196 protein-coding genes and 3 tRNA genes (2 of these 199 cut by a window edge) are annotated in these 229,015 nt (G+C 71.8%); 88 read left to right on the forward strand and 111 right to left on the reverse strand.

The features are described from left to right. The 4 genes from L3i22_RS37950 to L3i22_RS37965 all read right to left on the reverse strand — a co-directional run. On the reverse strand, nucleotides 1-140 hold the start of the coding sequence (locus tag L3i22_RS37950; RefSeq protein WP_255657480.1) for a PQQ-dependent sugar dehydrogenase. It extends 1,894 nt beyond the left edge of the window; 140 of the gene's 2,034 nt are visible here — the first part of the coding sequence; it begins with the start codon at nucleotides 138-140; its stop codon lies off the left edge, out of view. A gap of 38 nt (nucleotides 141-178) precedes the next feature. Next, nucleotides 179-1,084: a sugar phosphate isomerase/epimerase gene (locus L3i22_RS37955; protein ID WP_221322283.1), complete on the reverse strand. Its 906-nt coding sequence runs from the start codon at nucleotides 1,082-1,084 to the stop codon at nucleotides 179-181. 161 nt (nucleotides 1,085-1,245) lie between these two features. Next, nucleotides 1,246-2,541: an aspartate aminotransferase family protein gene (locus tag L3i22_RS37960; RefSeq protein WP_370644279.1), complete on the reverse strand. Its 1,296-nt coding sequence runs from the start codon at nucleotides 2,539-2,541 to the stop codon at nucleotides 1,246-1,248. A gap of 14 nt (nucleotides 2,542-2,555) precedes the next feature. Continuing rightward, the gene (locus tag L3i22_RS37965) at nucleotides 2,556-3,956 is read right to left on the reverse strand and encodes a PLP-dependent aminotransferase family protein (RefSeq protein WP_370644280.1); all 1,401 of its coding nucleotides are present in this window, start codon (nucleotides 3,954-3,956) and stop codon (nucleotides 2,556-2,558) included. A gap of 152 nt (nucleotides 3,957-4,108) precedes the next feature. Between L3i22_RS37965 and L3i22_RS37970 the strand changes: the two genes are divergently transcribed. From L3i22_RS37970 to L3i22_RS38000, 7 genes are all read left to right on the forward strand, one after another. Next, the gene (locus tag L3i22_RS37970; RefSeq protein ID WP_255657481.1) at nucleotides 4,109-4,951 is read left to right on the forward strand and encodes a nitrilase-related carbon-nitrogen hydrolase; all 843 of its coding nucleotides are present in this window, start codon (nucleotides 4,109-4,111) and stop codon (nucleotides 4,949-4,951) included. Beyond that, nucleotides 4,948-6,348 (forward strand): dihydropyrimidinase, encoded by a 1,401-nt coding sequence (gene hydA, locus L3i22_RS37975; RefSeq protein ID WP_221322287.1) that lies wholly within the window; start codon nucleotides 4,948-4,950, stop codon nucleotides 6,346-6,348. Before L3i22_RS37970 ends, hydA begins: the two co-directional genes overlap by 4 nt. Before the next feature lie 10 nt (nucleotides 6,349-6,358). Further along, nucleotides 6,359-7,354 carry a TIGR03842 family LLM class F420-dependent oxidoreductase gene (locus L3i22_RS37980; RefSeq protein WP_221322288.1) on the forward strand — a complete coding sequence of 332 codons (996 nt, stop codon included), beginning with the start codon at nucleotides 6,359-6,361 and terminating at the stop codon, nucleotides 7,352-7,354. After that, the gene (locus tag L3i22_RS37985; protein WP_221322289.1) at nucleotides 7,351-8,193 is read left to right on the forward strand and encodes an ABC transporter permease; all 843 of its coding nucleotides are present in this window, start codon (nucleotides 7,351-7,353) and stop codon (nucleotides 8,191-8,193) included. The genes L3i22_RS37980 and L3i22_RS37985 overlap by 4 nt, the downstream gene beginning before the upstream one ends. Then, complete coding sequence (locus tag L3i22_RS37990) at nucleotides 8,190-8,960, forward strand: ABC transporter ATP-binding protein (RefSeq protein WP_221322290.1); 771 nt, start codon at nucleotides 8,190-8,192, stop codon at nucleotides 8,958-8,960. Before L3i22_RS37985 ends, L3i22_RS37990 begins: the two co-directional genes overlap by 4 nt. Before the next feature lie 73 nt (nucleotides 8,961-9,033). Further along, nucleotides 9,034-9,789 carry an ABC transporter permease gene (locus tag L3i22_RS37995; protein WP_221322291.1) on the forward strand — a complete coding sequence of 252 codons (756 nt, stop codon included), beginning with the start codon at nucleotides 9,034-9,036 and terminating at the stop codon, nucleotides 9,787-9,789. Nucleotides 9,790-9,802: 13 nt separating this feature from the next. Then, nucleotides 9,803-10,930, forward strand: a complete 1,128-nt coding sequence (locus L3i22_RS38000) for an ABC transporter substrate-binding protein (protein ID WP_221322292.1) — start codon at nucleotides 9,803-9,805, stop codon at nucleotides 10,928-10,930. A 63-nt stretch (nucleotides 10,931-10,993) separates the two neighbouring features. Here L3i22_RS38000 and L3i22_RS38005 read toward each other — a convergent pair whose 3' ends face one another. The 6 genes from L3i22_RS38005 to L3i22_RS38030 form a co-directional block, all read right to left on the reverse strand. Further along, nucleotides 10,994-11,605 carry a hypothetical protein gene (locus L3i22_RS38005; protein ID WP_370644560.1) on the reverse strand — a complete coding sequence of 204 codons (612 nt, stop codon included), beginning with the start codon at nucleotides 11,603-11,605 and terminating at the stop codon, nucleotides 10,994-10,996. A gap of 544 nt (nucleotides 11,606-12,149) precedes the next feature. Next, the gene (locus L3i22_RS38010) at nucleotides 12,150-12,923 is read right to left on the reverse strand and encodes a hypothetical protein (RefSeq protein ID WP_221322294.1); all 774 of its coding nucleotides are present in this window, start codon (nucleotides 12,921-12,923) and stop codon (nucleotides 12,150-12,152) included. Nucleotides 12,924-12,971: 48 nt separating this feature from the next. Beyond that, nucleotides 12,972-13,859 carry a hypothetical protein gene (locus L3i22_RS38015; protein ID WP_221322295.1) on the reverse strand — a complete coding sequence of 296 codons (888 nt, stop codon included), beginning with the start codon at nucleotides 13,857-13,859 and terminating at the stop codon, nucleotides 12,972-12,974. 28 nt (nucleotides 13,860-13,887) lie between these two features. Then, nucleotides 13,888-14,394, reverse strand: coding sequence for a hypothetical protein (locus L3i22_RS38020; RefSeq protein WP_221322296.1), 507 nt, complete (start codon nucleotides 14,392-14,394; stop codon nucleotides 13,888-13,890). 234 nt (nucleotides 14,395-14,628) lie between these two features. Then, nucleotides 14,629-16,920, reverse strand: a complete 2,292-nt coding sequence (locus L3i22_RS38025) for a bifunctional diguanylate cyclase/phosphodiesterase (RefSeq protein WP_255657482.1) — start codon at nucleotides 16,918-16,920, stop codon at nucleotides 14,629-14,631. Continuing rightward, nucleotides 16,917-18,761 (reverse strand): sensor domain-containing diguanylate cyclase, encoded by a 1,845-nt coding sequence (locus L3i22_RS38030; protein ID WP_221322297.1) that lies wholly within the window; start codon nucleotides 18,759-18,761, stop codon nucleotides 16,917-16,919. The genes L3i22_RS38025 and L3i22_RS38030 overlap by 4 nt, the downstream gene beginning before the upstream one ends. A gap of 167 nt (nucleotides 18,762-18,928) precedes the next feature. On the opposite strand from L3i22_RS38030, the gene L3i22_RS38035 reads away from it, so the two are divergent. Both L3i22_RS38035 and L3i22_RS38040 read left to right on the forward strand, forming a co-directional pair. Beyond that, nucleotides 18,929-19,945: a hypothetical protein gene (locus L3i22_RS38035; protein ID WP_221322298.1), complete on the forward strand. Its 1,017-nt coding sequence runs from the start codon at nucleotides 18,929-18,931 to the stop codon at nucleotides 19,943-19,945. 97 nt (nucleotides 19,946-20,042) lie between these two features. Then, the gene (locus L3i22_RS38040) at nucleotides 20,043-21,437 is read left to right on the forward strand and encodes a serine/threonine-protein kinase (RefSeq protein ID WP_221322299.1); all 1,395 of its coding nucleotides are present in this window, start codon (nucleotides 20,043-20,045) and stop codon (nucleotides 21,435-21,437) included. On the opposite strand, the gene L3i22_RS38045 is transcribed toward L3i22_RS38040, so the two are convergent. Further along, entirely contained in the window at nucleotides 21,434-22,444 is a 1,011-nt protein-coding gene (locus tag L3i22_RS38045) for a LacI family DNA-binding transcriptional regulator (protein ID WP_221322300.1), read from the reverse strand. The two genes, L3i22_RS38040 and L3i22_RS38045, sit on opposite strands and share 4 nt — an antisense overlap. A gap of 202 nt (nucleotides 22,445-22,646) precedes the next feature. Here L3i22_RS38045 and L3i22_RS38050 point away from each other — a divergent pair, with 202 nt between their 5' ends. The 4 genes from L3i22_RS38050 (at nucleotide 22,647) to L3i22_RS38065 (ending at nucleotide 26,231) form a co-directional block, all read left to right on the forward strand. Next, nucleotides 22,647-23,579: a GlxA family transcriptional regulator gene (locus L3i22_RS38050; RefSeq protein ID WP_255657483.1), complete on the forward strand. Its 933-nt coding sequence runs from the start codon at nucleotides 22,647-22,649 to the stop codon at nucleotides 23,577-23,579. A gap of 52 nt (nucleotides 23,580-23,631) precedes the next feature. Further along, complete coding sequence (gene gap, locus L3i22_RS38055) at nucleotides 23,632-24,624, forward strand: type I glyceraldehyde-3-phosphate dehydrogenase (protein ID WP_221322302.1); 993 nt, start codon at nucleotides 23,632-23,634, stop codon at nucleotides 24,622-24,624. A gap of 102 nt (nucleotides 24,625-24,726) precedes the next feature. Further along, nucleotides 24,727-25,740: a LacI family DNA-binding transcriptional regulator gene (locus tag L3i22_RS38060; protein WP_221322303.1), complete on the forward strand. Its 1,014-nt coding sequence runs from the start codon at nucleotides 24,727-24,729 to the stop codon at nucleotides 25,738-25,740. Nucleotides 25,741-25,784: 44 nt separating this feature from the next. Further along, a complete protein-coding gene (locus tag L3i22_RS38065) occupies nucleotides 25,785-26,231 on the forward strand; it encodes a hypothetical protein (RefSeq protein ID WP_221322304.1) in 447 nt (148 codons plus the stop codon). A gap of 55 nt (nucleotides 26,232-26,286) precedes the next feature. Here the strand turns inward: L3i22_RS38065 and L3i22_RS38070 are convergent, their stop codons facing one another. Together L3i22_RS38070 and L3i22_RS38075 are read right to left on the reverse strand one after the other, a co-directional pair. Continuing rightward, entirely contained in the window at nucleotides 26,287-28,353 is a 2,067-nt protein-coding gene (locus L3i22_RS38070) for an MFS transporter (protein ID WP_221322305.1), read from the reverse strand. Further along, on the reverse strand, nucleotides 28,350-28,733 hold the full coding sequence (locus tag L3i22_RS38075) for a hypothetical protein (protein WP_221322306.1): 384 nt from the start codon (nucleotides 28,731-28,733) through the stop codon (nucleotides 28,350-28,352). Before L3i22_RS38075 ends, L3i22_RS38070 begins: the two co-directional genes overlap by 4 nt. A 218-nt stretch (nucleotides 28,734-28,951) precedes the next feature. On the opposite strand from L3i22_RS38075, the gene L3i22_RS38080 reads away from it, so the two are divergent. Next, nucleotides 28,952-29,665, forward strand: a complete 714-nt coding sequence (locus L3i22_RS38080; protein ID WP_221322307.1) for a hypothetical protein — start codon at nucleotides 28,952-28,954, stop codon at nucleotides 29,663-29,665. On the opposite strand, the gene L3i22_RS53970 is transcribed toward L3i22_RS38080, so the two are convergent. Continuing rightward, nucleotides 29,662-29,793 carry a hypothetical protein gene (locus tag L3i22_RS53970; protein WP_255657484.1) on the reverse strand — a complete coding sequence of 44 codons (132 nt, stop codon included), beginning with the start codon at nucleotides 29,791-29,793 and terminating at the stop codon, nucleotides 29,662-29,664. The two genes, L3i22_RS38080 and L3i22_RS53970, sit on opposite strands and share 4 nt — an antisense overlap. A 325-nt stretch (nucleotides 29,794-30,118) precedes the next feature. Further along, nucleotides 30,119-31,306: a hypothetical protein gene (locus L3i22_RS38085; RefSeq protein WP_221322308.1), complete on the reverse strand. Its 1,188-nt coding sequence runs from the start codon at nucleotides 31,304-31,306 to the stop codon at nucleotides 30,119-30,121. 433 nt (nucleotides 31,307-31,739) lie between these two features. Between L3i22_RS38085 and L3i22_RS38090 the strand changes: the two genes are divergently transcribed. Together L3i22_RS38090 and L3i22_RS38095 are read left to right on the forward strand one after the other, a co-directional pair. Further along, complete coding sequence (locus L3i22_RS38090; protein WP_221322309.1) at nucleotides 31,740-32,450, forward strand: DUF1963 domain-containing protein; 711 nt, start codon at nucleotides 31,740-31,742, stop codon at nucleotides 32,448-32,450. A gap of 188 nt (nucleotides 32,451-32,638) precedes the next feature. Beyond that, nucleotides 32,639-33,217: a hypothetical protein gene (locus L3i22_RS38095; protein WP_221322310.1), complete on the forward strand. Its 579-nt coding sequence runs from the start codon at nucleotides 32,639-32,641 to the stop codon at nucleotides 33,215-33,217. 206 nt (nucleotides 33,218-33,423) lie between these two features. On the opposite strand, the gene L3i22_RS38100 is transcribed toward L3i22_RS38095, so the two are convergent. The 6 genes from L3i22_RS38100 to L3i22_RS38125 are packed head-to-tail and all read right to left on the reverse strand — an operon-like array spanning nucleotide 33,424 to nucleotide 40,270. After that, nucleotides 33,424-34,698 (reverse strand): polysaccharide lyase family 1 protein, encoded by a 1,275-nt coding sequence (locus L3i22_RS38100; protein ID WP_221322311.1) that lies wholly within the window; start codon nucleotides 34,696-34,698, stop codon nucleotides 33,424-33,426. Between the two features lie 3 nt (nucleotides 34,699-34,701). After that, nucleotides 34,702-35,049 carry a cupin domain-containing protein gene (locus L3i22_RS38105; RefSeq protein ID WP_221322312.1) on the reverse strand — a complete coding sequence of 116 codons (348 nt, stop codon included), beginning with the start codon at nucleotides 35,047-35,049 and terminating at the stop codon, nucleotides 34,702-34,704. Beyond that, nucleotides 35,027-36,103 (reverse strand): Gfo/Idh/MocA family protein, encoded by a 1,077-nt coding sequence (locus L3i22_RS38110; protein ID WP_370644281.1) that lies wholly within the window; start codon nucleotides 36,101-36,103, stop codon nucleotides 35,027-35,029. The genes L3i22_RS38105 and L3i22_RS38110 overlap by 23 nt, the downstream gene beginning before the upstream one ends. An 8-nt stretch (nucleotides 36,104-36,111) precedes the next feature. After that, nucleotides 36,112-37,566, reverse strand: a complete 1,455-nt coding sequence (locus tag L3i22_RS38115; RefSeq protein ID WP_221322314.1) for a mannitol dehydrogenase family protein — start codon at nucleotides 37,564-37,566, stop codon at nucleotides 36,112-36,114. Beyond that, nucleotides 37,563-38,975 (reverse strand): glucuronate isomerase, encoded by a 1,413-nt coding sequence (uxaC, locus tag L3i22_RS38120; RefSeq protein ID WP_221322315.1) that lies wholly within the window; start codon nucleotides 38,973-38,975, stop codon nucleotides 37,563-37,565. The genes L3i22_RS38115 and uxaC overlap by 4 nt, the downstream gene beginning before the upstream one ends. Continuing rightward, nucleotides 38,972-40,270 carry a Gfo/Idh/MocA family protein gene (locus L3i22_RS38125; protein ID WP_221322316.1) on the reverse strand — a complete coding sequence of 433 codons (1,299 nt, stop codon included), beginning with the start codon at nucleotides 40,268-40,270 and terminating at the stop codon, nucleotides 38,972-38,974. The genes uxaC and L3i22_RS38125 overlap by 4 nt, the downstream gene beginning before the upstream one ends. Before the next feature lie 208 nt (nucleotides 40,271-40,478). Here L3i22_RS38125 and L3i22_RS38130 point away from each other — a divergent pair, with 208 nt between their 5' ends. From L3i22_RS38130 to L3i22_RS38160, 7 genes are read left to right on the forward strand one after another with little or no spacing between them, the layout of a single operon-like run. Beyond that, nucleotides 40,479-41,504, forward strand: a complete 1,026-nt coding sequence (locus L3i22_RS38130; protein WP_221322317.1) for a LacI family DNA-binding transcriptional regulator — start codon at nucleotides 40,479-40,481, stop codon at nucleotides 41,502-41,504. Between the two features lie 9 nt (nucleotides 41,505-41,513). Further along, a complete protein-coding gene (locus L3i22_RS38135; RefSeq protein WP_221322318.1) occupies nucleotides 41,514-42,797 on the forward strand; it encodes an ABC transporter substrate-binding protein in 1,284 nt (427 codons plus the stop codon). Between the two features lie 5 nt (nucleotides 42,798-42,802). Continuing rightward, entirely contained in the window at nucleotides 42,803-43,777 is a 975-nt protein-coding gene (locus L3i22_RS38140) for a carbohydrate ABC transporter permease (protein ID WP_221330365.1), read from the forward strand. Continuing rightward, complete coding sequence (locus L3i22_RS38145) at nucleotides 43,777-44,643, forward strand: carbohydrate ABC transporter permease (protein WP_221322319.1); 867 nt, start codon at nucleotides 43,777-43,779, stop codon at nucleotides 44,641-44,643. Before L3i22_RS38140 ends, L3i22_RS38145 begins: the two co-directional genes overlap by 1 nt. Before the next feature lie 44 nt (nucleotides 44,644-44,687). Further along, complete coding sequence (locus L3i22_RS38150) at nucleotides 44,688-45,302, forward strand: hypothetical protein (RefSeq protein ID WP_255657485.1); 615 nt, start codon at nucleotides 44,688-44,690, stop codon at nucleotides 45,300-45,302. 34 nt (nucleotides 45,303-45,336) lie between these two features. Further along, nucleotides 45,337-45,948 carry a TetR family transcriptional regulator gene (locus L3i22_RS38155; RefSeq protein ID WP_221322320.1) on the forward strand — a complete coding sequence of 204 codons (612 nt, stop codon included), beginning with the start codon at nucleotides 45,337-45,339 and terminating at the stop codon, nucleotides 45,946-45,948. Nucleotides 45,949-45,993: 45 nt separating this feature from the next. Beyond that, nucleotides 45,994-47,124: an alkane 1-monooxygenase gene (locus L3i22_RS38160; protein ID WP_221322321.1), complete on the forward strand. Its 1,131-nt coding sequence runs from the start codon at nucleotides 45,994-45,996 to the stop codon at nucleotides 47,122-47,124. Nucleotides 47,125-47,272: 148 nt separating this feature from the next. Here the strand turns inward: L3i22_RS38160 and L3i22_RS38165 are convergent, their stop codons facing one another. Further along, on the reverse strand, nucleotides 47,273-47,740 hold the full coding sequence (locus L3i22_RS38165; protein ID WP_221322322.1) for an Lrp/AsnC family transcriptional regulator: 468 nt from the start codon (nucleotides 47,738-47,740) through the stop codon (nucleotides 47,273-47,275). A gap of 142 nt (nucleotides 47,741-47,882) precedes the next feature. Here L3i22_RS38165 and ald point away from each other — a divergent pair, with 142 nt between their 5' ends. Continuing rightward, nucleotides 47,883-49,001, forward strand: a complete 1,119-nt coding sequence (gene ald, locus L3i22_RS38170; protein WP_221322323.1) for an alanine dehydrogenase — start codon at nucleotides 47,883-47,885, stop codon at nucleotides 48,999-49,001. Nucleotides 49,002-49,155: 154 nt separating this feature from the next. On the opposite strand, the gene L3i22_RS38175 is transcribed toward ald, so the two are convergent. From L3i22_RS38175 to L3i22_RS38205, 6 genes are all read right to left on the reverse strand, one after another. After that, nucleotides 49,156-49,710 (reverse strand): hypothetical protein, encoded by a 555-nt coding sequence (locus L3i22_RS38175; protein ID WP_221322324.1) that lies wholly within the window; start codon nucleotides 49,708-49,710, stop codon nucleotides 49,156-49,158. A 392-nt stretch (nucleotides 49,711-50,102) separates the two neighbouring features. Further along, nucleotides 50,103-50,288, reverse strand: coding sequence for a hypothetical protein (locus L3i22_RS38180; protein WP_221322325.1), 186 nt, complete (start codon nucleotides 50,286-50,288; stop codon nucleotides 50,103-50,105). Nucleotides 50,289-50,300: 12 nt separating this feature from the next. Further along, nucleotides 50,301-51,212 carry a response regulator gene (locus tag L3i22_RS53975; RefSeq protein WP_370644561.1) on the reverse strand — a complete coding sequence of 304 codons (912 nt, stop codon included), beginning with the start codon at nucleotides 51,210-51,212 and terminating at the stop codon, nucleotides 50,301-50,303. 25 nt (nucleotides 51,213-51,237) lie between these two features. Then, nucleotides 51,238-52,644 (reverse strand): sensor histidine kinase, encoded by a 1,407-nt coding sequence (locus L3i22_RS38195; RefSeq protein WP_255657487.1) that lies wholly within the window; start codon nucleotides 52,642-52,644, stop codon nucleotides 51,238-51,240. Beyond that, nucleotides 52,641-53,315 (reverse strand): hypothetical protein, encoded by a 675-nt coding sequence (locus tag L3i22_RS38200; RefSeq protein ID WP_221322326.1) that lies wholly within the window; start codon nucleotides 53,313-53,315, stop codon nucleotides 52,641-52,643. Before L3i22_RS38200 ends, L3i22_RS38195 begins: the two co-directional genes overlap by 4 nt. Nucleotides 53,316-53,653: 338 nt before the next feature. Continuing rightward, nucleotides 53,654-54,847: a CdaR family transcriptional regulator gene (locus tag L3i22_RS38205; protein ID WP_221322327.1), complete on the reverse strand. Its 1,194-nt coding sequence runs from the start codon at nucleotides 54,845-54,847 to the stop codon at nucleotides 53,654-53,656. Nucleotides 54,848-54,923: 76 nt separating this feature from the next. On the opposite strand from L3i22_RS38205, the gene L3i22_RS38210 reads away from it, so the two are divergent. Both L3i22_RS38210 and L3i22_RS38215 read left to right on the forward strand, forming a co-directional pair. Beyond that, a complete protein-coding gene (locus tag L3i22_RS38210; protein WP_221322328.1) occupies nucleotides 54,924-56,030 on the forward strand; it encodes a ferredoxin reductase in 1,107 nt (368 codons plus the stop codon). A 49-nt stretch (nucleotides 56,031-56,079) separates the two neighbouring features. Further along, on the forward strand, nucleotides 56,080-57,234 hold the full coding sequence (locus tag L3i22_RS38215; RefSeq protein WP_221322329.1) for an acyl-CoA desaturase: 1,155 nt from the start codon (nucleotides 56,080-56,082) through the stop codon (nucleotides 57,232-57,234). An 18-nt stretch (nucleotides 57,235-57,252) separates the two neighbouring features. Here the strand turns inward: L3i22_RS38215 and L3i22_RS38220 are convergent, their stop codons facing one another. Next, nucleotides 57,253-57,579: a hypothetical protein gene (locus L3i22_RS38220; protein ID WP_221322330.1), complete on the reverse strand. Its 327-nt coding sequence runs from the start codon at nucleotides 57,577-57,579 to the stop codon at nucleotides 57,253-57,255. Nucleotides 57,580-58,041: 462 nt separating this feature from the next. Between L3i22_RS38220 and L3i22_RS38225 the strand changes: the two genes are divergently transcribed. Beyond that, nucleotides 58,042-58,431, forward strand: coding sequence for a hypothetical protein (locus tag L3i22_RS38225; RefSeq protein WP_221322331.1), 390 nt, complete (start codon nucleotides 58,042-58,044; stop codon nucleotides 58,429-58,431). Here the strand turns inward: L3i22_RS38225 and L3i22_RS38230 are convergent. Genes L3i22_RS38230 through L3i22_RS38255 form a run of 6 tightly spaced genes read right to left on the reverse strand, consistent with a single transcriptional unit; the run spans nucleotide 58,419 to nucleotide 64,223 of the window. After that, nucleotides 58,419-59,732, reverse strand: a complete 1,314-nt coding sequence (locus L3i22_RS38230; protein ID WP_221322332.1) for a 6-phospho-beta-glucosidase — start codon at nucleotides 59,730-59,732, stop codon at nucleotides 58,419-58,421. The genes L3i22_RS38225 and L3i22_RS38230 overlap by 13 nt on opposite strands. Nucleotides 59,733-59,742: 10 nt before the next feature. Beyond that, entirely contained in the window at nucleotides 59,743-61,026 is a 1,284-nt protein-coding gene (locus L3i22_RS38235) for a sugar ABC transporter substrate-binding protein (protein ID WP_221322333.1), read from the reverse strand. Between the two features lie 9 nt (nucleotides 61,027-61,035). Then, on the reverse strand, nucleotides 61,036-61,851 hold the full coding sequence (locus L3i22_RS38240; RefSeq protein ID WP_221322334.1) for a carbohydrate ABC transporter permease: 816 nt from the start codon (nucleotides 61,849-61,851) through the stop codon (nucleotides 61,036-61,038). 3 nt (nucleotides 61,852-61,854) lie between these two features. Next, nucleotides 61,855-62,700: a carbohydrate ABC transporter permease gene (locus L3i22_RS38245; RefSeq protein ID WP_255657491.1), complete on the reverse strand. Its 846-nt coding sequence runs from the start codon at nucleotides 62,698-62,700 to the stop codon at nucleotides 61,855-61,857. 25 nt (nucleotides 62,701-62,725) lie between these two features. Further along, entirely contained in the window at nucleotides 62,726-63,787 is a 1,062-nt protein-coding gene (locus L3i22_RS38250) for a carbohydrate kinase family protein (RefSeq protein WP_221322336.1), read from the reverse strand. A 43-nt stretch (nucleotides 63,788-63,830) separates the two neighbouring features. Continuing rightward, nucleotides 63,831-64,223: a hypothetical protein gene (locus L3i22_RS38255; protein ID WP_255657492.1), complete on the reverse strand. Its 393-nt coding sequence runs from the start codon at nucleotides 64,221-64,223 to the stop codon at nucleotides 63,831-63,833. A gap of 65 nt (nucleotides 64,224-64,288) precedes the next feature. On the opposite strand from L3i22_RS38255, the gene L3i22_RS38260 reads away from it, so the two are divergent. Further along, a complete protein-coding gene (locus L3i22_RS38260) occupies nucleotides 64,289-64,909 on the forward strand; it encodes a maleylpyruvate isomerase N-terminal domain-containing protein (protein ID WP_221322338.1) in 621 nt (206 codons plus the stop codon). Between the two features lies 1 nt (nucleotide 64,910). Here the strand turns inward: L3i22_RS38260 and L3i22_RS38265 are convergent, their stop codons facing one another. The 6 genes from L3i22_RS38265 to L3i22_RS38290 form a co-directional block, all read right to left on the reverse strand. Then, entirely contained in the window at nucleotides 64,911-65,417 is a 507-nt protein-coding gene (locus tag L3i22_RS38265; protein ID WP_221322339.1) for a GAF domain-containing protein, read from the reverse strand. A 14-nt stretch (nucleotides 65,418-65,431) separates the two neighbouring features. Then, entirely contained in the window at nucleotides 65,432-67,021 is a 1,590-nt protein-coding gene (locus L3i22_RS38270) for a methyl-accepting chemotaxis protein (protein WP_221322340.1), read from the reverse strand. Nucleotides 67,022-67,143: 122 nt separating this feature from the next. After that, entirely contained in the window at nucleotides 67,144-68,721 is a 1,578-nt protein-coding gene (locus tag L3i22_RS38275; protein ID WP_221322341.1) for an MFS transporter, read from the reverse strand. Nucleotides 68,722-69,108: 387 nt separating this feature from the next. Then, complete coding sequence (locus tag L3i22_RS38280) at nucleotides 69,109-69,564, reverse strand: MarR family winged helix-turn-helix transcriptional regulator (protein WP_221322342.1); 456 nt, start codon at nucleotides 69,562-69,564, stop codon at nucleotides 69,109-69,111. 244 nt (nucleotides 69,565-69,808) lie between these two features. Further along, the gene (locus tag L3i22_RS38285; RefSeq protein ID WP_221322343.1) at nucleotides 69,809-70,930 is read right to left on the reverse strand and encodes a tyrosine-protein phosphatase; all 1,122 of its coding nucleotides are present in this window, start codon (nucleotides 70,928-70,930) and stop codon (nucleotides 69,809-69,811) included. Nucleotides 70,931-71,486: 556 nt separating this feature from the next. Next, entirely contained in the window at nucleotides 71,487-72,284 is a 798-nt protein-coding gene (locus L3i22_RS38290; protein ID WP_221322344.1) for a TIGR02452 family protein, read from the reverse strand. Between the two features lie 189 nt (nucleotides 72,285-72,473). On the opposite strand from L3i22_RS38290, the gene L3i22_RS38295 reads away from it, so the two are divergent. After that, a complete protein-coding gene (locus tag L3i22_RS38295) occupies nucleotides 72,474-73,238 on the forward strand; it encodes a hypothetical protein (protein WP_221322345.1) in 765 nt (254 codons plus the stop codon). A gap of 605 nt (nucleotides 73,239-73,843) precedes the next feature. On the opposite strand, the gene L3i22_RS38300 is transcribed toward L3i22_RS38295, so the two are convergent. The 6 genes from L3i22_RS38300 to L3i22_RS38325 form a co-directional block, all read right to left on the reverse strand. Further along, entirely contained in the window at nucleotides 73,844-75,187 is a 1,344-nt protein-coding gene (locus L3i22_RS38300) for a ferric reductase-like transmembrane domain-containing protein (RefSeq protein WP_221322346.1), read from the reverse strand. A 70-nt stretch (nucleotides 75,188-75,257) separates the two neighbouring features. Beyond that, nucleotides 75,258-75,328: transfer RNA gene (locus L3i22_RS38305), tRNA-Cys, on the reverse strand. A 26-nt stretch (nucleotides 75,329-75,354) separates the two neighbouring features. Then, nucleotides 75,355-75,435: transfer RNA gene (locus L3i22_RS38310), tRNA-Tyr, on the reverse strand. Nucleotides 75,436-75,440: 5 nt separating this feature from the next. After that, a tRNA-Leu gene (locus tag L3i22_RS38315) sits at nucleotides 75,441-75,514 on the reverse strand. 228 nt (nucleotides 75,515-75,742) lie between these two features. Beyond that, a complete protein-coding gene (locus L3i22_RS38320) occupies nucleotides 75,743-76,600 on the reverse strand; it encodes a hypothetical protein (RefSeq protein ID WP_221322347.1) in 858 nt (285 codons plus the stop codon). 11 nt (nucleotides 76,601-76,611) lie between these two features. Beyond that, nucleotides 76,612-77,109: a SigE family RNA polymerase sigma factor gene (locus L3i22_RS38325; protein WP_221322348.1), complete on the reverse strand. Its 498-nt coding sequence runs from the start codon at nucleotides 77,107-77,109 to the stop codon at nucleotides 76,612-76,614. A gap of 556 nt (nucleotides 77,110-77,665) precedes the next feature. On the opposite strand from L3i22_RS38325, the gene L3i22_RS38330 reads away from it, so the two are divergent. Both L3i22_RS38330 and L3i22_RS38335 read left to right on the forward strand, forming a co-directional pair. Continuing rightward, a complete protein-coding gene (locus tag L3i22_RS38330) occupies nucleotides 77,666-77,977 on the forward strand; it encodes a hypothetical protein (protein WP_221322349.1) in 312 nt (103 codons plus the stop codon). Next, nucleotides 77,974-78,555: a hypothetical protein gene (locus tag L3i22_RS38335; protein WP_221322350.1), complete on the forward strand. Its 582-nt coding sequence runs from the start codon at nucleotides 77,974-77,976 to the stop codon at nucleotides 78,553-78,555. Before L3i22_RS38330 ends, L3i22_RS38335 begins: the two co-directional genes overlap by 4 nt. A gap of 38 nt (nucleotides 78,556-78,593) precedes the next feature. On the opposite strand, the gene galT is transcribed toward L3i22_RS38335, so the two are convergent. Beyond that, on the reverse strand, nucleotides 78,594-81,923 hold the full coding sequence (galT, locus tag L3i22_RS54720) for a galactose-1-phosphate uridylyltransferase (protein ID WP_221322351.1): 3,330 nt from the start codon (nucleotides 81,921-81,923) through the stop codon (nucleotides 78,594-78,596). A 269-nt stretch (nucleotides 81,924-82,192) separates the two neighbouring features. Here galT and L3i22_RS38345 point away from each other — a divergent pair, with 269 nt between their 5' ends. The 6 genes from L3i22_RS38345 to L3i22_RS38370 all read left to right on the forward strand — a co-directional run bounded on the left by L3i22_RS38345 (nucleotide 82,193) and on the right by L3i22_RS38370 (nucleotide 88,773). Beyond that, a complete protein-coding gene (locus tag L3i22_RS38345) occupies nucleotides 82,193-83,509 on the forward strand; it encodes an ABC transporter substrate-binding protein (protein WP_221322352.1) in 1,317 nt (438 codons plus the stop codon). A gap of 63 nt (nucleotides 83,510-83,572) precedes the next feature. After that, nucleotides 83,573-84,541 carry a carbohydrate ABC transporter permease gene (locus L3i22_RS38350; protein ID WP_221322353.1) on the forward strand — a complete coding sequence of 323 codons (969 nt, stop codon included), beginning with the start codon at nucleotides 83,573-83,575 and terminating at the stop codon, nucleotides 84,539-84,541. 3 nt (nucleotides 84,542-84,544) lie between these two features. Further along, nucleotides 84,545-85,405: a carbohydrate ABC transporter permease gene (locus tag L3i22_RS38355; protein ID WP_221322354.1), complete on the forward strand. Its 861-nt coding sequence runs from the start codon at nucleotides 84,545-84,547 to the stop codon at nucleotides 85,403-85,405. A gap of 17 nt (nucleotides 85,406-85,422) precedes the next feature. Further along, nucleotides 85,423-86,442, forward strand: a complete 1,020-nt coding sequence (locus tag L3i22_RS38360; protein WP_255657495.1) for a LacI family DNA-binding transcriptional regulator — start codon at nucleotides 85,423-85,425, stop codon at nucleotides 86,440-86,442. A 99-nt stretch (nucleotides 86,443-86,541) separates the two neighbouring features. Further along, complete coding sequence (locus L3i22_RS38365; protein ID WP_221322356.1) at nucleotides 86,542-87,618, forward strand: glycosyl hydrolase 53 family protein; 1,077 nt, start codon at nucleotides 86,542-86,544, stop codon at nucleotides 87,616-87,618. A 57-nt stretch (nucleotides 87,619-87,675) separates the two neighbouring features. Then, the gene (locus tag L3i22_RS38370; protein ID WP_221322357.1) at nucleotides 87,676-88,773 is read left to right on the forward strand and encodes a glycosyl hydrolase 53 family protein; all 1,098 of its coding nucleotides are present in this window, start codon (nucleotides 87,676-87,678) and stop codon (nucleotides 88,771-88,773) included. Between the two features lie 227 nt (nucleotides 88,774-89,000). Here L3i22_RS38370 and L3i22_RS38375 read toward each other — a convergent pair whose 3' ends face one another. The 5 genes from L3i22_RS38375 to L3i22_RS38395 all read right to left on the reverse strand — a co-directional run bounded on the left by L3i22_RS38375 (nucleotide 89,001) and on the right by L3i22_RS38395 (nucleotide 93,947). Beyond that, on the reverse strand, nucleotides 89,001-89,468 hold the full coding sequence (locus tag L3i22_RS38375; RefSeq protein WP_221322358.1) for a nitroreductase family deazaflavin-dependent oxidoreductase: 468 nt from the start codon (nucleotides 89,466-89,468) through the stop codon (nucleotides 89,001-89,003). 145 nt (nucleotides 89,469-89,613) lie between these two features. Then, nucleotides 89,614-91,812, reverse strand: a complete 2,199-nt coding sequence (locus L3i22_RS38380; RefSeq protein WP_255657496.1) for an MMPL family transporter — start codon at nucleotides 91,810-91,812, stop codon at nucleotides 89,614-89,616. Between the two features lie 16 nt (nucleotides 91,813-91,828). Then, complete coding sequence (locus L3i22_RS38385; protein ID WP_221322359.1) at nucleotides 91,829-92,422, reverse strand: TetR/AcrR family transcriptional regulator; 594 nt, start codon at nucleotides 92,420-92,422, stop codon at nucleotides 91,829-91,831. A 74-nt stretch (nucleotides 92,423-92,496) separates the two neighbouring features. Next, nucleotides 92,497-93,213, reverse strand: a complete 717-nt coding sequence (locus L3i22_RS38390; RefSeq protein ID WP_221322360.1) for a hypothetical protein — start codon at nucleotides 93,211-93,213, stop codon at nucleotides 92,497-92,499. Further along, nucleotides 93,210-93,947, reverse strand: coding sequence for an AAA domain-containing protein (locus L3i22_RS38395; protein WP_221322361.1), 738 nt, complete (start codon nucleotides 93,945-93,947; stop codon nucleotides 93,210-93,212). The genes L3i22_RS38390 and L3i22_RS38395 overlap by 4 nt, the downstream gene beginning before the upstream one ends. A 205-nt stretch (nucleotides 93,948-94,152) precedes the next feature. Here L3i22_RS38395 and L3i22_RS38400 point away from each other — a divergent pair, with 205 nt between their 5' ends. Genes L3i22_RS38400 through L3i22_RS38410 form a run of 3 tightly spaced genes read left to right on the forward strand, consistent with a single transcriptional unit; the run spans nucleotide 94,153 to nucleotide 97,554 of the window. Further along, nucleotides 94,153-94,743, forward strand: a complete 591-nt coding sequence (locus tag L3i22_RS38400; protein WP_221322362.1) for a DUF4240 domain-containing protein — start codon at nucleotides 94,153-94,155, stop codon at nucleotides 94,741-94,743. Between the two features lie 42 nt (nucleotides 94,744-94,785). Further along, on the forward strand, nucleotides 94,786-95,913 hold the full coding sequence (locus L3i22_RS38405; RefSeq protein ID WP_221322363.1) for a hypothetical protein: 1,128 nt from the start codon (nucleotides 94,786-94,788) through the stop codon (nucleotides 95,911-95,913). 12 nt (nucleotides 95,914-95,925) lie between these two features. After that, nucleotides 95,926-97,554 (forward strand): amidohydrolase, encoded by a 1,629-nt coding sequence (locus L3i22_RS38410; RefSeq protein ID WP_221322364.1) that lies wholly within the window; start codon nucleotides 95,926-95,928, stop codon nucleotides 97,552-97,554. Here L3i22_RS38410 and L3i22_RS38415 read toward each other — a convergent pair. Both L3i22_RS38415 and L3i22_RS38420 read right to left on the reverse strand, forming a co-directional pair. Then, nucleotides 97,542-98,459 (reverse strand): alpha/beta hydrolase, encoded by a 918-nt coding sequence (locus L3i22_RS38415; RefSeq protein WP_221322365.1) that lies wholly within the window; start codon nucleotides 98,457-98,459, stop codon nucleotides 97,542-97,544. The two genes, L3i22_RS38410 and L3i22_RS38415, sit on opposite strands and share 13 nt — an antisense overlap. Further along, nucleotides 98,456-99,718, reverse strand: a complete 1,263-nt coding sequence (locus L3i22_RS38420) for an amidohydrolase family protein (RefSeq protein ID WP_221322366.1) — start codon at nucleotides 99,716-99,718, stop codon at nucleotides 98,456-98,458. Before L3i22_RS38420 ends, L3i22_RS38415 begins: the two co-directional genes overlap by 4 nt. A gap of 206 nt (nucleotides 99,719-99,924) precedes the next feature. Between L3i22_RS38420 and L3i22_RS38425 the strand changes: the two genes are divergently transcribed. Next, on the forward strand, nucleotides 99,925-101,220 hold the full coding sequence (locus L3i22_RS38425; protein WP_221322367.1) for an MFS transporter: 1,296 nt from the start codon (nucleotides 99,925-99,927) through the stop codon (nucleotides 101,218-101,220). A 711-nt stretch (nucleotides 101,221-101,931) separates the two neighbouring features. On the opposite strand, the gene L3i22_RS38430 is transcribed toward L3i22_RS38425, so the two are convergent. Together L3i22_RS38430 and L3i22_RS38435 are read right to left on the reverse strand one after the other, a co-directional pair. Then, complete coding sequence (locus L3i22_RS38430) at nucleotides 101,932-102,717, reverse strand: SDR family NAD(P)-dependent oxidoreductase (protein ID WP_255657497.1); 786 nt, start codon at nucleotides 102,715-102,717, stop codon at nucleotides 101,932-101,934. A gap of 33 nt (nucleotides 102,718-102,750) precedes the next feature. Continuing rightward, on the reverse strand, nucleotides 102,751-103,509 hold the full coding sequence (locus L3i22_RS38435; protein ID WP_221322368.1) for an SDR family NAD(P)-dependent oxidoreductase: 759 nt from the start codon (nucleotides 103,507-103,509) through the stop codon (nucleotides 102,751-102,753). Nucleotides 103,510-103,661: 152 nt separating this feature from the next. On the opposite strand from L3i22_RS38435, the gene L3i22_RS38440 reads away from it, so the two are divergent. The 4 genes from L3i22_RS38440 (at nucleotide 103,662) to L3i22_RS38455 (ending at nucleotide 106,834) form a co-directional block, all read left to right on the forward strand. Continuing rightward, entirely contained in the window at nucleotides 103,662-104,453 is a 792-nt protein-coding gene (locus L3i22_RS38440) for an IclR family transcriptional regulator (RefSeq protein WP_221322369.1), read from the forward strand. Next, the gene (locus L3i22_RS38445) at nucleotides 104,450-105,049 is read left to right on the forward strand and encodes a carboxymuconolactone decarboxylase family protein (protein ID WP_221322370.1); all 600 of its coding nucleotides are present in this window, start codon (nucleotides 104,450-104,452) and stop codon (nucleotides 105,047-105,049) included. Before L3i22_RS38440 ends, L3i22_RS38445 begins: the two co-directional genes overlap by 4 nt. A gap of 67 nt (nucleotides 105,050-105,116) precedes the next feature. After that, nucleotides 105,117-106,001, forward strand: a complete 885-nt coding sequence (locus L3i22_RS38450; RefSeq protein ID WP_221322371.1) for a fumarylacetoacetate hydrolase family protein — start codon at nucleotides 105,117-105,119, stop codon at nucleotides 105,999-106,001. Further along, complete coding sequence (locus L3i22_RS38455) at nucleotides 106,001-106,834, forward strand: fumarylacetoacetate hydrolase family protein (protein ID WP_221322372.1); 834 nt, start codon at nucleotides 106,001-106,003, stop codon at nucleotides 106,832-106,834. Before L3i22_RS38450 ends, L3i22_RS38455 begins: the two co-directional genes overlap by 1 nt. Before the next feature lie 73 nt (nucleotides 106,835-106,907). On the opposite strand, the gene L3i22_RS38460 is transcribed toward L3i22_RS38455, so the two are convergent. Then, complete coding sequence (locus L3i22_RS38460) at nucleotides 106,908-107,594, reverse strand: hypothetical protein (RefSeq protein WP_221322373.1); 687 nt, start codon at nucleotides 107,592-107,594, stop codon at nucleotides 106,908-106,910. Between the two features lie 259 nt (nucleotides 107,595-107,853). On the opposite strand from L3i22_RS38460, the gene L3i22_RS38465 reads away from it, so the two are divergent. Continuing rightward, nucleotides 107,854-108,552, forward strand: a complete 699-nt coding sequence (locus L3i22_RS38465; RefSeq protein WP_221322374.1) for a laminin G domain-containing protein — start codon at nucleotides 107,854-107,856, stop codon at nucleotides 108,550-108,552. Between the two features lie 123 nt (nucleotides 108,553-108,675). Further along, nucleotides 108,676-109,827, forward strand: a complete 1,152-nt coding sequence (locus L3i22_RS38470) for an LCP family protein (RefSeq protein WP_221322375.1) — start codon at nucleotides 108,676-108,678, stop codon at nucleotides 109,825-109,827. 104 nt (nucleotides 109,828-109,931) lie between these two features. On the opposite strand, the gene araA is transcribed toward L3i22_RS38470, so the two are convergent. The 5 genes from araA to L3i22_RS38495 form a co-directional block, all read right to left on the reverse strand. Further along, entirely contained in the window at nucleotides 109,932-111,419 is a 1,488-nt protein-coding gene (araA, locus tag L3i22_RS38475; protein ID WP_221322376.1) for an L-arabinose isomerase, read from the reverse strand. Further along, a complete protein-coding gene (gene yjfF, locus L3i22_RS38480; RefSeq protein WP_221322377.1) occupies nucleotides 111,416-112,432 on the reverse strand; it encodes a galactofuranose ABC transporter, permease protein YjfF in 1,017 nt (338 codons plus the stop codon). Before yjfF ends, araA begins: the two co-directional genes overlap by 4 nt. After that, complete coding sequence (locus L3i22_RS38485) at nucleotides 112,429-113,448, reverse strand: ABC transporter permease (protein WP_221322378.1); 1,020 nt, start codon at nucleotides 113,446-113,448, stop codon at nucleotides 112,429-112,431. The genes yjfF and L3i22_RS38485 overlap by 4 nt, the downstream gene beginning before the upstream one ends. Further along, the gene (locus L3i22_RS38490) at nucleotides 113,445-114,992 is read right to left on the reverse strand and encodes a sugar ABC transporter ATP-binding protein (protein WP_221322379.1); all 1,548 of its coding nucleotides are present in this window, start codon (nucleotides 114,990-114,992) and stop codon (nucleotides 113,445-113,447) included. The genes L3i22_RS38485 and L3i22_RS38490 overlap by 4 nt, the downstream gene beginning before the upstream one ends. Nucleotides 114,993-115,057: 65 nt before the next feature. After that, nucleotides 115,058-116,044, reverse strand: a complete 987-nt coding sequence (locus L3i22_RS38495) for an ABC transporter substrate-binding protein (protein ID WP_221322380.1) — start codon at nucleotides 116,042-116,044, stop codon at nucleotides 115,058-115,060. A gap of 325 nt (nucleotides 116,045-116,369) precedes the next feature. Here L3i22_RS38495 and L3i22_RS38500 point away from each other — a divergent pair, with 325 nt between their 5' ends. The 3 genes from L3i22_RS38500 (at nucleotide 116,370) to L3i22_RS38510 (ending at nucleotide 118,937) form a co-directional block, all read left to right on the forward strand. Further along, complete coding sequence (locus L3i22_RS38500; RefSeq protein WP_221322381.1) at nucleotides 116,370-117,365, forward strand: LacI family DNA-binding transcriptional regulator; 996 nt, start codon at nucleotides 116,370-116,372, stop codon at nucleotides 117,363-117,365. 18 nt (nucleotides 117,366-117,383) lie between these two features. Then, nucleotides 117,384-117,914: a DUF3592 domain-containing protein gene (locus L3i22_RS38505; protein ID WP_221322382.1), complete on the forward strand. Its 531-nt coding sequence runs from the start codon at nucleotides 117,384-117,386 to the stop codon at nucleotides 117,912-117,914. Nucleotides 117,915-118,355: 441 nt separating this feature from the next. Next, nucleotides 118,356-118,937 carry a hypothetical protein gene (locus L3i22_RS38510; RefSeq protein WP_221322383.1) on the forward strand — a complete coding sequence of 194 codons (582 nt, stop codon included), beginning with the start codon at nucleotides 118,356-118,358 and terminating at the stop codon, nucleotides 118,935-118,937. Between the two features lie 91 nt (nucleotides 118,938-119,028). On the opposite strand, the gene L3i22_RS38515 is transcribed toward L3i22_RS38510, so the two are convergent. Further along, the gene (locus L3i22_RS38515; protein ID WP_221322384.1) at nucleotides 119,029-119,979 is read right to left on the reverse strand and encodes a hypothetical protein; all 951 of its coding nucleotides are present in this window, start codon (nucleotides 119,977-119,979) and stop codon (nucleotides 119,029-119,031) included. A 62-nt stretch (nucleotides 119,980-120,041) separates the two neighbouring features. Between L3i22_RS38515 and L3i22_RS38520 the strand changes: the two genes are divergently transcribed. Beyond that, nucleotides 120,042-120,704 (forward strand): TetR/AcrR family transcriptional regulator, encoded by a 663-nt coding sequence (locus tag L3i22_RS38520; RefSeq protein ID WP_221322385.1) that lies wholly within the window; start codon nucleotides 120,042-120,044, stop codon nucleotides 120,702-120,704. Between the two features lie 462 nt (nucleotides 120,705-121,166). Here L3i22_RS38520 and araD read toward each other — a convergent pair whose 3' ends face one another. The 7 genes from araD to L3i22_RS38555 form a co-directional block, all read right to left on the reverse strand. Next, entirely contained in the window at nucleotides 121,167-121,883 is a 717-nt protein-coding gene (gene araD, locus L3i22_RS38525) for an L-ribulose-5-phosphate 4-epimerase AraD (RefSeq protein WP_221322386.1), read from the reverse strand. Between the two features lie 565 nt (nucleotides 121,884-122,448). Then, nucleotides 122,449-123,498 carry a phosphate ABC transporter substrate-binding protein PstS gene (pstS, locus tag L3i22_RS38530; RefSeq protein WP_221322387.1) on the reverse strand — a complete coding sequence of 350 codons (1,050 nt, stop codon included), beginning with the start codon at nucleotides 123,496-123,498 and terminating at the stop codon, nucleotides 122,449-122,451. A 10-nt stretch (nucleotides 123,499-123,508) separates the two neighbouring features. Further along, nucleotides 123,509-124,966, reverse strand: a complete 1,458-nt coding sequence (locus tag L3i22_RS38535) for a hypothetical protein (RefSeq protein WP_221322388.1) — start codon at nucleotides 124,964-124,966, stop codon at nucleotides 123,509-123,511. A 167-nt stretch (nucleotides 124,967-125,133) separates the two neighbouring features. Beyond that, nucleotides 125,134-125,916 carry an MBL fold metallo-hydrolase gene (locus L3i22_RS38540; protein WP_221322389.1) on the reverse strand — a complete coding sequence of 261 codons (783 nt, stop codon included), beginning with the start codon at nucleotides 125,914-125,916 and terminating at the stop codon, nucleotides 125,134-125,136. Between the two features lie 162 nt (nucleotides 125,917-126,078). After that, complete coding sequence (locus L3i22_RS38545) at nucleotides 126,079-133,644, reverse strand: DUF3320 domain-containing protein (RefSeq protein ID WP_255657498.1); 7,566 nt, start codon at nucleotides 133,642-133,644, stop codon at nucleotides 126,079-126,081. Between the two features lie 350 nt (nucleotides 133,645-133,994). Beyond that, on the reverse strand, nucleotides 133,995-136,115 hold the full coding sequence (locus tag L3i22_RS38550) for a hypothetical protein (protein ID WP_221322391.1): 2,121 nt from the start codon (nucleotides 136,113-136,115) through the stop codon (nucleotides 133,995-133,997). 151 nt (nucleotides 136,116-136,266) lie between these two features. Then, nucleotides 136,267-137,265: an NADP-dependent oxidoreductase gene (locus L3i22_RS38555; protein ID WP_221322392.1), complete on the reverse strand. Its 999-nt coding sequence runs from the start codon at nucleotides 137,263-137,265 to the stop codon at nucleotides 136,267-136,269. Nucleotides 137,266-137,365: 100 nt separating this feature from the next. Between L3i22_RS38555 and L3i22_RS38560 the strand changes: the two genes are divergently transcribed. The 4 genes from L3i22_RS38560 (at nucleotide 137,366) to L3i22_RS38575 (ending at nucleotide 142,195) form a co-directional block, all read left to right on the forward strand. Then, on the forward strand, nucleotides 137,366-137,974 hold the full coding sequence (locus L3i22_RS38560; RefSeq protein ID WP_221322393.1) for a TetR/AcrR family transcriptional regulator: 609 nt from the start codon (nucleotides 137,366-137,368) through the stop codon (nucleotides 137,972-137,974). Between the two features lie 21 nt (nucleotides 137,975-137,995). Then, on the forward strand, nucleotides 137,996-138,736 hold the full coding sequence (locus L3i22_RS38565; protein WP_221322394.1) for an NADPH-dependent F420 reductase: 741 nt from the start codon (nucleotides 137,996-137,998) through the stop codon (nucleotides 138,734-138,736). Nucleotides 138,737-139,492: 756 nt separating this feature from the next. Beyond that, nucleotides 139,493-139,984, forward strand: coding sequence for a molybdenum cofactor biosysynthesis protein (locus tag L3i22_RS38570; protein ID WP_221322395.1), 492 nt, complete (start codon nucleotides 139,493-139,495; stop codon nucleotides 139,982-139,984). Nucleotides 139,985-140,182: 198 nt separating this feature from the next. Next, the gene (locus L3i22_RS38575) at nucleotides 140,183-142,195 is read left to right on the forward strand and encodes an ATP-binding protein (RefSeq protein ID WP_255657499.1); all 2,013 of its coding nucleotides are present in this window, start codon (nucleotides 140,183-140,185) and stop codon (nucleotides 142,193-142,195) included. Nucleotides 142,196-142,211: 16 nt separating this feature from the next. Here L3i22_RS38575 and L3i22_RS38580 read toward each other — a convergent pair whose 3' ends face one another. Beyond that, complete coding sequence (locus L3i22_RS38580) at nucleotides 142,212-142,424, reverse strand: hypothetical protein (RefSeq protein WP_221322397.1); 213 nt, start codon at nucleotides 142,422-142,424, stop codon at nucleotides 142,212-142,214. 338 nt (nucleotides 142,425-142,762) lie between these two features. On the opposite strand from L3i22_RS38580, the gene L3i22_RS38585 reads away from it, so the two are divergent. After that, complete coding sequence (locus L3i22_RS38585) at nucleotides 142,763-143,917, forward strand: methyl-accepting chemotaxis protein (RefSeq protein ID WP_255657500.1); 1,155 nt, start codon at nucleotides 142,763-142,765, stop codon at nucleotides 143,915-143,917. 43 nt (nucleotides 143,918-143,960) lie between these two features. Here L3i22_RS38585 and L3i22_RS38590 read toward each other — a convergent pair whose 3' ends face one another. The 6 genes from L3i22_RS38590 to L3i22_RS38615 form a co-directional block, all read right to left on the reverse strand. Beyond that, nucleotides 143,961-144,908 carry a DUF4240 domain-containing protein gene (locus tag L3i22_RS38590; protein WP_255658746.1) on the reverse strand — a complete coding sequence of 316 codons (948 nt, stop codon included), beginning with the start codon at nucleotides 144,906-144,908 and terminating at the stop codon, nucleotides 143,961-143,963. 13 nt (nucleotides 144,909-144,921) lie between these two features. Further along, nucleotides 144,922-145,602, reverse strand: coding sequence for a TetR family transcriptional regulator (locus L3i22_RS38595; protein ID WP_221322399.1), 681 nt, complete (start codon nucleotides 145,600-145,602; stop codon nucleotides 144,922-144,924). Between the two features lie 83 nt (nucleotides 145,603-145,685). Further along, on the reverse strand, nucleotides 145,686-146,414 hold the full coding sequence (locus L3i22_RS38600) for an ABC transporter permease (RefSeq protein WP_221322400.1): 729 nt from the start codon (nucleotides 146,412-146,414) through the stop codon (nucleotides 145,686-145,688). Beyond that, on the reverse strand, nucleotides 146,411-147,133 hold the full coding sequence (locus L3i22_RS38605) for an ABC transporter ATP-binding protein (protein ID WP_221322401.1): 723 nt from the start codon (nucleotides 147,131-147,133) through the stop codon (nucleotides 146,411-146,413). Before L3i22_RS38605 ends, L3i22_RS38600 begins: the two co-directional genes overlap by 4 nt. Before the next feature lie 68 nt (nucleotides 147,134-147,201). Further along, the gene (locus L3i22_RS38610; protein WP_221322402.1) at nucleotides 147,202-147,846 is read right to left on the reverse strand and encodes a phosphoribosyltransferase; all 645 of its coding nucleotides are present in this window, start codon (nucleotides 147,844-147,846) and stop codon (nucleotides 147,202-147,204) included. A 22-nt stretch (nucleotides 147,847-147,868) separates the two neighbouring features. Then, on the reverse strand, nucleotides 147,869-148,564 hold the full coding sequence (locus L3i22_RS38615) for a dienelactone hydrolase family protein (protein WP_255657501.1): 696 nt from the start codon (nucleotides 148,562-148,564) through the stop codon (nucleotides 147,869-147,871). Nucleotides 148,565-148,743: 179 nt separating this feature from the next. Between L3i22_RS38615 and L3i22_RS38620 the strand changes: the two genes are divergently transcribed. After that, nucleotides 148,744-149,085 (forward strand): hypothetical protein, encoded by a 342-nt coding sequence (locus L3i22_RS38620; protein WP_255657502.1) that lies wholly within the window; start codon nucleotides 148,744-148,746, stop codon nucleotides 149,083-149,085. On the opposite strand, the gene L3i22_RS38625 is transcribed toward L3i22_RS38620, so the two are convergent. Further along, complete coding sequence (locus tag L3i22_RS38625; RefSeq protein WP_221322405.1) at nucleotides 149,082-149,786, reverse strand: GAF and ANTAR domain-containing protein; 705 nt, start codon at nucleotides 149,784-149,786, stop codon at nucleotides 149,082-149,084. The two genes, L3i22_RS38620 and L3i22_RS38625, sit on opposite strands and share 4 nt — an antisense overlap. A gap of 178 nt (nucleotides 149,787-149,964) precedes the next feature. Next, nucleotides 149,965-150,288: an STAS domain-containing protein gene (locus L3i22_RS38630; protein ID WP_221322406.1), complete on the reverse strand. Its 324-nt coding sequence runs from the start codon at nucleotides 150,286-150,288 to the stop codon at nucleotides 149,965-149,967. Between the two features lie 96 nt (nucleotides 150,289-150,384). On the opposite strand from L3i22_RS38630, the gene L3i22_RS38635 reads away from it, so the two are divergent. Further along, the gene (locus L3i22_RS38635; protein ID WP_221322407.1) at nucleotides 150,385-151,101 is read left to right on the forward strand and encodes a GAF and ANTAR domain-containing protein; all 717 of its coding nucleotides are present in this window, start codon (nucleotides 150,385-150,387) and stop codon (nucleotides 151,099-151,101) included. Between the two features lie 55 nt (nucleotides 151,102-151,156). Here the strand turns inward: L3i22_RS38635 and L3i22_RS38640 are convergent, their stop codons facing one another. Both L3i22_RS38640 and L3i22_RS38645 read right to left on the reverse strand, forming a co-directional pair. Then, a complete protein-coding gene (locus L3i22_RS38640; RefSeq protein ID WP_221322408.1) occupies nucleotides 151,157-152,227 on the reverse strand; it encodes a putative PEP-binding protein in 1,071 nt (356 codons plus the stop codon). Between the two features lie 105 nt (nucleotides 152,228-152,332). Continuing rightward, nucleotides 152,333-153,421, reverse strand: coding sequence for a jacalin-like lectin (locus L3i22_RS38645; RefSeq protein ID WP_255657503.1), 1,089 nt, complete (start codon nucleotides 153,419-153,421; stop codon nucleotides 152,333-152,335). A gap of 371 nt (nucleotides 153,422-153,792) precedes the next feature. Between L3i22_RS38645 and L3i22_RS54455 the strand changes: the two genes are divergently transcribed. From L3i22_RS54455 to L3i22_RS38660, 3 genes are all read left to right on the forward strand, one after another. Continuing rightward, complete coding sequence (locus L3i22_RS54455) at nucleotides 153,793-155,634, forward strand: phosphatase PAP2 family protein (RefSeq protein WP_221322410.1); 1,842 nt, start codon at nucleotides 153,793-153,795, stop codon at nucleotides 155,632-155,634. A gap of 116 nt (nucleotides 155,635-155,750) precedes the next feature. Next, nucleotides 155,751-157,190, forward strand: a complete 1,440-nt coding sequence (locus L3i22_RS38655; protein ID WP_221322411.1) for a S9 family peptidase — start codon at nucleotides 155,751-155,753, stop codon at nucleotides 157,188-157,190. A 100-nt stretch (nucleotides 157,191-157,290) separates the two neighbouring features. Next, entirely contained in the window at nucleotides 157,291-158,046 is a 756-nt protein-coding gene (locus L3i22_RS38660; RefSeq protein WP_221322412.1) for a DUF6082 family protein, read from the forward strand. Here L3i22_RS38660 and L3i22_RS38665 read toward each other — a convergent pair. Further along, complete coding sequence (locus L3i22_RS38665; RefSeq protein WP_221322413.1) at nucleotides 158,024-158,200, reverse strand: DUF397 domain-containing protein; 177 nt, start codon at nucleotides 158,198-158,200, stop codon at nucleotides 158,024-158,026. The two genes, L3i22_RS38660 and L3i22_RS38665, sit on opposite strands and share 23 nt — an antisense overlap. A 118-nt stretch (nucleotides 158,201-158,318) precedes the next feature. Further along, nucleotides 158,319-159,245, reverse strand: coding sequence for a LysR family transcriptional regulator (locus L3i22_RS38670; RefSeq protein WP_221322414.1), 927 nt, complete (start codon nucleotides 159,243-159,245; stop codon nucleotides 158,319-158,321). Between the two features lie 103 nt (nucleotides 159,246-159,348). Between L3i22_RS38670 and L3i22_RS38675 the strand changes: the two genes are divergently transcribed. After that, the gene (locus tag L3i22_RS38675) at nucleotides 159,349-162,705 is read left to right on the forward strand and encodes a bifunctional proline dehydrogenase/L-glutamate gamma-semialdehyde dehydrogenase (protein ID WP_221322415.1); all 3,357 of its coding nucleotides are present in this window, start codon (nucleotides 159,349-159,351) and stop codon (nucleotides 162,703-162,705) included. Nucleotides 162,706-162,711: 6 nt separating this feature from the next. Here the strand turns inward: L3i22_RS38675 and L3i22_RS38680 are convergent, their stop codons facing one another. Beyond that, complete coding sequence (locus L3i22_RS38680) at nucleotides 162,712-163,323, reverse strand: maleylpyruvate isomerase family mycothiol-dependent enzyme (RefSeq protein ID WP_221322416.1); 612 nt, start codon at nucleotides 163,321-163,323, stop codon at nucleotides 162,712-162,714. A gap of 1 nt (nucleotide 163,324) precedes the next feature. After that, entirely contained in the window at nucleotides 163,325-163,780 is a 456-nt protein-coding gene (locus L3i22_RS38685; protein ID WP_221322417.1) for a hypothetical protein, read from the reverse strand. Nucleotides 163,781-163,825: 45 nt separating this feature from the next. On the opposite strand from L3i22_RS38685, the gene L3i22_RS38690 reads away from it, so the two are divergent. Beyond that, a complete protein-coding gene (locus tag L3i22_RS38690) occupies nucleotides 163,826-164,416 on the forward strand; it encodes an HAD family phosphatase (protein ID WP_221322418.1) in 591 nt (196 codons plus the stop codon). 11 nt (nucleotides 164,417-164,427) lie between these two features. Further along, entirely contained in the window at nucleotides 164,428-165,048 is a 621-nt protein-coding gene (locus L3i22_RS38695) for an RraA family protein (RefSeq protein ID WP_221322419.1), read from the forward strand. Here the strand turns inward: L3i22_RS38695 and L3i22_RS38700 are convergent. After that, nucleotides 165,032-166,012, reverse strand: a complete 981-nt coding sequence (locus L3i22_RS38700; RefSeq protein ID WP_221322420.1) for a DUF2804 domain-containing protein — start codon at nucleotides 166,010-166,012, stop codon at nucleotides 165,032-165,034. The genes L3i22_RS38695 and L3i22_RS38700 overlap by 17 nt on opposite strands. Nucleotides 166,013-167,162: 1,150 nt before the next feature. Here L3i22_RS38700 and L3i22_RS38705 point away from each other — a divergent pair. Both L3i22_RS38705 and L3i22_RS38710 read left to right on the forward strand, forming a co-directional pair. Continuing rightward, nucleotides 167,163-167,435, forward strand: a complete 273-nt coding sequence (locus tag L3i22_RS38705; protein WP_221322421.1) for a YggT family protein — start codon at nucleotides 167,163-167,165, stop codon at nucleotides 167,433-167,435. A gap of 65 nt (nucleotides 167,436-167,500) precedes the next feature. Further along, nucleotides 167,501-167,863 (forward strand): nuclear transport factor 2 family protein, encoded by a 363-nt coding sequence (locus L3i22_RS38710; RefSeq protein WP_221322422.1) that lies wholly within the window; start codon nucleotides 167,501-167,503, stop codon nucleotides 167,861-167,863. Here L3i22_RS38710 and L3i22_RS38715 read toward each other — a convergent pair. Both L3i22_RS38715 and L3i22_RS38720 read right to left on the reverse strand, forming a co-directional pair. Continuing rightward, on the reverse strand, nucleotides 167,847-168,506 hold the full coding sequence (locus L3i22_RS38715; protein ID WP_221322423.1) for a hypothetical protein: 660 nt from the start codon (nucleotides 168,504-168,506) through the stop codon (nucleotides 167,847-167,849). The two genes, L3i22_RS38710 and L3i22_RS38715, sit on opposite strands and share 17 nt — an antisense overlap. Nucleotides 168,507-168,611: 105 nt before the next feature. Next, the gene (locus L3i22_RS38720; RefSeq protein ID WP_221322424.1) at nucleotides 168,612-169,586 is read right to left on the reverse strand and encodes an acetylxylan esterase; all 975 of its coding nucleotides are present in this window, start codon (nucleotides 169,584-169,586) and stop codon (nucleotides 168,612-168,614) included. Nucleotides 169,587-169,645: 59 nt separating this feature from the next. On the opposite strand from L3i22_RS38720, the gene L3i22_RS38725 reads away from it, so the two are divergent. Beyond that, complete coding sequence (locus L3i22_RS38725) at nucleotides 169,646-171,835, forward strand: ATP-dependent RecD-like DNA helicase (protein ID WP_221322425.1); 2,190 nt, start codon at nucleotides 169,646-169,648, stop codon at nucleotides 171,833-171,835. On the opposite strand, the gene L3i22_RS38730 is transcribed toward L3i22_RS38725, so the two are convergent. After that, on the reverse strand, nucleotides 171,828-173,006 hold the full coding sequence (locus tag L3i22_RS38730; protein WP_221322426.1) for a hypothetical protein: 1,179 nt from the start codon (nucleotides 173,004-173,006) through the stop codon (nucleotides 171,828-171,830). The genes L3i22_RS38725 and L3i22_RS38730 overlap by 8 nt on opposite strands. 253 nt (nucleotides 173,007-173,259) lie before the next feature. Between L3i22_RS38730 and L3i22_RS38735 the strand changes: the two genes are divergently transcribed. Then, the gene (locus L3i22_RS38735; protein ID WP_221322427.1) at nucleotides 173,260-173,904 is read left to right on the forward strand and encodes a DUF4360 domain-containing protein; all 645 of its coding nucleotides are present in this window, start codon (nucleotides 173,260-173,262) and stop codon (nucleotides 173,902-173,904) included. A 107-nt stretch (nucleotides 173,905-174,011) separates the two neighbouring features. Here the strand turns inward: L3i22_RS38735 and L3i22_RS38740 are convergent, their stop codons facing one another. The 5 genes from L3i22_RS38740 to dhaK form a co-directional block, all read right to left on the reverse strand. Beyond that, nucleotides 174,012-175,265 (reverse strand): YibE/F family protein, encoded by a 1,254-nt coding sequence (locus tag L3i22_RS38740; protein WP_221322428.1) that lies wholly within the window; start codon nucleotides 175,263-175,265, stop codon nucleotides 174,012-174,014. Between the two features lie 94 nt (nucleotides 175,266-175,359). Then, nucleotides 175,360-176,043, reverse strand: coding sequence for an acetoacetate decarboxylase family protein (locus tag L3i22_RS38745; RefSeq protein WP_221322429.1), 684 nt, complete (start codon nucleotides 176,041-176,043; stop codon nucleotides 175,360-175,362). A 24-nt stretch (nucleotides 176,044-176,067) separates the two neighbouring features. Further along, a complete protein-coding gene (locus L3i22_RS38750) occupies nucleotides 176,068-177,636 on the reverse strand; it encodes a methyl-accepting chemotaxis protein (RefSeq protein WP_221322430.1) in 1,569 nt (522 codons plus the stop codon). 60 nt (nucleotides 177,637-177,696) lie between these two features. Further along, the gene (gene dhaL / locus L3i22_RS38755; RefSeq protein ID WP_221322431.1) at nucleotides 177,697-178,317 is read right to left on the reverse strand and encodes a dihydroxyacetone kinase subunit DhaL; all 621 of its coding nucleotides are present in this window, start codon (nucleotides 178,315-178,317) and stop codon (nucleotides 177,697-177,699) included. A 2-nt stretch (nucleotides 178,318-178,319) separates the two neighbouring features. Beyond that, nucleotides 178,320-179,312 carry a dihydroxyacetone kinase subunit DhaK gene (dhaK, locus tag L3i22_RS38760; protein WP_221322432.1) on the reverse strand — a complete coding sequence of 331 codons (993 nt, stop codon included), beginning with the start codon at nucleotides 179,310-179,312 and terminating at the stop codon, nucleotides 178,320-178,322. 66 nt (nucleotides 179,313-179,378) lie between these two features. Between dhaK and dhaM the strand changes: the two genes are divergently transcribed. The 3 genes from dhaM to L3i22_RS38775 all read left to right on the forward strand — a co-directional run bounded on the left by dhaM (nucleotide 179,379) and on the right by L3i22_RS38775 (nucleotide 181,339). Beyond that, complete coding sequence (dhaM, locus tag L3i22_RS38765; RefSeq protein WP_221322433.1) at nucleotides 179,379-179,762, forward strand: dihydroxyacetone kinase phosphoryl donor subunit DhaM; 384 nt, start codon at nucleotides 179,379-179,381, stop codon at nucleotides 179,760-179,762. Next, nucleotides 179,746-180,015, forward strand: coding sequence for an HPr family phosphocarrier protein (locus L3i22_RS38770; RefSeq protein WP_221322434.1), 270 nt, complete (start codon nucleotides 179,746-179,748; stop codon nucleotides 180,013-180,015). The genes dhaM and L3i22_RS38770 overlap by 17 nt, the downstream gene beginning before the upstream one ends. A 160-nt stretch (nucleotides 180,016-180,175) precedes the next feature. Then, nucleotides 180,176-181,339 carry a DUF1996 domain-containing protein gene (locus tag L3i22_RS38775; protein WP_221322435.1) on the forward strand — a complete coding sequence of 388 codons (1,164 nt, stop codon included), beginning with the start codon at nucleotides 180,176-180,178 and terminating at the stop codon, nucleotides 181,337-181,339. Between the two features lies 1 nt (nucleotide 181,340). On the opposite strand, the gene L3i22_RS38780 is transcribed toward L3i22_RS38775, so the two are convergent. The 3 genes from L3i22_RS38780 to L3i22_RS38790 form a co-directional block, all read right to left on the reverse strand. Beyond that, nucleotides 181,341-182,621: a multidrug effflux MFS transporter gene (locus tag L3i22_RS38780; protein WP_221322436.1), complete on the reverse strand. Its 1,281-nt coding sequence runs from the start codon at nucleotides 182,619-182,621 to the stop codon at nucleotides 181,341-181,343. An 86-nt stretch (nucleotides 182,622-182,707) separates the two neighbouring features. After that, on the reverse strand, nucleotides 182,708-183,553 hold the full coding sequence (locus tag L3i22_RS38785; protein WP_221322437.1) for a MaoC family dehydratase: 846 nt from the start codon (nucleotides 183,551-183,553) through the stop codon (nucleotides 182,708-182,710). Nucleotide 183,554: 1 nt separating this feature from the next. Continuing rightward, entirely contained in the window at nucleotides 183,555-184,895 is a 1,341-nt protein-coding gene (locus tag L3i22_RS38790) for a 3-oxoacyl-ACP reductase (RefSeq protein ID WP_221322438.1), read from the reverse strand. A 54-nt stretch (nucleotides 184,896-184,949) separates the two neighbouring features. Between L3i22_RS38790 and L3i22_RS38795 the strand changes: the two genes are divergently transcribed. Then, a complete protein-coding gene (locus tag L3i22_RS38795) occupies nucleotides 184,950-186,227 on the forward strand; it encodes an acetyl-CoA C-acetyltransferase (protein ID WP_221322439.1) in 1,278 nt (425 codons plus the stop codon). Between the two features lie 122 nt (nucleotides 186,228-186,349). Continuing rightward, a complete protein-coding gene (locus L3i22_RS38800) occupies nucleotides 186,350-189,259 on the forward strand; it encodes a BTAD domain-containing putative transcriptional regulator (RefSeq protein WP_221322440.1) in 2,910 nt (969 codons plus the stop codon). Here L3i22_RS38800 and L3i22_RS38805 read toward each other — a convergent pair. From L3i22_RS38805 to L3i22_RS38815, 3 genes are all read right to left on the reverse strand, one after another. Then, nucleotides 189,163-189,618: a peptidase inhibitor family I36 protein gene (locus L3i22_RS38805; RefSeq protein ID WP_221322441.1), complete on the reverse strand. Its 456-nt coding sequence runs from the start codon at nucleotides 189,616-189,618 to the stop codon at nucleotides 189,163-189,165. The two genes, L3i22_RS38800 and L3i22_RS38805, sit on opposite strands and share 97 nt — an antisense overlap. A 98-nt stretch (nucleotides 189,619-189,716) precedes the next feature. After that, nucleotides 189,717-190,295 (reverse strand): hypothetical protein, encoded by a 579-nt coding sequence (locus L3i22_RS38810; RefSeq protein ID WP_221322442.1) that lies wholly within the window; start codon nucleotides 190,293-190,295, stop codon nucleotides 189,717-189,719. Nucleotides 190,296-190,329: 34 nt separating this feature from the next. Further along, a complete protein-coding gene (locus L3i22_RS38815; RefSeq protein ID WP_221322443.1) occupies nucleotides 190,330-191,688 on the reverse strand; it encodes an endo-1,4-beta-xylanase in 1,359 nt (452 codons plus the stop codon). A 231-nt stretch (nucleotides 191,689-191,919) separates the two neighbouring features. Here L3i22_RS38815 and L3i22_RS38820 point away from each other — a divergent pair, with 231 nt between their 5' ends. After that, on the forward strand, nucleotides 191,920-193,143 hold the full coding sequence (locus L3i22_RS38820; protein WP_221322444.1) for an acyl-CoA dehydrogenase family protein: 1,224 nt from the start codon (nucleotides 191,920-191,922) through the stop codon (nucleotides 193,141-193,143). A gap of 1 nt (nucleotide 193,144) precedes the next feature. Continuing rightward, on the forward strand, nucleotides 193,145-194,683 hold the full coding sequence (locus tag L3i22_RS38825; RefSeq protein WP_221322445.1) for an AMP-binding protein: 1,539 nt from the start codon (nucleotides 193,145-193,147) through the stop codon (nucleotides 194,681-194,683). Here L3i22_RS38825 and L3i22_RS38830 read toward each other — a convergent pair. Next, on the reverse strand, nucleotides 194,680-195,258 hold the full coding sequence (locus tag L3i22_RS38830) for a TetR/AcrR family transcriptional regulator (RefSeq protein WP_221322446.1): 579 nt from the start codon (nucleotides 195,256-195,258) through the stop codon (nucleotides 194,680-194,682). The genes L3i22_RS38825 and L3i22_RS38830 overlap by 4 nt on opposite strands. 96 nt (nucleotides 195,259-195,354) lie before the next feature. Between L3i22_RS38830 and L3i22_RS38835 the strand changes: the two genes are divergently transcribed. Then, on the forward strand, nucleotides 195,355-196,386 hold the full coding sequence (locus L3i22_RS38835; protein ID WP_221322447.1) for an NAD(P)-dependent alcohol dehydrogenase: 1,032 nt from the start codon (nucleotides 195,355-195,357) through the stop codon (nucleotides 196,384-196,386). Nucleotides 196,387-196,535: 149 nt separating this feature from the next. Here L3i22_RS38835 and L3i22_RS38840 read toward each other — a convergent pair whose 3' ends face one another. Next, nucleotides 196,536-201,788 carry a DUF3320 domain-containing protein gene (locus L3i22_RS38840; protein ID WP_221322448.1) on the reverse strand — a complete coding sequence of 1,751 codons (5,253 nt, stop codon included), beginning with the start codon at nucleotides 201,786-201,788 and terminating at the stop codon, nucleotides 196,536-196,538. 78 nt (nucleotides 201,789-201,866) lie between these two features. Further along, on the reverse strand, nucleotides 201,867-203,429 hold the full coding sequence (locus tag L3i22_RS38845) for a bifunctional NAD(P)/FAD-dependent oxidoreductase/class I SAM-dependent methyltransferase (protein ID WP_221322449.1): 1,563 nt from the start codon (nucleotides 203,427-203,429) through the stop codon (nucleotides 201,867-201,869). Between the two features lie 74 nt (nucleotides 203,430-203,503). On the opposite strand from L3i22_RS38845, the gene L3i22_RS38850 reads away from it, so the two are divergent. Together L3i22_RS38850 and L3i22_RS38855 are read left to right on the forward strand one after the other, a co-directional pair. Next, nucleotides 203,504-204,079, forward strand: a complete 576-nt coding sequence (locus L3i22_RS38850; RefSeq protein ID WP_221322450.1) for a helix-turn-helix domain-containing protein — start codon at nucleotides 203,504-203,506, stop codon at nucleotides 204,077-204,079. A 91-nt stretch (nucleotides 204,080-204,170) separates the two neighbouring features. Further along, nucleotides 204,171-204,968, forward strand: a complete 798-nt coding sequence (locus L3i22_RS38855) for an enoyl-CoA hydratase/isomerase family protein (RefSeq protein ID WP_255657504.1) — start codon at nucleotides 204,171-204,173, stop codon at nucleotides 204,966-204,968. Here the strand turns inward: L3i22_RS38855 and L3i22_RS38860 are convergent. After that, complete coding sequence (locus L3i22_RS38860; protein WP_221322451.1) at nucleotides 204,937-206,007, reverse strand: sensor histidine kinase KdpD; 1,071 nt, start codon at nucleotides 206,005-206,007, stop codon at nucleotides 204,937-204,939. The genes L3i22_RS38855 and L3i22_RS38860 overlap by 32 nt on opposite strands. Before the next feature lie 114 nt (nucleotides 206,008-206,121). After that, nucleotides 206,122-207,060, reverse strand: a complete 939-nt coding sequence (locus L3i22_RS38865; protein ID WP_221322452.1) for a phosphoglycerate dehydrogenase — start codon at nucleotides 207,058-207,060, stop codon at nucleotides 206,122-206,124. 270 nt (nucleotides 207,061-207,330) lie between these two features. Here L3i22_RS38865 and L3i22_RS38870 point away from each other — a divergent pair, with 270 nt between their 5' ends. Then, nucleotides 207,331-208,026 carry a hemerythrin domain-containing protein gene (locus L3i22_RS38870; RefSeq protein ID WP_221322453.1) on the forward strand — a complete coding sequence of 232 codons (696 nt, stop codon included), beginning with the start codon at nucleotides 207,331-207,333 and terminating at the stop codon, nucleotides 208,024-208,026. After that, nucleotides 208,023-208,775: an AfsR/SARP family transcriptional regulator gene (locus L3i22_RS38875; protein WP_221322454.1), complete on the forward strand. Its 753-nt coding sequence runs from the start codon at nucleotides 208,023-208,025 to the stop codon at nucleotides 208,773-208,775. The genes L3i22_RS38870 and L3i22_RS38875 overlap by 4 nt, the downstream gene beginning before the upstream one ends. Nucleotides 208,776-208,954: 179 nt before the next feature. Here the strand turns inward: L3i22_RS38875 and L3i22_RS38880 are convergent, their stop codons facing one another. Further along, nucleotides 208,955-210,640, reverse strand: coding sequence for a hypothetical protein (locus L3i22_RS38880; protein ID WP_221322455.1), 1,686 nt, complete (start codon nucleotides 210,638-210,640; stop codon nucleotides 208,955-208,957). Nucleotides 210,641-211,115: 475 nt separating this feature from the next. Here L3i22_RS38880 and L3i22_RS38885 point away from each other — a divergent pair, with 475 nt between their 5' ends. From L3i22_RS38885 to L3i22_RS38905, 5 genes are all read left to right on the forward strand, one after another. Beyond that, a complete protein-coding gene (locus tag L3i22_RS38885; RefSeq protein ID WP_221322456.1) occupies nucleotides 211,116-213,926 on the forward strand; it encodes a BTAD domain-containing putative transcriptional regulator in 2,811 nt (936 codons plus the stop codon). Between the two features lie 261 nt (nucleotides 213,927-214,187). Further along, nucleotides 214,188-216,650, forward strand: coding sequence for an alpha-L-arabinofuranosidase C-terminal domain-containing protein (locus L3i22_RS38890; RefSeq protein WP_221322457.1), 2,463 nt, complete (start codon nucleotides 214,188-214,190; stop codon nucleotides 216,648-216,650). A gap of 11 nt (nucleotides 216,651-216,661) precedes the next feature. Next, entirely contained in the window at nucleotides 216,662-218,050 is a 1,389-nt protein-coding gene (locus L3i22_RS38895) for a glycoside hydrolase family 43 protein (protein WP_221322458.1), read from the forward strand. Nucleotides 218,051-218,087: 37 nt separating this feature from the next. Continuing rightward, entirely contained in the window at nucleotides 218,088-219,248 is a 1,161-nt protein-coding gene (locus tag L3i22_RS38900; RefSeq protein ID WP_221322459.1) for a PAS domain-containing protein, read from the forward strand. Then, nucleotides 219,245-220,924, forward strand: coding sequence for a bifunctional diguanylate cyclase/phosphodiesterase (locus L3i22_RS38905; protein WP_221322460.1), 1,680 nt, complete (start codon nucleotides 219,245-219,247; stop codon nucleotides 220,922-220,924). The genes L3i22_RS38900 and L3i22_RS38905 overlap by 4 nt, the downstream gene beginning before the upstream one ends. 54 nt (nucleotides 220,925-220,978) lie before the next feature. Here the strand turns inward: L3i22_RS38905 and L3i22_RS38910 are convergent, their stop codons facing one another. Both L3i22_RS38910 and L3i22_RS38915 read right to left on the reverse strand, forming a co-directional pair. After that, the gene (locus tag L3i22_RS38910; protein WP_221322461.1) at nucleotides 220,979-222,454 is read right to left on the reverse strand and encodes an NAD(P)/FAD-dependent oxidoreductase; all 1,476 of its coding nucleotides are present in this window, start codon (nucleotides 222,452-222,454) and stop codon (nucleotides 220,979-220,981) included. After that, entirely contained in the window at nucleotides 222,451-224,106 is a 1,656-nt protein-coding gene (locus tag L3i22_RS38915; RefSeq protein ID WP_221322462.1) for a GMC oxidoreductase, read from the reverse strand. The genes L3i22_RS38910 and L3i22_RS38915 overlap by 4 nt, the downstream gene beginning before the upstream one ends. 119 nt (nucleotides 224,107-224,225) lie before the next feature. Here L3i22_RS38915 and L3i22_RS38920 point away from each other — a divergent pair, with 119 nt between their 5' ends. Further along, the gene (locus tag L3i22_RS38920) at nucleotides 224,226-225,038 is read left to right on the forward strand and encodes an alpha/beta fold hydrolase (RefSeq protein WP_221322463.1); all 813 of its coding nucleotides are present in this window, start codon (nucleotides 224,226-224,228) and stop codon (nucleotides 225,036-225,038) included. Here L3i22_RS38920 and L3i22_RS38925 read toward each other — a convergent pair. Continuing rightward, nucleotides 225,018-226,187, reverse strand: coding sequence for a hypothetical protein (locus L3i22_RS38925; protein ID WP_221322464.1), 1,170 nt, complete (start codon nucleotides 226,185-226,187; stop codon nucleotides 225,018-225,020). The genes L3i22_RS38920 and L3i22_RS38925 overlap by 21 nt on opposite strands. After that, on the reverse strand, nucleotides 226,178-226,705 hold the full coding sequence (locus L3i22_RS38930; RefSeq protein ID WP_221322465.1) for a hypothetical protein: 528 nt from the start codon (nucleotides 226,703-226,705) through the stop codon (nucleotides 226,178-226,180). The genes L3i22_RS38925 and L3i22_RS38930 overlap by 10 nt, the downstream gene beginning before the upstream one ends. 124 nt (nucleotides 226,706-226,829) lie before the next feature. On the opposite strand from L3i22_RS38930, the gene L3i22_RS38935 reads away from it, so the two are divergent. After that, nucleotides 226,830-227,582 carry an NAD-dependent deacylase gene (locus tag L3i22_RS38935; protein ID WP_221322466.1) on the forward strand — a complete coding sequence of 251 codons (753 nt, stop codon included), beginning with the start codon at nucleotides 226,830-226,832 and terminating at the stop codon, nucleotides 227,580-227,582. Between the two features lie 102 nt (nucleotides 227,583-227,684). Next, a protein-coding gene (locus tag L3i22_RS38940; RefSeq protein ID WP_221322467.1) for an ATP-binding protein crosses the window boundary here: on the forward strand, nucleotides 227,685-229,015 show its 5' portion. The gene runs 154 nt beyond the window's last position; the window shows 1,331 of its 1,485 coding nt (coding positions 1-1,331); its start codon is at nucleotides 227,685-227,687; the stop codon falls past the right edge of the window.

The following is a 229,015-nucleotide window of genomic DNA, read 5'->3' on the forward strand; positions in this document are numbered from 1 at the left end:
ACGCGGCGGTCGGGCAGCACGGCGAGCGCGATCGGCTCGCCCGGGAAGTCGTCGAGGGTGACCTTCTGGAAGTCGGACGAGGGCGGCAACTCGTGACCCGGATGGGCCACGGCCACGGCCGGGGTGGCCAGCACGACCACTCCGGCGACAGTGCACAACTTTTTCCCGAAAGACGACATCAAAACCTCAGACCTGCGAGGTACGTGTACCCGCGCCGAGCCGTGACCAGGGCATCCGCCGGCGTCCGCGGGGGCGTCCCGGCGTCGTCCCGCTCCACGATGTACTCGATCAGGCCGGCCTCGCGGGACCGCTGGAAGATCCGCCCGAAGTCGATCAGGCCGTCGCCCGGGTCGGCGAAGCTGCCGCCCACGTTCAGGTCCTTGACGTGCACCTGCTTGATCCGGCCGCGGTGCTCGGCGATCAGATCGACCGGGTCGTGCGCGCCGCGGAACGCCCAGAACAGGTCCACCTCCAGGTGCACCAGCCGCGGGTCGGTGTCATGGGTGAGGATGTCGAACCCGGTCCGGTCGGTCCCGTCCTGCCGGAGGAACTCGGCCTGGTGGTTGTGGTAGCCGAAGTCGAGCCCGGCCCGGCGGGCCAGCTCCCCGGCCCGGTTCAGGTCGCGGGCGAAGGCCCGGTAGACGGCGGCGTCCCGGATCGGGCCGGTCGCGCCCTGCCCGAAGAACGGGTGGACGATGAACTTGTTGCCGACGATCGCGGCGTCCTCGAGCGCGCGCTGCCAGGTGGCGGCGTCGAACGGCTGCGGGATGCCGACGTGGCCGGAGGTGGCGCGCAGACCGGCCGCGTCCAGGGCGGCCCGGAACTGGGCGGCGGTGCGGCCGACGAAGCCGGCGTGCTCCACCCGGGTGTAGCCGATCGCGGCGAGCTCGGCGAGGCTGGCCTCCAGGTTGAGCGCCAGCTGGTCGCGCAGCGTGTAGAGCTGGACGCTGATCTGGTCGGTGGGCACCCGGTGCAGAGCACCCCCGCCGTGGGCGGTGGCGGCGGTTGGAGCGGCGATCGTGGTGGCGGCGCCGGCCGCGGCGGCGGCACCGAGAAGTTGGCGGCGGCTGAGTGACGGCTTCATTGCGGCCCCCTCTATCGATAAATCGACATGCGTGGGCGACGTTACCGAGAGGTTTCGTTCCGAGTGAAGCCAAGTTTCTTCAGAACAAGCGAAAGTTCGCGAGCCGACGACAAAACATCAGCGCCCGGCGAGTCGCCGGGCGCTGATCAGAAAACGACAGGTCAGGCGATGCGCGACTCGGCGTCGGCGGTCGCGATCGCGTCGATCAGGATGGCCAGACCCTCGCGGGCCTCGTCCTCGGTCAGGGTCAGCGGCGGGCCCAGGCGCAGCACGTTGCCGTACAGGCCGCCCTTGCCGACCAGCAGGCCGTGCTCGCGGCAGAGGTCGAAGACCCGGACGGTGGACGCCGGGTCCGGCTCGGTGGTGCCCGGGCGGACGAACTCCAGCCCGATCATCAGGCCGCGGCCACGGACCTCGGCCAGAATGCCGTACGAAAGCTCTCGCAGTCCCTGGAGCAGCAGCGACCCGGTCCGTTGCGCATTGCCCTGGAGATCGTGCGACAGCACGTAGTCGAGGACCGCGTTGCCGGCGGCGGCGCTGACCGGGTTGCCACCGAAGGTGGAGAAGCTGATCGCCGGGACCGCGTTCATCACCTCGGCGCGGCCGACCACCCCGCCGAGCGCGAACCCGTTCCCGATCCCCTTGGCGAAGGTGATCAGATCCGGCGTCACGCCGTGCGCCTGGTAGCCCCAGAAGTGGTCGCCGGTGCGGCCCCAGCCGGTCTGGACCTCGTCGGCGATCAGCAGGATGCCGTGCTCGGCGAGGACCTTCCGGTACGCCCCGAGCAGCCCGTCCGGCCCGGCCACGAACCCGCCGACGCCCTGGATCGGCTCGGCGATCAGCCCGGCCACGTCCCCGGCGGTGACCGTGGCGAGCACCTCGCGCAGGTCGTCGACGGCCGCGTCGAGCAGATCGTCGTCGGACATCCCGGCCATCCGGCCGCGCAGCCGGTCGGAGGAGGCGAGCCAGTGCACCGAGAGCGGGCTGAGCGAGCTCGACGACCAGCTGCGGTGCCCGGTGACGGCCATGGTGGCGAACGTCCGGCCGTGGTAGCTGTTCTTGATCGCCAGGATCTGGTTGGAGCGGCGCGCGTTCGTGGCGAACAGCAGCGCGGACTCGTTGGCCTCGGTGCCGGAGTTGGTGAAGAAGACCCGCGCGTCCGGGATCCCGGACAGCCGGGCGATCTTCTCGGCCAGCTCGACCTGCTGCCGGATCAGGTACAGCGTCGAGGTGTGCGCGACGCCGGTGTCGAGCTGGCGGCGGACCGCGTCACTGATCTCGGCGATGTCGTAGCCGACCATGGTGGTCAGCACACCGCCGAAGAAGTCCAGGTAGGTACGGCCGGTCGCGTCGGTGACCCGGCGGCCGGAGCCGGCGACGATCTCCAGCGCGTCGTCGCCGTAGTACACCGGCATCCAGGCCGGCAGGACAGCGCGATGACGATCCAGCAGGGACATCATTTCTCCTCACACTAACGCCAGCCGTGGGGGTGGCCACGGCCTCGTGAACCGCTGCCGCGGCTGGTCGCGAAGGCGGCCGAGGCGAGCACCTCGGCCAGTTCCGGGTAGCCGTCGGCGACCAGTCCGGCGGTCAGCCGCAGATGGTCGCCGCCGAGCGGGGTGACGCAGAACGGCGCGCCGGGGGCCGCCCCGATGCCGTGCGCGGCCAGTGCCACCATCGCGCTCTGCTGATCGGGAACGGACATCCACAGGTTGATCCCGTCGGCCGCGGACGCCGTCACCCCGTGCTCGCCGAGCGCCTCCAGCAACGCCGAGCGCCGTGCCGCGTACGCCGTGCGGGCCGCGGCGACCCGGGCCACCACCCTGGCGTCGGTCAGCAGGTCCAGCAGTACGCCCTGCAGGAGCCGGCTCGACCAGCCGGGCCCGAGCAGCCGCCGCTCCATCAGCTGGTCGACGACCGCGGCCGGGCCGCCGATCGCGGCCAGCCGCAGGTCCGGCCCGTGCGACTTGGAGAAGCTGGCCACGTGCACGACCCGCCCGGGCAGGTAGGTGCCGAGGCTGATCGGCGGCGCGGTGGCGATGTCGCCGGCGTGGTCGTCCTCGACGACCAGCACGTTCGGCGCGCCGCGCAGGACCCGGGCGAGCGCGGCGGCGCGCTGCGCGGTCATGCTGACGCCGGTCGGGTTCTGCGCCCGGGGCTGCAGGAACAGCGCGGCCGGCCGGCGCTCGGCGATCAGCTCGCGGAGCACGCCGGGGTCGAGGCCGGCGCCGTCGAGCGGGACCCCGATCGCGGTGGCGCCGACCGTCTGGAGCAGGTCGAGCAGGGGCGGGAAGGCCGGGTTCTCGACGAGCACGTGGTCGCCGTAGCGCAGGATCACCCCGGCCAGCCGGTCCAGCGCGTCCATCGCGCCGTCCACCACGGTCAGGCGCTCCGGCGGGAACGGCCAGCGCTCCCGGAGCACCGACTCCAGCTCGGGCAGGACCGGCTCGTCGAGGTAGCTGCCGGCCCAGCGGCCGTCCCCGATCCGGCGCAGCGCGTCGCTCAGATCGGGGAGCAGCGCCGGGTCCGGCACGCCGGTGGAGAGGTCCCGCGCGAGGGCGAACGGGGGCCGGCTCAGGCGGGTGAACCGGGGCGGGGCGGGGCCGGCGACGTACGACCCGGACCGCCCCCGGGTCCGGATCGCGCCGGCCAGGGTCAGGTTCCGCCACGCCTCGCTGACCGTGGTCGGGCTGACCCCGAGCGACCCGGCGACCTCGCGCACGGTGGGCAGCCGCTCGCCGGCCGGCAATCGACCGGCGGTGATCAAACGGCTCACGGCCGCGGCAATACCCCGGGCGCTGCGGTCCTCGACCGCCCCGGTGATCAGCGGAAGCAAATTACCTCTCCGAAACAATCGGTTACATATCAGCAATTGTTCGCCTCAATGTGTGTCGTTAAGGTCCTACGGCATCAAGCGCTGTCAAGCAAGCCCTAGCGCTGGGGATACTGCAGGGAGTAGACACACGATCACAGGCGCTTTTGTGGCGCACTGCGCGTGCCAAAGATCGAATGAGAGGGGCCGCCATGACGACCGGAGTCGTCCGCGCCGCCCTCGTCCAGACCACTTGGACGGGCGACAAGGAATCGATGATCAAGGCGCACGAGGATTATGCCCGTGACGCCGCCGCCCAGGGTGCGAAGGTCATCTGCTTCCAGGAGCTGTTCTACGGGCCGTACTTCTGCCAGGTGCAGGACGCGGCCTTCTACGAGTACGCCGAGTCCGTCCCCGGCCCGACGACCGAGCGCTTCCAGGCACTCGCCGCCGAGCTGGGCATGGTGATGGTCCTGCCGATGTACGAGAAGGAGCAGGAGGGCGTCCTCTACAACACGGCCGCGGTCGTGGACGCCGACGGCACGTACCTCGGCAAGTACCGCAAGAACCACATTCCCCAGGTCAAGGGCTTCTGGGAGAAGTTCTACTTCCGCCCCGGCAACCTCGGCTACCCGGTCTTCGACACCGCGGTCGGCCGGGTCGGCGTGTACATCTGCTACGACCGGCACTTCCCGGAGGGCTGGCGGGCGCTGGGCCTGAACGGCGCGCAGATCGTCTTCAACCCGTCGGCGACCAGCCGCGGCCTGTCGTCGTACCTGTGGCAGCTGGAGCAGCCGGCCAGCGCGGTGGCGAACGAGTACTTCATCGGCGCGATCAACCGGGTCGGCGTCGAGGAGCTCGGCGAGAACGACTTCTACGGGCAGACGTACTTCGTCGACCCGGAGGGCAAGTTCGTGGGCGAGGTCGGTGACACCCACAACCCCGAGCTGATCGTCCGTGACCTGGACCTGAGCCTGCTCAAGACGGTCCGCGAGCGCTGGCAGTTCTACCGCGACCGCCGGCCGGACAGCTACAACGGGCTGGTGCAACCATGACCATTCTGATCAAGGGCGGGACGGTGGTCGGCCCGACCGGGGCGTCGCTCGCGGACGTGCTGGTCGACGGCGAGACGATCGTCGCGCTCTACGCGCCCGGCCAGGCGCCGGAGGGTCCGGAGATCATCGACGCGACCGGGAAGTACGTGATCCCGGGCGCGATCGACGCGCACACCCACATGCAGATGCCGTTCGGCGGCACCGAGGCCAGCGACACGTTCGACACCGGCACCAAGGCCGCGGCGATCGGCGGGACGACCACGATCATCGACTTCGCCATTCAGCGGTACGGCGAGGTGGTGCAGGACGGGCTGGCCGCGTGGCACGGCAAGACCGCCGACCAGTGCCACATCGACTACGGCTTCCACATGATCGTCGGTGGGGTCGATGACGAGTCGCTCAAGGCCATGGACCAGCTCGTGGCGAGCGAGGGGATCACCAGCTTCAAGCTGTTCATGGCGTACCCCGGCGTCTTCTACTCGGACGACGGGCAGATCCTGCGCGCGATGCAGAAGGCGCGCGACAACGGCGCCCTGATCATGATGCACGCCGAGAACGGGCCGGCCATCGACGTCCTGGTCAAGCAGGCCCTCGAACGCGGCGAGACGGACCCGGTGTTCCACGGCCTGACCCGGCCGCAGGAGCTGGAGGCGGAGGCGACCAGCCGGGCGATCTGGCTGGCCAGCGTCGCCGCGGACTGCCCGCTCTACATCGTGCACCTGTCCGCGTCGAAGGCCCTGGAGCAGGTCCGCAACGCCCGCGACCTGGGCCGCAACGTGTTCGCCGAGACCTGCCCGCAGTACCTGTACCTGACCCTGGAGGACCAGCTCGGCGCGCCCGGCTTCGACGGCGCCAAGTGGGTCTGCTCCACCCCGCTGCGCAGCGGGAAGGAGAGCCACCGCGCCGACCTGTGGCAGGGCCTGCGGACCAACGACCTGTCCGTGGTGTCGACCGACCACTGCCCGTTCTGCATGAAGGACCAGAAGGAGATGGGCATCGGCGACTTCTCCAAGATCCCGAACGGCATCGGCAGCGTCGAGCACCGCGTCGACCTGCTCTACCAGGGCGTGGTCGACGGGAAGCTGTCGCTGGCCCGCTGGGTGGAGACGATCGCGACGACGCCGGCCCGGATGTTCGGCATGTATCCGAAGAAGGGCATCATCGCGCCCGGCTCGGACGCCGACATCGTGCTCTACGACCCGAACGGGCGCACCCGGATCAGCGTCGAGACGCACCACATGAACATGGACTACTCCGCCTGGGAGGGCTGGGAGATCGACGGGAAGGTCGACACGGTCCTGTCCCGCGGCGAGGTGATCTCCCGCAACGGCGAGTACACCGGGCGTCCCGGCCGCGGGAAGTACGTCCCGCGCGGTCTCTCCGACTACCTGCTCTGAGGGGGCGCACATGGACATCGGTGTGGTGATGCAGAACGACCCGCCCGCGCTCGCGCTGGTCGAGTGGGCGAAGAAGGCCGAGGCGGCCGGGTTCAGCCACTTCTGGACGTTCGACTCGCACGTGCTGTGGCAGGAGCCGTACGTCGTCTACTCGGCGATCCTGGCCGCGACCGAGCGGATCGTGGTCGGGCCGATGGTGACCAACCCGGGCACCCGGGACTGGACGGTCACCGCCTCGACCTTCGCGACCCTCAACGAGATGTACGGCAACCGGACCGTCTGCGGGATCGGCCGGGGCGACTCGGCGCTGCGGGTCCTCGGGCTCACCCCGCAGACCCTCGGCCAGCTGCGCGAGAGCGTGCAGGTGATCAAGGGACTGGGCAACGGCGCGAAGGTGCACGTCCGCGGCAACGAGATCCAGCTCGCCTGGGCCGCGGCAAGTCGTCTCGAGGTGTGGGTCGCGGCGTACGGACCGAAGGCTCTTGCCCTGACCGGCGAGGTGGGTGACGGCTACATCCTGCAGCTCGCCGACCCGGACATCGCGGAATGGATGATCACCGCGGTCCGGGCGGCGGCCCGGAAAGCCGGCCGCGACCCGGAAGCGATCAAGTTCTGCGTCGCGGCGCCGGCCTACGTCGGCGACGACCTGACCCACGCGCGGGACCAGACCCGCTGGTTCGGCGGGATGGTCGGCAACCACGTGGCCGACATCGTGGCCCGCTACGGCGAGAGCGGCGCGGTGCCGCAGGCGCTGACCGACTACATCAAGGCGCGGCAGAGCTACGACTACGCCGAGCACGGGCGGGCCGGCAACAGCCACACCACGTTCGTGCCGGACGAGATCGTCGACCGGTTCTGCATCCTGGGGCCGGTCGCGAACCACGTCAAACGGCTCGAGGAGCTGAAGGCGCTGGGCGTCGACCAGTTCGCGGTCTACCTGCAGCACGACGGAAAAGAGGAGACCCTCGCCGCGTACGGCGAGCAGATCATCCCGGCGTTCGGATGAGGCGCGCGCTCGCGATCCTGGCCGGGCTCGTCGTCGCGGCGGCGCTGTGGGAGGGCTACAAGGCGGTCGGCAACCCGGACGGGACGGTGCTCTTCGGGGTACGGATCCTGCCGCGCGCCGACGACCTGTCCATGCCGCACCTGTGGACCATCCTGCAGCGCCTGAGCCGTCCGGAACTGGCCGGCGGCGACCCGGTGTGGCAGGTGGTGCTGCGCGCGTGCCTGTTCACGCTCGGGATCACCGCGGCCGGGTTCCTGGCCGGGGCGCTGGTCGGGCTGCTGCTGGCGGTGGCCATGCAACGGTTCCGGATCGTCGAGCGCGGGCTTCTGCCGTACGTCATCCTCTCCCAGACCGTGCCGCTGGTGGCGCTCGCGCCACTGGTGGCCGGCTGGGGCGGGAGCATCATGCCGCCCTGGGCCACGGTCGCCGTGATCGCGGCGTACCTGGCCTTCTTCCCGGTCGCGGTCGGCATGCTGCGCGGGCTGCAGTCGCCGTCCGCGAGCGGCGAGGAGCTGATGCGCAGCTATGCCGCCGGGTGGTGGCGGACGCTGGTGAAACTCCGGTTCCCGGCGGCGCTGCCCTACCTGTTCCCGGCGCTGCGCCTGGCCGGGGCGGCGGCCGTGGTCGGCGCGGTGGTCGGCGAGATCTCCACCGGCACCCGCGGCGGGATCGGCCGGCTGATCATCGAGTACTCCCGGGAGGCCACCTCGGATCCCGCCAAGGTCTACACCGCGATGCTCGGGGCGGCGCTGCTCGGCCTGCTCGTCGCGGGCGCCGTCGGTCTGCTGGAGGTGCCGCTGATGCGCCACCGCCGCCATGTGGAGGTGGTCACGCTTTGAGCGCGGTCGAGATCGAGAAGGTCAACAAGATCTTCAATCAAGGACGACCCGATGAGGTACGGGCGTTGTCCGATGTCGACCTCACCGTCGGCGACGGGGAGTTCGTGTCGCTGATCGGGCCGTCCGGCTGCGGCAAGAGCACGCTGCTGCGGCTGATCGCCGACCTGATCCCGGCGTCGACCGGCACCGTGACGGTCGCCGGGAAGCCGGCCGGGCAGGCGCGGCGCGAACAGGCCTACGGACTCGCCTTCCAGCAGGCCGGCCTGTTCGAGTGGCGCACCGTCCGGAAGAACGTGGAGCTCCCGCTGGAGTTGCGCGGCGTCAAGAAGGCCGAGCGCCGGGCCCGCGCCGAGGAGATGCTCGCGCTGGTCGGCCTCACCGAGTTCGGCGGGCACTACCCCGGCCAGCTCTCCGGCGGCATGCAGCAGCGCGTGGCGATCGCCCGCGCCCTGGCCGTGCAGCCCCCGCTGCTGCTGATGGACGAGCCGTTCGGCGCGCTCGACGAGATGACCCGGGAACGGCTGCAGTCCGAGCTGCTGTCGATCTGCGCCAAGACCGGGACCAGCACGGTCTTCGTCACCCACTCGATCTCCGAGGCGGTGTTCCTCTCCGACCGGGTGGTGGTGATGTCCGCGCGCCCCGGCCGGATCACCGCGTCGATCGGCGTCGAGCTCCCGTCCCGGGACGACGCCGGCCGCCAGTCCCCCGCGTTCTTCGAGAAGATCACCGAGGTACGGCAGGCGCTGCGCGGGGTACCCGTCGCATGAGCGAGCTTGCGAGCGAATCATCGAACTCAGCCTTCAACTCATGGCGGCGCCGGAGCGCAGCGGAGGTGACGCCATGAGACGAATTCTCCCCCCGATCGTCTTCGGTGTGCTGGCCCTCGCCGTCTGGGAGCTGTTCGTCAAGCTCGGGCGGGTCGCCCCGTTCATCCTGCCGGCCCCCTCCGCGATCTGGGCGCAGCTGGTCGAACAGCGGACCAACGTCTGGAACGCGGCCCTGGCCAGCGGCGCGAACGCGCTCACCGGCCTGATCGCCGGCACCCTGGTCGCGATCCTGGCGGCGCTCGCCGCCAGCCGGTTCCGGGCGCTCGGCGAGATCTCGGTGCCGTTCGCGGCCCTGTTCAACGCGCTGCCGATCATCGCGCTCGCCCCGATCCTCAACAACATGTTCGAGTCGACCAGCAGCATCCCGCGCCGCCTCGTCACCGCGATCGTGGTGTTCTTCCCGGTCTTCCTGAACACCCTGCGCGGACTGCGGGAGATCAACCCCACCCATCAAGAGCTCATGCGGACGTACGCCGCGAGCGGCTGGACCTTCGCGGTCAAGGTGCGGCTGCCCGGAGCGTTGTCCCACCTGTTCACCGGGCTGCGGCAGGCGTCGTCGCTGGCCGTGATCGCGGCGGTGGTGGCCGAGTACTTCGGCGGGTTGCAGGACGGGCTCGGCGCGCGGATCACGTCGGCGGCGGCCTTCACGGCGTACCCAAGAGCCTGGGCCTTTGTGGTTGGGGCTTGTCTTCTGGGTCTGACTTTCTACCTGGCCACCCTCCTTCTGGAACGGCTGGCCATGCCCTGGAAACAACGTTTGATCAGCTAGTCAGGAGTCCGCATTGAAGATCTCCCGGATAATTCTCGCCTCCGTTCTCGCCCTCGCCGCCTGCGGCACCGCTGACACCCCCAGCACCCCCGCCCCCGGCGCGAGCGGCGCCCTGACCCCGATCAAGCTCCAGCTGCAGTGGTTCTTCCAGGCCCAGTTCGCCGGCTACATCGCCGCCGTCGACCAGGGCTTCTACAAGGAGCAGGGCCTCGACGTGCAGCTGCTCGAAGGCGGCGTCGACATCGTGCCGCAGACCGTGCTCGCGCAGGGCAAGGCCGACTACGCGGTGGCCTGGGTGCCGAAGGCGCTCGCGTCCCGCGAACAGGGCGCCGGGATCACCGACGTCGGGCAGATCTTCGCGCGGTCCGGCACGTACCAGGTCGCCTGGAAGGACAGCGGCATCAAGACCGCCGCCGACCTGAAGGGCAAGAAGGTCGGCAACTGGGGCTTCGGCAACGAGTTCGAGCTGTTCGCCGGCATGACCAAGGCCGGGATCGACCCCGGCAAGGACGTCACCCTGGTCCAGCAGCAGTTCGACATGCAGGCGCTGCTGAAGCGGGAGATCGACGCCGCCCAGGCGATGAGCTACAACGAGTACGCCCAGCTCCTGGAGGCGAAGAACCCGAAGACCGGCAAGCTCTACACGGCCGACGACTTCTCCGTCATCGACTGGAAGACCGAAGGGTCGTCGATGCTCCAGGACGCCGTCTGGGCCAACACCGAGAAGCTCAACGACCCGGCGTACCAGCAGCAGACCGTCAAGTTCCTGACCGCCACGATCAAGGGCTGGGCGTTCTGCCGGGACAACGCCGAGAAGTGCCGTGACCTGGTCGTCGCCAAGGGCTCCAAGCTCGGCAAGAGCCACCAGCTGTGGCAGATGAACGAGGTCAACAAGCTGGTCTGGCCGTCCACCGGCGGGATCGGCGTGATCGACGAGGCGGCCTGGAAGCAGACCGTCGACATCTCGCAGACCACCAAGAACCAGACCGGCGACACCGTCCTGAAGAAGGCGCCGGAGGGGCTCGCCTACACCAACGACTACATCAAGCAGGCCGTCGACCAGGCCAAGGCGGCCGGCGTCGACGTCAACGGCGCCGGATTCCAGCCGGCCACCGTCACCCTCACCGAGGGCGGCGCCTGACCTTCGTCGCTGTCCCCTTCCGGGCCACCCGGAGTCGGCGTGTTCGCACGCCGGCTCCGGGTTTTACGCCAGCTCCATCACGTACGACTCGCCCTCGCGCCGGAACCCGAGCCGGTCGTAGTACGGCGCGCGCATCCCCGGCGGCGTGATCACCGTGTGGCACCCGCGCTCGGCGAAGAAACGGCTCTGCCGGAAGACGAACTCGCCCGGGGTGAAATCCCGGTACCGCTGCGTCACGTAGTCCAGCTCGACCTGCGCCACCCCGTCGCCACGGCCGCGGAACACCACCACGCCGACCACCTCGTCACCGTTCATCACCAGGAACGCGGCCGCGCCGTCCGCGACCGAGGCCGCGCTGAACCCCGGATTGAACCGGGCGATGTCGTCATGATGCAGCCGCAACGTGTACGCCAGGAACTCGTCGTCGGCGCGGACCTCGACCACCTGGTACGCCTTCTCGTCGTGCCGGGTGCGCAGCATCTGCCACAGATACCAGATGTTGATCACCGTGAGCACCACGTTCAGGCCGACCATCGGCCAGACACCGAGCGCAGCGTTGAAGCCGATCAGCACCAGGCAGCCGGCCAGGTTCAGGGCGCGCAGGCGGAGCAGGCGGGCCTGCAGCAGAGACCACACGAGCAGCGCCGACCCGGCCCACCCGACAACATCAAGCATCGTCACCCGGTGAGCCTAGGGGTCGTGTTTCCGGCACGTTACGCCGCCGTCACCTGAAGCCCCAGAGGCCCCGGTCGCCTTCTCGTGCCGCGGACCCCGCTGCACAGACACTCCCCACCCACCACCGGGGGCTGACCGCCACCGCCATTATCGCCGGGTCCGCCAAGATCACGTTGGGTGCCTGTGGACAACCGCTTGGTGTGGACAACTTGCGCCGGCGGCATTCCGGCCTCCCGCCCGCAAACAAGCTGGTCAGGCCCACCGGCGACCCCGGCGAGCGCGGCGCGCGGTGTAGGGCGACGCGGGCAGAGCGGCGGCACGGGCAGAGCGGCGGCACGGGGCCGAAGCGAGCGGCGTAGGGCGGGGCGGCGGCGTAGGGCGGGGCGGCGGCGTAGGCGGGCAGTGCAGAGCAGGGCCGCGCGGGCGATCCGGCGCCGGGCGGCTCGGGGGCGGCGCCGGGACGCGCAGGGCGGGGCCGCGCGGCGCCCGAGGCGGCGCCGAACGCGGATGGCGCCGCGCGGGGGCTGGGCCGCGCGGGGACGGGTTAGATCGGGATCAGGCGGGCTGCCAGGGCGACGGTGGTCAAGTCGCCGTTGCGGAGTTTCAGGGCGGCGTCGGCTTCGCCCAGGCCCTCCAGGCGGACCGCGGAGGCGTCGATCAGGGACTCCTCGCCCTCCAGGAGGCGGCGGGCGATGCGGGCCTGGGCCGGGCTGAGTTCCGCGTAGGCGCAGCGGTCCAAGGCGGTGACGGTCTGCTGGTCGAGTTCGCCGGCCATGGCGCGTTCGGTGACGACCTTCAGCAGCCAGCTCGGCCACCACGCGTACTTTCCGATCACCTGGCCGGACTGCAGTGCCATGCTCGGGTCCTGGCCGGCCGCCAGCAGCTTCACCGCGAGGTTCGTGTCGAAGCGTTCCAGGCGCAGGGCGCCGACGAAGCAGCGCAGGATCGCCTGGGTCTTCACGAAGCCCTCGGCCTCGTGCCCGGCGTCCCCGACCTTGCCCTCCAGCAGGTGGATCAGGGCGCGCACCTCACGCAGCTCGAAGCCGTCGTGGGACCGCTCCTCCAGCCGGTCGACGGTGGCGATCAACCGCTCGACGCCCTTGGTCGCCCGGTCCGCCAGCTCCTCGCTGGCCGGCTTGTTCCGGTGCCGGATCATCACGTCCAGCCCGATCTCCGCCTCCCGGCGCAGCAGCGGCGAGGCGATCTTCGGAACGATCTCGTAGCCCAGACTCTCGGTGAGGATGGCGAGATCGAACTTTTCGGAGGCCTGCTGGAACTGACCCCACCACGATGCCGGGTGCCGCTGCTGTCGAATCACGCAACCAAGAGTTACCCACCTGCTACCCAACAGCAAGTGATTCCGCCATCACCCAGCGTGCTTACGCTCACTCGCGGCATCGGTCAGACCGGCCGGGTTCAACATCCCGGCCTTGACGACGGTCCTGCTCAACGGACGGGTGAGGGCGGCCAGCCGAAGGCAACCCGCCTCGCCGAGAACCCGGTACGCCGGCTCGGCCAGCCGGTCGGTGGTGGCCTCCAGATCCTCCCGTACCCTGCGGCCCTCCTCGGAGAGTTCGTCACCGGGCGTCATCAGGCCGCGTTCGCGCAGCCCCGCGGTGGCCGCCGCCCACTGCGCCCGGCTCCAGCCCCGGGTGACCTGCAGGAACCGGCCGTCGATCGCGCCGGTGGCGACGTGCAGGACGATCGCCTCCAGGCCGCTGATCCCGGCCGTGACCAGGGCGGCGATGTGCCCGTCGCCGCGGAACTCGCGCAGCAGCGTCTGGGCGTGGAAGAGCCGCAGGTGCGGCGCCTCCGGCCAGGGCAGCGTGGTGTGCGCGGCGAACAGCGGGCGGCCGTGCGGCATGGTGGCCGCGTCCAGCGCCGCGGCGTGCGCCAGCTCGGCCGCCTCGGCGACCTCCTTGCAGGCCAGGACCTCGGCGCCGAGGGCCCGGGAGAGCGCGGCGTCGGCGATCTCCAGGCGGGCGGCGATCATCTGCTCCGGGGTGACGGTGCCCCACGCGGCGGGGAGCGCGTCGGCGACCATCGCCGGGTTGAAGTTGTAGAACGTGGCCGTGATCAGGGCCGGGCCGGCCTGGCCGAACGCGGCGCCGCGGGCGGCGAAGTAGCCGGTCATCGGGTCCAGGCCGGCCCGGGCGTAGACCTCGGACGACTCCGGGACCAGGTAGACCAGGGCGTGCAGCGGCTCGGTCACCCGCCAGGCCAGACGGGAGGGGCTCTCGGTCACGGCTGCCACGGCTGCTCCTCGGGTCCGGCGAAGACGGTCACGGCTCCCATGGCAGCTCCTCGGCTTCGACGACGACGGGCGCGGCGCCGGAGTGTTCCGGTGCGGGCCGTTCGGACACCGTATGCCACTTGCCGGAGCGGCGGGCCGCCTCCCTGGTCACCATGTGCACCGGCAGGGGCGGGGGCGCGAACGGGCCGGGGCCCCAGCGGACCCAGATCGCCACCCGGCCGGCGGCGGCCTCGGCGAGCAGCTTGTCGACCGTGCGCTGGCGGTCGGTGCGGTCCACCTCGATCGCGATCGGGGCGGCGCCGGCCGGGCGGGCACAGGCGACGTCGAGCACCGAGTTGCCGCGCAGTGGGGGCGGGAGCGGGAAGACGCTGGGGGCGCGGCGGTAGACCCGCCACTGCTGAGCGACCGCCCACTCCTCGATCGCGTCGACGATCCGGGTGGTGGCCTCGGCCTCGGTCAGGTCCGCGAACGAGAGTCGCTCCAGCCAGGTGCCGAGCGAGCCCGCCGTGCTTGTGCCGTCGTCCGCGGTGTCCATCGCCGCTACCTTATCGGGGCTTTCCGCCCCGGTTCGCGGACCGTTCCGGGTTTTGCCCACCCGCGCAGCCTCAGGGCCGTTCCGGGTTTTGGGGTAAACCGTGCCCACCCGCGGACGTCGCCCTGGAGGGTCTCGCGTTCTGGGCGCCCCGCGCCCTGCGAGGCCCGGAAGGGTCCCCGCGGGAGCGACGATCTGTACCCCGGCGGACCGAGGCAATAAAAGATCTTGAAGGTTTTAGGCGGCGGCTCGGAGGGAGCGCTGTTCGGCGGCGAGGCGGGTGGTGAGGTCGGCGGCGCTGACCGGGCGGCCGAGGTGATAGCCCTGGCCCACGGTGTAGCCGAGTTTGAGCAGGCGGTCGGCCTGTTCCTGGTTCTCGATGCCCTCGGCGACGGTGTCCAGGCCGAGCGCGTCGGCGAGCTGGATCACCGCGCGGGCGACGGCCTGGCGGGCGTTCGCGGCGGCGCTGCCGGGCTCGTCCAGCTCGATGTTGTCGACGAACGACTTGTCCAGCTTGACCACCGCGGCCGGGAACGCGCGCAGCAGGCTCAGCGACGACTCACCGGTGCCGAAGTCGTCGAGCGCCAGCCGGACCCCCATGTCGTGCAGTTCGTGCAGCACGCGCAGCACCTGGTGGCCGCGGAGCACGGCGGACTCGGTCAGCTCCAGCACCAGCCGGGACGCGGGCAGTCCGCTGTCGGCGAGCGCGGCGCGGACGTCGGCGACGAAGTCCGGGTCGTGCAGCTGGCGGACCGAGACGTTCGGGGCGGCCTTCTCCAGGACGTCCGGGCCGAACTCGGCCATCCACGCGGCGGCCTGGCGGCACGTCTCGCGCAGCACCCAGCGGCCCAGCGGCACGATCAGGCCGGTGCGCTCGGCGGCCGGGATGAAGTCGATCGGCGACACCATGCCGCGCTCCGGGTGGAACCAGCGGACCAGCGCCTCGACGCCGACCACCCGGCCGGTGCGCAGGTGCACGATCGGCTGGTAGACCAGCTTGAACTCGCCGGCGTCGAGGGCCCGGCGCAGGTCGCCGCCGAGCTGGGCGTGCGCCTGGGCGGGCTTCTCCATGCCGGCCGCGTAGCGCACCCAGTTGGCCTTGCCGCGCTGCTTGGCGGTGAACATCGCGGCGTCCGCGTCGCGCAGCAGGTGGCTGGCCGGGGTGCCGGCCGGGGCCGACGCGATGCCGGCGCTGGCGTGCACCAGCAGCCGGTGGTCGCTGATCGGGGCGGCGATCGCGGCCATCACCCGCTCGGCCACCGCACGGTCGTGGCCGGGCGTGGTGACCAGGACCGCGAACTCGTCGCCGGCCAGCCGGGCGGGCTCGCCGTCGGCGCCGGCGGCGGAGCGCAGCGTCTCGGCGAACGCGATCAGCAGCTCGTCGCCGACGTCGTGGCCGAGCGAGTCGTTGACCGTGTTGAAGTCGTCCAGGTCGACCAGGAGCACGGTCGCCGGGCCGTCGGCCAGGACGGTCTCCAGGCGCCGCTTGAACAGGACCCGGTTGCCGAGGCCGGTCAGGGCGTCGTGGGTGGCGTCGTACTGCAGGCGGGCCTCGGAGGCCTCGCGCTCGCGCAGCAGCCGGATGTTGTCCCGGTTCACCAGGAACTGCCGGCCCAGGACCAGCGCGGTGACGGCGGCCGTGAGACCGACCACCAGCCGGCCCTCCCAGAACCCGTCGCGCACCGCCGGCCGGAAGAGCACGTCGGCGAGCGGGACGTCGACCGCGAGCACGGCCAGGTACGGCAGCCACACGTTGCCGCGGCGGCGCGACGGGCGCCCGGCGGCCCGGCGCTGCCGGTACGCGGCCACCGCCATCAGCAGCGGCACCAGGGGCAGGCACAGCGTCTGCCCGGGCAGGATCCCGTTGTAGCCGAACTTGCCGTCCAGCAGCGCGACTCCGGCGACGGCCAGGCCCACCGACGCGGCCGTACGGACCGCGCCCCGGTCCACCGGGCCGCCGACGATGTACGAGACCTTGGTGATCGCGCCGGCCGCGAACGCGAACCCCAGGATCATGATGGCCAGGCCGCCCGGGGTCCAGTCGTCGTCCGAGGTCACCAGCGGGAGCAGGCCGAAGTGCCAGAGCACGGCGGCACAGCCGATGAAGGCGATCGAGCGGTCCAGCCACTGCCGCGTCCGCTCGTGCCGGTTGGTCACGCCGACCGGCACCCGGGCGACCGCCCAGATGGCGGCGAGCAGACCGGAGGCGGCACACGCGGCGCCGGCCAGCGGCATGTCCGGCAGCACCGGCTCGGAGAGCACGGCCGCCCCGGCGAGCAGCCCGAACCCGGCGGTCACCAGGACGGCGCCGATCTCGAGCCCGCGCCAGAACCGGCGGCCGACCGGCTCCAGCGGCGTCTCACGGCGCAACGCGCGCAGCGCGAGAGCGGCGACGGCGGAGGCGATCGGCATGAACAGGTAGCCGACGAAGACCGGGCCGAAGCCGGTCACCGTCCACATCACGTACCAGAGCGTGCTCACCAGGGCGAGCGCCCCGATGAGCAGCACATGACGCCCGGGCCGAGTCACGATGCGAACTCCCTGGAGCGCTGTTTGTCGGCGTACATCCGCAGGTCGGCGAGGTGCAGAAGGTTGTCGGGCTGGTCCGCGCGGCCGGCCGCGACACCGATGCTGGCGCCGACCGCGAGGCGCTGCCCGCCGATCTCGGTGGGCCGGGCCAGCGCCGAGCGTAGCCGCTCGGCGATCTCTCCGGCCTCCCCGGCGCCGGATCCGACCAGCACCGCGAACTCGTCGCCACCCAGCCGGGCGGGCAGGTCCGCGGCGCCGGTGGCGGCCAGCAGCTGCTCGGCGACGTGCCGCAGGACGGCATCCCCGGTGGCGTGCCCGTACGTGTCGTTGATCTGCTTGAAACCGTTCAGGTCGACCAGGAGCACGGTGACCTCGGCGGCGCCCGCCGAGCGGACCCGGTCGGTGAACTGCCGGCGGTTGGCCAGCCCGGTGAGCGCGTCGTGCCCGGCCTGGAAGCGCAGCCGCTCGCGCAGCTCCCGCTCCTCGGTCATGTCCCGGGCGTTCATCACCACGCCGCCGATGCCGCGCTCCTCGACCAGGTTGACGGCGACCACGGACAGCCAGCGCCAGGACTCGTCCTCGTGCATCGCGCGCAGCTCGAACGCCGCCTTGGCGCCCGGCGTCGCGAAGACCCGGTCCATCTCGGCGGTGATCCGGTCGACGTCGCCGGGGTGGATCAGGTCGTAGATGTTGCGGTTCAGGTACTCGTCGAGGGTGCCGCCGATGACCCGCTCGACCGCCGGGTTCATGTACTGCACGACGCCGTCGGTGCCGACGATCGCGGTGATGTCCGAGGCGTGCCGCAGCAGCGCCTCCTGCCGGTGCTCCCGGCGGCGGATCTCGGCGAGGCTCTCGTCGATCTGGTCCAGCAGCGTGTTGTTCTCGGCCAGCGCGACCATCTGCCGCGCGACCACCAGCGCCACGTTGAGCAGCAGGCCGAACAGGGCGCCCCAGGCGGGGACCCCGAGGCCCTCGGTGACCAGCACGGTGACCAGCGCGGCCACGCACATCACGGTGCCCAGGTAGGGCAGCGAGCTGTAGCGCCGGCGGGCGGCCGGGCGGCGGTCGCGGGTGCCCCGGCGGGCGCGCAGCGCCATCGTCTGCAGGCGGGGCCCGGTCAGCGCGAGCAGGCACGGAACCAGGATGAGCAGCGCCGGCCCGGTTACCCCGTGCAGGCTGGCGGTAGGCAGCAGGGCGTTGCCGATCGCCTGCACGGCGCAGGAGGCGATGATCGGGACGGCGGCCGGCAGCGCGATCGGGCTGTTGCCGCTCAGGCCCAGTTTCACCGTGAAGAAGCCGCCGATCAGCAGCAGGCCGCAGCCGAACGAGGCGGCGGCGTACCCGGCGGCGCCGGCGTGCACCACGCTCGGGCCGGTCAGCAGGCACCACACCGCGACGCCGGCGGCGGTGTAGATGATCGCCGCGTCCAGCGCCATCCGGTTCCGGGTGCTACGGGCCCAGAGGCCGCTCGTCGGGTGCAGCGCACCGGCGCCGCAGACCAGGAGCACGCCGCACAGCCCGAGCACGCTCTGCGCCGGGTGCAGCACGAACTCGGTGGTGCCGGGCCGGGCCAGCACCCAGCCGAGCTGCGTGAGGTCGCCGGCCGCGAAGACCAGGCCGGCCGCGGACATCACCCGCCAGAACCGGACGCTCGCCGCGGGCAGCCCGGGAACCCGGCTGACCTGCCAGGACAGGACGAACAGGCCCAGATCGCTGAGCGGGGCGACGATCCAGCACAGAACCAGCTGGAAGCGGTCACTGCCCAGGTCGAGGGCGTAGACGCCGCAGATCGCCAGCGCCACGAGGACGAGCGGAGCCAGAACCCGGTCACGCCAGGTCATCCGCACCTCCCCGCCGTAGCCGTTCCGCCGCCCGTCCGAGCATTGTTCGGCGCGGGGATCCACGCGTTTAGGGTTTCCGCGTCCGCCCTTGAAGAGAACTTCGCCTCACCGTCACCACCGGCCCCTTAGATTCATGTATCTGAATCTCTAAACAAAGGGGACAGTCGATGCGACGAAGCGGTGCGATCATCGCCGGGATGCTGCTGGCGACGGCGGCGGCCACTCCCGCGCGAGCCGCGGTGAGCAACGCCGACCTGGCGCTGCGCTGGGCGCCGATCCACTACCAGGACGTGGACCAGACCGGCGACCACGCACTGGGCGGCAAGTCCGACTACATCACCCGCTACGACTTCGACGGGGACCTGATCGGGCGGAACAACTGGGACAACGCGGGCAAGGAGGTGACCGCGTACGCGTACTACTCGGTCGTCGAGACCAGCAGCCACTGGTACGTGACGTACTTCTTCTTCCACCCGCGGGACTGGGTCGACCACCCGTTCTTCGAGACCGAACACGAGAACGACGGCGAGGGGCTGCTCGAGGTCATCGAGAAGGACGGCACCGACTACGGCAAGCTGCGGGCGGCGGTGACCGTGGCGCACAGCGACTTCTACTCGTACACGCCGGCCGGCAGCACCTGGACCAACGGCGGCGAGACGATCGACGGGACGCTGCAGACCCAGGTCAACCCGCACGACGGGCTGGCGCACCCGGTCACCGCGCAGGAGGCCAAGGGGCACGGGCTCAAGGCGTACCCGCAGTACAACATCGTCGGCGACGGCATCGTCTACTACCCGTCGACGGTGGCCGAGGCGCCGTCGAACGCCGACGACCGGGACGTGCAGTACAAGCTGGTCGACATCTTCGCCGCCGGTGGGATGTGGGCGCAGCGGGCCGACACCAACCTGTTCGCGTCGCTCGGCACGTTCGCCGGGGACACCACCGGCGGCTGCGGCACCGGCACGTTCGGCTGCGGCACCAACTCGGCGAACGCGCCGTGGGGCTGGGACGACGGCAACGACGTGCCGGCCCGCGGGGAACTCGCGACCGACCCGGCGAAGCTGTCCGCGGCGTACTTCACGGTGCCCGGCACGCTGTCGCGGACCTACACCAGCAATGGGTACGCCGTCGCGGCCGCCGCCCTGCGCAAGGCGGCCGAGACCCTGCCCCGGACGATCGACTAATCGGTACGACTCCGGGGCGACCCGCTCGAAAAGGGCGAATCGCCCCGGAGGACGGCCCCGGTTGACATGCGGGGCCGGACTGGGCGAATGTTCCGGCATGCACGATGTCTGGCCGGCGCCCGGTGCCCTTCTGGTATCGCGGTACCGCCTCGTCACGTTGCTCGAGACCGGCGGCATGGCGCAGGTCTGGCGAGCCACCGACGAACTGCTCGACCGCCCGGTCGCGGTCAAGTTGCCGGCCGGCGACATCCGCGCCGCCCACCTGGCCTGGCGGGAGGCGCGCCTCGCCGCGCGCCTCTCGCACCCCGGGATCGCGGCCGTGCACGACTACCGGGAGGCGGTCCGCCCGGACGGCTCGGTCGTCCCGTTCGTGGTGATGGAGCTGCTCGCCGGGGAGACCGTGGCGGCCCGGCTCTGCGACGGGCCGCTGCCCTGGCCGGCCGCCGCCGCGGTGGGCGCCGCGGTCGCCGGGGCGCTCGCCGCCGCGCACGCCGCCGGGGTGGTGCACCGCGACATCAAGCCGGGCAACGTGATGCTCTGCAAGGGCGGCGTGAAGCTGCTCGACTTCGGGATCAGCGCCGGGGTCGGGGAACCGGACGACGACGACACCGGGGCGACGTTCGGGACACCGGCGTACGCGGCGCCGGAACGCCTCGACGGCAAGCCCGCCGAGCCGGCCACCGACCTGTACGGGCTCGGCGTGCTCCTGTTCGAGATGGTCGCCGGGGAGCCGCCGTACAGCGTGGACACCTGGGAGGAGCTGGCGATCGCCCAGCAGGCCGGCCCGACGCCGCTGCCGGCCGGGCTGCCGCTGCCGCTCGCCGACCTGATCCACCGCTGCCTGGACGACGATCCGGAGCGGCGCCCGTCCGCGGCCGAGGCGTGGAAGGTGCTCGCCGAGCTCGCGCCGTCCGAGGATCACAAGGCGCCGACCGTGCCGCTGCCGGGGGCGCGGCCGACCGGGCACGCGCCGGTGCCGGCCGCCGGGCCGAACGGGCGGGCCACCCGGGGGCGGAAGGTGGCCGTCGGGGCGGCGCTGGGGGCTACCGCGATCGCGTTCCTGGCGCTGGTCCACGTGGTGACGCAGTCCGGGGACGATCTGGCGCAGCCGCCGGTGGTGCCGCCGGTCGTCGTGCCGTCGGCAGCGGCCACACCGACGTCCGCGGCACCGGCGACCACGGCGGCCACGCCGTCCGCGACGCCGACCAGCGCGCCGACCCTGGAGAAGACGCTGACCCTGGACGCGGCGCTGCAGCGGGTGCAGGATGCCGTGGAAAAAGGCGAGAAATCAGGAAAAATTCGGTCGGATGTGGCGCAGGACTTCCGGAACATTCTCGGGCAGCTGGCCACCGCGGACGATCCGGACGTGCAGGGCGGGGTCGAGCAGCTGCGCAAGAAGGTCCGCCAGCGCCTGAGCGAGGGCGGCCTGACCGCCGACCAGGCCACGATCCTGCAGAGCCGCCTGACCGACCTGAGCAAAGCGGGCGCCTAAGCGCTCCCCCGCAGGATCAGCCGGGTCGGCAGGACCGTCTCGTGCTCGACCGGCTCGTCCCCGTCCAGCTTCGCCAGCAGCAGCCGGACCATCTCCTGCCCCATCTGCTCGATCGGCTGGTAGACGCTGGTCAGCGGCGGATCGGTGTGCCGAGCCACCACCGAGTCGTCGAACCCGACCACCGCCACGTCCTCCGGCACCCGGCGCCCGGAGCGCCGCAGCACCCGCAGCGCCCCGGCGGCCATCATGTCGGACGCCGCGAACACCGCGTCGATCTGCGGATAGTTGGTCAGCAGCCACTCCATCGCCATCGCGCCGCTGATCTCGCCGAAGTCGCCGGTCGCGGCCGGCCCGTCCCCGACCACGTCGCGATAGCCCTGGTAGCGCGCGATGCCGGGAGCCATGTCCATCGGCCCGGTGATCGTCGCGATGCAGCGCCGCCCCTGCTCCTGCAGGTAGGTGACCGCGGCCCGGGCCCCGCCCCGGTTGTCCGCGTCGACCAGGCTGGACGGCCCCGGGTGCGCCGGGCGCCCGGCCCGGACGGTCGGCACGCCGCGCTCCTCGAGGATCATCGGCAGCGGGTCGTCGCCGTGCAGCGAGAGCAGCAGCGCGCCGTCCACGTGCTGGCGGGTCAGGTACCCCTCCAGCTGGCGGCGTTCCTCGGGGGCCTGGGCGATCATCAGGACCATCTGCAGGTTCCGCGCGACCAGCACGGAGGAGACCGACTGGACGATCCGGCCGAAGAACGGCTCGGCGAAGAAGCGCTCCCCGGACTCGAAGACGACCAGGGCGATCGAATCGGTCCGCTGCGTGACGAGCGCACGCGCGGCCCGGTTGGGCACGTAGCCGAGCTCGTCGATCGCGTCCTGCACCATCTTGCGGGCCTTCGGACTGACCTGGGCCGAGCCGTTCACCACCCGGGAGACCGTGCCCCGGCCGACGCCGGCCCGGGCCGCGACCTCTTCCAAGGTCGGCCGCCCGGCCGAGCGGTTGCTGTGGTCCCTCATCGCCAGCCGTCCTTTCCACGTCACCGGCTTGAGACAAGGTACAACCGCTTCGACGCCGGGCCAGTGATTCTAGTGGTCAGTTTTCGGACCGCGGGAGCGCTCTCGGGGGTAACGCTGGCCGAATCCTTGCGGTAGCGGTCCGGACCGCCACTTCCGGGTACCGCATTCCGCCCGGCACAGTGGTGATATGCGGGGACATACGGTGGCAACGCTTCTCCTGCCGGGGGCCGCTCCCCTGGACGTGGGCATCCCGGCGCAGATCTTCGCGCCGCGGCACGGCCTGAACTACCGGACGATCCCGTGCGCGACCCGGGCCGGCCAGGTCCCGGGCCGCGACGGGCTGGGCTTCCACGTCGAGGCGGGGCTGGAGGCGTTCGAGGTGGCCGACACGATCATCGTGCCCGGCTTCCAGAACCCGACCGGCCCGATCGACCAGCGGGTGCTCGAGGCGCTGCGCGACGCGGCGTTCCGCGGCACCCGGATCGTGTCGATCTGCGGGGGCGCGTTCGCGCTGGCCGCGGCCGGCCTGCTGGACGGGCTGCGGGCGACCACGCACTGGCAGCTGGCGCCCCGGCTGGCCCGGGACTACCCGAAGGTGACCGTGGACGGGCGGGTGCTCTTCGTCGACGAGGGGCAGATCCTGACGTCGGCCGGGGTGGCCGCCGGCATCGACGTCTGCCTGCACCTGGTCCGGCGCGACCACGGGGTGCAGGCGTCGAACGCGATCGCCCGGATCATCGTGGCCGCGCCGTACCGCAGCGGCGGCCAGTCCCAGTACGTCCCGCGCAGCATCCCGGAGCCGCTCGGCGACGTCTTCGCCGCGACCCGGGAGTGGGCCCTGGCGCACCTGGAGGAGCCGCTGACCGTCACCACGATGGCCCGGCACGCGGGGGTGTCGGAGCGCACGTTCGGCCGGCGGTTCGTCGAGGACACCGGGTACACGCCGATGCAGTGGGTGCTGCGGGCCCGCGTCGACCTGGCCCGGGAGATGCTGGAGCGCACCGATCTCGGGATCGAGCAGATCGCCGCCCGGGTCGGCGTGGGCACCGGGGCGAACCTGCGGATGCACTTCCAGCGGATCCTGAGCACGCCGCCGAGCGAGTACCGCAAGACGTTTGGCGGCAAAGTTGCGTAGCCTGGCGCTCCGCCCCCTGCCACCGCGGTGAACGAAACAGCAGGCTGGAGGCATGACAACACGAGTCGCCATCAACGGGTTCGGCCGCATCGGCCGCAATGTCCTGCGCGCCGCCGCCGGCAGTGACGTCGAGATCGTCGCGATCAACGACCTGACCGATGCCGGCACCCTGGCCCATCTGCTGCGCTACGACAGCGTGCTGGGCCGGTTCGCCGGGACGGTCGAGGCGCACGAGGACCACCTGATCGTGGACGGCCGCCGGATCGAGGTCACCGCCGTCCGGACGCCGGCCGACCTGCCCTGGAAGGACCTGGGCGTCGACGTCGCGCTGGAATCGACCGGCCGGTTCACCGCGGCCGCCGACGCCCGCGCCCACCTGACCGCCGGCGCGCGGAAGGTGCTGGTCAGCGCGCCGTCCAAGGGCGCCGACATCACCATCGCCTACGGCCTCAACCACGGTGACTACGACCCGGCCGCGCACGACGTGGTCTCGAACGCGTCCTGCACCACGAACGGCCTGGCCCCGATCGCGTCGGTGCTCGACGACCTGGCGACGATCGAGACCGGCTCGATGACCACGATCCACGCCTACACCCAGGAGCAGAACCTGCAGGACGGCCCGCACCGCGACCTGCGCCGGGCCCGGGCCGCCGCGCTGAACATCGCGCCGACCACGACCGGCGCGGCGACCGCGATCGGCCTGGTCCTGCCGCGCCTGGTCGGCAAGCTGAGCGGGTACGCGGTGCGGGTCCCGGTCCCGGTCGGCTCGCTGGTCGAGCTGAACGCGGTCGTCGAGCGGCCGGTCACCGCCGCGGAGATCAACAGCGCGTTCGAGGCCGCCGCCGCCGGCCCGCTGCGCGGCGTCCTGGAGTTCTCGGCCGACCCGCTGGTCTCCACGGACATCACCGGCAACCCCGCGTCGTCCATCTTCGACTCGCTGCTGACCAGCGCGAACGGCCGCCTGGTCAAGGTCGTCGCCTGGTATGACAACGAGTGGGGCTTCGCCAACCGGGTGGTCGGCACGCTGGCCCTGCTCGGTCGCTGAGCGTCCGCAAACTTCACGATCAAAAGACGATTTCCGCCGTACGACATCGATCACGCCCGTGGCGCCGCCACGCTGCGCCTCCGCTGTCTCTATGCTGTGCGGATGGCGGTCACCCTGGCAGATGTCGCCCGGCTGGCCGGGGTCTCCCCCGCCACCGTCTCGCGCGTGATCAACGACAGCGCCAAGAAGGTCGCGCCGGAGCTCCGGGAGCGCGTGCAGGCCGCCGTCGCCCAGTTGCACTACGTGCCGAACGCGCACGCGCAGAACGTCGCCCGCCCGCGCAAGTCCGCGGTCGGCGTGATCGTGCACGACGTGTCCGATCCGTACTTCGCCGAGATCACCCGTGGCCTGCAACGGCAGGCGGCGGCGCACGACCGGCTCCTGGTGATCTGCAACAGCTACCGGGAGCCGGAGCGGGAGCTGGCCTACGTCGCGCTGCTGCGCGCCCAGCAGGTGCACGCGCTGATCCTGGCCGGCTCCGGCTACCACGACGACGAGTTCACCGCCCGGCTCAACGGGGAGCTGAACGCGTACGAGCAGGGCGGCGGCCGGGTCGCCGTGATCGGCCGGCACGAGCTGGTCGGCAGCGCGGTGCTCCCGGCGAACGAGGCCGGGGCGTACGCGCTGGGCTGTCGCGTCCTCGGCCTCGGCCACCGCCGGGTCGGCGTGATCGCCGGCCCGCGCACCCTGACCACCACCACCGACCGGCTCTCCGGCATCCGGCGGGCCGCCGCCGAGCTGGACGTCCCGCTGCCGCCGGAACGCATCGTGCACGCCGACTTCACCCGGGACGGCGGCGCCGCCGCGGCGGCCGAGCTGCTCGCCGCCGCACCGGAGCTGACCGCGATCCTGGCCCTGAACGACTCGATGGCGGTCGGCACGCTCGCCACCCTGCGCGCGCGGGGCATCGCGGTGCCCGGCCAGATCTCGGTGACCGGCTTCGACGACATGCCGATCGCCCGGGACATGACGCCGACGCTGACCACGGTCCGGCTGCCGCTGGTCGGGATGGGCGAGCGGGCGATGGCCCTGGCCCTCGGCGACGACGCGGGGCCGCTCTCCGAGCCGGCCGCCGCCGACATCATCTGGCGCGACAGCTGCGCCGAACCTGCCTGACCTGCCGGACGGCGAACCGGGCGCGACGCGGGTACATTGCCCGGGTGACCGACGTGGACCGGGTTCGTGAGGAGGCGCCGGCGGCCGCTGGGCGGGCGGTCTTCTGGACGCTGGGCGCGGTGCTCATCGCGTACCTAATCGGCAGTTTCGGGATTTTGATCTTGTCTGCTATTCAGGCCGGGGACGCGGGCGCGATCCTGCATCCCGGGCTCGAACGGCTCGGCGACCCGAAGGACGCGCTGCCCGGCCCGGACGCGGTGTGGAACCCGCTGGTCTGGGTCTTCGGGATCTGCCGGCTGATCGCCTGGTTCGTCTCCCCGCTCGGGATCGCCATGCTGCTCATCGGCGCGGCCACGCTCCCACACACCTGGCGGCGCGGCGACCGGCGGGCCTTCGCCGGGATCGCCGTCCTCACCGCGATCTGGCTGGCGCTGGTGCTGCTCGCGGCCTCGCCCTACGGCCACGACCTGCTGCGCTGGCTGCTGGACTGACGACGAAAGCGGCCCCGGATGCATTTTCCAGGACCGCTTTCGAGGTACGGACGGATCAGGCCGGCGTGCTCTCCGCGGCCTGGTCCTCGATGATCGCCTTGATCCGGTCGGCCCGCGCCGGACTCTTCACCCCGGTCATCGCGGTGACCCGGTAGCGGGTCAGCTTCCCGTTGGTCCGCAGGTGCTCGTAGAGCTGCGGCCCGAACTGCTCGAGGATCTCCTCGTCGCTCGGTCCACGGCCCCCCTGCGGCCGGGGCAGCAGGTGCTGCCACGGCTGCTCGCCGCTGGTCGGCTGACCACCGAGCGCGGAGACGTAGTCGTTGACGAACTCGCGGACGGTCTCGTCGTCCAGACGCGGCACGCTCGGCTTGAGCATCGTCGCCAGCTCGCGCGGATCCACCTCCTCGCCGCCCTCCATCTCCTCGACGAGAGCGGCCCGCAGGTCCTCGATCTCCTGCATCCAGGCGGCCGAGCCGACGGTCACGGTCACCGGGTCCGGCAGCAGGTCACGCCACGGGTAGGCGGCGTCGCCCGGCTCGCCGTTCATCTCCCGCACGTAGTCGTTGACGAACGAGCGGACCACGCCCTCGCCGAGGTCCCCGACCCGCGGGGCCAGGTTCTTGACCAGCTCGGCCATCCGCGGATAGGTCATCTCGGACAGGTTGTCCGGGGTGATCTCGGCGGCGACCAGGCGGGCCAGGCGCTCGACGGCCAGGCGCCACCACGGGGAGCCGACGATGTTGACCGCGCGCTGGGCGCCGGTCGGGGTGCTCGCCCAGGACGGCATCGCCGCCTGGCCGTTGGTGCCGTTGGTGCCGGTCCCGTTGGTGCCGTTGGCGTGGTGCGCGCCGTTCGACCCGTTCGACCCGTTGGTGCCGTTGGCCGGAGTCGGGATCTGCGGGACCGGGTTGGTGGTGACGAACGGCCGGGGCGCCGGGATCGAGCCGAGGACCGCGGGAACCGCGCCGGGCGGCGTGGCCTCCTCCGCCGGGCGACGCTGGTTCGGGACCTCGGCGGCGGCCGGGGCCGGCATGCCGAGCAGCTCCTCCGGGGTGACCGCGGCGGCCAGCCGCTCGCCGAGCGACGAGCCCGGCGCGACGACCGGCGTCTCCGCGGTCGAGTTCACCCAGGCGGCGAGCTGCGCCACGGTCGGCGACACCGGCACACCCGCGGCCGGGGCGGCCGCGGTGGCCGGCGGCACGAACTGGATCGGCTGGACCGGCTGCGCGGGCCGGGTCGTCGCACCGTTCGGCACGGCCGGCTCGGCGGCCGCGGCCTCGATGGCCGGCGCGACCGGCCGGGCCGCGGCCAGCACGGCCGGCACGCTGCCCGGGACGAGCAGGTCCATCACCCGCTGGATCCGGGCCAACTGCTCGACCACGTCGTCCACCACCGGCTCGCCGGCGGTCCGCGCGTCCTTCAGCAGCCGGCTGCGCCACCACGACTTCGGCCAGCGGCCCGAGCTCACCCGGTGGTGGTTCACCACCATGCGACGCATCTGGCGCTCGTTCGCCATCCGCTCCAGGTCCGGGTCGTCGTCCGGGATCAGCCAGCCCCAGCGCTCGGCGAGACGCCGCGGGCTGTACGCGAACCGGCCGCGACGGACGCGCTGCCCGGCCGCGGTCAGCGCGGCCCACCACATCAGGAAGATCACGCAGGGCACGGCGAGACGCAGCAGCTTCTCGGTGCCGGTGACCGCGTTGCTGGCGACGATGATGCCGGAGACCGCGGCGATCAGGGCGGCGATCCAGAGCATCGGCCCGGGGTGACCGGGCGTGACGATCTTGCCGTCCTCGTCGTACACCGAGGTGTTGCGGTACTGCTCGGCGGCGAGCGAGGTGGCGGTCAGGAAGCAGATCTCGAAGACCGCGAAGACCAGCACCGCGAACACCTTCGGCAGGTGCAGCTGTTCGGTCGCGATCACCCACATGCCCTCGGCGTTGAGCAGCAGCGCGAGGTTCATGCTGAACGACAGCGCGATCGGGCGCAGCGGCTTGCCCGATCGCTTCGCCCAGATCCCGAAGCTGATCAGGAGGAGGACGCCGAGCAGACCGCCGGCCAGCGACGCTATCGCGGCGTAGTCCGTCCAGAAGTTGGCGATCTGTTCGTTCAACTGCTTCATGCGGGGAGGCCCTTCATAGGAACCGGAAGGTACGCGTCGAGTGCGGCCGCGATGAGCGCGGACCGGTTACCGGTGGTGTGCCGGCCGGCCAGTCCGTCGATCACGGCCAGGTTCTCCGGGTTCGGCCGGATCGACACCTGCACCCGGTCCTCCCGGTGCTGGCGGCGGCCGGAACGCTGGGCCACGAAAAGGCCGTCCTCGGGCATCGGGGTGCCGGTGAGTTCGGCCAGCCGGGGGTGCGTGTCGTTCAGCGCGTCGAACACGATCTGGGTGTGCGATCGGCCGGTCGCGACCGCGTGCGCCCGGAGCCGGGACCGCAGGCTGACCGCGAGATAGACGATCACGCTGCTGCCGGTGATCGTGCGTGCGCTGCCTGGCACCGCGGGCCCTCCTCGTCGTCGGGGCATTCTTGCGAACGCGGATTTCTATCACGTATCCGGGGTCGCACGCGAAATGCCACGCGGCTGCGGTGCTATCCGATCGCTATCCGTATGCTCCCGCGCCATCGGCCATGATCGGATCTTCTGTCACCCTCCGCGCGCTGCGATTCATCCCCGTGCACTGTGCTCGGTTGCCGCGGCCGTGCAGAATTTCCGGTGTGCGGGTGTACATGGCCGAAGGAGTACGCGAGACGGTCGTCGGGCTCCGGGCGCCGGCCTCCTCGGTGCCCTGCGACGAGCTCGCGATGGGCTCGATCGTCGTGCTGCGCCCCCGCCCCGAGATGCACGGCCAGCTCCGGGTCTCCTTCGACGTCCCGCGCACCGCGGGCTGGCGCCTGTTCGGCCGCTCCCCGTCCGACTACCGTTTCGTCGTCCACGAGGACGACCGCGTCGACCTGCGCCGCGCCGTCGACGCCGCGATCCTCACGATGGACCGCTGGCCGGCCCTGAGCGGCCACGTCGGCCTGGCCGACCCGAGCCCACGGCTGGCCCAGGCGATCTGGGAACTCGCCGACCTGCTGATGTCCCGCGACCGGGTGCGGCTCACCTGGGAGCAGCTGATCGAGGTCGACCCGGACGTCCCGCGCACCAGCCCGATCCGCGCCGAGCTGGCCGCCCGCGCCGACCAGGCCCGCGCCCACCTCAAGGACCTGGACACCGAGACCGCGACCCGGATCACCCACCTGACCCGCCTGGCCGACGAGACCGACTCCTTCGTACGGCGGGAGCGCGCCCTCGCCAACGCCCGCGCGGCCCTGCGCAACTCGGACTACCTGCTCGGCACCCCGACCCCACCCGCGAACACCGAAGCCCAGGACCTGGCCGACCACACCTCCGCAGTCCTCACCGCCTACCGCGAGCTCACCACTTAGCCCGGCCGCCCGGCCAGCAGTGCCGGCACCCCACAGCGCTCCTCGATCCACTGACGCGTCACCGGACAGATCCACCCCGCGACCCGCAGCGCGGTCTCCTGAACCTCGGCCAGCGGCCGATTGAACATCGGCTCGTGGTGAGCCGCTGCGCCGACCACGCGCTCAGTTCGTCGTGCAACGCGTTGCGAAGCCGCACCTCGACATGCCCGAGCGTGGTGCCGAGGGCGGCCGAGACCTCGGCGTTCCACTGATACAACGACATCGCCGTGGCCAGATCACCGCCGCACGCGCGGCGGTAGACTTCTCGACGAAGACCCCGGTCCGCCTCTGCCCCTCGCGGGTATCGCCGCCGGGGTTCTGCTTTTCCGGGATCTCGGTCGTGCCGTGAAATCCGCCCTTCCGGTCTCGCCCAACGCAAAAGGGGCCCCGAAGGGCCCCTTCCACAGACGCGTGTTACTTGACGACCTTGCAGGTGGAGAGGCCTTCCGCGTTCAGGTTCGGCTTCGCGGCGGTGCGACCGATCGCGGTCTCCATCCGGTTGATCGTCGCGAACCGCTTGTCCTTCAGCGGGCCGAGGATCGCGTTCTGCACGAAGTTCACGCCGCCCTGGCCGAGGCTGCTGACCAGGCGCTTGTTCGCCTCGTCGATCTGGGTCTGGAGCAGGGCCAGGTTGCGGTCGATCTCGGCCTGCGCGGACGCCGGGATCGCCACGTTGATGGTCACGTCCGGGCAGCTGATCGTGCCGGCCGCGGCAGCGGCGGCGGACGCGGCGACGGCCGGGTCCTGCGCCTGGACCGCGGTGTTCTCCGGCGCCGGGTTACCGCCGCCGTTCGCGTTCAGCGTGCAGGTGGAGAGGCCCTCGGCGTTCAGGTCCGGCTTCGCGGCGGCGCGACCGATCGCGGTCTCCATCCGGTTGATCGTCGCGAACCGCTTGTCCTTCAGCGGGCCGAGGATCGCGTTCTGGATGAAGTTGGCGCCACCCTCGCCCTGGCTGGTGACCAGGCGCTTGTTGGCCTCCTGGATCTGGGTGTTGAGCAGTGCCAGGTTCCGCTCGATCTCGGCCTGCGCCGAGGCCGGCACGGCCGGGAGCGTGTCACTCACGTTCGGGCAGTTCACGGTCGGCACGCCGGTCGCGGCACCGGCCGCGGCCGAGGTGGCGCCGGCGGCGGGGGCGTCGGCCACCGCGGTCGGCTCGGGCGCCGCGTTGCCGCCGCCGTTCTGGTTCAGGCCACAGGTCGCGAGCGAGTCGACCGGCAGGTTCGGCTTGGCCGCGGTCCGGCCGATCGAGATCGCGATCCGGTCGATCGTGGACGCGCGCTTGTCCTTCAGCGGGCCGAGGATCGCGTTCTGGATGAAGTTGGCGCCACCCTCGCCCTGGCTGGTGGCCAGGCGCTTGTTGGCCTCCTGGATCTGGGTGTTCAGCAGGGCCAGGTTCCGCTCCACCTCGGCCTTGGCCGTGGCGGGGATCGCCGGCAGTTGCGGCGCGACCTGCGGGCAGTTCACCGTCGGTGCGGCCGCGGAGGTGGCCGCGTTCGCCACTCCGAGTCCGACACCGACCAGGGCCACCGCGACGCCCGCGATGCCGGCTACCCGCCAGCGCCGGACGTTGGATCCTCCCGCGTTACTCCGGTAGCGCTTCATTGTGTTGCCTTCCTGTTCGATCGCGTCTCACCACGTCCTTACGGGAACGCTCCCAAGGCGGATCGATCTAAAGAAAAACTTAAGAAACAAGGGGTCGCGCGCTTAAGGTGCCACTTATCAGGCTTACCCGGGTGACCACCATTGACCTGCCAAAACCCCGCCGCGGGGCGCGCTCCGGAGATCATCTTGCAGGTTTCTTTCCTACCAAAAACCTTTTCCGGTACGGCGCCACAACCCCACAACCGCACACCCCTCGCCCGCTGTCTCCTCCGCGACGCCCAGCCGGTGCCGGGCCGCCCATGCGCCGCCGGCCGAGCCCCGGCTCACCCACCGCGGTCCCGCGGTTCCCGCGTTCTTCCCCCGCGCCCCCGGATGTGGCCGCGGTCACCGAAAGTTACGTACCGACCGTGACTCTGTGTCAGACTCGTCGACCATGAATCTGCCTGCCGAGGTCCGCGCGATCGTCCGCACCCGTCTCGCCCCGGAGACCGCGAACGCCTACCTGGACATGGCCCGCCCCTCGCTCGGCTACACGCCGGCCGACGAGGGCTGGAGCGCGTTCGGCGGCGACCCGTCGGTGGCGGCCTTCGCCTGGCCGGCCTACCAGGGCACGCCGATGCTGATGCTGGCCCAGATCGACTGCACCGAGGCCGCGGAGCTGCTCGGCGACGCCTGGCCGTTCTCCGCCGAGGGCCGGCTGCTGTTCTTCCACGACGAGGACTTCACCGCCCCGTACGCCGGAACCGACGGTGACGACGGCTGCCGGGTCCTGCACGTGGCCAACGCCCCGGTCGCCCCGCTCCCACCCCGCCGCCGCACGATCCCGCCGCTCCCCCTGCACCCGGTCCCGCTGGCCGCCCTGCCCAGCTGGGAGCACACCGGCACGGCCGTGGACGCCGACACCGTCGAGATGATCGACCTCTGGGAGGACATCTCCCCGCTGCTGCCCGCCCCCCGGCACCGCCTGCTCGGCCACCCGGACAAACAGGGCCCGCACGTGACCGGTCACCGCCCGCTCCTGCAGGTCGAGGCCGAGGAGGGCACCCGGTGGGGCGAGGTGGTCAGCGTCACGTTCTGGATCACCGACCCCGACCTCCGGGCCGGCATCCTCACCAACGTCCGCCGCTCCTACGAAACCGCCTGACCCCACTGTTCACGAACGGTTCGGGTGAGCACTTCCCGTCGAGTTCCAGCCAGGTTCGCGGGCCGTTCAGCTCCACCACCGCGCGCAGCGTGATCATGACGTCCATCCCAGCGCTGCGGCCGCATTGCCGCAGCGTATTTCGGCTGTGCGACGATCAGTCGATCTTGGACTTCATGGGGGACGGGTACATGGGACGGAATTCGCGCCGGTGGGTCGCCACCGCGCTGGGCGTGGCGCTGCTGAGCGGCTGCGGCACGGGCGGGCCGGCGAACGCCGACGGCCCGACCGGCACCTCGACCACGCCGGTCAACGGGCGGTGGAGCGGGATCGGCAAGACCTGCGCCCCGCTGACCGCGCCGGCCTTCGCGGGCGTCAAGGACGGTGTCTTCGACACGCGCCTGGAGACGGACGCGAAGATGCTCTACGCCGCGAGCTGCGTCTACGGCGGCACCGGCCCGACCGCGCGGATCATGGTGAATTACATGATCGACAAGGAGGACGGCGACGAGACGCCGGCCGAGGTGGCCGGGAAGGACCTGGCGGACGCCCGGAAGGACGAGCGGCCGGGGACCGAGCTCAGCGGCGTCGGCGAGGGCGCCGTGGTCGTCGTCGAGAACGGCACCATGCAGGCGACCACCTGGGACCGCAACGCCACGGTCATGGCGATGTTCCCGATGGACCGGGTCAAGACCGACGCCGACCTCGCCAAGCACACCGACGACGTGACCGCGGTCCTGAAGGACCTGCTCACCGTCCTGCGCGGATAGGGCCGGCACCGGCAAAGGCCACGCAGGCGACCGGCCACGCCCGGCGCACGCCGGGCGTGCCCGGCACCGGGAATTGCTCGCGGGATCGCGGACGGGCGGCGCTGGTGCTGCTGTTCCGGTGATCGATCCGTACCGAAGCAAGAATGAAGCCGGAACGGACCGCCCACGCCGCGCGGCAGACAGGCGGTCCGTTCCGATGAAAAGCGTCAGCAGAGACGCCCGGCGCCCGCCGAGGAATTGACGACGGCCGGCACCTGAGCGGTCGGGGTGAGCGACCCGGCGCGCAATGCCGGTGTCCAGCCCGCGTCCGTGCCCAGATCCGGATCGTGCGTGGCGTTGTATTCGTCCAGGAAGTTGACCGCGGTGACCTTGCCGGTGCCGACCCTGGTCAGCGACCCTTTCTCGGTCATCGCGGGGCCGCCCCAGTTGTAGACGACGGCGTCCAGCGGAATGTCGGCGCTACGCAGGAAGAAATTGTTCTCCGCGTAGATCGCCGAATAGACGCCGACCCCCCACGAGTACTGATAGAAGTCCTCGTCGGTCTCGTAGTAGTAATTGTCGTAGACGTCCACCTGACCGAACCGGACCCGCGGCGCCCGCTGCCCGATATTGGCGAACTTGTTGTGGTGCACGGTGACCCGCAGTTTGCCGACATCCGCGCCGACCGTGTTGGTCGAGCCGATCAGCATCGTCTTGTCATGTTCCTGGAAGACGTTGTAGGAGATCGTCACCAGGTCCGACGCCCGGATCACGTCGAGCGCCCCGTCGTGCACCTGATAGGGCCGCCCGTAGTAGATCGGCTGCGCCGAGTCCACATTGTTCCCGTCACTGAACGTGTTGTGGTCGGCCCAGACGTGCGTGCCCCCGGTGAGCGTGATCAGGTCGTAGGCGGAGTTCCAGTTCCCGGCCGCGCCGTCGGTCGGGTCCCAGAGCGGGAAGCAGTCGGCCGCGTCCTCGAGCCGCAGGTTGCGGATGATCACGTTGTCCGCGGTGGAGACCAGCAGGTTGAGCCCGACCAGCCGGGCGTTCGCCAGGCCGAAGATGGTGGTGTTGGACGGCACCTTGAGCTGCACGTCGGCGGCCTGGGTCTTGGCCGACCGGACCCGGGCGTCCTCGAGCGGGCCGGTCGGTTTCGCGGTCACGCCCTGGTAGGCGGCGAGGAACGCGTCGAGCGAGTAGTCCGGATCGGCGTAGGAGGCGCAGTCGCCGTCCGGCCGGAGGGTGCCGGCGACCAGCACGATCCGGGGTGCGGTGTCGGTGGCGGCCAGGGCCGTGGCGAGTTCGTCACGGGTCCGGACGACGTAGACGTGGTCGTCGGCGGCGGCCGATCCGCCGGTGGTGCCGGCACCCCACCCGTCGTTCGCGGGCAGGACCTCCCGGGCGGCGGCCGGCGTCGTGGGTGGGGCGGCGGAGGCGGGGACGGTGGCGACGCCGGCCAGGAGGAGGCCGAACGTCACCGCGAGAGCGGTTCTTCGAGGCATGGATCACTCCAAAAGCGAGGGGGACGGCTCCAGGTGCATCCACACGAAGATCAGCGGCTGATCACTCCGGCTGATCAGGTGGTGGTCCTCACCCGGCTCGAAGAGCACCGCCTCGCCCGCCCGGAACTTCTCGACCTCGGCCCCGTCGACCTCGATCACGCCGCTTCCCTGCACGATCACGAAGATCTCGGGAACGGTGTGCACGTGCCGCCCGGGCTCGTCGTGCGTGCGGAAGTTCGGTTCGGCATAAACCCGGAAACCGCCCTTCTGTACGACGTGACCGGGCAGAACGCTGGTGAACGTCGGTCCGCGGTGGTGGGCTTCGAGCTCAGCGATGCTCAGCTTGCGCACGGGTCACTCCTTTCTGCTCGATGGGCACCCGGTGCGGCGGGACCGCCCAGGGGATGTCACTTTCGGACGGCAGGAGGCCGGTGGCGGCGACCTGCCGGACCAGTTCGTCGACGCCGGGCAGGGTCATGCCGCCGCCGTCGGGGTGCGGGGTGCTCGTGACGATCGGCTCGGGCGGGGGTCCGGCGACGATCGCCTCGGCGACGGCGGTGAAGACCCGGGTCCGTTCCAGCGGCACGACCAGGGGCTCGTCGCTCAGCAGATTGCCGAGAAGCCCGATTCGACCGTAAATTTCGGTAAATATGGCGTCGGCGGCCAATCGGATCCGGTCCGTCGGGTACTCCAGCACCGCTTCCCCGACCCGGATCTCCCCGGCGACGAACACCGCGGACGCCAGCGACACCGCGGCGACCACCCGCCGCCCGTCAGCATCGGTCAGCCGCAGGAACGTACAGTCATCGGTCTGGATCTCCCGGGTCCGGTACCGCTCCAGCTCCATCAGCACCGGCTCGAACCCGTCCGCCACCGCGAGCGCCTGCATCAGCGCGTGCGCGAACGGGTTGACCAGCGCCCCGTCGAACGCCGACTGCTTCCCGGCCCACGGCGCCCGCTGATAGTAGGTGTCCGGCCGCCACCAGGCCCCGGCCGCGGAGACGAGCGGCGCGTCCGCGGGAACGGCCGCGCGGAACGACGTGAGCGCCGCCGACCCGAGCGCCTGGAACCCGACCTGCACCCGGCGCCCGCGAGCCGCCGCCACCAGCTCGGCATGGTCCGCGAGCGTGGTCACCGGCGGCTTCTCCAGCAGCAGATCCGCCCCGGCGGCCAGGCAGTCCAGCGCGATCGGCAGGTGCGTGTGCGGCGGCGTGCAGATGATCACCGCGTCCGGCTGGACCGCCGCGAGCATCGCCCGATGATCGTCGAAGAACGGCACCCCGGGCTCGGGCTCGACCGGACTCCGATCGCAGAACGCCGCGATCGCCAGAACCCCACGACCTTCAAGATCCTTGAGCGTACGGCGATGCGAACGCCCGTGCCCCCCAGCCCCGATCAACGCCACCCTGGGGGTCATTGCGCGGCCGCCGCAACGGTCGCCGCCGCCCCGTGCCGCGCCAGCTCCCCCGACCAGCGGACCAGCTCGGCCCGCAGCCCGGTGTCGCCGGCGAGCTCCGGAGGAAACACCTCGGTCAGCCCGAGCAACGCCCCGACCAGCCCGTCCGGGGTGTCCGGCGCCCCGGCGAGCACCTCCCGGATCCGCCCGGCGAGCGGATCGTCGAGCGACAGCGCCGACCCGTCGTCGGCGTACCCCCGGGCGAACCGCATCCACCCGGCGAGCACCAGCGCCCCCCAGACCGGCACCGCACCGGCCCGGCGCCGGTCGGCGATCGTCCCGAGCAGCCGGTGCGGCAGCTTCTGCGTGCCGTCCATCGCCACCTGGATCGTCCGGTGCCCGAGGTCCCGGTTCGCGAAGCGCTGCAGCGCGGTCTCGCCGTAGTCCCGCACGGTGACCCCGGCCGGCGGCTCGAAGGTGGGCGCGATGTCCTCGGCCAGGAAGCGCCGCAGGACGGTCCCCATCCCGGGCAGCTCCAGCGCCTCGGCGATCATCTCGCAGCCGGCCAGCGCCCCGAGGTACGCGCAGGCCGAGTGCACCGAGTTCAGCGCGCGCAGCTTGAGCGTCTCCCACGGCGCCACGTCGGTGGTCATGATCGCCCCGGCGGCGGCCCAGTCCGGTCGCCCACCCGGGAACCGGTCCTCGATCACCCACTGGTGGAACGGCTCGGCGACCACCGGCACGCGATCCGCGGCGCCCAGCGCGGCCGCCGCCCGCCGCAGGTGGTCCGCGCTGGTGGCGGGCACGATCCGGTCCACCATGGTGGCCGGGAACTCGACGTGGTCCGGCAGCGCCGCCCCGGCCACCTCCAGCGCCTGGGTGACCATCCCCCGGATCCGCGGCCCGTTGCCCTGCAGGTTGTCGCAGCACAGCACGGTCAGCGGCGCCTCGCGCACCAGCAGCGCCCGGGCCAGCAGCGCCGGAATGCTGGTCGGCGGCGCCTGCCCGGTCAGCTGCGCCCGCAGGTCGTCGTCGAGCAGCAGCTTCCCGTCCGGGCCGAGCCGGTACGCCTTCTCGGTCACGGTCAGCGAGACGATCCGGATCCCGGGGTCGGCGATCGCCGCCAGGACGCCGTACGGATCCCCGGCGACATGCCCCAGATCGGACAGGATCCCGACCGCGCGGGCATGGTCCCCGCCCTCGCCGCCGACCGTGAGCACGCTGTACAGCCGGTCCTGCGCGCGCAACTGGTCGAGGACCTCCCGGGAGCGCGGCGCGACCCCGACGATCCCCCAGTCCCCGCCGGACGCCGCGACCGCGTTCTCGGTGTAGACGGCCTGGTGGGCGCGGTGGAACGCACCGAGCCCGAGGTGCAGCACCCCGGGCCGGACGTCGCCGGGGCGCACCGCCGGACGGCTTTCCGGCGCGAGCCCGGGCAGGGCGGCGAGGCCGAGCATCGTGGTCACCGTCATTCCGATCCGTCCAGCCGGAAGACCTTCTTCGGCAGGTGGTACGCCAGGTCGGCGATGGTCTCCGCGGCCTCGTCCAGCGGCAGCCGCTCCTCGGCGACCAGCCGCGCGAGGTATCCGGCGTCGATCCGGCGGGCGACGTCGTGCCGGGCCGGGATCGAGCAGAACGCCCGGGTGTCGTCGACGAACCCGGCGGTGTTGTAGAAGCCGGCGCTCTCGGTCACCGTCTCGCGGAACCGGCGCAGCCCCTCCGGGCTGTCCAGGAACCACCACGGCGCGCCGAGGTAGAGCGCCGGGTAGCCGCCGGCCAGCGGCGCCAGCTCCCGGGTGAACGCGGTCTCGTCGAGCGTGTAGAGCACGATCCGCAGGCGGGGGTCGTCGCCGAACCGGTCCAGCAGCGGGCGCAGCGCCCGGACGTACTCGGTCCCGGACGGGATGTCGCCGCCGACGTCGCGCCCGTGCCGGTCGTACAGCGACCGGTTGTGGTTGCGCACCGAACCCGGGTGCAGCTGCATGACCAGGCCGTCGTCGAGCGACATCGCGGCGAACTCGACGAGCATGTGCGCCCGGAACGTCTCCGCGTCACCGGCGTCGGCGGCGCCGCCGAGGCCCTTGCGGTAGAGCAGCGCCGCGTCGGCCGGCGAGAGGTCGGCGGTGGCCGCGGTCGGGTGGCCGTGGTCGGAGCTGGTCGCGCCGGCCGCGACGAACAGCTCGCGGCGGGCCTTGAGGGCGGCCAGGAATCCGGGGTACGTGCCCACGTCGTGCCCGGTCAGCGCGCCGAGCTCGGCGACCCGGTGGGCCCAGCCGGCCCACTCCATGTCGACCAGGTTGTCCGGCCGGAACGTGGTGATCACCCGCCCGCCCGGGCCGCCCCAGCCGTCGGCGGCGAGTTTCGCGTGCACCGCCAGGTCGTCGATCGGGCTCTCGGTGGTGGCCAGCACCTCGATGTTGAACCGGGTGAACAGCGCCCGCGGCCGGTACTCCGGCTCGGCCAGGCGCGCGGAGATCTCGTCGTAGATCTCGTCGGCGGTCCCGCTGTTGAACGCGGCCGAGATCCCGAACACCTCGGCGAAGACCTTCTCCGTCCAGAGCCGGGACGGCGTGCCGCGGAACAGGTGCCAGTTCGCCGCGAGCAACCGCCAGATGGCCCGCCCGTCCGTCTCCACCTCGCTGCCGTCGACGCTCGGCACGCCCAGCCGGGACGGGGGGATGCCCTGGCTGTTCAGCATCCGGGTGACGTAGTGGTCGGGCACCACGAACAGCCGGGCGGGGTCGGGGAACGGCTCGTCGTTCGCCAGCAGCGCCGGGTCGACGTGACCGTGCGGGCTGATGATCGGCAGGTCACGGGCGTGGGCGTAGAGCTCGCGCGCGATCTGCCGCTGGGTAGCCTCAGCGGGGAAAAGCTGTGTCACCGAATCTCCTCGGGATCTAGGAGGTCTTGCACGCGGACGGCCTGTCCGGTTGCCAGGCTTTCGTTGGCGGCCAGGCCGGTGAGCAGGGCACGGGCGCCGTCCACGGCATTCGCGGTGCGCCCGAGCGGGTCGGCGGGCGCGTCCGGCCGGATCAGGTCGGCGAGCATGCGCACGTCAGCTCCACCGTGCCCCTGCCGGGAGTACCCGTCCACAGTGATCTCACGCGGCGCCGCCCAGAACGGCCGGACCAGGAGTTTCCGCCAGCCCTGCTCGGCGGTGGAGAGCGAGCCGGGCTCGCCCTTCACCCCGGCGGCGGCGGACGGCGCGACGTGGTCGGTCTCGACGACCTCCAGTTCGAGGCGGCCCCGGCTGCCGTTGAACATCACCCGGTAGCCCTCCCAGGGGGCGTACGCGGTGAGGTGGTAGCTCATCGAAGCGCCCTTGGCGTAGCGGACCAGCACCGCCATGTCGTCCTCGATGGTCACGCCGGGCGCGAAGACGTTGCGGTCGCGGTGGTAGCCGTCGTGCTGCTCGGCCTCCAGGTACAGCTCGCGCATCGCCGGCTCGTCGGCCATCCGCAGCGCGAACGGGTCGCCCTCGGCCGCGGCGGCGCCGTGCGCCCGGTCGTAGTCGCGGGCGTATCCGTGCCGCCGGCCCGGCTCGCCGTAGAAGAACAGCCGCCCGGCCGCGAAGACCGTGTCGGGCGCGTCGTCGAGCCACCAGTTGACCAGGTCGAAGTGGTGGCCGGCCTTGTGCACGAGCAGGCCGCCGGAGTTCACCTTCTCGCGGTGCCAGCGGCGGAAGTAGTCGGCCCCGTGCCGCACGTCGAGCAGCCACTCGAAGTGCACCGAGCCGACCTCGCCGATCTGAGCGAGCTCTCGTTTGACCGCCTCGTGCAGCGGGTTGTAGCGGTAGTTGAAGGTAACCCGGACATTTCGCCCGGTGCGACGGGAAGTTTCCAAGATTCGCCGACACGAGGCGACGTCCGTCGTCATCGGCTTCTCGGTCACCGCGTCGCAGCCGGCCTCCATCGCCGCCACCAGGTACCGCTCGTGGTAGCGGTCCACGGTGGTGACCAGCACGACGTCGACGCGCTCGCGTTTGAGCATCTCGGTGAAGTCGGCGGCGGCGTACACGGGAATGTCGAGATTGAAGCGTTTTTTGTAGACCATCGGGCGCGCCGGGTTGGTGTCGGCCAGGGCGACCAGCTGCGCGACGTCGGCGTGGTCGGTGGTGAGCGCCCGGATGAACATCCCGGCCCGGGCGCCGGCCCCCACGAGGGCGTAGCGAATCAAGACGCCTCCTTCGGCAAACGTTTGCAACAGATTAGGGAGCAGATGACGATGCAAGTCAATGCGTGACCCAAACTTGTCCATGATTGCCCCATCTACGTGATGCTCCGGCAACAGAAGGGACATCGAAGGGCGTTGACACGACAGCAACCGTTTGCATTAATGGCTCCACCAGAGAGAGCCGGATCACATTCCGAAAGGGAGGGACCCCGTGGCAGTGACCATCCGGGACGTCGCCAAGGCGTCCGGAGTGCACATCTCCACGGTGTCGCGCACCTTTTCGGCGCCGCACCTGGTCAACCCCGAGACACGCACCAGGGTGCTGGCCACCGCGGAGGAACTGGGCTACCGCCCGAACCGGGCCGCACGGGCTCTCATCACCGGGCGGACCCACAACATCGGCCTGATCGTGGCCGATATCGCCAACCCGTTCTTCCCGCCCATGATCAAGGCGGCCGAGACCCACGCGCGGCGGCGTGACTACCACGTCTTCGTCGCGGACACCGACGAGGACCCGGTCGTCGAGTCCGACCTCGTCCGGGCTCTGGCCAAGCAGGTCGACGGGATTCTGCTCTGCAGTCCCCGGATGAGCGACGACCAGATAGAACAGCTGCGCCGCGAGGTGCCCCTGGTCGTCGTGAACCGCTTGATCGAAGGGCTTCCGGCGGTGGTGATGGACGTCGGCACGGGCGCTCGCTCGGCCGTCCGCCATCTCGTCGACCTGGGCCACCGCCATCTCGTCTACCTGTCCGGTCCGCGCGGGTCGTGGACCAACCGGGAGATCCGCAAAGCCGCCGGGGCTGCCGCCCGGGCCGGCGGCGCGGAACTCACCGTCCTCGGGCCACACGTGCCGGTCTCCCAGGCCGGCGCGGACGCCACCGAGGCGGTGCTCGCCACCGGCGCCACCGCGGTGCTCGCCTACAACGACCTGATGGCCATCGGCCTGCTCCAGGCGTTGCAGGACCGCGGGGTCGCCGTCCCGGAGCAGATCAGCGTCGTCGGTTTCGACGACATCGCGACCAGCGCGCTGGTCCGCCCCACGCTCACCACCGTGGCGAACCCGACCGCGGCCGCCGGGCGCGCCGCCGTCGACATGCTGCTTCAACAGGGCGACGACGGCGCCACCGGACAGGTCAGCCTCCGGACCGATCTGGTCATCCGTAACTCCACCGGGCCCGGGCCGTACGCCCCGGCCGGCGCGACCACCGCTCAGGTCGCCGCATACGCCAAGGAGTGACCCATCCCCATGTCCGCACCCCGAATCTTGTTGCGCGGCCTGATGGCCGCCGCCCTTGTCCTGCCGCTGGCGCTGGCCGGCTGCGGCGGGAACGACGATTCCAGCAGCTCCGGCAAGACCGAGCTCACCTTCTTCTGGTGGGGCGGCGAGGCCCGGGCCAAGCTCACCCAGCAGGCGCTCGACCTCTACACGTCCAAGCACCCGGACGTCACGTTCAAGACCACCTGGCAGGCCAACCAGGGCTACTTCGACAAGCTGGCCACGCTGACCGCCGGTGACGGCGCGCCGGACATCTTCCAGATCGACGACAACTACCTCGCGGAGTACGCGACCCGCAACGTCACCGAGGACCTGACCAAGTACAAGGACTCGGGCAAGCTCGACGTGACGAAGTTCCCGGAGAGCCTCTGGAAGTACGGCGTCGTCGACAACAAGCTGGCCGGCATGGCGATGGGCGAGAACACCCAGGGCCTGGTCTACAACAAGACCAAGATCGAGGCCGCCAAGCAGGCGGCGCCCACGACCGGCATGACCTGGGACGCCTTCATCGCCTGGGCGGTCAAGGCCGGCCCGGCCGCGAAGACCGCCGGCACGATGGACCCGAGCGCCGACTACAAGGCGTTCTGGGTGTGGCTGCGGCAGAACGGCAAGCAGTTCTACAACGGCAACCAGCTCGGCTTCACCAAGGAAGACGTGCAGAAGTGGTTCGAGCTGTGGAAGGGCGCCCGGGACGCGAAGGCCACCCCGACCGCCGACGTGATCCACGAGGGCAACGCCACCGACATCACCAAGCAGCTGGTCGTCACCGGCAAGGCGCTCACCTCCTGGGTGTGGGCCAACCAGATGCCGGACATCCAGAAGAACACCAAGGACACCCTGGGCGTGGTGGCGTACCCGGGTGACCCGTCCGCGCAGTGGGCCCGCGCCTCGATGTACTTCTCGGTCTACCGCGGCAGCAAGCACAAGGACGCCGCGGTCGACGTGCTCAACTTCCTCGCCAACGACCCGGACGCCGGCAAGATCCTCGGCACCGACCGGGGCCTGCCGTCCAACCTGGACATCCGCAAGACGGTCTCGGCGACCACCACCGACCCGGCGATGAAGGCCTCGATCGCCCTGGAGGACGAGCTGGTCAGCAAGTTCGGCCCGGCGCCGAGCGTGCCGCCGAAGGGCCACGCCACGGTCAAGACCGAGCTGATCAAGGCGGCCGAGGCCGCGCAGTTCGGCACCGCCGACCCGGCCAAGGCCGCCGAGCAGTTCTTCACCGCTGCCCAGGCCGCGATCAGCCGGTGAGCGAAGTGGCTGTCGGCACCCGGCCGACGTCGCACCGCCCGCAGTCCGGTCCCGCCGCTGTTCAGCGGCGGGGCCGGTCCGCCCGGGACCGCGGCGACGGTCGTGCCGGATACGTCTTCCTGACCCCCTGGCTGCTCGGACTGATGGCGGTCACCGCCATCCCGATGCTGATGTCGCTGTACCTGAGCTTCACCAACTACGACATCCTCACGCCCTGGTCCGATGTGGAGTGGATCGGGCTGAAGAACTACCAGCGGATGTTCACCGCCGACCCGGCCTACTGGCACGCGGTCAAGGTGACGCTGGTGTTCGCGTTCATCGCCACCCCGCTCAAGCTCGGCTCGGCGCTCGGCGTGGCGCTGCTGCTGAACCGCTCGTTCCGGGGCTCCGGCCTGTTCCGCGGGCTGTTCTACCTGCCGTCGCTGCTCGGCGGCAGCGTCGCGCTGGCGATGGTGTGGCACAGCCTGTTCGACCGGGGCGGCTCGGTGAACGCGGTGCTCGGCTGGTTCGGCATCGAGGGCAAGGCCTGGGTGAACGACCCGAGCACCGCGCTCGGCACGCTGATCCTGCTGGCCGTCTGGCAGTTCGGCGCCCCGATGGTGATCTTCCTGGCCGGCCTGAAGCAGGTGCCGAACGAGCTGTACGAGGCGGCCGAGGTGGACGGCGCGGGCAGTTTCCGCAAGTTCCTCAGCGTCACCCTGCCGATGCTGTCCCCGGTGATCTTCTTCAACCTGGTCCTCGAGACGATCCACGGCTTCCAGGGCTTCACCTCGGCGTTCGTCCTGTCCGGCGGTACCGGCGGGCCGGTCGACTCGACCCTGATGTACACGCTCTACCTCTACATCCGCGGCTTCGCGAACTACGAGATGGGCTACGCCTCGGCGATGGCCTGGGTCTTCCTGATCACGATCGGCCTGGTCACGGCGGTGCTGTTCCGCACCGGCCGGTTCTGGGTCCACTACTCGGACGGAGACGACTGATGGTCACCGTGGCCGCCGGCCGCAGGCCGTTCACCCCGCGCTCACTGGCCCGGCCGGTGGTGCTGCTGCTGCTCACCGCCCTGGTGCTGTATCCGCTGCTGTGGATGCTGGGCACCTCGTTCAAGGCGCCCGAGGAGATCCTGAACAACATCTCGGTGCTGCCGGAGAAGTGGACGCCGGAGAACTACCCGGACGGCTGGACGCATTTCGACGTGGCCTTCGGGCGCTACTTCCTGAACAGCTTCATGGTCGCGGCGCTCACCGTCGTCGCGAACTGCACGTCGTGCCTGCTCGCCGCGTACGCCTTCGCCCGGCTGCGGTTCCGGCTGCGCGGCTTCTGGTTCGCCATCATGATCGGGACGTTGCTGCTCCCCAGCCACGTGCTGATCGTGCCGCAGTTCGTGATGTTCCGTTCGTTCGGCTGGGTCGGCGGGCCGTGGCCGTACCTCCCGCTGATCGTGCCGCACCTGCTGGCCACCGACGCGTTCTTCGTCTTCCTGATGGTCCAGTTCATGCGCGGCATCCCCCGCGAGCTCGACGACGCCGCGAAGATCGACGGCTGCAGCCCGTACTCGATCTTCCGCTACGTGGTCCTGCCGCTCTCCCGCCCGGCCCTGGTCTCGACGGCGATCTTCTCCTTCATCTGGACCTGGAACGACTTCTTCCGCCAACTGGTCTACCTCTCCGACCTGTCGAAGTACACGGCGCCGGTCGCGCTGACGCTGTTCATCGACTCGACCGGACAGTCCGCGGTCGGCCCGATGTTCGCGATGTCCGTACTGTCGCTGGCCCCGGTCTTCCTGTTCTTCGTCGCCTTCCAGCGCCTGCTGGTCGAGGGCATCAACACCACCGGCCTGAAGGGCTGACCATGACCGGTCCAGGTCCGCTTTCCGCCAGGTCGCTTCGATCATTGGGTACGGCGGAAGCCTCCGGTCCCGTCTGGCCCGCGGAGGAGGCGCCGCCACCCCGGGCCGACTGGCGGGACCGGATGGCCCTCGCCACCGACCTGGCCCTGATCGGCATCGGCGCGACCATCCTGGCCCTCCCGCTGATCACCGCCCCGGCCGCGCTGGTCACCGCCTCGGCGGCGGTCCGGGGCCGGTACCTGGACGGGCGCCTCCCGTCCGGGCGCCTCCTGCTGCGGGTCTACCGCCGCGGAGTCCTCCCCGGGCTCCCGGTCCTGCTGGCCGCCGCCGCCCTGCTCCTGGACCTGGCCGCGGTCCGCGGCGGCTGGGTCCCCGGCGGCCCGCCGCTGCTGGCCCTGACCACCCTGGCCACGATCTGGTTCGCCGGCGTCGCGGCCCTGACCGTGGCCGCCCTGGGCCGCGACCCCGAACGGTCCTGGCGCGACGCCGCCCGCTGGTCCTGGAACCACCCCAAGTGCGTGGCGGCGCTGTCGGCCACCAACCTCATCGCGTTCTTCCTGGCCCTGGCCGTCCCGATCACGGTTCCCCTGGTGATCGGCTTCCACCTGTTCGCCACCCACATGCTCGCCGATCGCCTGGCCCCGCCCCGCCTTCGCTGAGCTCCGCCCCCGACTTCGCTAAGCTCTGCCCCCGATGGAATCCACCGCCACAAACCGGGAGACCGGCCGCGCCCGGCTCCGCGACGCCCTGATCGCCGCCGCCCGCGAGCTGACCGTCGCGCACGGGTGGAAGAACGTCGGCATGGCCCAGGTCGCGCGGGCCGCGGGCGTCAGCCGGCAGACCGTCTACAACGAGTTCGACGGCCGCGCCGGGCTGGCCGGGGCCCTGGTCCTGCGCGAGGTCGACCGGTTCGTCGCCGACGTCCGGACCGAGCTGTTCACCCGGGGCGCCGACGTCCACGCGGCCGCCCACGCCGCGATCCTGCACACCCTGCGGGAGGCCGCCGGCAACCCGCTCGTGCACGAGATCCTGGCCGGTCCCACCGCCCAGGCCGACGAGTTGCTCCCGTTCCTGACCACCCGCTCCGGCGCGGTGCTCACCACGGCCGGCGCGGTGATCGAGGAGTGGGCCGCGCAATTCGTCCCGGACGTCGAGCCGCCGGTGCTGGCGCAGGCCGCGGACGCCATCGTCCGCCTCACCATCAGCCACGTCATGCTCCCGCTCGCCTCGCCCGAGGAGTCCGCCACCGCCCTGGCCGACGTGTTCACCCGCCTCCTCAGCTTTACACCTCGACCGCCAATGTAAAGCAAAACTCTTGACACATCGACGCTCCATGTAAAGCATTCATCCATGGACGTCACCGCAGCTGTCTGGCGGGACCCGAAGCGACCGCTCTGGCCGCTCGCCCTCGCCGTGCCCGCCCTCCCGTTCGCCGCGCTCCTGCTCGCCACCGCCACCGGATCGTCCTGGTCCTGGTGGCTGACCCCGGTCTTCATCCTCGGCGTCATCCCGGCCATCGACGTGCTGATCGGCGACGACCACGCCAACCCGCCCGATGAGGCGGTCCCCGCCCTGCAGGCGTCCCCGTACTACCGCTGGATCACCTACCTCTTCCTGCCCGCGCAGTACGCCGCCCTGGTGATCACCTGCGTCGCGTGGCGCACCCACCCCGGCGCCGGCCTGGTCCTGACCGCCGGCCTGGTCAACGGCATCGCCATCAACACCGCCCACGAGCTGGGCCACAAGCGCGAGTCGGCGGAGCGCTGGCTGTCCCGGATCGCCCTGGCCCCGACCGGCTACGGGCACTTCTTCGTCGAACACAACCGGGGCCACCACGTCCGCGTCGCCACCCCCGAGGACCCGGCCAGCTCCCGCCTCGGCGAGTCGTTCTGGCGCTTCTGGCCCCGTACCGTCGCCGGCAGCCTGCGCTCGGCCTGGCACCTGGAGACATCGCGGCACCGGCTGCGCGGGCGCAGCCCGTGGCACCCCCGCAACGACGTCCTCACCTCGTGGGCGATGACCGTCGCGCTGTTCACCGCCCTGACCGTCGCGTTCGGCCCGGCCGTCCTGCCGTTCCTGGTGCTGCAGGCCGTGGTCGGCTTCACCGTCCTGGAGGCGGTCAACTACCTGGAGCACTACGGCCTGCTGCGGCAGCGCAACGCCGCCGGCCGCTACGAGAAGGTCGACCCCCGGCACAGCTGGAACAGCGACCGCCTCACCACCAACGTCTTCCTCTTCCAGCTGCAGCGCCACAGCGACCACCACGCCAACCCGCTGCGCCGCTACCAGACCCTGCGCAGCTTCGACGTCTCCCCGCAGCTGCCGGCCGGGTACGCCACGATGCTGCTGCTCGCCCTGGTCCCACCCCTGTGGCACCGGGTGATGGACAAGCGCGTCCTGTCCCACTACGGCGGCGACCGCACCCTGGCCAACACCCATCCGCCCGCGTCCAGTCCCCCGCGTTCGGGCGGGCATGCTTGACCACGTGCAAAAGCAAGCGCGAAGAGGTGCGGCCACTGAGCCGACATGTTGACTGGATCAACATTGACGACAAATCAAGTCACCACACATGTTGATACACATTGACCGTCAACATGTGCGGTGACCGTCGAGTGCAGAGCCGACGATGTCAGTTGCCGCGGCGGTGTTCGAAGATCAGGTAGGTCTCGGTGCCGGCGATGAGGCGCGTGCCGCTCAGCCGCTCGGTGATGACCGTGCGCAGGTCGTCGACGTCGGCCGCCTCGATGTGCAGCAGGAAGTCGTAGTTGCCGGAGACGAAGTAGACGTCGCGGACTGCGGGGATGCCGGCCAGCGACTCGGCGAACTTGCCGATCGCGTCGCGGGCGTCGGACCGGATCCGGACCGCGATCATCGCCTGGATCGGGCGGCCGATCCAGGCCGGATCGACATCGGCGTGAAAGCCGCGGATCGCGCCCAGCTCGCGTAACCGGCGAATCCGGGTCAAGCAGGTCGACGGCGCGATGCCGACGCGTTCGGCCAGCGCGTTGTTCGGCATCCGCCCGTCGGCGCGGAGCAGGCTCAGCAGCTCCAGATCGATGTGATCCAGGCCTCGAACATCCTTCGGCAGATCCGTCATGACACGCGGGTCCCGCGAAGAAAATGCGCTGTCGAGGTTACGAACAGAATCTTGTTCGCTCGCCTTGCCCACTCTCTGCACATCGTTTCACTCTAACGGCATAAGGCGTCATCCCCTCGGCGCCGAGCGAAAGGAAATCCCCATGCACATCGGTGTGCCGAAAGAGGTCAAGAACCACGAGTACCGGGTGGCCATCACGCCCGCCGGTGTGGTGGAGGCCGTGCGCCACGGGCACGAGGTTCTCGTGCAGACCGGCGCCGGGGTCGGCTCGGCGATCAGCGATGACGACTACGTGGCAGCCGGCGCGCGGATCCTGCCGGACGCCGACGCGGTGTGGGACGCGGCCGACATGATCCTCAAGGTCAAGGAGCCGATCGCCGAGGAGTACCACCGGCTGCGCGCCGGTCAGGTCCTCTTCACCTACCTGCACCTGGCCGCCGACGCCGAGGGCACCAAGGCGCTGATGCACAGCGGGACGACCGCGATCGCGTACGAGACGGTCCAGCTCGCCGACGGCTCCCTCCCCCTGCTCGCCCCGATGTCGGAGGTCGCCGGCCGGCTCGCCCCGCAGGTCGGCGCGTACAGCCTGATGCGCAACAGCGGCGGCCGCGGCGTCCTCCCCGGCGGCGTGCCCGGCGTGGCCCCGGCCAAGATCACCGTGATCGGCGGCGGCGTCTCCGGGGTGAACGCGGCGACCATCGCGCTCGGCCTCGGCGCCGAGGTGACCGTTCTTGATCTGAGCATCCCGCGGCTGCGGCAGATCGACGCCCAGTTCGGCGGCCGGATCCGGACGCTGGTCTCCAGCTCCTACGCGATCGAGCAGTCGGTGCTCGAGGCCGACATGGTGATCGGCGCCGTGCTGGTCCCCGGCGCGAAGGCCCCGACCCTGGTCAGCAACGAGCTGGTCAAGCGGATGAAGCCGGGCTCGGTGCTCGTCGACATCGCGATCGACCAGGGCGGCTGCTTCGAGGACTCGCACCCGACCACCCACCAGGACCCGGTCTACCAGGTGCACGACTCGGTCTTCTACTGCGTGGCGAACATGCCCGGCGCGGTCCCGAACACCTCGACGTACGCCTTGACGAACGCGACCCTGCCGTACGTCCTGCGCCTCGCCGACCTGGGCTGGAAGGACGCGCTGCGGGCCGACCCGGCGCTCGCGCTCGGCCTGAACGTGCACGCCGGAAACCTCACCAACGACCTGGTCGGTTCAGCGCTCGGCCTCCCGACCGAGTCCGTCAGCTCGGTCCTCGCGGCCTGATCCCGGCCCTCCCCGCGCGCCCTCCGTCATCGCGATCGCGACGGAGGGCGCGCCCCTTTCCGATCACCGGATCACAAGGCAGTCGGCAACCGTCGTGGCCTGCCGCCCGATGCGGGTCAACGCGCCGGAGCGGAGGGCGCGCGCCCCTTTCCGATCACCGGATCACAAGGCAGTCAGCAACCGTCGTGGCCTGCCGCCCGATGCGGGTGAACGCGCCGGAGCGGTACTCGTACCGGTAGGTGAGCTTCAGATCCGGGCACGACTGCTGGCCCTTCGCGCTCGTCCCGTAGGTCTTGACGGTGACGACCTTCCCGCTCACGCTCAGCGACTGGAACCACGGCAGGTCGTCGGAGCCGACGTCCTTGAGAATCGTGCCGATCCGCTTCGGCTTCTCACCGGTGGTCCCGTCGAAGACCTCGACGGTGCTCGGCCAGTAGGACGTGCTCGCCTGGCAGGTCCGCGCGACCAGGGCATCCTTGACGCCGTCGCCGGTCAGGTCGGCGAACTCGAGCCGCTGCACCTCGGTGGCCTGGCCGCCGTTCGGGCACTTCTGGAGCGCACCGAACCAGTTCCCGCCGTCCCCGGGGTCGCTGGTCCTCACCGGGGTCACCGCGGTCGGCTTCACCCCGCCGGTCGCCGTGGGCCGCGCGGTGCCGGTCGCGGTCGCCGTGGGCTCCGCCGCACCGGTGGCCGTGGGCTCCCCGGTCACCGCACCGGATCCCGCCACCGTGGCCGCCCCCGAGGGCCCCGCCACCGGCGCCGCCGCCTCGGAACAGCCCCCGGCCAGAAAACCAACCGCGGCTACGCCGCAAAAGACAATTGCAGTTTTCGTACGCATCAGAGCAGTCCCCGTGACCTCAGTGGCGCCCGTCCATCGCGGCCCGCCTGCCGAGAACACTAGAAACGATCAGCGCACCCCACGTCACACGTTCGTGCCACGAGGCCACCACCCGCAGTCGTCCACATGACAGTCCCGCCCACCGGAGCGAGCCGAACCGGCCGGCCAGCTGCCGCCCGCCCGCCCACTCGCTCGCCCACTCGCCCGCCCACTCGCTCGCCCGCCCACTCGCCCGCCCGCCCACTCGCCAGAATCGGAGCGCGTCAGCCCGCCGCGTAGCGAAGCACCTGCTCGTCCTCGTTCAACGCGGAGCTCGGCCGCCCCTGCGCACTGCGCGTCTCGGCCAGCTCGACCATCTCGTCAGGCCGCACCCGAGGCGGCAGATGCCCGAACCGCTCCACCCGGGAAAGCTCCGCCTCTTCGTCGGTCATCCGCAGCTCATCACCCATCCACCAATCCTGTCACCAGCGCGACTCGTGCACCAGAATCGCGATCTGCACCCGGTTGGCGCAGCCCAGCTTCTCCAGCAGCCGGGACACGTGCGCCTTCACGGTGTCCACACTCATGTGCAGCTCAACGCTGATCTCCGCATTGGACCTCCCGGTAGCCACCGCATCAGCAACCTCCCGTTCCCGCTCACCCAGCCGCGCCAGAGCCACCCGAGCCCGCCCCGCCGCACTGTCCGCCGCGCCGTCCCGACCCAGCCCACGGCTTCCCTCCGCCGCACCGCTCCGCCCCAGCCCCCGCGCTCCGTCCCCCGCACCGCCTCGGCCCAACCCCGGTGCCCCGGCCGTCGCACCGCCCCGACGCAACCCCGATGCCCCGGCCGTCGCACCGCCTCGGCCGAACCCCGGCGCCCCGTCCACAGAGCTGCCCCGGCCCAACCCCGATGCCCCGTCCGCGGAGCCGGGCCCCGGCGGCGACAGGTCCCCCGCCTCCCGGCCGACCGCATACCCGATCAGCCGCGGCACCACCGACGGCGCGAGGATCGACTCGCCGGCCGCCGCCCGCCGGACCGCGTCCAGAATCGACTCCGGCGCGATGTCCTTGAGCAGAAACCCGTTCGCCCCGAGCCGGAGCGCCCCGAGCAGATGCTCATCGGTGTCGAACGTGGTCAGCACGATCACGGCCGGCTCCGCCCCCTCCCGCCGGATCTCCCGGGTGGCGGCCAGCCCGTCCATCCGCGGCATCCGGATGTCCATCAGCACCACGTCGGGCCGCAGCCGCCGCGTCATCTCGACCGCTTCCGCCCCGTCCCCGGCCTCCCCGACGATCTGCAGGTCCTTCCCGGCCCCGAGTACCAGCGACAGCCCCACCCGAACCAGCGGATCATCGTCCACGACGAGCACCCGAATCACCCCGCCCACGGCCATCCCCCTCCCGAACCGCGACACCGGATCACGAAACCGGCCATGGCAGCCACGCCTCCAGCCGAAAACTCAAAACCCCCGCCGCGTCGCCGTGAATGCCGTGCCGAAAGCGCCCACCGGCCAGCTCCACCCGTTCCGCGAGACCGACCAGTCCAGCCCCGGCCCCGGGCAGCACGGGACCCGAGCAGCCGGCCTCCGGCCCAGCGCCGGCCCCGGGCAGCACGGTGGCCGAGCGGCCGGTGTCCAACCCAGCTCCACCCGATCCACCCGATCCACCCGCGCCACCCGATCCACCCGCGCCACCCGTTGCACCCGCGCCACCCGATCCACCCGTTGCACCCGCGCCACCCGCGCCACCCGTTGCACCCGCGCCACCCGATCCACCCGTTGCACCCGCGCCACCCGCTCCACCTGCGGTGGCCGGCGAGCGCGTCAGCGGGTTCGCGACCAGGACGTGCATCATGTCGTCGCTGGTCCGGGCCAGGGTGACGCGAACCGTCGTACCCGAAGCGTGTTTTCCGGCATTTGTCAGACCCTCCTGGACCAGGCGATAGACCGTGCGCCCGAACGCCGCCCCCGGCGCCACCTCACCGATGTCCGCGGCGAACTCCACCGGCACGCCGGCCGCCCGCGCATCCGCGATCAGCTCGTCCAGGTGCTTGAGGTCGGGCTGTGGGCGCAGCGACTCCCCCTCGTCCGCCCGCAGCACGCCGAGGATCTCCCGCAGATCCTCCAGGGCCTGGTGAGCGCTGTCCCGGATGGTCGTCGCCGCCTTGGCCACGTCCGCCGGGGTCAGGTCCGGACGGATCACCAGGGCGCCGGCGTGCAGGCTGACCATGGAGATCCGGTGGGCGAGAGCGTCGTGCATCTCCCGCGCGATCCGCTCCCGCTCGAGGGCCCGCAGCCGCTCGGCGCGGATCTGCGCCTCCTCCTCGGCCCGGGCCGCCCGCTCGCGCAGCACGCCGACCAGGTCGCGGCGGGCCCGCATGGCGACGGCGATGGCGACGGTCGCGGTCAGGAACGCCAGGGTGAAGACGAACTCCAGCGGCGGCGCCAGCTCCGGGTCGGGCCGGATCAGGCTGTAGACGACGCCCGCCAGCAGGTGCAGCACCAGCAGCACCCCGATCACCCGGCCGCGCCGCCGGGTGATCAACGTGTAGAGCGCGATCAGCCCGGCGAGGCCGGCGAAGTCGGTCACCGCGGAGATCGGCACGAGCAGCGCGGCGATCGCGACCGGATGACGCCGCCGCCACCAGAGCGACAGCGACGCCACGAACGCGAGCACCAGGCTGAAGAACGTCGCGTCGCCGCTGATCCGCCCACTGGACTCGGCCGAGGACGCGATCACCATCGCGGTGAACCCGGACGCCCCGATCGCCGCCAGGTCGAACACCCGATCCGCGGACGCCGCCATGGCCCGTTCCAGCCGCTTCATGACCGGACCAGCGGGCGCCAGAACTGCTTCTCCCCCTCGTCGCGCACCGCATAGCCCAGCTTCTCCAGGGTGGCCCGCAGCTCGATAGCCTCCGTCGCGGCCTTCTTCCGCAGCGCGACGGCGCGGGCGGACAGCACCGCGTCGGCGGCCGGCGGAAGGCTCTCGGCGCCGGACTCCCAGGGGTGATAGAGATCCGCATAGGGGTCCGCGTCGCGCCACGGATAGCCGAAGGCCCGGAACGTCTCGGCCAGCCGCGCCCGCCGCGCCCGCGGGTGGCAGCGCACCACCTGGCGGGACTCACGGTCCAGCGCGATCAGGGCGTCCCCGTCCGGATAGAGGCCGGTGATCTCGGACCGGGGCACGCCGGTGCCGCCGAACCGAGCCTCGCCGAGCCCGACCGTGACCGTGACCAGCCGCTCGTGGAGCGCCGCCGTCGCGAACAGCCCCACGATCACCAGGATGGCCGCCTGGATGCCCAGCTCCCACGGCGAGTCGATGGCCCCGGCCACCCGGACGACCGGCCGGAACGGCAGCGGGACGGGCAGGCCGAGCGCCCAGCGCGCGGTCCTCGGCAGCACCACCGCGAGCAGCAAGCCGAGCGCCGCCGGCCCGAACGTGATCAACACGCGGTCCGGTGGCGAGAAGCCGAGCTCGGCGGTCTCCCTGGTCATGCCCCCGACGCTAGCCCGCGCGCCGCCGCCTGCCACCGGCCGAAAGTAGGGGCTCGCGAACTTTGGTCTATCGAAGTCCCGCTATCACACCCGGCCCGGATCCGGGGGTTGTCCACAGCGGCGCTCTGTCCACAGGCCATCCGCATGATCTTGGCCGTTGCCGGGAGAATGGGTGGCGAGGCGGTCAGCCCCCTGGTGGGCGGGGTCTGCGATCACACCCGCGAGCCGGCGACCACGACCCGACACCCCTGACAGACCAGGCCCGCGATCAGGCGCGCGGCCCGACGCCCCAGCAAACCGCCCCCGCGATCACCCTCACCGCCCAGCACCCACCACCCCTACGCCTCCACCACCGGCACCGCCAACGCAATCGTCAAAGCCAAAACCCACTGCGGATCCTTCAACCTCTCCCCATACAACTCCCGCAACCGAGCCATCCGATACCGCACCGTCTGCGGATGCACGAACAACTCCGCCGCCACATCCTCCCGCCGCCCGTGATGCAGCAACCAGCTCCGCAACGTCTCCACCAGCTTCGCGGCCGCCGCCCCCCGCTCCCCCGCGAGCGGCGCCAGCGCCCGGTCCCGAAGGTCGGCCAGCGCCCCGGGGTCAGCCGTGACGACCAGCTCGGCAAGGTGTTCCTCGGTGTCCACCACCACCCCCCGCCCGGGCGTGTGCAGCTGGTGCACCCGCACCGCCCGTTCCACCGAGCCTTGCGCCCGCAGCCACGGCCGGGCCGGCCCGATGACCGCGTTGTGCCCGGTCAGGAGCCGGATGAGGTGCGGCCGGGAGGTGCCCTGCGGGTCGGGCACCAGCAGTACCGCGGTGCCGGGCAGGTCGGGCAGCGCGCCGGCCAGCGGCAGGGTCCGCGGGTCGAGCAGGTCGATCAGTGATCGGGAGGAGCGTTCCGGCAGCAGGACCGCGGTGAGGGTCTGCGGTGGCGGCCATTCGGCGCGTTCGGCGGCGGCCTGCAGCACGTGTGCGGGTTCCCCGGCGACCAGGGCCTGGGCGAGTTGTTGCAGGTGCCGGAGCCGGATCCGGCCGGTGGTGGCGAGTTCGTCGGCGTGCCCGGCGACGCTGGCCGCGGAGAGTTCGTCGATGTACGCGAAGACCAGCTCGGCGAAGTCGGCGATGGTCCCGGCCGGCGTGCCGGAGCGGACGCTGATCGCGGCGAGTTCGCGCCAGGCGACGCGGGCGCCGACCCGGTACGCCGAGAGCAGCGCGTCCAGGCTCCGCCCGGAGCGGGCCTCACCGCGGCCCAGCGCGTACGCCCCTTCCAGCGCGGACGCGAGCGGTGTGCCGGGGTCCCCGCCGGGGCGGGCGACCAGGTTGAGGAAGGTGCCGAGGGCGGCCTGCACCGCCCGTTCGATCTTGTGCCCGAGCACCCCGGAGAAGGCGTCGGCGTACGCCGGCACCTCCATCGTGATCGCCGCGAGGGTCTGCACGGCGACCTCGGGCAGCCCGTGTCGCAATGGGTTGACGACCTCAGCCGGCAACCGGTACGACCGAACGTCGCGCAGCGGCTCGATCACACATTCTCCCTCGCGTTAGGTCCGACTCTTGTCCCCAGCGAACAATTATGCTGCCCCGGATTCACTTCCCCTGGTCATGCTTTCGTTCGCCCGACCCAGCAGGCTTGGTCAGGTGCCTGTTACACAGACGTTGCGCAACGGTGCTTGGCGAGTCGTCGAGTTGATCACCACTCCGGTGGTGCCGACCGACTACCTCGACGTGATCGCTCCCCTGCGCAATCCGAACGTACTGCGCGCCCGGGTCGAGGCGGTTCACCGGGAGACCGCGAATGCGGTCACCCTCGAGCTGCGGCCGGGCCGCGGCTGGCGTCCGCACGAGCCCGGGCAGTACGTCCGGCTCGGCGTCGACGTCGACGGCATCCGGCTGTGGCGCTCCTACTCGGTGAGCAGTGCCGCGGGCCACCCGTCCGGGCGGATCAACGTGACCGTCAACGCCGTACGGGATGGGCTTGTCAGCTCTTATCTCTTGAAGCATGCCCGCCGCGGCATGGTGGTGAACCTCGACCTGCCGGCCGGCGATTTCGTCGTGCCGCGTCAGCGGCCGGCGAAGAGCCTGTTCGTCACCGCCGGCAGCGGCATCACGCCGGTGATGGGCATCCTGCGCAGCCTGGTCCACGAGCTGAGCGACGTCACCGTGGTGCACTCGGCCCGCGTCAGCGAGGACGTGGTGTTCGGCGCTGACCTGCGCACTCTCGCCGAGCAGGGGAAGATTACCCTGATCGAGCGGCTGACCGGCGCCGACGGGCGGCTGAAGCCGGCCGACCTGGACGTGCTGGTCCCGGACCTGTTCGAGCGGGAGACGTGGGCCTGCGGCCCGGGCGAGATGCTGGACGCGATGGCCGAGCACTGGGCCGAGGCCGAGGCCTCCGAGCGGCTGCACGTCGAGCGGTTCCGGTCGACCGTGCTGATCGCCGGCGAGGGCGGCACCGTGACGTTCGAGAAGTCCGGCACCGTGGTCGAGACGCCCGGCGGTGTCTCGATCCTGGATGCCGGTGAGGCCGCCGGGCAGCTCATGCCGTCCGGCTGCCGGATGGGCATCTGCTACTCGTGCGTGCTGCCGATGCGCGAGGGCATCGTCCGCGACATGCGCGACGGCACCGTCACCACCGCCGTGGAAGGCGACAACGTGCTTGTCCAGACGTGCATCTCGGCCGCCGCCGGGCCGTGCCACCTGGACGCCTGAGCTACCCCCTCCAAGATCACGACCCCCCCAGCAGAGAACAGAGGAACTCGTGACGACGCTGCAACGCCAGGAAGTCAACCCGATCGGCCACCTGACCGCCGAGGACATCGAGTCGATCGGCCGGGAACTGGACGCGATCCGGGACGAGGTGCTCGCGGTTCGGGGGGAACGCGACGCGGCCTACATCCGCAAGGTCATCAAGGTGCAGCGCCGCCTGGAGATCGGCAGCCGGGCCGTGCTGCTGTTCTCGCTCTTCCCGCCGGCCTGGATCGTCGGCACGGCCGGCCTCTCGGTGGCGAAGATCCTGGAGAACATGGAGATCGGCCACAACATCCTGCACGGCCAGTACGACTTCATGCGCGACCCGAAGATCCACTCCACGACCTGGGAGTGGGACCACGTCACCCCGGCCGACCAGTGGAAGCACTCGCACAACGAGATCCACCACAAGTACACGAACGTCGTCGGCAAAGACAACGACCTCGGGTACGGCATCATGCGGGTCGACGAGAACCAGCGCTGGCAGCCGTTCTTCCTGGCCCAGCCGCTGTGGAACCTCATCAACGCGCTGTTCTTCGAGTACGGCATCGCCGCGTACGACCTGAACCTGGGCCGGAACCTGAAGAGCAAGAAGCGCCGCAACGACCCGGAGTTCAAGGCCAACGTGAAGGCGGTCGGCCGCAAGATCCGCCGCCAGATGCTGAAGGACTACATCATCCACCCGGCCCTGTCCGGCCCGTCGTTCCTGCACACCATGGCCGCGAACTTCACCGCGAACGTCGTGCGCAACCTGTGGAGCCACTCGGTGATCATGTGCGGTCACTTCCCGAACGGCGTCTCCACCTTCGAGCGGACCTCGATCAAGGGCGAGACCCGCGGCGAGTGGTACCTGCGGCAGATGCTCGGCTCGGCCAACATCTCCGGCAGCAAGCTGTTGCACATCATGACCGGCAACCTGTCGCACCAGATCGAGCACCACCTCTTCCCGGACCTGCCGGCCAGCCGGTACGCCGAGGTCGCGGTCAAGGTGCGGGCGCTCTTCGAGAAGTACGACCTGCCCTACGTCACCGGCCCGCTGCCGGTCCAGGTCGCCTCGGCGTGGGCGAAGGTGATCCGCCTGTCCTTCCCGAACCGCAAGCCGACGAAGGCCGCGGACCACACGATCCCGCCGCGGATGCCGGTCGCGGAGCCCGTGCCCGCCTGATCCGGATCGGCCGGCCGGCTACTTTCGGAGGTGCAGCCCACGCGGCTGCGCCTCCGGCTGGTGCCGCAGGATCAGCACCGCGAAGAGCCACATCGGCACGTAACCGAGCACCAGCGACCACAGCATCGGGAACTCCGAGCAGAAGAACGCCGCGACGCAGACCAGCGTGAACACGCAGCCGAGCAGGTAGGCACCGACCGCGACGAGCGCCGGCCGGGTGCCACCGCGCCGGACGTGCCGGGTGGCGACCGCGTAGGTGAACGGGATCGCGCCCGGCTGCACCACCAGCAAGATCATGCCCAGCATCGTGAGAACGGTCCCCGCGGAGACCTCGACGTGCGGCACCGGCACACCCCCTGCACCCATCGATGAGTGCCCGAAGGTTACTCGCCGGTATCCCGCAGCGCCAGAGGGTGACCCCGGGAAGGCCCGGCTTCGCCAGGGCCGATCCAGCCCGCTCCAGCCCCGCCGCCCTCTCCCGGTTACCCCCATTGCGTGGGTACGGCACCAGCCCCGCGCCCGCCACCCGCGTCCCGGTCAACGCCCGCCCGCGGCCGGCGACCCGCCGTCCGGGCAGGGCACCCCGACCGGAACGTCGAGCGTGGCCGTCCGCCCACCCGCGCGGTCCGCGCCCCGGACCCGGTGTTGCCCCAGCCCACCTCGGCCCGGCCGGCCGGCACCACCAGCTCGGCCCCCTGTCCGGTCCGGGGCCGGCCGGTTCCACACCACCAGGCCGGGAAGAGGATTCGAAGGTGCTGTTCAACTGCTGGACATCTCACCGAAACTCCGGAGCACCAAGATCATTCGATGGTCTCCGACGTCGCCACCGCCACTGCTGTCTCCGGGTGGGTGACCCTGCGCCGGACCGCCGTCGGTGCGGGGCTGGCGCTGGCGTCGTGCGTCCTGATCGGCCTGCTCGGGCGTCCGGCCGGCGCCTTCGCCGACGCCAGCGTGCTGATCTGGTCGATCATCGCCCTGTACAGCGGCTACGACCGCCACGCCCGGGCCGCCGGCGCCGCCGCCGCGGTCACGGCGGTGCTGATCTGGCTCGGCACCGCCCCGCTCCTGGACGGCGGCACCCCCGGCCACGTGGCCCGCGCGCTGCTCGGCGTCCTGCTCGCCGGTCAGGTCTACGCCCTGATCAGCAACCTCGGCCAGGCGGTCCCGATCGCGGGATCGGAACCTCAGGAGAGGTAGGCGAGCTCGGGCAGCTCGGCCCGGTAGGCGTCGACCAGCCGGGCGGCCAGCGCCGCGTCCCCGACCAGCGGATGGTTCGCCATCGCCCGGACCGCCGTGTCCCGGGAGCCGGTCGCGACCGCGGCCAGGATCAGCCGGTCGGTGGCCTTCACCGCCCGGACCAGGTCGACCGCGTGGTCCGGCAACGGCGCCACCGGCAGCGGCGCCGCCCCCCGCGCGTCCACCGTGCAGGGCACCTCCACCACCGCGTCGTCGTCCAGGATCGGCAGCGTCCCGCGATTGCGGACGTTCAGGATCAGCTCGGCCGGCTCGTCCCGGGCCAGGGCCCGCATCACGGCGAGCGCGACCCCCTCGTACCCGGCCGGCCGGGACTCGTCGTGCTCCCGCTCCCCGGCCCCGGCCAGCTCCCGGTTCTCCGCCATGTACGTCGCCTCCCGCTCCCGCCACGCGTCCAGCCAGGCGTCCAGCGGGTCCCGCGACGCGATCTCCCGGTAGCAGCGCTCCTGCTGCTCCCGCAGGAACGCCCCGCGGGTCTGCCCGGCCGACCGCAGCGCGGCCAGCGTGCCCGCCGGGTCGTAGTAGTAGTGCAGGTACTCGTTCGGGACCGCGCCCAGCTCGCGCAGGTTCCCGAAGAGCCGGCCCTCCTCGATCGTCGCCAGCCGCTCCTCGTCGGCGAGCAGCCCCGGCAGCAGGTCCCGCCCGGCGGCGTCCCGCACCCCGTAGAGCCAGCCCAGGTGGTTGAGCCCGGCATAGTCCACCCGCACGTCCCCGGGCCGCACCCGGAGCGCCCGCAGCACCCGGTCCACCAGCCCGGTCGGCGAGTCGCAGATCCCGATCACCCGGTCGCCGAGCAGCCCGGCCATCGCCTCGGTGACCAGCCCGGCCGGGTTGGTGAAGTTGATCAGCCAGGCGTCCGGCGCGACGGCGGCGGTGCGGGCGGCGATCCGGAGCGACTCGGGCACGGAGCGCAGCCCGTACGCGATCCCGCCCGCGCCCACGGTCTCCTGCCCGAGGACGCCGGCGGCCAGCGCGACCCGCTCGTCGACCACCCGGCCGCGCAGCCCGCCGACCCGGATCGCGCTGAAGACGAACGCCGCCCCGGTCAGCGCCTCGTCCAGGTCGGTGGTGATCCGCACCGGCAGGTCGCCCAGCGCGGCGAGCACCCGCCCGATCGCGGCCAGCCGCCCGGGGTCCACGTCGTAGAGGACGACCTCGGTGATGGTCCGCTCCGGGTCGGCGAGCAGCGCCTTGTACACGAGCGGAACGCGGAAACCGCCGCCGCCCAGAATCGTCAACCGCATCGGTAGCCCATCAATCCCTCATCGCCGCGTTGCCGGCGTCCTGTGCCTGCCGCAATCCTCGCGCAACGTCGAGCTGCCCGAGGAAGACCTGTTGCAGGATCGGCGTGTACGCCGTCCCACCGGCCCCGACCCGCGGCCCGACCGGCGCCGGGAACGTCGTCCCGGCCGCCGCGTCGAGGAACGGCCGCACGTCCACACCCCGCGTCCGCCAGTAGTCGACGAACGCCGGCTGCGCCGCGGTGACGCCGGGGAACGCGTACCCGCCCGCGGCGATCGGCCGCAGCCCGTCCGCCGAGCCGATCCACCGCAGCACCTCGGCGGTCGCGTCCCGGTGCCGGGTCCGCGCCGAGGCGACCGCGGCCACCCCGTGCACCACGCCGACCCGGCCGGCCGGGCCCCGGAGCAGCGGGGCGATCCCCCACCGGAAGCTCGCGCCCTCCTGGATGCTCTTCAGGTGGTACGGCCCGGACTGGAACAGCGCGATCCGGCCCTGGGTGAACAGCCGGAGCGCCTTCTCCCCGTCGGTGTTGGTGTCCGCGGCCGGCGGCGCCACGTGCTCCTTGTCGATCAGGTCGACGACGTACCGCACGGCCTGCACGGTCCTCGGCTGGTCGGCGAAGGTGAACCGGTCGCCGGACTGCCACGTGCCGCCGTTCGAGCCGGCGAAGTCCCAGAGGATCGCCTGCTGGTCGAGGGCGGCGTTCACGCCGTACGTCGCAATGCTCCTGGGGTTGAAGCCGGCCTCGCCGGGGTGCTTGCCCGCGCTGTCGACGGTGAGTTTCCGCAGCGCCGCGCGGAAGGTGTCGCTCGGGACCGTCGGGTCCCAGGTCAGCGCGGCCGGGTCGAGGCCGGCCCGGCTGACCAGGTCCCGGTTGTAGTAGAGCGCGATCGAGTCCCAGAGCTGCGGGACGCCCCAGAGCCGGCCGCCGCGGGTGTAGAGGTCGACGACCGATTTCGTCCAGTCGCCGGTGAAGTCGACCGGCAGCAGTTTGCCGTTGTCGGCATAGAGGCCGAAGTTCGACGTGTTCGTCCAGAAGATGTCCGCGGCCGTGCCCGCCGCGATGTCGGTCGGCAGCGTGGTCCAGTAGTCGGCCCAGGGCACCACCTGCACCTCGACCCGCACCTTCGGGTGCGCTTTCTCAAAGACCGAAAAAGATTGCTGGTACGCCGTTGCCACCCGCTCGTCCCAGAGCCGGAACGTGACAGTGGTCCGCCCGTTCGCGTCGTCGCCGCCGGCGATCGAGCAGCCCGCCGTCAGCAGCAGCGCCGCGATGATCGGGAACAGTCGTCGCATGTGCTCACCTCACTTCAGGCCGGTAATCGTGATCGACCGGACCAGGTGCCGCTGAAAGATCGTGAAGAGCACCAGCAACGGCATCGTGGCGAGCGTGGTGGCGGCCGTGACAAGCGTCCAGTTGCCCTGGTACTGACTCTGCAGCCCGGCGACCGCGACGGTCAGGACCTGCCAGCGCACCCCGCTGGTGATCACCAGCGGCCAGAGGAAGTCGTTCCAGTGGGTGACCACCGTGATGATCAGCAGGGTGGCCAGAATCGGACGGCTCAGCGGCAGGAGCACGTGGCGCAGCACCCCGAGGTGGCCCGCGCCGTCGATCCGCGCGGCGTCCAGGAGCTCCTGCGGGACGGCCCGGAAGAACTGGCGGAGCAGAAAGATCGCGTACGGCGACCCGAACATCGACGGCAGCACGATCCCCCAGAACGTGTTGGCCAGGCCGACCCGGCTGAGCAGCACGAACCGGGGCACGAGCACGGCAACGGCGGGGACCATCAGGGTCGCCAGGTACACCCCGAAGAGCGCGTCCCGCCCCGGGAAGTCGAGCCGCGCGAACGCGTAGGCGGCCAGCACCGAACACGTGAGCTGCCCGAGAACGACCACCAGCACGACCTGCCCGGTGATCACCAGCGGCGGGATCAGGCTGTGCCCGCCGACGAGCAGCTCCGCATAGTTTCCACCGGTCAGCGGGTGCGGCGGGGTCAGCGGTGACTGCTGCGCGAACTGCCGCGGCGTCTTCACCGACGTCTGGACGCTCAGCAGGTAGGGCGCGAGGATCAGGACCGCGAGCGATCCCAGCCCGAGATAGATCAGCACGGCGCGGCGCATCCGTCACCCCAGCTCGTACGTCGTCCGCCGGCGGAAATACCCCTGCTGAGCGATCGTCACCGCGATGAGCAGCAGGAACAGCACCACCGACATGGCCGCCGCCCGGCCGATCCGGAAGTTCACGAACGCCTCGCGGTAGATCGCGTAGGCCACCACCGTGGTCCGCCCGGCCGGCCCGCCCTGGGTCATCGCGTAGATCGTGTCGAACACCTGGAAACTGCTGATCACACCGGTGGTCAGGACGAAGAGCGTGGTCGGGCGCAGCAGCGGCAGGGTGATCCGTCGCAGGCCCTGCCACGGGCCGGCGCCGTCGATCCGGGCCGCCTCCGCGTACTGCGGCGGGATGCCGGCCAGCCCGGCCAGGAAGAACAGCGCCACGTAGCCCACGTTCGTCCAGACCGTGACCGCGGCGACCGACGGCAGCGCCAGGGTCGGGCTGGTCAGCCACTCGATCCGGTGCCCGAGCAGCCCGTTGATCGCGCCGTCGGACGGGTCGAACAGCCAGCGCCAGACCACGCCGAGCGCGAGCGGCGCGCTGATCCACGGCAGCACCAGGATCGCGCGGAACCAGGTGGAGCCGGGCAGTCGCTGGTCGAGCAGGAGCGCGGCGGCCAGGCCGAGCGCGGTCTGCACCGGGATCACCAGCAGCACGAAGACCGCGGTGACGGCCAGGGACTGCCCGAAGGCGGGGTCGGTCAGGAGCGAGCGGTAGTTGCCGGCGCCGGCCCAGTGGGCCGGACCGACCAGATCCCACCGGGCGAGGCTGATGCCGAGCACGACCCCGACCGGGAGCAGCAGGAACCCGCCGACGCCGACCAGGCTCGGCGCGAGAAAGGCCAGTCCGGCCACGGTATCCCGCCGGCTCCGGCCCCGCTCACGAGGCATGCGCGTCGGAGAGGCGGGCGATCGTGGCGGTGGCCCGGTGCACGGCGTTGCGCTTGCCGGGCGGGATCACCTCGGGGAGGAACGCGAACCGCCGGGCCAGCTCCCCCTCGGTGGACTCGGGGTGCCGCTGCTCGGCGGCCCGCAGCGTCGCCTGCCACCAGTCCGCGATGTCACCCCAGCCGGGCGCCGACAGCGACCCGCCGAAGTGCTGCACGGAGAGCGCCGCCACCAGGTTCGCGAAGGCCACCCGGTCGGCGAGCGGCCACCCGCCGAGCGTCCCGGCGATGAACCCGGCGGTGAAGACGTCCCCGGCGCCGGTCGGGTCGAGCGCCTCCACCGGCACGCCCGGCACGGTCGCCACCTCGCCGGTCGCCGAGTCGACGGCCAGCGCGCCGTCCCCGCCGTCGGTCACCACCACGATCGGGACCAGGCCGGTCAGCTTGTCGAGCGCCGCGGCCGGCGTGCTCGTGCGGGTGTAGCGCATCGCCTCGACCGCGTTGGGCAGGAAGGCGTGGCAGTCGGGCAGCACCGACAGGGCGTCGACATCCCACTGCTCGGTCTCGTCCCACCCGACGTCGGCGAAGATCAGCGTGCCGTTGCGGCTCGCCCGGGGCACCCAGCCGGTGCCGGACCCGCCCAGGCTCACCGCCGCGGCGCGGGCCGCGGGCAGCCCGTTGACCAGGCCCTCGTCGTCGGTGGGCAGCGGGTGCCCGTGGGTGATCATGCTGCGGTCGCGGTCGTAGGCCAGCGAGACGGTGACCGGCGAGTGCCAGCCGTCGAGCCGGCGGGACGCGGAGAGATCGATTCCCTCCTGACCGGCCAGCACCTGGTGGCAGAATTCGCCGTAGGCGTCCGTGCTCAGCGCCGTGCCGAGCCCGGTGTGCAGCCCGAGCCGGCTGGCCGCGACCGCGAGGTTGGCGACCCCGCCGGGACACGACCCCATCCCGGACGCCCGCACCTCGGTGCCGGGGCCGGGCAGCTCGCGCAGCCCGGTGAAGATGACGTCGAGAAACACCACCCCGGGGACGAAAAGGTCGAGCTGGCGCGCCATTGGACGATCTTACCTCCGTCCCGATAGGGTAGGTGGAGATTGATCACCGACTGCGGCGCAGGTCTCCATGGGCCGCACGCATGGTGTCGATGTGCCGGTCGGTGCCGGGCGGATGGCGCTGGTCCAGCATCTGCCACGCTTCGTCCAGAGCGTGGGACAGCTCGGTGACCCGGCCGGCGTGCTGGCGGCGCACGTCCTCGCGCACCTTCTCGATCCGGCGGAGCCAGCCGGCGCTGCTCTCCGGGGCCGGTTTCACCTTCGGCTCGACCACCGGTGGTGGCTCCAGCACGTCGGCCGCGGGGACGATCGCGGCGATCGGCCGGCCGCCGTCGACCACGACGATGACCTGGCCGGTCAGCCCGGTGAGACGGACCAGCTGCTGGAAACGCAGGCGGGTCTCGGCGATGGACAACTCGATCCGGCGACGGATCGGCATGGCTGCTTCTCCCATGCCGCGATAATGCGCGCGGGGTATGACAATTTTGCGGTAGCTTCCGCCGCATGGGTGACTCACTTGTGGATTCCGGGGATGTCCGCGACGTGGTCGCGTCCGCCGTCGCGGCCTTGCGGACGGTCGCTGACCAGGACTGGCAGGTGCCCGCCGGCGACCTGGAGTGGTCCTGCTGGGAGACCGTCGAGCACGTCGCCGACGACCTGTTCGCCTACGCCGGGCAGCTCGCCGCGGAAGAGCCCCCCACCGATCGGTACGTGCCGTGGGGCTACCGGCGCAGCCGTCCGGTCGCACCCGCGCTGACCGTCTACGCCGATCCGGAGCAGGGCACGGCCGGGCTGCTCCGGGTGCTCGACGCGTCCGGCGGCCTGCTGGCCGCGATCGTCCAGGTCAGCCCGCCGGAGCGGCGCGGCTACCACCCGTCCGGGGTCGCCGACGGCGCCGGCTTCGCCGCGATGGGCATCGTCGAGGTCCTGGTCCATCTGCACGACGTGGCACAGACCCTGAAATTCGCCTGGTCGCCCGACCCGGACGTGGTCGCCCGGGTGCTGCGCCGCCTCTTCCCGGACATGCCGGCCGGCCACGACCCGTGGCCGACCCTGCTCTGGGCCACCGGCCGCGCCGAACTGCCCGGGCACCCGCGCCGGACCGAATGGCGCTGGTACGCCTGACTCAGCGGCGGTGCCGCAGCAGCGCGTCCATCGCCTCCTCGGCGCTGTCGGTGAGGACCGCCAGGTCGACGTCGGTGTAGATGCGCCGCTTCGAGTCGACCACGCAGTGCGCCCCGAGCATCACCCCGCCCGGCGTCGCCAGCGGCACGCCCAGGTAGCTGCGCAGCCCGACGGTGGTCAGGAACGGGTTGGCCGCGTGCACCGGGTCGTCGCTGAAGTCGGCCACGCAGTAGGGCTCCCCGTTCAGCACGGTCCGGCTGCACACCGCCCACTCGGCGGGCGCGCCCTGCGCGGTGGCGATCCACTCGCCGAGGCCGTAGGAACCGATGATCTGCTGCGCGTCCGCGCTCAGCACGGACACCAGCGAGACCGGCGTCTCCAGGAGTTTCGCGCTGCGCTCGGCCACCTTGTCCAGCACCGATCGCAGCTCGTCCGCGGCCAGGTCGTAGCGCGCGAGCTCCTGCAGGCGCGCCGGGGCGGCCAGTCGGTCGTACAGGTCGATCTTCAAAGAGCCCCCAAGAGCTAGTGGCGGAAGCCGCCGACGAGGTTGGTGAGGTCACCGGCCAGTCTGGTCAAGTCTGCCGCGGCCTGCTGCGTGGTGCGCGCTCCCTCGGCGGTCGCCGCGGCGACTTCGGCCACACCGGTGACCGTCCGGGCCACCTCGCCGCTGCTCGACGCGGCCTCGGCGACCGAGCGGCTCATCTCCCCGGTCGTGGCGGTCTGCTCCTCCACCGCCGACGCGATCGTCGTGGTGTAGTCCCCGATCCGCTGGATCACGTCGGTGATCTCCCCGATCGCGGAGGTCGCCGAGGTGCTCGACGCCTGGATCGCGGTGATCCGCGCGGTGATCTCCTCGGTGGCCCGCGCGGTCTGCTGGGACAGCTCCTTGACCTCGCCGGCCACCACCGCGAAGCCCTTGCCCAGCTCACCGGCCCGGGCCGCCTCGATGGTGGCGTTCAGCGCGAGCAGGTTCGTCTGCTCGGCGATCGTGGTGATCAGCTTGACCACGTCGCTGATCTCGGCACTGGCCGCGCCGAGCTCGGCGACCTGGCGGGTGGTCCGCTCGGCGACGCCCATGCCCTCGTTGGCGACCCGGGCGGCCTCGGCGGCGTTCGCGGCGATCTCGGTGATCGAGGCGCTCATCTCCTCCGCGCCGGCCGCGATCGCCTGCACGCCGGCGTTGACCTCCTCGCTGGCCGAGCTGGCCGAGCCGGCCCGCTCGGCCACGTCGCCGGCGCCGCTCTCCAGCTGCGAGCTGACCGCGCTGAGCTCCTCGGACGCGCCGGCCAGGGTGACCGCGGAGTCGCCGATGGTGGTGACCGTCTCGCGCAGCCGCAGCACCGCGGTGTCCAGCGCGCGGCTCATCCGGCCCGGCTCGTCAGCCGAGGTGATCCCGGTGCTCTGGGTGAGGTCGCCGGCGGCCAGGCCCTCGCAGATCGTGGTGACCCGGCGCAGCGACCGGACGATGCCCCGGGCGACCACGACACCCAGGCCGAGCGCGGCGAGAATGCCGGCGACCAGCAGCAGGATCGACTCGATGCGGTTCTGGTGGTAGCCGTCGCGGGCGGCGCCGGCGGCCGAGGCGGCGTCGGCGCTTTCCGCCTCGTTGAGCGCCGTGAGGTCGTCCTTCAGCGTCGTGACCAGCGGGGAGACCTGGGCCGTGCGGACCTGTTGCCACTTCGCCAGATCGTTCGCCCGGGAGATCGGGATCAGCTGGTTCTGCGCCACGTCGACGTACCGCTGCCAGGTCGTCATCAGGTTCTCGATGGTCGCCGCCGTGCCGGCCGGGTCGGTGGCCTGGTAGTTCGTCATCTCCTCGTCGACCGCGGCGAGGTCGGCGGTGAACTCCTTCTCGTACTTCGCCTTGTTGACGGCGTCCGAGTGGACCGCGTGGTTGGTCAGGTCGAGGCGGGACTGGGTGATCGAGTTCTGCAGCTGACCGAGCACCGCGGCACTGGTCACGTTGTCCTCGTAGATCTCGTTCGCCGAGCCGCTGGCCTCGCCGAGCGCGCGCAGCCCGCTCGTCCCGATCACGAGGGCCACCAGGGCGGCGACACAGATCGCGAACATGATTTTGACGTTGACACTGAGATCCGCCCAGTACCGCCTCATATCCGAACATTCGGCACCCCGAGCGCCCGGCTGAGTGGCGGGGCCGAGCTCCGCCACCGAGCGGGGGGTCAGCGCGTGCCGCCGCGCAGTGGCGGAGCCGAGCGCCGCCACCGGGCGGGGCGTCAGTGCGTCGCGCCGCGCCGGATGCCGACCACCGCGACAAGCGCTCCGACCAGGCACAACACGCCAGAGACCAGGGCCGCGGCGTGCACGCCGTGCAGGAATGCGGTCGCCGCGCCGTCGATCACCGCGGCCCGAACATTTTCGGTCATGTCCGCGCTCACCGGCGCAATGCCCATGGCCACCGCGTCCTTCGCGGCGGTCAGCCCCGCCGCCACCGGCGCGGGCACCCCGGCCCCGGTCAGCGAGTCCACCAGGGTGCTGCCCGCCCGGCTGCCGATGATCGAGATCAGCACCGAGGTGCCGAGCGCGCCGCCGATCTGCAGCATGGTCGCCTGCAGGCCACCGGCCACACCGCCGTCCTGGACCGGGGCGTTGCCGACGATCGCCTCGGACGACGCCGACATCACCATGCCGACCCCCAGCCCCAGGCCGATGAACGACGGCCACATCGCCCAGTACCCGGAGTCCGTGCCGAGCAGGATCAGCCCGAACGACGCGGCACCCTGCAGCAGCATCCCCAGCGGCATCGAGAAGCGTGGGCCGAATCGGTCGGTGAGCGCGGCGCCGAGCGGCGAGGCGACCACCGAGGCGAGGCTCAGCGGCAGGGTCAGCACCCCGGACCAGACCGGGCTGTACCCGCGGACGTTCTGCAGGTACAGCATGATGTAGAAGATCGAGCCGAGCAGCGTGAAGAAGTTGACCGCGGTGAGGATCGCGCCGATCGTCAGCGCCGGGCTCCGGAACAACCGCATGGGCAGCAGCGGATGCTCCAGCCGACTCTCGTACAGTCCGAAAACGATCAGGCCCAGCAGACCGGCCGCCATCGTGCCGAGCGTCCGCGCCGAGCCCCAGCCCCACGCCTCGCCCTTGACCACGGCGAACACCAGGACGAGCAGCCCGATCGCGAGCAGCGGCACCCCGGCCACGTCGAACTTGTGGCTGCCGGTGGAATTCCTGCTCTCCGGCAGCACCAGGGCGCTGACGAGCAGCGCGAGCACCCCCACCGGCGCGTTGATGTAGAAAACGTATTCCCAGCCCACGTGCTGGACGAGCAGGCCGCCGACGATCGGGCCGAGCGCCGTCGAGACGGACGAGACCATCGCCCAGATGCCGACCGCCATGCCGAACTTCCGCGGCGGGAAGACCGCGCGCAGGATGCCGAGCGTGTTCGGCATCAGCAGCGCCCCGAACAGCCCCTGCGCGGCCCGGAACGCGATCACCCCCTCGATCGACCCGGCCAGCCCGATCGCCACCGAGGCGAGCGTGAAGCCGGCCACCCCGACCAGGTAATACTTCCGCCGCCCGAACCGGTCACCGAGCTTGCCGCCGAGGATCAGCGCGGCCGCGAGCGCCAGCAGATAGGAGTTGGTGACCCACTGCAGTTCCGCGGTGCTGGCCTGCAGGTCGCGGCCGATCTCCGGATTCGCGATCGACACCACACTGCCGTCCAGACCGACCATGAACAGTCCGAACGCGACCGCGATCAGCGACAGCCAGGGATTGCCGCGCCGGCCTACGGCCGCCGGCGGCGGCGAGTGCGCCGGGGTGGGGACGTCCGCGGAAACGGTCGAGGTCATGAATGCTCCATCCTTGCTTCGATTGCTTTGGTACGCCGTGAAGCGCGCAAGCCCGCGAGTTCCACCCGGTCCCGCGCAAGTCCGTAATCGATCCAGCCCACCCGGCGCGGCCCGCATCCACCGCGATCCATCCGCCCAGCGCACCCGGCCCACCCAGCGCACTCAGCGCACCCAGCCCGCCACCGCACCCGGCCCACCCAGCGCACTCAGCGCACCCAGCCCGCCACCGCACCCGGCCCGCTCAGCCCGCCACCGCACCCGGCCCGCTCAGCCCGCCCGGCCCGCCCGGCCCGCCCAGCGCGCCCAGCGCATCCGGCCCGCCTGGCCCGCCCGCGTTCGCAGTGACCTGCGGGTCCTTGGATCAGGCGGGCCGTGTGGGTCCGTGACTCAGCGGTCCTGTGGCGGCCGACCTGCGCGGACGTGCCGGGCGATCCTGGTCAGCGCCGGGATCGCGGCCCGGACGGCCGACTGTTCGTCCTCGTCGAGATCGCCGAGCGCCGCATCCAGATATCCACTGAACAGGTCCTGCACCTCGTCGATGCGCCCGCGCGCCTCCTCGGTGACGTGCAGGCGCACCACCCGGCGATCCTGCTGATCCGGCTCCCGGGTCAGCAGACCGTTCTTGACCATGGCAGTAACCAGGGCGCTCGCGTTGTTCGGCTGCATCTGCAGCTCGGCGGCGAGCTCCCGCACGGTCATCCCGGGCGACGCACGGACCTGCCAGAGCGCAACGATCTGCGCCTCCGGCGGCTTGGGATGGACGAAGTCGCCCTGCAGCCGCCGGTCCAGGCTGCGGTGCAGCTGGTGGGCCAGGTGCATGAGGGCAACGGCGTCATCGGTCACATGACGATTATTAGGTATGAGGACATACCTAATGCAAGGTCATGGGTTTCTGATCACTTCCGCTTACGCGAAGAGCCCCTCCCCGCGTACGGGAAAGGGCCCTTGACTTTGCGGTCGTGATGTGCGGCCGCACTCGTGCGGTCTCGCTCGTGCGTCCGCGCTCGTGCGTCCGCGCTCGTGCGGTCTCGCTCTTGCGTCCGCGCTCGTGCGGTCTCGCCTTGCAGGTCCGGCCTCTTGTCGGGCCTCAGCCGACCAGCAGCTGGGCGCGCAGCTCGCGCAGGTCCTTGGCGTTCAGCCCGAGCCCCGTGCGGAGGTAGCCGTCGAAGCTGCCGTACTCGGCGGTGACCTCGTCGAAGCCGGACTGCAGGTACTCCTCGCGAACGTCCAGGACCGCCTTGTATCCGGGCCGGATCACGGCCGGAATCTGGGCCAGCGTGGCCTCGTTCGAGGCCGCGTTGTAGGTGTTGCTGAGCAGGTAGTCCCGCAGCACCGTCGCACGCGGCACCCCCAGCGCGGTCAGGATCGCGGCACTGGCCCAGCCGGTCCGGTCCTTGCCCGCCGTGCAGTGGTAGAGCACGTTCGCGGCCCGACGGTCGGCCACGGTCGTGAACAGCGTGCGGTAGGACGCGCGCCCGGAGTCCGACGAGACGAACGCCTTCTCCCCGGCCACCATCATCGCGACACCACCGGCGTCGGTGGTGAGATCGATGGTGCCCAGGCCGCCGCTGGCGTCACTGGTACCGATCACGTTCGCGTTGATGTAGGTCACCCCCGCCGGCACCTTGTCCTGACCAGCAGCGATCTCCGACGGCGTACGGAAATCGATGTCGGTCCGGATGCCGAGACGCTTGAGCTTGGCCACGTCCGCGTCGGTCAGCGCGGCCAGCGAGTTGGACCGGTAGATGACGCCCATCTTGACCCACTGCCCGTCCGCGGTCCGGTACCCACCGGCGTCCCGGAAGTTCGGCGCCGACGCCAGATGCAGCGAACGGTCAGCCAGCGTCAGCGACTCCCCGCGGTCCGGCACCAGCTCGAACCACCAGCGGTCGGCCTCCCCCAGGCTCTTGACCGTGACGGTGGCCTTCGCCCCACCCCGAGCAACCGGCTTACGGCGCTCGATACGGTCCCGGCTCACACCGGCGTAGACCGTCACGTTCCGAGCCCCCTGCGCCGCCCACGCAATGGTGAAGGTGCCGTCGGCGTTCTGAGTCACCGTCGCCGCGGTGAACGGAATCTGATGCTGACCCTGGTTCTCGTGGGCAGCGTGGTGGCCACTCTTGTCATAGGCGAGCGCGGGAGATGCGGTGAGGCCGGCACCGAGAGCAACAGCGCAGGCCAGGCAGGTGGCAGCTTTGATCAACTTCACCCCTGCATTGCATGCGCCCGAACCGTCGCTGGAACAACGCCCACACCATGACTAAGTAAACAGATATTTACTAGCTGGGTGCCCCCCTGCCCGCCGCACGCCTGCCCACCGCCGCACACCCACCGCGCCTGCCCACCAGCGGGCGTCAGCGCACCAGCCCACCAGCCCACCAGCCCACCAGCCCACCAGCCCACCAGCCCACCAGCCGAGCGTGAGCACACCCACCACTCGCCATCGCACCTGCTCGCCGACCAGCCACCAGCACACCTCCCCGCTCCCGGCCACTGCTCCCCTCTCCCGCTCGTCGGGTGCGGCTCGGCGCCCGCCGCCCCCGCTCGCCGCACGCCGGGCGTCGGGCACCGCAGGCCGCAGGCCGCAGGCCGCACGCCGCTCGCCGCACGCCGGGCGTCGGGCACCGCAGGCCGCACGCCGCTCGCCGCACGCCGGGCGTCGGGCACCGCAGGCCGCACGCCGCTCGCCGCACGTCAGGCGTCGGGCGTCGGGCGTCGGGCGTCGGGCGTCGGGCGTCGGGCGTCGGGCGTCGGGGCACCGTTTACTAGCTGGGCATGAGCGCCTCCTCGAAGGCCTTGCGGGTGGTGCCGGCACGGTCCAGCACGGCGAAGACCACCAGGTCGAACCACGGGCTGGCGGCCAGAGTCTCCGCGAAGACCTGGGCGACCTCGGCCGGGTCGTTGCCGAAGACGCCGCAGCCCCAGGCTCCGAGGACCAGCTCACGATGGCCGTGGGCGGCGGCGACCCGGAGCACCCGGGCGGCCCGGCCGGCCAGGGTCGCCCGGATCGCGGGGAGCGAATCCGGCTGGTTGCGGGCGATCGCGGAACGATTCGGCGCCGCCGAAACCAGGAACGAGGCGGGATATGGCGCGGACAGCATCCGGCCCTTGTCATCGCGGAACACCGGCACGGACGGTGCGTAGATGACCCGGTCGGTATAGAGCAGCGACGGATTGCCGCGGTGATGGTCGTAGAAGTCGCCGGCCGCCAGCAGACAGGGATAGAGGGCCGAGCCACGGGCAAGGCTCTCTTCCTGCGCCTGCGCGCCGGTGCGGAATCCCCCGCCCGGATTGCGGGCCGAGGCGAAGTTGAGGACCGCCGGGTCGCCGCCGAGCCGACGGGCGGCCCAGAGCGTCGACTCCGGCGTGACCTCGACCTTCGGGTGATGATTCGGCGTGGTGACGGGCTCGGGCAGGTCATCGTCCGGAAGGTAGAGCCGGGTGGCGGCGACCGACTTCGCGACCTGGCCCGCGATCTCGACGCGACCATCCGGCCCCTCGTAGTGACCCTGCTCAGCGATCTTGACCGTTTCCTGGGCGATCGCCCGTAACCTGGCACTCATGGCGGTGATCCTTCCGGCCGTCGTCGATGGGCGCGAATCGTTTTCGTGCGCCAATGTTCCTGCGCCCGGATCGCCTCGACCAGGCTCTTAAGTACTGTCTTTCGCCAGGCTCCTACGCCCAGGGGATGACGAACGAGATACGTCTCCGGTCCGACGACAGAGCGGCCGAGGCCGGGCAGGATCGTCGGCATGGTCCAGGTTCTCGACGTCGCCCGTCTCCGGCGGCTGCGCCCGGTGGAGCAGATCGCCCACCTGGTCGGCGTGCTGCTGATGGTCTCCGGCGTCGTGCATTTCGGGGTCTTCCTGATCGACGGCGGGCCGTGGGAGGGGCCGGTCTCCTGGCGCAAGCCGACGACGTTCGGGCTCTCCTTCGGGCTCACGCTGATCACCGTCGCCTGGGTGACGGGCTATCTGGTGATGAGCCCCCGGGCCCGAGCCTGGCTGTTGGGCGTCTTCACGGCGGACTGCGTGCTCGAGGTCGCCGGGATCACCGTCCAGGCGTGGCGGCGGGTGCCGTCCCACTTCAACACCGAGACACCGGTGTCCCGGGCGATCGCCATGGCTCTGGCGTTCGGTGGCGGGGTGCTGGTGGTGGTTCTGGTCTGCTTCGCCGTGGTGGCGCTGCGCGGCCGGATCCGCGGGCCGGCCGACCTACGGCTGGCGTTGCGGGCCGGCTGGGGCCTGCTGCTGCTGACCCTGGCCACCGGCGTGGCGATGGTCGCGAAGGGCTCGATCCTGTACCGGACGGAGAGCCCCCAGGTGGCCTATACGACGGCGGGCTCCCTGAAGCCGGTCCACGGCGTGGCCCTGCACGCGATCCTGGTCCTGCCCCTGATCGCCGTCGGCTTGCGGGCACTGGGCCGGCCGGAGCCCTGGCGCCTGCGAGCGGTCAAGCTGGCCGTCTGGCTGTACCTACTGGCCACCGCCATAGCCGCCGTCATCTCGCTGATCTGATCACGGCCGCCGCAGCCAGCACGTCGACGAAGGCCGCAGCGAATGGACCGCGCGGAAGCAACCAGAGCACGGATGGAGGCGACCAGAGCTCGGGGGCAGGCGATCAGAGCGCGCTCGACCGGCGGGTCGGGGCGGAGCATCACGGCGTCAAGACCAGGCGGACTGGCAGCGGCTGGGCGGAATCGCAGTAGCCGGACGGAACGCAGCGGCTGGGCGGAACGGCAGTAGCGGGGCGGAACGCACGGGCGGACGGAGGCGCGGTGGCCGGGCGGAACGCACGGGCGGACGGAAGCGCGGTGGCCGGGCGGAACGCACGGGCGGACGGAAGCGCGGTGGCCGAGCGGAACGCACGGGCGGACGGAAGCGCGGTGGCCGGGCGGAACGCACGGGCGGACGGAAGCGCGGTGGCCGGGCGGAACGCACGGGCGGACGGAAGCGCGGTGGCGGGCGGAATGCCGGCGGCCGGGCGGAACGGCAGCGGCCCCGGCGAAGCGGGTCGCGGGGCTACCGAGAGGTCCCGGGCGCTGCCTCCCCCATACGGAGGCAGCGCCCGGGACCCTCTATCAAGGAGCCGCTCGGGGGCATCGTCCGAGCGACCCCAGCTCTCATCCGGCGAGCCGGAAGCGTTCGGCGTGCACCTGGCGCGCCGGCACCCGCAGCCGGCGCAGGCTGTCGATCACGGCGGTGGTCATCGCCTCCGGGCCGCACACGTACACGTCCCGGGCGGTGATGTCGGGGACCAGCCCGAGCAGACGGTCCGGCGCGAACGGCTGGTGGTCCGGTCCGGAGCGTCCCGTGATCAGGTGCAGGCGGGCCCGGCGTACGTCCGCCAGGTTTTTCAATTCCCCCAGCAGGACCGCGTCATGCGCGTCGCGCACCCGGTAGAGGACGACCACGTGCCCGGTCAGCGCCGAGTCCTCGAGCAGCGCCCGGATCGGGGTGACGCCGATCCCGCCGGCGATCAGGACGGTCGCCCCGCGGACCCGGTGGGCCAGGGTGAACGCGCCGTACGGCCCCTCGGCGTAGACCCGCGCCCCGATCGCCAGGTCCCGCAGGCCGGCGCTGGTCGCCCCGATGCCCTTCGCGGTGAGCCGCAACGAGCGGCTGTTCGGCGCGGCGGACAGCGAGAACGGGTTGACCTGCCACCACCCGTTGTGACCGGGGAACCGCCAGAGGAAGAACTGCCCGGCGGCGGCCGGCAGCCGGTCCAGCGAGCGGCCGGTGACGTGGACCGAGACGGTGTCCCCGGATTCTTCGACGACCGCGGCGACCCGCAGCCGGTGCCGCGAGTTGCGGATCATCGGGACGATCAGCCGGCCGGTGATCAGGGCGCCGAGCGCGAACGCCCACAGCCCCCACCAGTAGACCTGCGTGAACAGGTTGACCTTGAACGCGGTGCCCTCGTAGACCTGGTGCAGCACCCCGAGCAGGACGACCACGTAGAGCAGCAGGTGGATGGTGTGCCAGGCCTCGTAGGACAGCCGGCGCCGGGCCGCCCGGATCGACAGCACGACGATCACCACGACCAGGGCGGCGGCGCTCATGCCGAGCAGGACCGGGGGCTGTTTGCCCAGGTTGACCACCTCGGCGAGGAACGAGATGCCGTCCAGCCGGGCGAAGCCGAGCAGCACGAACGCCGGGTGGGCCAGGACCAGCCAGAAGATCGCCATGCCGGTCCAGCGGTGCCAGTGGGTGAGGCGGTCCATGCCGTACGCCCGGTCGACCACCGGGAGGCGGGCCACCAGCAGCAGTTGCAGGGCCATCACGAGCGCCAGGTAGAGGCCGAGCAGCCGGCCGATCGTACCCAGGATGTTCTTGCCCGGGCCGGCGGCGACGAACATCAGCTGCACGGCGACCAGGTTGATCACGACGAAGGCGACGATCGCGACGCGTGCGAGGCGGATCGAGCGCCGGAAGGTGAGGACTCGAGGCTGGGTCACGGCAGTCATCCCGGATCTCCTCCCCTGGTGGGGCTGCTGTTGCCGGGGTGTACCTCCGGTCCGGACATCCGGTTCAACGAGATCGCAGCCGGATTCGAACCGGCGTGTACCGCTTTGCAGGCGGTCCCCTGGCCACTCGGGCATGCGATCGTGTGAAAGATCGGGTGACAAATACGTGCGGGCGACAGGATTCGAACCTGCTCAGCGAAGCACCCGGTTTACAGCCGGGCCCGACTCTCCAGCGTCGGCGCGCCCACTCCAGTGCCCTCGGCGCGACTCGAACGCGCACCACCGGCGTCCTCAACGCCGGGCCTCTGCCAGTTGGGCTACGAGGGCTTTGCACATCGCGAACAAAAAGAGGGGCTTGCAAATCAAGAACAAAAACAAAAAAGCCGCCTTTCCCGTACGGAGGGAAGGCGGCGCGTACGCACGAGCGGTCTCAGCCGCGCCACCGGTCCGGGGCGAGATAAAGGCGCGTACACAGCATGATCGTGATCTCCTGATCGTTTGATCGTTGGAAGCTGTGCTCGAACCTAATCGGCCCGCCCCGGACCGGCAACGCATTTACGCGACGATGTGGAACGCCTTGTTCTGGGTCAGCGCGGCCAGCTGCGCCGTGGTGTACGGCAACTCGGCGAGCGCCGGCTTGTCGAAGATAGACTTCCTGGCCTGCGCCACGAAGACCACGGTCCCGTCGGCGTAGCGGTACGCCGCGTACTGGTCGACCCCGGTGTCACCGGCCGGCGGCCGGGCCACGCCCACCTTCGCGCCGCCGACCTGGACCACCTCGCACGTCCCGGCCTTCTGCCCCCAGAACGACTGGGCCAGCGCGCACGGATCGGTGGGCAGGGTGTTCTCCGGCTCGTGGACCTCCACGTCGAGCTGGCCGGCCGCCCGGTCCTTGGTGACCACGACGCTCGCCAGGTAGGACCACTCCGGGTTCTCGATCGCCGCCTGGTGCGTCTGGTACTCGGTGCCCTGGTCGTCCTTGCCGGCCGGCGTCCCGTAGCCCTTGGGCACCACCTTCAGCAGGTCGGTGAGCAGCTGCTTGCCCTTCTGGTAGCGCGGGCCGGTGTCGGCGGTGGCGTCCCCGCTCGCCTCGGCCGGCCAGGACGGCTTGGTGTCCTCGGGCGCCGGTACGCCGTCGCTGGGCCCGGGCGTCGGCATCCCGCTGGGCAGCGCGCTCGCCGCCGGGCCGGCCACCTGGATGTCGCCGGAGCCGGACGGCCCCTGCGACAGGTAGCGGGCCGGGACGATGGTCACCGCGGCCAGCGCCGCGACCGCGCCGGCGCAGGCCAGGACGGTGCGCCGGCGGGCGGCCCGTTTTCCGGCGGTGACCGCCGCGGACGACTCCATCGGCGGTGGTTCCGGGCTCTGCGTCAGCACGCTGCGCAGGGCGTCGCGGAATTCGTTCTCCTCCATGGTGTTCCCCCTCATTCGGCTGTTACCGGCGCACCGATGACCGTGCGCAGGGTGGCCAGCCCGCGGGCGGCCTGGCTCTTGACCGTTCCGGCGGTGCAGCCGAGTGCGGCCGCGGTCTCCTCGACGCTGAGGTCCTGCCAGTAGCGCAGCACCAGCACGGCCCGCTGCCGGGGCGGCACCTCGGCGAGCGCGCGCAGCAGCATCAGGCGGTCCTCGACCGACCCGCCCGGCGCGGCCGGCCCCTCGATCGGGGTGTCGTGCGGGCGTTCCCGCCGCCACCAGCCCCACCGACCCTCGTCGATGAAGGTGCGGATCATCACCTGGCGGACGTACGGATCCAGGGACTCCTGCCGGTTCACCTTGCCCCAGCGCAGGTAGAGCTTGGTGAAGGTGGTCTGCACCAGGTCCTGCGCCCGGTGCCAGTCCCCGCAGAGCAGGTAGGCCGTGGCGCGCATGCTCCCTGACCGGGCCGCGAAATACTCCGCGAACGCCTCGTCACGGTCGCTCATGCCGCCGCCTCCGCTGCGCTCCGGCGTCGCCATGAGTTACGACTGAGCCTGGTGATTCGCTCGCAAGCTCGCTCATGCTCTCCCCCATCGTTCATCGGTCGGGGCAAACACGGGTTCACACGCCGCCAGGGTTGCACGGGCTCCGAGATCGGACCGTTTTGTGGCGAGTGACGCTACTTCAGGGCGTTCAGGTCGCCCAGCGCCTTCTCGGCGCCGCGGCGCCGCGGTGCAGCGGTGCAGCGGTGCAGCGGGACCGGGGCGGTCTGGCGCGCGGTGGCCAGGCTGATCTCCCTGGCCCCGGCGACTGACTGCCCTGGGCCAGCGGCCGAAAAACCTGCCACAGCGCGAGAACGCCGGCCCCGGCGGCCACCCCGAGCCCGACGCGTCCCGCAGCTCACGGGCCGGACGCTCCTCTTCGTCCTAGTGGACGGCCGGCAGATCCACCACCCCGAGAGATCGATCCCCGCCCATGAATGGGCACTACTGCGAGGGCCTCCCCGGACGGCTCCGGTTTTGCTGATGTCGACAGTGGAGGTGACGGCCTAGCATGGCGCGCATGACCGTTCCGTACCGCGAGGAGACACCACCCGGCTGGACCGATGCCGTGGCACAGAACTGGTCGATCGACACCACGGACCGGGGTTTCCGCCTGGCCGGCGACTGCCCGACGTGCACCCACCCGACCGAGACCTGGGTCGTGACGGTCGCCATGGTGCCCGGTGCGTTGCCGCCCCGGGTCACGCTGACCGAATCGGAGACGGTGCTGGTGGTGTGTGACTGCGCGGAGGAGCACGAGGGACGCCCGTCCGATCGCACCGGGTGCGGCCGCGCCGGTTACCTCGAGATGCTCTCGGAGCAGCAGCCGTGATCAGGCTGCGCCCGCTGCCCGGCCAGGTGACCGCCGTCGACCGGGAGTGGCAGGCCCGGGCCCGCCGGCTGACGCTGGACTCGCTGTACGACATCCGCGCGGTGGCCGGCCGCTGGGCCGCCACGATCGGGTCGCTGACCGGGCTGCTCAGCCTGGTCGCCCTGGTCGCCGGCCCGCGCACGGCCGACCAGCTCCCCCTGGGATGGCGGATCCTCGCCGGGATCTGCGTGCTCATCGCGATCTTCTGCGCCGGCTACGCCACGTGGTGCGCGGCCGAGGCGGCCCAGGGCAGCATCCGGTCGACGCTGAGCACGGCGGCGCGCGTCCGGGAAGGCTTCCAGGAGCAGGAACACGACGCGGCGAAGCTGCTGCGGCGGGCCAGGTTCCTGGTCGTCGCGGCGATGGGGGCGCTGGTGGTGGCGGTCGCGCTGAGCTGGTTCGTGCCGAAGGAGGGCACCGACTACCTGGTGATCAAGCACGGCACCGAGGTCTCTTGCGTCCCGCTCAAGGACGGCCTGGCGCTGTCCCTGGCCCTCGACGAGAAGTCGACGGTCACCGTGGCGAAGAAGTGCCCGTAGGCCGCCCGCGCTGAGGCGGACGGCCCACGGGCGGACGGTCAGGCGACCTCCCGGAGGCGGGCGGCGATCTTCTCCGGGGTGGTGTCGCTGATCCAGGAGGCCATCGCCGACTCGACGCCGGCCAGGTACTTCAGCTTGCCCGGGGCGCGCAGCACGCTGAAGACCTGCAGGTGCAGGCGGAACTCGTCGCGGCCCTCGTGGACCGGGGCCTGGTGCACGCCGGCGATGTAGGGCAGCGGCGACGAGTCCGGGAAGTAGCGGTCCAGGCGGCCGAGCACGTCCAGGTAGATCCGGGCCAGGTCGTCGCGTTCGATATCGGTCAGGGCGGGCAGGTCGGGGACGTCGCGGTGCGGGGCGAGATGCACCTCGACGGGCCAGCGGGCCGCGGCCGGGACGTAGGCGGTCCAGTGCCGGGTCGACGCGACGATCCGGGTGCCGGCCCGGCGTTCCGCGTCGAGGATGTCGCGGAACAGGTTGCGGCCGGTCCGCTCGCGGTGGGCCCGGGCCATCGACAGCATCCGGGCCGCTTTCGGGGGCACGAACGGGAACGCGTAGATCTGGCCGTGCGGGTGGGACAGCGTCACGCCGATCTCCCGGCCGCGGTTCTCGAACACGAAGACGTGCTCGACGCCGGGCTGTCGGCCCAGCTCGGCGGTGCGGTCGGCCCAGGCTTCGAGCACGGTCCGCGCGCGGTGCGCGGTCAAACTGCCGAACGACCCCTGCGGGGCCGAGGAGAAACAGACGACTTCGGTACGGCCGTTGGCGGGCCGAACCGGCCACAGCGGGTCCCCGTCGACGAACGCGTCCGAGCCCCCGTTGCGCGGGGAGAACGCCGGGAACCGGTTCTCGAAGACGACCACGTCGTAGTCGGCCTCGGCGATCTCGGTCGGAAAGCCGCCCGGCATGGTCGGCGCCAGCGGGTCCTGGTCGGCCGGCGGCAGGAACGTGCGGTCGTTGCGGTGCGACGCCATCGCGATCCACTCGCCGGTCAGCGGGTCGTAGCGGACCTGCGCCCCGCCCTTGAGCACCTCTTCGGCGCTGGGCAGCGGCCGGGTGTCCGCGGCCTGGCGGGTGGCGGCGCCGGAGACGTACGGCTCGGTGTCGTCGAAGTAGATGATCTCGCGGCCGTCGGCCATCCGCCGGGACGTCTTGCGCACCCGGTGTCTCGGGGCCGGCTCGGCCGTCATGCTGCGGCCGACCACCCGGATCGCGTCGATCGCGAGCAGCTGGGAGCCGGCGTCGACCAGCCGGTCCCGGGCGTCCTCGGGGACCGAGACCCGGGAGACCGTGGCGAGCGGCAGCAGGTGCAGGGTGACCGCGGCGCCGGTGCGGTACCCGGCGTCGATCAGGTTGACCTGCCAGCGGGAGCCGTCCCAGAACCGGTCGGTCACCGTGACGCCGTCGATCCGCAGCTCACCGGCGTCGCCGGCCCAGTCGATCCGGAGCAGGGCGTCGTGCTCCGGATCGGCGGCCCAGTCCGGCAGCCGCAGCCGCCACACCGCGGCGTGCTCGTCGAACGCGTCGCGGGACGGGGCGGAGGCGCGGCCGTCGTGCTTGCCGTACTCGGCGGGGACGGCGGTGGCGGCGCGCAGTTCGGTGACCGGGACGTCGACGGTGACCGGGGCGTGGACGGGGGCGACCACGACGTCGGCGAAGGCCCGGGCGGCCGGGTCATACGCCCGTACCGAAGCAATCGAAGCGGTCTTGACCAGCAGCTTGCCGGACGTGTCCCACTGCAGTTCGTCGTCGCTGAGCAGAACCCGGCGGACCGGTTCCTCGCGGACCCAGACCGAGTCGGCGGTCGCGGCGGGGAGCACGAGCACGTCGAGGACGCCGGTGCCGGTCTCGATCCGGATCGGTTCCAGGCCGGGTGCGAGGTCCTGCGGGTCCTGATCAGAAACGGCCAGCGAGACCGGGATGCCGGCCTCGGCCAGCAGCACCAGCGTCGGCACCGCGCCGGGCAGCAGGGTGAGCGCGGAGGCGGTGGCCCAGGCGATCCGCACGCCGCCGGCGGTCAGGTTGACCGGCCAGCGGGCCAGCGTGCCGGCCGGGATGTCCACCGGCCGGGACGGGAATTCCAGGGTCTGGTCATCGAGGTTCACCCGGAACCGGGCGCCGCGGTAGGTGTCCAGCGGGAAGTGCGGCTGGTGCCAGGCGACGAAGAGGAAACCGCTGGTCCCGTCGCTGCGCAGCGCCCAGCGCAACGTCTCGCTGTCCTCGACGCCGTTCGGGCGCACGTCGGGCAGGCTGGACGGCATCTCGGCGAGCCGGCCCCCGAAGGCGGCCAGGAACGCGTGCTGGCGGCGCAGCTCGGCGTGGCTGGCGGCGAGCGCGCCGGCCTCGCCGATCGGCGCGTGGAAGTCGTAGCCAAGGCGCGGCAGGTCGTTCGGGTAGCCGGTGGCGTGCGACTCCTGCAGCTCACCGGGCGGGTTGGTCCCGCCGGTGTACATGTAGTAGCCCTGCCAGGCCGACCCGTTGCCGATCTTGCAGTGCGCGATGGTGGCCACGTCGAGCGCGGAGGGCCGGGGGCGGCGGTGGTACGCGGTGGCCATCCCGCCGGCGAGCTCGCAGGTCGCGGCCGGGAAGTCCGCGGACGGGGTGCGCGGGCCGCCCTTGGCCGCCTCGATGTTCTGCGCGCGCCGCACGTCGGCGCCGATGCCCGGGTCGTCCCAGACGTGCGAGAAGAAGTAGTGGTCGCGGAAGTTCGGGGCCCAGGGCGCGTCCGAGTCGACCCAGAAGCCGTCGCCGTAGCCGCCGTAGAGCGGGAGCACCTCCTGGTCGGGAAGTTCCGCGCTGTCCCACGCGGTCGCCGTCCAGATCGGCGCGGACATGCCGGCCTCGCGGGCCATCCGCTTGAGCGTGCGCAGGTGCTCGGGCTGGGTGTACAGCTCGTTCTCGATCTGGATGCCGAGCACGTCGCCGAACCGCTCGCCGACGTTCCCGCCGACCGCGGCGAAGAACTCCTCGACCAGCCGCAGGTAGCCCGGGTCGTCGGTGCGGTGCCGGACCGGGGCCTGCTGGACCCAGTCGGGGAAGCCGCCGTTGCGGCTCTCGGCGTGCACCCAGGGCCCGATCCGGAGCACCACGTCCAGGCCGATCTCGACGGCCAGGTCGACGAACGCGGCGACGTCCAGGTTGTCGTCGAACCGGTACTCCCCCGGGGCGGGCGAGTGGTGCAGCCAGAAGACGTAGCTGGCCACGACGGTGACGCCGCCGGCCTTCATCTGCCGCAGGCGCTCGGCCCAGCGCTGCCGGGGGACGCGGCTGTAGTGCATCTCGCCGGAGACCGGGATGACCGGCGTGCCGTCCTTGATCAGGTAGCGGTTGGTCAGGGACAGGCCCGGGCGGGCGTCCTCGGTGTTGCTCATCCGTGGCCTGCGCAGCGGCGTCGTCCACGGCTGGTGGCGAACGGAGAGTGGCTCCGTTTGATTGGGCACGAGAACCCCTCTTTCCGTTAGGACTGTAACCGGTCACAGGCCGGCAGGCCCGAACGATACACAGGCGTAACGGGTCAGACGCAAGGGCTTGACACACGGCCGTAACAGCAGCACTGTAACCGGTCACAGGCACCGACTTGAGTCTGCGCCCGTTCCCCCGCTTCTTCTCCCCGGATCAAATGCGATCAAGGAGGATCGATATGACTAAAAAATTCGCCCCTGTGCTGGCGACCCTCACCGCCGCCACCTTGTTTCTCACCACCGCCTGCAGCAGCTCCGGCGACAAGCCCGACGCCGGCAGCACGACCAGCAACGAGAAGGTCGCGCTGACCTACTGGAGCTGGGCGCCGAACATGGACAAGGTCGTCGAGGGCTGGAACTCCACGCACCCGAACATCCAGGTCACGGTCAACAAGCAGGACGGCGGCGACCCGGCCGTCACCAAGCTGCTGACCGCGATCAAGGCCGGCAGCGGCGCGCCCGACGTGATGCAGGCCGAGTACCAGAAGATCCCCACCCTGGTCTCCGCCGACGCGCTCGCCGACATCGCCAAGGACGCCGGCTCGCTCAAGGACAAGTTCCCGTCCGCGGTCTGGAACAGCGTCACCCTGGGCGGCGACGCGGTCTACGGCGTCCCGCAGGACTCCGGCCCGCTGATGTTCTTCTACCGCTCGGACGTCTTCGAGAAGAACGGCCTGCAGGCGCCGAAGACCTGGGACGACTACGCCGCGGCCGCCGAGAAGATCCACAAGGCGAACGCCAAGCAGTACCTGGGCACCTTCTCGGCGTCCGACGCGGGCCTGTTCGTGGGCCTCGCGCAGCAGGCCGGCGCGTCCTGGTGGGGCGTGAACGGCGACTCCTGGACCGTCAACATCAACGACGCGGCGAGCCAGAAGGTGGCCTCGTACTGGGGTGGCCTGGTGGAGAAGGGGACCATCGACAACAAGCCGATGTACACCCCGGAGTGGAACGCCGCGCTCAACGACGGCTCGCAGGTCGGCTGGGTCTCCGCGGTCTGGGCGCCGGGCGTGCTCGAGGGCAGCGCCAAGAACACCAAGGGCAAGTGGAAGGCCGCGCCCATGCCGCAGTGGGACACCGCGGCGCCGGCCACCGGTAACTGGGGCGGCTCGGCGACCAGCGTGACCACCCAGAGCAAGCACCCGAAGGAGGCCACCGAGTTCATCGCGTGGCTGAACAGCGACCCGGCCGCGCTCAAGCTGCTGGCCGGCACGGCCAACGTCTACCCGGCCGCGAACGACGCGAGCAGCGTGCTGACCACGCCGCCGGCGTTCTTCTCGGACCAGGCCGACTTCTACAGCATCGCCGCCGAGGCCGGCAAGACGGCCAAGCCGTTCACCTACGGCCCGAACGTCAACGTCGCGTACAGCGCGTTCAACGACGCCTTCGGCAAGGCCGCCGAGTCGAAGAAGGCGGCCGCCTTCACCGAGTCGCTCGCGACCGTCCAGAAGGCCACCGTGGACGACATGAAGAACAACGGGTTCACCGTCGCCGGATGACCTGCGCCGGGCGGGGCGTTCTCGCGAACGTCCCGCCCGGGCCCTCACAGGAAGGTTTCGGCGATGTCGCTGACCACCACTCTCCCCCGTTCCACCACCGCGGCGGCCGTCACGAAGAAGCCGGTGCGGGCCCGGCGCGCGCACGTCCCGTACGCCTTCCTCGCCCCCGGCCTGCTGCTGTTCACGCTGTTCCTGGCCGCCCCGATCGTCTACGCCGGCTACCTGAGCCTGCGCAAGGTGAAGGTCAGCGGCCTCGGCCTGGGCGCGAAGTCCCGCACCGAGGTGTGGGCCGGGCTCGGCAACTACACCCGCTCGATGACCGACCCGGAGTGGCTGCCCAGCGTCTACCGGATCCTCGGGTACGGCCTGGTCGTGGTCCCGGCCATGCTCGGCCTGGCGCTGCTGATGGCGCTGCTGCTGGACGCGAACCGGACCCGCGCCGGGATCGGCGGCTTCGCCCGGATCTCGATCTTCCTGCCGTACGCGGTGCCGGCCGTGGTCGCCTCGCTGCTCTGGGGCTTCCTCTACCTGCCCCGGGTCAGCCCGTTCGTCTACGTCCTGGACAAGTTCGGGATCGGCTCGCCCGAGCTGCTCTCCTCGTCCTGGGTGCTCTACGCGGTCGCCAACGTGGCGGTCTGGGGCGGCACCGGCTTCAACATGATCGTCCTCTACACCGCGCTGAAGGCCGTGCCGACCAGCCTGTACGAGTCGGCCCGGATCGACGGCGCGTCCGAGCTGGCGATCGCCTGGCGCATCAAGATCCCGATCGTGATGCCGTCGCTGATCATGACGTTCGTCTTCTCGATGATCGCCACCCTGCAGGTGTTCGCCGAGCCGATGACGCTCAAGCCGCTGAGCAACACGATCTCGTTCACCTGGACCCCGCTGATGAAGGTCTACCGGGACGCGTTCGTCCGCAACGACATCTACTCCGCGGCCGCCACCTCGGTGGTCATCGCGGTCGCCACGTTCATCCTGTCCTTCGGCTTCCTGAAGCTCGTCGGGCGCCGGGCCTTCAACCAGGAGGACTGACACATGACCACGGTGTCCCCGCCACGGCCGATCAGGCGTAGGAACAGCAAGATTGCCACCACCCTGCTCCTGCTCGGGGCGGCGTACTGCCTGTTCCCGGTCATCTGGGTGCTGATCGCGTCGAGCAAGAGCTCCGGCGAGCTGTTCTCCACGTTCACCCTCGCCCCGAGCACCCACCTGTTCGACAACCTGGCCGACCTGAGCAACTACCGGGACGGCCTGTACTGGCGGTGGATGTTCAACACCGCCCTGTACGCCGGTGTCGGCGCGGCCGTCTCCACGTTCATCTCGGCGATGAGCGGCTACGCCCTGGCCAAGTTCGACTTCCCGGGCAAGGGTTTCGTGTTCAACGTGATCCTGGCCGGCGTGCTGGTGCCGGGCGTCATCCTGGCCATCCCGCAGTACCTGCTGCTGGCCAAGATCGGCCTGACCAACACCTACTGGGCGGTGCTGCTGCCCAGCTTCATCAGCCCGTACGGCATCTACCTGGCCCGGATCTTCGCGGCCGCGGCGGTGCCGTCGGAGATCCTGGAGGCGTCCCGGATCGACGGGGCCGGCGACTGGCGCACCTTCGCCCGGGTGGTCATCCCGATGATGCGCACCGGCCTGGTGACCGTGTTCCTGTTCCAGTTCGTGGCGATCTGGAACAACTTCATGCTGCCGTACATCATGCTCGGCAACGACAAGCTCTATCCGCTGACCGTGGGGCTGAACGGGCTGCTCAACCAGGGCGCCAGCCAGCCGTCGATGTACATCGCGGTGGTGACCGGCGCGCTGGTGTCGATCGTCCCGCTGATCGCCCTGTTCCTCACGCTCCAGCGGTACTGGCAGGTCGACCTGGCCGCCGGTGGAGTGAAGGCGTAAAGACTATGATCCCGAACGTGTCGTCGCGCAAACGCCCAACGATCCGCGACGTCGCTCGCGAGGCCGGGGTGTCGTATGCGACCGTCTCGCGGGTCCTGAACGGGCGCGACTGGGTCAGCCCGGAAGCCGTGCGCTCGGTCCGGGACGCGATCTCCCGGACCGGGTACACCACCAACCAGCACGCCCGGTCCCTGGCCACCGGGCGCTCCGGGTCGATCGCGTTCCTGCTGACCGAGCCGCAGCACCTGCTCTTCGAGGACCCGAACTTCTCGGTGCTGCTGCGCGGGGTGGCCCAGGCGCTCTCCGACCGGGAGCAGACCCTGATCCTGATGATCGCGTCCACCCCCGAGGAGCGCAGCCGGACGATCGCGTTCCTCAACGGTGGCCACGTCGACGGCGTGCTGCTGGTCTCCCCGCACTCCGGTGACCCGCTGCTCAAGCAGCTGGTCGCCGCGCAGGTCCCGATCGTGGCCTGCGGCCGGGTGCTGGGCCTGGAGGACCTGATGAGCTCGGTCTCGGCCGACGACCGGGCCGGGGCGCGATCCGCCACCGAGCACCTGATCGCGGCCGGCCGCCGGCGGATCGCCACCATCACCGGGCCGCTGGACACCTCCGGCGGCGTCGACCGGCTGTCCGGTTACACCGACGCGCTGATGGCCCACGGCCTGCCGATCGACCAGGACCTGATCGTGCACGGCAACTGGCGGCGGGAGAGCGGCGCGACCGGCATGCGGACGCTGCTCGACCGGGCGCCGGACGTGGACGCGGTGTTCGCCGCGTCGGACGCGATCGCCGCGGCCGCCCTGCCGGTGCTGCGCGACGCCGGGCGGTCGGTGCCCGGTGACGTCCGGGTCGTCGGCTTCGACGACTCCGGGCTGGCGGCGACGACCGAGCCGCCGCTGACCACGGTCCGTCAGCCGCTCGAACGCATCAGCGAGGAGATGGTCCGGCTCCTCGTGGACGTGATCAACGGCCGTACGCCGCTCTCCATCACCGTGCCGACCAGCCTGGTCCTGCGAAGCTCCTCCCCCGCCTGATCTTTCTCGGGCCCCCTGGGGGCCGATCTTGGTTGCCCCCTCATCCCGAGATCGGCCTCCGCATCCCCCGTGCGTCCTTTTTGTCCACAAAGGAGCATCATGAAGTTAGCTGCATTGATCGCCGCCGGCCTCCTCCTGGTGCCGGCCGCCCCCGCCGCCGCCCACCCCAAGGGCCTCGACATGCGCGGCGCCGACGTGTCCACGCTGCCCCGCGCACTCGACCTGGGCGCCCGGTTCTACGACGTCCGCGGCCACCGCGCCGACCCCTACGAGATCCTGAAGAAGGCCGGCGTCAACTACGTCCGGCTGCGCATCTGGAACAACCCGACCAGCGGCTACAATAACAAGGCCGAGGTCGTCGCCCAGGCCCGCGAGGCGCGTAGGCACGGCCTCAAGGTGCTGATCGACTTCCACTACTCCGACACCTGGGCCGACCCCGGCAAGCAGTTCATCCCCGCCTCGTGGGCCGGCCACGACCTGGCCCAGCTGCAGAAGGACGTCTACGACTACACCTACGACGTCTGCAAGGCCACCAGTCCGGACAGCGTGCAGATCGGCAACGAGATCAACACCGGCATGCTCTGGCCGGAGGGGCAGGTCGTGAACAGCGACTTCGGGCCGCTGGCCAGTCTGCTCAAATCCGGATACAACGCGGCGAAGGCGTGCAACCGGAAGACCCAGGTGCTGATCCACACCGCGGACGCCGGGAGCATCGGCGCGGCGCACTGGTTCTACGACGGGATCGCCGCGCAGGGCGTGAAGTGGGACGTCACCGCGCTCTCCTACTACTGCATGTGGCACGGCGACCTGACCAACCTGGGCAGCGTGCTGACCGACGTGCAGGCGCGGTACGGCAAGCCCGCGGTGATCGCCGAGACCGCGTACCCGTACACCACCGAGAACTACGACCACCTCGAGAACATCATCACGTCGGCCGCGCCGTGCGACGGGATCCCCGCCACCCAGCAGGGCCAGGCGACCGAGTTCACCCAGGTCCAGGACACCGTGCGCGCGGCCGGCGGGCTCGGGGTCTTCTACTGGGAGCCCACCTGGACCGCGGTCGACGGCAACGGCTGGGACACCGAGGACATCGAGAACTCGGGCAACGCCTGGGAGAACATGGCGACCTTCGACGACCACGGGCGGATCAACCCGTACGTCCGCTGGGGTCGTTGATCTTGATCTCCGGTGCAACCCGGCACCGGTAACCGTTCCTATCCCCGAAGGAGCGAAATGCGGAAATCCCTCATGGCCGTCATCGGAGCCGTCCTCCTGATGCTGGCCTTCACCCCCAACCCGGCACACGCCGCGTCCCTGACCATGCTCGGCGCCGACGTCTCGACGCTGCAGCGGACGCTGGACCTCGGCGGCAAGTACTACACCGCCGCCGGAGCGCAGGCCGACCCCTACGACATCCTCAAGGGCGCCGGCGCGAACTACATGCGGCTGCGGGTCTGGAACAACCCGGCCAGCGGCTACAACAACAAGGCCAAGGTGCTCCAGCAGGCGAAATCGGTCAAGGCCAAGGGCCTGAAGCTCCTGATCGACTTCCACTACTCGGACACCTGGGCGGACCCCGGCAAGCAGTACCCGCCGGCGGCCTGGAGCTCGCACTCGCTCGCGACGCTGCAGACCGACGTCTACAACTACACCTACGACGTGTGCACGGCGCTCAAGGCGCAGGGCACCACGCCGGACAGCGTGCAGATCGGCAACGAGATCAACGTCGGCATGCTGTGGCCCAAGGGCCAGGTGGTCAACTCCGATTTCAGCGCGCTGGCCAGCCTGCTCAAGCAGGGTTACAACGCGACCAAGGCCTGCAACAGCAGCACCCAGGTCATGATCCACACGGCCGACGCGGACAGTGACGCGAACGCGCGCTGGTTCTACGACGGCATCAAGGCGCAGGGTGTCAGCTGGGACATCACCGCGCTCTCCTACTACTGCATGTGGCACGGCACGCTCGCGAACCTGTACAACGTGATCGCGGACGTGAAGTCCCGCTATGCGAAACCGGTCGTCATCGTCGAGACGGCGTACATGTACACCACCGCCAACGCGGACAGCCAGTCGAACTCGATCCCGGGCACGACCACGTGCGACGGCCAGGCCGCCACGAAGGCCGGCCAGGGCACCGAGTTCACCTGGATCCAGAACACCGCCCGGAACGCCGGCGCGATCGGCGTCTTCTACTGGGAGCCGACCTGGTATGCCATCACCGGCAACGGCTGGGACCCGGCGAACATCAACGGGACCGGCGACGGCTGGGACAACATGGCGACCTTCGACGCCACCGGCAAGTTCAACTCGTATGTGACCTGGACCGCCTGACCCATCCCCGGTAACACCCGGCCCGGCGTTTCCCCGACGCCGGGCCGGTTTCCGTCCCCGCCTCCGCCGAAAGATCAACTTCAAGATCTTTTTTGCCTACGCTGCGGCCAATAACTGATCGTCGCTCCCGCGGGGACCCTTCCGGGCCTCGCAAGGGCGCGGGGCGCCCAGAACGCGAGACCCTCCAGGGCGACGTCCGCGGGTGGTTGCGGTTCAAAAAAGACCCCCTATGCGAGCGGGCGCAGCTCGAAGGCCGGGTGGCGGTCCGCCTCGGCGACGAAGTCCTCGACCGGGGCGTCCTTGTCCGCGGCGAAGTAGGGCCGGGTCGCGGTGGCGAGGACCAGGTAACGCTTGAGGACCGGGCCGGCCTCGGCGGGCGACAGCTCCCGGATCGTGTAGTCGGTGCGGGAGCCGCGGCGGGACAGGGTGACCCGGCCGGCGGCGCGGGCGTTGTGCACCCAGGAGACCGTGCCGTAGGGCGAGACCAGCCATCGGGGCCGCCCGTCCTCGGCGACCACCGTCGCCGGGTGGGTCAGCGGCCGCCCGGACTTCCGGCCGACCGTGGTCAACAGGTAGGTGCCGGGCACCAGGCCGGCGCGGACGAACACGCCGAGGATCGAGTCGCCGATGCTGCGCCCGCGGCTGCGGTGGAACTCCCGGGCCGGACGTGCGCCCTCCGGTGTCGTACCCGTCATGACTGCCCCTCCTCGCGTCGCCGGTGGTCGGTCCAGCGTGGAACGCGAGGCGGGGCCGGGTCAACGGGCGCGCTGACCCGCCGTACCGTCGCAGGCAGTGAAGCGTGCGGGCGGCGCTGCCGCAGCGGCGCCGCCCGCGGTGCGGTCAGACGGACGTCGCCTGGGGTTGCTCCTCCGCCACCGGCGAGGAGTCCGCCGAACCGGCGGTCCCGCGCTCGAGCGCCGCGCCCTCGACGTCCAGCGCCGGGAGCCAGCGCAGCCAGCTGGGCAGCCACCACGCGGACCGGCCGAGCAGGGCGAGCGCCGCCGGGACGGCGATCATCCGGATCACGAACGCGTCGAACGCGATGCCGACGGCCAGGGCGAACGCGATCGGCTTGACCGTGTCGTTGCCCTGCGGGACGAACGCGGCGAACACCGCGAACATGATCGCCGCGGCGGCCAGCACGACCGGGGCGGCCTGCCGGAAACCGGTGACGATCGCGTCGCGCGGGGACGCGCCGTGGGAGTGCGCCTCGTGCATCCGCGACACCAGGAACACCTGGTAGTCCATCGCCAGGCCGAACAGGATGCCGACGATGATGACCGGCGCCAGGCTGATGATCGGGCCGGTCGAGCCGGCGTTGACCAGGCCGGAGAGCCAGCCCCACTGGAAGACCGCGACCGTGGCGCCGAACGACGCGCCGATCGTGAGCAGGAAGCCGAGCACCCCGACGACCGGCACCAGCAGCGAGCGGAACACCAGCACCAGCAGCACGAACGCCAGGCCGACGACGAGCGCCAGGTAGACCGGGAGCGCCGCGTTGAGCTTCTGCGACACGTCGATGCTGATCGCGGTCTGGCCGGTCACGTAGACCTTGGCGCCGTCCCCGTCGTTGATCGAGTCCCGGATGCTGTGCACCAGGTCGACGGTCTTCTGGTCCTCGGCGCCGGAGCCCGGGATCACGGTGATCAGCGCGGCCGAGTTCGCCCGGTCGGGCCGCGGCGGGGTGGCCAGGGCGACGTCCGGGAGCGCGGTGACCTGCTTCTGCACGGTCGCCGCGTAGGCCACCGCGTTCGGCCCGTCGACCAGGATCAGCAGCGGGCCGCTGACGCCGGGGCCGAACCGCTCGTCGATGATCGCGTCGGCCTTGGCCTGGGTGCTGCCCTCGGGCGAGCGCTGGGCCAGGGTGGTCTCCATCTTGAAGAACGGCAGCGCGATCACGGCGAGCGCGAGCACCGCGAGGATCAGGCTGGTCACCCGCTTCTGGGTGACGGTGGTGGCCCAGCCGCGGATGAAGCCGCGCCCCTCGGTGACGTGGTCGGCGGTCGGCGGGGCGTTGCGCAGCTTGCGGGGCAACGCCCGCTTGCCGATGAACCCGAGGATCGCCGGGACCAGGGTGATCGCGACGAGCACGGCGACCACGATGGTGGCCGACGCGGCCAGGCCCATCTCGGTGAGGAACGGGATGCCGACCACGGACAGGCCGGCCAGCGCGATGAAGACGGTCAGGCCGGCGGTCACCACCGCGGAGCCGGCGGTGCCGACCGCGTAGCCCGCGGCGGACTCGACGTCCCGGCCGGCGCGCAGCTCGTGCCGGAAGCGGGTGACGATGAACAGCGCGTAGTCGATGCCGACCGCCAGGCCGAGCATCACCGCCAGGATCGGGGTGGTCGACTGCAGTTGGACGAAGCCGGACAGCGTGGTGATGCCGGCGACGCCGATGCCGACGCCGATGATCGCGGTCAGCAGGTTCATCCCGGCGGCGACCAGGGAGCCGTAGCTGAGCGCGAGCACGATCAGGGCGACCGCGACACCGATCAGCTCGGAGGCGCCGCCGATGTCGGCCGCGTTGCTGAGCGCCTCACCGCGCGCCTCGACGGTCAGCCCGCCGCTGTGCGCCTGGGCCAGGGCGTCGCTGATCGCGGTGCGTTCCTCGTCGGTGACCTCGGAGGGCTGCACGCCGTAGGTGACCGTGGTCAGCGCCGTGCTCAGGTCCCGCGACACCGACGGGTTCGCCTGGTCGAAGGGGTTGCTCACGGCGACGACGCCGGGCAGCTTGCCGAACGCCGCCACGGACTGCCCGACCTGACCGGCGAGCGCCTGGTCGGTGATCTTCTGCCCGGCCGGCGCCTCGAACACCACCTGCACGGTCGCACCGGCGGACGCGTCCCCGAACCGGTCCTTCATCAGGTCGAGGGCGATCGTCGACTCCTGGCCCGGGATCCGGAACGTGTTGACGGTCTCGCCGGAGAGCTTGACCGCGCCGAAGGCCACGGCCAGCAGGGCGAGCAACCAGACGACGGTGACGATGATGCGATGCCGGACGGCCCCGAGGCCGAGGCGGTGCAACAACGTTGCCATGGGACATTTCCCTTGTTCAGTGGGTGGGGTGATGCCCGAGCGCGTCGTAGGCGACGTCGACGAGCGTGGCGAGCGCGTCGGGGGTGAAGCAGTCCCGCAGGGCCACCGCGGCCACCGCGAGCGCTCCCAGCGCGCCGACGACCCGGCAGGACCGGACCGGATCGGCGAGCGACCCCGCGGTGCCGAAGGCGGCGCCGGTGAACGGGTGGTCGCCGAACGCGGCGGCCACCTCCTCACCGATCGTCTCCAGCGCCGCGCCGAACTCGCTCTCCCGCTCGGCGAGCAGGCAGGACAGCAGCAGGGCGACGGCGCCGGGCTGCTCCATCGCCAGCTGGGCCACCCCGACGATCACCTGCCGGTCGCGCTCCGGGCCGGGCGGCAGTGGCGCGGCGTGCGCCGCCACCTCCCGGATCTGCCCCACGCAGCGCTCGATGACCGCCTCCTGCAGCGCTTCCTTGGTGGGGAAGCGGTGCAGCAGGCCCGTCTTCGAATAGCCCACCGCGTCGGCGATGCGCTGGACCGACGTCTCACGGAAGCCGTGCCGGGCGAACAGGCTGGCGGCGGCGTCCAGGATCTCGTCGTCGATCTGCTGCTTGGTGGGACGGGGCATGGGACCACCGTAGACCTTTCTGGACCAGTCTGGTCCGTCGGGGACCGTGGTGGTCCCCACACTGACAACGGGTTTCAGAGCTGAATTTTCGCAAGAACCTCGCCGAGGTACGGGTCGGGCCCGTCCACGGCCCGCCCGAACGCCAGCCGCTGCTCGTCGCATTCGACCAGGTAGACCGGCAGCCACACGCCCCGCATCGCATCGACCTCGGCGGTCACCGGGAGCAGCGGCCCGGCGAAGTCGGCCACGTCGGCCCGGCCGAGCAGCTCCCCGACCGCCGCCGACGACAGCGCGCCGGCCCCCGGCAGCGGCGCGAACCGGGTCCCGTCCCCCAGGGTCAGCTCCGGCGCGGCGAGCCAGATCGACCCGGTCCCGTGCCCCCACGGCACCGGCGCCCCGCCGAGCCCGTCGAACCACAGGGTCATCCGGCGCCCGGGCAGGTCCCGGTAGCGCCGCCCGTCCGCGACCGACCGCCGGCCCAGCGCGGTCAGCGTCCCGTCCGGGCCGACGTGCCCGATCGCGGCGAGCCCGGCCAGCACCCGCCGGGCCAGGGCGACCGGGAGGCCGAAGAACGCGGCCAGCTCGGCCGGGCCGCGCCGCCGGGTCTCGGCGAGCGCGCGGGACAGGTAGCGGTCGAGCACGTCGTACGGCTGCGCGTCGCGCACCGTGGCGACCACCTCGACCTGCCACACCGGCAGCAGCAGCGGGCGGATCCGCCGCACCCGCACATCGGGCAGCGCGGCGACCCGCGTGGCGATCATCCGCAGCGGGACATGTGGCGCGGGGCTCACAACCAGTCCAGCACGCTTCGGCTCGGCAACGCCTCGAGCCCGTGCGCCGGGCCGGATCCGATCAGCACCGCGCGCCGCGCCCGGACCAGCGGCACGATCGCCACCGGCGGCGGCAACCGGTCCGCGCCGTCGATCAGGACCAGGTCGTACTCCAGATCGGCGAACTCCGGCCGCCCGCACCCGAGCCAGGTCGCCGCGCTCACGTCGGCGTGCCGGAGCAGCTCCCGGCGCAGCCGCCCGGACGGCCGGGACAGTCGCTCGCGCCAGTCCCGGAGCAGCGGATCGGCCGTCGCCGGGACGCGTTCCCGCAGCTCACCGGCGAGCCCGTCGAGGGTGCGCCAGCCCGGACCCGGCTCCTCCAGCCGGATCACGGTCAGCTCCCCGGACAGCCGCGCGACCACCTCGTCGGCCGCCGCCCGGGACGGCCCGGCGATCAGCACCCGCGCGCCGCGGGCCACGGCCGCCGACGCGAGCCCGGCGACGGCCCGGCTCCGCCCGGCGCCTTCCGGTTTCCGCAGCGAGACAATTGACGGTACGGCGGTGGCGCCGCCCAGCAGCGCGACGAGTCCCGGGTTCGCACACATCCCGGACCGCAACCGCAGCAGTGCCTCCCGCTGCTCCCGCTCGCCGGCGCCGATCCGGATCGCCCGCTCCAGCGCGGCGCACAGCCGCCCGGCATCCGCGGTCGCCGCCTCCCGGGCACGACGATCGAGATCGACAGGCATCGACGCCATCCGCTCACCCTAGGGCAGCCGGATCGGCGGAGCCAGTGCGACTCACCGAACGGGGCGCCGCGTGACCGGAAAGTCCCGGTGCCGCCGGGAACCGCCCCGGGGGAAACCGGCCCGGGACGGACGCCGCGTGCACCCCGGCGCCGCGCGTCGTGTGATCAGATGTGCCGCGTGGCGGGCCACCCCCGCACGCCCCGGAGGGAGCCCGATGGACACCGCGCGCTGCTGGGAGCTCGTCGAGGCGGCCCGGGCCGCGGCCGGTCCCGGCTGGTCGGACCTGGACGAGCGGCTCGAGCAGGCGCTGGTCGCGGGGCTGGCGCCGCTGCCGCTGGCGCAGCTGATCGCGTTCGAGGTCCGCTTCGCCGAGCTGCAGCGCCGGCTCGACCGGCCGGACGTCTACCTCGCCGCGTACCTGATCGGACTCGGCTGCGGCGACGACACGTTCACCGATTTCCGGGCCGGTCTGGTCGGGCTCGGCCGCGACTGGTACGACCGTGTCCTGACCGATCCTGATCAGCTCGCCGAGCACCCGGCGGTGCACGCGATCGCGGCCGGTGAAGTGCCCCGGGACACCCTGATGACCGAGGGCTTCCAGTTCGCGCCGATGGTCGCGTACGAGCGGCTGACCGGCGACGACGAGGGCTTCTGGACCGCGCTGGACGCCGCCTCGCCGCCACCCGCCTCGCCCGAACCGGAGCGGGCCGCGCCGACCCGCTGCAACCTGGACCGGCTGGCCGCGCTCTTCCCCGACTCGCTGGCGTCGCTGGCCCGGCACTACCCGCACCTGACGGGCACCTGACCCGCACCCGGATCCACCGGGGACGCTGCCGATCTGACCCGCGTGGAACAGAAACTTCCGGGCTGGGTGGACCTGGTGCTGCGCGGCCGGTGGGTCGCCGCGGCGCTGGCCGCCACCCTGCTCGCCCTGTTCACCACGGATCAGCCGTTCGACCTGGCCGACTTCGCCGCCTACGGGCAGCGGATCCTGGACGGGCACCTGAGCGGCGTCTACGAGGACGGGTGGAACCAGGCCGGCCCGGTCCAGCTGCTGGTCAGCTGGCTGCTGATGATCGGCGGGTCGACCGGGACGCCGGCCGCGGCGGTGCGGGTCGCGGTGAACGTCGGGCTGGCGCTCGGCGCGATGGCGCTGTGCCGGCGCCTCAACACCGGGACCGGGCGGCCCGCCGGGCTGCGGGAGACCGCGACCGGACTGCTCGTGCTGCTCTGGCTGGCGGTGCCGGTGCCGTGGTACGGGCACCCGGCTGAGCTTCTGGTTCCGGTGCTGTGGTCGTACGCAAGCGTTCTTCATCGCCGGGAGCGGACCGGGACCGCCGCCGCCCTCCTCGGGGTGTCGGTGGCCATCGCCCCCTGGGCGATCCTGGGTTTTCCCTGCCTGCTCGCGGTGACCGGGCTGCGCCGGGCGATCCGCGCCTGGATCCTGGCCGGGGCGGTCGGCGTCGCGTTCTACCTGCCGTTCGTGCTGGCCGGGAACTTCCACATGTTCAGTCACGTGTGGCGGGTCGACGACGACACGCTGATCCGGCTGCTCTTCCCGGACCTGGCCACCGTCACCTGGCCGTTGCGGCTGGTCCAGGCGGTGCTGGTGGCCGGGACGTGCGCGGCGGTCGCCTACCGGTTCCGCGGGCAGCGGGTCGTCTACGCGGCGGCGCCGGCGGCGGCCAGCCTGATCCGGATCTTCAGTGATCCGGTCAGCCTGCGCTACTACTGGATCACCGTCGCGGTCGCCACCGTGCTGGCGTTCGTGCTGGTCAGCGACGCGGAGCGGCCCCGGCGGCAGCTGCTCGCGCTGCTGCTGGGCTACCTCGCGGCGTTCGGCGGGCTGGCGACCCGGCAGGTGCCCGGGACGATCGCCTGCCTGGTGGTGCTGGCCGCGCTGCTGATCGCCGGGGAGACGCGGAAAGCTGTGAACGTGGCCCCGGGTGACACCGTGCTGACACCGCGGGCGTGATTAGGTGATCGCATGTTCGCCGATCTGGTTCTCACCAACGGTTCCGTCTTCACCACCGACCCGCTGCGCGGCCCGGCCACCACGGTGGCGGTCGCGGGCGGGCGGATCCTCGCGGTCGGCGCAGACGACGTCCGCGAGCTGACCGGCCCGGGCACCGAGACGATCGACCTGGCCGGGCGGCTGCTGCTGCCCGGGTTTCAGGACGCGCACGTCCACGCGGTGATGGGCGGCACCGAGCTCAACCAGTGCGACCTGACCGGCACCACCGACCTCGACGAATACCTGCGGCGCGTGCACGACTACGCCGCCGCCCACCCCGATCTGGAGTGGATCAGCGGCGGCGGCTGGGCGATGGAGGCGTTCCCCGGCGGCGTCCCCGGGCGGGAGCTGCTCGACCGGGTCGTCCCCGGCCGCCCGGTCTACCTGATCAACCGCGACCATCACGGCGCCTGGGTGAACACCCGCGCCCTGGAGCTCGCCGGCCTCGACGCGGCCACCCCCGACCCGGCCGACGGGCGGATCGACCGCCGGCCGGACGGCACACCCGCCGGCGGGCTGCAGGAGGGCGCCATGCAGCTGGTGGCGCGGCTGCTGCCCGAGGTCACCCGGGCCGAACGCGTCGCCGGGCTGCTGCGCGCCCAGCGGCTGCTGCACTCGCTCGGCATCACCGCCTGGCAGGACGCGATGCTCTGCGCGACGAACGGCTACCCGGACGTCTCCGACGCCTACCTGGAGGCCGCCACCACCGGCCGGTTGACCGCCTCGGTGGTCGGCGCGCTCTGGTGGGACCGGGACCGGGGCGCCGAGCAGATCCCGGAGCTGCTCGCCAAGCGGGAGAAGTACACCGTCGGGCGGCTGCGCAGCGACAGCGTGAAACTGATGCTCGACGGCGTCGCGGAGAACTTCACGGCCGCGATGACCCGCCCTTATCGGGACTCGTGCGGCTGCGCGACGGCGAACGCCGGGCTGTCGTTCATCGACCCGGCCGCGCTGTGCGCCTACGTCACCGAGCTGGACTCGCACGGCTTCCAGGCGCACTTCCACGCGCTCGGCGACCGGGCGGTGCGGGAGGCGCTCGACGCGGTCGCGGCGGCGCGGGCCGCCAACGGGTTCCGGGACACCCGCCCGCACCTGGCCCACCTGCAGGTCGTGCACCCGGCGGACGTGCCGCGGTTCCGGGCGCTCGGGGCGAGTGCGAACCTGCAGGCGTTCTGGGCCTCGCACGAGCCGCAGATGGACGAGCTGACGATTCCGTTCCTGGAGCCGGAGCTCGCCGCCCAGCAGTACCCGTTCGGCGACCTCTGGCGGGCCGGGGTGCACCTGGCGGCCGGCAGCGACTGGCCGGTGACGACACCGGATCCGTTGCAGGGCATCCACGTGGCGGTGAACCGGGCGCATCACGGGAGTGGCTATCCGCCGTTCCTGCCGGCGCAGCGGCTGGATCTGGCGACGGCGCTGACGGCGTACACGGCGGGGTCGGCGTTCGTGAACCGGCTGGACGACACCGGGAGCATCCGGGCCGGGTTCCGGGCGGACCTGGTGGTGCTGGATCGGGACCTGTTCGCCGCGCCGGTCGGGGAGATCGGGGACGCCGCGGTCGCGATGACCTTCGTCGACGGGAGGCGTGTCTACGAAGCGTGATCCAGCAGGAAGCGGATCGAGCGGTCGGTGACGGCTCGGGTGGCCGGCTCGTCCAACTCCGGGAACATGTGGCCGGCGCCGGGGACCAGCTCGACCGTGGCCTTCGCGCCGGCGGCTCGCAGGGCGGTGGCCAGGCGTTCGCTCTGGTGGGGCGGGACTGCCTTGTCGGCGTCGCCGTGCAGGAACAGGAACGGGGGTGCGCCGGGGTGGACGTGGTGCACCGGGCTTGCGGCGGCGGCCAGGTCGGGCACGTCGTCGAGGGCGGCGCCGAGGAAGGCGCCCTCTCTGGACTCGGCGCTGCGGTCGGGGTGGCCGCCGGCTTCCGCGATGTCCTTGGACAGGGCGTCCAGGTCGGTGACCGGATACCAGCAGACCGCGGCGGAGATCCGGGCGGCCGGCTCTTCGGGCGCGGGCTGGCCAGGGGCAAGCTGACCAGGCGCGGGCTGAACGGGCGCGGGCTGACCAGAGGCGGGCCGAACGGGCGCGGGCTCGCCGGGGGCGACTCGGCTGGGCGGGGTCAGGGCGGCCAGCGCTGCCAGGTGGCCGCCGGCGGAGACGCCCCAGATCACGGTTCGAGGGGTGGTCACGCCGAAGTCGGCTCGATGGGCGGCGAGGAAGTCGATCGCGGCGGTGACGTCGTCGGGCTGGGCCGGGAACTGGGCCTCGGCGGAGAGGCGATAGTCGACGGAGGCGATTGCCAGGCCGGTGCTTGCGACGTACCGGAAGAAGTCGGGTTTCCAGGTTTTGACGTTGCCGGGACCCTCGGTGCGGGAGCCGACGCGCCAGCCGCCGCCGTGCAGATAGACGCAGAGGGCCTGCGGGTTCGCCGGGACGTAGAGGTCGAGGGCGAGCGGCCGGAAGCCCGGCCGCCGGGCGAAGACGACCTCCCGATGCTCGGTGATCACGCCGCGACCGGGGCCTTGTGGAACGCGCCGTTCTGCATGATCGCGACCAGGTTGGCCTGGTCCTGGAGGAGGCGCAGGTCCTCGGCCGGGTTGCCGCGCACCACCAGGACGTCGGCGGTCCAGCCCGGCTTGAGCATGCCGAGGTTGCCGAAGTCGACCAGCTCGCCGCCGAGCTTCGTGGCGGCGACCAGCATCTCGAGCGGGGTGTAGCCCAGCACGTCGACGAAGAGCTGCAGGTCCCGGGCGTTGCGGCCGATCGGGTTGTTCGGGAAGCCGTAGTCGCCGCCGGGCAGCGCGCGGATGCCGCGCTTGCGGATCTCCGGGTAGATCCGGGCCATGCCCTCCAGGGCGGCGACCGAGCCCATCTTCTCGGCCACCTCGCGGGTGATGCCGAACTCCTCGCCCTCGTGCACGTTGGCGTAGATGATGCCCGGCGCGGGCGAGACGAAGACCGTGTCCTTCACCGATTCGAGCAGGTCCAGGGCCTCCTCGTCGGCGTACGTGCAGTGGTAGATCGACCGGAAGCCGGACCGGACCGCGATCTTCACCGACTCGGCCGACTGGGCGTGACAGTTCAGCCAGACGCCGGACTCGCGGGCCTGCTCGCCCGCGGCGGCCGCCTCCTCCGCCGTGTACTGGGTGATCTGGGAGCCGCCCGGCACGAACACGTCGTCGTTGCTGAGCAGGAACTTCACGCTGTCGTAGCCCTGCTTGGCCATGTCCCGCACCCAGCGGCGGCAGGCGTCCGGCCCCTGCCAGTCGGGCTCGACGTGACCGTCCGGCCGGACCGGGTGGTTGTCCCGCTCCATGCTCGCCGCGCGCATCCGCGGGCCCGGCACGACGCCCGCCTTGATCTTGTCGCGGAGGATCACCTCGACCGGCATCGGCAGGAGCGAGCCGGCCGAGTACGCCGAGGTGAAGCCGTGGTCGAGCAGGATCCGGGCGTTGCGCTCGGCGCGCGCCAGCTCGGACTCCAGGCCCTCGATGTGGTGGAAGAAGCTGACGTCGAGCGGCGGGTTGAAGGACGGGTCGATGTGCCCGACCGCGGACGGGAACGTCAGGTGACAGTGCGACTCGATCATGCCGGGCATGACCGTGCAGCCGGTCGCGTCGACGAGCACGTCGCCCGTCTCGTGCTCGTCGCGCCAGCCGGAGCGGACCTCGGTGACCCGGTCGCCCTCGACGACGACCTCACCGGGGGCCGGGGCCGACCCCGAACCGTCGAAGACCAGACCGTTGGTGAACACCGTGCGCGCCATGTCCCGCCACTTTCACTAGGTGAGAATCACTTTCCAGTGTGTGTTACCCGAGTGTTTCTCGGTCCGCCCGGATGTGTCAACCGCCACAAGATCTTTCAGCCGGTGGGCCCCGATCTGTGGACATGCACAGCCGGCGGGCTTAATGTCGCGGCAATCACATTGAAACTCACTTTCGCCTAGTGAGAACGCTGCCCGGGAGGCCCCGTATGTCGTCCACCTCGGTCATCCCGCCTGATGACTCGGTCCTCCCGCCTGATCAAGATGTTCGGCCGCCCGCGCCCCACCTTGAGAGCAAGCTGCTGGTCCCGGCGCTGGTGCTGGCCGCGTTCGGCCTCTACTTCGCCAGCCTGACCCCGCAGATCGTCACGCTCGCGGTCCGGATCACCGAGATCGACCCGGACGGCAAGACCGTCGCGCTCTCCACCGTGATCCTGATCGGCGCGCTGATGTCGATCCTGTCGCTGCCGCTGTTCGGCGCGCTCAGCGACCGGACCCGGTCCCGCTTCGGCCGCCGCCGCCCGTGGCTGGTCGGCGGCGCGGTCACCGCCCTGCTCGGCCTGATCGTCGCCGGCAGCGTGCCCACGATCGCCGGCGTCGCCGCGGGCTGGGCGCTCGGCTCGCTCGGCGCCAGCGCCGCGTTCGCCGGATTCCTGCCGCTCATCCCGGAGTTCGTCCCGGACCGGCTGCGCGCCCGGCTCTCCGGCCTGATCGGGTTCGTCGTCGCGCTCTCCGTCCTGAGCGGCGTCCTGCTCGGCGCGAAACTCGTCCACCAGCAGCTGCTGATGCTGGCCGTGCCCGGCGTGGTCGCGGTCGCCGCCGCGGCCTTCCTGGCCCGCGTGATCCGGCACGTCGACGGTCCCGCCGTGGGCGATTTTCCGAGCTTCGGGGTACGGGAGTTCGCCGCCAGCTACTGGCTGCGGACGAACGGCGACCGGGACTTCGCGTGGAACTGGGTGAGCCGCTTCCTGATCGGTCTCGCCTACGTCGGGGTGCAGACCTACGCGACGTACTACCTGACCGACACGGTCGGCATGTCGATCGACGACGCCACGGCGAAGTACGCGACGTTCACCGCGATCTCGACGCCGGTCTCGGTGGTCTGCTTCCTGCTCTCCGGCTACCTCTCCGACCGGCTGGGCCGCCGCAAGGCGTTCGTCACGGTCGGCGCGATCATCCTGGCCGCGGGGCTCGTCGTCGCCTCGGTGACCCAGTCGCTGACCGGCTTCCTCGCCGCGTGGCTGATCCTCAGCGTCGGCCAGGCGATCTACCTGACCGTCGACATCGCGATCGCCGCCGAGGTGGTGCCGGACCAGGCGCACGCCGGCAAGGCGATGAGCGTCTACCAGGTGGCGACGCTGCTCCCGAACGTCGGCGCCCCGATCGTCGCGGTCGCCGTGCTGGCCGCGAGCGGGTCGAGCAACTACCCGGTGTTCTTCGCGGTCCTGGCCGTGCTGGGCCTGCTCTCCGCCGCCACCATCCTGTTCGTCCGCCGCATCCGCTGACCCACCCCGCACGCAGGCCCGCACCCAGCCTCACACGCAAGCCGGCGCCCAGCCTCACACACAGGCCGGCGCCCAGCCTCACACGCAGGCCGGCGCCCAGCCTCACACCCAGGCCGGCGCCCAGCCTCACACCCAGGCCGGCGCCCAGCCTCACACCCAGGCCGCCCACACGCAGACCACCCGCAGGCCTCCCGCACGCAGGGCCACCTGCACGCAGGCCCCCGCACGCAGGCCGGCGCCCACCCCGGGCGCCGGCCTCGATGCGCTTTCCGGCTGGCACTCAGGGCTGCTCCCGGGCGGAAATACAGCCGCGAGCGCCAGCCGCGCCCGCGCCCCGCGACGAGCCCGGACCCCGGCCGTGCTCGCGCCAGCGGCCGCCGCCCCGGCCACCGCCCCGGGCTCGTCGCGGGGCGGGCTACGAGGACGGGCGGGCTGAGCGGGCGGGCGGCCAGCACGAGCGTGAGGGCGCAGCGCGAGCCGCAACGACCACCGGGCGAACGCCAGCGTGAGGGCGCAGTGCGGGCCGCGACGGCCACTGGGTGAACACGAGCGTGCGGGCGGGCCGCGACGGGCGGTGGGTGAACACGAGCGTGCGGGCGGGCCGCGACGGGCGGTGGGTGAACACGAGCGTGCGGGCGGGCCGCGATGGGCGGTGGGGGGACGTGGAACGGGCCGGCCCGGGTGGGCCGGCCCGTGTGGTGGGGTTCGGGGTCAGGCGCCGACCATGTTGTAGCCGCCGTCGGCGATCATGAAGCCGCCGGTCATGTGGGCGGCGTCGTCGGTGGCCAGGAACAGGGCGGCGCCGGCCAGCTCGGCCGGGCCCGGGATGCGGCCCATCGGGGTCATCGAGCGCAGCTTGTCGCCGCGGCCGGACTTCCAGTCGTCGCGCTTGAGGGTGGCCTCGGTCTCGATGAAGCCGGGGGCAAACACGTTGACCCGGACGGACGGGGCGAAGGCGGCCGCATAGGACTTGGTCAGGCCGATGATCCCGTACTTGGCGGCGGCGTACTGCGGGGCGCGGGCGCTGCCGCGGACCACCACCGTGGAGCCGATGTTGACGATGTTGCCGTGCCCCTGCGCCAGCATCCGGGCGCCGAACTCGTGGACGCAGAGCAGCGTGCCCTTGATGTCCACCTCGAGGACGTGGTCGATCGAGTCCTCGGTGATGTCCCGCCAGGACATCTGGTCGCGGGCCACGTCCCCGACGTTGTTGATCAGGACGTCGAGGCCGCCGAACACCTCGAACGCCTCGTCGGCCATCCGCTTGATGTCGTCCCAGCTGGTGATGTCGGCCTGGAACAGGAACGCCTCGCCGCCGATCGCCTGGATCCGCTCCACCGTCCGGGAGGCGCCGTCCTTGGAGCTGCGGTAGTGCACGCCGACCCGGGCGCCCTCCTGGGCCGCACGGAACGCGATCTCCGCGCCGAAGCCGGTGCCGGCCCCGGTGACCAGCACGGACCGGCCGGGGAAACGCTGGGTGATGACAGGACTGGTCACGATCCGACTCCTAAATCGAACGAAAAGGAAGAACTAGACGAGCGTGCGGCCGCCGTCGATGTACACGACCTGGCCGGTGACGAACGCGGCCCGGTCGGACGCGAGGAACGTGATCGCGTCGGCCACCTCGGCGGGGCGGCCGAGCCGGCCGGCCGGGACCAGGGATTCCAGCTTCTCCCGGTTCCCGTCCTTGTCGAGGTAGGCCTTGGTCAGATTGGTCTCGATGTAGCCGGGCGCGACGCCGTTCACGGTCACCCCGTGCGGCGCCCACTCCCGGGCCATCACGCGCAGCAACTGGTTGAGGCCGCCCTTGGTCGCCGCGTACGGCGCGTGGTTGGCGTGCGCGAGCAGTCCGGAGACCGACGAGCAGTAGACCATCCGCCCGTAACCCTGCGAGACCATCAGCTTGCCGACGGCCTGACCGGTCCAGTACGCCGTCGACAGGTTCAGGTTCACCACCGTCTCCCAGTCGTCGTCGTCCAGCTCGACGACGGGTTTGCGCACGTTACGGCCGACGGCGTGCAGGAACACGTCGATGCCGCCGAGGACGGAGACCGCCTCCCCGACGAGCGCGCGGCAGGCTGACGCCGTACGCAAATCGGCTTGAATGGTGTGGATCTCCGCCCCTGCCTCTTTGGCCCTGAGCCGCACCGCCTCGAGGTGGTCCGCATCGACGTCGGCGACCAGCACCCGCGCCCCGGCCAGCGCCAGCGCCTGCACCCCGGCCCCACCAAGACCGCCCGCGCCGACCACCAGGGTGGGACGCTCACGTAGTTGCAACCAGTCGGACATCGGCCCTCACCGTCTCGAAGGAGCCGGCGCGAGAAGCTGCCGTCTCAAGACACTTGCCACTTTCACCAGGTGAAAGTAGGTTTCTTGCAACAACGCTAGACCGCGGCACGGACCTCTGTCCAGCCGCGCGGGACAGAGAGCCGAGGACATCCATGCCCCCGAAGAAGGACGCCGAGAAGCCCGAGTACCGGGTCGAGGCCCTGGCCAAGGGCCTGCGGATCCTCTCGCTCTTCAGCGAGCAGCGACCGACCTGGCGGGTCAGCGACATCGCGCCCGCGGTCGGGATGCCGCTGCCGACGGTCTACCGGGTGGTGATGACGCTGACCTCCGAGGGTTATCTCGACCATCTGCCGAACGGGGACTACCGCCCCGGCGTGCGGGTGCTCACCCTGGGCACCGCCGCGCTGCGCAGCCTGGACCTGGTCGAGCTGGCCACGCCGCGGCTGCAGCAGCTCGGCCAGGCCACCGGGGAGACGGTCAACCTGGCCGTGCTCACCGTCGACCAGGTGCTCTACCTGGTCCGGCTGCGGAACTCGGACCTGGTCACGGCGAACATCCAGGTCGGCTCGACGCTGCCGGCCGTGCACACCTCGATCGGCAAGCTGCTGCTGGCGTACCTGGACGAGGACGACCTGAAGTCCCGGGTCACCCCGACCTCGTTCGCCCGGCTGCACGGCCCGAACGCGAAGGTCAGCCTGGACGAGCTGCACGACGAGCTCGCCAAGATCCGGGCGGACGGCTGGGCGATGCAGGACGAGGAGCTGGCGTACGGGCTCCGCTCGGTCGCCGCCCCGGTCCGCAACGCCAAGGGCACCGTGGTCGCCGGGGCGAACCTGGCGGTGCAGTCCCGGGACTGGTCCACCCAGCGCATCGTCCGCGAGCTGAAGCCGCTGATCAGCGAGGCCTGCCACGACATCTCCGCGCTGCTGGGACACCAGGAGTGAGGCTCGGCAAGTTCCGCCCGGAGGAGCTCGACGACGACCAGCGCGCGGTCTACGACGCGATCGCGGGCGGCCCGCGGGCGAGCGGCTCGGCGTTCCGGCTCGTCGACGCGGACGGTGGCCTGGAGGGCCCGTTCAACGCGATGCTGCTGCAACCCGGGCTGGGCGGCGCGCTGCAGGAACTGGGCAGCGCGGTGCGCTACCGCACCGCGATGACCACCCGGGCCCGGGAGATCGCGATTCTCACGGTCGCCCGGGTTTGGCGTTCCGACTTCGAGAGGTACGCCCATGAGGCCGTGGCCGCCGCGGCCGGGTTCACCACCGCGGAGTTGCGGGCGCTGCGCATCGGGGACGGCACCGCCTTCGCCGACCCGGCGGACCGCCTGATCCTGGACCTGTCGACCGCCCTGGCCGAGCGGGGCGACCTGGCCGACGACGAGTTCGCGGCCGCCCGGGACGCGCTCGGGATGCCGGTGTTGTTCGAGCTCACGACGCTGATCGGCTACTACTCGACGCTCGCCCTCCAACTGCGGGTCTTCCGCGTCGCGGCACCTACGGCCCTTGACACTCCGGCCTCGGCGACGGAGGATTTTTCTTGAATGAAACAAGCTTTCACACAGTGAAAACAAGCTCAGTGAAACTGAGCGCGGTGAAAACGAGGCGAGCATGCGACTGGTGACATTCGACGAGGGACGGGTCGGCCGGATCGAGGGCGACGAGGTCGTCGAGCTGGCGGTCGGCTCGACCCGGGAGTTCTTCGAGCGCGGCGGCGTGTCCGCGTCGATCGGCGAGACCGGCGAGGTGCTGCCGCTGGCCGGCGTGCGGCTGCGGGCGCCGATCCAGCCGAAGAAGTTCTTCCACACCGCCGGCAACTTCGCGGTGCACCACCGGGAGCTGGCGAAGGTGAACTGGTCACACCCCGTCCACAAGGGGATCGTGTTCTTCCAGAACGTCGACGCGATCATCGGCCCGGAGGACGACATCGTCTACCCGGAGGGGCTGACCAAGGAGCTGGACTACGAGCTGGAGCTGGCCGTGGTGATCGGGAAGTCCGGTCGCTGGTTCGGGCCGGAGGAGGCCGGCGACTACATCGCCGGTTACACCGTGTTCAACGACATCACCGCGCGGGACATCCAGCGGCGGGAGATGCAGTCCGGGGTCTTCTCCTTCTCTAAGGGCATCGACACGTTCTGCCCGATCGGGCCGTGGATCGTCACCGCCGACGAGATCGCCGACCCGCACGACCTGAACATGGAGCTGCGGGTCAACGGGCAGGTCCGGCAGTCCGGCAACACCTCGGACATGGTGCTCAAGCTGCGGGATCTGGTCGCGTTCCACTCGCCGCAGGGTTACTCGGCCGGCGACCTGATCACCACCGGGACGATCTCCGGGGTGGCCGCCGTGCAGCCGAACCCGTTCGACTTCTACCTCAAGCCCGGTGACGTGGTCGAGGCCGAGATCCAGGGCGTCGGCCTGCTGCGGAACACGGTGGTGCCGTGGAAGTCGGCGCACGACACCGAGCCGTACGCCAGCTCGATCTACGCCGACTGATGCGGTTCGGGACGCTTTCCGGGCGGCTGGTCCTGGTCGACGGCGACCGCGCGCTCGATGTCGAGAAGCACAGCGGCGGCCGGTTCGCCGCGGACGTGAACACCACCCTCGCCCACTTCGGGGAGTTCTCCGCGTGGGCGGCGGGCGCGGACTTCGCCGCGGCCGAGCCGTTCACCGAGGCCGAGCTGGGCGCGCCGTCGCCGCATCCCCGGCAGGTGTTCGCGGTGGCGCTCAACTACCGCCCGCACGCCGCCGAGGCCGGCTTCTCGGCGCCGGACGAGCCGCTGCTGTTCACCAAGTTCCCGTCCTGCGTGACCGGGCCGATCACCGAGGTGACGCTGCCGCCCGGCAAGCCGGACTGGGAGATCGAGGTGGTCGCGGTGATCGGGACCGGGGGCCACCGGATCCCGCGCGAGCGGGCCTGGGACGCGGTCGCCGGGCTGACCGTGGGCCAGGACCTGTCCGAGCGGGCCGTGCAGCTGCAGGGCAAGCCGGCGCAGTTCTCGCTGGGCAAGTCGTTCCCCGGGTTCGGGCCGACCGGGCCGGTCGCGGTCACCTCGGACGAGTTCCCGGACCGGGACGACCTCGGGTTCGAGTGCTACCTCGGGGACGAACGGGTCCAGTACGGGCGGACCAGCGAGATGATCTTCGCGGTGGACGACCTGGTCGCGCGGATCTCGGCGGTGTGCCCGCTGCTGCCCGGGGACCTGATCTTCACCGGGACGCCGGCCGGGGTGGGGAACCGGAGGGAGCCGCCGCGTTACCTGCAGGCCGGGGAACTGCTCGTGAGCCGGGTGGACGGGATCGGGGAGATCCGCCAGCGGTTCGTGTGAGCTGACGCCGTACCGAAGCAATCGAAGCGGCCCGGACCGACAGCGGTCCGGGCCGTTTCCGGTCTGCTGGAGCTCAGCGCTCCTCGTCGTGCTCCACGATCTCGGCGTCGGCGGCCGACTGGTGGTGGTGACCGTGCCGCGGGCCGGCCTCGATCTCCTCGGCGATCGGCTCCTCGTCGATCACCTCGGCGGTGAGCTGCGGCGCGTCGGCCCAGAGGGCGCGCAGCTGGCCCTGCATGAACTGGGTGAGGCGGCCCCGGTACTCCCGGTCGAAGTTCTCCAGTGCCTCGATCTGCTGCTGGAGCGCCTCACGCTTGGCGCCCAGGCTGCCGACCACGTCGTCATACCGCTGCTGGGCCTGCAGCTTCAGCTGCTCGGCGCCGTGCATCGCGTCGGCGCCGATGGACTCGGCACGCTGGCGGGCGTCGGTGACGATCTTGTCGGCGGCCCGGCGGGCCTCCTCGGCGCGGGTCTGCGCCTCGCGGGCCATCTGCTCGGCCGCGGCGCGCGCCTCGGCCATCACCCGATCGGCCTCCTGGCGCACGTTGTTCGCGTGGACCTGGGCATCCCGGGCGATCTGCTCGGCGGCGGCCAGCGCGTCGGTGCGGATCTTGTCCGCGTGGTGCTGGGCGCTCGCGACATGTTCCTCCGCGGTGCGCTGCGCCAGAGCCAGGACCTGCAGAGCCTGGTTGGGCAGGCCGGGGTTGGGCGCGATCAACTTGTGCTCCGAGGTCTCACCGTCAGTCCCATTCAGCAGCACTTCGACACGATCCTTATCTGAAATGTCAGTGTTTACTACGCACCGGTCCTGCTGGTGCCGCTCCCGCGAACCAGTGGGAACGCCATGGCCGCCGAGGGGTTTGTCAGCCATGATCGGCGGGATGCTACCAAGGTGAACCGGCACCCGGCCAGGGTCGGCGTGCACCCTGTGGACGGGGATTTGCCAGGTTGCGACCGTTTGCGTTTTTGATCCCGTTTAGGCTCGTGGGGCTCCTGTTCCGACATCCCCGAGGACCCCGATGCGACGCTGGTTCCCCCTGCTGGCCACGACGATCCTGCTGACCGGTACGCCGATGCCCGCGCACGCCGCGCCGGGCACCTCGATCGCCTACTGGGCCATGGACGAGCCGTCCGGGGCCACCAGGATGTCCGACAGCAGCGGGAACCGACTAGACGGACAGATCGGCGGCGAGGTCGGCGCCGGGACCATGGTCAACGGCGCCACCGGCTACCGGTTCGACCGGCTCGAACCGGACACCCCGCCGACCCACCCCGGCCACCTGGTCGTGGTTCCGGACGATCGGTCCCTGGATCCCGGCGACCGCGACTTCGCGGTGACGATGCGGCTGCGGACCACCGGCCACTTCGGCAACATCATCCAGAAAGGCCAGGCCACGACGGAGGGCGGGAACTTCAAACTGCAGATCCCGAACGGCCGGGTGCAGTGCTCGTTCCGCGGCGACCACGGCGTGCTGGAGGCCGACGCACCGGATCCGATCAACGACGGGGCCTGGCACGTGATCACCTGCGTCCGGGTCAGCACCGGGGTCGCGCTCGCCGTCGACGGCCGCCGGGTCGCCGGGCGGCCCGGCTGGACCGGCACCATCAGCAACAACTGGCCCCTGACGATCGGCGGCAAGCTGGACTGCGACCAGCGGACGGTCGGCTGCGACTACTACGCCGGTGACCTGGACTTCGTCAGCATCGACACGGCCTGAGGCGCCCGCGGCCCCGGACGGTAACCGAACGGCCATGAAAATTCCACCTTCGTCGATGCAATTTTTTGCCCACTGGCACCCGTCTTTCAGGATGGAACCCACCATCCCGAACGAGGAGCTTCATTGGGCAAGACGACCAAGCGCCGACGCACGCCCGTGTGGGCCCTCTGCACCCTGATCCTCGGGTCGCTGCTCGTGGTGGGTGGCCTCGGCGGCGCGATCGGACTACGCGCGACCCTGGCCGCGGCCACCAACAAGGTCGACCTGGAGCCACTGCTCCCGTCCGCCCCGGTCGAGGAGAAGAAGAACACCAGCCTCGACGGGGCGAAGAACATCCTGCTCGTCGGCATCGACCAGCGGCCCAAGGAGACGAACGGCGAGCCGCTGCGCTCCGACTCGATCATCCTGCTGCACATCAACGAGGACCACAGCAGCGCCTACATGATCTCGCTCCCCCGGGACAGCTACGTCTACATCCCGGCCTACGACAACAAACAGCACAAATGGAACGGCGGAAAAGCGAAGATCAACGCCGCCTTCGCGTACGGGACGTGGGGCCTGAAGGGGAACGCCGCGCTGCAGCACGGCTTCGAGCTGCTCACCCTGACGATCAAGGACCTGACCGGCATCACCCCGGACGCCGGCGCGATCATCGACTTCCAGGGCTTCCGCGACGTGGTCAACGTGCTCGGCAAGGTCTGCATGTACGTGGACACCAAGACCACGTCCATCCACCTGGGCAAGGACTCGAAGGGCAACACCGCCAAGCCGTTCGTGATCAACCCGACCGGCACGGTCAACCACGCGATCAGCGGGGTGAAGCCGAACGTCTACACCAAGGGCAACCACTGCTTCAACCCGAGCCAGGCGCTGGACTTCGTGCGCCAGCGGGACCTGCTCGAGGACCACTCGCTCGACTACGGGCGGCAGCGGCACCAGCAGCAGTTCTTCAAGGCGATCATCAACCAGGCGATCAAGGACGGGATGGACTCGCCGACCAAGCTGCCGGCGCTGCTGGGCGCGTTCGGCAAGGCGATGACGGTCGACAACGGGGGGATCGACCTGGCGGACTGGGCGCTGGCGATGCGCGGCCTGAAGCCCGACAAGATCGTCACCATCAAGACGAACGAGGGTCAGCTGAACTCGAAGGACGTCGACGGGGTCGGGAGCGTGGAGAAGCTCACCGCGGACAGCATGGACCTGCTGAAGGCGATCAAGAGCGATCGGATCGACAAGTTCCTGCTGGGGCATCCGAAGTTCGTGGCGACCGCCTGACGGCGTACGTCGGCAATGGTCTGATCGGGAGAAGGCCGGACCGCAACTCGCGGGCCGGCCTTTCCTGCATCTACCTCGCGCTCGCGGTCAGTTTCGCGATCCGGTCAGCGGAAGCCGCGGGCCAGGCGGTGGTAGGCCTGGTTCCAGCGGACCTCCTTGGTGAACTGCCGCGTCGTCGTGTCCGCGTCGATGAGCAGCAGCTCGGTGCCGACCATGTCGGCCAGGTCGGCCAGTTCCTCCGCGCCGACCGCCGAGGAGAGCACGGTGTGGTGCGGGCCCCCCGCGGTCAGCCAGCACTCGGCCGAGGTGGACAGCGACGGCGCCGGCTTCCAGACCGCGCGCGCGACCGGCAGCTTCGGCAGCGGCTCGGTCGGCGCGACCACCTCGATCTCGTTGGCGACCAGGCGGAACCGCTCCCCCAGGTCGGCCAGGCCGAGCACGATCGCCTTACCCGGGGTGGCGTCGAAGACCAGGCGGACCGGGTCCTCCCGGCCGCCGATGCCGAGCGGGTGGATCTCCAGCTTCGGCGTGGACGCGGCGATCGACGGGCAGACCTCGAGCATGTGCGCACCGAGGATGACCTCGTTGCCCGGCGTGAGGTCGTAGGTGTAGTCCTCCATGAAGGAGGTGCCGCCGCCCGGGACCATCGCCTTCAGCGTGTGCACCAGGACCGACGTCTTCCAGTCGCCCTCGCCGCCGAAGCCGTAGCCGTCGGCCATCAGCCGCTGCACGGCCAGGCCGGGCAGTTGCCGGAGTCCGCCCAGGTCCTCGAAGTTGCTGGTGAACGCCTTGAAGCCGCCCTCCGTCAGGAACTGCCGGAGTCCGATCTCGATCCGTGCGCCGTAGCGCAGGGAATCGCGGCGCTCGTTGAGCAACGGCTCCGAAATTTCGTATATGTCGGAATATTCCCCGACCAGTTTGTCTATCTCTTCTTCTGCTACTTGATCAACTACCGCGACCAGGTCGTTGACGCCGTAGGTGTTGACCGAGACGCCGAAACGCAACTGCGCCTCGACCTTGTCCCCCTCGGTCACCGCCACGTCCCGCATGTTGTCGCCGAACCGGGCCAGCTTCAGGTTCCGCATCGCGGAGTACCCGCGGGCGGCCCGCACCCAGGTCGCGATCCGGGCGACCACGGCCGGGTTGCTGACGTGCCCGGCCACGGTCTTGCGCGGCACCCCGAGCCGGGTCTCGATGAACCCGAACTCCCGGTCGCCGTGCGCGGCCTGGTTCAGGTTCATGAAGTCCATGTCGATCTCGGACCAGGGCAGCGCCACGTTGTGCTGCGTGTGCAGGTGCAGCAGCGGGGCGCGCAGCGCGTCCAGGCCGGCGATCCACATCTTGGCCGGCGAGAACGTGTGCATCCAGGTGATCACGCCGAGCACGCCCGGCGTGGACGAGGCCCGGCGGCACACGTCCAGGATCTGCTCCGGGCTGGTCAGCACCGGCTGCCAGACCACGTCCGCGTCGAGCTGGTCGTTCAGCAGCGCGGCGATCTCCCGGGACTGCGAGGCGACCTGGTCCAGCGTCTCCGGGCCGTACAGCCCCTGGCTGCCGGTCAGGAACCAGATTTCCCCGTTGCTGTCGCTCATCTCGTCCTCCGTGTGACCAGTCGCTGCAGAACAATGAAGCCGAACAGCAGGACGCCGACGACGATCCGGGTCCATGCCGAGTTCAGGTCACCCTGGAAGTTGATGATCGTGCCGATCATGCCGTAGACCAGCACGCCGAGCAGGCTGCCGACGACGTACCCGGCGCCGCCGGTGAGCAGCACGCCACCGATGACGCAGGAGGCGATCGCGTCCAGCTCGGTGCCGGTGCCCTGCAGCGCGTGTCCCGAGGTGGAGTTGATCGTGAAGAGCACCCCGCCGAGCGCGGCGCAGAACCCGCTGACGGTGTAGACGGCGATCCGGGTCCGGGCCACCGGCAGACCCATCAGCAGCGCGGAGTCGGCGCTGCCGCCGATCGCGTAGACGTTGCGCCCGAACCGGGTCCAGGCCAGCACCGCGGCCGCGATCAGCACGACGGTCAGCGCCGTGATCGCGGTCGGGGTGGTCCTGGTGTGCTCGCCGAGCGGGATGCGCATGTCGGAGAGCGTGGTCCAGATCTTGTCCCGGATCGGGATCGACTCCTGGTTGATGAACAGCGCCAGACCCCGGGCCAGGAACAGCCCGGCCAGGGTGGCGATGAACGGCTCCACCTTGAAGTAGTGGATCACCGCGCCCATGCCGGCGCCGAGCAGCGCGCCGATCAGCAGCACCAGTGGCAGGACCAGCAACGGCGGCCACCCGCCCTGGAGCAGGGTCGCGGTCAGCGTGGTGGTCAGCGAGATGACCGCGCCGACCGACAGGTCGATGCCGCCCGTGATGATCACGAAGGTCATGCCGACCGCGACCACCAGCAGCACCGCGTTGTCCCGGAACAGGTTGACCACGACGCTGGGCTGGTCGAAGTTCCGGTAGTTGCCGACGCCGCCGAGGTACATGGCGACCAGCAGCGCCAGGGTGGCGAGAATCGGGATGTACTTGCTGTTCGGCCGGTAGACGCGGCGACGCGGGTTGATCGCCGGGTGCTTGGTGACCGGCTCGGGGCTCATGACGGTCATGCCGGGACCTCCGTCCGGGCCGAGGCACGGACCTTGAAGCGACCGAAGACCTTCTCCCGGAAGGTCGCGGACTGGGACAGGCAGAGCACGACGACCACGACCGCCTTGAAGAGCAGGGTGGCCTTGGACGGCACGCCGATGCTGACCACGGTGACCTGCAGGGTCTGGATCAGGATCGCGCCGAGCACGGTGCCGAGGATCGAGAACCGGCCGCCGATCAGCGCGGTGCCGCCGATCACCACGGCCAGGATCGCGTCCAGCTCGATCAGGTTGCCGGCGTAGATGCTGTCCGCGCTCTTGATGTTGGCGCTGTAGATCAGGCCGGCGAGCCCGGCGAAGGCGCCGCAGACGACGTACACCATGACGGTGATCCGCTTGGCCCGGATCCCGGCCAGCCGGCTGGCGCTCGGGCTGCCGCCGACCGATTCGAGGAGCAGCCCGAGAGCGGTCCGCCGGGTCAGCACGGTGATCAGGGCGACCGCGGCCATGGCGATCAGGAACGCGACCGGCAGGGTCAGGAAGAAGCCGGTGGCGATGGTCGCGTACGGACCGGACTGCACGTTGATGATCTGTCCGTCGGTGACCAGCTGGGCCAGACCGCGCCCGGCCACCATCAGGATCAGGGTCGCGATGATCGGCTGCACGCCGACGATCGCCACCAGCGCGCCGTTCCACAGTCCGAGCACGGCCGAGACCGCGATCGCGATCGCCATGATCAGCAGCACCGAGCCGACCGCGTTCTGGTTGCCCAGATCCTTGATCAGCAGGCAGGCCACGGCGCCGGAGATCGCCATCACCGAGCCGACCGACAGGTCGATGCCACCGGTCGAGATGACCAGGGTCATGCCGAGCGCGACCAGGATCAGCGGCGCGCTGCCCCGGAGGATGTCGATCAGCGTCCCGAACAGGTGCCCGTCCTGCAGGGTGATGAACTGGTTGGACGTGAACACGTTGACGATCAGCAGCGCCAACAGGATGGCGGCCGGCCAGAACAGCCGGTTCTTGAGGATGGTCATGAGGTTGCTCCGCTGGCGGTCTGGCCACTGGCGATGGTTTGCATGATGCGGTCGGCGTCCACCCCGGCGTTGTTGTCCAGCTCCTCGACCAGGCGCCGGTCCCGGAGGACGGCGATCTTGTGGCTGAGCCGCAGGACCTCCTCCAGCTCGGCGCTGACGAACAGGACCGCCATGCCGCCGTCGGCGAGCTCGGCGACCAGTTTCTGGATCTCCGCCTTGGCGCCGACGTCGATGCCGCGGGTCGGCTCGTCGATGATGAGCAGCCGCGGCTCGGTGATCAGCCAGCGGGCCAGCAGCACCTTCTGCTGGTTGCCGCCGGACAGGTTGCGCACCGGGCGCTCCGGGTCGGCCGGCCGGATGGACAGCGCCTTGATGTACTTGTCGACGATCTCGTCCTGCTTGCGGCGCGGGATCGGGCGGGTCCAGCCGCGAGAGGCCTGCAGCGCCAGGATGATGTTCTCCCGGACGCTGAGGTCGCCGATGATGCCCTCGGTGCGGCGGTTCTCCGAGGAGAAGGCGATCCCCCGCTTCATCGCCACCTGCGGGTCGCGCAACGTGACCGGCTCGCCGTCGATGCTCAGCTCGCCCTGGTCGGCCTTGTCCGCGCCGAAGAGCAGGCGGGCCAGCTCGGTCCGGCCGGAGCCGAGCAGGCCGGCCAGGCCGACCACCTCGCCTCGGTGGATGGTCAGGTCGAACGGGGCGATCGCGCCCGTCCGGCCGACCCCCTTGGCCTCCAGGATCGGGTCGGCGGCGGCCGATTTCGTACGGGAGCGAAGGGCTTGATCCTCAAGCCCCTCCAGCGTGGCCAGCTCCTTGCCGATCATCTTTTCGACCAGTTGGACCTGGGGCAGCTCGGCGGTCTTGTACTCCCCGATCAGCTGACCGTTACGCAGCACGGTGAGCCGGTCGGAGACCTCGTAGACCTGGTCCAGGAAGTGCGACACGAACAGGATCGCCACCCCGTCGGCCTTGAGCCGGCGGATCACCCGGAACAGCTGCTCCACCTCGGAGGCGTCCAGGCTGGACGTGGGCTCGTCGAGGATCAGCACCCGGGCCGAGATGTCGACCGCGCGGGCGATCGCCACCATCTGCTGGATGGCCAGGGAGTAGGTGCTCAGCGGCGCGGACACGTCCACGTCCAGGTCGAGCCGGCTCAGCAGCTCGGCGGCCCGCTTGCGCATCACGCCCCAGCGGATCTTGCCGAACGTCCGGGGCTCACGGCCGATGAAGATGTTCTCCGCGACCGTGAGGTTGGTGCAGAGGTTGACCTCCTGGTAGACGGTGCTGATCCCGGCCTTCTGGGCGGCGAGCGGGCCGGCGATCCGGACCTCCTCGCCGTTCAGCCGGATGTCGCCGCCGTCGATCTCGTAGACGCCGGTGAGCACCTTGATCAGGGTCGACTTGCCGGCGCCGTTCTCGCCCATCAGGGCGTGCACCTCGCCGGGGTACAAACGGAAGTCGACGCCGTCCAGGGCGACGACGCCGGGAAAGACCTTGCGAATGCCGGTCATCTCGAGGACCGGGTTTGTGGCGGGTTCGCCCATCATGAACTCCGTTCCGCGCGGAGCGGACCACCCCGGGCTGCCGGGGTGGTCCGCACCTGCTCAACTCAGTACTTGCGGTCCGGCAGGGCGGCCTTGGCCTGCTCCTGGGTGAACGTCGTCTCCTCGGTGAGGATCCGCGGCTCGACGGTCTCGCCGGCCTTGACCTTCTTGGCGAGATCCATCAGCTGCGGGCCGAGGAGCGGGCTGCACTCCACGATGTAGTTGATCTTGCCTTCGGACAGCGCGGTCATGCCGTCCTTGACCGCGTCGACCGTGATGATCTTGATGTCGGTGCCGGGCTTCTTGCCGGCCGCCTCGATCGCCTCGATGGCGCCCAGACCCATGTCGTCGTTGTGCGCGTAGAGCACGTCGATCTTCGGGGTGGACTGGAGGATGCCCTCCATCACCGTCTTGCCCTCGGCCCGGGTGAAGTTGCCGGACTGCGACTTGACGACCTTGATGTTCGGGTTGGCCGTGATGGCCTCGTCGAAGCCCTTCTTGCGGTCGATCGCGGGCGCGGCGCCGACGGTGCCCTCCAGCTCGACGACGTTGACCGGGTCGGTCTTGCCCTCGTACTGCTTGACCAGCCAGTCGCCGGCTTCCTTGCCCTCCTTGACGAAGTCCGAGCCGAGGAAGGTCTTGTAGAGCGACTTGTCCTGCGAGTCCACCGCGCGGTCGGTCAGGATCACCGGGATGTCGGCGTCCTTGGCCTCCTTGAGCACCGCGTCCCAGCCGGACGTGACCACCGGCGAGAACGCGATGACGTCGACCTTCTGGGTGATGAAGCTGCGGATCGCCTCGATCTGCTTCTCCTGCTTGCCCTGGGCGTCGGAGAACTTCAACTCGTATCCGGCGGCCGCGGCCGCTTCCTGGATCGACTTGGTGTTGGCAGTACGCCAACCGCTCTCCGCACCGACCTGGGAGAAGCCCAGGACGAGCTTGCCGTCACCCGAGCTGCCCGAGGAGGTGTCATCACTGCCGCCACAACCGGCGAGTGCCGACACGGCCAGCAGGCCCGTCAGCGCTGCCGCCATCATCTTCACGCGCACCATAACCTCCAGATAAACTTGTTACCGTTAACAAACTGGCCAGCACCCACCACGCACGGGCAGGCACGGGGGAGATCTTCAAACCACTGCGACCGGCGTCACAGGTTGCGTTTCGTGAGTGTTACCGTTCTCATCGTGCTCGTCAAGAGATCACGATCGTTGTTTCAGGCAGATTGCAAAGACGGCGATGTCACGCATGGCCATCACGCGGTCACCTGGTAGACATCGTCCAATGCCGACCTCAGACCCGGCGCCGGACATCGAACCGGCTGCCCAGATGCCCTTGACCGCCCCTCGGCCGCGATCCGGCAAGGTGCGGGGCAGCGTCATGCGCGACGTCGCGAAGCTGGCCGGCGTGTCCCACCAAACCGTCTCGCGGGTGATCAACGATCATCCCAACGTTCGGGCCGAGACCCGGGAACGCGTCCTCGCCGCGATGCGCTCGCTCAACTACCGGCGCAACCTCGCCGCCCGCACGCTGGCCACCCGGGAATCCCGCACCCTCGGCATCATCGGTTTCGAGACCACGCTCTTCGGACCGGAATCCATGTTGTACGGCATCGAGAGTGCCGCCCGTGCCGCCGGCTACCTGGTCAGCGTCGCGACCGTGCGCGAGCTCGCGCACCGGCCCGTCCTCGAGGCCGTCGACCGGCTCGCCCAGCACGACGTGGACGGCATCATCGCGATCGCGCCGAAACCCGCGGTCACCACCGCGCTGACGCACGCCCCGGCCGGCCTGGCGTGCGTCGCGGTGGGTGGCGCCGGTTCCGGCTCAGATCCATTTCCGACGGTACGGGTGGACAACGCGGCCGGCGCACGACTCGCCACCCAGCATCTCCTGGACCTCGGGCACGCCACCGTGCACCACGCGGCCGGCCCACCCGACTGGCCGGAAGCCCAGGCCCGGGTCGACGGATGGCGCGAGACGCTGTACGCGGCGGGCGCGGTCGTCCCCGCCATCTCGCCCGGGTGGTGGGACGCGGCCGCCGGCTACGAACAGGGCCGCCGGCTCGCCGCGGACCCGGCCGTCACCGCGATCTTCTGCGCCAACGACCGGATCGCGCTCGGCGTGCTGCGGGCCCTGCACGAGGCCGGCCGCAAGGTTCCGGACGACGTGAGCGTGGTCGGCTTCGACGACATGCCGGACTCGGGATACTTCCTGCCCCCGCTGACCACCATGCACCAGGACTTCGGGGAGCTCGGGCGGCGGGCGCTGTCGCTGCTGCTGAATCACATGGCCCGGGACGACGGGGCCGCACCGCCGGCCAACGTCCTGGTCGTGCCGGAGCTGGTGCTGCGGACCAGCACGGCGAGGGTGACCTGATCCGATACATTGCCGCTCATGACCGACGATGGAATTCCGGTGTTCGCGCTGCTGGTGTCGGCGCTGGTGGTGCTGATCCCGGCGATCGTCGGCCTCCTCATGATCGCCGCCGGGCTCCGGCGCTGGAGCCGGGCCCGCCGCCTGACCGCCGACGGCGAACGGGCGCTGGCGACAGTGGTCGACAACCAGGTCGAGTCGCGGCGGAACGGGGCGGTGGCCTTCCTGCCGGTCGTCGCGTTCACCACGCGGGACGGGCGTGCGGTACGCACCGTGCTCGACCTGCAGGCCAGTAACCGATCGCATCTGAGCGGGTCCCAGCAGACGGTGATCTTCGACCCGGCGAAGCCGGAGCGGGCGATGGCGCTCGACGGGCAGCACGCCGGGATGGCGGCGGCGCTGGTCATCGGGTCGGTGTTCCTGCTCTTCGCCGGGGTGGCGTTGTTCCTGGTCAGCATGATCTTCCTGGCGCCGGACGGGCCGTTCTCGACGGACCCGTTCTTCGGCGGCGACAACTCCTTCGGCGGCAACCCGTTCGGCGACACGCCTTGAGGTTCGCTCACCCGCAGCGGTGAATGAACCCGCTCCTCAGCCTTCACGCCCGTTACAGTCCGAGAGGTGTTCGACGGCGACACACGGTCAACTTCCGCCGGAGTCCCCTCCGGCGGGCCGACCCTGCGCGTCGCCCACCCCTCCCCCGGCCCGGCATCCCCACCAGCCGGCCGCCCCGGTTCGCCGCCCACGCCCGGCCGGACCCGCCGGGCCCGCCGCACCCGACGCCGCCCCGATTCGCTCACCACGCCAGGCCTGGCCGGGCCGGGCCGGGCCGGGCCTGGGCAGAGCGGTCGCCGCGCTTCGGTCCGGGTGGCTCCCCGCTTCCTCGCCTCCCTTGCGTTCCTCGCTTCCCCCGCCTTCCGATTTGTCCGGAAATTTAGTGATGTTTGGCCCAAGCGCATGGCGGACCTCGCCCTCCCTTGAGCGACGAAAGGACAGGTGACCAGAGTGGGCCCGGAATTCGGCCTCTTCAGAGGCCTCCCCGACCGGCTGCGCGGCCGGAACCCCCGGCTCTCCGGCACGCTGCGGATCCGCGACGCCCTCGGCCACGACGTCACGATCCCGTTGCGTGGCCGCGCCGCGGTGCTCACCACCGGCGGCACCGGGCTGGCCGGGCACGGCGAGGTCTGGGCGGTACACACCGACCCGGACGCCACGGTCATCAGCCTGATGATCAGTTACGGTCGCACCCCGTCGCCGGCCGACCGCAAATCCGGCCTCTGCCCACCCGGCGCCACGATCACCCTGGCCGGCGCCATCTTCACCTGGCACTGCCCCGCCGTCACGCCCCGAGCCACTCCGGCCACGGTCGAGGTCCCGCGCCCGCGGGCCGGCGAGAGCACGGCCGACCAGTCCCGGGCGCCCGGCAACACGGCCCCGTCCGCGAGCCGCGACACCGGGCCGATCCGCAACTCGCGGGCCCCGCTCCCCCGCTCCGCCAACGCCCGCCCGACCGCCTCCGGCCTGCGCCAACGGGTCCAGGCCATCGTCCGCGACCTGACCCATCCGCCACGCCCCTGACCGCGGCGCCCACGGCCTGTCCTGTCGATCACGCAGGTGCCAGCCGCCGCCGGGACCTCGCCGCAGCTCTTCGTGATCGGCAGGACAGGCCCTAGCCCAGGGCCGCGATCAGCCGACGGTACGTCTCGAAGGCGGGCTTCGGCGTGTAGTCCGACCGCAACAGTCCCAGCTGGAAGACGGGGTCCGGATTGTCGGAGTCCGCGTCACGCAGGGCGAAATGCTCGTACGTATCAATGTTGAGGGTTTTGGCATTTTCCGCGACGATGCCGATGACCAGCTCGAGCACCTCGGCCTGTCGTGGGTAGGACCGATCCGGGCCGGTCCCCCACCCGTGCTCGGTGACGTGGATCGGCACCGATTCCGGGATTCCGGCCGCCGCGAGGCTCTGTTCGCGGAAACCGCGCAGCGCGCCGGCCACGATCGCGGGCAATCGGTCCGCCGGCAGCGGCCGGAACACGTCCGGGAAGAAGTCCAGCCCGGCGTAGTCGAGCGCCGCCCGGAACTCGTCGCCGCCCCGCTTGCCGAGATCGGTCCAGAACTCCTGGTCCGGGCTGAAGTCCAGCGTGGAGTTGCAGCCGATCCGCACGTCCAGGGCCAGCCGCCGGGCCTCCCGCTTGGCCTCGATCACGCCGGCGACCAGGGCGTCCCGCACCGCCGGGGAGCGCCCGTCCCCGCCCGGCCCGGCATGGTTCGCCTCCTCGGTGACCTGCAGCGACGCCAGCCGTGGGCCGTGCAGCCGCAGTTGCTCGCGCAGGAACTCCAGCCAGCCGGTGAGGTCGGTGCCCGGTTCGCGGAAACAGGCGACCAGGTCCAGCCGCCGGCCGTCGGTCGCGTACCGCACCGGCTCCGGGGGCGCTTCCACGAACGGGGAGCCCGCACGGTAGGTGGCGTCGTCGTAGTGCACATAACCCCGTACCAGCAAGGGTTTGAGCGTGCCCAGAGCGGCCGTGATCTTGCCGGGGTCTTCCGGCGGGCCGTGGGTGACGGTGTCGTCGTCGGTGACCCCGAGGCCACCCGGGTAGATGCCGAAGGTGAGCGTCATGCCGCGAGCATAGGCATATTTTTGGTGTCACACCAGGTTTTGAGTGACGCTATGATTCGGCGGTGGGGTTGCGCGAGGAGAAGAAGCAGGCCACCCGGGCGGCGATCGCGGACGCGGCGCTCGGGCTGTTCCTGGAGCGCGGGTTCGACCGGGTGACGGTCGCCGACGTCGCGCGGCTGGTGCGGGTGTCGGTGAACACGGTTTTCAACTACTTCCCGACGAAGGAGGATCTTTTCTTCGATCGGCAGGACGAGGTGGCGCGGCGGCTGCCGGCGGCGATCCGGGCGCGGGCCGACGGCGAGTCGGCGGTGGAGGCGGCCCGGCGCGCGTTCCTGGCCGAGCTCGACCGGGACGAGGCGACGCTCGGCCTGCACCCGGGGATCGCGCCGTTCTGGCGGGTGGTCGAGGAGAGCGCGGCGTTGCAGGCGCGACTGCGTCAGATGCGGGACCGGTCGGAGGAGATGCTCGCCGAGACGCTACGAGCCGAAACCGACGCGAACCCGGACGATCCGCTGCCGACCATCGCCGCGGCCATGCTGACGGCCGCCGATTCCACCCTGCACACCGCCATCCGGCAAAAAATCCTCAACGGCAAAAACCCCGATTTGGTACGGACGGAAGTCCGCGCCCTGGCCGAATCCACCTTCGACGCGTTGGCGGGCGGCTTGACGTCCTACGCCCGGAAGAACGCCACCAAAACGCCCGCCGCGGCCAACCCGACCTGACCCATCCGCCACCCCGGATCCGGTCCGGCTCCACTCGACGAACCGGAACCGCCGCAGCCGAACGACGCAGTCAGAGCCCACCGCCCACGCCGCGACTCAACCCCTCCGACGCGACAGCCGGCAGGGAAAGTCTGCCGGCCCGGGCGATGCTCCCAGCCACGCCCGGGCCGGCGGGCCGCGGTCACTCCGGCGAACTCAGCGAAAGCCGGAGGCACAGCGGCCCGGGGAGGACCCACCCGCGGGCGCATCACGTTCTGTTCGGCGCCGGCCGTTCGCTGCCGCGACGGCCGACTACGGATGCGCCTCTGGGTGGATCGAAAGCTTCATGGCGCCGGGCGGACCCGGGCCGCGTTCAGGGGCGAGACTCATCGGCGCCGAGCCCCGCCATTGTTTCCGTTGCTGATGTCCCGACGCCCGAGTGCCGCTCAGAACTCCACGACTCCCGTTCGCGCCGGAGTCCGTTCAGGACTTCGTGGCGCCGGGATTTCCGTAGTAGGCGCCCGGGCCGTGTTTCCGCTTGAAGTGACGCTCCTGCAGGTGCTGCGGGGTGAACGCGTCCGGGTTGAGCGCCAGCGTCTTGAGCGCCATCTCGGCGACCGCCTCGACGATGATCGCGTGCTCGACCGACTTCTTCGGACTGACACCCCAGGTGAACGGGCCATGATTGGCGACCAGCGCCCCCGGCATCCCGGCCGCGGCCTCGTCGTCCCCGATCAGCTCGATGATCACCTGACCGGTGTTGAACTCGTAGTCGTTCGCGCACTCCTCGGGGGTGAGCCCGCGGGTCACCGGCACCGGGCCGTTGAACGTGTCCGCGTGCGTCGTGCCGAGCACCGGAATGTCCCGATTGGCCTGCGCGAACGCGACCGCGTTGGTGGAGTGCGTGTGCGTGATGCCACCGATCGACGGCCAGGCCAGGTAGAACGCCCGGTGCGACTCGGTGTCCACGGAGGGACGCAGCTCGCCGCCGAGCACCTTGCCGGTCTCCAGGTCGACCGGGACCAGCATGTCGGGCGAAAGATCGTCATAGGAGACGCCGGACGGCTTGATCAGGAAGTAGCCACCGTCACGGTCCACACCGCTCACGTTGCCCCAGGTGAGCTGCGCGAGCCCGGCCTTCGGGATCACCTGGTTGGCCAGCCAGACGTCCTGGCGCAGCGCCTCCGAGCCGATCGTCACTTCGCCATCCTTCACTCGAAATGTTAACGCTCACCATACTTGATCCGTAGGCCCAACGTAATGCCGGACTCGCCTACTTGTGAGCGCAAACACCATCACCCACCTGCGCAAACAGTCACGCACCGCCACCCACCCACCACCGAACCGCACAACCCGACACCCCGCACCGCCGCCCCAGCCCACACCACCGGCCCAGCCCGGACCGCCGGCCCAGTCCGGACCGCCGCACCGCCGCCCGCCCGACCAGCCCGCACCGCCGCACCGCCGCCCCGGCCAGCCCGCACCGCCGCACCCCCGGCCGCCCGGCCCGGCCAGCCCGCACCGCCGCACCCCCGGCCGCCCGGCCCGGCCAGCCCGCACCGCCGCACCGCCGGCCCGGCCAGCCCGCACCGCCGCACCGCCGGCCGCCCGGCCAGCACAGCCCGCCGCGCCGCCCGGACCGCCGCCCGCTCGCCCCGCACCGCCCGCCGCGCCCGGACCGCCACGCTGCCGCGCCCTGCACCCCGGCCACCGAGCCGCCCGCGCCTCGCCACGCGCACCGGCGCGGCGCGGCGCGGCGCGAGGATCAGCGCAACCCGGCGACTGCCGCGTAGACCTGCTCGCGCAGCGCGTCCGGCAGCGGCGCATACCCCGCCGCTCCGGCAGCCGCCTGACCCGCGGGACTTGCCGCATAGGCCAGGAAACCGCGCGCCACCGCAGACGCCCCCGACCCACAGACCACCTCATAGGTGACCTGCACCAGCGGGTACGCACCACCGTACAAGTCGTCGTAATTCAGGTCGAGCCGCAGGTCGCCGCCGCCCGCCGGTTTCGCCGCGGCCACCGCATCGGCCGCCGCCGCGTCGGTCGGCGCCACGAAGTCGCCGCGCGAGTCCCCGACCAGCGCCGTGGCCAGCTCGTTGACCCGGGCATAGGACGCCTCGACATAGCCGATCGCCCCGTCCGCCCGGGCGATCGCCGAGGCCAGCCGGTCGCTGCCCTTCACCGCGACGCCGCCCTTGGCCGGCCACGCGCTGGCCGGCTCGTAGGGCCAGTCCGCCTTCGCCGTCCCGGCCAGGAACCGGGTGAAGTTCGACGTGGTGCCCGAACTGTCCTCCCGGTGGACGGCCTGGATCGGGGTGGCCGGCAGCACAACGTTCGGGTTGTCGGCGGCGATCGCCTTGTCGTTCCAGACGGTGATCCTGCCGTTGAAGATCTTCGCGATGGTGGCCGGCGCGAGCCGCAGCTCGCCGACGCCGGCCACGTTGTAGGCCAGCGCGATCGGCCCGATCACCAGCGGCAGGTGGACGGCCGGCTGACCGCCGCAGCGCGTAGCGGCGGCGGACTGATCGGCGTCGCTGAGCGCGGCGTCGGTGCCGGCGAAGTCGCCCGTGCCGGCCAGGAACGTGCGCACCCCCGTACCGGAACCGACGCTCGAATACGCCACGGCCGCCTGCGCGCAGGCGATCTGATACTGCTTGATCCACTCGTTGACCGCGTTGGCCTGCGCGGAAGAACCCTGCCCCGCCGCCGACCCGGAGGCGCACGCGACCGGCTCGGCCTTCTTCTCCGGTTCGTCGCAGGCGGTGAGGACCAGGAGCGCGGCGATGGCGACGGCCGCTGTGAGCTTCTTCATCTCAACCCTCTCAGCGGTACTCGGCCAGGCGGCGGCGCACGCCGAGCGGAATCAGCAGGATGACCAGGCCGAGGGCCACGATCGGGATGATCACCCAGCCGCGCAGCGTGCGTTCCGCGCCGCTCAGGGCACGATCAAAACCCTGCTTCCGTACGTCGGTGACCGAGCCGACCGCCGCGTCGAAGTAGGCGAAGTCGAACGCGGCGTCGCCACGCCGGATGCCGGTCAGGGCCTCGACCGCACCCTCGGAGCGCCCGGTGTCGGCGAGCGACACCACCTTCTCGTGGTCCCGCTGGTAGGCCTGCCACCGCTGAAGTGCCTCGGTCCCGGCCAGTTCCTCGATGCCCGGGCCGCAGTTGCCCTTGGCGACCGGGTTGGCCGAGGTCAGGCAGTCCGACTTGGCGGTGAAGTCGTCCTTGTAGAACGTCAGGTTCGCACTCACCAGGTACCGGCTGGTGTCGGCGGCGGCGTCGTATCCCACGGCGCGCAGCCGGGACAGCGCGAGGTAGGGGGTCAGGTCCTCATCGCGGGCGCCGGACATCCGCCCGGCCTGGCTGCTCAGCACGATCATCGCGGCGAAGACCACCACCAGGCTGAGCGCGGTGGCGGCGAGCAGCGCCGGATTCCACGATCGGCGGAACCGGCGGGCCATCCAGACCTGCAGGACCACCAGCAGCACCAGGAGGGCGCCGCCGAACAGGATCGCCAGGGTGTAGCCGGTGGCCTCGCTGGCGCGCTTGTCCGCGTAGGCCTGGTCGAGGCGGCTGGTGGCGGCGTCGCGAAGCTGCTGGGCGGCCGGGAGCAGGCGCAGATGCAGGATGTTCGTCGCCTGTGTGTAGTAGCCGAGCGCGTCCGGCGGCAGCTTCCCCGCCTGATCGGCGGCCGCCGCCTCCTGACCCGCGGCCGCCGTGCCCTGACCCGCTGCCACCGCGCCCTGACCCGCGGCCGCGGCGGCCTGACCCGCTGCCGCGCCCTGGCCCGCGGCGGGCGCGGGTCGACCGGTGGCGCTCTGTCCGGCGACTGCCGCCGCCGTGATCGTCTGACCGACCCGCTGGTGGTAGACGGCCAGGCCGTCCAGCAGGTCGAGCGCGACCGCCCGCTCCGCGTCGCCGGCCGCCGTCGTCAGCGAACGCTGCAGGTCAGCGTCGACCTGACGGGACCGCTCCTGATACGACCCCTGGGCGTCGACCCGGGTGCCGGCCAGCGCGTCCGAGTCGCCGGTCAACAGCAGACGGGTGATCTGCGCGTCCATGTCGCTGAGCGCGAAGTAGAGATCGGCCGCGGTGGCCGCCTGCGGAGCCGCCTCCCGGCCGATGATCCGGACCTGGTCCTGCACCCGGGCCATCACCAGGCTGGTGGCGAGGAGCAGGGCGGTGGCCGCGAGGACCACCAGCGCCGACCACAGGCGAAGGCGGGCCGGTGTCTCGTTCCGGACCAGGTTACGGGCGGTGTTTCTGGTCGTTTCCATGACCGCTGGCACGTCGCCACGGTAATCCATTACCGCAATTGGACTCATCGCGCGGGAGCTCCTTTTACTCCGTTAACCCAGCGTTTCCCTGACGGCCATTTCCGCAGGTAGATCCACGGGCAGACGAAATGGACGAATCATTCCCCCACGACCGCGGAATTGATTTTTCAGCCTGGATTGCTCAACGCCGCGAAGATGACCGGATCATGAGCGGAGAGCAGCGTGAGATCGGGATCGGCGCGCTGGTGCAGGGCCGCGAGTCGGACGTGATTTGCCCGGACCAGGGCGCGGTCGTACGCCACACCGGACTCGGCGAGCCGGAGGCCGAGTGGCACCCGGTCACCGGTCAGCGTGCCCCGGTGATAGAACGCGTCACCACAGTGCAGCAGCCAGCGTGACCCGGTGTCGACCGCCACACAGGCGTGGCCGCGGGTGTGCCCCGGGAGCGGGACCAGGACGATGCCCGGGCCGATCTCGGTGAGCTCCCTCGCGGCGGCGAAACCTCGCCAGCTCTCCCCGCCCGGGCCGTGCTCGACCAGGTCCGGCCCGTGGGACCACTGCACACTGCGGAACCGGCGGCGCTCCCGGCCGGTCGGCGCGCGCAGGGCACCGTCGGCCTCGGCGGCGGTGACGTGGACCCGGGCCTGCGGGAAGTCGGCCAGGCCGCCGATGTGGTCGAGGTCGAAATGGGTCACGACGATATGTCGTACGTCGGAAGGTTTGAAACCCAGACGCTGGACCTGGACCACCGCGGTCTCCTCCCGCTCCAGCGCGGGACGCAGCAGGTGGCGGGGTGGGCCGAGCCTGGTCCTCGGGTCGGCGATGTCGGCCAGGCCGAAGCCCGTGTCGATGAGCACGAGGCCGGCGTCGCTCTCGGCCAGCAGCACGTGACAGACCAGGTCACCGCCCGGCGCTCGCATCGTTCCGCAGTTGAGGTGATGGACCCGCATCTTGCCCTCCCCGTTCGTCGGTGCCAGCGAACCTACGCCGCCGCGACGCCGAAAACACCCTTCCAAAGAAGGGTTGTCGGGGCCCTGCCGGAGGGTTCAACGTGGACGGGCGACAAGCCGGCCGCCCCGCGCAGAGCGAGGCGGCCGGGCCGGAACGGAAGGTCAGTGGCGGGAGGTGTGACGGGCGTGGCGATGGGTGGACTCATGGCGCGGGAGCTGGATGGCCTCCGGCAGCCCGTGCGCGGCGGAAAGCCCGTTGGGCTGCTGCAACAGGTGCCCCCCGGCGACCAGATCGGCCAGCAGGCCGGTCAGGCGGGCGTCGAAATCGGCGGAACGGCGCGCCGACCAGCCGTAAAGGCGGGCCACCGCGGCGAGCAGCTCGTCGACCGACAGGACGCCGCCGTCGACCACCAGGTTCTCCACGGCGATCGCCAGCTCCGCGTCGGAGACCTGGTCGGCCTTGCGGGCCACGCCGTCGGTGCGGTGCCGCACCCGGGGGATCTCCTGGTCCGGGTCGCCGAGGAAGGCGCCGTCCCAGGCCACGCCGGCCTCCTCGATGGCCGCCTCGATCGCGGCGCGGGCCGGGCGGGTGATCCGGGCCAGGCCCCACTCCTCACGCATCCGCTGCAGAGCGACGCTGATGTGCACCGGGCCCTCGATCTCGGCCAGGCGCCGCACCGCGGCGATCAGTTCGGGGCGCAGCGCCGGGTCGGTGAGAGAGGCGCCCGGCACGAGCGGGTCAAGATCCGCTTTTTGGTACGGGTGAGCCCACTCGTCCGTGTGCGCGACCATCTCGGCCGTCGTCTCCGTCGCAGGCGCCACCAGGTCCCGCTCGACGTCCAGGACCGCCTCGTGATGGGTCCAGCCGGGCGGGGCGGCCATCGTCTCCTCGAACTCGCCGACCGCCACGGCGCGGTCCGGCTGCCCCTCCATCTCGTCGTACCAGGCGTGCCGGCCGACCCGCTCGGAGCGAACGGACCGCTCGGCCACGGCCGCCGCGGCGTCGGCGAGCTCGGGGTCGAGGTTGACCGAGCCGGTCAGTTCCGCGCGGATCTGCGAGATGGCCCCGAGCCGGTCGGCGGGCTCCGCCGTCTCGTCCAGCCCGGCCAGGAACTGCGCGGCGGCCGCGGCCAACTCCTCGGTGCCGACGCCGAAACGGGCGGCGACCTCGGCCAGGTCCTCCGGGCTCGCGACGGCCTCGTCGTCCCGGGCCGCGACCGGCCAGGCGACCTCGGAGACCGCGCGCTCGGGCGCCCACCGGGCGGGTTCCGCGAAGGCGTCGGACGGCCACTCGGCCGGTTCCTCCAACGTCGCGGCGGGCCACTCGCTCGGCTGCTCAGCCGTTGCCGCCGGCCACTCGTCCGGTTGCTCCACAGCGGCGGACGACCATTCGACCGGCTGCTCCACAGCGGCGGACGGCTGCTCCGCAGTTGCCGACGGCCACTCGATCGGCTGCTCCATGGTTGCCGACGGCCACTCCACCGGCTGCTCCGCGGTTGCGGACGGCCATTCGATCGACGAGACGCGGCGTTCGGTGGGCTCGGCCGGGGGCGTCGCGGTCGACCGCTCGGCTGGGGTGGCCAGGCGTTTGGCGAGCTCAGTCTGGTCCTCGCGGCCGGCCGACGGCCACTTCACCGCGGATACCTGCCGCTCACCGGGCTCGGCGGCGACGACCGGCTCGGCGAGCGTCTCGCGGGCGGCCGACGGCCACTTCACCGCGGACACTTGCCGTTCGCCGGGCTCCTCCGCGATGACCGGCTCGGCAGGCTGCTCGCGGGCCGCCGACGGCCACTGGACTGTGGTGACCGTCTTCTGGGAGGCGGCGGCCGGCCGGTCGGTGAGGTCCTCCGCCTCGTCCCACTCGCCGGTCTCGTCGCGGACTGCGGTGGGCCACGTGACGGGCGCGACCCGGGATCCCTCGGCGACCGGCCAGTCGACGCGCTCGGGCGCCTCCGCGCGACTGGCGAACGGCCAGTCGGCGCGGGCGGAGCTGTCGGTGGACAGAGCGGACGAGGCGGGCGCGGCAGACGGGACCGGGTAATCGGCGGACGGGGTGGCCCAGGTGGCCGACTCGGCGTGGGCGGAGTGCGCCGCGGTCATCGCGGGCTCGGCGACTGCCTCGGCCGGCCAGTCGGCAGGCTCGTGCTGGTCGACGTTGAGCTGGGCGATCGCGGTGTCGAGGGTCGCGCCGAGGTAGGCCTCGGCCGCGGCGAGTTCCTCGGCGCCGGCCTGGGCGAAGGCGAACTGGGCGGCGATACCGGCCAGCGTGCCGTGCCCGGCCTGCTGCTCGGCGGTCGAATGTTCGGCTACGACGCGCTCGGTCACCACGACATGTTCGGTGAACGGGTGCTCGGTGACGACGACACGCTCGGTGAGCAAGTGCTCCGTGACGACGACCTGTTCGGTGAGCGAGTGCTCGGCGACCAGGACGGCGTCCTCGATGATCTCGGCGACGAGCGGCTCCACGTCGGCCTGATCAGAATCGGCCAGCGCCGAGTTGAGGTGGCGGAGGTCGTCGGTCTCGTGGGCGGCGGCCAGGTCGGCCTCGGCGGCGGCTTCCGCCTCGGCGAGCCCGGCGTCGTCGGCGTCCGTCCAGGCGAACAGGTGGTCCGGCTCGATGACGTCCGGGTCCACGAAGGTCGCCGGCACGTCGCCGGCGGCGAAGTCCTCGGCGGCGGGCTGCTCCGGGCCGACGGCGGCGACGTCCTCGGCGGCGGATTCTGCCTGGGTGAACGCGGACACCGGACCATCGGCGGCGCGGGCCGGGGCAGCGGGTTCCGCCGGCGTGAACGCCGAAGCCAGGCGGCCCGTGGCGCGGGCCTCGGCGGCGGGCTGCGCGTGGGCGAATGCGGCGGCCGGGGCGGCGGCTACCGCGGCGGCCAGCTCGTCGACGGACAGCGGCTCCCGCTCGATCCGGTCGTCGGCGGAGGACGACGCCTGGGCGGCGTGTGGTGCGGTCGGGGCGGTGCTCGTGCCGTACGCCGAAGTGGTTTTGACCTCGCCGTAGCCTGCCGCATAGCCCTCGGCGGCGTCGGCGATCGGCTGGTCGGTGATGCCGGCCTCGGCCGGCGACATCTGGGCGACCGCGAGCTCCGGCGCCTCCTCGTCGGGAAGCTCCGCGAACGCGTCCTCGATCGCGGCGCGCAGGCGGGTCTCCTCGCGCTCCCGGTCCAGGTACCAGGCGGTGCCCCAGACCCGGTGCAGCCTCCAGCCGAGCGCGTCGAGTACCTGGTCACGCAACCGGTCGCGGTCCCGGGCGGTGGGTGCGGAGTCGTAACTGGTGCCGTCGCACTCGATGCCGAGGGCGAACGGGGCGTTCCGGCGGGCCGAGCGGCGCACCGCGAGGTCGATCCGGAAGGCGCCGGCGCCGACCCGGCTCTGCACCCGGTAGCCCCAGCCGCGGACGACGTCGCGCACCGAGTCCTCGAACGGGGTCTGCGACTCGTCGCCGTCCGGCTCTTCCAGCCCGAGCGCGGGGATCCCGCGGGCCGCGTAGTCCAGGAAGGTGGCCAGGTGCCGCAGGCTCTCGTCGGTCTCGGACAGCTCGCGGGCGCGGACCGCGGAGACCACCTCGAGGCGGCGCCGGGCGCGCGTGGTCGCCACGTTGAGCCGGCGCCAGCCGTCGCGGCCCTCGAGTCCGCCCAGCTCACTGCCGATCGCGAAGATCACCACGTCGCGTTCGTCGCCCTGCACGGCGTCCAGGTCCTTGACGAAGAAGCCGCGCAGCCGGTCGTCCTCGAGCGGGACGACCATGTCCGCGACCGCCGCTTCGACGTGGGCGGCGTCCTCGGCGGTGCAGACCACCACGCCGAGGCTGCGGTCCGGCCGGGTGACGAGGTGGTGGGCGACCCGGGTGGCGACCAGCTCGGCCATCGACATCTCGCCGGTCGCGGGGTAGAGCTGCACGCCGCTGTCCGGGCCGGCCGCGGCGAACGCCGGGAAGGTGTTGAGCCGGCCCTGGTAGAAGGCGTGGTTGGCGAAGGCGATCAGCGACTCGTCCCGGCTGCGATAGTGGGTGCCCAGGTCGAGGACCCGGAACGCCCCGCAGGCCAGGGCCACGTCGAGGATCGAGCGCGGGTCGCCGCCGGGGATCGGGGCGGCCGGCAGCTGCCGGTCGTCGCCGCAGATCACCAGGGCGTTGCCGCGGTAGGCGCAGGTCAGCGCGTCCGGCACCGGCACCCGGGAGGCCTCGTCGATGATCACCACGTCGAAGTGCAGGTCGGCCGGGAGCAGGCGGCTCACGTCGGCCGGCGACATCACCAGGCACGGCTTGACCGCCATCGCCGCGTGCGCGGTGCGGGCGAACAGCTCCCGGACCGGTGGCCGGCGGCCCTGGTAGGCGGCGGACGCGCGGAGCAGGGCGGCCTCGCCGGCCGCGGCCTCGGCCGGCTGGAGCGCGTCGACCGCGTTCATCACCTCGCCGGCGGCGGCGCGCTGCAACTGGGCGTCCCAGATCCGGAACTCGCCGACCAGCCGATCCCGGGCGACCGCGTCGAGCGGCGCGAGCCGATCGTCCTCCCGGATGATCGCGTCGGCCCAGGACTGGAAGAGCGCGCGGCCGAGCACTGGCAGGATCTGCTCGACCGGCAGGTCCTCACGGGTGCAGAAGTCGACGACGGCGTCGAGTCCGTGCTCGGCCAGCACCGTGCGGGCGGCCTGGTAGTCGAACCACTCCTGCTGGCCCCGGTTGTCCTCGAGGAGCTCGCGGAGCAGCACCCGGGCGGTTTCCCGCTCGTCCAGGGCGACACTGAGCGCGGGGTGCCGGCTGGGCGCGAAGGCCCGCAGGATCCAGTCCCGGGCGGACTGCCACTCGGCGACCCGGGCCGGCAGGGTGTCGCTGGGGCGGGTCCGGCCGAGCACGTCGGCCTGCTCGGTGGTGAACGCGATGTCGCCGCCGTTGCGGATCCGCCGGGCCTCGGAGGTCCAGGCCATCGCGGCGGCCAGCGCCTCCACGTCGGTCTGGGTGCCGCGGTAGGCGTTGCCCAGGACCTTGGCGTAGTCCTTGGCGTTGGACGACAGCGCCGCGGCGGCCTCGGACGCGCTCTCCCGGAGCAGGCCGATCGCGGCCGCCTCGGCCAGCGTGAAGTCCCGGGTGGCGGCCACGCTGTAGGCCTGCACCAACTCGGCGACGGCGGTGAACGGCTCGACGTGGGCCCGCAGCCAGGTGACCGCGTCGTGGATCGGGCCGGTGGCGAGCGCCGGCCGGGGCGCGGGCTCGGGCGGCGGGCGCAGCGCGGCGGTCCAGCGTTCGAACTCCTTGCCGGCCTCGCCGACGATCCGGATGATCGCGCTGTTCGGGGTGGGTGCGCAGATCCGCTCGATCAGGGTGGGCAGCGCCTCGGGCGGCGTGACCCGGAGGGTCTCCTCGGCGGTGGCCAGCGCGCGCTCGATCGCGTCGAAGTCGGTGTCCAGCCGCTGCCAGTGCTTGCCGAGGATGCCGGCCTGCTCCCGCTCGGCCTGGTCCAGCTCCTCCAGGGCGCGTTTCCAGGCGGCGGCCGCGTCCAGGTTGGCGACCGCCTGGGAGCGCTTGACGTCCGGCCGGGCGATGTCCGCCGCGGCCTTCTTGTCCCGGCGGTACGGCGCCCGCAGCTTCCCGATGCCCTTGTGCTGGTGGGCGAACCGCTCGACGAGCTCGTCCACCGGCTCGGCGAGCGCGTTCTCGCTGAAGTGCTCGCGGGCCCGGGCCTCGGCGGCCTTGACCACGTTCACGACGCGCCGCAGGTTCCGCATCGACGCGTGCGCCGCCTGCGTGCCCATGGCGTCGAACCAGGCCGGCTCCGGCTTGTCCGGGCGGGACAGCAGGTCGACGATGGCGGACAGCCGGGGCAGGTCGGTGAACGCGACCACGTTCGGCAGGCCGAGCCGGGCGGTGACCCGGTCCAGGCTGTGCTGGTGCTGTTCGAGCCGGTCCGACTCGTCGGCGAAGCGGCGGGCCAGTCCGCGGGCCTTCGCGGCGGTGAGCGGCAGCAGCTCGACCGCGGGCGGCTTCAGGTGGGCCAGGCTCGGGATGAGCGGCAGCTTGCCCGGGGCGGGCAGTGCGCTCCAGGTGACCCCGGCCCGGGCCCGGACCGCGTCCTCCGCCTGGTGCAACGCCTTCAGGTGCCGCAGCAGACCCTCCGCGGCCCGGGCCACCGGCTCCAGGCTGGTCATGGTGAGCCACTCGTCGGCGGCCTCGGCCGGGCGCCGGATGGCGTGCCCGACCAGGGTGGTCAGGGTGATCGCCTCGGCGATCGAGCCGACCTGGAAGGCCTCGGCGAGCGGATCCCGTTCGATCGCCTCGGCCAGGTGGTCCAGCGCGGTCTGCGCCTGGTGCAGCCGGGCGTCCAGGCGGTTCCGGTCGATCACGTCACGCCAGAGGAAGTCGCCGCCCTCCCGCGCCGGGCGCCAGGCGCGGCCCAGCCGCTCGGCGGCGTCCCGGACCCGCTGCAGCGACTGGGTGGTGAGCGGGATCGGCAGCTCGGCCGGGGCCGGCGCCTGTGCCACGTCGGTCATCTGCGCGCACATGCCGAGCACGTCGTGCAGGCGGTGGCCGAGCGGCTCACGCACCTCGTTCATCGCCTCGGCGTAGGCGTTCAGCCGTCCGCGGTGCTCCCGCAACGCCTCGCGCTCGTCGGTGGACAGGTCCGGCGGCGGCAGCGGGATGAAGTCCAGGGCGGCGGCCAGGGTGGCCGCCACCTGGTCCCGGCCGGTCCGGCCGCTGTGCAGTTCGAGCAGGTAGTCGTGCAGGCCGGTGGGCTCGAGCCGGTCGAGGACGGTGTCCAGGGCGGCGGCCTTCTCGGCGACCAGCAGCACCCGGCGGCCGGCGTGCAGCAGACCGCCGATCATGTTGGCGATGGTCTGCGACTTACCGGTGCCGGGCGCGCCACGCATTACGAAGGAGCGCCCGTGCAGGGCGGCGGCGACACAGGCCCGCTGCGCGGCGTCGGCGTCCAGCACCAGCGGCACGTCGTCCGGGGTGGCAACCTCGTCGATCCGCCGGCCGGTGATCACCTCGAACTTGAACGCGTCGGGCTGCGCCTCGGGGTGGGTGGCCAGCGCGCGGATCACCGGGTGCTCGAGGACCCGGCGCTCGTGGTCGAGCAGGTCGGTGTACATCACCTCGCGGTGCACGGCGAACCGGGTGAGCAGCACCGCCTCGTCGGAGTGCCAGTCCGGGTGGTCGCCGAGCGCGGCGTCCAGCCGGGCCCAGAAGACCGTGACGTCCAGACCGGCCAGGCTGTCCACGGCGGGCAGCTCGATGTTGTGCCGGCGCAGGCAGATGTCCAGGGCCGGGTTGACGATCGGGTCCTCGGCGCGGGCCCGCAGCCGCGGGTAGTCCTGCGGATCCGGGGTGACCAGGTCGACCGGGAGCAGCAGGATCGGGCTGACGTGCTCGTTCCCCCCGTCCCGCCAGCGGACCGTGCCGAGCCCGAGGTAGAGCGTGGAGACGCCCTGTTCGAGCAGGTCACGGCGCGCGGTCCGGCGCAGCGCCCGCAGCGTGGCATCCATCTCCGCGTCGGCCAGCGCGGTCTGGAACACGTGCGAGGCGCGTGGTCGTGGACCTTCCGCCTGTTCCTCGATGCCAAGGAAGCCGCACTCGCGCCCCTGTTGGAGCGCCTCGACGATACTGCGCGGCGAGGGGCTGACGATCTCGACCACCCCAGGCGCCGTGGTCCGCACGTCGATCAGCGGATTGGCGCCTGTGAGGTCGAGCAGCCCGTCCCGCCACTCGTCCAGTGTTGCCCGCACTCGGGCATCAGGCCGCCCGGTCAACCCGTCCGATTGATCCCACCGCATTTTTCCATTGCAGCAAGGCGACGGGCCGCATGGTGGCGTTTTTTCGGGTTAATCCGACGTTCTGCACGGATCGGACCACTTCGGGATCCCACCAGCAACAGCAGCCCCAGGAGAACCACCGACCGGCCGCCGACGGAGACCGCGGGCCGCCGAGGCCGGGAAACGAAGCGACCATCGGACGAGACCGCGGGCCACCTGAGCCGGGAACCGAAGCGGCCACCGAACGAGCCGGCGGGCCACCCGAGCCGGGAAACGAAGCGGCCGCCCCGGGACGGAGCGGCCACTGGTCGAGGTACGAGGGATCAGTCCCAGGTCGGGACCCACCACTGCCAGCCGATCGGGGCGAGCGGCCAGCTGACGTCCGGCTGCCAGCCCTCCGGCGGGTACCAGCCGTCCGGCGGGGTGGGCCAGCCCGGCGGGACGACGAACTTGATGCCGGTCGGGGCGGACGGGATCGCCGGGTGCCGGTTCGCCTCGGGGGCGGGTGACACCGGGGCGCTGCCGGAGGCGGTGGCGGCGTGCTTGTTCATCACGACGGCGGAGAGCGCCGGGATGACGGTGGTCTCGGCGATCTCGCCCGAACCCCCGAACAGGCCGACCGGCGACCCGGCGCCATTGAACGAGCCGGCGGGCGAGCCGACGCTGCTGAACGAACCGGTCGACGACCCCGCGCCGAACGAAGCGCTCGACGAATCAGCGCCGAACGAGCCGCTCGACGAATCGGCGCCCGCCGGCGAGCCCGTGCTGCTGAACGAGCCGGTCGACGATCCCGCCCGGCCGAAGGAGCCGCTCGCCGGATCGGCGCCGAACGACCCGGTCGACCCGGTTGACCGCCCGTCGGCGCCGAACGACCCGGTCGACCCGGTTGACCGCCCGTCGACGCTGAACGAGCCGGTGGACTGCCCGTCGACACCGAACGAGCCGGTCGACCCGTTGCCGCCGAAGAGCCCGGCCGAAGCCGAGCCGGCGATCGGGGCCGCGGGACTGACCGGAATCCCGCTGATGCTTCCGGGCAGCGGAGCGGTCGGCACGCCCGGAATCGGATGGGCCGCCACCCCGGGAACAAAACCAGACGAACCCCCCGAAACAGGCCCCGTCGACATGCCCGGGATCGGGCCGGTCGACAAACCGGGGTTCGAGCCGGTCGACATCCCGTGGCTCGATCCGGACGACACACCGGAAATCGGGCCGGTCGTCATCCCGGGGTTCGAGCCGGACGACATGCCGGGGATCGGGCCGGTCGACAGGCCGGGCCCCGACGGGCCGGAGACGGAGCTGGTCGGGACCCCGGAGGTCGGAGTGCCCGGGTCGTCCGCCTGGGGCCGGCCGGCGATCGTCGGGACCGGGCCGCTGACCGACGCCGCCCAGCTCGGGACGGGGCCGCTCGGCTGCACCCAGGTCGGGACCAGTTCGCTGCGGTCCATCCAGGTGGGCTGCGCGTCGCTGGGCGTGGAGGCCCACGACGGCACGGCGTCGCTGGCGCTCATCCAGCTCGGCACCGCGGAGGTGCCGGCGGCCGGCAGCTCCGGCCCGGCGGCGGCGGGCATCATCGGGCTGGTCGCCGCGGGCGTTACCGGGGTGGTCGCGGCGGACGTCACCGGCGCGGTCGCGGCGGACGGCGAGACGGGCGCGACCCGGCCACTGGCGGCGGCGCTGCGAGCGGCCGGACCGGTCCAGCTCTCCGGCAGATCCTGGACCCGGGCGACGTACAGCAGAACTTCGGTCTTGTTGGCATTGCTCTTGACCACCGCACGGGCGGCCACGACGAGTCCGCGCTCGGCCTGGTACCGCAGGATCGGGGTGAGCTCGAAGCTCATCTTCGGGCTCAGGTCACCCACCCGGCCGTCGCCGAGCCGGACCTCGACCAGGTGATCGGCCATCTCGTGCAGCGTCACGTAGGCCCAGCACTCGCCCTCCGGCCGCTGGTAGGGCGCCAGCGCGTCGGGGTGCTGCTCCTGCCCGTTGACCTGCAGCGCCGACCCGGTCGGCAGGAGCCGGTGCTCGTGCGCGGGCGGGTTGTTGGCCGGCATGATCATGTGCGGTTCGGCGAGGTCGAGGCGGATCGTGCCGACGAAGGCGGGCGGGCGACCGTCGTACTCTCCCCATTCCCGGCCGTGGATCTGCGCGTTGACCTCGGGGATCAGGTTGCGCTTGGCGAGCGTGGTGAGCACCCCGATGTACCGGGCGGCCTCGGGCCGTGGCAGGTGCCCGAGCAGCGCGGTGTCGGCCCAGACCCCGACGGCGTTGCGATCGTGGCGATTGCTGCGGTCGGGCATCAGCTGGACCGGGATGGTTATGTCGGTGCCCTGGGGGTTGAAGTCGTTTCCGAACAGCGCACGTATCGACTTGGCGTAGTGCGTCTCGCCGACGACCTCGGCGCTAGCCCAGCCCGCTTGTCCCCAGAGTTGGAACCGATTTGCCACACGCGAACGTTAGTGTCTGCTTTCCGTCAGTCACGTCGTCCGTACGGATGACGACCGCTGGCCGGACGGTCCGTATCTGAATGATCAACTCTAAGCAGCGTTCAGGAAAAGCCCCGGCGACCTTCCGGGGCTTTTGCCCTCCGAACTCCCGTTAGCCGAGCTTGATGACCATCTTGCCGGTGTTCTCGCCGCGCATCAGACCGAGGAATGCCTCCGGCGCGCCGGCGAGACCGTCGACGACCGTCTCCTGGGCCGAGATCCTGCCCGCGCGCAGCCACCCGCCGACCTCGGTGACGAAGTCCGCCATCCGGTTCCGGTGGTTGCTGACGATGAACCCGCGCAGGTTCAGCTCCTTGCCGATGGCCAGCGCCAGGTTCCGCGGCCCGGTCGGCGCGGACGTCTCGTTGTACTGCGAGATCGCCCCGCAGAGCGCGATCCGGCCGTACTTGTTCAGCGACTTGATCGCCGCTTCCAGGTGGTCCCCGCCGACGTTGTCAAAGTACACGTCGATGCCGTCCGGCGCGGCGGCGCGCAGCTGACTCCGTACCGAAGCGTCTTTGTAGTTGAATGCCGCGTCGAAGCCCAGGTCATCGACCAGGTGCTTGACCTTCTCGGCCGAGCCGGCGCTGCCGATCACGCGCTTGGCGCCGCGCAGCTTGGCGATCTGCCCGACGACGCTGCCCACCGCGCCGGCCGCGCCGGAGACGAAGACCACGTCGCCCTCGCGGAACTGCGCGATGTCCAGCAACCCGACGTACGCGGTCAGCCCGGTCATGCCGAGCAGCCCGAGATACGCCGACGGGGTGGGCGCCGCGGCCGGGTCGACGACCCGCGCGTGCCCGGCGTCGAGGACCGCGAAGTCCCGCCAGCCCAGCCCGTGCAGCACGGTCGCGCCGACCGGCACCTCCGGCGCGTTCGACGCCACGACCTCGCCGATCGCCGCCCCGTCGAGCGCCTTGCCGAGCTCGAACGGCGCCACGTACGACTCGACGTCGTTCATCCGCCCCCGCATGTACGGATCCACCGACATGAACTGGTTGCGGACCAGCACCTGCCCCGGCCCAGGCTCGGGCGTGGGCAGCTCGACGAGCGCGAAGTTGTCGGCGGTCGGCCACCCGCTGGGCCGGCTGGCGAGACGGATCTCCTGCATGGGGACGCTCCTGACGTGAGGGGGACAGTTACTCGACAGTATGTCGAAAAACTCGACGTTGTGTCGACTCCGCACTGTCAGCCGCGTTACCGTCATGGTCATGAGTCAACGCCGCCGCGGCCCGAGCAAGGGTGACCTGCGCGAACGCGCGATCCTGGACACCGCGCGGGACCTGCTCGCCCGCAAACCGCTCGCCGAGATCACCATCGACGAGCTGGCCGCCGGCGCGGAGATCTCCCGGAGCAGCTTCTACTTCTACTTCGACTCGAAGCTCGCGGTCGTGGTGGCGCTGCTGCACGGGCTCGCCGGCGAGCTCGGCCGCGACTCCGGCCCGTGGCTGGACGGCACCGGCCCGGACCAGGACGCCCTGCGCGCGTCCCTCACCGCACTCGCCGTACTCTGGCGTGACCAGGGAAGACTGCTGGCCGGAGCGCTCGCCGCCGCACCCGGCTGCCCGCCGATCGCCCGCTGGCGGGCCGGGCTGCGCGAGGCCCACGTCGAGCGGCTCGCCGCCCGGATCGGCCGGGACCGGGCCGCCGGCCACGCCCCGGACGGCCCCGCGCCGCACGTGCTCGCCGCGATGATCGACGACCTGCGCACCGCCGCGTTCACCTCCGCCGCCGACCCGGAAGCCCTGGTCGACGACCTGGTCGTGGTCGAGCTGCGGATGCTCTACGGCGATTTCCCGGTTCCTCCGTCGAACGGGTGACCGGCCAGGCAATCTGAGGTCATGCGGATCGGTGTCATTGGCGCAGGGCAGCTCGGCGGCACTCTGGCGACCTGGTGTGCCGAAAGTGGACACGAGGTGGCGGTCACGTCGCGGCATCCGGACCGGCTGACCGACCTGGTCGAGCTCGGCGACGGGCACATCCGGGCGCTCACCGTCCCGGAGGCGGCGGCCTTCGGCGAGGTGCTGTTCTTCGCGCCGAACTGGGAGTCCGCCAGGGAGGCGATCGACCTGGCGCACGACGCGATGGCCGGCAAGGTGGTGATCGACGCCACCAACCCCGCGCACGTCAGCGTGCCGATCGAGGGCGCACCCGGCCCGGCCGGCCTCGGCTCGTTCGCGCCGGGCTTCCCGTCGACCCTCGACATCCCGTCGTTCGTCCGCGTGCCGGTCGCGCCCGGCACGAATCGCGAGCTCGGCACGGCCCCGAAGAGCGGCTTCGAGACCCTCATCGACTGGGCCCCCGACGCACACTGGGTGAAGGCCTTCAACACCATCTCCACCGACATCCTCGACCGGCGCCGCGGCCACGATCCGCTCCTCGCCGAATACGTCTGCACCGACCAGCGCGACGCCCGCGAGGCCGCCTGCCGGATCATCCAGGAGCTGGGCTTCGCACCGTTCTTCGCCGGCGGCCCCGAGGCCGCGCGCCTCACCGAGACCGGCGGCCCGCTCCAGAAGCTCGAGGTCGACGTCCAGGACGCGAAGGATGCCCTGGCCGAGGCCCTGGCCACGATCCACTGAAACCGATTCAACGATCAAATTCTGCATTGCCCCGGTCCGCCGGGGTACAGATCGTCGCTCCCGCGGGGACCCTTCCGGGCTTCGCAAGGGCGCGGGGCGCCCAGAACGCAAAGCCCTCCAGGGCGACGTCCGAGGGTGGTTGCGGTTTACCCCAAAAACCCAATACCGGGCATGCGCTACACCACAAAGCCGGCCCGTGCCGGTTATCCACACCAAGCGGTTGTCCACAGGCCCCAAGCACGATCTTGCGAATCCGAGCCACAATTACGGCAGAGGCGGTGGCCCCCCTTTGGGCCGGGTGGGCCCTGCTCGCGTGGGCCCTGCTCGCCGCAGGGCCGGGTGGGCGCTGCTCGCCACGGCGCACGGGCCGGGTCGGCACTGCTCGCCGCGCCGCACCGCTCCGCACGCGCCGGGTCGGCTCTGCTCGCCGCACCGCTCCGCAGGCGCCGGGTCGGCACGCCGCGCCGCATTGGCCGGATCGGCGCTGCTCGCCGCACCGCCCGGACCTGGGCAGGCGCTGCTCGCCGCACGGCCGGGACGGCGCTGCTCGCCCGCGCCGCACGGGTCGGGTGGGCACTCGCTCGCCGCACCCCACCGCACGGCCGGGCTGGGTCGGGGCCAGGCTGGCTCGGGACGGGCTCGGCCGGGGCGGGTCGTGCTGGGGCGGGTCGTGCTGGGGCGGGTCGGGCCGGGTTGGCCGGGTGGGCGGGCTTTGGGCGATGGTCGTGGTTTTCGGGGGCTTCTAGACTGCGGCTTGTGGAGATCGTGGAGCTGCTCGCGTCGCCGGTGCACCGGTTCGTGGGGCGGCCCGGGGACGGTCCCGGGGTGGCGCCGGAGGGTGAGATCGTTCGGGAGATCCGGGTTCGGGCGGGGCTGGGGATCGTCGGGGATCGGTACTTCAATCATGCGGCGCATCGGGACGCCTCGGTCACGGTGATCGCGCGGGAGTCCCTTCCGGACGGCGCCGGGCTGGTTCAGGCGCGGCGGAACATCCTGGTCGCGGGTCTGCGGTTCGGGGAGCGGACGCTCGATGACCTGGTCGGGTCGACGCTCGTCCTGGACTCCGGGGACGGGCCGGTGCGGCTGTCCGTGCGGCGGCGGGCCAACCCGTGCGCCTGGATGGACGTGAGCATCGGGCCCGGGGCGTGGAAGGCGCTGCGGGGCCGGGGCGGGGTCCGTTGTGTCCCCCTCGACGACGGGATCCTGCGGGTCGGGCCGCTCACCGCGTCGGTCGAGGCCGCTTCGTAGACCTTCGGGGCGGGACGCTTGTCGCGGCGGTGGGTGGCGGGGCTCCGGCCGTACCGTAAGCGGATTTTGATCTTGATGGGTTGCACAGCGTGGCGGGGAGCCGGGGAACGCTGGACAGTGCGAAAAATCCGGCTTTGGGCTCAGGGTGGGGGGCGACCGGCCGATGGGGGGAGGTCGAATGTCGGTCGGGAGGTGACGGTGACGACTGGTTACCGGCGCCCGCTGGCGCGAACCGTGGCCTTCGCCCTCCTGTACGCCGCCGCCGTCTACTCCGGGCGGCGCACCGCGATGGTCGGCGACGGGGTCAGTCTGATCTGGCCGGCCGCCGGCGTCGGGGTCGTCTGGTTCTGCGCGAATCGCACCTCCCCCACCCGCCGGCTCGACGCGGTCCTGCTGGTCCTGATCCTAGGACTGGGGAACTGGCTGACCGGCGCGCCCGCGGCCGTCAGTGTGGTCGCCGGGTTCGTCGGCCTGATCCAGGCCGGGATCTTCCTGGGTACGCTGCGCCGCTGGCGGCCGAACCTGTGGGGCGCCGGCGGCTCGGAGACGCTGCGCTCGCCGCGTGACCTCTGGGGTCTGCTCGGCGCCACGCTCGCGGCCAGTGTCGGCGCCAACCTGGTCAGTCTGCTCGGGCGGGGCCTGGTCACCGGTTCGTTTCCGGTCGCGTTCCAGGCGATGGCGCTGGCCCGGCACACGGCGAGCATCCTGATCATCGGGGCGGCGGGGATCTATCTCGGCGCCGGGCTGCGGCGGTGGCGGGCCCGGCCACCCCTGCGGCGCGTCTCGTTCTGGCGGACCGCGGAGATCGCCGGCATCTTCACGTTCAGTGTCGGCGGGCACGTCGGCGCGTTCGCCTACGACCATCGGCTGCCGCTCTCGTTCGCGCTCCTGGGACTGACCGTCCTGGTCGGCACCCGGCTGCGCACTCCCTGGGTCCTCGTGCACAACTCGGTGATCAGCGCGATCGCGGTACAGTACACGCTGCTCGGCAGCGGCCCGTTCGCGCAGGTCGGCGACGTCGGCCAGCGGGCCGTGATCGTGCAGCTGTTCGTCCTGCTGGTGGCCCTGGTCGGGCTGGCCCTGGCGCTCGGCCGGGACGAGCGGACCGCGCTGCTCTCCGCGCTCGCCGAGGAGAAGGCCGAGCTCGACACGCAGAAGACCCTGCTCACCGCCGTGATCGACTCGATGGCGGACGGGCTGGCGGTGATCGGCGGCGACGGGCGGGTCACCCTGCGGAACCCGGCGGTGACCGAGCTGCTCGGCCGCTGCGGCCCGGACGACCTGCTCGGCGGGCCAGGCTGGGACGGGGAGCCGGCCTATCTGCGGGCGCTCGCCGGTGAGGACGTGCGCGGGGTCGACATGCCGGTCCGCAACCCCGGGGTGCCGGAGGGGCGGGTGGTCCGGGTGACCGCGACGGTCCTGCCGCATCCGGACGGGACGCGCAGCGCGGTGGTGCTGTTCCACGACGTCACCGCGGAGCGGCGGCATCGCGACGAGCTGACCAACTTCGCCGGGGTGGTGGCGCACGACCTGCTCAACCCGCTCGCCGCCATCGAGGGCTGGACGGCTGCCACGCTGGACTCGCTCGACGGCGTACCCGACCATCCGAACCTGGACCAGGCGCACGCCGATCTCGCCCGGCTGACCCGGGCGTCGGCGCGGATGCGCGGCCTGATCGACGGGCTGCTGGCGTACACGACGGCGCGGGAGGCGACGGTCGCCCCGGCCCCGGTCGACCTCACCGAGGTGGTCGCCGACATCGCCCAGGCCCGTGCGGACGCGGCGGTGGCGGCCGGCAGCCCCGAGCCGCGGTTCCGGATCGGCGCGCTGCCGCCGGTGCAGGCGGATCCGGTGCTGGTCCGGCAGCTGGTCGACAACCTGGTCGGGAACGCGATCAAGTACACGGCGCCCGGGGTGGTGCCGGCGCTGCACATCTCCGCCGCGTCCGCCGGGGGCATGGTGACGGTCCGCATCGTCGACAACGGGATCGGGATCCCGGCGGGCCAGCACGACGCGATCTTCGGGAACTTCCATCGGGCCCACACCACCGGCGCCTATCTGGGCACCGGCCTCGGCCTGGCGATCTGCAAGCGCATCGTCGAGCGGCACGGCGGGGACATCGCGGCCGTCGACCATCCGGGCGGCGGCTCCTGCTTCGTCTTCTCGCTGCCGGCCGCGGTCGCCGACCATCCGTACCTGACTCCGGTCTGACCCGCGCGCCCGCGCCTCACACCAGGGTGTTGACGCCACTGCTCTGTTCCATCCGGGCGATCGCGTCGCGGCTGTCCAGCTCCGCGACCTGGTCGCCCGCCGGCGACCGGTGGTCCGCGCCCGCCAGCACGTGATCGAAGAGCTGCTGGCAGTCACCGCGCAGCCGCAGCCACGCCGCGTGCGTCTCCCACGCCGAGGACGGGGTCGAGATGCCGATGCTGATGCTCATGTCATCTCCTTGATCGTTTGCCAGGACCCCGACCATCGGCCGCCGTCCGCCGAGCTGAGGACTTCGCCACACCACTTTTCGCTCCGGTTCCGCAACCGACGGCCGACGAGCCGCAACCCGGCGACGAGCCGGCGGGCGACGAGCCGCAACCCGGAGACGGGCCGGCGGGCGACGAGCCGCAACGCCGTGGCGGGCGGGCGAGCGAGCGGGCGAACTGCCTGCCTCATCCATTTTGCGGGGTAATGTCAGATCAAAGACTGGACGTGGGTGGGAGGGGCCGTGGCTGTGTCGGCGACTTCCGGGGACGCGCCGGCCGTGTGCGGCGCTGACGTCCCGGTGTGACGCCGGTGTGGATCGCGCTGGTTCTCGTGGTGGTCCTGCTCGGCGCCGGGCTCCTGGCGTACCGGATGCGGAAGACCACCCGGGACTCCTCGGCCGGCCAAGCCGTGATCACCCAGCTCAACGAGACCCTGCGGGAGCGGGACGCCGAGCTCGAGCAGCTCCAGGCGGATCGGGCCGAGCAGCTCCAGGCGACCGCGCTGCAGCAGAAACAGCAGCAGCAGACGCTGCGGCGGCGGGCCAAGGAGGCGATCGACAGCACCGCCGCGGTGATCGGCGGGAAGCTGGAGGACGTCGTCCTCCAGGTCGGCGCGGCGCGGGACGCGGCGGCGGCGACCCACGAGCGGGTCACCCACACCAACGACGCGGCCGAGGCGCTGGTCCGCCGGGCGCACAGCGCGGACGAGGCGGCGGCCGCGCTGAACGCGAGCCTGCGGCAGGTCGCCGGGATCGCCAGCGTGATCTCCGGGATCGCCTCGCAGACCCGGCTCCTGGCGCTGAACGCGACGATCGAGGCGGTCCGGGCGGGCGCGGCCGGCAGTGGCTTCGCGGTGGTCGCGGACGAGGTGAAGAGCCTGGCCGACACGACCGCGGACTCGACCGAGCAGATCACCAGCACGATCGCCGCGCTGGAGGCGGACGTGGCGCAGATGGGCCAGACGCTCAACGCGATCATCCACGACGTCGGTGACATCGAGGACGCGATGCGCCAGCTCGGCGGGATCGCCGATCAGCAGCAGGACATCGTGATCCGGCTGCACAGCAGTGTGGACGCGACGATGGCCCAGATCGGCGATCTGTCCGACGTGGCCGAACGCCTGGAACGCCGGCGCAGCGACCGGCTCGCCATCGAGGGCACCGTGCAGTTGCGGCTGGCGTCCCGGCCGCAGCCGATCGCCGCGCAGATGGTCGACCTCAGCTCGGACGGCATGGGCTGCACGCTGCCGGCGGACATCCCGGTCGCGGCCGGCGACATGATCCGCACCGAGTTCACCTTCGACGGGCTGAGCGGCGCCGCGGACGCCAAGGTGATGCGCCGGACCGCGCGGGACGGGCTGATCGAGATCGGCCTGCAGTTCCAGAACCTGCCGACGGTCACCCGGAACCAGATCGACACCTACCTGACCCGGCTCGGCTCGACCGGCGGCGACTGACCTGAACGCGATCGGCCCGGCTCGCAATCAGCCCAAACCTCGATCAGGCCGGACCACGGAAGAAGCGCTGCAGCTCCCGCGGATCGATCTCCCCGTCACGCGTCAGGATCATGTCCAGCAGGCCGGGCGGCAGATCGTCCCGTGCCCGCGGCGGCCCGAACATCTCGTCGGCCAGCTCGTCGGTCGGGGGAACCGCCAGCGGCGGCAGCTCCGGGAGCGAGAGCCGCACCCGGATCTCCGCGAACATGTTCTGGATCTCGACCACCGCGTGCTGCGCCAGCGCGGCCCGGTCGTGCAGCGGGAACGGCCCCGAGTCGTGCAGGACGTGCAGCTGCGCCTTGACCCGGCCGGTCTTGAACGACGACTCCGGCGCCGCCGCCGAGTCCAGCACCAGCGACAGCTCGCACGCGGCCAGCCCGGACCCGGCCCACCACAGCTGCCAGGCCGGATCGGCCGCCGTGGCGGCGACCACCTCGCCGAGCAGGATCAGATAGGCATCCGGCTCACCACTGGCCTCGCCCGAGCCGGACAGCAGCGTCAGCCACGGCGGCACGTAGGAATCGTGGACCGGCGAGGCGCCCCAGGCCGCGGTGTTGCTGCCGAGCTCATAGCTGACCGGGGTCTCGTGCTCCCACAGCCGGCCGGTGGACCGCTCGAACGCCTGCGCCGCGACCCCGAGCAGCAGCTCGGCCTCCTCGTCGGCGAACTTCTCCAGGGTGGCCGGTTTGCGGAGCACCTTCTCATAGGCCTTGCGGCCGGCCGCGACGACCGCGCATCGGACATAGAGGAACCAGTCGTCACCCGCCGACGCCGAGGCCTCGTAGTGCGCGGGCGTGTCCAGGCTCCACAACGCACTCGCCAGCCGGTCGGCGAAGCCGATGATCTCCGCCTCCGGCAGGCGGGTGAGCCGGTCGGCCAGCTGGCCGAAGTCAGCGTCGTCCGGATCCCGCCCGAGCCTGCCGATCAGGCCCCAGAAGGCGTCCTCATCCATCACGCCCCGGACGCTACGCCGGGGGTCCGACACTTTCCGGCGATTCCCCGACCGCCGGAGCGTCCGGGACCGGCGACGGGACGGCCGCGGCGAGCACCGAGCCCAGGTCGCCGGTCAGATAGCGCTGCACGGACGGGCCCACGGCCGCCACGATCACCTCGGACGGCACCGACGCGAGCGGCTCCACCTTGATCACGTACCGCGCCATCGCGATGCCGACCATGTGGCTGGCGGCCAGCGTGACCCGCAGCGGCCCCAGCTCGTCGGTGTCGAGCCCCAGCTTCGGCACCGCCCGGCGGAGGATCTGGGTGACCACGAACTCCCGGAACAGCTTGGTCGTCCACTCGTTGCCGACGGCGGAGCGAAGCAGCGCCACCCCGGCCGCGCCGCCGGGCCCGTCCCAGATCCGCAGGAAGAGCCGGACGAAGTGGGCGCCGACCTGGTCCCGATCCCCGTCCCCGAGCGAGTCGATGATCTCGGCCGGATCCATCGGGGCCTGCATCGCGGCCAGGAACAGCTTGTCCTTGGTGCCGAAGTAGTGGTGCACCAGCGCCGGGTCGACCCCGGCGCCGGCGGCGATGGCACGGATCGAGGCCCCGTCGTACCCCTTGTCGGCGAACGCCTCGCGCGCGGCGGCGAGGATCGCCTCCCTGGTCTCCGGGTTGCCGGGCCGGCGTCCGGTCCGTCGTGCCATCAAAAACCCCTTCCCTGGGGTACGGCCATTGCCCCGCCCCACCCGCAAGGCGCAACGCTAGTCGCCGACGTACCCCATGGTCGTCATCGAGTCCGGCGGCGCAGTGTCGCGGCACCCACCGCGAGTGCGATGATCACCGCGCCCAGCACGATCCCGAGGTCACGCCACATCGTCCCGGTCGGCTCGCGGTGTGCCCCGACCTCGGTGAGCGCCTGCACCGAGTACGACATGGGCAGCACGTCACTGATCCCCTGCAGCCATCCGACCATCCGTTCGCGGGGCACGAACAACCCGCAGAGCAGCAGTTGCGGCGCCACGACGAGCGGCATGAACTGCACCGCCTGGAACTCCGTGACGGCGAACGCGCTGCACAGCAGCCCGAGCGCGACGCCGAGCACGGCGTTGGCCACCGCGATCAGCACGACCAGGCCGAGCCCGCCGGCGGCGGTCATGCCGAGCGCCCAGTAGGCGAATCCGGCCGCGACCGCCGCCTGCGCCGCCGCGGCGGCACCGAACGCTATCCCGTACCCGAAAAGCAGGTCGATCTTGCCGACCGGGGTGGTGAAGAGCCGTTCCAGCGTGCCGCTGGTGCGCTCGCGGAGCATCGCGATCGAGGTGATCAGGAACATCACGATGAACGGGAAGATCCCGAGCATGGTCAGCGCGATGCGGTCGAAGACCCGGGGCTGGTCGTCATACATGAAGTAGATCAGCGTGATCAGCAGCGTCGGCACCACGATGATCAGCGCGATGGTCCGCGGGTCGTGCCGCAGCTGGGTGAGAATCCGCCGGATCGTGCTCAGCAGGATCATGCCGTCACCTTCTCGTGCGCCCGGATCAAGTTGAGGAACGCCTGGTCGAGGTCGTCGGAGCCGGCCAGTTTCTTGACCGCGGCCGGGGTGTCGTCGGCGATCAGCACACCCTCGCGGATCAGCAGCAGCCGGTCGCACCGGTTCGCCTCGTCCATCACGTGGCTGGAGACGAGCACGGTCGCGCCGTCGGCGGCCATCCGGCGGAAGTGCGCCCACAGCTCGTCGCGGAGCACCGGGTCCTGCCCGACGGTCGGCTCGTCGAGGACCAGGACCTCGGGCCGGCCGACGATCGCGCAGGCCAGTGACGCGCGGCTGCGCTGCCCGCCGGACAGGCTCGCGACCAGCTGGCCGGCCGCGCCGGTCAGGCCGACGGTCTCGATCGCCCGGTCGGCGGCGTCCCTGCCGAGGCGGTAGAGGGACGCGAAATAGCGCGCGTTCTCCCGGACGGTCAGGTCGGCGTAGATGCTGGGCGCCTGGGTCAGATAGCCGATCTTGCTGCGCAGCGCCGGGGCGCCGGCCGGGCTGCCCAGCACGGTGACCGTGCCGGACGCGACCACCTGCACGCCGACGATCGCCCGCATCAGGGTGGTCTTGCCGCTGCCGCTCGGGCCGAGCAGACCGGTGACGCTGCCGCGCGGGACCGCGCAGTCGAAGCGGTCGAGAACGGTCCTCTTCCCGCGGCGGACGACGAGGCCGGTGACCTCGATCGCGGTGTCCATGGTTCCTCCCCAGAACTCATCAACTGTTGAACTCAACAGTAGGTGAATTCCGGCGAGCGGTCGAGAGACTATTTCAACGCATGGTGAAATCGCTTCAGGACGAGGTCCACGTCCTCGTCGGTGAGCTGGGCGAAGTCCTGGTACCAGCGGCCCACCGCGCCGAACCCGGGCGGCGCGCTCAGACAGACCACCCCGTCGGTCTCCGGCGCGAGCCGGTCCCGGGCCTCCGGCGCGCAGACCGGGACGGCGAGCAGCACCCGGGCCGGATCGCGCCCGCGGATCCAGCGCAGCGCGGCGTGCGCGGTCACCCCGGTGGCCAGGCCGTCGTCGACCAGGACGACGGCCCGGCCGGTCACCGGCGGGGCCGGGCGGCCGCCCCGATAGCGGCGCACCCGCCGGCCGAGCTCGGCCCGCTCGGCCACCAGGGTCGCCGCCAGATCCTCCTCGGTGACCCCGGCATACCGCAGATTGCCCTGGTCGTAGACGGGCGGCCCGTCCTCCGCGATCGCGCCGACGCCGAACTCCGGGTGCGCCGGCGCGCCCAGCTTGCGGGCGACGACGATGTCCAGGCCGCCGCCGAGCCGCTCGGCGATCGGCGCCGCGACCGGGAGCCCGCCCCGGGGCAGGGCCAGCACCAGCGCGGGGCCGTCCACGGCCGCCGCGACCCGGTCGGCCAGCAGGCGGCCGGCCTCGGCGCGATCTCGGAAGATCATCCTGACCTGCCCCGGGGAGACGTCAGCCCCAGCGCGGGGCGCTGGCCATGTAGTCGAGGGCCGGGTGCCGCTTGTACGGCACCGGCGTGAGGAACGCCTGGAACCACTCGCCGGCTTCCTCCCCCACCGACTCGAGCGCACCCGGCTCCTCGAACAGGTGGGTCGCGGACGGGATGATCCGCACCTCGGCGTGCACCCGCATGGTGCTGCGGGCCTCCTCGTTGAGCTCCAGCACCGCCTCGTCCCGTTCGCCGACGATCATCAGGGTCGGCACCCGGACCTCGATCAGCGCCGGCCCGGCCAGGTCGGGGCGCCCGCCGCGGGACACGATGGTCCGGACCGCGTCCGGCCGGGCCGCCGCCGCGAGCAGCGCCGCGGCCCCGCCGGTGCTGGCGCCGAAGAGCCCGAGCGGCATGTCCGCCGTCCCCGGCCGGGCCCGCAGCCAGTCGATGATGCCGACCAGCCGGTCGGCGAGCAGGCCGATGTCGAAGCGCTGCTGGCGGGTGTCCTCCTCCGGCGTGAGCAGGTCGGCCAGCAGGGTGGCGAACCCGCGCCGGTTCAGCTCCCGGGCCACCGCCTGATTGCGGGGACTGTGCCGGGAACTGCCGCTGCCGTGGGCGAACAGGACCACGCCCGTGGCGTGTTCGGTGAGCGTGAGGTCCCCCTCCAGGCTCACCTCGCCCTGGGCGATCCGTTCCGTTGTGGTCCAGGTGGTCACGTGTGTCCCTTTCTGCTCGGCCATGTGGAGGCGTGCGTCCGGGGAGACGGTTTCCACCGTACGCGTCCTCAGGAGCTCCGGAGGGTGGCCGATCTGGAGTAGGACGAGTGCCAGGAGGTTTACCCCCGATGTCGGTTTCCCGGTTGAACCGCACCCCGTTGCCGCCCACGGTGGCACCGGTGCGGCCGTCCGCGCGGGAACGTCACCAGCACGCCCGTGACGACGCCGCCGCCCTCACCCAGCGGGACCGCCAGCTGATCTACCAGGCCACCGGCCAGCAGATCGGGGAGGGCCAGGCCGGCGCCGGCTGGATCAACTCGCTCGCGGCGGCGATCGCGGCGGACCGGACCGCGGGACGGCTCGCGCCCGGGCAGGAGGTGACCCCGGCGTACCTCAAAGATCTCTCCCGGCGATGGGACCAGGCCGCGCCGGGCCGCAACCCGGTGGCGGGATATCTCGAACCGGCCCTGCGCTACCTCTCCCAGCGCGGCGACGGGAACCGCCTCGACGTGACCGCCTAGCCGCGCTGGGTCCGCTCCACCAGGGCCGCCGCGACCTCCCGCAGCTTGCGATTGGTGTCCTGGGAGACCTTGGTGAGGATCGCGAACGCCTCGTCCGCGCTGCACCGCCGCTCCCCCATGATGATCCCCTTGGCCTGCTCGATCACCGCGCGGTTCTCCATCGCGGCCTGCATGTGCTGGGCCAGCGACGCGGTGGTGTCGTAGAGGTGCGCGTTGGCGAGCGCGACCGCGGCGTACCGGACGAACGTCTGAGCCAGGGCGATCGCCTCCTCGTCGAAGGCGCGCGGCCCGGTGCCGTAGATGTTCAGCGCCCCGCTGACGTTCTCCACGATCGGCAACCCCACCGAGAGGATGCTGCCGATCCCGGACGCCGCGGCGCGCGCCGGCCACCCGGACCAGCGGTCGTCGGCGGCGGTGTCCGGAACGTGGACGGTGGACTTCGCGGCGGCGGCCTCCAGGCACGGACCGCCGTCCTGTTCGTACTGCGACTCGTCGAGCCGCAGCGCGGTCCCGCCGGTGTGCGCCGGGGTGTAGGCGGCCCCGTCCCGGACCAGCGTGATGGAGACCTCCGCGGCCCCCGGCAGGATTCGCCGCGCCAGGTCGGCCACCCGGTCCAGGACACCGTTGAGATCGGTCTCGCCGAGCTTTATCCGGCCGAGCTCCGCGAAGGCCGCGGCGGAGCCGGCCGGGTCATGCGCCATCAACGTCAGTGGTTTCCCCGCAGCGGAGCGCGGGCCGCCCGACAGGACGACTCGCACGTGGTTAGCCGGTGAAGCTGCCCGGAGAGCCCCTCGGCTCCCGGACCCGCGCCGCTGCTTGACGCTGGTTGGCCGGTGTCGGTGCCCGACATCGACCGCAGGACGCCGATAATACCGAAACTCACCCGGAGATTCGCAGCATGGGCCCGAGCCCGGCGATCAGGAGCACGTCCCGGGCCGTGCCGTGCGCCCCGTCCAGCTCCAGCCGATGGCCCCGCGCCTCGCCACGCGCCCGGGCGACCGCGATCGCATTCGCGCCCGCCGCGCCGAAAAAGGTCACCCCACAAAGATCAAGGACGACGAGACGGTACGTACGGATCGCGTGCTCCAGCGCGGTGGCGAGCACGCCCGTGGTGTCCACGTCGACCTCGCCCCGCAGGTGGACGATCGCGGAGTCGAGGCTGAGCCGGCGCACATACACGGTCAGCGGGGCGTCATCGGGCACAGTGGTGTCCCAACCGTCGGCGAACGAAGGTTCGGGCACGCGGCTTGACCCGGGATGACCCTAATACTTGCGGGAAATGGGGTAAGAACGGTGGGCATGGCAGCCGATCCGATGGACCCCACCGCCGCCTTCCACGAGCTCGGCCGGATCAACCTCGGCGAGACCGACCTGGAAGGCGTCATGGCCACCGTGGCCGAGCTCGCGAAACGGACCGTGCCCGGCGCCTACGAGGTCTCGGTCACGCTGATCCGCGACCGCGGCCCGCACACCGTCGCCAGCACCGGCGCGGCCGCCGACCACATCGACAAGTGGCAGTACGAACGCGGCTCCGGCCCCTGCCTGGACGCCTGCCGCGCCCGCTCGACCCTGTCCGTCGACGACGTCAGCGCGGAACGCCGCTGGCCCGGCTGGGACGAGAACGCCGGCGTCGTCGGCGTGAACAGCGCACTCAGCGTCGGCCTGCCGATCCGCGAGCGGGTCGCCGGCGCGCTCAACATCTACGCCACGTCGCCGCGCGCGTTCGACGAGGAGGCGGTCGTGCTGGCCGAGACGTTCGCGAGCTACGCCGCGGTGGCGCTGGCGAACGCGCACCTCTACGACACGACGGTCACGCTGGCCCAGCACATGCAGACCGCGATGGAAAGCCGGGCGGTGATCGAGCAGGCCAAGGGCATCATCATGAGCCAGCGGCGGTGCTCGGCGGACGAGGCGTTCACGATCCTGTCCCGCGCGTCCCAGGAGTCCAACCGCAAACTCCGCGAGGTGGCGGCGGACCTGGTGGACCGGGCCCAGCGCGGCCCGGCCGGCGGGTAGCGGCCTTGAGCGTGGGCGGGGCGCGTGAAGCGGGGCGCGGGGCGGGGGCTCTGGTTCAGTGGGTGCGGTCGAGCAGGTGGCGCCAGTGGCGGATCAGCGGGGCCGGGCACGAGATCTCCCGGACGCCGGCCGAGACCAGCTGGTCGTGCAGGCGGGCGCTGGGGCGCAGATCCACGGCGACCCGGCACGGGACCGACCGGGCCGCGGCCACCGTGGCCGACCACTCGACCAGCTGCATGACCACGACCGGCAGGTGGTCCGGCGGCAGCAGCGCGTCGTTGCGGACGGTCCGGTCCCAGACCAGGATGTGCTGGGCCAGGTCGCCGGTGCTGACGTGGATCAGCTGGCAGTCCTCGGCCAGGTCGGCGACGCCCAGCGCGGCGGCCGGGGTGGCGATGTCCAGCCCGAGGCGCCAGCGGGCCTTGGTGGCGGCGGCGAACGCGGCGATCTCGGCGCGTACCGAGACCATCGGCAGGACGATCAACGGGTCGTCGTCCGGGGACTCGGCCACGATCGTACGGAAATGGTCGATCGCGTCCGGGAGCAGCACGCGGACCCCGCGCCGGCCGAAGGAGGCGGCCGGCGGCCCGCCGGCCGGTTCGTCGAAGTACCGGATGGCCGGCAGCGGCCGGCCCGATTCGGTGAAGAAGCGCCACAGGGCGGCGCGTTCGGCGGCGGGCAGGGCGCGCAGGTCCTCGGCGCGCAGCGGCGACCAGCCGTCGGCGAGGTGGCCGGCTTCGTGGGCTTCGGCCAGGTTCGAGACTTCGGCGTGCAGGCGCAGGTCGGTGGCGGCGGACGGCGGCGGCGCGGTGGTCGCGGCGTCGAAGTCGACGATCACCTCGTGGCCGAGCCAGCTGTCGTCGACGCGGACGCCGGTGAGGACCGGGACGGGCAGCGACCAGAGCGCGCGGGCCTCCGGCGCGTACGGCGTGACCGGTTCCTCGACGATCACCCCGGAGAGCCGCGGGGCCAGTCCGCGGATCAGGTCGGTGTCGGGTTTTTCCAGGTAGAGCAGGACACGGCCGTAGACGATCTCCTCGATGCCGTTGCGGTCGACGAGGAGTCCGCGGTGCCGGCCGAAGCCGTACGCAATGCCTGATTGGTCTTTTTCGGTCCGGTCTGTCATGCGCCCACCTCGCAAGTCCGCTACGGACAGTAGCCCGGCACCGCCCATCCTGCAGCCCGAAGATTTCGGGCCGGGATCGGTGGGACGGCGCCGGGCCACCGGCGGTCAGCGCTTGGTGTAGATGAACCCGATCTTGTCGACCTCGTCGCCGGAGCGGCCGTGGAAGCCGGCGATCTGCCAGCCGGTCGGGGCGGTCCGGGTGACGCAGTCCGACGTGGTGGTCCCGCCGGCCAGGGTGTTGCCGAGGTTGGTGGTGAACTTGGCGTAGAAGATCCGGGTTTGCGAGTTGTAGCTTCCGCGGCACAGATACGCGCTGGTCACGTACTCGGTGCTGCCCAGCGTCAGCGACTTGAGCGTGCCGCCGGTGCCGCCGTGGGTGCCGATCCGGTCGACCCGGCTGCCCGCCCGCAGGCTGATCGAGGCCGGGGTGGTGACCGTGTCGATGTCGTTGAAGTAGTTGCCGTGCGGCCCGCCGAACTGCTCGCTGAACTGGTACGCCGCGTTGGTCGTCCAGGAGAACCCGGCGCTGATCGGGTCGTGGTCGCTGAGCATCAGCCCGTCGCTGGTCAGGAACGACGCGTGCTCGTTGTGGTACGCGGTCGCGTTCAGCGTGATGAACTTGCTGCTGCGGTAGAGGACCTTGTCCACCACCTCGCAGGTGTCGGTGATCGCGGACTCGTCGCAGAGCAGCGCGTCGGTCCCCTTCACCGGGGGCACGCCGGCGCGCTTGAGCTTGACCCAGGTGTCGGTGAGCCCGTTGTTCGCGACGAAGTCGGCGATCGTGTCGCCGCTGCGGGTGTAGCGGGTGTTGGTGTCGCCCATCACGACGACCGCGTTGCCGTTCGAGTGGCTGCCGATGAACGTGGTCAGCTGGCTCAGGTTGTCGGCCCGGGACGCCAGGTCGCCGTCGTTGGTGCCGGCGTTGGTGTGCAGGTTGTAGAAGTCGACGTAGACGCCTTCGGCCAGCCGGACCCGCATGAACGTGAAGCCCTTGGGGGTCAGGCAGTCACCGGAGTCGAGCTGGCAGGAGTTCCAGCCGGCCCGCTCGAAGTCGTCGGTGTCGTAGGCGTACGACGAGAGCGTGTTGAGCCCGGAGCCGATGCCGGCCCCGCCGCTGGTCGCGGTGCGGTAGGCGTGCGCGTCGGCGGCGTACAGGTAGGCGTGGTAGTTGAAGTCCTCCTGCACCTGGATCACGTCGTAACCGCTGATCCGCTGGCCGATCGCGGTGGTCGCGGTGGCCCGGTCGGTTTCGGCACTGGACAGGATGTCGGGGAGTCCGGCAACATTATAGGAAAGAACCTTGAATGTTCCGGCTGCCACGGCGGTGGCAGCGGACGCGGGGGATGTGGGGACGGCGATCAGGGCGGCGGTCAGAGCCGCGATCGCGAGGGGGATGCGTGTCGTCAACACGACCGGGACGCTAGGCCCAGAACCGGCCAAACGGAATGTCGGTTACTCGCAAGTAGCATAATGTTCACGCTCACATCCGCGGGTGTTGACGAAGAATTGGAAACCCGCACGAAGGCTGATCCGCGATCTTGCCCCCACTGCATCGCGGAGTCCCCATGCCCCCGATCTCCCGCCGGACCGTGCTGAAGGCGTCCGCCGCCGGCCTCGTCGCCACCCAGTTCCGCGTCGCGCCGGCGTTCGCGGCCGCCACGACGACCGATTTCGTCGACGCGTACCAGACCAACGTGATCGCGAACCTGACCGCCGACACCAACGCCGCGGTCCGGATCCTCTCCGGCTTCCAGAAGGTCTGGTCCACCGGCACCGCCTGGAACACCGGCACCGTGCTCGACCAGGCGTTCCTGCGCGCCAACATCAGGTACGCGGTGCAGGTCACCACGCACCGCACCGACGCCGAGGCGGCCAAGGCGTTCCTCGTCGACCGGCAGCACCAGAGCTACTCGGTGATCGCCGGGCTGGGCCCGCTCGCCGACCTGTACAAGGCCGGCGCGCTCGCCGTCACCAGCATCACCTCGGCGCCGGCCACCACCCCGGCCACCACGATCAGCGACAGTGTCCCGGCCGGCGCGCCGGTCGGCGCGGCGAACGGCGCCGGCTCCACCACCTCGGCGCTGGGTAAGGTCGCCACGCTGGTCAACACGCTGCGCGGCAACTACTCGTCGGGCAACCCGGCGAAGTACTCGTTCCAGTACCCGCGCCCGTGGCGGCTGACCGCCGACAGCACGGTCGTCGACACCGGCACGCTGGACGCGTTCGGCTTCCCGGTCTACGACTCCGCGGTGGTCGTCGCCCCGGCGCTGCTGCGCCAGCGGAGCACCAGCCCGACCGACGACGCCGGCTACGTCAGCGGCCACACGAACGCGCTGTTCCTGGCGTCGCTCGCCTACGCGTACGCGGTTCCGGAGCGCTTCCAGGAGATGATCACGACCGCCTACGACCTGGCGCACACCCGGATCGTGGCCGGCATGCACTCCCCCGCCGACGTGATCGGCGGCCGGATCCTGGCGACCGCGCTGGCCGCGGCGATCCTGCGGGACCCGGCGAACGCGACGCTCAAGGCCGAGGCACGCGCCCAGGCCCTCGCCTATTTCCAGACCCGGACCAAGACCCAGGACCTCTTCGCGTACGTCCACAATCCCGCCGACCGCAAGGTCAACGCGACAGTCGTGCGGCACAAGCACACGTACGACCTCCCGGCGCACGGCAAGCGCGTCCCGGTGACCGTGCCGGCCGGCGCCGAGGTGCTGCTGGAGACCCGGCTGCCGTACCTGGACGCCGCGCAGCGCCGCGAGGTGCTCCGGACCACCGGGCTGACCTCGGGCCACCCGATCCTGGACGGCCCGGAGCAGTGGGGCCGGCTGAACCTGTTCGCGGCCGCGGACGGCTACGGCGCGTTCGACGAGACGGTGGCGGTCACCCTCGACGCCGCCCAGGGCGGGTTCCACGCGGCCGACGCGTGGCGCAACGACATCGACGGCCGCGGCGGCCTGGTCAAGCTCGGCACCGGCGCGCTCACGCTGGCCGGCGACAACGACTACCGGGGCGGCACCACGCTCGCCCAGGGCACCCTGGTCGCGGAGTCCCCGACCGCGCTGGGCCACGGCGACGTGACGGTCACCGGCGGCACGCTGAGCCTGGCGGTGGACGGCGTGCGGATCCGCGGCGACTACCGGCAGAGCGCCGGTGTCCTGGCCGTCACCGTCGACCCGAAGGGCAAGACCGCCCTGACCGTCGAGGACGCCACGCTGGGCGCGAACGTGACCCTGTCGGTCACCGTCGACCCGGCCCGCAAGGGGCACTGCGACGAGCGGATCACCGTGCTCAAGGCGCACCGCCTGCGCGGGCGGTTCGCCGCGGTGGTGGTGACCACGCCGGGTTACCGGGCCGAGCTGGTGACGTCCGGGGACACGGTCGCGATTCGCCTCCGTACCGTTTAATCGTGTTTTGATCCTGGTTTGTGGGCGGTGCCGGCGAGCCCGGCACTGTCCATAAAGCTGAGTTGGCCTTGACAAACGTCGATACCCGGACCTTTCATGTGTCCGGGAGGTAACACATGACCATGCGCCGGAAGTGCGTCGCCGTGTTCGCCGCTGCACTCGCGATGGTCACCGCGCTGAGCGCGCCGGCCTCGGCGGCCCCGGCCGCGTGCGCCGCACCCACGCCCAGCACCACCCAGCCCGGCTACCTGGTGTTCGACCCGGCCTGTGACGTCTCCGGCGCCGCGTTCACCGCCCTCGCCGGCGCGCACGTCTACACCGGCATCCGGGACGGCGCGGCCTACCGCGTCGAGGTGCCCGGCAAATGGAACGGGAAGCTGGTCGTCTACGCGCACGGCTACCGCGGCACCGGCAACGTGGTCTACGTCGACAATCCCGCGCTGCGCGCGCACTACATCGCGACCGGGTACGCCTGGGCCGCCTCCAGCTACGCCACCAACGGGTACGACGTCGGCCAGGGCGTGCGCGACTCGTACGCGCTGATCGACACGTTCCGGCAGGTCACCGGCCACCGGGCGGGCTCGGTGATCATGAGTGGCGCGTCGATGGGCGGGCAGGTCACCGCCGTCGCGATCGAGCGGTTCCCGCGGGCGTTCGCCGCCGCGATGCCGTACTGCGGGGTCCTCGGCGACACCGCGCTCTACGACTACTTCCTCGACGCCAACGTGACCGCCGCCGCGCTCACCCACGTGAAGATCGACTTCCCGCTGACCCCGCCGGCCGACTACCCGGCCACCTGGCGGGCCCAGGTCGCCCAGATCACCGCCGGGCTCGGCGTCAAGGCGGGCAGCGCCCCGGTCCTCACCCCGGCCGGCAAGACCTGGTCGGACGCGGTCGAGCGGCGCAGCGGCGGCGAGCGGCCCGGGTTCGACTCGGCGTTCGCCTACTGGAACGCGGTGCCGTCGCTGGCCCCGCTCAACGACCTGCCGTTCCTGTTCGGCCTCTACCCCGGCCTGACCGGCGGCACCGGCGGGAAGGCGCCCGGCAACGTCACCGACAACCGGTTCACCTACTACCGGCTCTCCGACTCGCCGCTGCCGACCTTCGCCGAGCTGCGGCTCAACGCCGAGGTGCTGCGCGTCAAGCACACCGCGACCGCCGACCCGGGCCTGGCCGGCATCCCGAAGGTGAACGGCACCCCGTCGATCCCGGTGCTGTCCCTGCACGACGTCGGTGACCTGTTCGTCCCGTTCTCGATGGAGCAGGAGTACGCGCAGCGCGCCGCCCGCAACGGCCGCGCCGGCCTGTTCGTCTCCCGTGCGATCCGCGGCGTCGGCCACTGCGACTTCACCGAGGCCGAGCTGACCCAGGGCTTCGACGACCTGACGACGTGGCTGCGCACCGGCCACCGCCCGGCCGGCGACGCCATCCTGGACCGCCGCACGGTCGCCGACGACTCGTTCGGATGCCGCTTCACCAACGGCGCCCACCCGAACTACGCCGCCTCCCCGTGCCCCACCAAGACCACGACGCCCCCGCAGCCGCCCCGGATGTAATTCCGATTCCGATCACTTATCGGATCAGATACCTGCATATCTGAAATAGGTCCGACTGCTACCTGGCACATTGCCATCGGGCAATTGAACAATCGAATGAATGAATTCCATTCCAACGAGCCTCGCTGGGCACAATGACAGTCAGAGGCCGGGGGTGGAAATGACTGCTGATAATTCTGCCAGACCTGACGATCGCGCCAAGGACGTCGCGCGCCGGCTGCTTCCCGCGATCGTCGCGCTCGTCTTCACGGTGACCACGATCAGCACGTTTCTCGCGCCGGTCGTGCTCGCCCGGCTCTACACCGGCAACCAGGACTGGTCCCGGGTCAGTGACATCGGGCAGGCGTACGGCGCGGCCTCGGCGGTCATCTCGACGCTGGCCCTGGGCGGGGTGCTGGTCGGTCTCGTCGTGCAGTACCGGCAGTACGCCGCCGCGCGACTGCAGAGCCTGAAGGACAACACCAGGGACGTGGTCCGGATGGCGATGGAGGACCCGTTCCTTCAGCAGTGCTGGGGAGGCCGGATCGCGCCGCCGGGGATGGAGGAGCGCGCTTTCTCCTACTGCAACATGGTGATGAACGCGTGGAAGGCGGCCTGGGAGCTCAACGATCTCTCGGAGGCACAGGCTCGCTCTTATCTGGCGAACTTCTTCGACAGTGAGGTGCCCCGCGAATTCTGGCGAATGCACGGCGACTGGCACCTGCGCGTCAAGCCCACCAACCGCCGCGAGCGCTTCCTGGCCATTGTCGACGAGGAGTACCTACGCTCGGTCAAAGCCGGACCGCCGTCCAGACCCTATGAGACACCGGCGGAAATCCCGCCCAACAGAAACGTCAGCCGAGTTCGTCGGACTTGAGTGCGGCGATCAGGTCTCGCCACGCGGCCTTCGGGAACGTCAGGACGGTCTCGGGTTGCTGCGAATTGCGCATCCCGACCTCGGCACCGAAGTCCGCCACCTCTACGCAGTGGTGATCACTGACGCAGGCCTTGACCCACTTTGCGTCCGACATGTCCCCTAATTCCCTGACTTAACGGGCATCACCGGACAGTGTAGGGGCAGATCTTGTTCTCCGCTGGCCGACCCCCGAAAGACGGATGGTCACCTGCCGCGGAAGCCGGACCGGAACGTTACCGGAGGCCTGGCTCAGAACGCCGGTCAGGGTCGTCCACCACGGTCTGCTCCAGGATCTGGCGGAAGGCTCGCGCCACCGGGGACTCCGCGCCGGCCACGCGCTGCGCGGTGAAGATGGTCCGGCGGGGAGCATCCTCCAGCGCCAGGAGGCGGCACGACGTGGAGCGGCCCGCCCAGACCAGGTCCGGGATCAGGGCGACCGCGTTGCCGGACTCCACCAGGCGGATGTGGGCCTGCAGGTCGGCGGTCTCGTAGCGGACGTCCGGCTCGAAGCCCGCCCGCCGGCACAGCTGCTCGGCGAAGTGCCGGGAGGCCGCGCCGCGCGGTTCCATCACCCAGGGCATCTGGCGGGCCGAGTCCAGTGAGCCGACCGGGTGCAGCGACGCCTCCTCGGCCGGCAGCGCCAGCCGGATCGCGTCGGTGGTCAGATCGCGCCGGTCCAGCCCGGGGTGGTGTGGCGCGGCGTGCGCGGGGTATTGCTCTGCGATCACCATGTCGAAGTCGCGCGCCCAGGTCTCCCGCAGGGCCTCTTCCGGTTCCCGCTGGACCATCTCGACGCGTACGTCGGGAAAGCGAGCGGCCGTGAGGCGCAGCGCGGCCGGCATGAAAGCCAAGGCCGCGGATTGGAAGACCGCGACCCGGACCGTCCCGGTGACCCGGGTCGCGGCCGCCTGCAGGCGCGCCTCGGCCCGTTCCAGGGTGTCCAGGACCTCGCCGACCGAGGCGACCAGGACCTCGGCCTGCGGGGTGAGCCGGACCCGGCGGCCGGCCTTGCGCAGCAGCACCGTGCCGGTCTCCTTCTCCAGCTGGCTGAGCTGCTGGCTGACCGCGGACGGGGTGAAGTTGAGGGCCTCGGCGACGGCCGCGAGCGTGCCGCGGATGGCCAGCTCGCGGAGCAGGATCAGGCGGCGGATCTCCAGCATCCGCACACGTTAGCTGAACTGAAGATTACCGGTCATAAAGCATCGCTTTTCCTTACCCGATTACCGGACGCAGACTGGCGCTCATCACGGAAGGAGCATCCCGATGTCTGAGATCGCCGATGAGACGATCACCCTCGTCCGTCGCTGGCTGCACGAAGCGTCGACGGTCCCGGTCAAGGGTTCCGCCGCCCAGCTGGCCGGCCTGCTGCGCGACCCGAAGGGGCTGGCCTTCGCGGTCGGCTTCGTCGACGGCGTGGTCCGCCCCGAGGACCGCATGGTCAGCGCCCGGGCCCTGAACGCCCTGGCCGGCGACGTGCCGGGCTTCCTGCCCCTACATCTGAAGGCCGCGGTCAAGCTCGGCGGCGCGCTCGCCCCGATCATGCCCGGCGTGGTGGTCCCGGTCGCCCGGCGGGCGCTGCGGCAGATGGTCGGCCACCTGATCGTGGACGCGACCGACGCCCGTCTCGGTCGCGCCATTCGCAAAATCAAGAAGCGCGGCGTACGCCTGAACGTCAACCTGCTCGGCGAGGCGGTCCTGGGCCGGGGCGAGGCGTCCCGGCGGCTCGGTGACACCGAGCGCCTGCTGGCCCGCGCCGACGTCGACTACGTGTCGATCAAGGTGTCGTCGACGGTCGCCCCGCACAACCCGTGGGCGTTCGACGAGGCCGTCGACGACATCACCGAGAAGCTGCTCCCCCTGTTCACGACGGCCGCGAAGACCGGCAAGTTCGTCAACCTGGACATGGAGGAGTACAAGGACCTCGACCTGACGATCGCGGTCTTCACCCGGCTGCTGGACCGGCCCGACCTGCTCGGGCTGGAGGCCGGCATCGTGCTGCAGGCCTACCTGCCGGACGCGCTGAGCGCCATGACCCGCCTGCAGGTCTGGTCCGCGTCCCGCCGCGAGCGCGGTGGCGCCGGGATCAAGGTGCGCCTGGTCAAGGGCGCGAACCTGCCGATGGAGCGGGTCGAGTCGGCGCTGCACGGCTGGCCGGTCGCGACCTGTGACAGCAAGCAGGCGACCGACACCAACTACAAGCGGGTGCTGGACTACGCGCTGACCCCGGACCGGATCCGCAACGTGCGGCTCGGCGTGGCCGGGCACAACCTGTTCGACGTGGCCTACGCGTGGACCCTGGCCGGGCGGCGCGGGGTCCGGGACGGCATCGAGTTCGAGATGCTGCTCGGGATGGCCGAGGGCCAGGCCGAGGCGGTCCGGCGGGAGGTCGGCGGCCTGCTGCTCTACACGCCGGTGGTGCGGCCGGAGCAGTTCGACGTGGCGATCGCGTACCTGATCCGGCGCCTGGAGGAGGGTGCGAGCTCGGACAACTTCATGTCCGCGGTGTTCGAGCTGCACCAGAACGAGGCGCTGTTCGAGCGGGAGAAGGAGCGGTTCCTCGCGTCCTTGAACGACCTGGACGACGCGGTTCCGCAGCCGAACCGGGTTGTTGACCGATTTGCCGCAGTAAAGCAATCTGAAGTTGGACATTTCGTCAACAGTCCTGACACCGATCCGGCCGTCACCGCGAACCGGGATCGCATGCGCTCGATCCTGGCGAAGGTGCCCTCCTCGCAGCTCGGCCTGGAGCTGCGCAAGATCGAGACGCCGGCGGAACTCGACACCGCCATGGAGAAGGCCGCGGCCGCCAGCTGGGGCGGCGCGGACCGGCGTGCGGTTCTGCACCAGATCGGCCGCGCCCTGGAGAACAACCGCGACATTCTTCTCGAAGTGATGGCCGCCGAGGCCGGCAAGACGATCGACCAGGCCGACCCCGAGGTCTCCGAGGCGATCGACTTCGCCCACTACTACGCCGAGCTCTCGGATTCGTTCGAGAAGACGGACGGCGCGACCCCGGTCCCGGCCCGGCTCACCCTGGTCACGCCGCCGTGGAACTTCCCGGTCGCGATCCCGGCCGGCTCGATGCTGGCCGCCCTGGCCGCCGGCTCGGCCGTGGTGATCAAGCCGGCCGCCCCGGCCGAGCGCTGCGGCACCGTGCTCGCCGGGATCGTCCGCGACGCCCTGGCCGCCGCCGGCGCCGACCCCGACCTGGTCACACTCCTGCAGGTGGACGAGGGCACGCTCGGCGAGAAGCTGATCGCGCACCCGCTCGTCGACCGGGTGATCCTGACCGGCGCCTACGAGACCGCCGAGCTGTTCCGGTCGTTCCGCGAGGACCTGCCGCTGCTCGCCGAGACCAGCGGCAAGAACGCGATCATCGTGACCCCGAGCGCCGACCTCGACCTGGCCGTCAAGGACGTGGTCTCCTCCGCGTTCGGCCACGCCGGGCAGAAGTGCTCGGCCGCGTCCCTGGTCGTCCTGGTCGGGTCGGTCGCGCACTCGGAGCGCTTCCGGACCCAGCTGCTCGACGCGGTGTCCTCGCTCGAGGTCGGCCCGCCGACCGAGCCGCGGACCCAGATCGGCCCGCTGGTCGAGCCGGCCGCCGGCAAGCTCCTCGAGGGCCTGACCACGCTCGGCGCCGGCGAACGCTGGCTGCTCGAGCCGCGGAAGCTGGACGAAACCGGTCAGCTGTGGAGCCCGGGCATCCGGGACGGCGTGCGGCGCGGCTCGGCGTACCACAAGACCGAGTACTTCGGCCCGATCCTCGGGATCATGACCGCGGACACCCTGGACGCGGCGATCGACCTGGTCAACGAGGTGGACTACGGGCTCACCTCGGGCCTGCACTCGCTCGACGCCGGCGAGGTGCGCACCTGGCTGGACCGGGTCCAGGCCGGCAACCTCTACGTCAACCGGGGCATCACCGGCGCGATCGTGCGCCGGCAGCCGTTCGGTGGCTGGAAGCGCTCCGCGGTCGGCGCCGGCACCAAGGCCGGCGGCCCGAACTACCTGGCCGGGCTGAGCGGTTGGGCGCCGGCTCCGGCGTCGGTCCAGGCCGACATCAACAACTCGGCCGTACGGTCATTGCTCACCACCGCCGCCGCCACCCTGACCGCCGAGCAGCTCGACTCGGTGACCCGCGCCGCCGGCAGCGACGCGGCCGTCTGGGCCGAGTCGTTCGGGCAGGCCGTGGACGTCTCCGCGCTCGGCGTCGAACGCAACGTGCTGCGCTACCTGCCCACCCCGGTGACCGTCCGGCTGTCCGCCGGCGCCCCGGTCGCCGACCTGGTCCGGGTCCTCGCGGCGGGCCGGCTCGCCGGCGCCCCGGTGCGCGTCTCGTCGGCCGCCGGACTGCCGGCCGGGCTCGCCCCGGACGCGGTCGTCGAGTCCGACGCCGAGTTCGCGGCCGGACTGGACACGGTCGGCCGGGTACGGCTGCTCGGCGGCTCGGCGGCGGCGCTGGCCACCGCCACCGGCGGGCGCCCCGACCTGGCCGTCTGGGCCGGTCCGGTGGTCGAGGCCGGGCGGATCGAGCTGCTGCCGTTCCTGCGCGAGCAGGCGGTCAGCATCACCGCCCACCGCTTCGGCAACCCGCTCCCGATGGCCGCCGAGGTCCTGTGACGCGACTCAGATGACGGAAAAGCCGGGCGGGAGCGACTCCCGCCCGGTCAGCGCCCGCAACAGCGGGACACCCGAGCCGGTCCCGAGGGCGGTCCGGGAGGCGAGCGTGACCGCCTCGGCAACCACCTCCACCGGCAGATCAAACGGCAGCCCGGTCGCCACCGCCGCGTCCAGACCGTGCACCACCAGCTCGAACGTCCGCGTCGGGATCCACGCCCGGACCCGCATCCCACCGGCCGGGGTCTCGATCACGTCGTCGTCGTTCACCCTCGACAGCGCCTCGGTGGCCCGGCCGATCAGGGTGCTGACGTGCCCGGCCGGGTCGTCGCCGAGCTCTTTCGCGGCCGCGCGGGCCTCGTCGGTCGAGCCGGCGTACAACTCCTCGGCGGCGGACTGGGCGTAGGCGAGATAGCCCTCCGGGGTGGAGACCTCGACCTGCGGCGCCCGGGTCGCGAGCCGCTCGGGCACCTGGCGCAGCGCCGAGGTCACCGTGTGGCCGAGCAGCTCCCGCAGGGTCCAGTCGCCGAGGGCCGGCTCGTCCAGGCGGTCCGGCGGGACGGCGGCGGCGAGACCGGCGTACGCGATCGCGGCGGATCGGAAGGTGCGACGGAAATCCATCTCACCAATTTGCCAGATCCGCCCGCGGTGGGAAGGCGGCGATCTCGGCGTCCCAGTCACCGGCGGCCCGGTTCAGCGCCGCCCCGGTGACCTCCAGCCGGATCCGGTGCACCCGGCCGAGCCCGGTCCCGGGCAGCCAGGGCGGCAGGTTCTCGTGCGAGAACGCCACTTCGAGCAGGTGCTGGCCGGGCTCCGTGGGCAGTTGCCGGAACGCCACGTTCGGCTCGATGAACTCCAGTTCGTCGGCCTCGGCGGCGCCCCGCAGCCAGTCGGCCAGCTCGATCGTCTCGGCCACGGTCAGACAGGGGCTCTCGGCCTGCCAGACCTGCCCGTGGTGGTCGGCGGCGGCGATCGACACCACCAGCCAGTCCTCGAGCGGGTCGACCGGCTCCTCGTCGAACTCGTAGCGCAACGGCCGCATCGACAGCCAGCCGCCGGTCTCCGAAGCGATCTGCATAACAGCATTGTCCCGGCTCAGGGGGCTGCCGGGTAACGTTCGGGCGTGCTTCTACCGCTTCCGCCGGGCGAGTTCCAGGCCTACCTCTTCGACTGCGACGGCACCATCACCGACTCCATGCCGGTGCACTACCGGGCCTGGCAGGAGGCGCTCGCCGAGTGGGGCGCCGACTTCCCGGAGGACCTGTTCTACGCGTGGGGCGGGCGGCCGGCGGCGGACATCATCGTCGACCTGAACGCGCGGCAGGGCCTGGCCATGCCGGTCGCGGCGGTGAACGAGCACCGCGAGTCACTGTTCCAGTCCGGGCTGGCCACGGTCCGCGGGGTGCCCGGCGTGCTGGAACACATCGAGGAGGCGTACGACCGGGTGCCCTTCGCCGTCGTCTCCGGCAGCACCCGGGACTCGGTGACCGCGTCGCTGACCGCGCTCGGCCTGCTGGACCGTTTCCCGGTCCTGGTCTGCGCCGAGGACTACACCAATCCGAAGCCGGACCCGGAGCCCTACCTGACCGCCGCCCGCCTGCTCGGCGCCGACCCGGCCCGGTGCGTGGTCTTCGAGGACACCGAGCTGGGTGTCCAGGCGGCCGAGGCGGCCGGCATGGCGTGCGTCAAGGTTCCGCCGCCCTGGGACCGTTAGGATCGGCGACCATGAGCGCCTTCCGGGAGATCCCGCCGACCACGCTGGCCGACGTCCTCGGCCGTGACCAGGTGATGGACATCGGGATCCGGCCGCTCTGGACCCCGGTCCCGCGGGTCGCCGGCCCGGCGTTCACGGTCCGCTGCGAGCCCGGCGACAACCTGATGCTGCACGCCGCGATCTACCGGGCCGCCCCCGGCTCGGTGATCGTCGTCGAGTCCGGCGACCTGGACTACGCGCTGGCCGGCGGCAACGTCTGCGCGGTCGCGCACCGGCGCGGCGTCGCGGCGTTCGTGCTGGACGGCCTGATCCGCGACCTGGGCGAGGTCCGCGACCTGGGCTTCCCGGTCTTCGCCCGGGGCGTCATCCCGATCCCGGGCACGAAGTCGAAGCTGGGCACGCACGGCGAGCCGGTCCGCTGCGGCGGCATCACGGTGCACCCGTCCGACGTGATCGTCGCCGACGAGGAGGGCATCGTCGTCGTCCCGGCCGGCCGGCACGACGAGGTCCTGGCGGCAGCTCAGGCGAAGCTGGCGAAGGAGGAGGCCGAGTCGCTGGACGACTGGGCGTCCGCCCACCGCGCCCGCATCGAGAAGACCCTCACCGAGCAGGGCTTCACCAGCGGTTCTTAGCCTCCTCGGCCCAGCCGGTGAGGCCGTCGAGGTCGACTCGCTGGCCGTCGGCGCCGCGGGCCCAGCCGGAGAAGCGGCCGAAGCACTGGTGGGTCTCGCCGGCGACCACGCCCAGGTTGGTCTTCGAGACCCGCTCGTGGAACGGCTCGAACGTGACGTCGACGCCCTGGCCGGTGATCCGCCACGGCTTCAGCCAGTCGGTGCGGTCGTACTCCCAGCGCAGGTCGGCGCCGATCTTGTAGAGGCGGCCGTCCTCGAAGACCGCGTTCTCGGTGTTGCCGGTGCCGTCGGTCCACTTGCCGCCGAGCTGGATCGCCCGGGTGGCGTCGGCGCCGGCGGCCCAGTTCCAGGTGGACGCGTACGGCCACCGCCCGCGCCCGTGGTCCAGGGTGGCGTACGAGCCCTGGGCCGGGACGACGTGCTCGACCCCGCCGACGGTCACGGTCCCGCGGACCGGGCGGCCGACGTCCTTCACCGTGTACTGGAACCGGGTGCGGCTCCACGCGACCACCACGCCCAGCGCGTCCCGGCCCTCGACGACCGGCACGGTCAGGTCGAGCGACACGTCACGGGACTGGGCGCGAATCGCCGTACCGTCGAATCTCTGATCGATCTCGATGGTGAGGCCGCCGCCGGAAGCCTGCACCGTGCCGGTTCCGCAGCGGTCCGGCAGGACCGTGCCGCGGGCCAGCGGGACCGTCGCGTCGACCGCGATCTCCCGGCCGCTGACCCGGTCCAGCAGGTACAGACTGTGCACGCCGGCGTAGTCCAGGCTGGACACGACGACGCCGACGATGTGCGCCGGGGTGACCACACCCCAGTACTCCCAGCGCTTGGTGCGGCCCCATCCGCGCAGGTTGGCGCGGTGCAGCGGCTTTCGGCTCCAGCCGACCGCCGCCGGGTTCAGACGGCCGTCCGGCAGACACAGGTCGACCGGCTCGGTGATCTGGATCTCGTGGGTCACGGGCGCAGGCTACCTCTGTGTGATCACCGGGGCTCGCCCAGGGATAGTCAGATATCTACCGGAACGGAGTATCGGCGCTGAGAGGGTGGTTTCGGGCTCGTTACCATCCGTTCAGAAACCTTGCCATCCATGCACACTCATCAATAATGAGCGCCATGAGAGGAGCCGAGAGCGGCGCCCGCGCCACGGATTTCCATCCCGCGGCCCAGCCCCGCCCACCCGACGACACCTGTCCACCGGCCCCGGCCCGGCGGGTGATGCCATGAGCCCGGTGGCCGACCCAGCAGCCAGACCAGGACCCACCCGCGACCGCCGGCGTCCCCGGACCGGCCCCCTGACCCGCAACGATCGAACCCGGCCGCCCGGCCGGAGCACCTCGCGCCGCCCCGGCATCACGCGCCCGGCCCCCCGCCCCGCGCGCGCCGAAGACCACCCGGCCCGCCCGGCGACATCCGCCCCGCCCCGGGAACACCCCCGTCCGGCCCGCGCCCGGGTGACCCCCGCTGCCGCGCCGCCCGGATCGACGAACTCCACGGACGGGCCCGGCCACGGCCGTACCGCCGAAATCGACGCATGTGCCGCAAGCGGCGGCAGCCACCGCGCCCCCCGCAACGCCCGCCGCACCGGCCGCGACCCGCATGCCGCGCCGCCTCCCGTCAGCACGGCGGACACCGCGGCCCGCCCACCACCGCGGCGCCCCGAATTCCCACGGTGAGCAGGACAGGCCCGGGTTGGCCCGGCGGCCCGCCGGCGACCGGGTAGGCGCGATCGACGCGCCGCGGAGCGCCAGCCACATCACGATTTAATTCATCAAAACCCGCGATTTGGTACGGACGGAGCCCCGCGCCCGTGGATTCCCCGCGGCGCGGGCCCCCGCCCGGCTCACCACGGCCCCGGCCCGCGCCTGACCGGTGCGTTTCGCCACATCGCCGAGGAACGGGCGGGCCGCTGCCGATAGTGGGGGCCGGCACCGTGGCGTCCCCGCCCCGGGCCGATCAGCTCGCGGAACCCGCGCAGCGCGGTGGCCGGGCCCGCCACCGGCAGCGATTGTCCTGTCACGGACCGCAAGCCGGCTCACAGGCCGTCCTCAGCAAGCTCACAACCGGGCGCGTCACAGTAGGCACACATCCCCCGCTACCTGGAGGTAATCATGGGTCTTCTCGGCATCATCAGCCTGGCCCTGTTGCTCTTGCAGTTCCTGCTGATCGCCCGGGCGGTGCTGGACTGGAGCGTGGTGCTGGCCGGTCCGGCGATGCCCGGATCGTTCCGCTCGCGGGTGGCCGGCGGTGTGTTCGCGGTGACCGAGCCGATCCTGGCCCCGGTCCGGCGGCTGATCCCGCCGCTGCGTGCGGGCGGGATGTCCATCGACCTGTCGTTCATGCTGGTGTTCTTCGCGATCGTGATCCTGCGCGAGTTCATCTGACCGACTCACGACAACGGGCCGCGCACCCCAGGGTGCGCGGCCCGTTCGTGCATAGAGTCGAAGGTGTGACCGATGCGCACGCCCAGATCTTTCAGCGGTACATCTATGCCGGTGCGATCAGCCGGGACCCGGACGCGGTCGCCGAGCTGTTCACCGAGGACGGGGTCTACGAGGCGCCGCTGGCCGCCACCCGGCTGGCCGGGCGGGACGCGATCCGGGCCGGGATCGGGGCCTTCCAGCAGGACGATCCCGGCGAGACGGATCTGGCCCGCACCGGATACGTGTTGCACGAGACCGCCGACCCGGACGTCTTCATCACCGAGATCGACTCGGTGGTCGGCGGCGAGCCGTACGCGCTGGTCCAGATCTTCCGGGTCCGCGAGGGCCGGATCGCCAGCCTGCGCGACTACTTCAGAGCAGGGACGTGACCGAGTCGGCCAGGGCGGTGTCCTGGGGCGTCGTGACCTCGCAGAGGCGCCACTTCTTGTCCGTGCCGCGGAACAGCGCGATCTGCACCGTGGTGGCCCGGAGCTCGGGCAGGTAGGAGAGGACCTGCGTGCCCTTGCCGGTGGTGCGCATGGTCAGCGCCTCGGCCGGCCGGCTCACCTGGATGGTCACCGTGGCCTGGTCGCCGAGCGCCGCCGCGGTGGTCGACGGGGCCGGGGACGGCCACCGCACGCCGGTCACCACCGGGGTGGCCGTCGTGACGTAGGCGCCCTGGTCGACCAGGGAGCGGGTCTGCCGGAGCAGGTCGTTGCTGGCCGCGCAGCCGGGTGCGGCCACGTTGCCGACCTGGTCCGGGTCCGGGTTCCCGATCAGCCACTGTCCGTACTTGATCAGTGAGGCGACCACCGTCGGCAGGTTCGCGCCGGTGTTCGACAGGCCCGGGGCGGAGGTGTTCGGCGGCGGCGCGGTCTGCACGAACGTGCTCGTCGGGCCGGGCGTGGCCGAGGTCGCGGGCGCCGGCGCGGGGCTGGTGGCCGAGCCGCCGAACGCCGCGCACCCGGTCAGCGCGCAGGCCGAGGCGAGGACGGCGGTGAGCCGCAGGGCACGACGGGGGGTCGGCTGCATGGGGGGTTCCTCCGGGACGGCGGTTCGCGTGGAGCACGTCGGGTTCGCGAAGAGTCCGTCGGTTCCGGAGGCCGCCGGTTGAGGAATCAACCGGCGGCGACCGGGTCACAGGCCGCGGGCGGCGGCGAACTCCAGGGCCTTGACGTCGAAGAACGTGCGACCGCCGTCGTGGCCGTCCCACTCGTAGACCTCGATCTCCTTCGGCCCGGTGAGCTCGTTGAACGCGGCGAACACCCCGGACGGCGGGCAGACGTCGTCCATCAGCGCGGTGGAGAACAGGGCCGGCGCGGTGATCCGCCGGGCCAGGTGCACCACGTCGAAGTGGTCCAGCGTGGCGAAGGTCTGCGCCGCCCGCTCCGGGTTGGCCCGCAGGAACCGGACGATCTCCTGGAACGGGAAGCTGTCCGAGATGGTGACCGCGCGCCGGATGTCACAGAGGAACGGCACCCCGGCGACGACCGCGGCGACCCGGTCCGGGACCAGGCCGGCAGCCGCGATCGACAGCGCGCCACCCTGGCTCTTGCCGGTGGTGACCAGCCGGGACGCGTCGACGCCGGGCAGCTCGGCGGCGGTCTCCACGGCCCGGGCCGCGTCGGTGAACAGGCGGCGGTAGTAGTGCGTCTCCGGGGAGCGCACGCCGCGGGTCATCTGGCCCGGGGTGGACGGGCCGGCGCCGTCCACGTCCTGGTCCGGGGTGTCCCCGCCGCGCCAGCCGCCGCCCTGGCCGCGGGTGTCCATCACCAGGTGCGCGTAGCCGGCCGCGCTCCAGATCAGCCAGTCGATCGGCAGGCCGCGGCCACCGCCGTACCCGATGAACTCGACCGCGACCGGCAGCGGGCCGGAAGCGCCGGCCGGGACGTTGAGCCACGCCTTGACCGGCTGGCCGGCGAAGCCGGTGAAGGTCACGTCGTAGGTGGTGACGCCGCGCAACGGGGTGGCGACCTCGGTCAGCTCGACGGGCTTCGCGGCGGCCCGCGCCTCGTCGAGCGTGCGCGTCCAGAAGTCGCCGAAGCCGGCCGGTTCGCCGGTGGCGGATCGGTACGTGCGCAGCTCGGGGAGAGGGAGATCAAAAAGCGCCATACCCGACACGGTAGGGGCTCGTCTTTGCGGAAACCACAACGGCAGGCACGATGGTCGCCATGCCCGGCGTGCCCCCGACCTCCCGCCCGGCGCCGCACGTCCTGGAAGCGGTGCTCGAGCGGCTGACCTATGTGAACGAGGACACCGGCTACACGGTCGCCCGGGTGGCCACCTCGCGGAGCGGCGACGACCTGCTCACCGTGGTCGGCGCGCTGCTCGGGGCGCAGCCCGGGGAGAGTCTGCGGCTGTCCGGCTGGTGGTCCTCGCATCCGCAGTACGGGCGCCAGTTCGAGGTCGTCTCGTACACCACGGTGCTGCCGGCGACCGTCCAGGGGATCCGCCGCTACCTGGGATCCGGCCTGGTCAAGGGGATCGGCCCGGTGTTCGCGGAACGGATCGTGGAGCACTTCGGGCTGGACACCCTGGAGATCATCGAGGGGTCGCCGGCCCGGCTGATCGAGGTCACCGGCCTCGGCCCGAAACGCACCGCGAAGATCACCGCGGCGTGGGCCGAGCAGAAGGCGATCAAGGAGGTGATGCTGTTCCTGCAGGGGGTCGGCGTCTCCACGTCGATCGCGGTGCGGATCTACAAGAAGTACGGGGACGCGTCCATCTCGGTGGTCAAGAACAGTCCGTACAAGCTGGCGTCAGATGTGTGGGGCATCGGGTTCAAGACCGCGGACACGATCGCGCAGGCGGTCGGGATCCCGCATGACAGTCCCGAGCGGGTGAAGGCGGGGCTGCAGTACACGCTGTCCCAGGCGACCGATAACGGTCACTGCTTCCTGCCGGTTGACGATCTCTCGGCCGAGGCCGCCAAGATCCTCGAGGTCCCCGCCGGACTTGTCCCGACATGTCTGGCGGAGCTGGTCGAGGAGGAAGGGGTGGTCCGCGAAGGGGACCACGTCTACCTGGTGCCGTTCCACCGCGCGGAAATGTCGCTCGCCTCGACGCTTGTCAGTCTGTTGCGCGACAAGTCGGACCGGATGCCGGCCTTCCACGGCGTGGACTGGCCGAAGGCGCTCGCCTGGCTGCACCGGCGCACCGGCTCCACCCTCGCTCCCGAGCAGGAGGCCGCGGTCAAGCTGGCCCTGACCGAGAAGGTCGCGGTGCTGACCGGCGGCCCGGGCTGCGGCAAGAGCTTCACCGTCCGCTCGATCGTCGAGCTGGCCGCGGCCAAGAAGGCCAGGATCCAGCTGGTCGCGCCCACCGGCCGCGCCGCGAAACGCCTCGCCGAGCTCACCGGCCACCCCGCCGCCACCGTGCACCGGCTGCTCAAGCTGCAGCCCGGCGGCGACGCGACCTACGACCGGGACAACCCGCTCGACGCCGACCTGGTGGTCGTCGACGAGTCCTCGATGCTCGACCTGATCCTGGCGAACAAGCTGGTCAAGGCGATCCCGTCGGGCGCGCACCTGCTGCTGGTCGGCGACGTCGACCAGCTGCCCTCGGTCGGCGCCGGCGAGGTGCTGCGCGACCTGCTCGCCGCCGACGTCATCCCACGCGTCCGGCTCACCCAGATCTTCCGCCAGGCCGCGGAGAGCGGCGTGGTCAGCAACGCGCACCGGATCAACCAGGGCCGCCCGCCGGTGTTCGACGGGATGCGGGACTTCTTCCTGTTCCCGTGCGACGACACCGAGGCGACCGCGGGCCTCACCGTGGACGTCGCCTGCCACCGGATCCCGCGCAAGTTCGGCCTCGACGCCCGGCGCGACATCCAGATCCTCACCCCGATGCACCGCGGCCCGGCCGGCGCCGGCGCGCTCAACACGCTGCTCCAGCAGGAGCTCACCCCCGGCCGGGAGGGGCTGCCGGAGCGCCGGGTCGGCGGGCGGGTGTTCCGGGTCGGCGACAAGGTCACCCAGATCCGCAACAACTACGACAAGGGCGCGGCCGGGGTCTTCAACGGCACGGTCGGCGTGGTCACCGCGTTGTCGCCGGAAGAGCAGAGCCTGACGGTACGGACGGACGAGGACGAGCAGATCGACTACGACTTCGACGAGCTGGACGAGCTGGCGCACGCCTACGCGATCACCATCCACCGGTCGCAGGGCTCGGAGTACCCGGCCGTGGTGATCCCGCTGACCACGAGCGCCTGGATGATGCTCCAGCGGAACCTGCTCTACACCGCGATCACCCGTGCGAAGAGGCTGGTCGTGCTGGTCGGCTCGCGCAAGGCGCTGGCCGCCGCGGTCCGCACGGTCGGGGCCGGCCGCCGGCACACCGCGCTGACCGAGCGCCTCAGCTGACCGGGCCGGCGCGCTCCGCGACGGTTTCCGGGACCGGGGTCGCGGCCAGGGCCGAGCCGACCACGTACAGCCCGTGCAGCCGGCGCTCCAGCTCGGCCGCGTTCACCCCGGAGATCTTGGACTTCGGGTCCTCCCAGATCAGCGTGCCGCCGGCCAGGAACTCGTCCGGGTGGCTCAGGTTCACGACCGCGCTCAGGGACGGCCAGACCGCGCGCCAGCCGGGCGCCGAGCCGGCCCCGACCCGGTCGGTGATCCGGATCTCCTCGACGGCCAGCGGCGGCACCGCGCCGGGCAGCGCCATCGCCCACGCGTTGTGGCCGGCGTTCTTCCGGTCCCGATAGGAGAAGACGACGAACGGCCGGTCCTGGTACGTGCCGTACACGAGGTACTCGGCGAACGGCTTCCCGGCCGTGAGCCCCGGCAGGCCCAGCCGGGCCACCAGATCGTGGTCGAACCCGCGGTACACGAAGCCGCGCGCCCGCGCCCAGCGCCTGCGGCCGACCCGGGTCCGCCACATGTCGACCAGGCTCGCGCCGCCGCCCATCAGGAGCAGGAGCCCCACGATGCCGCCGAGCCAGGACCAGACCGACTCGTACTCGATCACGAAGACCATCGCGACGAACGACCCCAGGGCCCCGATGATCACCCAGATGACGGTCGGCGTGACCGGTTCCCGCTTCGGCCGCTTGCCGACCGTCTCGCCGAGCGGGGACAGCGCCGGAGCCGGTGGCGCCGGGTGCAGCGGCGGGCCCGGGCGGTACCCCGCCGCGCCCCGCTCGGCGGCGGCGTCCTGGCGGGCGGTGCGCACCGCGCTGACCGGCACCCAGACGATCAGCAGCAGGCCCAGCCCGGCCACACCCCACGAGACGGTGCGGACGAACGCGTGGTGGCTGCGGCGGCCCTCGACCGAGTACTTCGCGTCGCGCCGGCTCGCCAGCTCCTCGTACGTGGTGGTGCCGCTCTTCTCGCCGTTGACGTAGCTGACGCACTCGTCGCCGGGACCCATCTTCAGGCCGTCGCACTCGACGGGGTGCCGGTACCCCTGATCGAGCGAGTCGCGGTCGAGCTCCGCGGCGGTCAGCGTGTGCCGGTCCACCGTCCACAGCCCGCCCGCGACGATGCCGAGCCCGATCACCAGCTGGACGATCCACCCGAAGAGTCTTCTGCGCACGGCGACCTGTATAGCAGCCCGTCCGGCCCGTTTTCCGCCCCGTTCCGGCGCCGGCCACCACGAAAGTGGACTAGCAGCAATTCCGGGCGGGCGTCGCGGAAATGCGCGGACACGGGCCGAACAGCCACTGCCGGAAGACACCCGGACATCCGATTACGGTAAACACGGTGAGGCGAAATCAATTGCTTCGGTACGAATGCGAAATAGTCTTTCCCCGTCCCAGTCGATCACCGAACCAACGGGGAGTCATCTCATGTTCCGTCTCCTGACCGCCGGCGCCGCCGCGCTCGCCGCCGTCGCGATCGCCGCACCTGCCCAGGCCGGCCCGCGGCCCGAACCCACGCCCGACCAGCGGATGACGATCCGGGTGGTGAACGCGAACGGCTCGGGCTGCCCGGACGGCACCACGAAGATCGCGGTCTCGCCGGACAACACCGCCTTCACGCTCACCTACTCGGATTACACCGCCCAGGTCGGCCCGAAAGCCACTCCCCTGGATTTCCGGAAGAATTGCCAGCTGGCCCTGGACGTGAAGGTGCCGACCGGATTCACGTTCGCGATCGCGAGCGCGGACTATCGCGGATATGCCAGCCTGGCGCGGGGCGCGTGGGCCCAGGAATCCGCGAACTACTATTTCCAGGGCCATTCCCGGACCACTCGTTTCGAGCACACCCTGAAGGGCCCGTTCGACGACGACTGGCAGCGCGGGGACCGGGTCGGCATCGCGTCGCTGAGCTACCTGCCGTGCGGCGAGCGCCGATTCCTCAACATCAACACCGACCTGCGGGTGAACCGCGGCTCGTCGGACGCCCGCACCCAGACCAGCTTCATCTCGATGGACTCGACCGACGCGGCGATCAACACCGTCTACCACGTAGCCTGGCGCAAGTGCGCCTGACCTCTCGCAGTTCGAGTCAGCCCTGAGCCGGCTGTTCTAACCTGGCCCACCCGCATTGCGCCCGCCAAGGGCGCAATGCCTGCGAGCCGGAGGCGACGCCGGATAGCTCAGTTATCGAAAGCCGCCCACGGGCTCTCCGCGGGCGGGCGGTGGCGGCCGGCCGTCTCCTCGACGGTCGGCTCCGCCGGCCCATCGGCGCTCGCCTGCAGCGCGCGGTGCGCGAAGACCGAGGCCAGCGCGGTGGTGATCGGCACCGCGGTGATCAGCCCGATCGTGCCGACCGCGCTGCGGACCAGCTCCTGGGCGATCAGCTGACCGGTGAGCAGTTCGCCGACCGGAGTGCCGCCAGTCGCGAAGAGCAACATCAACGGCAGCGAGGCGCCCGCGTACGCGAGGACGATGGTGTTGATCACCGAGGCGATGTGCGCGCGGCCGATCCTGGTCGCGGCGCCGTAGAGGCGGCGGAAGCCGTACGCCGGATTCGCCAGCGCCAGCTCGGTGACCGTCGCCGACTGGGTGACCGTCACGTCGTCGAGCACCCCGAGCGAGCCGATCACGATGCTGGCCAGCAGCAGGCCCTGCATGTTGACCGAGCCCTGGGTGATCGACAGGAAGTTCGAGGTGTCGTCGGCGACGCCGGTCAGGTGCACCGCGGCGACGCTGATCTCGGCCAGCACCGTGGTGATCACGAGGCTGGCCAGGGTGCCGGCCACCGCGATCGTGGTGGTGATGGTCAGCCCGTGGGTCAGGTACAGCACGGTCAGCATGATCGCCGCCGAGCCGACCACCGCGACCAGCATCGGGGACCGGCCGTCCAGGATCGCCGGGACGATGAAGAACAGCAGCACCCCGAAGGTGACCGCGAGCCCGGCCAGCGCGGTCAGTCCGCGCCAGCGCCCGAACGCGACCACGGCCAGGGCGAACGCGATGCCGAGCAGCCACAGCTCGCGGGAGCGCTGATGGTCGGAGATCGACCAGGTGAGACCGCCGGCCTCGTTCTCCAGGCCCATCACGATCACCCGGTCGCCGCGGGAGATCTTCGGGGCACCCGGCCCGTACGGCAGCTCGGTGCTGATCACCTCGCCCGACTCGAGCCTGACCGTGGCCGTGCCGCACCCGGTGGGCTGGGTCTCCCCCGCCGGGACCGGCGCACACTCGCCGTGGGTGACCGCCTGCACCACCGCCTTGGACTGCGGCGGGCCGGCGGCGGTGTCCGCCTTCGGGGCGTCCCGGGGCCAGAGCAGCAGCATCCCGAGCGCGGTCAGCAGCACCGCCGGGATGAGCAGCATCAGCGTGAGCCGGCGGGCCTTCGGGAGCAGGACCGCGCCGTGGGCATGGCTGTGGCTGTGCGCTTCGGGCATGCCGAACCCTAACCGGCCGGCCCGGACGGCGGCGTGTGCGGCCCGGAGCAGCCCCGATGCCGACCGGAGCCGGCGAGTCAGGCGGGGCCGGGCGTCAGACGGGGCCGGGCGCCGGCGGCGCGGGACGGGGGCGGGCGGCGGCGCGGTCCTGGGCGGAACGGCCGAAGACGAGCCAGAAGTCGGTGATCGCGAGGGTGAGCGCGGGACGCCGCCCGGCCAGATATCCCAGGGGGCCGTCCGGGTCGGGGCGCCAGGCGGCATTCGCCGTACGCAAACCGCCTCGGCCTCGCACCGGGGTTCGCTTGACGTGCCCGCCCAGCTCCTGGGCGACGGTGAAGCCCAGCGGCAGGCGGCCCGGAACCCGGCGCTTCAGCCGGACCAGCGCGGACCCGATCGGGCTGCCGCCGGGTGTCGCGGCCGTCGCGTCGACCAGGTCGTCGTCGGCGTCGAGGGTGAACTCGGCCAGCTCCTTCGGGATGCCCCAGAGCCGCCGGCCGCCGTCCCGGGAGGCGACGCTGTCCACCCAGATGTCGGTGATGCTGACCCGGGGCCGGCCGCGCTCGTGGGTGAGCACCGCGCTGAGCAGTTCCCGGTAGTGCAGGACGCCGCCGGGCTGGTAGTCGACCCAGGCGGCGCCGACCGCGGCCCGGCCGCCGAACGACAGCGGCCGCACCGCCGCGCCCAGGACCTCAGGCAGCGGTGGCACGGCTCGCATCGGGACCAGGAAGACCGACAGGTACATCTGTCCGCGCAGGTGCCAGGGCTCGGGCGGGTACATGCCCTACACACTGGCATCGATGGGTCAGTAACGGAAGCGGGACACCACGGCCTGGAGCTGCGCGGAGGTGGTGGTCAGCTCGTCGGCCGCCCGCCGGGTGTCGCCGACCGTGTTCGTGGTGCGCCGGGTCGCCTCGGACACGCTGGTGATGGTGGCCGCGATGTCGCCGGCGCCGCCGGCCGCCTCGGTCAGCGTCCGGTTCATCTCGTGGGTGGTCGCGGTCTGCTCCTCGACCGCCGACGCGATGGTCAGCTGCAGGCCGTTGATCCGCTCGATGATCTCGCTGATCTCCTCGATCGCGCTGACCGCGCCGCTGGTGTCGGCCTGGATCGACTGCACCCGCTGGGAGATGTCCTCGGTCGCCTTGGCGGTCTCCTGGGCCAGGTCCTTGACCTCGCCGGCCACCACCGCGAAGCCCTTGCCCAGCTCACCGGCGCGGGCCGCCTCGATGGTCGCGTTCAGCGCGAGCAGGTTGGTCTGCTCGGCGATGCTGGTGATCACCTTGACCACGGTGGCGATCTCGGCGGACGACTCGCCGAGCCGGGCGACGATCTGGTTGGTGGCCGCGGCGGCCCGGACGGCCTGCTCGACGACCTGGGTCGCCTCCGAGGTGGAGACGCTGATGTCGCGGATCGCCGAGCCCATCTCCTGGGCGCCGGCCGAGACGAACTGCAGGTTGTGCGAGACCGAGTCGGCGGCCGCGGAGACCGTGCCGGCCTGGACCGACGCCTCGTTGGCGGCCGCGTCGACCGCGGTGGAGACCGAGGTCAGCTGCCCGGCCGCGTGCTGCAGGGTGGTGGCGCTGCCGGCCAGCTGCACCACGTCCTCGCGGAGCCGGGCGATGCCCTTGTCCAGCGCGGTGGCCATCTGGCCGACCTCGTCCTGGCTGGTCACCCCGGAGGTGCGGGTCAGGTCGCCCTCGGCCAGGCCCTCGGCCAGCTTGGCCACCCCGCGGACGTCGTTGCGGACCCGGCCGGCCACCCGGAAGCCGATCAGCAGGCTGATCAGCACCCCGGCGGCGAGCACCAGGGAGATGGCCCAGGTCGCCCGGGTGGCCGCGGCACTCGCGTCGGCCATCTGCGCCTCGGCCAGGCTGGAGGCCCGGGCCTGCAGCGCGTTCGCGTCGTCGCCGAGGGCGCCGTGGAGCTTGTTGTAGTCGATCAGGGCCTGGTCGAGGTCGGCCTTGGTGGCCGTGCTCCGGTCGGTGCTCATGAACTTCAGGTAGGCGGCCCAGTCGGTCTGCGCCGTGGACACCGTCGCGTCCCCGGGCAGCGTCTTGCTCAGGCTGGTCAGCGCGGCGTCGACGGCCGCCTTGTTGGCCTCCATCGACTTGGTGATCGCCGCGGCCAGGGTCGGGTAGAGCTGGACCGCCGACAGGTTGCCCGAGTAGGCCTCGATGTTCTGGCTGAAGTCGGTGACCGCCGACCCGATCGCGAGCGACTGGTGCTGGGCGTCGGCCGCCTTCTGGTTCAGGTCGTGCACCCGGTAGATCGCCATGCCGCCGACGATGACGCCACCGATGGTCGCGGTCAGGGCTGCCGCGCCGATCTTCGTCCGCAGAGAACGATTGTCGAACGCCCCACTCAAGCCCATGGCCGTACCTCTCGCTCAACAGTGTCTGACACCCGCTGAATCGGCACGGTTCGCTGCCGGTTAAGCAACCTCCGCCAACGCCTGAAAGATCAGACTCGTGGACGCGGCCCCCGGGTCCTGATGTCCGATGCTACGTTCCCCCAGGTAGGAGGCGCGGCCTTTTCGAGCCTGGAGCGGGATGGTGGCCTCCGCCCCGGCCCGCGCGGCCCGCGCCGCGGCCCCGGCCGCCCCGGCCAGATCCGCTCCCCCGGCCACCGCCTGCTCGAAGGCGTCCAGGGCCGGCACGTACGCGTCGATCAGGGTCTTGTCCCCCGGCGCCGCGCCGCCCAGCTTGCGGACCGCCTCCAGCCCCGCGTGCAGCGCCGCCACCAGGTCGGACGGCTGCACCTCGGGGGTCGCCGGGAGGGCCTTGCCGGCCGCGCGCAGGGCGCTGCCGTAGAGCGGGCCGGACGCGCCGCCCACCCGGGACATCAGCGTGGTGCCGGACTTGACCAGCACCTCGGACACGGTTTCCGGCGGGGTCTTGTCCAGGGCGGCGAGCACCGCGGTGAAGCCACGGTTCAGGTTCACCCCGTGATCGCCGTCGCCGATCTCGGAGTCGAGCCGGGTGAGCCGGTCGACGTCGGCGGCGATCAGGGCCGCGGCGGAACGCATCCAGTCCCGGGCGAGCGTCACGTCCACGGTCAGGCACCCCAGCGCAGTCCGGGGGTCCGCACCGGCGCGTCCCACAGGCGGATCATCTCGTCGGTGGCCTGGCACAGCGTGAGCGACATGCCGGCCATGTCCAGGCTGGTCACGTAGTTGCCGACGAGCTGCCGGGCGATCGGCACGCCGCGCTCCGCCAGGTACGCCGCGACCTCGCCGTAGACCAGGTACAGCTCGATCAGCGGGGTGCCGCCGAGCCCGTTGGCCAGCACGATCACCGGGCCGGGGAAGGACTTGGCGTCCAGGATCGCGTCCAGCGCGGAGCGGACCAGCTGCTTCGCCGGGCGCAGCTTCTCACGCCGGCGGCCCGGCTCGCCGTGGATGCCGACCCCGGCCTCGATCTCGTCGGCCGGCAGGTCGAAGCCGGGCCGGCCGGCCGCCGGGGTGGTGACCGCGGTCAACGCGTACGCGAACGAGCCGGAGGCCGCGTTGACCTCGCGCCCGAGCGCGGCGACCTCGCCGAGCTTGCCGCCCTCCTCGGCGCGCGCGCCGGCGATCTTCTCCACCAGCAGCGTCGCGCCGGTGCCGCGCCGGCCGGCGGTCCAGGTCGAGTCCTCCACCGCGACGTCGTCGTCGACCAGCACGGTCTCGACGCTGATCCCCTCGTCGGTGGCGAGCTCCGCGGCGAGCTGGAAGTTCATCACGTCGCCGGTGTAGTTCTTGACGATGTGGACCACGCCGGCGCCGCCGTCGACGGCCTTGGTCGCGGCCAGGATCTGATCCGGCACCGGGGAGGTGAAGACCTCACCGGGGCAGGCCGCGTCGAGCATGCCCGGCCCGACGAAGCCGCCGTGCAGCGGCTCGTGCCCGGACCCGCCGCCGGAGACCAGGCCCACCTTGCCGGGGCGTGGCGCGTCGGCCCGGGCGATGTACTGCTCCTCGGTGTCCACCCGCAGCTCCGGATGGGCGGCGGCCAGCCCGGCCAGGGCCTGGGCCACCACATCGGCAGGATCGTTGATGAATTTCTTCACGACCGGCTCCTCTCCGCATTTCCTCGAACACCCACTGCATCCTCGCGCGGTCTAGAGTCGAGATCCATGGGGCTCGTGGGAATCGTGCTGGTTTCGCACTCCGAGCAGTTGGCGTCAGGTCTGCGTGACCTGTTGCGGCAGGTGGCCACGCCCGAGGTGCCGATCGTCGCGGCCGGCGGCACGCTCGACGGCGAGCTGGGCACGAGTCCGGACCGGCTCGCCGAGGCGATCGCGCAGGCCGACACCGGCGCCGGGGTGATCATCCTGGCCGATCTGGGCAGCGCGGTGCTGACCGCCCGCGCGGTCCTCGAGGACAGTCCCGGCCCGCTGCTGGTGGACGCGCCGTTCGTGGAGGGCGCGGTCGCCGCCGCGGTCACCGCGTCGACCGGCGCCGGCCTCACCGAGGTGGCCGACGCCGCGCGGGAGGCCCGCGATGTCGCCAAGTTCTGATGAGACCGCGATCGAGGTGGTGTTGCCGGCGGCGTTGCACGCCCGCCCGGCCGGCGAGGTGGTCCGGGCCGCCGCCCGCTTTCCGGCAGTTGTCGAGGTACGCCATCAGCATCGCGCCGCCCCCGCGAGGAGCGCCCTGAAACTCATGTCCCTCGGTGCCCCGGCCGGCGCCGTGGTGACCGTGCACGCCACCGGCGAGGACGCGGCCACGGCTGCCGAGGCGATCGCGGAAGTGCTGCGCACCGCTACCTGAGACGGTCGCCGGGACGGCCGATAACGGTTTTTCTCGGCGCGCCCGGAAATCGCGTACGAATGGCCAGTCTTTCCTTTGTTTTGTTTTAAGGACCGGCCGGGTGCGCACTCCGCACGCATAACATTCCGGCGTCGTCGTGCAATGTTGTGGGGAGTTAGTCGTGTCGTCTTCCGCGATCCATGAGCCCGGCCGCCACGCGCGGCGCCCCCGGGGATTGGCCGTCGCCGCGGCCGGAGTGGCCGTGGTCCTGATCGCCGGGATCGCCGTTGTCACCTTGACCCGGTCGCGGCCGGATGACACCAGCGCGAGTCTCCCGGTCTCGGTGCAGTCCTCGGCGTCGTCCGTCCCGTCGGCACCGATCGCCTCCCCGGCCGCGGCCTCGGTGAAGCCGCGGCCCAGTGCCTCGCCGTCGACCGCCGCGCCGGTCGCCAAGGGTGGCTGGATCCCGATCGACCCGGTCGCCTGGAAGGCGCAGGTCGCCGCGTTCAAGGCGACCAGGGCCGACCCGCCCGGCGACGCCGGCAACCTGGCCGAGTTCCGGGCCGACTGCACCTACAGCCACCGCGGAGCCGACGATCCGATCGTCTTCCCGGGCCTGCCCGGCGCCTCGCACATGCACTCGTTCGTCGGGAACAAGGGCCTGGACGCCGACACCACCGCCGGCGACCTGATGAAATTCACCGCCAGCACCTGCAAGCCGGCCGTGGACCATTCCGCCTACTGGGTGCCGACGCTCTACGACGCCGCGACAAAGAAGCCCGTCGAGACCACCGGTTTCCGCGTCTATTACCGTTCGATCCGGAGCAATTCGACCGGGATCATGCCGATGCCGAACGGCCTGCGCGAGATCGCCGGGGACGCCAAGAAGAAGGTGCCGACACCGCGCGGCGCCCAGGGCCAGTTCTACTGCGCGTTCTACGGCCCCGGCAATCTCGACGGCGACTCCCGCAGCACCAACGGGAACTGGCCGATCTGTGGCAGCCCGGCGCACCTGCACTTCACCCTGCAATTCCCGGACTGCTGGGACGGCAAGCACCTGGACAGCCCCAACCACAAAGACCATATTGCTTTCGGTACGAACGAGGGCTGCCCCGCCGACCACCCGGTGCGGATCCCGGCGTTGACGTTCGAGATCACGTACGGCGTGACCGGCTCGAAGGCCGGCTACTACCTGTCCTCCGACCCGGCCGGCAAGAGCGCCTCGTCGATGCACGGCGACGCGTTCCTGATGTGGAACGCGGCCGCCATGAACCAGCGGGTCCGCAACTGCATCGCCCAGCGCCGGACCTGCAACAACGACGGTTACGACAAGTTCTCGTTCTGACCTAGTGCGCGAGCACGACGACGGTGTCCGGTCGCTCCGCCGGGAGGCGGTGCGGCCGGACCACCAGAAAGCACACCACGGTCGCGGCCAGCATCCCGCCGAAGACCACGACGGCCATCGCCACCGCGCCGACGCCCAGGACACCGACCAGCGGGGCGGCCAGCGCGCCCACCCCGAACTGGACCGCGCCGAGCAGCGCCGCCGCGGTGCCGGCCGCCTCGCCGTGCCGGTTCAGCGCCAGGGCCGGCGCGTTCGGCATGACCAGGCCGACCGTGAAGAGCACCAGCCAGAGCGGGATCAGGATGCCGGTCAGCCCGCCCAGCTCGGTGGCCGCGAGGACCAGCATGACCAGGCCGAAGACCAGGCCGGCGACCAGCGAGGCCGCCATGATCTGCTGCGGGGTCCAGCGGCGCAGCAGGCGCACGTTCAGCTGGGTGGCCCCGATCAGGCCGACCGCGCCGGCCGCGAAGATCAGCGCGAACTGCTGCTCGCTCATCCCGAACTGATCCTGCAGGACGAACGACGCGCCACTGACGTAGGCGAAGAGCGCCGCCATGGCCAGGCCGGCCACCAGGGTCAGGCCCACGTACACCCGGTCGGTGAGCAGCCGGCCGTAGTCCCGGAACGTGCCCAGCACCCCACCGTTGCGGCGGCGGGCGACCGGCAGCGTCTCCGGCAGCACCACCGCGGTGGCCGCCATGATCGCCAGGCCCACGCCGGTGAGCACCACGAACACGCCGCGCCAGGACGTCCAGTTCAGCACCAGGCCGCCGATGGTCGGCGCCAGGATCGGCGCCACCCCGACGACCAGCATCAGCCGGGAGAACAGCCGGGCCGCGGACAGCCCGTCGAACAGGTCCCGCACCATCGCCATCGCGATGACCGCGGCCGCGGCGGCGCCCAGACCCTGCAGCACCCGCAGCGAGCCGAGCACGGCCAGGTTCGGCGCGAGGACGCAGAGCACCGAGGCGAGCACGTGCACCGCGATGCCGGCCAGCAGCGGGACCCGCCGCCCGACCGCGTCGGCGAGCGGGCCCACCAGAAGCTGGCCGAACGCCAGCCCGATCAGCGTCCCGGTCAGCGTGAGCTGCACCGCGGCGGCGGTGGCGTGCAGGTCGTCGGTGATCGTCGGCAGCGACGGCAGGTACATGTCGATCGTCAGCGGCCCGAGGGCGGTCAGGAAGCCGAGCACCAGAACGATCCGGAAGCGGCGCCCCAGCGGGAGCAGCTCTCCCGGAGCGAGGTCGTCGGCGGGCGGGGCAATCGTGCGAGTCTCAGCCACGACCCCGACAAGTCATCTACCAGCCAGTATCTTCCGGTATCCGGCCTTTGGTAACGGTGGTCACACCGGTCAGGCCACCGGGCCGGTCAGGGCGGGGTGATCGTTCCGGTCAGGTGGGGGCGTTTGCCGTGGACGGCGAAGTCCCACGCCGTACCCCCGGAAGTTGATGTTGAGGTGAAGCGGACCGTCGACGGGAGCAGGATCGGCTGCTTGAAGGCGACCTCGACGGTGTAGGCCGGGGGCAGGCGGCCCTCCAGGGCGGCCAGGCAGTGCGCCTTGGTCCACATGCCGTGCGCGATCTGCCGCGGGAAGCCGAACAGCTTCGCCCCCAGCCGCGACGTGTGGATCGGGTTGCGGTCGCCGGAGACGGCGGCGTAGTCGGTGCCGATCCGGGCGGGCAGGCGCCAGACCGCCCCACCGGCCGGGGCCGCGTCGGACGAGGCACCGGAACCGGAGCCGGCCGGGGACGATTCCTTCCGCAGGTAGGTGGAGACGCCGCGCCACACCTCCTCGCCGTCCACCGACGCGGTCGCGACCATGTCGAACTGCCGCCCGCGCGGATGCTCCCGCAGGTCGGCCGCGCGCACGGTCAGGTCGAGCCGGCTCCCCGCGTCGATCGGCCGGCGCACGGTGATCCGGTTGGCCACGTGCACCAGGCCGATCATCGGCAGCGGGAACCCGGCCGCCGACATCAGGCGCATGGCCAGCGGAAACGCCAGGATGTGCGGGTAGGTGGCGGGCAGCGCGTCGGTGAGCCGCAGCCCGCACACCCGGTCGTAGCGGGCCAGGTGCGCCCGCGAGACGGTCACGCCGCGATGCACCAGCTCGACGTCCGGCAGCACCGAGCCGGGCCGCCGGAGCAGGCCGAGGGCGGCCTTCGCGTACGCCACGCCGGTCCCGGGCCCTTCGGTCAGCTCGACCACGGCCACCACGTCAGGCCCCCAGCAGGCTCTGGCCGCAGACCCGCACGACGTTCCCGCTGATCGTCGCGGACCCGGGCGACGCGAACCAGGCGATCGTCTCGGCCACGTCGACCGGCAGCCCGCCCTGCGACATGCTGTTCAGCCGGCGGCCGGCCTCCCGGAGCCCGATCGGCATCTTCGCGGTCATCGCCGTCTCGATGAAGCCGGGCGCCACCGCGTTGATCGTGATGCCCTTCGCCAGCAGCGCCGGCGCGGTCGACTGGACCAGCCCGATCACCCCGGCCTTGCTGGTCGCGTAGTTGGTCTGCCCGCGGTTCCCGGCGATCCCGGCGATCGAGGCGACCCCGACGATCCGCCCGCCCGACCTGATCAGGCCCTGGTCGAGGAGCAGGTCGTTGACCCGCTCGGGCGCGGTCAGGTTGACCCCGATCACCGAGTCCCAGCGACTCTCGTCCATCTTGAAGATCGTCTTGTCGCGGGTGATGCCGGCGTTGTGCACCAGGATGTCGACGCCGCCGTTCGGCCCGGCCGCCAGGTATCCGGCGAGCCGTTCCGGGGCGTCCGGGGCGGTCAGGTCGAGCTGCAGCGCGCGGCCGCGGGCCTTGTTGGCGACGTCCGCGAGCGCGTCGCCGGCGCCGGGCACGTCCAGCGCGATCACCTCGGCGCCGTCCCGCGCGAGGATCGCCGCGATCGACGCGCCGATCCCCCGGGCCGCGCCGGTGACCAGGGCGAGCTTGCCGGCGAGCGGCTGCGCCCAGTCGGCCGGCGTGGACACGCTGCCGGCACCGACCCGGATCACCTGGCCGGACACGTAGGCGGAGCGGCCGCTGAGCAGGAACCGCAGCGTCGACTCGACGGTCTGCTCGCCGCCCGGCGCGACGTAGACCAGCTGGGCCGTCACGCCGCGGCCGAACTCCTTGCCGATGCTCCGGGTCAGACCCTCCAGGCTCCGCTGCGCGGTCGCCTCCTTCGGGTCCGCCGTGGCTTCCGGTGGGGTGCCCAGCACGATCACGCGGCCGGAGACGTTCAGACTGCGGGCGTACGGGTGGAAGAAGTCGAACAGCGCCCGGAGTCCGGTGGAGTCACTGATCCCGGTCGCGTCGAAGACCAGCGCGGCGTACTTCGCGCCGTCCCCGCCGGACTCCAGGACCGTGACGCCGGCACTCTCCAGCAGCTTCCCGACCGGCTCGGCGAGCCGTCCCCCGGGTGCCGCGCCGAGCAGCACCGGACCGGCCGCGACCGGGTCACCGGCGCGGTAGCGTCGCAACCGGGGCGGGTCGGGCAGCCCGAGACGCTTGACCACGGACCGGCCCAGACCGGAGTTGGCGAAGTTCGCGTACCTGTCAGCCATGCGAGTACCCTACCGGTCAGTAGCTAAGTCTTTGTCGATGTGTGGAGGATCGTCGTGCCGACCGTGCGCCGCGTCGCCGTCCTGGGCGGTAACCGTATCCCGTTCGCCCGGTCGAACGGGAAGTATGCCGCCGCTTCGAACCAGGACATGCTCACCGCCGCGCTGGACGGGCTGATCGCCCGGTTCGGCCTGGCCGGCGAGCACCTCGGCGAGGTCGTCGCGGGCGCCGTCCTCAAGCACTCGCGCGACTTCAACCTGACCCGCGAGGTGGTGCTCGGGTCCCGGCTCGACGCGCGGACCCCGGCCTACGACATCCAGCAGGCCTGCGGCACCGGCCTGGAGGCGGCGATCCTGGTCGCCAACAAGATCGCGCTGGGCCAGATCGACGCCGGCGTCGCGGGCGGCGTGGACACCACGTCGGACGCTCCGCTGCAGGTGAACGAGGACATGCGGCAGGCGCTGCTGGAGCTGAACCGGGCCCGGACGCTCGGCGCGCGGCTCAAGGCCGTCGCCAAGCTGCGCCCGCAGCAGGCGCTGAAGCCGGAGATCCCGCGCAACGCCGAGCCGCGCACCGGCCTGTCGATGGGCGAGCACGCCGCGATCACCGCGCTGAAGTGGAACGTGACCCGCGAGGCGCAGGACGAGCTGGCGCTGGCGTCGCATCGGCATCTGGCCGCGGCGTACGAAAGCGGATTTTTCGATGATCTTATGACGCCCTATCTGGGACTGACCCGGGATCAGAACCTGCGGGCCGACAGCACCGCGGCGAAGCTGGCGTCGCTCAAGCCGGTCTACGGCAAGGCGGGCGCGACCATGACGGCGGGCAACTCCACGCCGCTGACCGACGGCGCGTCGACCGTGCTGCTGGCCTCCGAGGAGTGGGCCGAGGCGCACTCGCTGCCGGTGCTGGCGTATTTCGCGGACTCGGAGGCGGCCGCGGTCGACTACGTGCACGGCGACGAGGGGCTGCTGATGGCGCCGGCCTACGCGGTGCCCCGGATGCTCGCCCGCAACGGCCTCACCCTGCAGGACTTCGACTACTACGAGATCCACGAGGCGTTCGCGTCGCAGGTGCTGTCCACGCTGGCCGCCTGGGAGTCGCCGCAGTTCTGCAAGGAGAAGCTCGGGCTGGACGCGCCGCTCGGCTCGATCGACCGGGCCAAGCTCAACGTCAACGGCTCCTCGCTGGCCGCCGGGCACCCGTTCGCCGCGACCGGCGGGCGGATCGTGGCCACCCTCGCGAAGCTGCTGGCGACGAAGGGCTCGGGCCGCGGCCTGATCTCCGTCTGCGCGGCCGGCGGCCAGGGCGTCGTCGCCATCCTGGAGCGCTGAACCCCGGCCTGCGTCCGATAGCCGTCACAGGTACTCCCCGGCACCGCGTGCCGGGGAGAGACTCGCACCGACGTGACTACCGGGCCCCGGCGATCGCCGGGGCGACAGGCAGGAGCGCGCGAGTGGACTTCCACGTTCTGGGGCCGGTCGAGGTGCTGGCCGGGGGCCGGCCGGCGGCGATCGGTGAGCCTCGCCAGCGGGCCGTGCTGGCGGTGCTGCTGCTGGAGGCGGGCCGGCCGGTCAGCCGCGACACGCTCATCGACCGGGTGTGGGGCGAGGCCGCGCCGCCGCAGGCGCGCCGCTCCCTCTACGCCCACATCGCCCGCCTGCGCCGTGCCCTCGCGCGGGCCGGCGGTCCCGGCGCCGCCCCGCTGACCCGCGCGACCGGTGGCTACCGGCTGGACGTCGGCCCCGACCAGGTGGATGTGCTCCGCTTCCGGGACCTGCTGGCCCGCAGCCGCGAGGCCGGCCGGCCCGGCGCGGACCGGGCCGCCACCCTGCGTGCCGCGCTGGCGTTGTGGCGCGGTGACCCGCTCGCCGGCGTCGCCGGTTCCTGGGCCGACCGGATGCGGGACACCCTGCGGCAGGACCACGAGCAGGCCGTGGTGGCCTGGGCGCACGCCGAGCTCGAGCTCGGCGCGGCGGCCGTCGTGCTGGCGCCGCTGACCGAGCTGGTCGAGGAGCGACCGCTGCTGGAACCGGCCGCGGCCGCGCTGATCCTGGCCCTGCACGCGGCCGGCCGCAGCGCCGACGCGCTGGACCGCTTCGACCGCACCCGGCGCTTGCTGCGCGACGAGCTCGGCATCGACCCCGGCCCCGAGCTGCGGGCCGCCCACCGGACGGTGCTGCGCGGCGAGCCGCCGGCCCCGGCGGCCGGTCCGGTGCCGGCCGGGCTGCCGGCCGACGTCACCGCCTTCACCGGCCGGGCGGACGAGCTGGCCGCGTGCGACCGCCTGCTCGCCGCCGCCGGCGCGGGCCCGCTGACGATCTGCCTCACCGGTACGGCCGGGGTCGGCAAGACCGCGCTCGCCGTGCGCTGGGCGCACCGGGTCCGCGACCGCTTCCCGGACGGTCAGCTCTACCTCAACCTGCGCGGCTACGACCCGGAGCAGCCGGTCGCCCCGATCGACGCTCTCGGCACGCTGCTGACCCCGCTGGCCGGCGCCGGGCAGCCGATCCCGGCCGGCCTGGACGCGCGGGCCGCCCACTACCGGACCCTGCTCGCCGGCCGGCGCATGCTGATCGTGCTGGACAACGCGTCCACCGTGGCGCAGCTGCGGCACCTGCTGCCCGGCGCGGCCGGTTGCCTGGTCCTGATCACCAGCCGGGACTCGCTGGCCGGGCTGGTCTCGGTCAACGGGGCCCACCGGATCGTCCTGGACCTGTTGCCGGCGGGCGACGCGGCCCGCCTGCTGCGGCACCTCGTGGGCGTCCGCGTCGACCGGGAGCCACGGGCCGCGGCCCGCCTGGCCGAGCAGTGTGCCGGGCTCCCCCTGGCCCTGCGGATCGCGGCGGAGCTGGCCGCCACCCGGCCGGCGACCGGCCTGGCGGCGCTCACCCGGGAGCTGACCGAACAGCAGCGGCGCCTCGATCTGCTCAGCGACGGCGCGGATCCGCACGCCGCGGTCAGCGCGGTGTTCTCCTGGTCGCTGCGGCATCTGCCGGCGTCGGCGGTCCGCCTGTTCACCCTGCTCGGACTGCATCCGGGGCCGCATCCGGACCCGTACGCCGCGGCCGCGCTGGCCGGCGCCGGGCTGCTCGACGTGCGCCGCGACCTCGCCGTGCTGCTGCGCGCCCACCTGCTCCAGCTGACCGGCCCGGACCGTTACGGGCTGCACGACCTGCTGCGCGCGTACGCCGTCCGGCTCGCCGCCGACCCGCCCGCCGGCACCGACCCGGACGCGGCCGTGACCCGGCTGCTCGACCACTACCTGGCCGCCGCGGCCGCGGCGATGCGGATCCTCTACCCGGGGGAGGCCGGCCGCCGCCCGGCCATCCCGGAGTCGGCCACCCCGGCGCCGGAGATCGCCGACGCGGTCGCGGCCCGCCGGTGGCTGCGCCGGGAACTGCCGAACCTGGCCGCGGTGGCGGCGCACGCCGCGGCACACGATCGGCCGGTGCCGGCGGTTCGGGCGTCCGCGCTGCTATACCGCTACCTGGACGGCGACGATCACACCGCCGCCGTGACCATCCACAGCAGCGCCCGGGCCGCGGCCGGGGCGCTCGGCGACGCCGCCGCCGAGGCGTACGCGCTGAACGCCCTCGCCCACCTGAACGGACTCGCCGGGCGGCCGGAGATCGCGGTCGAGCAACTGGAACAGGCCCGCCGGCTCTCCGAACGCGCCGGCGACGAGCTAGGCCAGGCCCGCGCGCTGGGCAACCTGGCCGGTGTCGACGAGCAGCAGGCCCGGTACGCCGACGCGGCGGCCCGCTACGAGCAGGCGATGCTGCGCTACCGGCGGCTCGGCGATCTGACCGGCGAGGCGCACGCGCTGACCCGCCTGGCGTCGGTCGGCGCTCGCCTCGGCCGCGACCGCCAGGCTCGGGAACACGCCGAGCTGGCGCTCACCCTGCACCGCCGGGCCGGGCACACCTTCGGGGAGGCGTGGGCGCTCAACAGTCTCGGCGAGATCGAGGCCCGCTCGGGTCACCACGCCCGGTCCGCCGACCGGCACCGCCGGGCGCTCACCCTGTTCCGGGTGCTCGGCCACCGCAGCAGCCAGGCCGAGACCCTGGACCGGCTGGCCGCCTGCGAGACCCGGCTGGGCCGGTACGAGCAGGCCCGCGACCACCACCGCCAGGCTCTCGAGCTGTTCCGGGCGCTGGGCGACCGGATCGGGCAGGCGTCGGCGCGCAACGGGATGGCGGCGGCGCTGGCCGCCGCCGGGACGCGGGAGACCGGGCCGGGCGAGGTGCCCGGCCCGGTGACCGCGGATCAGCAGGGCCGGATCGAGGAGGCCTCGTCCTGGGCGCGCTTGCCGACCCAGGAGACCGCCTGCCCGGCCGGCATCGTGCCCACGAAACTGCCGTAGTTGATGTCGTAGTACCAGCAGTACGACCACGACGTGTTGTTCACCCACGCGCTCATCTGGTCGCCGAAGTTGCCGTCGCCGGCGCCGTGCTTCGGGCTGTCACAGCCGGCGCACGGGAAGACGTGCAGGCTCGGGATCGCGTCACCGGCCCCGAGGGTGAACACGTGGCCCTGGTAGTCCTTGTCGTTGTAGAGGCACACCGAGTCGGCCGGGCAGCCGGCGATCGCGGCGGCCGCCCGGGCGTTGCCGGCCGCCGGCGCGGCGGTGGCCGATGACGCCGCCGCGACCAGCCCCAGGATGCCCAGGGCCAGGGCGACCAGCAGACGTGCCACGGTCCACGATGATCGGGTTGAGGTCATGGCAATCTCTCCTTCCGCAGGGAACTCCGATGACCCGACGGTCCCGGTCCCGGGCTGCGGAAAGCTTGCGGAAAGGTGGTGAACGGACTCGGCGGGCGCTAGCAGCGCATCTCGCGGGCCTTCCGCTCGGGTTCGTCGGCCGCGTCCGACGGACCCTGGTCCGGCTCGTCGCAGTCCAGCATGCCGCTGGTGCCGGCGGCCTCCCAGCTCACCACGGTGCCGTCCGCGGTGGTGCCGCCGCAGGTGTAGTGGAACGGCGTGTCGACGGTCCGGATCCACTCGTAGTTGACGAACCGTCCGGTGCCGTCGACGCTGAACGACTCGCCGGTCGCCGGGTGGTGCACGGTCCCGTAGTCGACCAGGGGCCGGCTGTCCGCGTACGTCGCGGCCAGTTCCCGGTAGATCTGCTCGGCCGGCACCCGGGCGGTGGTCCGCAGCTCGGCGGTCCGGGTGTTGATCTCCTCGTACTCGACGGCCAGCTGGACGTTCTTCACGACCATCTCGTCGACCGGGGTGACGCCGGTCAGCAGGGTGCCCTTGATCGCCGTACCGAAAGTGGTCTGTCCTCCGGCGCACGCCGATGCCGAAGGCGAGGCGGCCGGGGCCGACCGGTCGCCGGAGCCGGTGCAGCCGGCCAGCAGGGCCAGCGCGACGAGAGGAAGGGGCCGCCAGATCATGTGCTGAGCATGACGGCCCCGGGCAAACCTCGGGTCAGGAAGCGGTGCAGCCGGCCGTGCCGGACGGCGCCGAGCCGGTGCCCTGGAAGCCGAAACTGGTGCTGGCCCCGGCCGCGACCGCGCCGTTGTAGCCGACGTTGGCGAACGTCACCGCGCCGCTGGAGCCACTGGCCGTGGTGCTCCACGAGTTGGTGATCGCGGCGCCGGACGGCAGGGTGATCCCGACCTTCCAGCCGGTCAGCGCGGACGAGCCGGCCTTGACCGTGACCGTGGTGACGAAGCCACCGGTCCACGCGTTGTTCGAGAACGTGGCCGTGCAGGCCCCGCCGGTGCTCGGCGAGCTGCTGCTCGCCGACGGGCTGACGCTGACCGACGCCGACGGGCTGGTGGTGGTCGCGCCGAACGCGGAGATCACCGAGTTGTACGCGGCCTTCGGGTTACCGCTGTTGTCGAAGAGCAGCGGGGTGTCGCCGGAGCGCCACGAGTCCGAGTCGCGGATGCCCCACACCGTGATGCCGGCGCACTTGGTGACCGCGAGACAGGCCTTGACCACGTTCGCGTACGTAGTCGCCTGCGCGGTGCCCGAGCCGGCGATGTCCAGCTCGGTGATCTGCACCTCGACGCCCAGGTCCGCGAAGCGCTGCAGGTTCGCCTGGTAGTCGCTGGGCAGCGGGGACGCCGAGTTGATGTGCGACTGGAAGCCGACGCAGTCGATCGGGACGCCGCGGGCCAGGAAGTCCTTGACCATGTTGTAGACCGCGGTGCTCTTCGCGTTGACGCCGTCGGTGTTGTAGTCGTTGTAGCAGAGCTTCGTGGTGGAGTCGGCGGCCCGCGCCGTCTTGAACGCCACCTCGATCCAGTCGTTGCCGGTGTTCTGCAGGTTGGAGCTGCGCCGCGAGCCGTCGCCGTTGTCGGAGAACGCCTCGTTGACCACGTCCCAGGCGTACAGCTGGCCCTTGTAGTGGGTGGCGACGTTGGTGATGTGGTTGATCATCGCGTTGCGCAGCGCGGTGCCGGACAGCGACGACACCCAGCCGGGTTGCTGCGAGTGCCAGGCCAGGGCGTGGCCGCGGACCCGCTGCCCGTTGGCCTTGGCCCGGTTCACGATGGTGTCGGCGCTGGAGTAGCTGAACGAGTTCTGGGACGGCTCGGTGGCGTCCCACTTCATCTCGTTCTCCGGGGTGACCATGGTGAACTCGCGGTCCAGGATTCCGGTGTAGACCGAGTCGCTGAACTTGTACGCCGCGGCGGCGGTGCCGAAGTACTTTCCCTTGGCCGCGGCGGCCGAGCCGAGCGTGGTGGCCGCGTTCGCACTGGGCGAGAAGGTGAGGACGGCGCTCGCGGCGAGGGCGCCGGCCGTCAGGACGGTGAGGATGGCGTGCGTTCGTTTCATGGGGAGCTCCAGTCGGGGATCTGGAGGCATCGACGCTTATCGACGCCGACCGAAACGCTACCGACATGTTCCGGAAACCTCAACCGGTTCAGCGCATGAATCAGCAGTTGGCAGCCTCCGAAAGTTTCGGAGTCTGATCTCCTTGGAGGTGAAAAACCCCGGGGGGTTGTGAGCCCGGTAACGCGCCCGTAGGGTTACTGACGAGTTAAGTACGCGTCACGCCGGAGAAGAATGGGCACCGCTGTGGAGTTCTGGCTCGATCTCAACGAGGAACAATCGGATCTGCGCGACTGGGTGCACGGCTTCGCCGAGCAGGTCATCCGCCCGGCCGCCGCCGAGTGGGACGAGCGCGAGGAAACCCCCTGGCCGGTGCTGCAGGAGGCCGCCAAGATCGGTCTCTACGGCTTCGAGTTCCTGATCAACACCTGGTCGGACAACTCCGGCCTGTCCCTGCCGATCGCCAACGAGGAGCTCTTCTGGGGCGACGGCGGCATCGGCATGGCGATCTCCGGCACCTCGCTCGCGGTCGCCGCGATCTACGGCTCCGGCACGCCCGAGCAGCTGGTCGAGTGGGTGCCGCAGTGCTTCGGCGACGCCGACGACCCGAAGGTCGCGGCGTTCTGCTCGACCGAGCCGGAGGCCGGCTCGGACGTCGCCGCGATGAAGTCCCGCGCGGTCTACCACGAGGCCACCGACGAGTGGGTGCTCAGCGGCCAGAAGGCGTACGCGACGAACGGCGGCATCGCCAACATCCACGTGGTCACCGCGAGTGTGGACCCGTCGCTCGGCTCGCGCGGGCAGGCCGCGTTCATCGTCCCGCCCGGCACGACCGGCCTGGTCGGCACGAAGAAGCTGAAGAAGCTCGGCCTGCGCGCCTCGCACACCGCGGACGTCTTCCTCGACGACGTGCGGATCCCGGGCAGCTGCCTGCTCGGCGGCAAGGACGCGCTCGACGAGCGTCTCGACCGCGCCCGCAACGCCGCGCCGAAGAACAAGAACGCCGCGATGCGTACGTTCGAGCTGTCCCGCCCCGCGGTCGGCGCCCAGGCACTCGGCATCGCCCGCGCCGCCTACGAGTACGCGCTGGAGTACGCGAAGAACCGGGTCGCCTTCGGCCGTCCGATCATCGAGAACCAGGCGATCGCGTTCGCCCTGGCCGACATGCGGATGGAGATCGACGCCGCACGCCTGCTGGTCTGGCGCGCCGCGTGGATGGGCCGCAACGAGAAGCCGTTCACCGCCGGCGAGGGCTCGATGTCCAAACTGAAGGCCGGCGAGGTGGCGGTCGCGGTCACCGAGAAGGCGATCCAGATCCTCGGCGGCGCCGGCTATCTGCGCGAGCACCCGGTCGAGCGGATGTTCCGGGACGCCAAGATCTACACCATTTTCGAGGGGACCTCGGAGATTCAGCGCCTGGTCATCTCCCGCGCGATCTCCGGCATGCAGATCCGCTGACATGGACGCGCTTTTCATCGGTGCCACGATGCTGCGGCGCGGGCTGCTGAACCCCGGGAATCCGATCCGGATCGTGCGGCAGTTCGCGGCGCTCGGCCGGTGGGGATTCGGGCTCGCCGGCGAGCTGCGCCAGGCCGCGGCCCGCAGCCCGCGGCGGATCGCGGTCATCGACGATCAGCGCGAGGTCACGTACGCCGAATTGGTCGACCGCGCGGAACGGCTCGCCGCGAGCCTTCCGGCGGCGCCGGGGGAACGCGTCGGTCTGCTCTGCCGGAATTCGGCGCGCATGATCGAGGCATTGATCGGCGTGACCACCCTCGGCGCCGATCCGGTGCTGATCAACACCGGTCTCTCGCCGAGCCAGCTGGCCTCGGTCGCGAAGGACCAGGGCCTGCGCGCGCTGATCTTCGACGACGAGTTCGCGCCGCGGGTCGCCCTGGTCGAGGGCGTGGAGAAGATCGGCGAGGAGCGCTTCGAGGAGCTGATCACGGCCGCGCCGCGGGGATCGGGAACGGTCCCGCCGGAGCGCCCCGGGCGCACCATCGTGCTCACCTCCGGGACCACCGGGGTGCCGAAAGGGGCCCGCCGCCCGACGCCCGGCGGATTCCGCCCGCTCTGCTCGGTGATCGACCGGATTCCGTTGCGCGCGCAGGAACGCGTGCTGATCGCGGCGCCGCTCTTCCACACCTGGGGATTCGCCGGGCTGCAGATCGCGCTCGCCTTGCGCGCCACCGTGGTGCTGCGCCGCAAATTCGATCCGGCCGCGATCGTCGGCGATCTGATCCGGCATTCCTGCACCGGCATGATCGCCGTCCCGGTGATGGTCCAGCAATTCCTGGAATTGCCGGAGAGCACCGGGAAACCGCCCCTGCGGGTGGTCGCGGTGAGCGGTTCGGCGCTGCCCGGCGGGCTGGCCACGCGATTCATGGATCGGTACGGCGACGTCCTCTACAACCTCTACGGATCGACCGAGGCGTCGTGGGCGTCGATCGCCACGCCCGCCGATCTGCGATTCGCCCCCAACACCGCGGGAAAACCTCCCTACGGTACGAAGGTCGCCGTGCTCGGCGACGACGGGGAACCGGTCCCGCCGGGCGAGGTCGGACGCCTGTTCGTCGGCAACGAGATGCTGTTCGAGGGCTACACGAACGGCGCCTCGAAGACCATGCACGAGGGTCTGCTGGCCACCGGCGACCTCGGCCACGTGGACGCCGCCGGCCGGGTCTACGTGGACGGCCGCGAGGACGACATGATCGTCTCCGGCGGCGAGAACGTGTACCCCGCCGAGGTGGAGGGCCTGCTCGCCGACCTGCCCCAGGTCCGCGAGGTGGCGGTGATCGGCGTCCCGGACGACGAGTACGGTCAGCGGCTCGCGGCCTACCTGGTGCTGCGCGAGGCGGAGACCCTCGACCCGGAGGCGGTCCGCGAGCACGTGCGGCACCACCGGGCCCGCTTCAGCGTCCCCCGCGACGTGGTGTTCCTGGCCGAGCTGCCGCGCAACGCCACCGGCAAGGTCGTCACCCGCGACCTGCCCCGCTAGGGGGCGACCAGCCGGCGGACGCTGTCGCGCAGCAGGGCGCGCCGGCGTGCGTGGGACTCCTCGGGCTCGTCCGCGGTGGCCACGTAGAAGGTGCTGGCCGGGGACCACGCGCACGCCATCGCCAGCACCAGCGCGAACAGCTCCACCGGATCCCCCGCCCGGACCTGGCCGGCGGCCTGCGCCCGGGCGATCGCCTGGAACTTCGGCTCGTCGGCCGAGCCGCCGCCGAGCCGGCCGACCGGCCGCCGTTCCAGGCGCAGCCACCCGGTCAGCCGGACCAACTCGGGGTGCCGCAGGTTCTCGTCGTAGACGGCGACGGCGAACCCCGGCAGGTCCGCCGCGTCGAAGCTCAGCGCGTCGATCAGCCGCTCGGCCCGGTCCGCCACGACCGCGTCGAACAGGGCGTCCTTGCTGCCGAAATAGCCGTACAGCTGGGCCTTGTTGGTCTGCGCGGCGACCATGATCCGGTCGACCCGGGCGCCGGCGATGCCGCGCTCGGCGAACTCCTCGGCGGCCGCGTCGAGGATCCGGCGGCTGGTGGCGGCGCCGCGGGCGCTGGTCGGCAGGGCTGGCATGCGACCAGATTAACAAACAGACGAGTTGGTTTGTCTTTCCGCGAAAAGGCGCTACGTTGGTGGCAGACCGAATAGTCTGTCTGGAAGGACGAAAGCATGCGGACCACCACCGCCTGGCAGAGCAGCGGCACCTCCACCGCCCTGCGGCGCACCACGATCGAGCGCCGTGACCTGCGGGCCGACGACATCGCCGTGCGAATCGACTTCTGCGGCGTCTGCCACAGCGACCTGCACGCCCTGCACGGCCTGGTCGGCAAGCCCACCGACGGCCTGGTGCCCGGCCACGAGTTCACCGGCACGGTCACCGCGACCGGCGCCGAGGTCACCGGGTTCGCCGTCGGCGACCGGGTCGCGGTCGGCACGATCGTCGACTCCTGCGGCGTCTGCGCGATGTGCGCGATCGGTCAGGAGAACTTCTGCTACACCGGGCTCGTCACCACCTACGGCGCCGGCACCAAGGGCGGCTGGAGCCGGGAGTACGTGCTGCGGGAGAAGTTCGCCTACCGGCTGCCCGACGCCCTCGACCCGGCCGCCGCGGCCCCGCTGATGTGCGCCGGCATCACCATGTGGGAGCCGATGCGGGCGGCCGGGATCGGCCCGGGCAGCCGGGTCGCGGTCGCCGGCCTCGGCGGGCTCGGGCACCTCGGCGTGAAGCTCGCGGTCGCGCTCGGCGCGGAGGTCACCGTGCTCAGCCGCACGCCGGAGAAGGCCGCCGACGCCCGCGCCCTGGGCGCCACCGACCTGCTGGTCACGACCGATGACGATCAGCTGAGTGCGGCGTCCGGCCGGTTCGACCTGATCCTCGACACGATCGCCGCCCGGCACGACCTCTCGCCGCTGTTGCGCCTGGTCGCATTCGAGGGCACGCTCAGCGTCCTGGGCCTGCCGCTGGAGACGCCGGTCCGCCTGATGGAGCTGACCTTCGGCCGCAAGAACCTCAGCTCGTCCGGCACCGGCGGCACCCGGCACACCGCTGAGCTGCTGGAGTTCTGCGCCGAGAAGGGCATCACCGCGGACGTCGAGGTGCTGCCGTCGGCCCGGGTCGAGGAGGCCCTGACCCGCCTGGAGAAGGGCGACGTCCGCTACCGCTTCGTCCTCGACATGTCCGATCTAGATCAAACCAATTGAGACGTACGGCGGGTGCCCACGCCCGCCCGCACCCCGCCCGCGACGCCGCCGGCACCCCACGCCCAGCCGCGCCTCCCGCCCCGGCCGGCACGCACGGTCGCCCGAAGCCCGGAACACGACCACGAGCGCCGGCCGGTGAGCGCGAGCGGTCAGCGGTGGGTGACCGTCTCCGGGGTTTCGAGGCTGACCGAGGGCGTGTCGTCGCGGCGCGGCAGGGTGGCCGGGTCGGGCAGGTCGAGCAGGTCGTCCGCCGGCGCGGCGATCAGGCCGTTCCGGTGGGCGATCAGCCGCCCCCCGGCGACCAGGTCGTCCAGCATCGCGGCGAGCCGCGCCGACCCCGCCTTGTTCGAGCTCCACCCGAACAGCCGGGCCGCCGCGGCGAGCAGGTCGTCGCTCTCCACCAGGCCGGCGTCCAGCACCAGGTACTCCAGGGCCAGCTGCAGCTCGGACTCGGCGACCTGCTCCGGCTTGCGGGACACCTCGTCGCCCGGGACCCGCACGGCCGGGATCGGCGCGTCGGCGGCGGTCACGAACGTACCGTCGAAGGTCGCACTTGAATCGGCGACAGCCGATTCGATGGCCTGGCGGATCGGCTGGGTGACCCGGCTGATCGCCCAGGCCTCGCGGATCCGGCGCACCACCACGGCGATGTGCACCGGGCCTTCGACCTCGGCAATTCTTTCGACGGTACGGATCAGCAGCGCCCGCACCACCGCGTCGTTGACCCGGGCCGCCGCCGGCAGCGGTTCGAGCACCGCGTGCTGGTAGGGCAGCGCCCACTCGGGCGGCTGCGCGGGCCGGGTGACCAGGTCGACGTCGGGCTCGGCGAAGACGTCCGGGACCGCGAGCGCGTTCTCGATCGCGGCGCGCAGCCGGCCCTCCTCCTCGGCCCGGTCCCGGAACCAGGCGACGCTCCAGACCCGGTGCAGGTGCCAGCCGAGGCCGTGCAGGACCTGCTCGTGCAGCCGGTCCCGGTCCCGGGCCAGCGGGAACGCGGCGTATCCGGGGCCGTCGCACTGGATGCCCAGGGCGTAGGCGCCGCCGACCGGCTCGGCGTGCCGGATCCCGATCTCGATCCGGCTCCGCCCCGCGCCGACCTGGCGGGTGACCGCGTAGCCCCACTTCTCGACCACCTCGGCGACCGACTCGGCCATCGGCGACAGCGCGCTCTCCTCGCCCGGCAGCCCGGCGGAGTCGAGGTACGCGGCCAGCCGCCGCTCCCCCTCGTCGGCCGGTTCCTCGCGCCGCGCCTCGGCGATCGAGGTGACCACCTCGACGCGCTGGCGGGCCCGGGTGATCGCGACGTCCAGGCGCCGGGCGCCGGCCGGGCCGCCCGCCGCGGCGAGGTCCGCTCCGGTGGACAGGATGATCACGTCCCGCTCGTCGCCCTGCGCCGCGTCGGCGGGCTTGACGAAGAAGCCGGTCAGCGGGTCGTCGCCGAGGAACCGTTCCAGGTCGGGCCGGGCGCCGAGCACGGTCTCCACCGCGTCGGCGACCGCGTCGGCCTGGCCGGTGGTCAGCGTGACCACGCCGAGCGACAGCGTCGGCCGGGTGCTGAAGTGGTGCGCGACCCGCTCGGCGACCAGCGCGGCCTCGACCGGCGCGTCGACCGGCGGCAGCAGCCGCAGGCCGAGGTCCGGCCCGGCCGGGTGCGCGCTCGGGAACGTGACCAGGCGGTCCTGGTAGAACGTGTGGTTGGCGAAGCCGATCAGCGACTCGTGCCGGCTGCGGTAGTGCCGGGTCAGCGCGAGCCGGGTGAACGCGGCGCAGTCGTTCGCGGCCACCAGCACCGACGGGCCGCCGCCGGCCGGGGCGAGCTGGGCGTCGTCGCCGATCACCACGAGCGACTTCCCGCGGTGGGCGCAGGCCACCGCGGCGGCCGGCGTCATCCGGGACGCCTCGTCGATGATCACCACGTCGAAGCGCTCACCGGCCGGCAGGTAGCGGCTGACCGCGGCCGGCGGCATCACGAAACACGGTTTGAGGGCGGCGGTGGCGTCCCACGTACGGTCGAGAAGCTCGCGGACCGGGAGGTGGCCGTCGGTCTTGAGCCCCTCGGCCCGGATCAGCGCGGGCGCGCCGTCGGCGGTGACCGCCGGCCGCCGCGCGTTCAGCGCCTCGATGATCGTGCCGGCCGCGTCCTGCATCAGGTCGGCGTCGAGCCGGCGGAACTCCTCGACCAACTCGTTGCGCTCGATCGAGGCGAGCGGTTCGAGCCGCTCGTCCTCGGCGATGACCGCGTCCGCCCAGGCCCGGTAGACGGTCCGCTCGATCACCCGGCCGAGCCGCCCGACCTCGATGCCGTGGTCGGCGCAGTAGTCGACGGCGGTGTCCAGGCCGTGCTCGGCGAGCACCTCGCGGGCCGCCAGGTAGTCGAACCACTCGCGCTGGCCGGACTCGTCGTCGCGCAGGTCGCGCAGCAGGTCCCGGGCCGTCTCGTAGCGGTCCAGGGTGGTGCCGAGCCGGACCTGCCGGGCCGGGCCGAACGCGTCGATGATCCGCTGCCGGGCCTCCTGCCACAGTTCGATCAGCGTGCTCAGGTCCGGGTTCCGGGTGGCTCGCAGCGCCGCGGCCTGGTCCCCGGTGAGCGCCGCGTCCGCCCCGGTCCGCAGGGTACGGGCCCCGGCCGCCCAGTCCAGCGCCTGGCCGATCGCCCGCAGATCGGTGTCCCGCCCGCGGTACATGTCGCCGAGCGCGGCCTGCAGCCCCGGCGCGGCCTCGGCCAGCGCCCGGGCCGACGCGACCACCTGTTTGCGCACCGCGGCGATCTCCGCCGCCGACGCCACGTCCAGTTCCCGTTTGGCGACCGCGTCGAGCTGGCCGACCGCGGCGGACGCCGCCCGCAGCGGCCCGACCTGGGCGCGCAGCCACTCGACCGCGGCGACCACCGGGCCGAGCCCGAGCTCCGGCCGGGCGGCCGCCTCGGGCGCCGGGTGCAGCGTGGTCCGCCAGTGCCGGAACACGTCGCGGGCCTCGTTCACCACGCGCAGCAGCTCGCCGTCGCCGGCGCGGTTGCAGACGTACGCGATCACCGCGGCGAGCGCCTCCGGCGGCGTCACCCGCAGCGCCTCGCCGACCGTCTCCAGGGCCCGGCCGATCGCCAGGAAGTCGGTGTCCAGCCGCCGCCAGTAGCGGCCCAGCATGGCCGCGTTCTGCCGTTCCGCCGCGATCAGGCCCTCGTTGGCGCGCCGCCAGGCGACCGCGAGCGGCAGGTTGGCGACCGCCTCGTCGGCGGTGACGCCGGGCTCGGCGAGCGCGACCACGGTCTCCTTGTCCCAGCGGTGCCCGGCCAGGAGCTTGCGCATGCCGCGGTGCACGGTGGCGAACCGCTCGGCGAGATCCTCGACCGGCTCGTGCAGGACCGCCTCGGTGAAGTACTCGCGGGCCTGGGCGCGGGCCGCGGCGACCGCCTCGACGTGCCGCCGCAGCGCGCCGGCCGCGGCGTGCACGCCGGCCTGCGCGCCGGGCCCGAACCAGGCCGACTCCGGCTTGTCCGGGCGGGCGCCGAGCTCGGCGATCACGGTGACCAGCTCGACGTCGGAGAAGGTGACCACGTCCGGCAGGCCGAGCCGGCCGGTGATCCGGTCCAGGCTCTTCTGCTGGATCTCCAGCTCGTCGGCGTCCGCGGCGAACCGGCCGGCCAGGGCCTTCGCCGCGGCCGCGGTCAGCGGCGGCAGCTCGACCGCGGGCGGGTCCAGCTCGGGCGGCGCCGGCAGCTCGGCGACGTCCTGCTCGGCGAGGGCGGCGGCGGCCAGCCCGGTCCGGGCCCGGGCCTGCTCCTCGGCCCGGCGGATCTCCTCGATCAGCCGGGCGAGCGTCTCGGCGGCCTCGCGGACCGGGCGCAGGGTGGGCGCGGTGAGCCAGTGGTCGGCGGCCGCGGCCGGGCGGGACGCGGCGTGCGCGGCCAGGCCGGCCAGGTCCGCGGCGTCGACCGGGAGCCGGACGTGGAAGGCGGCGGCGAGCGGCCCGAACGCGTCGGTGGCGTCGGTCAGCGCGTCCAGCGCGAGCTGCGCCTCCTCCAGCGCGGCGTCGAGCGGCGCCTTCGCCATCACCTCGCGCCAGCGGAATCCGCTGCGCTCGGTGGCCGGCCGCCACGCGCCCCGCAGGCGCTCGGCGGCGGCGCGGACCCGGTCCAGGGCGTCCTCGGTCAGGGCGAGGGGCTGCAGGGCGGCGGCCGGGGCGGCCAGCTCGCCGTCGAGCAGTGCGTACCGGCCGAGCACCTCGTGCAGGCTGTGGCCGAGCGGTTCGCGGGGCTCGTTGACGCTCGCCGCGTACGCGCTCAGCCGCTCCCGCCGGTCCCGCAGCGTCTGCCGGTCCAGCTCGTCCATCCCGGGCGACGGCAGCGGCACCGCCTCCAGCGCGGCGGCCAGCGCGGACGCCACCTGGCGCCGGCCGGCCCGCTGCCCGTGCAGGTCGAGCAGGTAGTTGCCGAGCCCGGCGGCGGCCAGCCGGTGCTGGACCACGTCGAGCGCCGACGCGGTCTCGGAGACGAACAGGACCCGCTTCCCGGCGTGGGTGAGCGCGCCGATCATGTTCGCCACGGTCTGCGACTTGCCGGTCCCGGGCGGGCCGTCGATCACGAAGCTGTGCCCGTCCAGCGCGGCGGTGATGCACACCCGCTGGTCGGCGTCGGCGTCCAGGAGCAGCGGCACGTCCTCGTCGGCGGCGCGCGGCTCGAAGCCGAGACTGCCGTCCTCGGTCGCCAGCGCCCGGACCACCGGGTGCCGCAGGATGTCCGCCTCGTTCTCGGTCAGGTCCTGCCGGATCGCCTCGGCGGCCAGGTCGAAGCGGGCCAGCACGACCGCGTCGGCGAGCCGCCAGCCGGACTTGCTCGCGATTCGCGAGCGCAGCTGCCCGAGGTCGCCGGTCAGCTCGACGCCCTGCGCGCGCAGCCGCCGGGCCAGCGCCGGGTTGAGCACCGGGTCGCCGGTGGCGGCGCGCAGCCGGGGCACCTCGCCCGGGCCGAGCGCGACCAGGTCGACCGGGGTGAGCAGGACCGGGGCGGCGTGTGCCGCGCCGGTCCCGTCCTGCCAGTGCAGCAGGCCGGTGGCCAGGTGCAGGACGTCCTCGCCGTGGTCCAGGCTCTCCTGGTGGGCGTGCCGGCGCAGGTGCCGCAGCAGGGTCTGCAGGGTGGCGGCGGGCAGTTCGGTCCGCAGCACGTCCCCGCCGGCCGATCCGCCGCCGGTCCCGCCCTCGAACGCCCAGTCCCGGCCCTGCCGCAGGCGGTCCAGGACGGTGCCCGGGCCGGGTCCGGTGATCTCGACCAGATCGGTCCCGGCCCGCGGCAGGTCGATCAGCCGGTCTGCGGCGCTCGGGTCGGTGATCCCGTCGCGCCAGGCGGCGAGAGCCGCGCGGGCGTCGTCGCCCGGCCCGATCTGTCCGTCTGCATCATCCGGCCGCATGTGCCCATTGCAGCAAGGCAACCGATACCTTGCTGGCAATTCGTCCGAATCACACCTCTGCCGGTCCGGGTTGAGCCGTTATTTCTTGCGGCGGGCCACCAGCACCGCGTCGTGGATGACCCCGTCCTGGCCCGGACGCGGGCGCTTCTCCGTGGTCAGCACGTCCCACTCGGCCGGGTCCAGGCCGGCCGCCAGCTCCTCGGCGGTGAACATCATGTCCGGGAAGTGCATCGGGCGCGCGGCGGTGGCCAGGTCGTCCGGGTGGTGGCCGGCGATCAGCAGCGTGCCGCCGGCGGTGACCGCCGCGGCCAGCCGGGCGTAGAGCTCCCGCCGCGCCGCCCCCGGAAGGTGCATGAAGTGCGCCGACACCAGGTCGTACGACCGCTCGGCGGGCGGCTCCGAGCGCAGGTCGGCCCGGGTGAACGTGATCCGGTCGGCGAGCCCGGCGGCCGCGGCGTGCCCGGCCGCCCGGCTCAGCGCCTCCGCGGCGATGTCCACGCCGGTGACCGTCCAGCCCCGCTCGGCCAGCCAGAGCGCGTCGGCGCCCTCGCCGCAGCCGACGTCCAGGGCCCGCCCGGCCGGCAGCCCGGCGGCCTCGGCGACCAGCTGCGCGTTCGGCCGACCGCTCCAGATCGCCGGCTTGGCCCGGTAGCGTTCCTCCCAGGCGTCCGCCTCGAAGATGGTCGCCTGCTGGCGGCGGTACTCGGTGACCGCGTCCCGGCTCTCCCCGGCGATCAGGTCCATGTTGATCATCGCGCCGGCGGTCTGCCCGGCCGCGGCGGCGACCGCCACGGTCGCGCCCAGGTTGGTGACGTTGCCGGCCACCCAGACGCCGGGCACCGCGGTCGCCCCGGTCTCCTCGGCCGCGATCCGCAGGCCGACCTCGTGCCCGTTCATCTCCATCGGGACCGGCTCCAGGCCCAGCGACTCCAGGAGCGCCGAGCGGGCCACGAACCGCGGGCCGACCGCGACCGCTTCCAGGCCGATCACCCGGCCGCCGGCCAGCCGCACGCCGGTGATCCGGTCGTCGTCGATCTCCACCGCCTCGACCGGCTCCCGGACGACCGGGATCCGGCGGGCGGCCAGCAGCTCGGCCTGCTCGGGATCCGGCTCCGGGGTGCCGTTCAGCAGGTAGACCACGTCGTCGCTGAGCTGCCGCCAGAGCTGCGCCTGGTGCAGGCTCAGCGGCCCGGCGGCCAGCACGCCGATCCGCTTGCCGCGCAGCTCCCAGCCGTGGCAGTACGGGCAGTGCGCCACGTCGGCGCCCCACCGCCGCGCCAGCCCCGGGATCGCCGGCAGCTCGTCGACCAGGCCGGTGGTGACCAGCAGCCGGCGCCCGAGCACCCGCGCCCCGTCGGCCAGGGTGACCAGGAAGCCGTCCGCGGTGCGCTCGGCCCGCTCGGCGGTGCCCTCGCGGACCTCACCGCCGTACTCGGCGAGCTCGGCCCGGCCCGCTTTGTACAGCTCGGCGGGCGGGACGCCCTCCCGGCCGAGCAGGTTGTGCACGTGGCCGGCCGGGGCGTTGCGCGGGTCGCCCCGGTCGATCACCAGGACCGAGCGACGGGACCGGGCCAGGGTCACGGCCCCGCTCAGGCCGGCCGCGCCGCCGCCGATGACCACCACGTCGTACGTCTGCTCCATGGTCTTTCTCCTTTTTTCGCCGCTGCAGCCACCGTCGCTCGCCGCACCCGGGAACAGCAAGTAAGTTTGCTGTTATGGCAAAGGATCTGGCCTCGGTCGGCCCCCGGCTGCGGACGCTCCGGCAGAAACGTGACATCACGCTGACCCAGCTCGCCGCGACCACCGGCATCTCGGTCAGCACGCTCTCCCGGCTGGAGTCCGGCGACCGCAAGCCGACCCTGGAGCTGCTGCTGCCGCTCGCCGAGGCCTACCAGGTGACCCTCGACGAGCTGGTCGACGCGCCGGAGACCGGTGACCCGCGGGTCCGGCAGCGGCCGATCGAGCGCAACGGGCACACCTACATCCCGCTGACCCGGCGGCCCGGCGGGGTCCAGGCGTTCAAGCAGATCATCCCGCCGACGGCCGCGGAGTGCGATCTCGAACAGCAGACCCACGAGGGGTACGAGTGGCTCTACGTGCTCAGCGGCCGGGTCCGGTTGCTGCTCGGCGCGCACGACATCGTGCTCCTGCCGGGCGAGGCGGCCGAGTTCGACACCCGGCAGCCGCACCTGATCCTGAACCCCGGCCCGGAGCCCGCCGAGATCCTCAGCCTGTTCGGCCCGCAGGGCGAGCGCGTCCACGTCCGGGCCAGACCCAAGATCCAGACCTGACCCCTTCTTTGGTACGGCGTCAGCCCGGTCCCGCACCAGCCCCCGGGCACCGGCTCACGCCGTACCGAAAGCTGGTTTAGGGTCTGGGCTCGTGGATCTTTCTGTGACGGTGGACGAGGGCGTGGCGCTGCTGGAGATGCGGCGACCGCCGGCGAACCACTTCGACGAGGCGCTGATCGGCGGGATCGTCGACGCCGCGCTGGAGCTGGACGCGGATCCGGCGTGCCGGGTCATCCTGCTGGCCTCGGAGGGCAGGCACTTCTGCGCGGGCGCGGACTTCGGCGGCGGGGACTTCGCCGCGGATCACGTGGACGCGGCGGCGCGGCTGTACCGGCGCGCGGTGCGGCTCTTCGACGTGCGGACGCCGATCGTCGCGGCGGTGCAGGGCACCGCGGTCGGCGGCGGGCTCGGGCTGGCCTGCGCGGCGGACTTCCGGGTCGCCGAGGCCGGCACCCGGTTCGTGGCGAACTTCGCGCGGCTGGGGTTCCACCAGGGCTTCGGGCTGAGCGTGACGCTGCCCGAGCTGATCGGGCGGCAGAAGGCGACCGACCTGCTGCTGACCGCGCGGCGGGTGGGCGGCGAGGAGGCCTACCGGATCGGGCTGGCCGACCGCCTCGCCGAGCCGGGCCGGGTGCGGGAAACCGCGCGGGCGCTCGCGCTGGAGATCGCCGCCTCGGCGCCGCTCGCGGTCCGGTCGATGCGGGCCACGCTGCGCGGCGATCTGGCCGGGCGGGTCCGGGCGGCGCTGGAGCACGAGCTGGCCGAGCAGAAGATCCACTGGGCGACGCCGGACGCCGCCGAGGGCATCGCGGCCAGCCTGGCCCGGCGCGCTCCGAACTTCACCGGTTCCGTGGACTTCACGGGTTCCCCGGACCGGCCGGGAACGTGACGACCATGGCGACGCCGGGGTCGCGGGGCTCGGCCACCGCCTCCCCGCCGTGCGCCCGGGCCAGCTGCCGGACGATCCACAGGCCGAGCCCGACACCCTCCGGGCCGCCGACCGCGAACTGACCGAACAGGGTGGCGCGCAGGCTCTCCGGGACGCCCGGCCCGTGATCCCGGACCTCCAGCCGGTCGGTGTCGCCGTCGCGACCGATCCGGATCACGACCGGCGGACGGCCGTACCGGAGGGCGTTGGTGACCAGGTTCAGCAGGATCTGCTCGAAGCGCTGCTTGTCGACGCAGATCCGCAGGGCCGGATCCACCTCCACCTCGATCTCCTCGTCCGGCCGCAGATAGCTCAGCGCGTCCTCGATGAGCTCGAGCGCGGAGTGCTCCTGCCGGTCCAGCCTCAGGTGCCCGGAGCTGTCGATCCGCTGCACGTCGAGGAGCGCGTCGGCGAGCCGGTTGATCCGCGCGGTCTGCCGCAGCGCCATGTCCAGCATCGTCGCCGGCATCCCGGTGGCGTCCTCGCGCAGCTCGTCCAGGACGATCCGGATCCCGCTCAGCGGGCTGCGGACGTCGTGCGCCAGGGTGTTCATCAGCGCGGCCCGCCACTGCTCGATCCGGGCCAGCCGCTCCCGGTCCTCCCGCAGGTGACGGGCCTGCGCCTCGATCAGCAGGGCGACCGCGAGGGCGATCGGCATCAGGATGAACGCGCTGCCGATGACGATCTCCGGCTGACCGGTCACGATCAGCGGAACCAGGTACGCGACGGTGCCCGGCAGGACGTAGCCGATCAGCACCCAGCGCGGAAAGTGCAGCCCGGCCCAGGCGAACATCAGCACCAGGAACGGGCCGGTGCCGGTCGACACCCCGCCGAACGACCAGGTGGAGAGGCCGAGCACGGCGAAACTGGGCAGCCCGAGCAGCGCCGGGGCGTTCGGCCACTCCGGCCGCCAGCGGATCAGCAGGGCGGCCAGCGCCAGCACCAGGTCGCAGGCCGCGACCAGGAGCAGCCGGTGTGCCCGGTCCGGCGTGTTCAGCATGCCGAGCAGCGCGAGCAGACCGGCGAGCGCCAGCAGCGCCGACGACTGCCGGGCGGCGGCCCGCGGTCCGCTCCCCAGCAGGCGAAATGGTCCGACGTGTTCTACACGGTCAAGTTAGGCGACCCGGTTCCGCAGGGGGCGGTCGTTCACGAACGCGGCGACGTTTTCCTCGATCAGCGTCGCGGCGCCGAGCGGCCGGCCACCGGCCGCGTGCGGGCTGATGATCACGTTCGGCTCGTCCCACAGCCCGGAGTCCACCGGCAGCGGCTCGGTCTCGAAGACGTCCAGGGCCGCGCCGGCGATCCGGCCCGCGCGCACCGCACTGATCAGGTCTTTCTCGTCGAGCGTGCTGCCCCGGCCGACGTTCACCACCCAGGCGTGCGACGGCAGGAGATCAAAAACAGGACCGTGCAATGTGCGTACGGTGTCAGCCGTCGCCGGAAGGATCGAGATCAGCACGTCCGCGGTCGGCAGCAGCCGGTCCAGATCCGTTTCGGTCACCACCGGGAAACCGTGCCGCTCCCCCGCGCTGCGGGCCACCCCGGTGACCCGGGCGCCGAGCGCGGCCAGCAGCGGGGCCAGGGTCGCCGCGATCCCGCCGAACCCCCAGATCACCACGTGCGCGTCCCGCAGCGTACGGAAGGAATGCTTTTCCCGGACCGGTTGCAGGCCGCCCAGCTCGCCCGCCCAGCGATGGCCGATCTGGGCCCGGACCAGCAGGTTCAGCCGGCGGGCGGCGGCCAGCACCAGCGCCAGGGTGTGCTCGGCGACGGTCCGGTCGTGCAGCCCGAGCCCGGCGGTGACCGTGACGTCCGGGCCGAAGCCGGCCTGCAGCACCGCGTCCGGGCCGGCCGCCAGGGTCTGCACCCAGCGCAGCCGATCGAGCCGGCGGGCGGCGTCGGCCAGCTGACCGGGCGGATTGCCCCAGACCACCAGCACCTCGGCGTCGAGGTGGTCGTCGGGGATCGGCTCGGCGGTCGCGTAGACCACACCGGTGACGCCGGGCGGCAGGGTGACGTCGAGTTCCACGGAGTCGGGCAGCAGCACCTTCATGATCGGCGATTTTGCCAGTCGCGGCGTCTATCCGTCGTCTACCGGGCTCCCCCAGCATGGGCGGCACGGATCGGTGCGCGGGCGGGCCGGACATGCCACTGCCCTATCAGGGGTGTGTCCGTGCTGATCCGGTGCCCGGCGGCGGGCGGCCGCCGGGCACCCGCCCGTCGCTTTTGTGCACCCGCCGTGACGTGGGATGCAAGTGGCACGCAAGTGCGCTCCCGGAGACTGTCCGCTCAGTATTGACCGGTCTCATCAAGGAGCACCCTCTTGCCCGGCACGAGCACGCCGTACACCCAGGAAATGATCATGATCCATCGGGTGTTCCGGCGCGAAGCGGCCCAGTTGCGGCAGTACGTCGGCGCGGTCCGGAGCGGCGACGTCGCCCGGGCACGGCAGTTGGCCGGCGTCGTCCGCGAGTACATCGGCGGGCTGCACCACCACCACAGCGGCGAGGACGAGCTGATCTGGCCACTGCTGCACGCCCGCGCCCAGGTCCACGACGACCTGGTCACCCGGATGGAGAAGCAGCACGAGGCGCTCGACGGGACGCTCACCGAGATCCAGTACCTGCTGCCGCAGTGGGAGGCCGCCGCCGAGGAGACGGACCGGGACGAGCTGGTCGCCGCCCTCGCGGCCCACGAGCGGATCCTCCAGCAGCACCTCGCCGATGAGGAGGGCCTGGTCATGCCGCTCGTCGAGGAGCACCTCACGCTCGCCGAGTGGGAGCGGGTCGGTAAGAACGGGCTGGAGGGCATGCCGAAGAACCGGATCTTCCTGGCGCTCGGCGCGATCCTCGAGGACGCCACCCCGGTCGAGAGGGCCGAGTTCCTGAAGAAGGTGCCGCTGCCGGGGCGGATCGCGTGGAAGCTGGTCGGGCAGCGGCAGTACCGCAGTTGGCGCGCCGCGATCCGCGGCGACGAGGCCGCCGCTCCCGCCGGCCGGGTCCAGGGCGGTACCCCGTGACGGTCACGTTTGCCCTGCTGGGGCCGGTGCGGGCCTGGCGCAACGGCAACGAGATTCCGCTCGGCTCGCCGCAACAGCGCACCGCGCTGACCGTGCTGCTGCTCCGCGAGGGCCTGCTGACCACCGTCGACGAGCTGGTCGACGCGATCTGGCCGGTGGACCCGCCGACGTCGGCGGTCGCCACGGTCCGCACGTACCTGTCCCGGCTGCGTCGCCTGCTCTGCTTCCAGCACGGGGTCCGGATAGGTTGGATCGGCGGCGGCTACGTGCTGTCCGCGCCGGCCGGCTCGATCGACGTGCAGCTGTTCCACGAGTACACGGCGGCGGCCACCGAGGCGCTGCGCCGGGGAGAACACGCGGAGGCGGCGGCCGCGCTGCGAGCGGCGGTGGCGCTGCACCGCGGCACCCCGCTGGCCGGAGCGGCCGGCGGCTACGTCGAGGGCCAGCGCGCCCGGCTCCTGGAGCTCTGCCAGGGCGCGGCGGTGGACCTGGCCGCCGTGACGGTCGAACTGGGCGGCTACGCCGAGGCGATCGCGGAACTCCGCGCGATGGTCGCGGAGGAACCACTGCGCGAACAGTGCCACGCGCTGCTGATGACCGCGCTGTACCGGAGCGGGCGGACGGCGGACGCCCTCGCGCACTACCGCCAGGTACACCGCATGCTCGCCGACGAACTCGGCGTGGACCCGACACCCGAGCTACGCCACCTCCACCAGCGAATCCTGCTCGGCGCCACCGCCCGCGCCTAATTCGCCTTCCAGAAGGCCGGCCCCCATCGGGTGCCGGCCTTCTCTCCCGCACCGTTCTTTCCGCGCAGCGATCGCGGCCGCGTGCGCTTGTTTCCGCACGGCCGCGCCGGTCCGCTATTCCGCGCGGCTGATCCACGGGCGTAGGCACTGCGGACGGACTCGCGGCGGCGGGTGTGGGATCAGGCGGCGAGGCAGGCTACGCCGAGCAGGGCGCTCAGGACGCCACAGAGGTGGACGGCGGGGAGGCGTTCGCGCAGCACCGAGGTGTTCAGGAGGACGGTGACCGCGGGGTACAGCGAGGCGAGCACCGCCGCGGCCCCGAGCGCCCCGACGGACGCCGCCAGCGCGAAGGCCCCGTCCGCCACGCTCTCCAGCGCACCCACCGCGATCGGGATGCTCACCGCGGGCAGTCCCCAGCTCCGCGGCCCCCACCTCCGCAGCCCCCAACTCCGCAGCCCCCAGCCCCGCGGCCCCCACCTCCGCAGCCGCCCACCGAGCGGCTCCGCCCAGCGCGACGGCCCGGACGGCCGCCAGAAGAACGCGAGCACGAGAGCCGCCAGCCCACCGAACACCCGGCAATAGGCCGTAGCGACATACGGGTCCTCGACCGACGCCTCATGAAGCAGCACGAAGTACGTCCCGAAGCCCATCGCCGCCCCGCTCGCGTACCACACCGCCGAGCCCCGCCGCCGCTTGTCCACACCAGCGGGTTGTCCACAGGCCTCCCGCGCCCCGACCCCGGACTCGACCACAATGGCCTGAGGGGGCACCCCCGTGGAGGGTGGGCCCTGTCTGACCACGGAAGCCGAGGGCGGGCCCTGTCTGACCACGGAAGCCGAGGGCGGGCCCAGCCGGACCACGGAAGCCGAGGGCGGCCCCTGCCGGACCACAGGAGCGGAGGGCATTCCCTTCCGGGCCACGGAGAGCGAGGCGGAGCGCAGGACCGACGGCACCGGCAGACGAGCCGCGCCGGCCGGGCGGGGAGAAACGACGGACAGCACCCGGGCGGATGCTCCGGGCAGCCAGCCGCGAGACTCGGCGCGCGGCGAGCCGAGACGCGCCGCCGCCGGCGATCGGAGGGACCCGGCGGACATCACGTGGGCGGACGCTCCGGGCAGCGAGCCGCGAGACTCCGCGCGCGACAAACCGTGAGACTCCGCGGGCAGCAAGCCGAGACGCGCCGCCGCCGGTGAGCGGAGGGGTCCAGCGGGCAGCGCGCGGAGGGACAACCGGGACGGCAAGGCAAGGCGCGCCGCTGCCGGCGACCGGAGGGGTCCAGCGGGCAGCGCGCGGAGGGACGGCGCAGGCAACGCATGGAGAGACGGCGCAGGCAACGTGTGGGGAGACGGCGCAGGCAACGCATGGAGAGACGGCGCAGGCAACGTGTGGAGAGGCGGTGCGGCCAGCGGGTGGGGAGACGGCGCGGGTAGCGGGGCCGGGTGGTGTGGGGTTGGGGCGGGGTCGGCGGGGGTGACCGGCCAACTGGCGAGGGTGATGCCGGCCAGGGCGGCGAGTGCGCCGACCGCGCCGCCCGGGCCGAGGTGTTCCCCGTGGGTCAGGCCCCAGGCGACCGGGACCAGGGCGGCGCCGGCCGCCACCGGGGCGACCACGGCCAGCGAGCCGTCGCGCATCGCCAGATAGAGCAGCCCCATCGCCGGGAGTCCCAGGACGCCGGCCACCGCGGTGATCAGCAGCAGTCGGCGGTCCGCGGTGAAGCCGACGGCCAGCAGGACCAGCAGGCCCAGGACCAGGCCGGTGACCTTGGAGCCGACGAGCACGGTCCGTACCGGGAAGCGCCGTGCGCACCAGCCGGCCAGGAAGTCCGAACAGCCCCACGCGCCGGCCGCCACCGCGGCCAGTGCCATCGTCCATCCCACTGTTTCCGTCACTCCCTGTTCTGCTGTCGACGAACTGCCGCAACTCGGCGACAGTCCGGCGCAAGGTGCCGCGTTTGCCCTACCGATTAACGGGCAGCACCGTCGACAGGCGATTGACGGTCGCAAAACACCGGAAACGGATGTCTGTCGCGTTGCCGACGACAGCCGCCCACGAAACGAGAACGACTCGGGTCTGCCCTTAAGATCCCGGCAACGAACTTGCGCGCGGTAACCCTGCGTCAAGTTCCGGAACCCCGCCCCAGCGCCCGCCGGCCGATCCCCGGTGCCCCGGGCGCGACCCCACACCGATTACGTGGAGTGATCGATCGATGCCCTGCTCGCGAACCCCGGTCCGGCAGGGCTCCCACATGTCCAAAACCGGCCTGCCGGCCACCACCCGCCCGACCAGGAGCGGGAGCCGCCCGGCCGAGGACCGGCGCGGCCGCACGGAAGACCGGCGGGCATGATCGAGATTCGGGTGCTCGGGCCGGTCGAGGCGGACGTCGACGGCACCCCCGTCCCGCTGGGCGGCTACCAGCAGCAGGCGGTCCTGGCCATGCTGGTCGCGGCCGGCGGCCAGGTCGTCCCGGTGGACCGGATCGTCGACCAGCTCTGGGGCGACACCCCACCCCCACGCCCGCTGGCGTCGCTGCAGGCGTACGTCTCCCGCCTGCGCCGCCTCCTGGAACCGGACCGCCCACCGCGAGCCGAAGCCCGGGTCCTGGTCAGTGAGGGCGCCGGCTACGCGCTGCGGCTGGACCCGGAGTCGGTGGACGCCTGGCGGGTCGAGGGGATCCTGCAGCGGGTCCAGGACCTGCGCCCGCAGGGCCTGTCCCGGGCCGGCGCCGAGTCCGCCCTGACCCTGTTGCGGACGGCCGGCGCGATCTGGCGGGGCACGCCGTTCGAGCAGTTCACCGACGAGCCGTGGGCGCGGGCGGCGGTGGCCCGGCTGGCCGAGGCGCGGGTGGTGCTGGAGCAGCGGATCGTGGTGTGCCTGCTGGTGCTGGGCCGGCTGGGCGAGGCGGTGCCGGCGGCCCGGGCGCTGGCCGAGTCGGAGCCGCTGCGCGGGCAGGCCTGGCGGTTGTGGGCGGTGGCGCTGTGGGCGGCGGAGCGGTCCGCGGAGGCGCTCGACGTGCTGCGCCGGCACCGGCGGCATCTGGCCGAGGAGCTGGGTCTGGAGCCGGAGCCGGCGCTGGCCGGGCTGGAGCGGGCGATTCTGGAGCAGTGCCACGAGCGGCTGGCGACCGAGTTGCGGTTCGGCCTGCCCGCGGAAGATCAAGATCCGTTCCCGGTACGACCGGCGCAGCTCCCGCGTTCCCCGGCGACGTTCGCGGCCCGGGAGCCGGAGCTGGCCGAGCTGGCCCGGCACGCGGATGCCCCGGACGGCGCCCCGCTGGTCGTGATCAGCGGGGTCGGCGGGGTGGGGAAGACGACGCTCGCGGTCCGCTGGGCGCATCAGGTCGCGGACCGGTTCCCGGACGGTCAGCTCTACGCCGACCTGCGCGGATACGGCCCGGAGGACGCCCCGGCCGCGCCCGGTGACGTGCTGCTCGGCTTCCTCGGGGCGCTGGGCGTGCCGGACCACCGGATCCCGCCCGGGGTCGCGGACCGCACCGCGTTGTTCCGCAGTGTCCTGGCCGGCCGCCGGATGCTGCTGATCCTGGACAACGCCCGGGACGCCGGCCAGGTGCGGCCGTTGCTGCCCGGCGCGGCCGGCTGCGCGGTCGTGGTGACCAGCCGCAACCGGCTGGGCGCGCTGCTCGTCTCGGACGGCGCCCCGGCCGTGCACCTGGACGGCTTCCAGGACGAGGAGGCGCGCGCCTATCTGGCGAACCGGCTGGGCGCGGAGCTGACCGACGCGGAGCCGGCGGCGCGGGACGCGATCGTGGCGCACTGCGGCGGGCTGCCGCTGGCGCTGGCCGTGGTCTGCGCGCGGATCGCCGGCCGGCCCGGGTTCACCCTGGCCACGGTCGCCGAGGAGCTGGCCGAGGAGGGCGGGCTGGACGCGTACCTGCGGGCGGTCTTCTCCTGGTCGTACCGGCAGCTGCCGACGCCGGCGGCGGAGCTGTTCCGGCATCTGGCGCTGCATCCGGGGCCGGATGTCACGCTGGCCGCGGCGGTGAACGTGGGCGGCTCCCGGGCGCTGCTGCACGAGCTGTGCGACGCGCATCTGCTGAACGAGCGGCGGCCCGGCCGGTTCGCCTATCACGACCTGGTCCGGGGGTACGCGGTCGAGCAGGCCGGCCTCCAGGACTCCCCGGCGGTCCGGGAGCGGGTGCTGGCCCGGCTGGTCGAGCATCATCTCTACTCGGCGCGCAACGCCGCGCGGGCGTACATGTCGTACCCCCGCCCGGATCGGACCGGGGAGATGACGCCGGGGATCGTGCCGGTCGAGTTCACCGGGCGCGAACCGGCGCTGGTCTGGATGGACCGCGAGTACGAGAACGTGATGGCGCTCGCCGAGCACTGCCGCACCCCGGCCCTGGAGCACTACCTGCCGTGGCTGGCCTGGACGGTGCTGCCGTACCAGCAGGACATCCGGTTCCAGGTGGAGGACTCGTTCACGCTGATCGAGTGGGCGCTGGAGGTGGCCGAGCGGACCGGGGACCGGTGGTGGACCGGGTTCCTGACGTACGTGACCGGCCGCGGTCACCTGTGGCTGAACCGGTACGACGCGGCCGGCCCCTACCTGGACCGGGCGATCGCGGTGGGCCGGGCGATGGACGATCCGCTGCGGCTGGCGCACGGGCTGCTCGGCAAGGCGGTGGCGATCCTCGGCATGCACGAGGCGCCGACCCGGGAGCAGGCCGAGGCGGCGTATCCGTACGGCCGGGAGGCGCTGGAGAACTACCGCCGGGTCGCGCACGAGTCGGCGCGGCTGGAGGAGGCCGCCGCGCTGCACCCGATCGGCTGGTGGCACTTCTATCAGCCGGGTGGGCGGGCGACGGCGTTCGCGCTGTTCGCCGAGAGCGTCGAGATCCATCTGCGGTGGCACAACTCGATGGGCGCGGCCAGCTCGTCGATGCATCTGGGGCGGCTGCACCAGGCGGCCGGGGACATCCCGGCGGCGGTCGCGGCGTTCGAGAAGGCGCTCGACCTGTACGGGACGACGGTCGGCAATCAGCGCATCGAGCCGTTGATCGGCCTCTACCTGCTGCACCGGGAGGCGGGCGACGACGCGGCCGCCGAGCGGGCGCGGGCCGAGGCGCTGGGTCTGCTGGAGACCGCGCGGTACCCGGACCTGACGCGTTTGCAGGCACTTCTCGGGGCGTGACGCCCGTCAATACGCCGTACGGCGAAATGGTCTTTGTCTTTTGACAGGAAACTGTCCTATGAGAACTTCACCCGGGCCACGGTAGTGAACGTTAACAAGACGTCGGAAGATGCGCCAGAGCTTGAGTTTCAGCAGCCAGGACATCGAAGCCAACCTCTTGACAGCGCCATCGATGTTTGCGTACACATTGCCTACCGCCCCAACGCGAAACATCCCCGACACTTCCACGTTGCGTCTCCACCCCGCACCGGAGGACTCCGCATGCCCCGATCCACAAAGCGCCTGGCCGGCCTCGCCGTCGTCCTGGTCACCCTGCCGCTGGCGGTCGCGCCGCCGGTCTCGGCCGCCGCGGTCGAGCCGGACTACACGATCAAGGTCAGCCCGAGAGCGGACGGCGCCGCGCTGTCCAAGCAGCAGTACGGCGTCTTCTTCGAGGACATCAACTACGCGGCCGACGGCGGGCTCTACGCCGAGCTGGTCCGCAACCGCTCGTTCGAGTTCAACGCGACCGACGCGACCGGCTACACCGGCCTGACCGCCTGGACCGCCACCGGCAGCGCCACCGTGGTGAACGACGACCAGCGGCTCAACGACCGCAACCGCAACTACCTGGCGCTGAACGGCAGCGTCACCAACGCCGGCTACAACAGCGGCATCGCCACGAAAAAAGGCGACATTTACGATTTCTCAATCTGGGCCCGCGGAGACGCCGCGGTCACAATAACGCTGACCGGCGCCGCGCCACTCACGATCGCCGCCACCGGTGACGCCTGGAAGAAGTACACCGGCGTCCTCAAAGCGACCACCACCACCGACAAGGGCCGGCTGAGCGTAGCCAGCAGCACCCCGGTGAAGATCGACGAGGTCTCGCTGTTCCCCCGCGACACCTACCAGGGCCGGAAGAACGGCCTGCGCGACGACCTGGCCGAGAAGATCGCCGCGTTGAAGCCGGGCTTCGTCCGCTTCCCCGGCGGCTGCCTGGTCAACACCGGCAGCATGTACTCCTACGACGCGGCGAACAACTACCCGCGCGCCCGGGCGTACCAGTGGAAGGACACCGTCGGGCCGGTCGAGACCCGCGCGACGAACAAGAACTTCTGGGGCTACAACCAGTCCTACGGCCTGGGCTACTACGAGTACTTCCAGTTCGCCGAGGACATCGGCGCGATGCCGCTGCCGGTGCTGCCCGCGCTGGTCACCGGCTGTGGGCAGAACCGGGCCACGGTGGACGACGCGCTGCTGCAGCGGCACGTCCAGGACGCGCTCGACCTGATCGAGTTCGCGAACGGGCCGGTCACCTCGACCTGGGGCAAGGTGCGCGCGCAGATGGGCCACCCCAAGCCGTTCGGGCTGACCACGGTCGCGGTCGGCAACGAGGAAAACCTGCCCGAGCAGTACTGGGCGAACTTCCTCAAGTTCGAGGCCGCGATCAAGGCGAAGTACCCGGACTTCACGGTGGTCAGCAACTCCGGCCCGGACGACCAGGGCGCCACGTTCGACAACCTCTGGGCCAAGAACAAGGCCAACGGCACGGACCTGGTGGACGAGCACTACTACAACAGCCCGTCCTGGTTCCTGCAGAACAACGCGCGGTACGACGCGTACGACAGAAATGGTCCGAAGGTCTTCCTCGGCGAATATGCCTCGCTGGACGCCAAGTTCGCCAACTCGCTGGCCGAGGCCGCCTACATGACCGGCCTGGAGCGCAACGCCGACGTGGTGAAGATGGCGTCCTACGCACCGCTGCTCGCCAACATCGACAACGTCCAGTGGAAGCCGGACATGATCTGGTTCGACAACGACGAGTCGTGGGGTTCGACCAGCTACCAGACGCAGAAGCTGTTCATGAACAACGTCGGCGACCGGGTCGTGCCGAGCACGGTCAGCGGCGGCGGCGTGGTGCTGCCGAAACCGATCACCGGCGCGATCGGCCTGTCCACCTGGCGGACCGCGGCCACCTACGACGACGTCAAGGTGACCCGGCCGGACGGCACGACGATCTTCGCCGACGACTTCAACGACGGGAACGCCGACGGCTGGACCGCGGTGCAGCCGCGCGGCAACTGGACGGTGAGCAACGGCGGGTACGCCCAGACGACCACGGACACCGAGGACACCATGGTCAAGGCGGCGACGATCACCGACACCGACTACGACTACACGCTCAAGGCGACCAAGCAGGCCGGCGCCGAGGGCTTCCTGGTCGCGTTCGGCATCCAGGACACCGGCAACTTCTACTGGTGGAACCTGGGCGGCTGGAACAACACCCAGGGTGCGGTCGAGAAGGGGATCACCTCCGCCAAGGAGCAGATCCTGACCAAACCCAACACGATCAACACCGGTCAGACGTACGACCTGAAGGTCTCCGTCCGCGGCACCAAGGTCACCCTGTACCTGGACGGCGCCGAGTGGGGCAGCTTCGACGACAACGCGGTGACCGAGCCGTTCGCCCAGGTCGTGACGACCGACGCGAAGACCGGCGAGCTGATCGTCAAGGTGGTCAACGCCAAGGACACCGCCGCGGTCACGAAGATCGACCTCGGTGGCCGCAAGGTCGCGGGCACGGCCAAGATGACCGTCCTGGCCGGTGACCCGGGCGAGCAGAACACCCGGACGGCCGAGCCGATCCTGCCGGTGACCAGCACGATCAAGGGCGTCTCGGCGAGCTTCACCCGCGAGTTCCCGGCGAACTCGATCACCTTCCTGCGCATCCGGACCCGATGAGGAGCCCGATCATGAATCGTCGGACCCTACTGACCGGCAGCGCCGCCCTCGGCACGCTCGCCGTCGTCCTGCCCGCCGGCGCCGAGGGCGCCCCGCACGCCGACCCGGTGCGCAGCGACGCCGAGATCTACGGCGTCCCGACCACCCAGCCGCTGATCAGCCAGCGGGCCGACCCGTTCATCAGCCGGCGGTACGACGGGAAGTACTACTTCACCGGGTCGGTCCCCGCCTACGACAAGATCATCTTGCGGTCGTCGGACACGATCGCCGGACTCACCGACGCCGCCGAGACGACCATCTGGACCCGGCCGTCGAGCGGGAAGATGGGCGGTTTCGTCTGGGCGCCGGAGATCCACCGGATCGGCGGCAAGTGGTACGTCTACTTCACCAACAGCGACGCGAACGACATCTGGCACATCCGCCCGTTCGTCCTCGAATCAGCTCTCGACGATCCGATGGATCCGGCCGGCTGGACCGTCAAGGGCGAGATCGCCCTGGAGTGGGACAGCTTCGCGCTGGACGCCACGGTGTTCAGCCACCGCGGGAAGCAGTACCTGCTGTGGGCGCAGAGCGAGCCGGAGATCGTGGCGAACTCCAGCGTCTACATCGCCGAACTGGCCAACCCGTGGACGCTGAAGAGCAAGCCGACCCGGCTCACCACGCCCACCAAGAGCTGGGAGATCCAGGGCTACCGGGTGAACGAGGGACCGGCGGTCATCATCCGGAACGGGCGGGTGTTCCTGACCTACTCGGCCAGCGCGACCGACGCGAACTACTGCATGGGCCTGCTCACCGCGGACGCCCACGCCGACCTGCTGGACCGGGCCAGCTGGGTGAAGAGCCCGGACCCGATCTTCGTCAGCAACGACGACACCAGGCGCTGGGGTCCCGGGCACAACTCGTTCACGGTGGCCGAGGACGGGGTGACCGACGTGCTGGTCTACCACGCCCGCGACTACAAGCAGATCACCGGCGACCCGCTGTACGACCCGAACCGGCACACCCGGGTGCAGAAGCTCTACTGGCACCCGGACGGGACGCCGCTGTTCGGCGTGCCGGTCGGGGACGGCGGGCCGATCGTCCGGCTCTCGCCCGGCGGCGACACGTTCGTGCACCACGCGGGGACCGCCGTCCAGGTCGCCCCGGCGCCGCGTGACCTGGGCGCGACCCAGTTCCGGTTCACCGGCGACGGGCTGATCCAGTCCGTCGACAAGCCGGCGCTGTTCGTCCGGATCGACGGCACCTCGGTGACGCTGGACGCCACCGGCACGCCGGTCCGCCGGGTCCCGGCCCGGGGTGGCGTGACCATCCGTACCGTCGCCGACCCGGCCGTCTACCTGCGGGTTTCCGCCGGCGTGGTGACGACCGGCACGACCGGTACGGTGTTCCGGCAGAGCTAAGGCTCAGATCGGCCACCGGCGGCCCGATGATGCGGGGGTGTTCACCGCCCCTGAGATCAGCGAGCAGCCGGTGGCCGACGGCCGTTCCCGGGCCGTCGACGCGAGTTCGCTGGCGTACGTGCAGGTCGACCGGACCGGCCTGATCCGGGACTGGAATCCGGCCGCGGAACGGCTGTTCGGCTGGCCGCGCGCCGAGGTGCTCGGCCGCTCGCTGGCGGACACCATCGTCCCGGCTTCGCTGCGCTCCGGGCACAACGCCGGGTTCGCGCGCCGGGTCGCGATCGGGGACGGGCCGGACATGGGCCACCGCTTCGAGGTGCCGGCCGTGCACCGCGACGGCGCCGAGCTGAACATCTCGATGACCCTCGACTCGATCGGGCCCGAGGGCTTCTGCGCGTTCATCTCCGACCAGACCGACATGCATCAGGCCAAGCAGGAGTTGCAGCGCAGCAACCAGCTGATCAACGCGATCCTGCAGCACACCACCGCGGTCATCTCGGCCAAGGACCTGGACGGGCGCTACCTGTTCGTCAACGGCGAGTACGAGCGGGTCTTCCAGGTCAGCGCCGCCGACATGGCCGGCCGCGGCGAGGAGGACGTGATGCCGGCCGCGGTCGCCGCCGGCAGCCGCGCCCACGACGTCGAGGTCACCGAGACCGGCGACGCCAAGACCGTCCTGGAGCTGTTGCCGTTCGGCGACGAGATCCGGGAGTACGTGGTCACCCGCGTCCCGCTGGCCGACCCGGACGGCTCGGTCTACGGCGTGTGCACGATCGCGATCGACGACACCGCCCGGCGGCGCACCGAGGCCGCCCTGGCCGCCGGCGAGGAACGCTTCCGCAGCACCGTCAACAACGCGCCCGGGATGCTCTACCAGTTCCGGGTCGACGCCGAGGGCGCCCGGTTCACCTTCGTCTCGGACGCCTGCCGGGACATCTACGGTGTGGAGCCGTCCGAGGTCACCTCGGCCGCCGGGGAGATCGTGGACCGGATCGCCGAGGACGAGCGGGACGCCTACCTCGCCTCGGTCCGGCACTCCGCGGAGACCCTGGAACCGTGGGAATGGCAGGGCACGATCATCCGCCGGGACGGGGGCCGGCGCCTGCTGCACGGCATGGCCCGCCCGCACCGCGGGCCGGACGGGGCGACCGTGTGGGACGGGATCCTGCTCGACCGGACCCACGGCGGGAACCTGTGAGCGCGCCCCGTCTGCCCCGCAAGCTGGGCGAGCTCGCCGTGCCGACGGCGCCGCTGCCGCTCGACACCCCGGTCCACGACGTCGAGGCGGCGCTGCGCCGGGGCGGGCACACCCCGGGCGTGATCGTGGTGACCGCGACCGGTCCCGTGCTCCTCACCCCGGCCCGCCTGGACACGATCGCGACCGCGCCGGTCGGGGTACGCCGTACCGTCGCCGATCTTTCCCTGGCCGCCTCCCTGATCCTGCCCGCCGACACCGACATCGACGTGGCCGCCGAGGCGGCCCTGGCCCGGCCGGGCGCCGCACGCGAGGAGCCGGTCCTGGTCCGGTGGCCGGACGGCCGCTGCGGGATCGCCCCGATCATGGACCTGCTGGCCGCGATGGCCGGCCGGTACGCCAAGCTGTCCCGCACCGACCAGCTCACCGGCCTGCCCAACCGCGGCCTGATCGCCGCCGAGGGCCGGCGCCGGCTGGAGTCCGGGAACCTGATCGCCGTGCTGCACCTGGGTCTGGACCAGTTCCAGGACGCCAACGACGTGCTCGGCCACCACGGCGCGGACGCGCTGCTGCACCGGGTCGCGGTCGCGCTCACCGCCGCCCACGGCGCCGGCAACCTGGCCGCCCGGCTCGACGGCGACCAGTTCCTGGTGCTGCTCTCCGAGCTGCCCGGCGGGCACACCCCGCAGAGCATGGGCCGGCAGCTCGCGGCCGGCATCCGCGGCCCGCACCAGATCGACGGGCTGCCGATCGGCGTCGAGGTCAGCATCGGCATCACCCCGGCCGACCACCACGACTTCGCGGTGCTGCAGCGCCGCGCGGCCGCCGCGATGCGCCGCGCCAAGCAGGAACGCACCGGCGTGGTCGAGTGGACGCCCGGCCTGGACACCACCCAGCGGGTCGACCTGCGCCAGCTCACCGAGCTGCGGACCGGCCTGAAGAGCGGCCACCTGCGCCTGCACTACCAGCCGCTGCACGACGCGGTCACCCGCGAGATGAACGGCGTCGAGGCGCTGGTCCGCTGGCAGCACCCGCAGCGCGGACTGCTGCCGCCCGGCGTCTTCCTCCCCGACGCGGAACGCTCCGACGTCATCCTGGAGCTCACCGACTGGGTGCTGGCCGAGGCGCTGCACCAGGCCGCGGTCTGGCGGCGGGCCGGGCACCACGTGCCGGTCTCGGTCAACCTGCCGGCGTCCTACCTGGCCCAGGCCCGCGCGATCCCGACGATCCTGACCATGCTGGGGCTGGAACAGGTGCCCGCCGAGCTGCTCACCGTCGAGATCACCGAGACCGCGGTCCTGACCCGCCCGGACGAGGTCGCGGCCCAGCTCGCCGAGCTGCGGCTGCGCGGTGTCCGGGTGGCGATCGACGACTTCGGCACCGGCTACACGTCGCTGGGCCTGCTCCCCCGCCTGCCGATCGACGAGCTGAAGATCGACCGCTCGTTCGTCGTCCAGATGCACGAGTCCCCGGCCCACGCCACGATCATCGACTCGGTGATCGCGATCGCGAAGTCGCTCGGCATGAAGGTCGTCGCCGAGGGCGTCGAGGACGAGCCGACCGCGGCCGACCTGGCCCGGGCCGGCGTCGACCTGCTGCAGGGCTACCACCTCAACCGGCCCACCCCACCCGAGGCGATCCCGCTGGCGTCAGCTCCGCCGCTGCTCACGGCCGTCTAATTGCCCACGGTACGGCGTATTGCCCGCGCCCGCCCCCACCCGGTCCCGCGGCGGCTATTCGGGTGAGGCGGCGCGGAAGTCAGCGGGGCGCAGGCGGGCGGTCCGGCGGCGGTATTCGGTGGCCATGCCGGGCCAGTTGGTGACGATGCGGCCGCTGGGCGTGCGGTACCAGCTCTGGCAGGCGGTCCAGACACTTCCGGCGAGGCGGGTCTGGAGCTCGTCGTCGTAGGCGGCCGCGGTCTCCGGCCGTACCTCAAGCGGGTTTTGATCTTGAGAAAGATGACGGACGGCCTGGGTGATCCAGCGGGCCTGGGACTCGTGGAAGAAGACCACCGAGGTGTTGCCGGTGTTCGTGTTCGGGCCGTAGACCAGGAACATGTTGGGGAAACCGGGGACCGCCATGCCGAGGTAGGCGTGCGCGCCGTCCTGCCACACGGTGTCGAGCGAGGCGCCGTCCCGGCCGGTGACCTTGATCGGGACGAGGAACTCGGTGGCCGCGAAGCCGGTGCCGTAGACCAGCACGTCGACCGGGTGCTCCACGCCGTCGGCGGTCCGGATGCCGGTCGGGGTCACCGCGATGATCTTCTCGGTGACCAGGTCGACGTCCGGGCGGGCCAGGGTGGGCAGCCAGGCGTTGGTGAACAGGACCCGTTTGCAGCCCATCGGCTCGTCCGGGGTGACCTTGCGGCGCAGCTCCGGATCGCGGACCTGCCAGCGGCGCTGGGTGCGGGAGACGCCGCGCAGGAGCGCGATCGCGGCCCGGTTGCCGGTGACGGCGAGGCCGGTGACCACGGTCATCAGCCACGTTCCGGCGCGCGCGGCGCCCATCGCCGACGGGATCGATCGGTACAGGCCGCTGCGGATCCGGCCGTAGCGGCGGTCCGGTTTGGGCAGCGTCCAGGGCGCGCTCCGCTGGAAGACCGTGACGTGCGCGGCGACCCCCGCGATCGCCGGGACCAGCTGGATCGCGCTGGCGCCGGTGCCGATCACGGCGACCCGGCGGCCCTCGATCGGCACCGACGCGTCCCAGTCCGCGGTGTGCATCGCCGGGCCGTCGAAGTCGCCGGGCAGCCGCGGGATGACCGGGCGGGAGAGCTGGCCGACCGCGGGGACCAGCACGTCGGCCGCCAGGGTCGCGCCGGTGGTGGTGGTGACCTGCCAGTGGGTGCCGGTCCAGTGGGCGGTGGCCACCTCCGTACCGAATCGGATCTTGTCTCTCAGGCCGAATCGGTCGACGCAGGCGTCGAGGTAGGCGAGGATCTCGGGCTGCGGCGGGAAGCGGCGGGACCAGGCCGGGTTCTGGGCGTAGGAGTAGGAGTAGAGCGGCGCCGGGATGTCGCAGGCGCAGCCGGGGTAGCGGTTGTCCCGCCAGACGCCGCCGGCGCGGTCCGCCTTCTCCAGGACGGTGAGGTCGGTGAAGCCGGCTTTGAGCAGCTCGTTGGCGACCGCGACCCCGCCGAAGCCGGCCCCGATGATCAGGATCCGGGTGCTCGGCGGGCCTGAATTTCGATCAGGAGGCGGGCTGCTCATCGGTCCTCGCTTCGGATCAGGCGCAGGGCGGCCGGTGCGGTTGCCGGGACCGCCGGTTGGCTTGGAATGACCGGATTTATCGCGACATAGCCATCGCCGAGCGCCGGCCGTGCGTCGTCGTCACCCGCGTTCGGCCACAGCGCGACCGCCCGCTCCGCCAGCGCCGTGATGGTCAGCGACGGGTTCACCCCGAGGTTCGCCGCGACCACCGACCCGTCGATCACGTGCAGCCCGGGGTGCCCGTAGAGCCGGTGATACGGATCCACCACCGCCCCGATCGCGCAGCCCCCGATGAAATGCCCGGTCACCGGCTTGCCGACCAGTTCGGTGTACGACCCCAGCGGCACCCCGTCGATCTTCTCCGCGGTCCGCCGGGCCACGTCGTGCGCGACCGGCACCCACTCCGGGTTCGGCTCGCCGATCCCCGGCCGGCTGGTCAGCCGCCCCCGCTTGCGGAACACCGTGATCGAGTTGTCCAGCGGCTGCATGGCGAGCAGCACCACGGTCTGCCGCGACCAGTCCCGGGGCGACAGGTAGAGCCGCAGGTCCCGCCCCGCCCTGGCGAGCTGCTTGAGCCCCGCCCACCAGCGCGGCCGGCCTCGGCCGTCGTCGACCATCACGGTGGAGAGCAGCGCGAGCAGGTTGCTGCCCGGGCCGTAGCGGACCGGCTCGACGTGCGTGACCGGGTCCGGGTGGATCGAAGAGGTGATCGCGACGCCGTGGCTGTAGTCGCGGTCCCGGCGCCGGGTCCGCGCGCCCAGGATCGACTCCGAGTTGGTGCGGCTCAGCTCGCCCAGGCGCGGCGACACGTGCGGCAGGCTGCCCCGGTCGCGCAGGCGGTGCAGCAGTCGCTGGGTGCCGAGCGCGCCGGCCGCGAAGACGACCTGCTTCGCGGTGAGGCTGTCGTTCCGCAGTCCGCCGGTCCGGCGGGTGTCGACGGCGTAGCCACCGTCGGGCAGCGGCCGGACGTCCCGGACCGTGGTCAGCGGATGAACCGTCGCGCCCGCCCGCTCGGCCAGGTACAGATAGTTCTTCACCAGGGTGTTCTTGGCGTTGTTCCGGCAGCCGGTCATGCACGACCCGCACAGCGTGCAGTTCCGCCGGCTCGGGCCGGCCCCGCCGAAGAACGGGTCCGGCACTTCGGCGCCGGGTTGTGCTCCGAACAAGACCCCCACCGGGGTACGGCGATAGGTCGCCCCCACCCCCAGATCGTCCGCGACCGCCCGCAGCGCCTGATCGGATGCCGTCTCGACCGGGTTCACGGTCACCCCGAGCATCCGTTTCGCCTGGTCGTAGTAGGGCGCGAGCTCGGCCTTCCAATCCGTGATCGCGGACCACTGCGGGTCGGCGTAGAACGCGTCCGGCGGCTCGTACAGCGTGTTCGCGTAGCCCAGCGAGCCCCCGCCGACGCCGGCCCCCGACATGATCAGCACATTCTTGAGCAGGGTGAGCCGCAGGATGCCGTAGCAGCCGAGCGCCGGCGCGTACACGTAGTCCCGCAGCCGCCAGGACGTCTTGGCGAACTGCTCGTCGGTGAACCGGCGGCCGGCCTCGAGCACGCCCACGCGGTAGCCCTTCTCGGTCAGGCGCAGCGCGGTCACGCTGCCCCCGAACCCGGAGCCGATCACGAGGACGTCGTAGTCGTACGACATCGCCGTAGCATCACGCCCTTATTGGCAACATGTCAACAACGTGTTTCCGGTATCCCGCACACCGCGAATCAACCCGCCCGGCGGTGTCCTTCGCCGGCCTGGCACGGCAGGGTGCTCGGATGACGTCGCCGAACCACCACCGCCGGGGCTCCGGGCCGCCGCTGCTGCTGATCCACGGCATCGGCAGCCGCTGGCAGGTGTGGAACCCGATCCTCGACCTGCTGGCGCCGCACCGCGACGTGATCGCCGTCGACCTGCCCGGCTTCGGCGCCTCCCCGCTCTGGTCGCCGCCGGCCGGCCGGATCCCCGGGTCGGTGCCGCACCTCGCCGACCTGATGGAGACGTTCCTGGACGCGCTCGGCCTCGGCCGGGTGGCGGTCGGCGGCAGCTCGATGGGCGGCGGCATCGCCCTCGAACTCGGCCGTCGCGGACGGGCGCGGGCGGTGACGGTGTTCTCGCCGGTCGGCTTCTGGGCGCCGGGCGGCGGGCGCTGGGGGCGCTTCGTGGTCGGCGCGGCCCGGGCCGGGAGCAGCGCGCTCGACCCGCTGCTCCCCCGGCTGATGGCGTCCCGGGCGGGGCGGGCGGCGCTGTGCTCGGTCTTCTACGCGCACCCCGGGGGCCTGGATCCGGCGGACTGCCTGGACGATGCGCGGGCGCTCGCCGGGGCGCCCGGGTTCGGGGCGGCGCGGACCGCGTTCGGGCGGCTCGCGCCCTGGTCGGCGGTCGATCCGGGGGCGCTGACCCGGATACCGGTGACCGTCGCGTGGGGGACGCGGGACGCCGTGCTGCCGTACCGTAATCAGGCTTTTCGGGCTCGAAGGTTTCTTCCCGGCGCGCGCCACGTGCCGCTTCGCGGCTGCGGGCACCTGCCGTTCCCGGACGATCCGCGACGGTGCGCCGACCTGCTGCTGTCAGGGCCAGACGGCCAGTAGGAACGCCGCGTCGGCGGGCGTCCCGGACGGTGCGCGGCACAGGACCCGGACGTCCCCGGGCGCGGCGACGCAGGTCGCGTCCGAGTCGTACGCGGTCACCTGCACGCTCCCGGCCGCCCCGGGCAGACTCACGTGATAGTCCCCCACGCCGGATCGGGTGACCGTGTTCGATCCTGCGCCGCGATTGCGGTTGAAGTCCCCGGTCGCGGTGTAGCCGGCCTCGGACGGGCGGTCGGCGCGCAGGTAGGCGCCGGCCGTGCCGACCGCGAACGTCACCCCGAAGCGGGAGTCCACGGCCTGGCCGGCGGCGTCCCGGCAGCGGACCCGGACGGCCAGATACCGGCCTTCGGGGTAGGCGAACCACCGCTCCACCCCGCACACCGTCGCCGCGTCGCCGACCGCGGTGACCTGCACCGTCCCGCCCGTCGCGCCGTCCTGATGACCGAGATAGACCACGTACGACCCGACGTCCTCCCGGTCCGCCGAGTTGATCCCGCCGGCCTGTGAGTTGAAGCTGTACGCGTCCTCGATCGTCTGACTGGCCCGGCCCGGATCACCCAGCCGCAGGTAGGCCGCGGTGCCGTCGCCGCCGGTCAGGTACCAGTAGCGCGCCGAGAACCCGCTGTCCGCCGGCGCGCCCGCGCGATCGAAACAGGCCACCTCGACCTGCTCGTCGGCGCCGTCCGGGCGCCAGTCCGGCAGTGTGCAGATCCGGTCGTCGGTGGTGACCGGGGTGACCTCGGCGACGCCGCCGTCCGCACCCAGCTTCCCGAAGGTGACCAGGTAGCGGCCGGTCGCCGTCCGCTCGACGCGGTTCTCGCCGGTTGCCGAGTTGCACTGCTCAGCGGGCCGGTAGCGGCCCTCGGCGGGGCGGTCGGCGAGCACGTGCCCGGAGCGTCCGCGGGCCCCGGCCGGGCAGTCGGGGTGGACCGGCTTCGGCTTGGCGGCCCAGGTGACCACCATGATCAGAATCGGCAGCACCCCGCCGACCAGGGCGACCAGGGCGACGATCGCGCTGATCCGCGGCTCGGACGGGCCGGGCCGCGGGCCGGGCGAGATCCAGTCGCCGACCGCGGTCATCGCGCGCGAGGCCAGGCCGTCGAATCGACGGCGCAGGTCCGCGGCGGTCCGGGCCGGCGTCAACGGCATCCCGCGCCGCCGCAGCCTCCGCCGGTCGTCGCCCGCTCCGGGGCCGCGGCGGGCGGGGACGCCGGGCCGGGATCCGCCGGGGTGGGCGGCGCCTGGGTCTTCTTCGGCTTCGCCGACGGGGTCAAGGTGACCGGTGGGTTCACTTCCACTTGGGTACGGGGGTGCGCGCGGCGCGGCTCCACCCGTGGCAGCGGCGTCCGATCACGCATCCGCCCATGTCCGACATTTCCTGATGTGGGCTTCGGCGTGCTCGGCGGCTCTCCGCCCGGCTCCTCGTCACCCGGCAGGACATCGCGCGGCAGGTCGTCGCCCGGCAGAACGTCCCGGGTCGGCTCCAGCTCCGGTTCCTCCGGGGCGAGCACGGTCCGGCGCGGCGCCACCGGACTCGACGGCAGGCGGTCCGACACCGGGGTGAGCGACCGCCCCGCCCCGCCCCGGTCCTCGGTGGACGCGCCGCAGCCGGCCAGCGTCATCCCGGCCAGAACCGCGGCCACCAAGAGGTTTCGCCCTCGAATCACCGAACCTCCACCACACCCGTCTGCTCCTCAAACGACCCACCGCCGGAACGGTGATGCGGTCCGGGCCCTCGCGCTGCCACACTTCTGAGCGGCCCCGCCCGTACCTGATGAGGAGCTCGCTGACATGGCCCTGAACGACGCCGCGAAACTGCTGGCCCAGGCCCGCCACGTGGTGGTCTTCACCGGCGCCGGGATCTCGGCGGAGAGCGGCGTCCCCACCTTCCGGGACGCGCTGACCGGCCTGTGGTCCCGTTTCGACGCGCAGGCGCTGGCCACGCCACAGGCCTTCCAGGAGGACCCGGACCTGGTCTGGGGGTGGTACGAGTGGCGCCGCCAGTTGGTTCAGCGGGTCCGCCCGAACCAGGGCCACCTCGCCGTCGCCCGCCTCGCCACCCACGTCCCGCAGCTGACCGTGATCACCCAGAACGTCGACGACCTGCACGAACGCGCCGGCTCGGAGTCCCCGGTCCACCTGCACGGCAGCCTCTTCAGCCCGCGCTGCGCGACCTGCTCCCGGCCCGCGCCGCTCCCGGCCGGCGACGAGCAGCCCGAGGAGGGCCGCCGGGTCCCGCCGCCGCACTGCGCGCACTGTGCCGGTCTGATCCGGCCGGGGGTCGTCTGGTTCGGCGAGCAGCTTCCCGAGGCGGCGCTGGAGTCGGCCGCCCGGGCCGCCTCGGAGTGCGACGTGCTGTTGACGATCGGCACGTCGGGCCTGGTCTACCCGGCGGCGGAGCTGCCCCGGCTGGCGGCCCGCTCGGGCGCCGCGGTGATCCAGGTCAACCCGCAGCCCACCCCGCTGGACCCGATCGCCAGGGTGAACCTGGTCGGCCCCGCCGCGGAGATCCTGCCCGGCCTGGTCTCTGCCGCCTGGAGCTGAGCTGTCTGGACCTGAGCCGCCTGGAGCTGACGCCAGTCCGTGTAACTCCAGTTATCATAACTGTAGTTATCATAACTGTAGTTACGTTAAGGCGGGCCCGCGATGACGCTCGAACGACCAGCCCGGATGTTCGACCGGGACCGGGAGTGGAAAGCCCTCAGCGCCTTCATCGACGATCCCCGCCCCGGGGCCACGCTGGGCGTGGTCTCGGGGCGCCGGCGCCAGGGCAAGACCTTCCTGCTCCGGTCGCTCTGTGAGGCCGCTGGCGGGTTCTACTTCCCCGCCGACGAGGGCATCGACCGGGAGTCCCTCAACAAGCTCGGCGCGCTTCTCGGGCAGTTCACCGGCGCGCCCGGGCCCATCGCCTTCGAGGGCTGGCATCAGGCTGTCGACGCGCTTCTCGGGCTCAGCCATGACCGGCGCATCCCGGTCGTCATCGACGAGTTCCCCTACCTCGTGCGCGCCAACCCCAGCCTGCCCTCGATCATCCAGAACGCGCTCGCCCCGCTGCGCCCGGAGCGCGACAACAGCCGGGTCGGCCTCCTGCTCTGCGGTTCCGCGATGTCCTTCATGGGCCGCCTGCTCAGCGGCAACGCTCCGCTGCGCGGACGAGCCGGTCTCGAACTGATGGTGCCCACGCTCGACCATCGACTCGCCGCCGAGTTCTGGGGCGTCGACGATCCGGTCACGGCCCTGATGACCCACGCCGTGGTCGGTGGAACGCCGGCCTACCGGAGCGACTTCGCCCGCGACGACAAGCCGGCCGGGCCGGACGACTTCGACGCGTGGGTGATCCGGACCGTGCTGAGCCCGGCCAGCCCGCTGTTCCGCGAGGCGCGCTATCTCCTCGCGGACGAGCCGGACCTGCACGACAGCTCGCTCTACCACTCCGTGCTCGCCGCGATCGCCTCCGGCAACGCGCAGCGGGGTGCGATCGCCTCCTACATGGGACGCAAAACGGGCGACCTGGCCCACCCGCTGACCGTGCTGGAGGACTGCGGCCTGATCGTCCGGGAGCCGGACGTCTTCAAGGACAACCGGACCACCTTCCGGATCGCCGAGCCGCTGGTCACCTTCTACCACGCGGTGATGCGGCCGATCTGGTCCGACCTGGAGTTCACCGACGACACGGCCCGGTTGTGGCGACGCAGCCGCGCGCGTTTCGTCAGTGGTGTGCTCGGGCCGCACTTCGAGCAGGTCTGCCGCTTCTGGACCCGGCACATGGCGCCACCCGAGCTGTTCGGCGACTATCCGAACGTGGCCGGCGCCGGCACCGTCAACGATCCGACCAACCGGACCTCGCACGAGGTGGACGTCGTGGTGTTCGGGCTCGACGACGACAACCGGCGGCCGCTGCTGGCGATCGGCGAGGTCAAGTGGGGCGAGACGATGGGCCTCGGCCACGTCGAGCGGCTGCGCCGGATCCGGGCCCT

The sequence above is a fragment of the Actinoplanes sp. L3-i22 genome (assembly GCF_019704555.1).
GTDB lineage: Bacteria > Actinomycetota > Actinomycetes > Mycobacteriales > Micromonosporaceae > Actinoplanes.

What these genes read in the sequence shown, in the direction of transcription:
- L3i22_RS38925 (WP_221322464.1), bottom strand. Translation starts at nt 226,187, where the DNA reads ATGCCGTTGACGCCGGCCCGGACCGCCGCGGACCTGCGCCGTCGATTC.
- L3i22_RS38090 (WP_221322309.1), top strand. Translation starts at nt 31,740, where the DNA reads ATGAATCTGCCTGCCGAGGTCCGCGCGATCGTCCGCACCCGTCTCGCC.
- L3i22_RS38490 (WP_221322379.1), bottom strand. Translation starts at nt 114,992, where the DNA reads ATGGGCGAACCCGCCACAAACCCGGTCCTCGAGATGACCGGCATTCGC.
- L3i22_RS38635 (WP_221322407.1), top strand. Translation starts at nt 150,385, where the DNA reads ATGGCAGCCGATCCGATGGACCCCACCGCCGCCTTCCACGAGCTCGGC.
- L3i22_RS38835 (WP_221322447.1), top strand. Translation starts at nt 195,355, where the DNA reads ATGCGGACCACCACCGCCTGGCAGAGCAGCGGCACCTCCACCGCCCTG.
- L3i22_RS38890 (WP_221322457.1), top strand. Translation starts at nt 214,188, where the DNA reads ATGCCCCGATCCACAAAGCGCCTGGCCGGCCTCGCCGTCGTCCTGGTC.
- L3i22_RS37960 (WP_370644279.1), bottom strand. Translation starts at nt 2,541, where the DNA reads ATGTCCCTGCTGGATCGTCATCGCGCTGTCCTGCCGGCCTGGATGCCG.
- L3i22_RS38030 (WP_221322297.1), bottom strand. Translation starts at nt 18,761, where the DNA reads ATGACCTGGCGTGACCGGGTTCTGGCTCCGCTCGTCCTCGTGGCGCTG.
- L3i22_RS38355 (WP_221322354.1), top strand. Translation starts at nt 84,545, where the DNA reads ATGACCACGGTGTCCCCGCCACGGCCGATCAGGCGTAGGAACAGCAAG.
- L3i22_RS38320 (WP_221322347.1), bottom strand. Translation starts at nt 76,600, where the DNA reads ATGGAGGAGAACGAATTCCGCGACGCCCTGCGCAGCGTGCTGACGCAG.
- L3i22_RS38455 (WP_221322372.1), top strand. Translation starts at nt 106,001, where the DNA reads ATGCGGTTCGGGACGCTTTCCGGGCGGCTGGTCCTGGTCGACGGCGAC.
- L3i22_RS37985 (WP_221322289.1), top strand. Translation starts at nt 7,351, where the DNA reads ATGAGGCGCGCGCTCGCGATCCTGGCCGGGCTCGTCGTCGCGGCGGCG.
- L3i22_RS38425 (WP_221322367.1), top strand. Translation starts at nt 99,925, where the DNA reads ATGTCGTCCACCTCGGTCATCCCGCCTGATGACTCGGTCCTCCCGCCT.
- L3i22_RS38610 (WP_221322402.1), bottom strand. Translation starts at nt 147,846, where the DNA reads ATGATCTTCCGAGATCGCGCCGAGGCCGGCCGCCTGCTGGCCGACCGG.
- L3i22_RS38705 (WP_221322421.1), top strand. Translation starts at nt 167,163, where the DNA reads ATGGGTCTTCTCGGCATCATCAGCCTGGCCCTGTTGCTCTTGCAGTTC.
- L3i22_RS38895 (WP_221322458.1), top strand. Translation starts at nt 216,662, where the DNA reads ATGAATCGTCGGACCCTACTGACCGGCAGCGCCGCCCTCGGCACGCTC.
- L3i22_RS38540 (WP_221322389.1), bottom strand. Translation starts at nt 125,916, where the DNA reads ATGCGGGTCCATCACCTCAACTGCGGAACGATGCGAGCGCCGGGCGGT.
- L3i22_RS38790 (WP_221322438.1), bottom strand. Translation starts at nt 184,895, where the DNA reads ATGGCTGACAGGTACGCGAACTTCGCCAACTCCGGTCTGGGCCGGTCC.
- L3i22_RS38400 (WP_221322362.1), top strand. Translation starts at nt 94,153, where the DNA reads ATGGACACCGCGCGCTGCTGGGAGCTCGTCGAGGCGGCCCGGGCCGCG.
- L3i22_RS38515 (WP_221322384.1), bottom strand. Translation starts at nt 119,979, where the DNA reads ATGACGCTCACCTTCGGCATCTACCCGGGTGGCCTCGGGGTCACCGAC.
- L3i22_RS38665 (WP_221322413.1), bottom strand. Translation starts at nt 158,200, where the DNA reads ATGTCGGACGCAAAGTGGGTCAAGGCCTGCGTCAGTGATCACCACTGC.
- L3i22_RS38915 (WP_221322462.1), bottom strand. Translation starts at nt 224,106, where the DNA reads ATGTCGTACGACTACGACGTCCTCGTGATCGGCTCCGGGTTCGGGGGC.
- L3i22_RS38840 (WP_221322448.1), bottom strand. Translation starts at nt 201,788, where the DNA reads ATGCGGCCGGATGATGCAGACGGACAGATCGGGCCGGGCGACGACGCC.
- L3i22_RS38385 (WP_221322359.1), bottom strand. Translation starts at nt 92,422, where the DNA reads ATGCCCCGTCCCACCAAGCAGCAGATCGACGACGAGATCCTGGACGCC.
- L3i22_RS38345 (WP_221322352.1), top strand. Translation starts at nt 82,193, where the DNA reads ATGACTAAAAAATTCGCCCCTGTGCTGGCGACCCTCACCGCCGCCACC.
- L3i22_RS38160 (WP_221322321.1), top strand. Translation starts at nt 45,994, where the DNA reads ATGGACGTCACCGCAGCTGTCTGGCGGGACCCGAAGCGACCGCTCTGG.
- L3i22_RS38450 (WP_221322371.1), top strand. Translation starts at nt 105,117, where the DNA reads ATGCGACTGGTGACATTCGACGAGGGACGGGTCGGCCGGATCGAGGGC.
- L3i22_RS38040 (WP_221322299.1), top strand. Translation starts at nt 20,043, where the DNA reads ATGCACGATGTCTGGCCGGCGCCCGGTGCCCTTCTGGTATCGCGGTAC.
- L3i22_RS38035 (WP_221322298.1), top strand. Translation starts at nt 18,929, where the DNA reads ATGCGACGAAGCGGTGCGATCATCGCCGGGATGCTGCTGGCGACGGCG.
- L3i22_RS38145 (WP_221322319.1), top strand. Translation starts at nt 43,777, where the DNA reads ATGGTCACCGTGGCCGCCGGCCGCAGGCCGTTCACCCCGCGCTCACTG.
- L3i22_RS38750 (WP_221322430.1), bottom strand. Translation starts at nt 177,636, where the DNA reads ATGGGCTTGAGTGGGGCGTTCGACAATCGTTCTCTGCGGACGAAGATC.
- L3i22_RS38770 (WP_221322434.1), top strand. Translation starts at nt 179,746, where the DNA reads ATGTCGCCAAGTTCTGATGAGACCGCGATCGAGGTGGTGTTGCCGGCG.
- L3i22_RS38695 (WP_221322419.1), top strand. Translation starts at nt 164,428, where the DNA reads ATGAGCGCCTTCCGGGAGATCCCGCCGACCACGCTGGCCGACGTCCTC.
- L3i22_RS38370 (WP_221322357.1), top strand. Translation starts at nt 87,676, where the DNA reads ATGCGGAAATCCCTCATGGCCGTCATCGGAGCCGTCCTCCTGATGCTG.
- L3i22_RS38235 (WP_221322333.1), bottom strand. Translation starts at nt 61,026, where the DNA reads ATGCGACGACTGTTCCCGATCATCGCGGCGCTGCTGCTGACGGCGGGC.
- L3i22_RS38135 (WP_221322318.1), top strand. Translation starts at nt 41,514, where the DNA reads ATGTCCGCACCCCGAATCTTGTTGCGCGGCCTGATGGCCGCCGCCCTT.
- L3i22_RS38325 (WP_221322348.1), bottom strand. Translation starts at nt 77,109, where the DNA reads ATGAGCGACCGTGACGAGGCGTTCGCGGAGTATTTCGCGGCCCGGTCA.
- L3i22_RS38295 (WP_221322345.1), top strand. Translation starts at nt 72,474, where the DNA reads ATGGTCCAGGTTCTCGACGTCGCCCGTCTCCGGCGGCTGCGCCCGGTG.
- L3i22_RS38715 (WP_221322423.1), bottom strand. Translation starts at nt 168,506, where the DNA reads ATGCAGCCGACCCCCCGTCGTGCCCTGCGGCTCACCGCCGTCCTCGCC.
- L3i22_RS38230 (WP_221322332.1), bottom strand. Translation starts at nt 59,732, where the DNA reads ATGCGGTTGACGATTCTGGGCGGCGGCGGTTTCCGCGTTCCGCTCGTG.
- L3i22_RS37995 (WP_221322291.1), top strand. Translation starts at nt 9,034, where the DNA reads ATGAGACGAATTCTCCCCCCGATCGTCTTCGGTGTGCTGGCCCTCGCC.
- L3i22_RS38860 (WP_221322451.1), bottom strand. Translation starts at nt 206,007, where the DNA reads ATGCTGAACACGCCGGACCGGGCACACCGGCTGCTCCTGGTCGCGGCC.
- L3i22_RS38115 (WP_221322314.1), bottom strand. Translation starts at nt 37,566, where the DNA reads ATGACGGTGACCACGATGCTCGGCCTCGCCGCCCTGCCCGGGCTCGCG.
- L3i22_RS38850 (WP_221322450.1), top strand. Translation starts at nt 203,504, where the DNA reads ATGGCAAAGGATCTGGCCTCGGTCGGCCCCCGGCTGCGGACGCTCCGG.
- L3i22_RS38165 (WP_221322322.1), bottom strand. Translation starts at nt 47,740, where the DNA reads ATGACGGATCTGCCGAAGGATGTTCGAGGCCTGGATCACATCGATCTG.
- L3i22_RS38060 (WP_221322303.1), top strand. Translation starts at nt 24,727, where the DNA reads ATGGCGGTCACCCTGGCAGATGTCGCCCGGCTGGCCGGGGTCTCCCCC.
- L3i22_RS38880 (WP_221322455.1), bottom strand. Translation starts at nt 210,640, where the DNA reads ATGGCACTGGCCGCGGTGGCGGCCGGCGCGTGGGGCTGTTCGGACTTC.
- L3i22_RS38365 (WP_221322356.1), top strand. Translation starts at nt 86,542, where the DNA reads ATGAAGTTAGCTGCATTGATCGCCGCCGGCCTCCTCCTGGTGCCGGCC.
- L3i22_RS38005 (WP_370644560.1), bottom strand. Translation starts at nt 11,605, where the DNA reads ATGCTTGATGTTGTCGGGTGGGCCGGGTCGGCGCTGCTCGTGTGGTCT.
- L3i22_RS37955 (WP_221322283.1), bottom strand. Translation starts at nt 1,084, where the DNA reads ATGAAGCCGTCACTCAGCCGCCGCCAACTTCTCGGTGCCGCCGCCGCG.
- L3i22_RS38085 (WP_221322308.1), bottom strand. Translation starts at nt 31,306, where the DNA reads ATGAAGCGCTACCGGAGTAACGCGGGAGGATCCAACGTCCGGCGCTGG.
- L3i22_RS38825 (WP_221322445.1), top strand. Translation starts at nt 193,145, where the DNA reads ATGGACGCGCTTTTCATCGGTGCCACGATGCTGCGGCGCGGGCTGCTG.
- L3i22_RS38260 (WP_221322338.1), top strand. Translation starts at nt 64,289, where the DNA reads ATGGGTGACTCACTTGTGGATTCCGGGGATGTCCGCGACGTGGTCGCG.
- L3i22_RS38380 (WP_255657496.1), bottom strand. Translation starts at nt 91,812, where the DNA reads ATGGCAACGTTGTTGCACCGCCTCGGCCTCGGGGCCGTCCGGCATCGC.
- L3i22_RS38440 (WP_221322369.1), top strand. Translation starts at nt 103,662, where the DNA reads ATGCCCCCGAAGAAGGACGCCGAGAAGCCCGAGTACCGGGTCGAGGCC.
- L3i22_RS38535 (WP_221322388.1), bottom strand. Translation starts at nt 124,966, where the DNA reads ATGGAAACGACCAGAAACACCGCCCGTAACCTGGTCCGGAACGAGACA.
- L3i22_RS38095 (WP_221322310.1), top strand. Translation starts at nt 32,639, where the DNA reads ATGGGACGGAATTCGCGCCGGTGGGTCGCCACCGCGCTGGGCGTGGCG.
- gap (WP_221322302.1), top strand. Translation starts at nt 23,632, where the DNA reads ATGACAACACGAGTCGCCATCAACGGGTTCGGCCGCATCGGCCGCAAT.
- L3i22_RS38580 (WP_221322397.1), bottom strand. Translation starts at nt 142,424, where the DNA reads ATGAGCATCAGCATCGGCATCTCGACCCCGTCCTCGGCGTGGGAGACG.
- L3i22_RS38685 (WP_221322417.1), bottom strand. Translation starts at nt 163,780, where the DNA reads ATGCAGATCGCTTCGGAGACCGGCGGCTGGCTGTCGATGCGGCCGTTG.
- araA (WP_221322376.1), bottom strand. Translation starts at nt 111,419, where the DNA reads ATGAGCGACAGCAACGGGGAAATCTGGTTCCTGACCGGCAGCCAGGGG.
- L3i22_RS38270 (WP_221322340.1), bottom strand. Translation starts at nt 67,021, where the DNA reads ATGAGGCGGTACTGGGCGGATCTCAGTGTCAACGTCAAAATCATGTTC.
- yjfF (WP_221322377.1), bottom strand. Translation starts at nt 112,432, where the DNA reads ATGACCGTCATGAGCCCCGAGCCGGTCACCAAGCACCCGGCGATCAAC.
- L3i22_RS38330 (WP_221322349.1), top strand. Translation starts at nt 77,666, where the DNA reads ATGACCGTTCCGTACCGCGAGGAGACACCACCCGGCTGGACCGATGCC.
- L3i22_RS38210 (WP_221322328.1), top strand. Translation starts at nt 54,924, where the DNA reads ATGCTTTCGTTCGCCCGACCCAGCAGGCTTGGTCAGGTGCCTGTTACA.
- L3i22_RS38625 (WP_221322405.1), bottom strand. Translation starts at nt 149,786, where the DNA reads ATGGCGCATGACCCGGCCGGCTCCGCCGCGGCCTTCGCGGAGCTCGGC.
- L3i22_RS38495 (WP_221322380.1), bottom strand. Translation starts at nt 116,044, where the DNA reads ATGGTGCGCGTGAAGATGATGGCGGCAGCGCTGACGGGCCTGCTGGCC.
- L3i22_RS37980 (WP_221322288.1), top strand. Translation starts at nt 6,359, where the DNA reads ATGGACATCGGTGTGGTGATGCAGAACGACCCGCCCGCGCTCGCGCTG.
- L3i22_RS38505 (WP_221322382.1), top strand. Translation starts at nt 117,384, where the DNA reads ATGACCGACGATGGAATTCCGGTGTTCGCGCTGCTGGTGTCGGCGCTG.
- L3i22_RS38020 (WP_221322296.1), bottom strand. Translation starts at nt 14,394, where the DNA reads ATGGACACCGCGGACGACGGCACAAGCACGGCGGGCTCGCTCGGCACC.
- L3i22_RS38815 (WP_221322443.1), bottom strand. Translation starts at nt 191,688, where the DNA reads ATGAAACGAACGCACGCCATCCTCACCGTCCTGACGGCCGGCGCCCTC.
- L3i22_RS38420 (WP_221322366.1), bottom strand. Translation starts at nt 99,718, where the DNA reads ATGGCGCGCACGGTGTTCACCAACGGTCTGGTCTTCGACGGTTCGGGG.
- L3i22_RS38290 (WP_221322344.1), bottom strand. Translation starts at nt 72,284, where the DNA reads ATGAGTGCCAGGTTACGGGCGATCGCCCAGGAAACGGTCAAGATCGCT.
- L3i22_RS38155 (WP_221322320.1), top strand. Translation starts at nt 45,337, where the DNA reads ATGGAATCCACCGCCACAAACCGGGAGACCGGCCGCGCCCGGCTCCGC.
- L3i22_RS53975 (WP_370644561.1), bottom strand. Translation starts at nt 51,212, where the DNA reads ATGGCCGTGGGCGGGGTGATTCGGGTGCTCGTCGTGGACGATGATCCG.
- L3i22_RS38195 (WP_255657487.1), bottom strand. Translation starts at nt 52,644, where the DNA reads ATGAAGCGGCTGGAACGGGCCATGGCGGCGTCCGCGGATCGGGTGTTC.
- L3i22_RS38255 (WP_255657492.1), bottom strand. Translation starts at nt 64,223, where the DNA reads ATGCCGATCCGTCGCCGGATCGAGTTGTCCATCGCCGAGACCCGCCTG.
- L3i22_RS38670 (WP_221322414.1), bottom strand. Translation starts at nt 159,245, where the DNA reads ATGCTGGAGATCCGCCGCCTGATCCTGCTCCGCGAGCTGGCCATCCGC.
- L3i22_RS38250 (WP_221322336.1), bottom strand. Translation starts at nt 63,787, where the DNA reads ATGGCGCGCCAGCTCGACCTTTTCGTCCCCGGGGTGGTGTTTCTCGAC.
- L3i22_RS38350 (WP_221322353.1), top strand. Translation starts at nt 83,573, where the DNA reads ATGTCGCTGACCACCACTCTCCCCCGTTCCACCACCGCGGCGGCCGTC.
- L3i22_RS38805 (WP_221322441.1), bottom strand. Translation starts at nt 189,618, where the DNA reads ATGACCTCAACCCGATCATCGTGGACCGTGGCACGTCTGCTGGTCGCC.
- L3i22_RS38745 (WP_221322429.1), bottom strand. Translation starts at nt 176,043, where the DNA reads ATGTACCCGCCCGAGCCCTGGCACCTGCGCGGACAGATGTACCTGTCG.
- L3i22_RS38240 (WP_221322334.1), bottom strand. Translation starts at nt 61,851, where the DNA reads ATGCGCCGCGCCGTGCTGATCTATCTCGGGCTGGGATCGCTCGCGGTC.
- L3i22_RS38605 (WP_221322401.1), bottom strand. Translation starts at nt 147,133, where the DNA reads ATGGACACCGCGATCGAGGTCACCGGCCTCGTCGTCCGCCGCGGGAAG.
- L3i22_RS38720 (WP_221322424.1), bottom strand. Translation starts at nt 169,586, where the DNA reads ATGGCGCTTTTTGATCTCCCTCTCCCCGAGCTGCGCACGTACCGATCC.
- L3i22_RS53970 (WP_255657484.1), bottom strand. Translation starts at nt 29,793, where the DNA reads ATGTTCAATCGGCCGCTGGCCGAGGTTCAGGAGACCGCGCTGCGGGTC.
- L3i22_RS38885 (WP_221322456.1), top strand. Translation starts at nt 211,116, where the DNA reads ATGATCGAGATTCGGGTGCTCGGGCCGGTCGAGGCGGACGTCGACGGC.
- L3i22_RS38565 (WP_221322394.1), top strand. Translation starts at nt 137,996, where the DNA reads ATGCGGATCGGTGTCATTGGCGCAGGGCAGCTCGGCGGCACTCTGGCG.
- L3i22_RS38655 (WP_221322411.1), top strand. Translation starts at nt 155,751, where the DNA reads ATGACCATGCGCCGGAAGTGCGTCGCCGTGTTCGCCGCTGCACTCGCG.
- ald (WP_221322323.1), top strand. Translation starts at nt 47,883, where the DNA reads ATGCACATCGGTGTGCCGAAAGAGGTCAAGAACCACGAGTACCGGGTG.
- L3i22_RS38435 (WP_221322368.1), bottom strand. Translation starts at nt 103,509, where the DNA reads ATGTCCGACTGGTTGCAACTACGTGAGCGTCCCACCCTGGTGGTCGGC.
- L3i22_RS54455 (WP_221322410.1), top strand. Translation starts at nt 153,793, where the DNA reads ATGCCCCCGATCTCCCGCCGGACCGTGCTGAAGGCGTCCGCCGCCGGC.
- L3i22_RS38225 (WP_221322331.1), top strand. Translation starts at nt 58,042, where the DNA reads ATGGTCTCCGACGTCGCCACCGCCACTGCTGTCTCCGGGTGGGTGACC.
- L3i22_RS38600 (WP_221322400.1), bottom strand. Translation starts at nt 146,414, where the DNA reads ATGATCCTGCTGAGCACGATCCGGCGGATTCTCACCCAGCTGCGGCAC.
- L3i22_RS38680 (WP_221322416.1), bottom strand. Translation starts at nt 163,323, where the DNA reads ATGGATTTCCGTCGCACCTTCCGATCCGCCGCGATCGCGTACGCCGGT.
- L3i22_RS38560 (WP_221322393.1), top strand. Translation starts at nt 137,366, where the DNA reads ATGAGTCAACGCCGCCGCGGCCCGAGCAAGGGTGACCTGCGCGAACGC.
- L3i22_RS38920 (WP_221322463.1), top strand. Translation starts at nt 224,226, where the DNA reads ATGACGTCGCCGAACCACCACCGCCGGGGCTCCGGGCCGCCGCTGCTG.
- L3i22_RS38910 (WP_221322461.1), bottom strand. Translation starts at nt 222,454, where the DNA reads ATGAGCAGCCCGCCTCCTGATCGAAATTCAGGCCCGCCGAGCACCCGG.
- L3i22_RS38045 (WP_221322300.1), bottom strand. Translation starts at nt 22,444, where the DNA reads ATGAGGGACCACAGCAACCGCTCGGCCGGGCGGCCGACCTTGGAAGAG.
- L3i22_RS38935 (WP_221322466.1), top strand. Translation starts at nt 226,830, where the DNA reads ATGGCCCTGAACGACGCCGCGAAACTGCTGGCCCAGGCCCGCCACGTG.
- L3i22_RS38275 (WP_221322341.1), bottom strand. Translation starts at nt 68,721, where the DNA reads ATGACCTCGACCGTTTCCGCGGACGTCCCCACCCCGGCGCACTCGCCG.
- L3i22_RS38830 (WP_221322446.1), bottom strand. Translation starts at nt 195,258, where the DNA reads ATGCCAGCCCTGCCGACCAGCGCCCGCGGCGCCGCCACCAGCCGCCGG.
- L3i22_RS38740 (WP_221322428.1), bottom strand. Translation starts at nt 175,265, where the DNA reads ATGCCCGAAGCGCACAGCCACAGCCATGCCCACGGCGCGGTCCTGCTC.
- L3i22_RS38200 (WP_221322326.1), bottom strand. Translation starts at nt 53,315, where the DNA reads ATGACCAGGGAGACCGCCGAGCTCGGCTTCTCGCCACCGGACCGCGTG.
- galT (WP_221322351.1), bottom strand. Translation starts at nt 81,923, where the DNA reads ATGAGCAACACCGAGGACGCCCGCCCGGGCCTGTCCCTGACCAACCGC.
- L3i22_RS38675 (WP_221322415.1), top strand. Translation starts at nt 159,349, where the DNA reads ATGTCTGAGATCGCCGATGAGACGATCACCCTCGTCCGTCGCTGGCTG.
- L3i22_RS38820 (WP_221322444.1), top strand. Translation starts at nt 191,920, where the DNA reads ATGGGCACCGCTGTGGAGTTCTGGCTCGATCTCAACGAGGAACAATCG.
- L3i22_RS38865 (WP_221322452.1), bottom strand. Translation starts at nt 207,060, where the DNA reads ATGAAGGTGCTGCTGCCCGACTCCGTGGAACTCGACGTCACCCTGCCG.
- L3i22_RS38395 (WP_221322361.1), bottom strand. Translation starts at nt 93,947, where the DNA reads ATGGCGTCGATGCCTGTCGATCTCGATCGTCGTGCCCGGGAGGCGGCG.
- L3i22_RS38465 (WP_221322374.1), top strand. Translation starts at nt 107,854, where the DNA reads ATGCGACGCTGGTTCCCCCTGCTGGCCACGACGATCCTGCTGACCGGT.
- L3i22_RS38660 (WP_221322412.1), top strand. Translation starts at nt 157,291, where the DNA reads ATGAATTCCATTCCAACGAGCCTCGCTGGGCACAATGACAGTCAGAGG.
- L3i22_RS38100 (WP_221322311.1), bottom strand. Translation starts at nt 34,698, where the DNA reads ATGCCTCGAAGAACCGCTCTCGCGGTGACGTTCGGCCTCCTCCTGGCC.
- pstS (WP_221322387.1), bottom strand. Translation starts at nt 123,498, where the DNA reads ATGAAGAAGCTCACAGCGGCCGTCGCCATCGCCGCGCTCCTGGTCCTC.
- L3i22_RS38555 (WP_221322392.1), bottom strand. Translation starts at nt 137,265, where the DNA reads ATGCAGGAGATCCGTCTCGCCAGCCGGCCCAGCGGGTGGCCGACCGCC.
- L3i22_RS38070 (WP_221322305.1), bottom strand. Translation starts at nt 28,353, where the DNA reads ATGAAGCAGTTGAACGAACAGATCGCCAACTTCTGGACGGACTACGCC.
- L3i22_RS38375 (WP_221322358.1), bottom strand. Translation starts at nt 89,468, where the DNA reads ATGACGGGTACGACACCGGAGGGCGCACGTCCGGCCCGGGAGTTCCAC.
- L3i22_RS38410 (WP_221322364.1), top strand. Translation starts at nt 95,926, where the DNA reads ATGTTCGCCGATCTGGTTCTCACCAACGGTTCCGTCTTCACCACCGAC.
- L3i22_RS38640 (WP_221322408.1), bottom strand. Translation starts at nt 152,227, where the DNA reads ATGACAGACCGGACCGAAAAAGACCAATCAGGCATTGCGTACGGCTTC.
- L3i22_RS37970 (WP_255657481.1), top strand. Translation starts at nt 4,109, where the DNA reads ATGACGACCGGAGTCGTCCGCGCCGCCCTCGTCCAGACCACTTGGACG.
- L3i22_RS38845 (WP_221322449.1), bottom strand. Translation starts at nt 203,429, where the DNA reads ATGGAGCAGACGTACGACGTGGTGGTCATCGGCGGCGGCGCGGCCGGC.
- L3i22_RS38735 (WP_221322427.1), top strand. Translation starts at nt 173,260, where the DNA reads ATGTTCCGTCTCCTGACCGCCGGCGCCGCCGCGCTCGCCGCCGTCGCG.
- L3i22_RS38180 (WP_221322325.1), bottom strand. Translation starts at nt 50,288, where the DNA reads ATGGGTGATGAGCTGCGGATGACCGACGAAGAGGCGGAGCTTTCCCGG.
- L3i22_RS38300 (WP_221322346.1), bottom strand. Translation starts at nt 75,187, where the DNA reads ATGACTGCCGTGACCCAGCCTCGAGTCCTCACCTTCCGGCGCTCGATC.
- hydA (WP_221322287.1), top strand. Translation starts at nt 4,948, where the DNA reads ATGACCATTCTGATCAAGGGCGGGACGGTGGTCGGCCCGACCGGGGCG.
- L3i22_RS38595 (WP_221322399.1), bottom strand. Translation starts at nt 145,602, where the DNA reads ATGGCACGACGGACCGGACGCCGGCCCGGCAACCCGGAGACCAGGGAG.
- dhaM (WP_221322433.1), top strand. Translation starts at nt 179,379, where the DNA reads ATGGGGCTCGTGGGAATCGTGCTGGTTTCGCACTCCGAGCAGTTGGCG.
- L3i22_RS38725 (WP_221322425.1), top strand. Translation starts at nt 169,646, where the DNA reads ATGCCCGGCGTGCCCCCGACCTCCCGCCCGGCGCCGCACGTCCTGGAA.
- L3i22_RS38500 (WP_221322381.1), top strand. Translation starts at nt 116,370, where the DNA reads ATGCGCGACGTCGCGAAGCTGGCCGGCGTGTCCCACCAAACCGTCTCG.
- L3i22_RS38485 (WP_221322378.1), bottom strand. Translation starts at nt 113,448, where the DNA reads ATGACCATCCTCAAGAACCGGCTGTTCTGGCCGGCCGCCATCCTGTTG.
- L3i22_RS38590 (WP_255658746.1), bottom strand. Translation starts at nt 144,908, where the DNA reads ATGGATGAGGACGCCTTCTGGGGCCTGATCGGCAGGCTCGGGCGGGAT.
- L3i22_RS38810 (WP_221322442.1), bottom strand. Translation starts at nt 190,295, where the DNA reads ATGATCTGGCGGCCCCTTCCTCTCGTCGCGCTGGCCCTGCTGGCCGGC.